The organism is Rubrivivax gelatinosus (genome assembly GCF_004340905.1).
Taxonomy (GTDB): domain Bacteria; phylum Pseudomonadota; class Gammaproteobacteria; order Burkholderiales; family Burkholderiaceae_C; genus Rubrivivax; species Rubrivivax gelatinosus.
On the sequence record NZ_SLXD01000009.1, the window covers coordinates 54,785 to 264,769 of the forward strand.

The 209,985-nt window shown below is 72.1% G+C and carries 185 protein-coding genes, 2 tRNA genes and 1 riboswitch (1 of these 188 running past the window's edge); of the genes, 103 read left to right on the forward strand and 84 right to left on the reverse strand.

The genetic code is table 11. The features are described 5' to 3' along the window. The 8 genes from nuoI to EV684_RS14630 form a co-directional block, all read left to right on the forward strand. Positions 1 to 364, forward strand: partial view of an NADH-quinone oxidoreductase subunit NuoI gene (gene nuoI / locus EV684_RS14590; RefSeq protein WP_132648021.1) — the 3' portion only. Its footprint begins 134 nt before the window's first position; 364 of the gene's 498 nt are visible here — the last part of the coding sequence; its start codon lies off the left edge, out of view; it ends in the stop codon at positions 362 to 364. 4 nt (positions 365 to 368) lie between these two features. Beyond that, positions 369 to 1,001, forward strand: coding sequence for an NADH-quinone oxidoreductase subunit J (locus EV684_RS14595; RefSeq protein WP_132648022.1), 633 nt, complete (start codon positions 369 to 371; stop codon positions 999 to 1,001). Beyond that, positions 998 to 1,315 carry an NADH-quinone oxidoreductase subunit NuoK gene (nuoK, locus tag EV684_RS14600; protein WP_132648023.1) on the forward strand — a complete coding sequence of 106 codons (318 nt, stop codon included), beginning with the start codon at positions 998 to 1,000 and terminating at the stop codon, positions 1,313 to 1,315. Before EV684_RS14595 ends, nuoK begins: the two co-directional genes overlap by 4 nt. 123 nt (positions 1,316 to 1,438) lie before the next feature. Then, positions 1,439 to 3,469 carry an NADH-quinone oxidoreductase subunit L gene (gene nuoL, locus EV684_RS14610; RefSeq protein WP_132648025.1) on the forward strand — a complete coding sequence of 677 codons (2,031 nt, stop codon included), beginning with the start codon at positions 1,439 to 1,441 and terminating at the stop codon, positions 3,467 to 3,469. Positions 3,470 to 3,500: 31 nt separating this feature from the next. Further along, positions 3,501 to 4,976, forward strand: a complete 1,476-nt coding sequence (locus tag EV684_RS14615; RefSeq protein WP_132648026.1) for an NADH-quinone oxidoreductase subunit M — start codon at positions 3,501 to 3,503, stop codon at positions 4,974 to 4,976. Positions 4,977 to 4,989: 13 nt separating this feature from the next. Beyond that, a complete protein-coding gene (gene nuoN / locus EV684_RS14620; protein WP_132648027.1) occupies positions 4,990 to 6,483 on the forward strand; it encodes an NADH-quinone oxidoreductase subunit NuoN in 1,494 nt (497 codons plus the stop codon). Positions 6,484 to 6,490: 7 nt separating this feature from the next. Further along, positions 6,491 to 7,105: an NUDIX domain-containing protein gene (locus EV684_RS14625; RefSeq protein WP_132648028.1), complete on the forward strand. Its 615-nt coding sequence runs from the start codon at positions 6,491 to 6,493 to the stop codon at positions 7,103 to 7,105. Then, positions 7,102 to 7,560 (forward strand): DUF1178 family protein, encoded by a 459-nt coding sequence (locus tag EV684_RS14630; RefSeq protein ID WP_132648029.1) that lies wholly within the window; start codon positions 7,102 to 7,104, stop codon positions 7,558 to 7,560. The genes EV684_RS14625 and EV684_RS14630 overlap by 4 nt, the downstream gene beginning before the upstream one ends. Positions 7,561 to 7,581: 21 nt before the next feature. Here the strand turns inward: EV684_RS14630 and EV684_RS14635 are convergent, their stop codons facing one another. Beyond that, entirely contained in the window at positions 7,582 to 8,988 is a 1,407-nt protein-coding gene (locus tag EV684_RS14635; protein ID WP_132648030.1) for an FAD-binding oxidoreductase, read from the reverse strand. A 68-nt stretch (positions 8,989 to 9,056) separates the two neighbouring features. Continuing rightward, positions 9,057 to 9,446: a DUF2069 domain-containing protein gene (locus EV684_RS14640; protein ID WP_132648031.1), complete on the reverse strand. Its 390-nt coding sequence runs from the start codon at positions 9,444 to 9,446 to the stop codon at positions 9,057 to 9,059. A gap of 18 nt (positions 9,447 to 9,464) precedes the next feature. Here EV684_RS14640 and EV684_RS14645 point away from each other — a divergent pair, with 18 nt between their 5' ends. The 3 genes from EV684_RS14645 to EV684_RS14655 all read left to right on the forward strand — a co-directional run bounded on the left by EV684_RS14645 (position 9,465) and on the right by EV684_RS14655 (position 14,152). Next, positions 9,465 to 10,697, forward strand: a complete 1,233-nt coding sequence (locus EV684_RS14645; RefSeq protein ID WP_242478445.1) for a YihY family inner membrane protein — start codon at positions 9,465 to 9,467, stop codon at positions 10,695 to 10,697. A 117-nt stretch (positions 10,698 to 10,814) separates the two neighbouring features. Next, on the forward strand, positions 10,815 to 13,607 hold the full coding sequence (locus tag EV684_RS14650) for an ExeM/NucH family extracellular endonuclease (protein ID WP_132648032.1): 2,793 nt from the start codon (positions 10,815 to 10,817) through the stop codon (positions 13,605 to 13,607). 14 nt (positions 13,608 to 13,621) lie between these two features. Further along, entirely contained in the window at positions 13,622 to 14,152 is a 531-nt protein-coding gene (locus EV684_RS14655) for a PEP-CTERM sorting domain-containing protein (RefSeq protein WP_207184360.1), read from the forward strand. Positions 14,153 to 14,159: 7 nt separating this feature from the next. Here EV684_RS14655 and EV684_RS14660 read toward each other — a convergent pair whose 3' ends face one another. The 5 genes from EV684_RS14660 to EV684_RS14680 form a co-directional block, all read right to left on the reverse strand. After that, a complete protein-coding gene (locus EV684_RS14660) occupies positions 14,160 to 15,197 on the reverse strand; it encodes a DctP family TRAP transporter solute-binding subunit (RefSeq protein WP_132648033.1) in 1,038 nt (345 codons plus the stop codon). A 26-nt stretch (positions 15,198 to 15,223) separates the two neighbouring features. Further along, a complete protein-coding gene (locus EV684_RS14665) occupies positions 15,224 to 16,522 on the reverse strand; it encodes a TRAP transporter large permease (protein ID WP_132648034.1) in 1,299 nt (432 codons plus the stop codon). Then, positions 16,519 to 17,052 (reverse strand): TRAP transporter small permease, encoded by a 534-nt coding sequence (locus tag EV684_RS14670; RefSeq protein ID WP_132648035.1) that lies wholly within the window; start codon positions 17,050 to 17,052, stop codon positions 16,519 to 16,521. Before EV684_RS14670 ends, EV684_RS14665 begins: the two co-directional genes overlap by 4 nt. A gap of 292 nt (positions 17,053 to 17,344) precedes the next feature. Then, positions 17,345 to 18,187, reverse strand: coding sequence for an alpha/beta fold hydrolase (locus EV684_RS14675; RefSeq protein WP_132648036.1), 843 nt, complete (start codon positions 18,185 to 18,187; stop codon positions 17,345 to 17,347). Next, the gene (locus EV684_RS14680; protein ID WP_132648037.1) at positions 18,184 to 19,482 is read right to left on the reverse strand and encodes an O-acetylhomoserine aminocarboxypropyltransferase; all 1,299 of its coding nucleotides are present in this window, start codon (positions 19,480 to 19,482) and stop codon (positions 18,184 to 18,186) included. The genes EV684_RS14675 and EV684_RS14680 overlap by 4 nt, the downstream gene beginning before the upstream one ends. 52 nt (positions 19,483 to 19,534) lie before the next feature. Here EV684_RS14680 and EV684_RS14685 point away from each other — a divergent pair, with 52 nt between their 5' ends. From EV684_RS14685 to EV684_RS14735, 11 genes are all read left to right on the forward strand, one after another. Next, positions 19,535 to 19,996, forward strand: coding sequence for a CBS domain-containing protein (locus EV684_RS14685; RefSeq protein ID WP_132648038.1), 462 nt, complete (start codon positions 19,535 to 19,537; stop codon positions 19,994 to 19,996). A gap of 55 nt (positions 19,997 to 20,051) precedes the next feature. Continuing rightward, positions 20,052 to 21,161 carry a chorismate synthase gene (gene aroC, locus EV684_RS14690; protein WP_132648039.1) on the forward strand — a complete coding sequence of 370 codons (1,110 nt, stop codon included), beginning with the start codon at positions 20,052 to 20,054 and terminating at the stop codon, positions 21,159 to 21,161. Further along, on the forward strand, positions 21,158 to 22,330 hold the full coding sequence (locus EV684_RS14695; protein WP_132648040.1) for an MFS transporter: 1,173 nt from the start codon (positions 21,158 to 21,160) through the stop codon (positions 22,328 to 22,330). Before aroC ends, EV684_RS14695 begins: the two co-directional genes overlap by 4 nt. Before the next feature lie 81 nt (positions 22,331 to 22,411). Then, on the forward strand, positions 22,412 to 24,814 hold the full coding sequence (locus EV684_RS14700) for a putative bifunctional diguanylate cyclase/phosphodiesterase (RefSeq protein ID WP_132648041.1): 2,403 nt from the start codon (positions 22,412 to 22,414) through the stop codon (positions 24,812 to 24,814). A gap of 160 nt (positions 24,815 to 24,974) precedes the next feature. Further along, positions 24,975 to 26,138, forward strand: a complete 1,164-nt coding sequence (locus EV684_RS14705) for an efflux RND transporter periplasmic adaptor subunit (RefSeq protein ID WP_207184359.1) — start codon at positions 24,975 to 24,977, stop codon at positions 26,136 to 26,138. A gap of 3 nt (positions 26,139 to 26,141) precedes the next feature. Continuing rightward, on the forward strand, positions 26,142 to 29,363 hold the full coding sequence (locus tag EV684_RS14710; protein WP_132648042.1) for an efflux RND transporter permease subunit: 3,222 nt from the start codon (positions 26,142 to 26,144) through the stop codon (positions 29,361 to 29,363). Positions 29,364 to 29,523: 160 nt separating this feature from the next. Then, positions 29,524 to 32,106, forward strand: a complete 2,583-nt coding sequence (locus EV684_RS14715; protein ID WP_132648043.1) for a type I restriction-modification system subunit M — start codon at positions 29,524 to 29,526, stop codon at positions 32,104 to 32,106. After that, positions 32,099 to 33,367: a restriction endonuclease subunit S gene (locus EV684_RS14720; RefSeq protein WP_165908497.1), complete on the forward strand. Its 1,269-nt coding sequence runs from the start codon at positions 32,099 to 32,101 to the stop codon at positions 33,365 to 33,367. Before EV684_RS14715 ends, EV684_RS14720 begins: the two co-directional genes overlap by 8 nt. A 14-nt stretch (positions 33,368 to 33,381) precedes the next feature. Then, positions 33,382 to 34,950: a Fic family protein gene (locus EV684_RS14725; protein ID WP_132648045.1), complete on the forward strand. Its 1,569-nt coding sequence runs from the start codon at positions 33,382 to 33,384 to the stop codon at positions 34,948 to 34,950. Next, positions 34,947 to 38,219 (forward strand): type I restriction endonuclease subunit R, encoded by a 3,273-nt coding sequence (locus EV684_RS14730; RefSeq protein WP_132648046.1) that lies wholly within the window; start codon positions 34,947 to 34,949, stop codon positions 38,217 to 38,219. Before EV684_RS14725 ends, EV684_RS14730 begins: the two co-directional genes overlap by 4 nt. Continuing rightward, positions 38,209 to 38,934 (forward strand): M48 family metallopeptidase, encoded by a 726-nt coding sequence (locus tag EV684_RS14735; RefSeq protein ID WP_132648047.1) that lies wholly within the window; start codon positions 38,209 to 38,211, stop codon positions 38,932 to 38,934. The genes EV684_RS14730 and EV684_RS14735 overlap by 11 nt, the downstream gene beginning before the upstream one ends. Before the next feature lie 45 nt (positions 38,935 to 38,979). Here the strand turns inward: EV684_RS14735 and EV684_RS14740 are convergent, their stop codons facing one another. The 8 genes from EV684_RS14740 to gcvT form a co-directional block, all read right to left on the reverse strand. Further along, positions 38,980 to 40,044: an ABC transporter ATP-binding protein gene (locus EV684_RS14740; protein WP_132648048.1), complete on the reverse strand. Its 1,065-nt coding sequence runs from the start codon at positions 40,042 to 40,044 to the stop codon at positions 38,980 to 38,982. 3 nt (positions 40,045 to 40,047) lie between these two features. After that, positions 40,048 to 40,902 carry a carbohydrate ABC transporter permease gene (locus EV684_RS14745; RefSeq protein WP_132648049.1) on the reverse strand — a complete coding sequence of 285 codons (855 nt, stop codon included), beginning with the start codon at positions 40,900 to 40,902 and terminating at the stop codon, positions 40,048 to 40,050. After that, complete coding sequence (locus tag EV684_RS14750) at positions 40,899 to 41,777, reverse strand: carbohydrate ABC transporter permease (RefSeq protein ID WP_132648050.1); 879 nt, start codon at positions 41,775 to 41,777, stop codon at positions 40,899 to 40,901. Before EV684_RS14750 ends, EV684_RS14745 begins: the two co-directional genes overlap by 4 nt. Before the next feature lie 66 nt (positions 41,778 to 41,843). After that, positions 41,844 to 43,094 (reverse strand): ABC transporter substrate-binding protein, encoded by a 1,251-nt coding sequence (locus EV684_RS14755; protein WP_132648051.1) that lies wholly within the window; start codon positions 43,092 to 43,094, stop codon positions 41,844 to 41,846. A gap of 250 nt (positions 43,095 to 43,344) precedes the next feature. Beyond that, positions 43,345 to 44,739, reverse strand: coding sequence for an L-serine ammonia-lyase (locus EV684_RS14760; RefSeq protein ID WP_132648052.1), 1,395 nt, complete (start codon positions 44,737 to 44,739; stop codon positions 43,345 to 43,347). A 47-nt stretch (positions 44,740 to 44,786) separates the two neighbouring features. Continuing rightward, positions 44,787 to 47,675, reverse strand: coding sequence for an aminomethyl-transferring glycine dehydrogenase (gene gcvP, locus EV684_RS14765; RefSeq protein ID WP_132648053.1), 2,889 nt, complete (start codon positions 47,673 to 47,675; stop codon positions 44,787 to 44,789). 30 nt (positions 47,676 to 47,705) lie between these two features. Further along, entirely contained in the window at positions 47,706 to 48,080 is a 375-nt protein-coding gene (gcvH, locus tag EV684_RS14770; RefSeq protein ID WP_132648054.1) for a glycine cleavage system protein GcvH, read from the reverse strand. A gap of 18 nt (positions 48,081 to 48,098) precedes the next feature. Next, a complete protein-coding gene (gene gcvT / locus EV684_RS14775; RefSeq protein WP_132648055.1) occupies positions 48,099 to 49,238 on the reverse strand; it encodes a glycine cleavage system aminomethyltransferase GcvT in 1,140 nt (379 codons plus the stop codon). A gap of 41 nt (positions 49,239 to 49,279) precedes the next feature. Further along, a riboswitch (glycine riboswitch) is annotated at positions 49,280 to 49,396 on the reverse strand. Positions 49,397 to 49,589: 193 nt separating this feature from the next. Between gcvT and EV684_RS14780 the strand changes: the two genes are divergently transcribed. The 6 genes from EV684_RS14780 (at position 49,590) to EV684_RS14805 (ending at position 56,229) form a co-directional block, all read left to right on the forward strand. Next, the gene (locus EV684_RS14780; RefSeq protein ID WP_132648056.1) at positions 49,590 to 51,236 is read left to right on the forward strand and encodes an acyl-CoA synthetase; all 1,647 of its coding nucleotides are present in this window, start codon (positions 49,590 to 49,592) and stop codon (positions 51,234 to 51,236) included. Positions 51,237 to 51,246: 10 nt separating this feature from the next. Further along, positions 51,247 to 52,041 (forward strand): enoyl-CoA hydratase, encoded by a 795-nt coding sequence (locus tag EV684_RS14785; RefSeq protein WP_132648057.1) that lies wholly within the window; start codon positions 51,247 to 51,249, stop codon positions 52,039 to 52,041. Between the two features lie 5 nt (positions 52,042 to 52,046). Next, positions 52,047 to 54,035 carry a S9 family peptidase gene (locus EV684_RS14790; RefSeq protein WP_132648058.1) on the forward strand — a complete coding sequence of 663 codons (1,989 nt, stop codon included), beginning with the start codon at positions 52,047 to 52,049 and terminating at the stop codon, positions 54,033 to 54,035. Between the two features lie 84 nt (positions 54,036 to 54,119). Then, the gene (locus EV684_RS14795; RefSeq protein ID WP_132648059.1) at positions 54,120 to 55,331 is read left to right on the forward strand and encodes a glutathionylspermidine synthase family protein; all 1,212 of its coding nucleotides are present in this window, start codon (positions 54,120 to 54,122) and stop codon (positions 55,329 to 55,331) included. A gap of 8 nt (positions 55,332 to 55,339) precedes the next feature. Continuing rightward, positions 55,340 to 55,732 (forward strand): DUF350 domain-containing protein, encoded by a 393-nt coding sequence (locus EV684_RS14800; protein ID WP_132648060.1) that lies wholly within the window; start codon positions 55,340 to 55,342, stop codon positions 55,730 to 55,732. Between the two features lie 8 nt (positions 55,733 to 55,740). Then, complete coding sequence (locus tag EV684_RS14805; RefSeq protein WP_132648061.1) at positions 55,741 to 56,229, forward strand: hypothetical protein; 489 nt, start codon at positions 55,741 to 55,743, stop codon at positions 56,227 to 56,229. A gap of 42 nt (positions 56,230 to 56,271) precedes the next feature. Here EV684_RS14805 and EV684_RS14810 read toward each other — a convergent pair whose 3' ends face one another. Both EV684_RS14810 and EV684_RS14815 read right to left on the reverse strand, forming a co-directional pair. Further along, on the reverse strand, positions 56,272 to 57,948 hold the full coding sequence (locus tag EV684_RS14810) for an electron transfer flavoprotein-ubiquinone oxidoreductase (protein WP_132648062.1): 1,677 nt from the start codon (positions 57,946 to 57,948) through the stop codon (positions 56,272 to 56,274). A 71-nt stretch (positions 57,949 to 58,019) separates the two neighbouring features. Next, positions 58,020 to 59,147, reverse strand: coding sequence for an NAD(P)/FAD-dependent oxidoreductase (locus EV684_RS14815; protein ID WP_132648063.1), 1,128 nt, complete (start codon positions 59,145 to 59,147; stop codon positions 58,020 to 58,022). Between the two features lie 72 nt (positions 59,148 to 59,219). Between EV684_RS14815 and EV684_RS14820 the strand changes: the two genes are divergently transcribed. Genes EV684_RS14820 through EV684_RS14830 form a run of 3 tightly spaced genes read left to right on the forward strand, consistent with a single transcriptional unit; the run spans position 59,220 to position 61,143 of the window. Next, on the forward strand, positions 59,220 to 60,002 hold the full coding sequence (locus tag EV684_RS14820) for an SDR family oxidoreductase (protein ID WP_132648064.1): 783 nt from the start codon (positions 59,220 to 59,222) through the stop codon (positions 60,000 to 60,002). Positions 60,003 to 60,014: 12 nt separating this feature from the next. Further along, positions 60,015 to 60,674 carry a YceH family protein gene (locus tag EV684_RS14825; RefSeq protein ID WP_132648065.1) on the forward strand — a complete coding sequence of 220 codons (660 nt, stop codon included), beginning with the start codon at positions 60,015 to 60,017 and terminating at the stop codon, positions 60,672 to 60,674. A 46-nt stretch (positions 60,675 to 60,720) separates the two neighbouring features. After that, a complete protein-coding gene (locus EV684_RS14830; RefSeq protein ID WP_132648066.1) occupies positions 60,721 to 61,143 on the forward strand; it encodes an acyl-CoA thioesterase in 423 nt (140 codons plus the stop codon). Positions 61,144 to 61,146: 3 nt separating this feature from the next. Here the strand turns inward: EV684_RS14830 and EV684_RS14835 are convergent, their stop codons facing one another. Beyond that, positions 61,147 to 61,821 (reverse strand): glutathione S-transferase, encoded by a 675-nt coding sequence (locus tag EV684_RS14835; RefSeq protein WP_132648067.1) that lies wholly within the window; start codon positions 61,819 to 61,821, stop codon positions 61,147 to 61,149. A 16-nt stretch (positions 61,822 to 61,837) separates the two neighbouring features. Further along, complete coding sequence (locus EV684_RS14840) at positions 61,838 to 62,383, reverse strand: PAS and helix-turn-helix domain-containing protein (RefSeq protein ID WP_132648068.1); 546 nt, start codon at positions 62,381 to 62,383, stop codon at positions 61,838 to 61,840. A gap of 111 nt (positions 62,384 to 62,494) precedes the next feature. Between EV684_RS14840 and EV684_RS14845 the strand changes: the two genes are divergently transcribed. From EV684_RS14845 to EV684_RS14870, 6 genes are all read left to right on the forward strand, one after another. Beyond that, positions 62,495 to 63,199: a CoA transferase subunit A gene (locus EV684_RS14845; protein WP_132648069.1), complete on the forward strand. Its 705-nt coding sequence runs from the start codon at positions 62,495 to 62,497 to the stop codon at positions 63,197 to 63,199. 10 nt (positions 63,200 to 63,209) lie between these two features. Beyond that, positions 63,210 to 63,851 carry a CoA transferase subunit B gene (locus EV684_RS14850; protein ID WP_132648070.1) on the forward strand — a complete coding sequence of 214 codons (642 nt, stop codon included), beginning with the start codon at positions 63,210 to 63,212 and terminating at the stop codon, positions 63,849 to 63,851. A gap of 121 nt (positions 63,852 to 63,972) precedes the next feature. Beyond that, positions 63,973 to 66,489: a phosphoenolpyruvate--protein phosphotransferase gene (gene ptsP, locus EV684_RS14855; protein WP_132648071.1), complete on the forward strand. Its 2,517-nt coding sequence runs from the start codon at positions 63,973 to 63,975 to the stop codon at positions 66,487 to 66,489. Continuing rightward, positions 66,486 to 67,457, forward strand: coding sequence for a 1-phosphofructokinase family hexose kinase (locus EV684_RS14860; RefSeq protein WP_132648072.1), 972 nt, complete (start codon positions 66,486 to 66,488; stop codon positions 67,455 to 67,457). Before ptsP ends, EV684_RS14860 begins: the two co-directional genes overlap by 4 nt. Next, a complete protein-coding gene (locus EV684_RS14865; protein WP_132648073.1) occupies positions 67,454 to 69,226 on the forward strand; it encodes a fructose-specific PTS transporter subunit EIIC in 1,773 nt (590 codons plus the stop codon). The genes EV684_RS14860 and EV684_RS14865 overlap by 4 nt, the downstream gene beginning before the upstream one ends. Beyond that, on the forward strand, positions 69,223 to 70,446 hold the full coding sequence (locus EV684_RS14870; protein WP_132648074.1) for a lanthionine synthetase C family protein: 1,224 nt from the start codon (positions 69,223 to 69,225) through the stop codon (positions 70,444 to 70,446). The genes EV684_RS14865 and EV684_RS14870 overlap by 4 nt, the downstream gene beginning before the upstream one ends. Position 70,447: 1 nt before the next feature. Here EV684_RS14870 and EV684_RS14875 read toward each other — a convergent pair whose 3' ends face one another. Then, the gene (locus EV684_RS14875; protein WP_132648075.1) at positions 70,448 to 71,488 is read right to left on the reverse strand and encodes a quinone-dependent dihydroorotate dehydrogenase; all 1,041 of its coding nucleotides are present in this window, start codon (positions 71,486 to 71,488) and stop codon (positions 70,448 to 70,450) included. 56 nt (positions 71,489 to 71,544) lie between these two features. Here EV684_RS14875 and rpiA point away from each other — a divergent pair, with 56 nt between their 5' ends. Continuing rightward, a complete protein-coding gene (rpiA, locus tag EV684_RS14880; RefSeq protein ID WP_132648076.1) occupies positions 71,545 to 72,207 on the forward strand; it encodes a ribose-5-phosphate isomerase RpiA in 663 nt (220 codons plus the stop codon). Positions 72,208 to 72,324: 117 nt separating this feature from the next. Beyond that, entirely contained in the window at positions 72,325 to 72,513 is a 189-nt protein-coding gene (locus tag EV684_RS14885; RefSeq protein ID WP_132648077.1) for a hypothetical protein, read from the forward strand. Here EV684_RS14885 and mnmC read toward each other — a convergent pair whose 3' ends face one another. From mnmC to earP, 4 genes are all read right to left on the reverse strand, one after another. Then, the gene (gene mnmC / locus EV684_RS14890) at positions 72,514 to 74,436 is read right to left on the reverse strand and encodes an FAD-dependent 5-carboxymethylaminomethyl-2-thiouridine(34) oxidoreductase MnmC (protein ID WP_132648078.1); all 1,923 of its coding nucleotides are present in this window, start codon (positions 74,434 to 74,436) and stop codon (positions 72,514 to 72,516) included. It lies immediately after the preceding gene. Continuing rightward, positions 74,433 to 75,362 carry a heme-dependent oxidative N-demethylase subunit alpha family protein gene (locus EV684_RS14895; protein ID WP_132648079.1) on the reverse strand — a complete coding sequence of 310 codons (930 nt, stop codon included), beginning with the start codon at positions 75,360 to 75,362 and terminating at the stop codon, positions 74,433 to 74,435. The genes mnmC and EV684_RS14895 overlap by 4 nt, the downstream gene beginning before the upstream one ends. 68 nt (positions 75,363 to 75,430) lie before the next feature. Next, positions 75,431 to 75,985: an elongation factor P gene (efp, locus tag EV684_RS14900; protein WP_132648080.1), complete on the reverse strand. Its 555-nt coding sequence runs from the start codon at positions 75,983 to 75,985 to the stop codon at positions 75,431 to 75,433. Between the two features lie 123 nt (positions 75,986 to 76,108). After that, positions 76,109 to 77,128 (reverse strand): elongation factor P maturation arginine rhamnosyltransferase EarP, encoded by a 1,020-nt coding sequence (earP, locus tag EV684_RS14905; RefSeq protein ID WP_132648081.1) that lies wholly within the window; start codon positions 77,126 to 77,128, stop codon positions 76,109 to 76,111. A gap of 35 nt (positions 77,129 to 77,163) precedes the next feature. Between earP and uvrC the strand changes: the two genes are divergently transcribed. The 12 genes from uvrC to EV684_RS14965 all read left to right on the forward strand — a co-directional run bounded on the left by uvrC (position 77,164) and on the right by EV684_RS14965 (position 89,383). Further along, positions 77,164 to 79,191, forward strand: coding sequence for an excinuclease ABC subunit UvrC (gene uvrC / locus EV684_RS14910; protein ID WP_200222304.1), 2,028 nt, complete (start codon positions 77,164 to 77,166; stop codon positions 79,189 to 79,191). After that, on the forward strand, positions 79,178 to 79,645 hold the full coding sequence (locus tag EV684_RS14915) for a hypothetical protein (protein ID WP_132648082.1): 468 nt from the start codon (positions 79,178 to 79,180) through the stop codon (positions 79,643 to 79,645). The genes uvrC and EV684_RS14915 overlap by 14 nt, the downstream gene beginning before the upstream one ends. 44 nt (positions 79,646 to 79,689) lie before the next feature. Next, entirely contained in the window at positions 79,690 to 80,253 is a 564-nt protein-coding gene (gene pgsA, locus EV684_RS14920) for a CDP-diacylglycerol--glycerol-3-phosphate 3-phosphatidyltransferase (protein WP_132648083.1), read from the forward strand. A 42-nt stretch (positions 80,254 to 80,295) separates the two neighbouring features. Then, positions 80,296 to 80,652: an HU family DNA-binding protein gene (locus tag EV684_RS14925; protein ID WP_259375557.1), complete on the forward strand. Its 357-nt coding sequence runs from the start codon at positions 80,296 to 80,298 to the stop codon at positions 80,650 to 80,652. Between the two features lie 8 nt (positions 80,653 to 80,660). Beyond that, positions 80,661 to 80,736, forward strand: a tRNA-Val gene (locus EV684_RS14930). Positions 80,737 to 80,862: 126 nt separating this feature from the next. Then, positions 80,863 to 82,770, forward strand: a complete 1,908-nt coding sequence (locus EV684_RS14935; RefSeq protein ID WP_132648084.1) for a SurA N-terminal domain-containing protein — start codon at positions 80,863 to 80,865, stop codon at positions 82,768 to 82,770. Between the two features lie 40 nt (positions 82,771 to 82,810). Further along, positions 82,811 to 82,886, forward strand: a tRNA-His gene (locus tag EV684_RS14940). Between the two features lie 160 nt (positions 82,887 to 83,046). Further along, positions 83,047 to 84,024 carry a hypothetical protein gene (locus tag EV684_RS14945; RefSeq protein WP_132648085.1) on the forward strand — a complete coding sequence of 326 codons (978 nt, stop codon included), beginning with the start codon at positions 83,047 to 83,049 and terminating at the stop codon, positions 84,022 to 84,024. Between the two features lie 53 nt (positions 84,025 to 84,077). Further along, positions 84,078 to 84,623: a sigma-70 family RNA polymerase sigma factor gene (locus EV684_RS14950; RefSeq protein ID WP_132648086.1), complete on the forward strand. Its 546-nt coding sequence runs from the start codon at positions 84,078 to 84,080 to the stop codon at positions 84,621 to 84,623. Continuing rightward, the gene (locus tag EV684_RS14955) at positions 84,620 to 85,618 is read left to right on the forward strand and encodes a FecR domain-containing protein (protein WP_132648087.1); all 999 of its coding nucleotides are present in this window, start codon (positions 84,620 to 84,622) and stop codon (positions 85,616 to 85,618) included. Before EV684_RS14950 ends, EV684_RS14955 begins: the two co-directional genes overlap by 4 nt. A 64-nt stretch (positions 85,619 to 85,682) precedes the next feature. Next, positions 85,683 to 88,145 (forward strand): TonB-dependent siderophore receptor, encoded by a 2,463-nt coding sequence (locus EV684_RS14960; protein ID WP_132648088.1) that lies wholly within the window; start codon positions 85,683 to 85,685, stop codon positions 88,143 to 88,145. Between the two features lie 2 nt (positions 88,146 to 88,147). After that, the gene (locus EV684_RS14965) at positions 88,148 to 89,383 is read left to right on the forward strand and encodes a PepSY-associated TM helix domain-containing protein (protein ID WP_132648089.1); all 1,236 of its coding nucleotides are present in this window, start codon (positions 88,148 to 88,150) and stop codon (positions 89,381 to 89,383) included. Positions 89,384 to 89,413: 30 nt separating this feature from the next. Here EV684_RS14965 and EV684_RS14970 read toward each other — a convergent pair whose 3' ends face one another. Then, positions 89,414 to 89,953 (reverse strand): outer membrane beta-barrel protein, encoded by a 540-nt coding sequence (locus EV684_RS14970; RefSeq protein ID WP_132648090.1) that lies wholly within the window; start codon positions 89,951 to 89,953, stop codon positions 89,414 to 89,416. A gap of 131 nt (positions 89,954 to 90,084) precedes the next feature. Beyond that, positions 90,085 to 92,622 (reverse strand): ATP-binding protein, encoded by a 2,538-nt coding sequence (locus EV684_RS14975; protein ID WP_132648091.1) that lies wholly within the window; start codon positions 92,620 to 92,622, stop codon positions 90,085 to 90,087. Between the two features lie 14 nt (positions 92,623 to 92,636). On the opposite strand from EV684_RS14975, the gene EV684_RS14980 reads away from it, so the two are divergent. After that, a complete protein-coding gene (locus tag EV684_RS14980) occupies positions 92,637 to 93,392 on the forward strand; it encodes a response regulator (protein WP_132648092.1) in 756 nt (251 codons plus the stop codon). Here EV684_RS14980 and EV684_RS14985 read toward each other — a convergent pair. The 3 genes from EV684_RS14985 to EV684_RS14995 form a co-directional block, all read right to left on the reverse strand. Beyond that, a complete protein-coding gene (locus tag EV684_RS14985; RefSeq protein WP_132648093.1) occupies positions 93,356 to 93,880 on the reverse strand; it encodes a hypothetical protein in 525 nt (174 codons plus the stop codon). The two genes, EV684_RS14980 and EV684_RS14985, sit on opposite strands and share 37 nt — an antisense overlap. A gap of 135 nt (positions 93,881 to 94,015) precedes the next feature. After that, complete coding sequence (locus EV684_RS14990; RefSeq protein WP_132648094.1) at positions 94,016 to 94,594, reverse strand: iron transporter; 579 nt, start codon at positions 94,592 to 94,594, stop codon at positions 94,016 to 94,018. Between the two features lie 17 nt (positions 94,595 to 94,611). Continuing rightward, a complete protein-coding gene (locus EV684_RS14995) occupies positions 94,612 to 96,018 on the reverse strand; it encodes a 4Fe-4S binding protein (RefSeq protein WP_132648095.1) in 1,407 nt (468 codons plus the stop codon). Positions 96,019 to 96,129: 111 nt separating this feature from the next. Between EV684_RS14995 and EV684_RS15000 the strand changes: the two genes are divergently transcribed. Further along, positions 96,130 to 96,588, forward strand: a complete 459-nt coding sequence (locus EV684_RS15000) for a transcriptional repressor (protein ID WP_132648096.1) — start codon at positions 96,130 to 96,132, stop codon at positions 96,586 to 96,588. Between the two features lie 5 nt (positions 96,589 to 96,593). Here EV684_RS15000 and EV684_RS15005 read toward each other — a convergent pair whose 3' ends face one another. The 17 genes from EV684_RS15005 to EV684_RS15080 form a co-directional block, all read right to left on the reverse strand. Further along, positions 96,594 to 97,790: an FTR1 family iron permease gene (locus EV684_RS15005; protein ID WP_200222303.1), complete on the reverse strand. Its 1,197-nt coding sequence runs from the start codon at positions 97,788 to 97,790 to the stop codon at positions 96,594 to 96,596. A 59-nt stretch (positions 97,791 to 97,849) separates the two neighbouring features. After that, the gene (locus EV684_RS15010) at positions 97,850 to 99,979 is read right to left on the reverse strand and encodes a transglutaminase family protein (protein WP_165908500.1); all 2,130 of its coding nucleotides are present in this window, start codon (positions 99,977 to 99,979) and stop codon (positions 97,850 to 97,852) included. Further along, the gene (locus EV684_RS15015) at positions 99,976 to 100,881 is read right to left on the reverse strand and encodes a DUF58 domain-containing protein (RefSeq protein ID WP_132648099.1); all 906 of its coding nucleotides are present in this window, start codon (positions 100,879 to 100,881) and stop codon (positions 99,976 to 99,978) included. Before EV684_RS15015 ends, EV684_RS15010 begins: the two co-directional genes overlap by 4 nt. Next, positions 100,878 to 101,810, reverse strand: coding sequence for an AAA family ATPase (locus EV684_RS15020; protein ID WP_132648100.1), 933 nt, complete (start codon positions 101,808 to 101,810; stop codon positions 100,878 to 100,880). The genes EV684_RS15015 and EV684_RS15020 overlap by 4 nt, the downstream gene beginning before the upstream one ends. Then, positions 101,810 to 103,306 carry a di-heme oxidoreductase family protein gene (locus tag EV684_RS15025; protein WP_132648101.1) on the reverse strand — a complete coding sequence of 499 codons (1,497 nt, stop codon included), beginning with the start codon at positions 103,304 to 103,306 and terminating at the stop codon, positions 101,810 to 101,812. Before EV684_RS15025 ends, EV684_RS15020 begins: the two co-directional genes overlap by 1 nt. A gap of 102 nt (positions 103,307 to 103,408) precedes the next feature. Next, positions 103,409 to 105,184, reverse strand: coding sequence for a type II secretion system protein GspD (locus EV684_RS15030; RefSeq protein WP_132648102.1), 1,776 nt, complete (start codon positions 105,182 to 105,184; stop codon positions 103,409 to 103,411). Next, complete coding sequence (locus EV684_RS15035) at positions 105,181 to 105,693, reverse strand: hypothetical protein (RefSeq protein WP_132648103.1); 513 nt, start codon at positions 105,691 to 105,693, stop codon at positions 105,181 to 105,183. The genes EV684_RS15030 and EV684_RS15035 overlap by 4 nt, the downstream gene beginning before the upstream one ends. After that, positions 105,690 to 106,931 carry a type II secretion system F family protein gene (locus tag EV684_RS15040; protein ID WP_132648104.1) on the reverse strand — a complete coding sequence of 414 codons (1,242 nt, stop codon included), beginning with the start codon at positions 106,929 to 106,931 and terminating at the stop codon, positions 105,690 to 105,692. Before EV684_RS15040 ends, EV684_RS15035 begins: the two co-directional genes overlap by 4 nt. After that, positions 106,928 to 108,559, reverse strand: coding sequence for a GspE/PulE family protein (locus EV684_RS15045; RefSeq protein ID WP_132648105.1), 1,632 nt, complete (start codon positions 108,557 to 108,559; stop codon positions 106,928 to 106,930). Before EV684_RS15045 ends, EV684_RS15040 begins: the two co-directional genes overlap by 4 nt. Continuing rightward, a complete protein-coding gene (locus EV684_RS15050; RefSeq protein WP_165908501.1) occupies positions 108,546 to 109,679 on the reverse strand; it encodes a type IV pilus twitching motility protein PilT in 1,134 nt (377 codons plus the stop codon). The genes EV684_RS15045 and EV684_RS15050 overlap by 14 nt, the downstream gene beginning before the upstream one ends. Then, complete coding sequence (locus EV684_RS24380) at positions 109,676 to 110,368, reverse strand: hypothetical protein (protein ID WP_165908502.1); 693 nt, start codon at positions 110,366 to 110,368, stop codon at positions 109,676 to 109,678. The genes EV684_RS15050 and EV684_RS24380 overlap by 4 nt, the downstream gene beginning before the upstream one ends. Further along, on the reverse strand, positions 110,365 to 112,137 hold the full coding sequence (locus EV684_RS15055; protein ID WP_132648106.1) for a hypothetical protein: 1,773 nt from the start codon (positions 112,135 to 112,137) through the stop codon (positions 110,365 to 110,367). Before EV684_RS15055 ends, EV684_RS24380 begins: the two co-directional genes overlap by 4 nt. Then, entirely contained in the window at positions 112,134 to 113,174 is a 1,041-nt protein-coding gene (locus EV684_RS15060; protein ID WP_132648107.1) for a type II secretion system protein, read from the reverse strand. The genes EV684_RS15055 and EV684_RS15060 overlap by 4 nt, the downstream gene beginning before the upstream one ends. After that, positions 113,171 to 113,641, reverse strand: coding sequence for a hypothetical protein (locus EV684_RS15065; protein WP_132648108.1), 471 nt, complete (start codon positions 113,639 to 113,641; stop codon positions 113,171 to 113,173). Before EV684_RS15065 ends, EV684_RS15060 begins: the two co-directional genes overlap by 4 nt. Positions 113,642 to 113,643: 2 nt before the next feature. After that, complete coding sequence (locus EV684_RS15070; protein ID WP_132648109.1) at positions 113,644 to 114,549, reverse strand: prepilin-type N-terminal cleavage/methylation domain-containing protein; 906 nt, start codon at positions 114,547 to 114,549, stop codon at positions 113,644 to 113,646. Positions 114,550 to 114,647: 98 nt separating this feature from the next. Next, entirely contained in the window at positions 114,648 to 115,634 is a 987-nt protein-coding gene (locus EV684_RS15075; RefSeq protein WP_132648110.1) for a prepilin-type N-terminal cleavage/methylation domain-containing protein, read from the reverse strand. Positions 115,635 to 115,770: 136 nt separating this feature from the next. Further along, positions 115,771 to 116,112 (reverse strand): hypothetical protein, encoded by a 342-nt coding sequence (locus tag EV684_RS15080; protein WP_132648111.1) that lies wholly within the window; start codon positions 116,110 to 116,112, stop codon positions 115,771 to 115,773. Positions 116,113 to 116,350: 238 nt separating this feature from the next. Here EV684_RS15080 and EV684_RS15085 point away from each other — a divergent pair, with 238 nt between their 5' ends. Genes EV684_RS15085 through EV684_RS15100 form a run of 4 tightly spaced genes read left to right on the forward strand, consistent with a single transcriptional unit; the run spans position 116,351 to position 122,259 of the window. Further along, positions 116,351 to 118,531: a TonB-dependent receptor domain-containing protein gene (locus EV684_RS15085; RefSeq protein ID WP_132648112.1), complete on the forward strand. Its 2,181-nt coding sequence runs from the start codon at positions 116,351 to 116,353 to the stop codon at positions 118,529 to 118,531. 18 nt (positions 118,532 to 118,549) lie between these two features. Next, complete coding sequence (locus EV684_RS15090; RefSeq protein ID WP_132648113.1) at positions 118,550 to 119,575, forward strand: extracellular solute-binding protein; 1,026 nt, start codon at positions 118,550 to 118,552, stop codon at positions 119,573 to 119,575. Next, a complete protein-coding gene (locus EV684_RS15095) occupies positions 119,562 to 121,244 on the forward strand; it encodes an ABC transporter permease (RefSeq protein WP_200222444.1) in 1,683 nt (560 codons plus the stop codon). The genes EV684_RS15090 and EV684_RS15095 overlap by 14 nt, the downstream gene beginning before the upstream one ends. Positions 121,245 to 121,254: 10 nt before the next feature. Beyond that, complete coding sequence (locus EV684_RS15100; RefSeq protein WP_132648114.1) at positions 121,255 to 122,259, forward strand: ABC transporter ATP-binding protein; 1,005 nt, start codon at positions 121,255 to 121,257, stop codon at positions 122,257 to 122,259. On the opposite strand, the gene EV684_RS15105 is transcribed toward EV684_RS15100, so the two are convergent. Then, positions 122,260 to 122,634, reverse strand: coding sequence for a hypothetical protein (locus EV684_RS15105; RefSeq protein WP_132648115.1), 375 nt, complete (start codon positions 122,632 to 122,634; stop codon positions 122,260 to 122,262). A gap of 167 nt (positions 122,635 to 122,801) precedes the next feature. Here EV684_RS15105 and EV684_RS15110 point away from each other — a divergent pair, with 167 nt between their 5' ends. Beyond that, on the forward strand, positions 122,802 to 123,170 hold the full coding sequence (locus EV684_RS15110; protein ID WP_132648116.1) for a translation initiation factor Sui1: 369 nt from the start codon (positions 122,802 to 122,804) through the stop codon (positions 123,168 to 123,170). A 96-nt stretch (positions 123,171 to 123,266) separates the two neighbouring features. Here EV684_RS15110 and EV684_RS15115 read toward each other — a convergent pair whose 3' ends face one another. Next, positions 123,267 to 123,521 (reverse strand): hypothetical protein, encoded by a 255-nt coding sequence (locus EV684_RS15115; protein ID WP_132648117.1) that lies wholly within the window; start codon positions 123,519 to 123,521, stop codon positions 123,267 to 123,269. Positions 123,522 to 123,664: 143 nt separating this feature from the next. On the opposite strand from EV684_RS15115, the gene EV684_RS15120 reads away from it, so the two are divergent. The 6 genes from EV684_RS15120 to EV684_RS15145 are packed head-to-tail and all read left to right on the forward strand — an operon-like array spanning position 123,665 to position 131,110. Continuing rightward, positions 123,665 to 124,954 (forward strand): DUF3422 family protein, encoded by a 1,290-nt coding sequence (locus tag EV684_RS15120; RefSeq protein ID WP_132648118.1) that lies wholly within the window; start codon positions 123,665 to 123,667, stop codon positions 124,952 to 124,954. Positions 124,955 to 124,984: 30 nt separating this feature from the next. Further along, entirely contained in the window at positions 124,985 to 125,980 is a 996-nt protein-coding gene (gene bchI, locus EV684_RS15125; RefSeq protein WP_132648119.1) for a magnesium chelatase ATPase subunit I, read from the forward strand. Continuing rightward, positions 125,980 to 127,722, forward strand: a complete 1,743-nt coding sequence (locus EV684_RS15130) for a magnesium chelatase subunit D (RefSeq protein WP_132648120.1) — start codon at positions 125,980 to 125,982, stop codon at positions 127,720 to 127,722. The genes bchI and EV684_RS15130 overlap by 1 nt, the downstream gene beginning before the upstream one ends. Beyond that, entirely contained in the window at positions 127,715 to 128,548 is an 834-nt protein-coding gene (gene bchO / locus EV684_RS15135; RefSeq protein WP_132648121.1) for an alpha/beta fold hydrolase BchO, read from the forward strand. Before EV684_RS15130 ends, bchO begins: the two co-directional genes overlap by 8 nt. A gap of 28 nt (positions 128,549 to 128,576) precedes the next feature. Then, the gene (locus EV684_RS15140; RefSeq protein WP_132648122.1) at positions 128,577 to 130,106 is read left to right on the forward strand and encodes an acyl--CoA ligase; all 1,530 of its coding nucleotides are present in this window, start codon (positions 128,577 to 128,579) and stop codon (positions 130,104 to 130,106) included. After that, positions 130,103 to 131,110, forward strand: a complete 1,008-nt coding sequence (locus EV684_RS15145; RefSeq protein WP_132648123.1) for a 2-dehydropantoate 2-reductase — start codon at positions 130,103 to 130,105, stop codon at positions 131,108 to 131,110. The genes EV684_RS15140 and EV684_RS15145 overlap by 4 nt, the downstream gene beginning before the upstream one ends. A gap of 60 nt (positions 131,111 to 131,170) precedes the next feature. Here the strand turns inward: EV684_RS15145 and EV684_RS15150 are convergent, their stop codons facing one another. From EV684_RS15150 to EV684_RS15165, 4 genes are all read right to left on the reverse strand, one after another. Continuing rightward, the gene (locus EV684_RS15150; protein ID WP_132648124.1) at positions 131,171 to 131,605 is read right to left on the reverse strand and encodes a universal stress protein; all 435 of its coding nucleotides are present in this window, start codon (positions 131,603 to 131,605) and stop codon (positions 131,171 to 131,173) included. Between the two features lie 77 nt (positions 131,606 to 131,682). Continuing rightward, positions 131,683 to 132,519 carry a sulfurtransferase gene (locus EV684_RS15155; RefSeq protein WP_132648125.1) on the reverse strand — a complete coding sequence of 279 codons (837 nt, stop codon included), beginning with the start codon at positions 132,517 to 132,519 and terminating at the stop codon, positions 131,683 to 131,685. Position 132,520: 1 nt separating this feature from the next. After that, the gene (locus EV684_RS15160; RefSeq protein ID WP_132648126.1) at positions 132,521 to 133,429 is read right to left on the reverse strand and encodes a DMT family transporter; all 909 of its coding nucleotides are present in this window, start codon (positions 133,427 to 133,429) and stop codon (positions 132,521 to 132,523) included. Beyond that, the gene (locus EV684_RS15165) at positions 133,426 to 134,538 is read right to left on the reverse strand and encodes an aromatic ring-hydroxylating oxygenase subunit alpha (RefSeq protein ID WP_132648127.1); all 1,113 of its coding nucleotides are present in this window, start codon (positions 134,536 to 134,538) and stop codon (positions 133,426 to 133,428) included. The genes EV684_RS15160 and EV684_RS15165 overlap by 4 nt, the downstream gene beginning before the upstream one ends. Positions 134,539 to 134,761: 223 nt before the next feature. Between EV684_RS15165 and xseB the strand changes: the two genes are divergently transcribed. The 4 genes from xseB (at position 134,762) to folE2 (ending at position 138,778) form a co-directional block, all read left to right on the forward strand. After that, the gene (gene xseB, locus EV684_RS15170; protein ID WP_014427872.1) at positions 134,762 to 134,992 is read left to right on the forward strand and encodes an exodeoxyribonuclease VII small subunit; all 231 of its coding nucleotides are present in this window, start codon (positions 134,762 to 134,764) and stop codon (positions 134,990 to 134,992) included. After that, positions 134,977 to 135,867: a polyprenyl synthetase family protein gene (locus EV684_RS15175; RefSeq protein ID WP_132648128.1), complete on the forward strand. Its 891-nt coding sequence runs from the start codon at positions 134,977 to 134,979 to the stop codon at positions 135,865 to 135,867. The genes xseB and EV684_RS15175 overlap by 16 nt, the downstream gene beginning before the upstream one ends. Before the next feature lie 108 nt (positions 135,868 to 135,975). Then, on the forward strand, positions 135,976 to 137,862 hold the full coding sequence (gene dxs, locus EV684_RS15180) for a 1-deoxy-D-xylulose-5-phosphate synthase (protein WP_132648129.1): 1,887 nt from the start codon (positions 135,976 to 135,978) through the stop codon (positions 137,860 to 137,862). A gap of 115 nt (positions 137,863 to 137,977) precedes the next feature. Further along, entirely contained in the window at positions 137,978 to 138,778 is an 801-nt protein-coding gene (gene folE2, locus EV684_RS15185) for a GTP cyclohydrolase FolE2 (RefSeq protein WP_132648130.1), read from the forward strand. 22 nt (positions 138,779 to 138,800) lie between these two features. Here folE2 and fliR read toward each other — a convergent pair whose 3' ends face one another. The 13 genes from fliR to fliF all read right to left on the reverse strand — a co-directional run bounded on the left by fliR (position 138,801) and on the right by fliF (position 149,502). After that, a complete protein-coding gene (gene fliR, locus EV684_RS15190) occupies positions 138,801 to 139,562 on the reverse strand; it encodes a flagellar biosynthetic protein FliR (protein ID WP_132648131.1) in 762 nt (253 codons plus the stop codon). 22 nt (positions 139,563 to 139,584) lie between these two features. Further along, positions 139,585 to 139,854, reverse strand: a complete 270-nt coding sequence (gene fliQ, locus EV684_RS15195; protein ID WP_132648132.1) for a flagellar biosynthesis protein FliQ — start codon at positions 139,852 to 139,854, stop codon at positions 139,585 to 139,587. Positions 139,855 to 139,862: 8 nt separating this feature from the next. Next, positions 139,863 to 140,618, reverse strand: a complete 756-nt coding sequence (gene fliP / locus EV684_RS15200; protein WP_132648133.1) for a flagellar type III secretion system pore protein FliP — start codon at positions 140,616 to 140,618, stop codon at positions 139,863 to 139,865. Further along, complete coding sequence (locus EV684_RS15205) at positions 140,608 to 140,961, reverse strand: FliO/MopB family protein (RefSeq protein ID WP_132648134.1); 354 nt, start codon at positions 140,959 to 140,961, stop codon at positions 140,608 to 140,610. The genes fliP and EV684_RS15205 overlap by 11 nt, the downstream gene beginning before the upstream one ends. A gap of 10 nt (positions 140,962 to 140,971) precedes the next feature. Continuing rightward, positions 140,972 to 141,406 (reverse strand): flagellar motor switch protein FliN, encoded by a 435-nt coding sequence (gene fliN, locus EV684_RS15210; RefSeq protein WP_132648135.1) that lies wholly within the window; start codon positions 141,404 to 141,406, stop codon positions 140,972 to 140,974. After that, positions 141,399 to 142,403, reverse strand: a complete 1,005-nt coding sequence (fliM, locus tag EV684_RS15215; protein WP_132648136.1) for a flagellar motor switch protein FliM — start codon at positions 142,401 to 142,403, stop codon at positions 141,399 to 141,401. The genes fliN and fliM overlap by 8 nt, the downstream gene beginning before the upstream one ends. Before the next feature lie 10 nt (positions 142,404 to 142,413). Next, positions 142,414 to 143,010, reverse strand: coding sequence for a flagellar basal body-associated FliL family protein (locus EV684_RS15220; protein ID WP_132648137.1), 597 nt, complete (start codon positions 143,008 to 143,010; stop codon positions 142,414 to 142,416). 144 nt (positions 143,011 to 143,154) lie between these two features. Then, the gene (locus tag EV684_RS15225) at positions 143,155 to 144,231 is read right to left on the reverse strand and encodes a flagellar hook-length control protein FliK (RefSeq protein WP_132648138.1); all 1,077 of its coding nucleotides are present in this window, start codon (positions 144,229 to 144,231) and stop codon (positions 143,155 to 143,157) included. Positions 144,232 to 144,248: 17 nt separating this feature from the next. Beyond that, the gene (gene fliJ, locus EV684_RS15230) at positions 144,249 to 144,704 is read right to left on the reverse strand and encodes a flagellar export protein FliJ (RefSeq protein WP_132648139.1); all 456 of its coding nucleotides are present in this window, start codon (positions 144,702 to 144,704) and stop codon (positions 144,249 to 144,251) included. A gap of 1 nt (position 144,705) precedes the next feature. Continuing rightward, complete coding sequence (gene fliI, locus EV684_RS15235; protein WP_132648140.1) at positions 144,706 to 146,115, reverse strand: flagellar protein export ATPase FliI; 1,410 nt, start codon at positions 146,113 to 146,115, stop codon at positions 144,706 to 144,708. Continuing rightward, a complete protein-coding gene (locus EV684_RS15240; protein WP_132648141.1) occupies positions 146,112 to 146,834 on the reverse strand; it encodes a FliH/SctL family protein in 723 nt (240 codons plus the stop codon). Before EV684_RS15240 ends, fliI begins: the two co-directional genes overlap by 4 nt. Beyond that, entirely contained in the window at positions 146,818 to 147,813 is a 996-nt protein-coding gene (fliG, locus tag EV684_RS15245) for a flagellar motor switch protein FliG (RefSeq protein WP_132648199.1), read from the reverse strand. Before fliG ends, EV684_RS15240 begins: the two co-directional genes overlap by 17 nt. Before the next feature lie 24 nt (positions 147,814 to 147,837). Continuing rightward, complete coding sequence (gene fliF / locus EV684_RS15250; protein ID WP_132648142.1) at positions 147,838 to 149,502, reverse strand: flagellar basal-body MS-ring/collar protein FliF; 1,665 nt, start codon at positions 149,500 to 149,502, stop codon at positions 147,838 to 147,840. Positions 149,503 to 149,618: 116 nt separating this feature from the next. Between fliF and fliE the strand changes: the two genes are divergently transcribed. Further along, entirely contained in the window at positions 149,619 to 149,954 is a 336-nt protein-coding gene (gene fliE, locus EV684_RS15255) for a flagellar hook-basal body complex protein FliE (protein ID WP_132648143.1), read from the forward strand. A gap of 142 nt (positions 149,955 to 150,096) precedes the next feature. On the opposite strand, the gene EV684_RS15260 is transcribed toward fliE, so the two are convergent. The 10 genes from EV684_RS15260 to EV684_RS15305 all read right to left on the reverse strand — a co-directional run bounded on the left by EV684_RS15260 (position 150,097) and on the right by EV684_RS15305 (position 159,360). After that, complete coding sequence (locus tag EV684_RS15260; protein ID WP_132648144.1) at positions 150,097 to 152,022, reverse strand: putative bifunctional diguanylate cyclase/phosphodiesterase; 1,926 nt, start codon at positions 152,020 to 152,022, stop codon at positions 150,097 to 150,099. Beyond that, complete coding sequence (locus EV684_RS15265) at positions 152,016 to 152,510, reverse strand: GspH/FimT family pseudopilin (protein WP_132648145.1); 495 nt, start codon at positions 152,508 to 152,510, stop codon at positions 152,016 to 152,018. The genes EV684_RS15260 and EV684_RS15265 overlap by 7 nt, the downstream gene beginning before the upstream one ends. After that, positions 152,507 to 152,929 (reverse strand): type IV pilin protein, encoded by a 423-nt coding sequence (locus EV684_RS15270; protein ID WP_132648146.1) that lies wholly within the window; start codon positions 152,927 to 152,929, stop codon positions 152,507 to 152,509. The genes EV684_RS15265 and EV684_RS15270 overlap by 4 nt, the downstream gene beginning before the upstream one ends. After that, positions 152,926 to 153,684: a flagellar brake protein gene (locus EV684_RS15275; RefSeq protein WP_132648147.1), complete on the reverse strand. Its 759-nt coding sequence runs from the start codon at positions 153,682 to 153,684 to the stop codon at positions 152,926 to 152,928. The genes EV684_RS15270 and EV684_RS15275 overlap by 4 nt, the downstream gene beginning before the upstream one ends. 56 nt (positions 153,685 to 153,740) lie before the next feature. Next, positions 153,741 to 154,040: a flagellar protein FliT gene (locus EV684_RS15280; protein WP_132648148.1), complete on the reverse strand. Its 300-nt coding sequence runs from the start codon at positions 154,038 to 154,040 to the stop codon at positions 153,741 to 153,743. 26 nt (positions 154,041 to 154,066) lie between these two features. Continuing rightward, a complete protein-coding gene (fliS, locus tag EV684_RS15285; RefSeq protein ID WP_132648149.1) occupies positions 154,067 to 154,501 on the reverse strand; it encodes a flagellar export chaperone FliS in 435 nt (144 codons plus the stop codon). A 170-nt stretch (positions 154,502 to 154,671) separates the two neighbouring features. Continuing rightward, positions 154,672 to 156,117, reverse strand: coding sequence for a flagellar filament capping protein FliD (fliD, locus tag EV684_RS15290; RefSeq protein ID WP_132648150.1), 1,446 nt, complete (start codon positions 156,115 to 156,117; stop codon positions 154,672 to 154,674). A 164-nt stretch (positions 156,118 to 156,281) separates the two neighbouring features. Continuing rightward, complete coding sequence (locus EV684_RS15295) at positions 156,282 to 157,151, reverse strand: flagellin N-terminal helical domain-containing protein (RefSeq protein WP_132648151.1); 870 nt, start codon at positions 157,149 to 157,151, stop codon at positions 156,282 to 156,284. 243 nt (positions 157,152 to 157,394) lie between these two features. Then, positions 157,395 to 158,261 (reverse strand): flagellin domain-containing protein, encoded by an 867-nt coding sequence (locus tag EV684_RS15300; protein ID WP_132648152.1) that lies wholly within the window; start codon positions 158,259 to 158,261, stop codon positions 157,395 to 157,397. A 232-nt stretch (positions 158,262 to 158,493) separates the two neighbouring features. Further along, the gene (locus tag EV684_RS15305; protein WP_132648153.1) at positions 158,494 to 159,360 is read right to left on the reverse strand and encodes a flagellin domain-containing protein; all 867 of its coding nucleotides are present in this window, start codon (positions 159,358 to 159,360) and stop codon (positions 158,494 to 158,496) included. A gap of 456 nt (positions 159,361 to 159,816) precedes the next feature. Here EV684_RS15305 and EV684_RS15310 point away from each other — a divergent pair, with 456 nt between their 5' ends. The 3 genes from EV684_RS15310 to EV684_RS15320 are packed head-to-tail and all read left to right on the forward strand — an operon-like array spanning position 159,817 to position 164,452. Next, positions 159,817 to 161,823 carry an O-linked N-acetylglucosamine transferase, SPINDLY family protein gene (locus EV684_RS15310; protein WP_132648154.1) on the forward strand — a complete coding sequence of 669 codons (2,007 nt, stop codon included), beginning with the start codon at positions 159,817 to 159,819 and terminating at the stop codon, positions 161,821 to 161,823. After that, the gene (locus EV684_RS15315; RefSeq protein WP_132648155.1) at positions 161,820 to 163,157 is read left to right on the forward strand and encodes a hypothetical protein; all 1,338 of its coding nucleotides are present in this window, start codon (positions 161,820 to 161,822) and stop codon (positions 163,155 to 163,157) included. Before EV684_RS15310 ends, EV684_RS15315 begins: the two co-directional genes overlap by 4 nt. Continuing rightward, complete coding sequence (locus EV684_RS15320) at positions 163,154 to 164,452, forward strand: RraA family protein (RefSeq protein ID WP_132648156.1); 1,299 nt, start codon at positions 163,154 to 163,156, stop codon at positions 164,450 to 164,452. Before EV684_RS15315 ends, EV684_RS15320 begins: the two co-directional genes overlap by 4 nt. A gap of 194 nt (positions 164,453 to 164,646) precedes the next feature. Here the strand turns inward: EV684_RS15320 and EV684_RS15325 are convergent, their stop codons facing one another. Together EV684_RS15325 and glf are read right to left on the reverse strand one after the other, a co-directional pair. Continuing rightward, entirely contained in the window at positions 164,647 to 167,514 is a 2,868-nt protein-coding gene (locus EV684_RS15325; protein ID WP_132648157.1) for an HAD family hydrolase, read from the reverse strand. Positions 167,515 to 167,553: 39 nt separating this feature from the next. After that, positions 167,554 to 168,684, reverse strand: coding sequence for a UDP-galactopyranose mutase (gene glf / locus EV684_RS15330; protein WP_132648158.1), 1,131 nt, complete (start codon positions 168,682 to 168,684; stop codon positions 167,554 to 167,556). 380 nt (positions 168,685 to 169,064) lie between these two features. Between glf and flhD the strand changes: the two genes are divergently transcribed. From flhD to EV684_RS15395, 13 genes are all read left to right on the forward strand, one after another. After that, complete coding sequence (flhD, locus tag EV684_RS15335; RefSeq protein WP_014427908.1) at positions 169,065 to 169,388, forward strand: flagellar transcriptional regulator FlhD; 324 nt, start codon at positions 169,065 to 169,067, stop codon at positions 169,386 to 169,388. 113 nt (positions 169,389 to 169,501) lie between these two features. Further along, positions 169,502 to 170,068, forward strand: coding sequence for a flagellar transcriptional regulator FlhC (flhC, locus tag EV684_RS15340; protein WP_132648159.1), 567 nt, complete (start codon positions 169,502 to 169,504; stop codon positions 170,066 to 170,068). Positions 170,069 to 170,278: 210 nt separating this feature from the next. Further along, complete coding sequence (locus tag EV684_RS15345) at positions 170,279 to 171,061, forward strand: class I SAM-dependent methyltransferase (RefSeq protein WP_132648160.1); 783 nt, start codon at positions 170,279 to 170,281, stop codon at positions 171,059 to 171,061. A gap of 60 nt (positions 171,062 to 171,121) precedes the next feature. After that, entirely contained in the window at positions 171,122 to 171,982 is an 861-nt protein-coding gene (gene motA / locus EV684_RS15350; protein ID WP_132648161.1) for a flagellar motor stator protein MotA, read from the forward strand. Positions 171,983 to 172,189: 207 nt separating this feature from the next. Continuing rightward, positions 172,190 to 173,158, forward strand: a complete 969-nt coding sequence (gene motB, locus EV684_RS15355; protein ID WP_132648162.1) for a flagellar motor protein MotB — start codon at positions 172,190 to 172,192, stop codon at positions 173,156 to 173,158. 29 nt (positions 173,159 to 173,187) lie between these two features. Beyond that, positions 173,188 to 173,583, forward strand: a complete 396-nt coding sequence (gene cheY, locus EV684_RS15360; protein WP_132648163.1) for a chemotaxis response regulator CheY — start codon at positions 173,188 to 173,190, stop codon at positions 173,581 to 173,583. 14 nt (positions 173,584 to 173,597) lie between these two features. Continuing rightward, positions 173,598 to 174,230, forward strand: a complete 633-nt coding sequence (locus EV684_RS15365) for a protein phosphatase CheZ (RefSeq protein WP_132648164.1) — start codon at positions 173,598 to 173,600, stop codon at positions 174,228 to 174,230. Between the two features lie 289 nt (positions 174,231 to 174,519). Continuing rightward, a complete protein-coding gene (gene flhB / locus EV684_RS15370; protein WP_132648165.1) occupies positions 174,520 to 175,680 on the forward strand; it encodes a flagellar biosynthesis protein FlhB in 1,161 nt (386 codons plus the stop codon). 8 nt (positions 175,681 to 175,688) lie between these two features. Continuing rightward, positions 175,689 to 177,767, forward strand: coding sequence for a flagellar biosynthesis protein FlhA (gene flhA / locus EV684_RS15375; RefSeq protein ID WP_165908505.1), 2,079 nt, complete (start codon positions 175,689 to 175,691; stop codon positions 177,765 to 177,767). A 43-nt stretch (positions 177,768 to 177,810) separates the two neighbouring features. Further along, positions 177,811 to 179,361, forward strand: a complete 1,551-nt coding sequence (flhF, locus tag EV684_RS15380) for a flagellar biosynthesis protein FlhF (protein ID WP_132648167.1) — start codon at positions 177,811 to 177,813, stop codon at positions 179,359 to 179,361. Positions 179,362 to 179,378: 17 nt separating this feature from the next. Further along, positions 179,379 to 180,161, forward strand: a complete 783-nt coding sequence (locus EV684_RS15385; protein ID WP_132648168.1) for a flagellar biosynthesis protein — start codon at positions 179,379 to 179,381, stop codon at positions 180,159 to 180,161. A 34-nt stretch (positions 180,162 to 180,195) separates the two neighbouring features. Then, entirely contained in the window at positions 180,196 to 180,909 is a 714-nt protein-coding gene (locus EV684_RS15390) for an RNA polymerase sigma factor FliA (protein ID WP_132648169.1), read from the forward strand. A gap of 23 nt (positions 180,910 to 180,932) precedes the next feature. Continuing rightward, complete coding sequence (locus tag EV684_RS15395; RefSeq protein WP_132648170.1) at positions 180,933 to 182,285, forward strand: methyl-accepting chemotaxis protein; 1,353 nt, start codon at positions 180,933 to 180,935, stop codon at positions 182,283 to 182,285. Here EV684_RS15395 and EV684_RS15400 read toward each other — a convergent pair whose 3' ends face one another. From EV684_RS15400 to flgA, 4 genes are all read right to left on the reverse strand, one after another. Further along, the gene (locus tag EV684_RS15400) at positions 182,286 to 184,424 is read right to left on the reverse strand and encodes a sensor histidine kinase (protein WP_132648171.1); all 2,139 of its coding nucleotides are present in this window, start codon (positions 184,422 to 184,424) and stop codon (positions 182,286 to 182,288) included. It abuts the gene before it with no gap. A gap of 247 nt (positions 184,425 to 184,671) precedes the next feature. Beyond that, positions 184,672 to 185,070, reverse strand: coding sequence for a hypothetical protein (locus EV684_RS15405; RefSeq protein WP_132648172.1), 399 nt, complete (start codon positions 185,068 to 185,070; stop codon positions 184,672 to 184,674). A gap of 17 nt (positions 185,071 to 185,087) precedes the next feature. Next, positions 185,088 to 185,381, reverse strand: a complete 294-nt coding sequence (gene flgM / locus EV684_RS15410; RefSeq protein WP_242478705.1) for a flagellar biosynthesis anti-sigma factor FlgM — start codon at positions 185,379 to 185,381, stop codon at positions 185,088 to 185,090. 135 nt (positions 185,382 to 185,516) lie between these two features. Continuing rightward, entirely contained in the window at positions 185,517 to 186,233 is a 717-nt protein-coding gene (gene flgA, locus EV684_RS15415; protein ID WP_132648174.1) for a flagellar basal body P-ring formation chaperone FlgA, read from the reverse strand. Between the two features lie 131 nt (positions 186,234 to 186,364). On the opposite strand from flgA, the gene EV684_RS15420 reads away from it, so the two are divergent. From EV684_RS15420 to EV684_RS15485, 14 genes are all read left to right on the forward strand, one after another. After that, a complete protein-coding gene (locus tag EV684_RS15420; protein ID WP_132648175.1) occupies positions 186,365 to 186,817 on the forward strand; it encodes a flagellar basal body rod protein FlgB in 453 nt (150 codons plus the stop codon). Positions 186,818 to 186,828: 11 nt separating this feature from the next. Continuing rightward, positions 186,829 to 187,248: a flagellar basal body rod protein FlgC gene (flgC, locus tag EV684_RS15425; protein ID WP_132648176.1), complete on the forward strand. Its 420-nt coding sequence runs from the start codon at positions 186,829 to 186,831 to the stop codon at positions 187,246 to 187,248. An 18-nt stretch (positions 187,249 to 187,266) separates the two neighbouring features. Next, a complete protein-coding gene (locus EV684_RS15430) occupies positions 187,267 to 187,911 on the forward strand; it encodes a flagellar hook assembly protein FlgD (protein WP_132648177.1) in 645 nt (214 codons plus the stop codon). A gap of 13 nt (positions 187,912 to 187,924) precedes the next feature. Further along, complete coding sequence (gene flgE, locus EV684_RS15435; RefSeq protein WP_132648178.1) at positions 187,925 to 189,223, forward strand: flagellar hook protein FlgE; 1,299 nt, start codon at positions 187,925 to 187,927, stop codon at positions 189,221 to 189,223. A 25-nt stretch (positions 189,224 to 189,248) separates the two neighbouring features. After that, positions 189,249 to 189,971, forward strand: coding sequence for a flagellar basal-body rod protein FlgF (flgF, locus tag EV684_RS15440; RefSeq protein WP_132648179.1), 723 nt, complete (start codon positions 189,249 to 189,251; stop codon positions 189,969 to 189,971). Between the two features lie 152 nt (positions 189,972 to 190,123). Then, positions 190,124 to 190,906, forward strand: a complete 783-nt coding sequence (gene flgG, locus EV684_RS15445) for a flagellar basal-body rod protein FlgG (RefSeq protein ID WP_132648180.1) — start codon at positions 190,124 to 190,126, stop codon at positions 190,904 to 190,906. Beyond that, a complete protein-coding gene (locus EV684_RS15450; RefSeq protein ID WP_132648181.1) occupies positions 190,906 to 191,589 on the forward strand; it encodes a flagellar basal body L-ring protein FlgH in 684 nt (227 codons plus the stop codon). The genes flgG and EV684_RS15450 overlap by 1 nt, the downstream gene beginning before the upstream one ends. 11 nt (positions 191,590 to 191,600) lie before the next feature. Further along, positions 191,601 to 192,704, forward strand: a complete 1,104-nt coding sequence (locus EV684_RS15455; RefSeq protein ID WP_132648182.1) for a flagellar basal body P-ring protein FlgI — start codon at positions 191,601 to 191,603, stop codon at positions 192,702 to 192,704. Continuing rightward, positions 192,704 to 193,564, forward strand: coding sequence for a flagellar assembly peptidoglycan hydrolase FlgJ (gene flgJ, locus EV684_RS15460; RefSeq protein WP_132648183.1), 861 nt, complete (start codon positions 192,704 to 192,706; stop codon positions 193,562 to 193,564). Before EV684_RS15455 ends, flgJ begins: the two co-directional genes overlap by 1 nt. A 3-nt stretch (positions 193,565 to 193,567) precedes the next feature. Continuing rightward, positions 193,568 to 195,565, forward strand: a complete 1,998-nt coding sequence (gene flgK / locus EV684_RS15465) for a flagellar hook-associated protein FlgK (protein ID WP_242478706.1) — start codon at positions 193,568 to 193,570, stop codon at positions 195,563 to 195,565. A 27-nt stretch (positions 195,566 to 195,592) separates the two neighbouring features. Further along, a complete protein-coding gene (gene flgL / locus EV684_RS15470; protein WP_132648184.1) occupies positions 195,593 to 196,519 on the forward strand; it encodes a flagellar hook-associated protein FlgL in 927 nt (308 codons plus the stop codon). Further along, the gene (locus EV684_RS15475; protein WP_132648185.1) at positions 196,519 to 197,766 is read left to right on the forward strand and encodes an EAL and HDOD domain-containing protein; all 1,248 of its coding nucleotides are present in this window, start codon (positions 196,519 to 196,521) and stop codon (positions 197,764 to 197,766) included. Before flgL ends, EV684_RS15475 begins: the two co-directional genes overlap by 1 nt. A gap of 10 nt (positions 197,767 to 197,776) precedes the next feature. Beyond that, positions 197,777 to 201,394 (forward strand): PAS domain S-box protein, encoded by a 3,618-nt coding sequence (locus EV684_RS15480; protein ID WP_132648186.1) that lies wholly within the window; start codon positions 197,777 to 197,779, stop codon positions 201,392 to 201,394. A 65-nt stretch (positions 201,395 to 201,459) separates the two neighbouring features. Next, positions 201,460 to 202,044 (forward strand): response regulator, encoded by a 585-nt coding sequence (locus EV684_RS15485; RefSeq protein WP_243651177.1) that lies wholly within the window; start codon positions 201,460 to 201,462, stop codon positions 202,042 to 202,044. 9 nt (positions 202,045 to 202,053) lie between these two features. Here the strand turns inward: EV684_RS15485 and EV684_RS15490 are convergent, their stop codons facing one another. Next, positions 202,054 to 203,592, reverse strand: coding sequence for a sensor histidine kinase (locus EV684_RS15490; RefSeq protein ID WP_132648188.1), 1,539 nt, complete (start codon positions 203,590 to 203,592; stop codon positions 202,054 to 202,056). A 272-nt stretch (positions 203,593 to 203,864) separates the two neighbouring features. Between EV684_RS15490 and EV684_RS15495 the strand changes: the two genes are divergently transcribed. From EV684_RS15495 to EV684_RS15510, 4 genes are all read left to right on the forward strand, one after another. After that, positions 203,865 to 204,248, forward strand: coding sequence for an Hpt domain-containing protein (locus tag EV684_RS15495; RefSeq protein ID WP_242478707.1), 384 nt, complete (start codon positions 203,865 to 203,867; stop codon positions 204,246 to 204,248). Continuing rightward, entirely contained in the window at positions 204,245 to 206,458 is a 2,214-nt protein-coding gene (locus EV684_RS15500; RefSeq protein ID WP_132648189.1) for a putative bifunctional diguanylate cyclase/phosphodiesterase, read from the forward strand. Before EV684_RS15495 ends, EV684_RS15500 begins: the two co-directional genes overlap by 4 nt. Further along, complete coding sequence (locus tag EV684_RS15505; RefSeq protein ID WP_132648190.1) at positions 206,458 to 208,101, forward strand: GGDEF domain-containing protein; 1,644 nt, start codon at positions 206,458 to 206,460, stop codon at positions 208,099 to 208,101. Before EV684_RS15500 ends, EV684_RS15505 begins: the two co-directional genes overlap by 1 nt. Positions 208,102 to 208,202: 101 nt before the next feature. Then, positions 208,203 to 208,787: a hypothetical protein gene (locus EV684_RS15510; RefSeq protein ID WP_132648202.1), complete on the forward strand. Its 585-nt coding sequence runs from the start codon at positions 208,203 to 208,205 to the stop codon at positions 208,785 to 208,787. Between the two features lie 25 nt (positions 208,788 to 208,812). Here EV684_RS15510 and EV684_RS15515 read toward each other — a convergent pair whose 3' ends face one another. Together EV684_RS15515 and EV684_RS15520 are read right to left on the reverse strand one after the other, a co-directional pair. Then, positions 208,813 to 209,169: a DsrE/DsrF/TusD sulfur relay family protein gene (locus tag EV684_RS15515; protein ID WP_132648191.1), complete on the reverse strand. Its 357-nt coding sequence runs from the start codon at positions 209,167 to 209,169 to the stop codon at positions 208,813 to 208,815. A gap of 54 nt (positions 209,170 to 209,223) precedes the next feature. Then, entirely contained in the window at positions 209,224 to 209,853 is a 630-nt protein-coding gene (locus EV684_RS15520) for a LysE family transporter (RefSeq protein WP_132648192.1), read from the reverse strand. Positions 209,854 to 209,985: the final 132 nt, after the last annotated feature.

Consider the following 209,985-nt stretch of genomic DNA (forward strand, 5'->3'; position numbering starts at 1 on the left):
GCTGTCGCCGCGCTTCCGCGGCCTGCACGCGCTGCGCCGCTACGAGAACGGCGAGGAACGCTGCATCGCCTGCAAGCTCTGCGAGGCCGTGTGCCCGGCGATGGCGATCACGATCGAGAGCGACGTGCGCGACGACGGCACGCGCCGCACGACGCGCTACGACATCGACCTGACGAAGTGCATCTTCTGCGGCTTCTGCGAGGAAAGCTGCCCGGTCGACTCGATCGTCGAGACGAACATCTTCGAGTACCACGGCGAGAAGCGCGGCGACCTGTACTTCACCAAGGACATGCTGCTGGCCGTCGGCGACCGCTACGAGAAAGAGATCGCCGCCAACCGCGAAGCGGACGCTCCCTACCGCTGAGAACATGAACACGACCACGGCGCTCTTCTATCTCTTCTCCGCGGTGCTGCTGTTCGCGGCGCTGCGCGTGATCACCGCGCGCAGCACGGTGCACGGCGTGCTCTTTCTCGTGCTCGCGTTCTTCAACGCCGCCTGCATCTGGATGCTGCTGCAGGCCGAGTTCCTGGCCATCGTGCTGGTGCTGGTCTACGTCGGCGCGGTGATGGTGCTGTTCCTGTTCGTCGTCATGATGCTGGACATCAACAGCGAATCGGTGCGTGCCGGCTTCTGGAAGCACTTCCCGCTGGCGGGCATGGTCGGCGCGGTCATCGCGCTGGAGATGTCGCTGGTGCTGCTGCGCGGCTTCCAGCCGGCGCAGGCGCCGGAGCTGTCGGCGCAGGCGCTGGAGATGGGCAACACCCGGCTGCTGGGCATCGAGCTCTACACCCACTACCTGTACCCGCTGCAGCTGGCGGCCGTGCTGCTGCTGGTGGCCATCGTCGCCGCCATCGCGCTGACGCTGCGCCACCGCAAGGACAGCCGCCGCGTCGACCCGGCCGTGGCGGTGCGCGTCAAGCGCGCCGACCGCGTGCGCCTGGTCAAGGTGCCCACGGTCAAGGCCGATGCCGCGGCCGACAACAAGGAAGGCCAAGCATGAGCCTCGGACCGATCACGCTCGGCCACTACCTTTCGCTGGGCGCCATCCTGTTCGCGCTGTCGGTCGTCGGCATCTTCATGAACCGGCGCAACCTGATCGTGCTGCTGATGGCCATCGAGCTGATGCTGCTGGCCGTCAACCTGAATTTCGTCGCCTTCTCGCACTACCTGGGCGACATGGCGGGCCAGATCTTCGTGTTCTTCATCCTGACCGTCGCCGCCGCCGAGTCGGCGATCGGCCTGGCGATCCTCGTCGTGCTGTTCCGCAACCGCGCGTCGATCAACGTCGAGGAACTCGACGAGCTCAAAGGTTGATGAGATGACCCCCCCCGAAGCGCCTTCGGCGCCTCCCCCCCAGGGGGGCGCCGCCTGCGGCCCGGCCAAGCCGGTTCCGCGGCGTCCGCTTGGGAAAGCCCGGCCAAACAGAACGACTGAGACATGGCAGCAACTCTCTCGCAAAACCTCCTGCTCGCCGTCCCGCTCGCGCCGCTGGTCGGCGCGCTGGTCGCGGGCCTGGCCGGCAAGGCGGTCGGCCGCCGCGGCGCGCACACGGTGACGATCCTCGGCGTGCTGATCTCGTTCATCTGCTCGGCCATCGTGCTCAAGGCCGTGGCGATGGACGGCGCGCGCTTCGCCGGCACGATCTACGAATGGGCCGTCGTCGGCGGCCTGAAGATGGAGGTCGGTTTCCTCGTCGACGGCCTGACGGCGATGATGATGTGCGTCGTCACCTTCGTGTCGCTGATGGTGCACATCTACACCATCGGCTACATGGAAGAGGACCCGGGCTACCAGCGCTTCTTCTCGTACATCTCGCTGTTCACCTTCTCGATGTTGATGCTCGTGATGAGCAACAACTTCCTGCAGCTGTTCTTCGGCTGGGAGGCGGTGGGCCTGGTGAGCTACCTGCTGATCGGCTTCTGGTTCAAGAAGCCGAGCGCGACCTTCGCCAACATGAAGGCCTTCCTGGTCAACCGGGTCGGCGACTTCGGCTTCATCCTGGGCATCGGCCTGATCGTCGCCTACGCCGGTACGCTGGACTACGCCGAGGCCTTCGCCAAGGGCCCCGAGCTGGCCGCGATGAGCTTCCCCGGCCAGGACTGGATGCTGATCACGGTGATCTGCATCTGCCTGTTCATCGGCGCGATGGGCAAGAGCGCGCAGTTCCCGCTGCACGTCTGGCTGCCCGACTCGATGGAAGGCCCGACCCCGATCTCGGCGCTGATCCACGCCGCGACGATGGTCACCGCCGGCATCTTCATGGTGGCGCGCATGTCGCCGCTGTTCGAGCTGTCCGACACGGCGCTGAACTTCGTGCTCGTGATCGGTTCGATCACCGCGCTGTTCATGGGCTTCCTGGGCATCATCCAGAACGATATCAAGCGTGTCGTCGCCTACTCGACGCTGTCGCAGCTGGGCTACATGACGGTGGCGCTGGGTGTGTCGGCCTACTCGGTGGCGGTGTTCCACCTGATGACGCACGCGTTCTTCAAGGCGCTGCTGTTCCTGGCCGCGGGCTCGGTGATCATCGGCATGCACCACGACCAGGACATCCGCAACATGGGTGGCCTGCGCAAGTACATGCCCATCACCTGGATCACCGCGCTGCTGGGTTCGCTGGCGCTGATCGGCACGCCGCTGTTCTCGGGCTTCTACTCCAAGGACAGCATCATCGAGGCGGTGCACGCGAGCCAGCTGCCGGGTGCCGGCTTCGCGCTGTTCGCCGTCACCGCCGGCGTCTTCGTCACCGCGTTCTACTCGTTCCGGATGTACTTCCTCGTCTTCCACGGCGAGGAGCGTTTCCGCCACAAGCCCTTCCCGCCGGAGGACGACCACGCGCATGGCGATGACCACGGCCACGGCCACGACGCCACCCCGCACGAGTCGCCCTGGGTCGTGACCGCGCCGCTGCTGCTGCTGGCGCTGCCCTCGGTCGTGATCGGCTTCATGACCATCGGCCCGATGCTCTACGGCGACTTCTTCTCCGGCGCGATCTTCGTCGATGCCGCCCGGCACCCGGCGATGGCCGAACTGGCCGAGAAGTGGCACGGCGCGAGCGCCATGGCGCTGCACGGCCTGCAGACGGCGCCGTTCTGGCTGGCGCTGGCCGGCGTCGTCACCGCCTGGGTCTTCTACCTGAAGGCGCCGCAGATCCCGGCCGCGCTGGACCGTGCGCTCAAGCCGCTGCGCACCGTGCTCGAGAACAAGTACTACATGGACTGGTTCAACGAGCACGTGCTGGCCGCCGGCGCGCGCCTGATCGGCACCGGGCTGTGGAAGGGTGGCGACGTCGGCCTGATCGACGGCGCCATCGTCAACGGCTCGGCCAGGACGGTGGGCCTGCTCGCCGGTGTGCTGCGCCGCGTGCAGACCGGCCACCTCTATTGGTACGCGCTCGTCATGCTGCTGGGCATCTTCGGCTTCATGACCTGGCGCCTGTGGCCGTTCTTCGGCGGCCTGGCGGGCTGAGCGCGCGGCCGCAAAAAGAAGAGAGCAAAGAATGGGTCTTCTGAGTCTCGCGATCTGGATGCCGATCGCCTTCGGGATCGTGCTGCTGGCCGTCGGCCGCGACAGCAATCCCAACCTCGCGCGCTGGATCGCTCTCGTCGGCGCCGTCGTCGGCTTCCTGCTGACGATCCCGCTGATCACCGGCTTCGACGCCGGCACGGCGGCGCTGCAGTTCCAGGAACTCGTGCCCTGGATCGACCGCTTCAACGTCAACTACCACCTCGGCGTCGACGGGTTGTCGGTGTGGTTCGTGCCGCTGACGGCCTTCATCACCGTCATCGTCGTCATCGCCGGCTGGCAGGTCATCACCGACCGCGTGCCGCTGTACCTGGGCGCCTTCCTGATCCTCTCGGGGCTGATGGTCGGCGTGTTCTCGGCCGCCGACGGCCTGCTGTTCTACGTCTTCTTCGAGGCCACCCTGATCCCGATGTACATCATCATCGGCGTCTGGGGCGGCGCGCGGCGCGTCTACGCGGCGTTCAAGTTCTTCCTCTACACGCTGCTGGGCTCGCTGCTGATGCTCGTCGCGGTGGTCTACCTGTACTACCAGTCCGGCGGCAGCTTCGAGATCCAGGACTGGCACAAGCTGCCGCTGACGCTGACCGCGCAGACGCTGCTGTTCGTCGCCTTCTTCGCCGCGTTCTCGGTCAAGGTGCCGATGTGGCCGGTGCACACCTGGCTGCCCGACGCCCACGTCGAGGCGCCCACCGGCGGCTCGGTGGTGCTGGCGGCGATCATGCTGAAGCTCGGCGCCTACGGCTTCCTGCGCTTCTCGCTGCCGATCGCGCCCGACGCGGCGCGCGAGTACGCCTGGGTCATCATCACGCTGTCGCTGATCGCGGTGGTCTACATCGGCCTCGTCGCGCTGGTGCAGCGCGACATGAAGAAGCTGGTGGCCTACTCGTCGATCGCCCACATGGGTTTCGTGACGCTGGGCTTCTTCATCTTCAACGAACTCGGCGTCACCGGCGCGATCGTGCAGATGATCTCGCACGGCTTCGTCTCCGGCGCGATGTTCCTGTGCATCGGCGTGCTCTACGACCGCGTGCACAGCCGCGAGATCTCGGCCTACGGCGGCGTCGTCAACACGATGCCCAGGTTCGCGGCCTTCGCGGTGCTGTTCGCGATGGCCAACTGCGGCCTGCCCGGCACCGCCGGCTTCGTCGGCGAATGGATGGTCATCCTCGGCGCCGTGAAGTACGACTTCTGGGTCGCGGGCCTGGCCGCCACGACGCTGATCTTCGGCGCCGCGTACACGCTGTGGATGGTCAAGCGCGTCTACTTCGGCCCGGTGGCCAACGACCACGTCAAGGAACTGCAGGACATCAACGCCCGCGAGTTCCTGATGCTGTCCCTGCTGGCCGCCGCGGTGCTGTGGATGGGCCTGTACCCCAAGCCTTTCACCGAGGTGATGGACGTGTCGGTGAGCGAACTGCTCAAGCACGTTGCCGTCTCGAAGCTGCCCTGACCCGAGCCACGCGATGCAGAACCTGAACCCGATGAACTGGCTCGCCCTGCAGCCCGAGATCTGGCTGCTGGCCGCGATCTGCGTGATCGCGATTGCCGATCTCTTCGTCGCCGACCCCGAGCGCCGTCCGACCTTCTGGCTGACGCAGCTCGCGGTGCTGGTGTTCTCCGGCATGCACTTCGCGGCCTTCAACGGCGGCGAGACCACCTACGCGATGGGCGGCCAGGTCGTCACCGACCCGATGGGCCACCTGCTGGCCTTCTTCGCCGGCATCGCGATGCTCGCCACCGTCGCCTACGCGCGGCCGACGCTGGCCTCGCGCGACATGCTCAGGGGCGAGTTCTACGTGCTCGCGCTGATGGTGCTGCTGGGCATCTCGGTGATGACCTCGGCCAACAGCTTCCTCGTCGTCTACCTCGGTCTGGAGCTGATGAGCCTGTCGCTGTACGCGCTGGCCGCGCTGCGCCGCGACCATGCCGTCGCCACCGAGGCGGCGATGAAGTACTTCGTGCTCGGCGCGCTGGCCAGCGGCTTCCTGCTCTACGGCCTGTCGATGATGTACGGTGCCACCGGTTCGCTCGACATCCCGCGTGTCTTCGAGCAGATCGCCACCAACCCGAACATCAACCGCGAGGTGCTGGTCTTCGGCGTCGTCTTCGTCGTCGCCGGCGTCGCCTTCAAGCTCGGGGCGGCCCCGTTCCACATGTGGGTGCCCGACGTCTACCAGGGCGCGCCGACCTCGGTGACGCTGCTGATCGGCGGTGCGCCCAAGTTTGCCGCCTTCGCGATCACGATCCGCCTGCTGGTCGAGGGCATGCTGGGCCTGGCGGTCGACTGGCAGCAGATGTTCATCGTGCTGGCGGTGGCTTCCCTCGTGCTGGGCAACGTCGTCGCGATCGCGCAGACCAACCTGAAGCGCATGCTGGCGTACTCGACGATCGCGCAGATGGGCTTCATCCTGCTGGGCATGTCCGCCGGCGTCGTCAGCGGCAACACGCTGTCGGCCGGCAACGCCTACAGCTCGGCGATGTTCTACGTCGTCGCCTACGTGCTGACGACGCTGGGCACCTTCGGCCTGATCATGGTGCTGTCGCGCCAGGGCTTCGAGAGCGAGCAGATCGAGGACCTGGCCGGCCTCGGCCGCCGCAGCCCGTGGATCGCCGGCGTCATGGCGATCTTCATGTTCTCGCTCGCCGGCCTGCCGCCGATGGTCGGCTTCTACGCCAAGCTGGCGGTGCTGCAGGCGCTGGTGTCGACCAACGTCGAGGCCTACGTCTGGCTGGCGGTGTTCGCGGTGATGATGTCGCTGATCGGCGCGTTCTACTACCTGCGGGTCGTGAAGGTCATGTATTTCGACGAGCCCAGGCTCGCCGGCCCAGTGGGCCAGAGCGCGGGTGTCAACGCGCTGCTGGCCGTCAACGGCCTGGCGGTGCTGGCCTTCGGCCTGCTGCCCGGCGGCCTGATGGCGATGTGCCGTGACGCCATCGTCAAGGCTTTGACCAGCTGACGCCCCGATGACCGACGAGACCGACGACGTCCACCTGCGCGAACGCCGCACCGGCGGGCGCACGCTGCTCGAAGGCGGTTTCCTCGAAGTGCACCGCGACGAGGTCGTGCTGCCCGACGGCAGTGCGGCGACGCGCGAGTACATCCGCCATCCCGGCGCGGTCGCCGTCGTGCCGCTGCTCGACGACGGCCGCGTCGTGCTGGTGCGCCAGTACCGCTACCCGATAGCCCGCACGATCGTCGAGTTCCCGGCCGGCAAACGCGACGCCGGCGAGAGCACGCTCGAGTGCGCGCGCCGCGAACTGCACGAGGAGACGGGCTTCCGTGCCCGCGAGTGGGCCTTCGCCTGCGAGATCCACAACGCCGCCGCCTACTCCAGCGAGAGCATCTGGATCTACTTCGCTCGCGGCCTGGTCGCCGGCGAGCAGAAGCTCGACGAAGGCGAGTTCGTGGAGGTCATGAAACTGAGCGAAGCCGAACTCGACGTGCTCGCGATGGGCGACGGCCTGCCCGACGTGAAGACGCGCATCGGCCTGCACTGGCTGCAGCGCTGGCGCGCCGGCGCCTGGCCGCTGGAGTGGCAGCCCGACCCGGAGGACGGCGAGCCCGCCCGAGCCCGATGAAGGTCCTGGACCTGCGCTGCACGAACGGCCACCGCTTCGAGGGCTGGTTCGCCTCGGACGACGACTTCATGGACCAGAACGGCCGCGGTCTCGTCGAGTGCCCGATCTGCGGCGACCACGTCGTCACGCGGCTGCCCAGCGCGCCGCGGCTGAACCTCTCCGGCGCCAAGGAGCCGCCGCCCGAGCCGCCCCAGGCCCCCAGGACGCCCAAGGCCCCGGCCACCGATGCCGACCTGCAGGCCGCCTGGCTGGGCGCGGTGCGCCAGCTGCTGGCCGCTACCGAGGACGTCGGCGGCCGGTTCGCCGAGGAGGCGCGGCGCATCCACTACGGCGAGAGCGAGAACCGCGGCATCCGCGGCCAGGCCTCGCCCGAAGAGCGCCAGGCGCTCAGCGACGAAGGCATCGAGGTGCTGACGGTGCCGCTGCCGGCGGCGCTGAAGGGGCCGCTGCAGTAAGCCGGCAGGCCCGGCCCGGGCTCAGATCACGCGCCCGGGGTTCAGCAGGTTCTGCGGGTCCAGCGCGGCCTTGATCGCCCGCATCATCGCCAGCGCCACCGGCGACTTGCGTTCGGCGAGTTCGTCGCGCTTCAACTGCCCGATGCCGTGTTCGGCCGAGATCGAGCCACCGCAGGCCACCACGGCGTCGTAGACGATGCGGTTGACCGCCGGCTCCTGCTCGGCGAGGAAACGCTTGGCATCGCCGCCTTCGGGGGCCTGCACGTTGTAGTGCAGGTTGCCGTCGCCGAGGTGGCCGAAACACACCAGCCGCACGCCGGGTATCGCTGCGGCCAGCGCGGCGTCGGTCGCGGCGCAGAAGCCGGGGATCGCCGACACCGGCAGCGCGATGTCGTGCTTGATGTTCAGCCCTTCCTCGGCCTGGGCGAGCGGGATCGACTCGCGCAGATGCCACATCGTGTGCGACTGCGACAGGTTGGCGGCCACCGCGGCGTCACCGACGATGCCGTCTTCCAGCGCCGTGCCCAGCAGGGACTCGAAACGCTCCTGCGCTGCGGCCTCGCCGTCGGTGTCGCTCTGCTCCAGCAGCACCGTCCACGGTGCACCCGGCAGCGGCCGCGGCAGCGCCGGGAAGTGTTTGGCCACCAGTTCCAGCGCGAAGCGGCCCATGACCTCGAAGCCGGTCAGCCCGGCGCCCAGGCGCGTGCGGGCCAGGTTCAGCAGTGCGACGCAGTCGTCCAGGCTCTCGCAGGCGGCAAGGACCGTCGTCACCGCCGCCGGCTGCGGGAAGAGCTTCAGCGTCGCCGCGGTGATGATGCCCAGCGTGCCCTCGCTGCCGACGAAGAGGTCGCGCAGGTCGTAGCCGGTGTTGTCCTTGCGCAGGCCGGACAGCCCGTCCCAGACCTCGCCGGCCGCGGTGACGACCTCCAGCCCCAGGCACAGCTCGCGCGCGTTGCCGAAGCGCAGCACCTGGGTGCCGCCGGCGTTGGCCGCGAGGTTGCCGCCGATCGTGCAGCTGCCTTCGGCCGCCAGGCTCAGCGGGAACAGCAGGCCCTGGGCCGCGGCCGCCTCCTGCACCGCCTGCAGCACGCAGCCGGCTTCGCAGCTCAGCGTCAGGTTGGCGGCGTCGATCGCGCGGATGCGGTTCAGGCGCTGCAGGCTCAGCAGCACCTGGCGGCCGCTCTCGTCGGGCACGCCGCCGCCGACCAGGCCGGTGTTGCCGCCCTGCGGCACGATGGGGACACCGGCGGCCGCGCAGGCGCGCACGACCGCCGCGACCTCGGCGGTGCTGCCCGGGCGCACGACGGCCAGCGCGCGCCCGCGCCAGCGGCGGCGCCAGTCGAGTTCGTAGGCCGAGAGATCGCCTTCGGTCAGCACCTGCGCTGCGCCGACCACCTCGCGCAGCGTCTGCAGCAGCCCTTCGTTCACTGGGGCACCCTTCGGCCTGGCGGCCGGTCCCGCCGGGCGGGAATGAGCCCCGGACAAGTCCTGCGGGCTCATGCCGCCGCCTTCACACCGCGCAGCCGCCGGCGCACGTACAGCGAGCAGAAGACGAAGAGCACGATGCACAGCACCAGCTCGACGATGGCCATCGCCTGGCCGGCGCCACGTTCGCTGGTCGAACGCACCAGCGCCTCGGTGACGTAGAGCCACAGCGCCATGCTGACCCAGCGGAAGGTGTAGAGCCGGTGGCGCAGCATGCCGGGCACGGCGGCCACCAGCGGCAGCACCTTCAGCGCCAGCGTGCCGCTGCCGGTGGGCGCGATCCACAGCTCCCAGGCCAGGCCCTGCACGATCAGGGCGATCAGCGAGGCCAGGGCCAGCGCGCGGGTCTGCCGCACGGCGGCATCGGGGACAGCGGGGACAGCGGGGACAGCGGAAACCATGCTGGCATCATATCCAGCATGACATCGTCTCCGGCCCTGGCGGCCCGCCTGCGCGTGTTGTGGCAGGACTCGCTCGCCGCCCTCCGCCGCTGGCCCTGGCTCGACACGCTGCGCACGCTGCGCCAGCGTTTCCGCGAAGACCGCCTCGGCCTCACCGCCAGCAGCCTGACCTTCACGACGCTGATCGCGCTGGTGCCGCTGGTCACGGTGATGCTGGCCGTCTTCACCGCGTTCCCGATCTTCGCCAAGTTCCAGATCTCGCTGGAGAAGTACTTCCTGCAGTCGCTGGTGCCCGACACGATCGCGCGCCCGGTGATGCGTGCGCTGACGCAGTTCGCCTCGCAGGCCAACCGGGCCGGTTCGGTGGGCCTGCTGTTCCTCGGCGCCACGGCGCTGGCGCTGATGCTGACCATCGACCGCACGCTCAACGCGATCTGGCGCGTGCGCCAGCCGCGGCCGATCGCGCAGCGTGTGCTGGTCTACTGGGCTGCGCTGACGCTCGGTCCGCTGGTCGTCGGTGTCAGCCTGTCGATGACCTCCTACGCGCTGTCGGCCTCGCGCGGCCTGGTCGGCGTGCTGCCCGGTGGCGTCAGCGCGGCGCTCAGCGTCGCCGAGTTCGCACTGCTGGCCGCGGCGCTGGCGGGCCTGTTCCACTACGTGCCCAACACCACCGTGCGCTGGCGCCACGCCTGGGCCGGTGCGCTGTTCGTCGCCGTCGCCTTCGAGTTCGCCAAGGAAGGCCTGGCCTGGTACGTCGACAAGGTGCCGATGTACGCCTCGGTCTACGGCGCTTTCGCCTCGCTGCCGATCCTGCTGCTGTGGATCTATCTCAGCTGGGTCATCGTGCTGCTGGGTGCGGTGATCGCCGCCTACGCGCCCAGCCTGCAGATGCGCGTCGTGCGCCGGCCGCCCACCGCCGGCCACCGCTTCGAGCTGGCGCTCGTGGTGCTGCGCCAGCTCGCCGCCGCGCGCCACGGCCCGGGCCACGGGCTGTCGCTGCCGACGCTGTCCGAGCGACTGCGTGCCGACCCGCTGGAGCTCGAGCCGGTGCTGGAGCTGCTGACCGGCTTCGACTGGGTCGCCCGGCTCGACGAAGGCGGTACCGCGCGTCACGTGCTGCTGTGCGACGCCGAGGCGACGCCGGCGCTGCCGCTGTTCGACGCCTTGCTGCTGGCGCCCGGCGCGACGGTCGACGAGCTTCGTGATCGCCTGCGCCTGCGCGAGCTGACGCTGGCCGAACTGCTGCGCTGACCTCGTGCCCTGCGGGGCCGCGCATCTCGGGGGGGCGCGCCGCAGGCGTCGCTTCCCGTCACGGACGCTTCATGCCGCCTGGATAGCGTGCGCCCCCATCACCTGAAGGAGGGGAACATGCACAAGCAGGCTTCGGCCATCGCGGCAGCCGTCGCGGCCTTGCTGGCGTCCACGCCGGCCAGCGCGGGCGTCGTGATCAGCCAGATCTACGGCGGCAACGGCAATGCGTTCGCGAGCGACTACGTCGAGCTGTTCAACAACGGCAGCACGGCCGTCGACCTGAGCGGCTGGTCGGTCCAGTACGCCAGCGCCACTGGCACCGGCAACTTCGCCGGCAACAGCGTGACGCCGCTCGCCGGCACGCTGCAGCCCGGGCATTGGTACCTGGTGCAGCTGAGGACCAGCTCCGGCACCGCGCTGCCGACGCCGGACGCGACCGGCAACGCCGACCTGTCGGGCAGCAACGGCAAGGTCGCCCTGCTGGACACCGCCACCGGCCTGGCCTGCAACGGCGGCTCCACCGCCTGCAGCGCCGAACAGCAGGCGCATTTCGTCGACCTGGTCGGCTACGGCAGCGCCAACTTCTACAAAGGCAGCGGCGCCGCGCCGGCGGCCAGCAGCAGCAGCGCGCTGCTGCGCAAGGCCGGCGGCTGCACCGACAGCGGCAACAACGCCAGCGACTTCGTCACCGGCACGCCGGCGCCGCGCAACAGCGCGACGGCGGCCGTGCCTTGCTCGGGTGGCGGCGACGACGGCGGCACGGTCGCCTTGCGCCGCACCTACGAGATCCAGGGCAGCGGCCAACAGAGCCCGCTGCTCGGCCAGACCGTCATGACCTCGGGCGTCGTCACCCAGCTGACGAACAACGGCTTCTTCCTGCAGGACGCGGCCGGCGACGGCGACGCGGCGACCTCCGACGGCCTCTTCGTCTTCACCAGCAGCGCGCCCAGCGTCACCGCCGGCCAGCTCGTGCAGCTCACCGGCAAGGTGGCCGAGTTCGCCGCCGGCAGCGGCAGCGTCACCCAGCTCACCGGGCCGAGCGCGATCAGCGTGCTCGGCAGCGGCAGCATCACGCCGGTGGCATTGGCGCTGCCGGTCTCCGGTGGCCTGGAGCGCTACGAAGGCATGCTGGTCACGCTGGCCGGCCCGCTGACGGTGGACCAGAACTACTACCAGGCGCGCTACGGCCAGCTCACGCTGTCGGCCGGCGGCCGGCTGGAGACGCCGACCAACCGCTATCGCCCCGGCGCGCAGGCCCAGGCGCTGGCCGCCGACAACGCCGCGCGCCGCATCGTGCTCGACGACGGCAGCTCGGCTCAGAACGTCAACCCCACGCCGTACACCGGCCCGAACGGCGCGCTGCGTGGCGGCGACCTCATCGGCTCGATCACCGGCGTCGTCGACTACGGCCTGTCGACCTCGACCACCGGCGCCAGCGCGCCCAGCGACTACCGCATCCTGCCGCTGGACAAGAGCACGCTGCGCTACACGACGGCCAATCCGCGCACGGCCACGCCGCCCGCGGTCGCCGGCAACGTCAAGGTGGCCAGCTTCAACGTGCTGAACTACTTCACCACCTTCACCAACGGCGCCACCGCCGGCGGCCAGACCGGCCAGGGCTGCAGCCAGGGCGGCACCGTCTCGGCGTCCAACTGCCGCGGCGCCAACAGCCTGGCCGAGTTCCAGCGCCAGCGCGCCAAGATCGTCGAGGCGCTGGCCGCGCTCGACGCCGACGTCGTGGGGCTGATGGAGATCCAGAACAACGGCGCGGTGGCGGTACAGAACCTGGTCGACGCGCTGAACCTGCGCGTGGGCTCGGGCACCTACGCCGTGGTGCCCGAACCGGCCGCCGGCAGCGGCAGCGACGCGATCAAGGTGGCGATGATCTACAAGCCCGCGCGTGTCGCCCGCGTCGGCGCGCCGGCCAGCGACACCGCCGCGGTGAACAGCCGCCCGCCGCTGGCGCAGACCTTCGCGCCGGCCAACGGCGAACGTTTCACCGTCGTCGTCAACCACCTGAAGAGCAAGGGCAGCTGCCCGGCCGCCGGCGACGCCGATGCGCCCGGAAACGTCGACAGCGGCGACGGCCAGGGCTGCTGGAACGCGCTGCGTGTCGCCCAGGCCGACCAGCTGCGGCGTTTCGTCGCCCAGCTGCAGGCGGCCAGCACCAGCAACGACGTGCTGCTGGTCGGCGACTTCAACGCCTACGCCCAGGAAGACCCGGTGTTCCAGTTCACCGGCAGCGGCTACGTCGACGAGGTCGCGCGTTTCAACGGTTTCGGCTACTCCTACGTCTTCGACGGTGCCGCCGGCCGGCTGGACCATGCGCTGTCCACCGGCACGCTGTCGCCCAAGGTCGCCGGGGTGGTGCACTGGCACGTCAACGCCGACGAGTCCGTGGCGCACGACTACAACCTCGAATACAAGCAGCCGGCCTGCGCCAGCTGCGCGCCCGATCCCTACGCGGCGACGCCGTACCGCTCGTCGGACCACGACCCGGTGCTCGTCGGCCTGAACCTGGTGAAGACGATCACCGCGTCGCCCACCAGCACCAGCGTCACCGGCACGGCGGGTGACGACGTCATCGTCAGCGGCGCCGGCCGGCGCACGCTGACCGGCGGCGGCGGCAGCGACAGCTTCGTCTTCAGCACCGGCTTTGCCGGCGGCGCGACGATCACCGACTTCACGCCGGGCGACGACCGCATCTCGCTGGCCGCGCTGCTGCAAAGCCTGCGCGTGCCGTCGACCGACCCGATCGGCCAGGGCTACCTGTTCTGCTCGTCCTCGGGTGCTGACGCGCTGCTGTCCGTCGACCCGGACGCCGCCGGCCCGGCCGCTGCGCGTGCGATGGTGCTGGTGAAGAACCTGTCCTGCGCGGCGCTGCTCAAGCCCGCGAACTTCCTGTTCTGACGATGGAGACCCGGATGACCCGTCAAATCATTTCCGCCCTGGCGCTCGCCGCCACGCTGTTTGCAGGACTGGCCGCGCCCGCGCAGGCCGCGCTCTACCGCATCGACGGCCTCGTCGATTCCGGCTCGCTGGCCGGCACCGCCTTCAGCGGCAGCCTCGGTTTCGAGGACCCGGTTGCCGGCTACGACGGCAGCGTCGAACTCAGCAGCTTCACGCTGGACTTCGCCGGCGCCCGCTACACGCTGGACGGCATCGACGCCGACAGCCTGCCGCTGGCCTGGTTCTCGGCCGGCAGCCTGCTGGGCGTGGACCTGATGTTCAGCGGCGCCGGCGCGCTGTCGCAGCCGCTGCTGGCGCTGGCGGCCGGCTTCACCGAAGCCAGCCAGGCCTTCCTGGCCTACGACACCACCGGTGCCGGCACTGAAGGCTTCGGCAGCGTCGTGTTCACGGAGGTGACGCAGGACGTGCCGGAGCCGGCCAGCGCGGCGCTGGTGATGGCCGCGCTGGCCGCGGCGGCGCTGGCGCGCCGCCGCCGCCCCGCCTGAGAGCGGCTTACCGGCGCGCCGCGATCGCCTTCTCGGCGGCGTCGACCAGGTCGGTGCCGATCTGCTTCTTCCACTTGTCGTAGACCGGGCGCGTGGCCTTCACGAAGGCCTCGCGTTCGGCCGGGCTCAGCTTGGTGATCGTGACGCCGAGCGCGCCGATGTCCTTGAGCAGCGGCTGGTCGGCTTCGGCCAGGCCCTTGCGCGCGATCACCACCTGCTGCTTGCCCGCGTCGACGGCGGCCTGACGCACGATGGCCTGGTCGGCCGGCGTCCAGCTCTTCCAGACCTCCTTGTTGACGACGAAGATCAGCGGGTCGGCGACGTAGCCCCACAGCGTCAGGTGCTTCTGGCCGACGGTGTGCAGCTTGGCCGCGGTGAAGATCGACAGCGGGTTCTCCTGGCCGTCGACGGCGCCCGAAGCCAGCGCCGGCTGGGCGTCGGCCCAGCTCATCTGCGTCGGGTTGGCGCCCAGCGCGGTGAAGGTGTCCAGGAACAGCGGCGAGCCGACGACGCGGATCTTCATGCCCTTCAGGTCGGCCGGCGTGCGGATCGGCTTCTTGCTGTTGCTGATCTCGCGGGTGCCGTTCTCGCCCCAGGCCAGCGGCAGCGCGCCCGCCTTGTCGATGGCCTGGAAGATCTGCTGGCCGACCACGCCCTGCGTCAGCGCGTCCAGCGCGGCGTGGTCGGGCATCAGGAAGGGCATCGAGAACAGGTTCAGCTGCCTGACCTGCGGCGACCAGTTGATCGTCGAGCCGACCGCCAGGTCGATGACGCCCTGGCGGATCGCCGGGAACTCGCGCGTCTGGTCGCCAGCCACCAGCGAGGTGCCCGGGTACAGCTTGATGTTGATGCGGCCCTGCGTGCGCTCGCGCACGAGGTTGGCCCAGATCTCGCCGCCCTTGCCCCACGGGAACGCGGTGCCCAGCACCAGGCTCATGCGGTACTCGGCCTTGTAGCCGGGCGGCAGCGTGCTCTGGGCGCTGGCGACACCGGCGGCGGCCAGCGCGCAGGCGGCCAGCGTGAACTTCAGGAACGTGCGCTTCATCGTCGTCTTCTCCTCGGGTAAGAGCGTCAGTAACCCAGCTTCGCGGGCAGCCACAGCGCGAGCTGCGGCCACACGATCACCGCGACCATCACCATGAACATCGCCAGCAGCATCCAGCCGACCCAGCGCACGGTCTCCTCCATGCGCACGCCGGCGATGCGGCACGAGACCATCAGGTTCACCGCCAGCGGCGGCGTGAACTGGCCCAGCGCCACCTTCAGCGTCAGCAGCACGCCGAACCACACCGGATCCCACTGGTAGTGGGTCATGATCGGCTGCAGCAGCGGCACGAAGATCAGGAAGATCGAGACCCCGTCGAGGAACATCCCGACGACGATCAGCAGCAGGATCAGCAGCGACAGCACGCCGTACTCGCCGAGCCCGGAGTTGACGATCGCGTTGGTCACCGGGTCGATCACGCCCATCGTCGACAGCGAGTAGGCGAAGATGCCCGCCAGCGCGACGACGAACAGGATCACCGCCGACAGCTCGCCGGACTCGCGCAGGATCGGCGCCAGGTCGCGCAGCGCGATCGTGCGGTGGATGAAGACGCCGACGAACAGCCCGTAGAACACCGCGACGACGGCGGCCTCGGTCGGCGTGAACCAGCCGGCGCGCATGCCGCCGAGGATCAGCACCGGCGCGAACAGGCCCCAGCTCGCTTCGCGCAGGCTGGCCCAGAACGGCGGGCGCGGCAGCGTCGCCTCGGCGGCGCCCATGCCGTGTTTTCGCGCCAGCCACACCGCCGGCAGGATCAGTGCGATGCCGGCCAGGATGCCGGGCACCATGCCGGCGGCGAACAGCGCCGGCACCGAGGCGCCGGAGACCAGCACCGAGTAGACGATGAAGGCGACGCTGGGCGGGATCAGGATGTCGGTGGCCGCCGCGGCGCCGACGACGCTGGCCGAGAACGAGGCCGGGTAGCCGGCGCGCGCCATCGCCGCGATCATCACGCCGCCCACCGCGGCGGCGTTGGCCGGGCCCGAGCCCGAGATGCCGCCGAGGAACATCGCGACGACGATCGCCACCAGCGGCAGCATGCCGGGGCCGCGGCCGACGATCGCGATGGCGAAGTTCACCAGCCGCAGCGCGACGCCCGAGCGGTCGAAGATCGAGCCGACGAGCACGAACATCGGGATCGCCAGCAGCGGGTACTTGCCCAGGCCGGCGAAGAAGTTCTGCGGCACGGCCAGCAGCCCGAACCACTGCGTGTCCAGGTTGGCCAGCGCGATGGCCGCGGTGCCGGCCAGGCCGAGCGCGACGCCGATCGGCACGCCGAGGAACATCAGCGCCAGAAAACCGACGAAGAGCAGCGTCGGGATCATCGCCCGGCCTGCACGTCGTCGTCACGCTCGCGGCCGCGGCGCACGAACAGCCCGATCGCGCGGCCGGCGATCACCACCGAGAGGATCGGCAGCCAGATCGAGTACCACCACTGCGGCACGCCGATGCCCGGCGAGGTCTCCTCCCACTGAACGTGGTCCCAGACGATGCGTGCGCTGAGCACGGCCATGATCGCGAACAGCAGCGCCACCATCAGCGCACCGAATCGCGCCAGCGCGCGCTGGCGCTGCGGCGGGCCGGCGTCGGCGAAGGCTTCGATGCGGATGTGCCGGTTGCGCGCCACCGCGGCCGAGCCGGCCACCAGCGCCAGCACGATCATCAGGAAGACCGAGATCTCCTCGGTCCAGGCGAAGGACTGGTCGCTGAAGTAGCGCACCAGCACGTTGGCGAAGGTGATCAGCGCCAGCGCCGCCATCACGGCGACGGTGAGCCAGTCCTCGATCTTCAGCGGTACCGCCGTCTTTTCATCGGGCGTGGCAGGGGCGGGCGGCAGTTCGGACGGAGAGGACATCGGGGGTGCGCGGCGAAGGGAAGGCGGCGACACGAGCGTCGTGCGCCGGGTGCGCGAGCGCGGATGGCGCTGCCAGCGGCCGGGCGGCGGCCGGTGGGCCGCGGCGGGGGGAAGGGGCGCCGCGCCAGGGGGTGGCGGCGCGCCGCGGCGTTGCCGCGGGCCCCGGGGCCATCCATTTTGAGGATGGACGGTCATTGTAGGTGTGGGCGCCGCGTTCGAGGCCGGCTGTGGCCGCGAGGGGTGGGCCTGCCCTCACCCCGGCCCTCTCCCGCGAGCGGGAGAGGGAGACGGGTCAGTCGAGCAGCGCGCGCAGCGCCGCGAGCACGCCGTCGGGCGCCTCGGCCATCAGCGAGTGACCGGCCGGCAGCGTCGTCACACACGCGTTCAGCGCCGCGGCCAGTTCGCGCGCGGCCTTGGGCGGCGTCATCGTGTCCTTGGCGCCGACGACGACGGCCACAGGGCAGCGCAGCGCCGACGTGGCTCCCTCTCCCGCCGCGCGGGAGAGGGCGGGGGGTGAGGGCTGCCCCCGCCCATACGCGTCGCAGATCGCGAAGTCGTGCGCGAACAGGTTCAGCCCCTGGGCTTCGGCCTGGCCTTGCAGCCGGCGCATCAGCGCGCGCTGGGCGCCGTGCAGCCAGGTGCCCGGCGCCGGGTACGAAGGTTTGGCGGCGATCGTCGACAGCGAGAAGGCGTTGACCAGGTCGATCGCCGCCTGCGGCGTCTCGCGTGCGGTGGCCAGCAGGGCCGGGCTGACCTTCATCGGGAACGCGGTGCCGACCAGCCCCAGGTGCGTGACACGATCCGGCGCGCGTGCCGCGGCTTCCAGCGCGATCAGCGAACCCAGGCTGTGGCCGACGAGCGCCGCACGTTCGACGCCGGCGGCGTCCAGCAGCGCCTGCACGCCGTCGGCCGCGGCCTCGACGCTGGCCGGCGGCGGGCCGCCGCTGCGGCCGTGGCCGGGCAGGTCCACCGCCAGCACCGTGCGCCCGTGGTGTGCGAACCAGCGCGCCAGCAGCGTCCAGACGCTGTGGTCGTTGAGCGCGCCGTGCACGAAGACGACGCAGGGCAGGGCGGGGTCGAACTCGACGCCGCCGGTGTAGGCGTACAGCGCGTGGCCGTTGACGACGAGTTTCATGCCGCACGCTCCGCGGCCTTCAAGGCGCGTTTCAGGTCCTCGATCAGGTCGGCCGGGTCTTCCAGGCCGATCGACAGCCGCACCGTGCCGGGGCCTATGCCGGCGGCGGCCAGTGCCGCGTCGTCCATGCGGAAATGCGTCGTCGACGCCGGGTGGATGACCAGCGAGCGGCAGTCGCCGACGTTGGCCAGGTGCGAGAAGATCTGCAACGCCTCGATGAAGGCCTGGCCCTGGCGGCGGCTGCCGCGCAGGTCGACGCTGAACACCGAGCCGCAGCCGCGTGGCAGCAGGCGTTTGGCGAGTGCGTGGCTGGGGTGGCCCGGCAGCTCCGGGTGGCGCACCCGTTCGACGAAGGCCTGGCCGGCGAGGAACTCGGCGACGCGGTGTGCGTTGGCTACATGGCGCGCCATGCGCAGCGGCAGCGTCTCCAGTCCCTGCAGCACCAGCCAGGCGGTGTGCGGGCTCATGCAGGCGCCGAAGTCGCGCAGGCCTTCGCGGCGCGCGCGCAGCAGGAAGGCGCCGACCGTGCTCTCCTCGCTGAACACCATGCCGTGGAAACCGGCGTAGGGCTCGGTCAGTTCGGGGAAACGCCCCGAGGCCTCCCAGTCGAAGCTGCCGCCGTCGACCAGCACGCCGCCGACGACGGTGCCGTGGCCCGACAGGAACTTGGTCGCCGAATGGAAGACGAGGTCGGCGCCGTGAGCGAAGGGCTGGATCAGCCAGGGCGTCGTGAAAGTCGAGTCGACCAGCAGCGGCAGGCCGGCGTCGTGCGCGACGGCGGCCACGGCCGGGATGTCCAGCACCTCCAGCCCCGGGTTGCCCAGCGTCTCGCCGAACAGCAGGCGGGTGTTGGGCCGGATCGCGGCACGCCAGGCGTCGACGTCGGCGGGATCGACGAACGTCGTCTCGATGCCGAAACGCGGCAGCGTCCAGGCCAGCAGGTTGTGCGAGCCGCCATAGAGCGCCCGCGAGGCGACGAGGTGGCTGCCGGCGCCGGCGATCGTCGTGATCGCCAGGTGCAGCGCGGCCTGGCCGCTGGCGGTGGCGATGGCGCCGACGCCGCCTTCGAGTGCTGCCATGCGCTCCTCGAACACCGCCGTCGTCGGGTTGCTGATGCGGCTGTAGACGTGGCCTGAACGCTCCTGGTCGAAGAGCGCGGCGGCGCCCTCGGCGCTGTCGAAGACGAAGCTCGTCGTCAGGTGGATCGGCACCGCGCGTGCCCCGGTGGCGGGGTCGGGCGCGGCGCCGGCGTGAAGCGCTAGCGTGTCGAATCCGGGGTCTGACGGACCGGGCATCGTTGACCTTCCACGGGGCAGGAGGGCGCCGATTGTGGGCTATATTGACCGCATGAAAGTCACCGACATCCTGCGCGTCAAGGGCAACACGACCTACACGGTTTCGCCGGACCAGCTGCTCGCCGACGCGATGAAGTCGATGACCGAGTTCGACGTCGGTTCGCTGGTCGTCATGGAGCACGGCGACCTGGTCGGCATGCTGACCTTCCGCGAGGTGATCTCGGCGGTCGTCGAGTGCCACGGCAACGTCGGCAACCGCCACGTGCGTTCGGTGATGGACGACGCGCCGCTGACCTGCACGCCCGAGACCAACATCGACGAGGTGCGCCGCATGATGCTGCTGCGCCACGCGCGCTACATGCCGGTGCTGGACCACGGCACGCTGATGGGCGTGATCTCGTTCTACGACGTCGCCAAGTCGGTGGTCGACGCGCAGGACTTCGAGAACCGCATGCTGAAGGCCTACATCAAGGACTGGCCCGAGGAAGACGCCTCGGCGCGGCCGACGGCCTGAGCGGCCCGGCCGGGGGCCGCCGCATAGAATCCGCTGCCCCCAACGCAGCGTTCCCATGTCCGGCAGCACCCTCGGCGAACTCTTTCGCGTCACCAATTTCGGCGAGAGCCACGGCCCGGCGATCGGCTGCGTCATCGACGGCTGCCCGCCCGGCCTGGCGCTGTCCGAAGCCGACATCCAGCCCGAGCTCGACCGCCGTCGCCCCGGCACCAGCCGCCACGTCACGCAGCGCCAGGAAGCCGACCGGGTGCAGATCCTGTCGGGCGTCTACGAAGGCCTGACCACCGGCACGCCGATCGCGCTGCTGATCCAGAACACCGACCAGCGCAGCAAGGATTACGGCAACCTGCTGGACACCTTCCGCCCCGGCCACGCCGACTACGCCTACTGGCGCAAGTACGGCCTGCGTGACCCGCGTGGCGGCGGGCGTTCGTCGGCACGCACCACGGCGCCGACGGTGGCGGCTGGCGCCGTCGCGCGCAAGTGGCTGCGCGAGCGTCACGGCTGCACCTTCACCGGCTGGATGAGCGCACTCGGCGAGATCGAGATCCCGTTCGAGGACGAGCGCCACATCGGTGCCAACGACTTCTTCGCCGCCAACGCCAGCGACATCCCGCGGCTGGAGGCCTACATGGACACGCTGCGCAAGGCCGGCGACTCCTGCGGCGCACGCATCGAGGTGCGCGCGCGCGGCGTGCCGGCGGGCCTGGGCGAGCCGCTCTATGACCGCCTGGACGCAGCCATCGCCCACGCGATGATGGGCCTGAACGCCGTCAAGGGCGTCGAGATCGGCGCCGGCTTCGCCTGTGTCGCCCAGCGCGGCAGCGAACACGGCGACGAGCTGACGCCCGAGGGCTTCGCCAGCAACCACGCCGGCGGCGTGCTCGGCGGCATCTCCACCGGGCAGGAGCTGGTGGTGCGCCTGGCGATCAAGCCGACGAGCTCGATCCGCATCGCCCGCGCCTCGATCGACCGCGCCGGCCAGCCGACGACCGTCGAGACCCACGGCCGCCACGACCCCTGCGTCGGCATCCGCGCGACGCCGATCGCCGAGGCGCTGCTGGCGCTGGTGGTGATGGACCACGTGCTGCGCCAGCGTGCGCAGTGCGGCGACGTCGAGCTGCCGATCCCGCCGATCCCCGCGGCCCGGCCGGCCGGCGCTTGAGCCCCGCGCCCACCGGGCTGCGCGCCTTCGGCGCGGTCTGGTTCGTCTATTTCGCCGGCATCGCGCTGTTCAACCCCTACGCGCCGCTCTGGTTCAAGGAGCTGGGCTTCTCGACGCTGCTGATCGGCGCGGTGGCCTCGCTGCAGAGCTGGACCCGCGTCGTCGCGCCCTACGGCTGGGGCTGGTGGGCCGACCACGGCGGGGGCCGCGTGCGCCTGATCCGGCTGGCCGCGGCGATCGCGCTCGCGGCAGCGGCCGGTTTTCTCGTCGCCCGTGGCGAATGGGCGGTCGCGGCCTGCACTGCGGCGCTGTTCCTGGCCAACGGCGCGATCGTGCCGCTGTCCGAAGCCGCGCTGGCCGCGCGGCTGAGCGCCGGCGGCGGCTTCGACGCGAGCCGCTACGGCCGTGTGCGTGTCTGGGGCTCGATCGGCTTCGTCGTCTCGGTGGTGGCCGCCGGCGCGCTGCTGCAGCGCCAGGGCATCGCCCTGTTCCCGCTGCTGCTGTGCGCGCTGTACGCGCTGCTGCTGGGGGTGGCGCTGCGCCTGCCCGGCGGCGGCGCCGATGCGGCGCCCACCACGGCGCCGCCGCCGGTGCTGCCGGTGCTGCGCCGGCCGGCCGTGGCCTGGTTCTTCGCCTCGGTGGCGCTGACGGTGCTGGCGCACACCGCGCTCTACGCCTTCTTCTCGCTGCTGCTGGACGCGCGCGGTTACCCCAAGAGCGCCGTCGGCGCGCTGTGGGCGGTGTCGGTGCTGGTGGAGATCGTCTTCTTCTGGTTCCAGGGCCAGGCGCTGGGGCGTTTCGACGCCTACCGCTGGCTGCAGTGGGCGGGGCTGGCGTCGGCGCTGCGTTTCGCGCTGACGGCCGTCGCCGGGGCGTCGACGGCGCTGCTGGTGCTCGCCCAGTTGCTGCACGCGCTGACCTTCGCGGCCCACCACGCCGCCAGCATCGTGCTGGTGAGCCGCCACTTCCCGGGCGCGCTGCGCACGCGCGGCCAGGCGCTGTACTCGGTGCTCGGCTACGGCGTTCCGGGCGTGATCGGCGGGCTGGCCGGCGGCTGGGTGGCCGAGCACCACGGGCTGTCCACCGTCTTCTGGCTGGCGGCCGTTGCCGGCCTCGGCGGCGCTGCGGCGGCGGCCAAGGCGTCGAAATGTGACGTCGAGGTCACGTAACCCGCTTCAGACTGAAGCCGCGAGCGCCGATAACCGGGACGGCGAATCCTGCGCCGGCCGGCCCCTACCGCACCTGACCCGATGGAACCCAGCACGTCGACCACGCCCGCCAGCGTCGACCGCGCGCACCGGCGCATCCGCCATGCGCTGCTGTTCACCTTCGTCGCGCTGGTGGCGCTGGCAGGTTTCCAGTCCTGGTACAACGGCCGCCTCGAACGTGTGCGCGCGCTGGACGCCGACCTCGTCGGCCTGGCCGGCACGCAGCGCATCTTCTGCCAGCAGATCGGCCGCCTGGCCGCGCTGGCCGAAGGGGGCGAACTGCGGTCGGGCGGCGATGCCCAGCTGATCTCCGACGCCATCGAGCGCTCGCGCAGCGACGCCCTGCTGGTCGAGACCCTGCTGTCGGCGCAGCGCGTGCTGTCCGGCCGCAACGAGGCGGCGGTGGCGGCGGCGCTGTCGCGCTGGCAGGACACGCGCGAGCGCCTCTGGTACCGCGCCGATTCGATGGTCCGGCACCTGGGCCTGCACGACGGCGAGGGCATCACGACGGCCGCCTATGCGCTGCAGGCGGAGATCGAGCCGGCGATCGCCGCCGCCGATCTGCTCTACCAGCGTCTGCAGGAGGCCTCGCAGTCGCGTGCCGTGCACCAGGCCCGCATGCTGCAGTGGGGCGTCGGCCTGACGCTGCTGGTGCTGGCGGCGGTGGTGATGCTGGTCGCGGTGCCGACGGCGCGCGCCCTGCGCACCCAGGTGCAGCGCCTGTCGGCCCAGACGCGCGAGCTGCGCCGCCTGGCGCAGATCGTCTCGCGCACCGACAACGGCGTCATCGTGTCCGGGCTGGACGGGCGCATCGAGTGGGTCAACGACGGCTTCGTGCGCCTGACCGGCTGGTCGGCCGACGAGGTGCGCGGCCGCCCGGTCGATGTCGCGCTGCACAGCGCCGACAACGACCCGGCCGACGTCGCGCCCTACCACGAGGCGCTGCGCACGCGCGGGCCGGCACGCTTCGAGGTGCTGACCCGCCGCAAGCACGCGAGCGACGGCTGGTTCGAGGTCGACCTGCAGCCGATGCTCGACGAAGACGGCGGGCACTGCGGCTACGTCTTCCTGGCCACCGACGTCACCGGCCGCCACGAGCTGAGCGAGCGCCTGCGCCAGGCCGCCAGCACCGACGCGCTGACCGGCCTGCCCAACCGGGCCGCGGCGATCCAGCGCCTGCACCGTGCGATCGGCCACGCGCGCCGCCACCCGGGCTACGGCTTCGCGGTGCTGTTCATGGACTTCGACCGTTTCAAGCAGATCAACGACACGCTCGGCCACCACGAAGGCGACGGGCTGCTCAAGCAGATGGCGCAGCGCATCGAGCTGGCGCTGCGTCCGGGCGATGCGGTCGCACGGGTCGGCGGCGAACACACCGCGGCGCGCCTGGGCGGCGACGAGTTCGTCGTCGTGCTCGATGGCGTCGCCGGCGCCGAGGCGGCACGGGCGATCGCCGAGCGGCTGCTGCTCGACCTGGCCGAGCCCTACACGGTGGATGGCCGCTCGGTGCAGTCGACCGTCAGCATCGGCGTCGTCGTCGCCGGCGCCGACGCACGCAGCCCCGACGAGCTGCTGCGCGACGCCGACACCGCGATGTACGAGGCCAAACGTGCCGGCCGCGACTGCTGCATGGTCTTCGACCCGGCGATGCACGAACGTGTCGTGCGCCAGCTGGAGAACGAGAACGACCTGCGCCGCGCGCTGCGCGAGGACGAGCTCTTCGTCGTCTACCAGCCGATCGTCGCGCTGCCGGGCGGCCGCGCCACCGGCGTCGAGGCGCTGGTGCGCTGGCGTCACCCGACCCGCGGCGTCGTGTCGCCGGCCGAGTTCATCGCCGTGGCCGAGGAAGTCGGCCTGATCGACCAGATCGGCGAGTACGTGCTGCGCGAGAGCTGCGCGCGTTTTGCCGACTGGCGCTCGCGCCTGGGGTCCCGGGCGCCGGGGCAGCTCAACGTCAACCTGTCGCGCGCCCAGCTGCGTTCGCCGGGGCTGGTCGAGCAGGTGCGCGCCACGCTGGAGCGGCACGGCCTCGCGCCGGGCCTGCTGCAGCTGGAGGTGACCGAGACGCTGGCGGCGCAGGACGAGGGGGTGCAGGCGACGCTGCGTGCGCTCAAGCAGCTGGGCGTGCGCCTGGCGCTCGACGACTTCGGCACCGGTTACTCGTCGCTCGCCTGTCTGCACCTGCTGCCGGTGGACACGGTGAAGATCGACCGCAGCTTCATCGCCCACGCCGAGACGGTGGAGTACCACCGCGTGCTGATCGAGGCCACGATCCGGGTCGCGCAGTCGCTGGACATGGTGACGGTGGCCGAAGGCATCGAGACCGCCGGCCAGGCGGCGCTGATGACGCGGCTGCGCTGCGACCACGGCCAGGGCTGGCTCTACGGCCGTCCGGTCGAGGCGGCCGAACTCGAGCGCCGCATCACCGAGGCGACGGCGGCCTGAGAGGCCCTGCGCCGCCGTTCGTCGCCGCGGCTTGCCGTCCGTCGGCGCGTCCGGCAGCTGATGCCGCCGCCGCTGCGCTTCGTCGCAGCGCCGTCAGGGGCATCGGCCGCCTTCCTACACTGCGAGCCGCTGCCCGCCAAGGGCGGCCAGGAGGCATTCGATGAGAACGAGAACCTGGGTGTCGGCCGCCGTCGTGCTGGCACTCGCCGGCGGCGGTGCCGCCGTCTGGATGAAGAACGCCGGGGGCAAGCCCGCCGACAAGCCGGCCGGCCCGCCGCCGCTGGAGTTTGTCGCCCGCGAGGTGACGCTGCCGCAGCGCGCCTCGATGCCTGAGCGCATCGAGTTCTCCGGCCCGCTGGTTGCGCCGCAGACGGCCATCGTGCGCGCCAAGGCCGCCGGCACGCTGCTGGCGCTGGAGGTCGCCGAAGGCAGCCGCGTCAAGGCCGGCCAGCCGCTGGGGCGCATGGACCTGTCCGAGCTGTCCAGCCGCGTCGCCGAGCGCGACGCCCAGCTCGCCGCCGCCAAGGCCACGCTGGTGCAGGCCGAGCGCACGCACGAGTCCAACGAACGCCTGGCGCAGCAGAAGTTCATCTCGCCGATCGCGCTGGAGAACTCGCGCGCCGCACTCGAGACCGCACGTGGCGCCTTCGACGCCGCCGGGGCGGCGCGCGACACGGTGCGCACCACGATGCGCGAGGCCGCGCTGGTGGCGCCGATCTCGGGCATCGTCGCCAAGCGCCACGCGGTGCCCGGCGAGAAGCTGGCCGAGGAGCAGCAGCTGCTGACCATCGTCGACATCCGGGAGCTCGAGCTTGCCGGCAGCGTCGGCACGCACGAGGTGGGCAAGCTGACGCCGGGCATGACGGCTGAAGTGCGCATCGAAGGGCTGGCCGAGCCTTTTGCCGGCCGTATCGCGCGCATCGCGCCGGCCGCCGAGGCCGGCACGCGTTCGATCGGCGTGACGATCGCGCTGGACAACCCCGGCGAGCGCCTGCGCGCCGGCCAGTACGCCGTCGCCGCGGTGACGCTGAAGGATGCCGCCGAGCGCCTGACGCTGCCGGTGGACGCGGTCGCGCGTGTCGGCGGCCAGGACCACGTCTGGGTCATCGAGAACGGCGTGCTCGCGCGCCGTGCGGTCAAGCTCGGCCGCCGCGACGACGCCGCCGGCCGTGTCGAACTGCTGTCGGGCGTGCCCGAGAAGGCGACGGTGCTGGCGATGCGCTTCGACAACCTGCGCGAAGGCGCCAAGGCGCAGGTCGCCACGGCCGGCAGCGCGGGGTCGGTGGCCTCGGCGGCTTCGGCGCCCGACACCCGCGTGGAGTAAGGCATGTGGATCACCCGCGTCGCGATCCGCAACCCCGTCTTCGCGACCATGGTCATGGTCGCGCTGTGCGTGCTGGGGCTGTTCTCCTACGTCCGCCTGGGCGTCGAGCAGATGCCCGACATCGCGCTGCCCGGCGCCTACGTCGAGGTGTCGTATCCGGGCGCCTCGCCGGAGGCGGTGGAGCGTGAGGTCACCAAGCCGCTGGAGGAGTCGGTCAACGGCATCGCCGGCGTCAAGCGCCTGACCTCGCGCAGCTTCGAGGGCCGCAGCCAGACCAGCATCGAGTTCACGCTGGACACCGACATGGGCCGCGCGATGCAGGACGTGCGCGACCGCGTCGCCGCCGCCCAGGCGCGTTTCCCCGACGACGCCGAGCCGCCGCTGATCAACCGCTTCGACAACGAGAACTCGCAGCCGGTCGTCGCGCTGGCGCTGCTGTCGGACACGCGCAGCCAGCGCGAGCTGTCGATCATGGCCGACCAGGTGGTCAGCCGGCGGCTGCAGCGCGTGGAAGGCGTCGCGCGCGTCGACGTCAGCGGCCTGGCGCTGCGCGAGGTGCGCATCGACCTGGACCCCGAGCGCCTGCGCGCCTACGCGGTGACGCCAGCCGAGGTGGCTACCGCGCTGGACGAGGCCAACGCCGACGAGCCGGTGGGCCTGCTCAGCAACGATCGCGCCGACGCCCTCCTGCGCGTCGAGGGCCGCGTGCGCGACCCGCGCCAGTTCGAGCAGGTCATCGTCGCCCACCGCAACGGCCTGCCGCTGCGCCTGGGCGACCTGGGCCGGCTGGTCGAGCGCGAGCGCGAGCCCGACTCCTTCGCCCGGCTCAACGGCCGCACGGCGATCAACTTCAACGTCTTCAAGCAGCAGGACGCGAACATCGTCGCCACCGGCGAGAAGGTGAAGGAGGCGATGGACGAGCTCGGCCGCACGCTGCCGCCGGACACCAAACTCGAGCTCGTCTACGCCGCCAGCGACTGGGTCAAGGGCTCGCTGGTCGGCCTGCGCCACACGCTGATCGAAGGCGCGCTGCTGACGGTGGCCATCGTCTTCCTGTTCCTGCATTCGTGGCGCAGCACGGTCATCACCGGGCTGACGCTGCCGATCGCGGTGATCTCCAGCTTCATCGCCGTGCACGCCTTCGGCTTCACGCTGAACTTCATGACGATGATGGCGCTGTCGCTGTGCATCGGCCTGCTGATCGACGACGCGATCGTCGTGCGCGAGAACATCGTGCGCCACGTGCACATGGGCAAGGACCACTACACCGCCGCCGACGAAGGCACGCGCGAGATCGGCCTGGCGGTGATGGCGACGACCTTCGCGCTGTGCGCGGTGTTCGTGCCGGTGGCCTTCATGGGCGGGATCATCGGCAAGTTCTTCTACCCCTTCGGCATCACCGTCGTCGTCGCGGTGCTGGTCAGCCTCTTCGTCAGCTTCACGCTCGACCCGATGCTGTCCAGCGTCTGGCGCGACCCGCCGTCGGCGCGCCTGGCGCGGCTGCCGGTCATCGGCGCGATGCTGCGCGGCGTCGACCGCGGCATGGACTTGCTGCACACGGTCTACGAGCGCCTGATCCACTGGGCCTTCGGCCCGAAACGCTGGCGCCTGTTCGGCGTGCCGGCCTTCGCGCGGCCCTTCGGCGCCGACGGCCTGCGCGACCGCAGCCAGCGCCGCCGCTGGCGCTGGGCGACGCTGACGCCGCGAGGCGTCGTGATGGCCGCCGGCGGGGCGAGTTTCGTCGGCGCGCTGATGCTGGCGCCCCTGGTCGGCTCGGAGTTCGTGCCGCAGACCGACGAGGGCTTCACGCAGCTGTCGATCCGCATGCCGGTGGGCTCCAGCCTGGAGCGCAGCGACGCCAAGGTGCGCCAGGTCGAGGAGATCGTCGCCTCCTTCCCCGAGGTCAAGAACGTCGCCACCACGGTCGGCGGCCAGGGCGCGGGGCTGTCGACCGGCCGCAACCAGGCGGTGCTGAACATCAGCCTGCTCGACCGGCGTGAGCGCTCGCGCACGCAGAAGCAGGTCGAGGACGCGATGCGCGAGCGCATCGCGGCGATCCCGGGCATCGAGACCTCGGTCGGCTTCGACCGCCCGATCTACGTCGCCATCCTCGGCAGCGACCCCGAGGGCCTGGCGCGCGTGGCCAGCGACTTCGCCGAGAAGGTGAAGAAGATCCCGGGCATCGCCGACGTCGAACTCTCGGTCAAGCCGGGCGTGCCGGCCTACGCGGTGCGTCTGCTGCCGGCGGCGGTGCGCGAGCTCGGCCTGACGGCGCCGCAGCTGGCGTCCAGCCTGCGTGCCTACGTCAACGGCGAGGCCGCGACCTACTGGACGACGCCCGACGGCGAGCAGGTCGAGGTGCTGCTGCGCCTGCCGCAGGCCTCGCGCGAGCAGCTTGAGCAGATGCGCAAGCTGCCGGTGGCGTTCGCCAAGGACGGCACGCCGATCCCGCTGGACGCGGTGGCCTCGATCGAGTCGGTGGTCAATCCGGAGGTCATCCGGCGCCAGAACCTGCAGCGCCGCGAGGCGATCTTCGCCGGCGTGCAGGGCCGCCCGGCGGGCGACGTCGGCGCCGACGTGCAGAAGCTGATCGCCGAGACTTCGCTGCCGCCGGGTTTCAGCTTCGACGTTGGCGGCCAGACCAAGGACCAGAACGAGGCCTTCCAGGGCATGCTGGGCGCGATGGCGCTGGCGGTGATCTTCATCTACATCGTGCTGGCCAGCCAGTTCGGCAGCTTCGTGCAGCCGGTGGCGATCATGGCCTCGCTGCCGCTGTCGCTGATCGGCGTGATGATCGCCTTGCTGGTCTCGGGCTCGACGCTCAACGTCTTCTCGATGATCGGCCTGGTGATGCTGATGGGCCTGGTGACGAAGAACGCGATCCTGCTCGTCGACTTCGCCAACCACGCGCGGCGCGACGGCGCCAGCGTGCACGAGGCGCTGCTGCAGGCGGGGCTGACGCGCATGCGGCCGATCGTCATGACGACCGCGGCCATGGTCTTCGGCATGCTGCCGCTGGCGCTGGCCTTCAACGACGGCGGCGAGATCCAGGCGCCGATGGGCCGCGCGATCATCGGCGGCGTCATCACCTCGACGCTGCTGACGCTGGTCGTCGTGCCGGTGCTCTACAGCTACCTGGTGCGCGAGCGCAGGCCGAAGCCGGCGCCGGCGGTCGAACCGGGCGGCGGGGTGCTGCCGGCGGGGGCGAGCGCCGACCGCGACTGAAAGAAGAAGGCCGCCCGAGGGCGGCCTTCTTCCTGGTGCGTGGGTATCGGGCCGTGCTGGGGCGCACTGCGCGCCGATGACTTTGACGGCATCCCTCTCGGCGCTGCGTGCGCTTGAGAGAATCAGCGGCTGTACTTCTTGATCCGCCCCTCCCGACCGCATGCCTCACCAACGCCTCACCCTGGCCCGCCTGGAGCAGTTGCTGCTCACCGCCTGCGACGACCTGCGCGGCAACATGGACGCCAGCGAGTACAAGGAGTACGTCTTCGGCATGCTGTTCCTGAAGCGCGCCAGCGACCTGTTCGAGCAGCGCCAGGCCGAGATCCGCCAGCAAGGCGCCGACGAGGGCGCCAGCCAGGCCGACATCGACTACAGCCTGGAGGACCCGGATCAGTACTCGGGCCAGTTCTTCTACGTGCCGCCGCGCGCGCGCTGGAACACGCCCTGGACCGACCCCGAGACCGGCATCCGCCACCCGGCGCTCAAGCACATCAAGGTGAACGTCGGCTCCATGCTCAACAAGGCGCTGGAGGCGCTGGAAGAGGCCAACGCCGACGCGCTGCAGGACGTGCTGAAGGGCACGATCAACTTCAACAAGAAGATCGGCTCCACCACGCTGGACGACGACACGCTCGTCAACTTCATCCAGAACTTCGACAAGATTCCGCTGAAGGACGAGGACTTCGAGTTCCCCGACCTGCTCGGCGCGGCCTACGAATACCTGCTCAAGGACTTTGCCGACCAGGCCGGCAAGAAGGCCGGGGAGTTCTACACCCCGGCCGAGGTGGTGCGCGTGTGCGTGGAGGTCTGCGACCCGCAGGAAGGCATGCGCGTCTACGACCCTACCTGTGGCAGCGGCGGCATGCTGATCCAGGTGCGCGACTACCTGCGCGAGCATGGCCGCAACGCGGCCAACACGTCGCTGTTCGGGCAGGAGAAGATGGGCACCACCTGGTCCATCTGCAAGATGAACATGCTGCTGCACGGCATCCCCGATGCCGACATCCGCCAGCAGGACACGCTGCGCGAGCCGCAGCACCAGGACGAAGACGGCCAGTTGAAGCGCTTCGACCGCGTGCTGGCCAACCCGCCGTTCAGCCAGAACTACATCAAGAAGGACATCAAGTTCCCCGGCCGCTTCGCGGTCTGGCTGCCCGAGAAGGGCAAGAAGGCCGACCTGATGTTCGTGCAGCACATGCTGGCGGTGCTGAAGTCCGACGGCAAGCTGGCCACGGTGATGCCGCACGGCGTGCTGTTCCGCGGCGGCGAAGAGCGCGAGGTGCGCCGGCAGTTCATCGAGCGCCGCGTGCTCGAGGCCGTGATCGGCCTGCCGGCCAACCTGTTCTACGGCACCGGCATCCCGGCCTGCATCCTGGTGCTGAACAAGGCCGGTGCCGCCACCCGCGAGCACGCCCTGTTCATCAACGCCGACCGCGAGTACCGCGAAGGCAAGGCCCAGAACCACCTGCGGCCCGAAGACATCGACAAGATCGTGCACGTGTACCGCGCCGGCCAGGACGTGCCGGCCTACGCCCGCCGCGTGCCCTATGCCGAGATCCTGGCCGAGGACTGCAACTGCAACATCCGCCGCTACGTGGACAACGCGCCGCCGCCCGAGCCGCACGACGTGCGCGCCCACCTGCACGGCGGCGTGCCGGTGACCGAGATTGCCGCGCTGGCGCACTTCTGGAGCAACTACCCTGGCCTGCGTGAAAGCTGCTTCGTGCCGCGCGCTGCTGACGCCCTCCCTCTTGCACCGGGAGAGGGCCGGGGTGAGGGCGTGCACCGCGGTTATGCCGACTTCAGCCCCGCGCTGGCCGACAGGCGGGCTGTTCAACCGCTGGTGGCGCAGCACCCCGGCGTGCAGCAGCGCCATGCCGAGTTCATGGCCCAGCTCGAAGTCTGGTGGCGGCAGCAGCTGCCGGTGATCGACGCGCTGGCGCCTGACCCCGGCAAGCAGCAGGGTGCGCCACACAACGTGTATGCGGTGCGTGCCACGCTGCTGGACAGCATCGAGCGCGTGTTCGGTGGCCAGCATCTGCTCACCCGCTACCAGGTGCGCGGCGCGTTCGCCAACTTCTACAAGCAGCTGTCGGCCGACTTCAAGTCCATCGCCGCCAGCGGCTGGGGCGCCGAGCTGATCCCCGACCAGGACATCCTGCAAAGCCAGTTCCCGCAGGTGCTGGCCGAACTGGAGCAGCAGCACGCGCGCCTGGCCGAGCTGCAGGCGCTGTTCGCCGCGGCGGGCGAGGAAGACTTCGAGGACGGCGACGGCACCGGCGTGCTGCCGCCCGAGCAGGTGAAGGACCTGAAGGCGCAGCTCAAGGAAGCCAAGGGGCTGGTGAAGCTGGCGAAGAAGGACCGCGACTTCGGCGACTGGACGGCTCACCAGGCAGAAGCCGACCGGCTGGACGCGCTGCTGGCACGGCACAAGGCGCTGGAGGAAGAGGCCAAGGGACTGAAGGCGCGCATCAAGAGCACCGAGAAGAACCGCGACGAACTGGTGGAACAGGCGCGCCAGCGCATCGGCCGCGGCGAGGCGCGGCAGGTGATCCTGCGGCGACTGCAGGCGGTGCTGATGGAGACCTACGCGCAGTACCTGCGGGCGGATCGGCGGGCTTGTGTGGTGGCAATCGAGAACTTGTGGGGAAAGTACGCGGTGACGGCGGCGGAGTTGGAAGGTGAGCGAAGTCGGTCCGCTCGCGTTCTTTCTGAGTTTCTTTCAGAGCTTGGCTATGAGTGAGCTGCTTCCGCGAGGCTGGCGAGAGCACTCGTTTGGCGATCTGTGCGAGCGAGTGGTCAATGGCGGGACGCCATCGACCGATGTTCCGTCGTACTGGGGCGGTAAGACTCCGTGGGTGACTGGCGCAGACTTCACTACGCACGGGATAGGCGAAATCCGGCGCTTCGTGACGGACCTCGGTATTCGATCAAGCCCCGCTTCCGTGGTCAGGGCGGGTAACTTGCTAGTGGTCACCAGGACGGGGGTTGGAAAGCTGGCCATCGCGCCATTTGACATCGCAATCAGCCAGGACGTTACCGGCGTCTACCTCGATCGAACTCGTGCCGATGTGGGGTTCGCCTATCACCTTCTTTCTCGCGAGCTTGAGGAACTGAAGAAGCTGAACCAGGGCACCAGTATCAATGGCATCGTCCGCTCGGATCTCGAGGGGCACCTGGTTCGCATCCCCGGCAGCCTGCGGGAGCAGCAGCGTATCGCCGCGATCCTCGCCAGCCTCGACACCGCCATAGAAGCCACCGAAGGGCTGATCGAGAAGCACAAACAGATCAAGGCCGGGCTGATGCACGATCTGTTCACGCGGGGAGTGGACGATACGGGACACATCGGGCCGGCGGCCCAAAATCTCCCGATGGGCTGGCGGTGGGTCCCACTGGGCCAACTCGCCCAGATCGTCAGCGGCGTGACGCTGGGAGGCAAGGGGCCGGAAGCCGGTGTCACCGTGCCTTACCTCCGCGTGGCCAACGTCCAGGACGGTTATCTTGATCTCGCCGAGGTCAAACCCATCTGTGTTCTGCCCTCCGTGCTCGAGCAGCTGCGACTGCTGCCGGGCGATGTCCTGATGAATGAAGGTGGTGACTTCGACAAACTTGGTCGAGGCACGGTCTGGGGCGGTGAAATCGAGAACTGCATTCACCAGAATCATGTCTTCCGTGTGCGTACCAATCGAGCTTCGCTGTTGCCGGAGTACCTGGCTTTCCACTCCGAGTCCGCATACGGCAAACGCTACTTCTTGATCAGTTCCAAGCAGTCGACGAATCTTGCGTCGATCAACGCAACGCAATTGCGCAACTACCCGATCGCTTTGCCGCCGCTTGATGAGCAGGCGCGAATCGTCCAGCAGATCAGTGCGGCCAACGCATATCGGCTTGGGCTGGGGCGCGCCATCGAAAAGCTCCGCATGCAGAAACAAGGCCTGATGCAAGACCTCCTCACCGGCAAAGTCCGCGTGCCGCTGCACGAGCCCGAACCCGCCGTCGCCTGAGCCACACTCCGGCCATGCCCGCCACGCTGCCGATCAAGCTCGACGACCTGCTGCAGCAGCGCACGGTCGAAGGTGAGCGCATCGAATACAAGGCCGGCTGGAACCCCGACGCCGTGCTGCGCACGCTGTGCGCCTTTGCCAACGACTTCGCCAACCTGGGCGGCGGCTACGTGGTCATCGGGCAGGACTGCGACGCCGCTGGCCGCCCCATCTTCCCGCCGGCTGGCCTGGCCGAGAACCAGCTGGACAGGATCCAGCGCGAGCTGCTCGCGGCCTGCCAGCTGATCCAGCCGCCTTATTTCCCGCTGCTGAGCGTGGTGCAGGTGCAGGGCCGCCACCTCATCGTGCTGCAGGCGCCTGGCGGCATGAACCGGCCCTACAAGGCGCCGGCGTCCGTGGCGGCCAGACACAAGAGCTGGCACTACTACATCCGCCGCTACAGCAGCACCGTCGAAGCCAAGGGCGAGGACGAGCAGGAACTGCTGGGCCTGGCGGCCAACGTGCCCTGGGACGACCGGCTGGCGCAACAGGCCCGGGTGGAGGACCTGTCGCACCCGCTGATGCTGGCGTACCTACACGAGGTGGGCAGCGCGCTGGCCGACGATGCCTCCGGCCTGTCCCTGGCCGAACTCGGGCGGCAGATGAACGTGGTGGGCGGGCCCAGCGAAGCGCCCTGGCCGAAGAACGTGGGGCTGCTGTTCTTCAACGAAGCGCCGGACCGTTTTTTCCCCTGCACCCAGATCGACGTGGTGTGGTTCCCCGAGGGTGCCGGCGGCGACCGCTTCGACGAAAAGACCTTCAAGGGCCCGCTGGCGCGCATGACGCGCGAGGCGCTGGCCTACATCCAGCGCAACTACCTCACCGAAACCGTGCTGAAGCACCCCGACCGGGCCGAAGCCACGCGGGTCTGGAACTTCCCCTACGTGGCCATCGAAGAGGCTTTGGTCAACGCCGTCTATCACCGTTCGTACGAAGAGCGCGAGCCGGTGGAGGTGCGCATCAGCCGCGACGAACTGGCGATCCTGAGCTTTCCCGGGCCCGACCGATCCATCCGCCTGGCGGACTTCGAGGCCGGCCGGGCCGTGAGCCGGCGCTACCGCAACCGCCGCATCGGCGAGTTCCTGAAGGAGCTGCAGCTCACCGAAGGGCGCAGCACCGGTGTGCCCAAGATCCTGAAGGCGATGGCTGCCAATGGCTCGCCGCCGCCGGTGTTCGAGACCGACGACGACCGGGCGGCGTATGTGATCCGGCTGCCGGTGCACCCGCTGGCGCAGGCGGCGGCGCCCGAAGTCACCGGGGAAGTCACCGGGGAAGTCACCGGGGAAGTCACCGGGGAAGTCACCGGGGAAGTCGCTCGCCTGCTGCGGGCCATCGTCGGCGAGATGTCTCGCCAGCAATTGCAGGATGCACTGGGCCTGCGCCATGAAGACCACTTCCGTGCAGCCTACCTGGGGCCCGCGCTGGCCAGCGGCTGGATGGCCATGACCTTGCCCGACAAGCCCCGCAGCAGCAGGCAGCGCTACCGCCTCACGGACCAGGGCCGCCAATGGCTGCAGGCGCACCCGGCCGGTGACCCGTCATGAGCGAGTACACCGAAGTCGAACAGCCCTTCCTGGCGCAGCTGGCCGCCCAGGGCTGGACCGTCATCGACCAGGGCCCGCAACTGCCGCATGACGCTGCGTCCAGCCTGCGCCCCAGCTTCCGGCTCTGGTGGCTGCCCGGCGTGTTCCGGGAGGCGGTGCGCGCTCTCAATACCCTGCCCGATGTTGCCGGCGACGGTACCCCCTGGCTCACCGACCGGCAGCTCGACGAGCTGGAGTCGCAGCTCTTCCGCCAGCCCCTGCGCACGCTGCTGGAAGCCAACCAGGCCGTGCACGAGCTGCTGCTGAAGGCGCAGGTGGACGTGAACGAAGCCACCGGCGAGGTGGACCCGGTGGTCCGGCTGATCGACTTCGTCCACCCCGAGCGCAACCGCTTCCACGCCATCAACCAGTTCCGCATCGCCACGCCGGGCTGCGTGCGCGAGTTCATCGTGCCGGACATCGTGCTGTTCGTGAACGGCATCCCGCTGGCGGTGGTGGAGTGCAAGAAGGGGTCCGCCACCTGTGCCAACCCGATGCAGGAAGCTCATCAGCAACTGCAGCGCTACATGCGCAGGCGGGCCGAGACCGAAGCCGCCGGCCTGAAGGAGGGCGAGCCCAGGCTCTTCCACAGCAACCTGCTGCTGGTGCGCAGCAGCGGGCTGGAGGCGGACTACGGCAGCATCAGCTCCGGCGAGGAGCACTTCTATGCCTGGAAGACGCTGTACCCGGCCGACGATGCCGCCAGGTCCGGCCTGAACCCGCAGCAGCAGCTGGTGGCGGGCCTGCTGCTGCCGGCCAACCTGCTGCAGATCCTGCGTACCTGTACGGTGTTCATGGACACCGACGCCGGCGCGCGTGTGAAGGTGGTGTGCCGCTACCAGCAGTTCCGCGCCGCCGGCAGGATCGTGCAGCGGCTGCGCGCCGGCCGCACGGCGGCCGAACGCAGCGGCGTGGTGTGGCACACGCAGGGCTCGGGCAAGTCGCTCACCATGGTGTTCGTGGCCCGCATGCTGCGCGCCAGCCAGGACCTGAGCGACTTCAAGATCGTGCTGGTGAACGACCGGCAGGACCTGGAGGAACAGCTGGGCGCGACGGCCACGCTGATCGGCGGGCGCGTCAACGTGATCGCCAGCACGCTGGACCTGCGGCGCCACCTGGCCAGCGACAGCTCGGACATCAGCATGGTGATGATCCACAAGTTCCAGGAGCGCGAGCCGGTGCTGGGCAACGCCGTGGCCGAGGCGCTGGGCAGCTACCGGGCCATGCCGGCGGGCAAGACCTTCGGCGTGGTCAATGCCGGCGACCGCATCGTGCTGATGATCGACGAGGCCCACCGCACCCAGGGCTCGGACCTGGGCGAGAACCTGTTCGAAGCCTTCCCCAATGCCACGCGCCTGGCCTTCACCGGCACGCCGCTGATCACCGAACGCCATGGCGAGCGCAAGACGCACAAGCGCTTCGGCGAGTACATCGACACCTACAAGCTGCTGGACGCCGTGAACGACGGCGCCACGCTGCAGATCCTGTACGAAGGCCGCACGGCCGACAGCGCGCTCAACGAGAAGCACGCCTTCGACGAGAAGTTCGAGGACCTGTTCAGAGACCGCAGCGAGGAGGAACTGGCCGCCATCCGCAGGAAGTACGGCGCCACCGGCGACATCCTGGAGGCCAAGGCGCGCATCGCTGCCATCGCGCGTGATCTGGTGCGGCACTACGTGGACAACATCCTGCCCAACGGCTTCAAGGCCCAGGTGGTGTGCCATTCCAAGCTGGCCTGCGTGCGCTACCAGGAGAGCATCGATACCGCCATCGCCGAGCGCCTGGGCGAAGAGCAGGCGAAGGCGCAGCCGGATGCGCAACTGCTGCGCCGGCTGGCCTTCCTGAAGACGGCGGTGGTGGTGTCGTCCGACGGCAGCAACGAAGCGGCCTACATCACCCACGCCCGCAGGCAGGCCGCGCGGCTCAACGCGGTGGAGAACTTCTGCAAGGGCTTCGACCTTGATGATCCGGACAGGGCCAACACCGGCATCGCCTTCCTGATCGTCTGCGACATGCTGCTTACCGGCTTCGACGCGCCTATCGAGCAGGTGATGTACATCGACAAGCGACTGCGCGAGCACACGCTGCTGCAGGCCATCGCGCGCACCAACCGCGTCAAGCGCGGCAAGCAGCGCGGCTACATCGTCGACTACATCGGCCTGGCCAACCACCTGACCGAGGCGCTGACGCTCTACACCGCCAGCGACGAACTGCAGGAACTGCACGACGGGCTCAAAAGCATCAGCACCGAACTGCCGGTGCTCGAAGAGCGCTACCAGCGGCTGCTGCAGCACTTCGATGCCCGCGGTGTCAATGGCATCGAGGCATTCGTGACCGGCAGGCTGGGCGACGTGCGGCAGGACGCTGCGGTGGTGCATGCGGCCGTGAAGGCGCTGGCCGACGAACGCTATCGGGCCGACTTCGAGGTCTACCTGAAGAAGTTCCTGATGAGCCTGGACATCGTCCTGCCGCACGCCTCGGCGCAGGCCTTCCGCGTGCCGGCCAGGCGCTTCGGCTACATCCTGCAGGTGGCCAAGGAGCGCTACAAGGACGAGAGCCTGCAGCTGGGCGACGCGGGCGGGAAGGTGAAGGCGTTGATCAACGAGCACCTGATCAGCCTGGGCATCAACCCCCGGGTGCCGCCGGTGGAACTGCTGGCCGAGGACTTCCTGCAGCGGCTGCAGCAGCACGCCGGGGGCAACGACGAGGCCAAGGCCAGCGAGATGGAGCATGCCATCCGCAAGCACTGCACCGTGCACCACGACGAAGACCCGGCCTTCTACAACAAGCTCTCGGAGAAGGTGGACGCGCTGATCGAGCGTCACCATGACGAGTGGGACCTGCTGGTGGAGAAGCTGCAGGAGCTGCGCGCCGAAGCCGTGGCCGGCCGCAAGCAGGGCGTGCAAGGCCTGGGCACCGAGGCGAGCACCTTCTACGAGCACCTGGCCGGCGTCGCCTATGGCGGTACTGGCGTCGTGGCGGCGGACCTGCCGGCCTTCAAGGTGTTGATGACCACGCTGGTGGAACTGCTGCAGGACAGCATCCGCAGCATCGACTTCTGGCAGAGCGCCGACAAGCAGAAGCGCCTGCGCGGCGAGATCAAGGCTGCAATCGCCCGTGCCGGGCTGCAGGTCGTGCTGACGCAGCGCGAGCGTGTGGCCGTGGAAGTGATGAAGCTGGCGAAGAACCGCCACGACCAACTGCTGAAGGCCGCGAACGATGCAGGCTGATGCCGTACCCATCATCCGCAAGGTGAAGGACATCGAGTACCGCCTGCTGCCCGGCACGGCGCGCCAGACCACCGACATCGTCATCGAGCGCGACGGTTGTGTCACCGTGCGTCCACCCGCGCGCATGACGCCCGAGCAGGTGGACGAGACCGTGCTGAGCCGCAGGCACTGGATCTACCGCAACCTGGCCGAATGGCGCGACCTGAACGCCACGCGTGTGCTGCGCGAATGGGTGAATGGCGAGAGCTTCCTGTACCTGGGAAGCGCTTACCGCCTGTTGCTGGTGATGGAGCAGGACGCGCCCTTGAAGCTGAAGGACGGCCGCTTCTGCCTGCTGCGCAGCGTGGTGGAACAGGGCGGCAAGACGGCCGCTCAGGACGCTTTCCGCGACTTCTACGTCGCCAGAGGCCTGGCGCGCCTCGCCCTGCGAGTCGAGCACTTCGCGCCGCGCGTGGGCGTGCAGCCGGGCCCGTTGCAGGTGAAGGATCTGGGCTACCGCTGGGCCAGCAGCCTGCCTGGCGGAGGCCTGCACTTCCATTGGAAGTGCCTGATGGCTCCGCCCAAGATCACCGACTACATCGTCGTGCACGAGCTGTGCCACATGCACCACCGCGATCACACCGACCTCTTCTGGAACGAGGTGGACAAGGTGATGCCGGACTACCGCGAGCGCAAAGCGTGGCTGCGGCAGCGGGGGGCCGGGATGGATCTGTAGTGCGACTCCCGGCGAGAGCCGGGACACATCGTCAACTCCCCCGCTTCAGCCGATGCGCTTGCCGCTCGCCGCGTCGAACAGGTGCGCGTGTTCGGCCGCCCAGTGCAGATGCACCGTGCCGCCGACCTGGCCTTCGGCGGTGCCGGGCAGGCGCGCGGTCAGCCTGCCGGCCGCCGTGTTGGCGGTGATGTAGGTCTCGGGGCCGGTCGGCTCGACGATGACGAGCTCGCCCGGCAGGCCTTGTTCGCCCAGGCAGACGTTCTCCGGCCGCAGGCCGTAGATCACGTCACCGCTGCCGCCGGCCAGCGCCTGGCGCTGCGCGGCGTTGAGCGGCAGCGTGTGGCCGCCCGCCGTCAGGCCGCCGTCGGCGCTGCGCTGGGCGAGGACCATGTTCATCGCCGGCGAGCCGATGAACTCGGCGACGAAACGGGTTGCCGGCCGGGTGTAGATCTCGTGCGGCGAACCCAGCTGCTGCACGGCGCCGTCCTTCATCACCGCGATGTGGTCGCCCAGCGTCATCGCCTCGACCTGGTCGTGCGTGACGTAGACCGTGGTCGTCTTGGTGCGGTGGTGCAGCAGCTTGATCTCGGCGCGCATCTCGACACGCAGCTTGGCGTCCAGGTTGGACAGCGGCTCGTCGAACAGGAACAGCTTGGGGTCGCGCGCCAGCGCCCGGCCCATCGCCACACGCTGGCGCTGGCCGCCTGACAGCGCACCCGGCTTGCGGTCGAGCAGGTGGTCGATCTGCAGCATCTTGGCGACACGCTGCACCGCGGCTTCGCGCTGGGCCTTGGGCACCTTGCGCATCTCCAGCGCGAAGGAGATGTTCTGGCGCACGTCCATGTTGGGGTACAGGGCGTAGCTCTGGAACACCATCGCGATGTCGCGGTCCTTGCTGGGCACGTCGGTGACGTCGCGGCCGTCGATGTGGATGCGGCCCGAGCTCGGCGCGTCCAGGCCGGCGATCATGTTCAGCAGCGTGCTCTTGCCGCAGCCCGAGGGGCCCACCAGGATCAGGAAGTCGCCGGCCTCGACCTCGATGTCGATGCCCTTGAGGATCTCGGTCTTGCCGAAGGCCTTGCGCACGGAGCGGATGGAAAGGGCTCCCATGGTTCAGCCCTTCACCGCGCCGGCCGTCAGGCCGCGCACGAAGTACTTGCCCGCGACGACGTAGACGAAGAGGGTGGGGAGGGCCGCGATCAGTGCCGCGGCCATGTCGACGTTGTATTCCTTCACGCTGCTGGAGGTGTTGGCGAGGTTGTTGAGACCGACGGTGACCGGCTTGCTGTCGGCACCGGAGAAGACGACCCCGTAGAGGAAGTCGTTCCAGATGTTGGTGAACTGCCAGATCAGCGTCACGACGAGGATCGGCGTGGACAGCGGCAGCACGATGCGGGTGAAGATCTTCCAGAAGCCGGCGCCGTCGAGCATCGCGGCCTTGATCAGTTCGTCGGGCAGGCCGACGTAGTAGTTGCGGAAGAACAGCGTCGTGCTCGGGATGCCGGCGACGACGTGCACCAGGATCAGGCCCCAGATCGAGCTGGCGATGCCCAGCCAGCCGAGCACCTGGCTCATCGGCAGCAGCACCACCTGCATCGGCATGAACACGCCGAAGAGCATCAGCGCGAACATCGTCTCGCTGCCGCGGAAGCGCCACTTCGACAGCACGTAGCCGTTGAGCGAGCCGATCGCCGTCGACACCAGCACCGCCGGCACGACCATCAGCACCGAGTTCATGAAGAAGGGCTTCAGGCCGCCGCAGTCGGTGCCGGTGCAGGCGCTGCCCCAGGCACGCGCCCAGGCCTCGAGGCTGGGGCTGGTGGGCAGCGACAGCAGGCTGCCGGCGCGCACCTGGTCCATGTCCTTCAGCGAGGTGGTGACCATCACGTACAGCGGCGTCAGGAACCAGGCCGCGAACAGCAGCAGGGCCGCCCACAGCAGGGCGCGTTGCACGGCGTGGCGGCTCATCGCTTGGCCCTCAGTTCGCTGTACAGATAGGGCACGACGATCGCGGCCACCGTGGCCAGCATCACCGTCGCGCTGGCCGCGCCCAGGCCGATCTGGCCGCGCGAGAAGGCCATCGCGTACATGAAGGTCGCCGGCAGGTCGGTGGCGTAGCCGGGGCCGCCGGCGGTCAGCGCCATCACCAGGTCGAAGCTCTTGATCGCCAGGTGGCTGACGACCATCAGCGTGCTGAAGAACACGGGCCTGAGCGTCGGGATCACGATGCGCCAGTAGATCAGCGGCAGGCTCGCGCCGTCGACCTGCGCGGCCTTGATGACCGAGTCGTCGATGCCGCGCAGGCCGGCCAGGAACAGCGCCATCACGAAACCCGCGCTCTGCCAGACGCCGGCGATCGCGACGCAGTAGATCGCCTTCTCGGGGTCCACCAGCCAGCCGAAGCTGAAGCTCTCGAAGCCCCATTGCTGGACCACGTGTTCCAGCCCCAGGCCGGGGTTGAGGATCCACTTCCAGGCCGTGCCGGTGACGATGAACGAGATCGCCATCGGGTACAGGTAGATCGTGCGCAGCAGGCCTTCGGCGCGGATCTTCTGGTCCAGCAGGATGGCCAGCAGCAGGCCCAGGGCCATCGCGCCGCCGATGAACAGCGTGCCGAAGATGCCCATGTTGACGAGCGCGACGTGGAAGCGCTCGTTGTCGAACAGGCGCACGTACTGCTCGAGCCCGACGAATTCGTAGTTGGGCAGCAGCCGCGAGGCCGACAGCGACAGGTAGCCGTTCCAGGCGATCAGCCCGTAGATGAACAGGAACGACAGGACGAAGGACGGCGCGACGACCAGCTTGGGCAGCCAGCGTGCGCCCGCGGGCGATGAAGACACCATGGAGGCGGCGGCAGGCGCGCCGCGCCCCGCTGGCGGGGGACGCGGCGCGCCGGTTCTACGGCGGGGTTACTGGGCCTTGGCGGCGTTGGCGATGCGCGTCATCGCGTCCTTGGCGCTCATCTTGTCGCTGTTCCAGTACTGGCTGACGACGTCCTTGATCGCGCCTTCGATGGCCGGGGCGACGGCCATGCCGTGGGCGATCGACGGCACCAGGCCGCCGCTCTTGGACGTGGCGACGAAGTCCTTGGACGACAGCTTGGCGCAGTCGTCGAACTTGTCCATGTTCATGCCCAGGCGCACCGGGATCGAGCCCTTGTTGAGGTTGAACACCTCCTGGAACTCGGGCGACATGATGGCCGCGGCCAGCGCCTTCTGCGCCTTGGTGTTCTCGGCGTTCTTCAGCTTGAACATCGCGAACGAGTCGATGTTGAAGGTGAAGGCCTGCGCGGTGCCCGGGGCCGGGGCGCAGACGAAGTCCTTGCCCGGCAGCTTGCCGGCGGCGACGAACTCGCCCTTGGCCCAGTCGCCCATCAGCTGCATGCCGGCTTCGCCCTTGATGACCATCGCGGTCGCCAGGTTCCAGTCGCGGCCCGGGGCGTTGCGGTCGGTGTAGCCCTTCACGCGCTTGAAGGTCGCGAGCACCTTCTCCATCGTCGGGCTGTTCAGCGTCGCCGGGTCGAGCTGCACCAGGGCCTTGCGGTAGAACTCGGTGCCGCCGACACCCAGCGCCACGCTCTCGAAGGTGGTGAAGTCCTGCCAGTTCTGGCCGCCGTGCGCCACGGGGATGATGCCGGCCTTCTTCAGCGCCTCGGCGGCGACGAAGAACTCGTCCCAGGTCGTCGGCACCTTGACGCCGGCCTTCTTGAAGGCTTCCGGGTTGGCCCACAGCCAGTTCACGCGGTGCACGTTCACCGGCGCGGCGATGTAGCTGCCCTTGTACTTCATCACGTCGGCCACGGCCTTGGGCAGCACGGCGTCCCAGTTCTCGGCCTTGGCGACGTCGTCGATGTTGGCGAGCACACCCTCGGCCGCCCATTCCTGCAGCGCCGGGCCCTTGATCTGCGCCGCGGCCGGGGCGTTGCCCGAGACCACACGCGACTTCAGCACCGTCATCGCCGAGTCGCCGCCACCGCCGGCGACCGCGAAGTCCTTCCAGGTGTGGCCCTTGGCCTGCATCGTGGCCTTCAGCGCCGCCGCGGCCTTGGCTTCGCCGCCGCTGGTCCACCAGTGCAGGACCTCGACTTCGCCGGCCTGGGCCACGCCACAGGCGGCCCATGCGGCGGCGGCCGCCAGCGTGCGGATGGGGATGTGCTTCATGTCCGTCTACCTCGTGTGCGCCGCTCGTGGCGGCTGTCGTTCGTGGAGGGTGGCGCGCGGCGCCGGCATCGTCGTCGTGGTGACGACGCCGTTACGGCGCTCCGGCGAGGATGCGCCCGTCAGGCAGTCAGATCAAGGGCCGTAACCCGGTGGAATCCGATGAAAGCGCGCGCTGAGGGCCGGGCGCAACGCCGGCCTCCCATACGCTTGACTCGGTCTGCGACCTCGCGTTTGGCGGCTCGCGGCGGCCTCAGCACTCGACGATGTTGACGGCGAGGCCGCCGCGCGCCGTTTCCTTGTACTTGGTCAGCATGTCGGCGCCGGTCTCGCGCATGGTCTTGATGACTTGGTCCAGGCTGACCTTGTGCGTGCCGTCGCCGCGCAGCGCGATGCGTGCGGCGTTGATCGCCTTCACCGCGCCCATCGCGTTGCGTTCGATGCAGGGGATCTGCACCAGGCCGCCGACCGGGTCGCAGGTCAGGCCCAGGTGGTGCTCCATGCCGATCTCGGCGGCGTTCTCGGCCTGCGCCGGGCTGCCGCCGAGCACCGCGCACAAGGCCCCGGCGGCCATCGAGCAGGCGACGCCGACCTCGCCCTGGCAGCCGACCTCGGCGCCGGAGATGCTGGCGTTCTCCTTGTAGAGCAGGCCGATGGCGCCGGCGGTGAGCAGGAAGTCGACGACGCCGCGCTCGCTGGCGCCGGGCACGAAGCGCATGTAGTAGTGCAGCACCGCGGGCACGATGCCGGCGGCGCCGTTGGTCGGCGCGGTGACGACCCGGCCGCCGGCGGCGTTCTCCTCGTTGGTGGCGAGCGCGAAGAGGTTCACCCAGTCGAGCACCGCCAGCGGGTCGGCCGGCGTGCCCTCGGGCTGCTGCGCCTGCAGCGCCTCGGCCAGGTCGGGCGCGCGCCGCCGCACCTTGAAGCCGCCGGGCAGCGTGCCGCGCGTGCGCATGCCGCGCGCCACGCACTGCTGCATCACCTGCCAGATCGCCAGCAGGCCGGCGTCGATCTCGGCGTCGGTGCGCCAGTGGCGCTCGTTGCGGCGCATCACGCCGGCGATGTCGCAGCCGAGTTCGGTGGTCAGCGCCAGCAGCTCGGCGGCGGTGTGGAAGGGGTGCGGCAGCAGCGTCGTGTCGGGCGCGATCACCGGGTGCCGGCTGCCGTCGGCCACGACCTCGTCGCTGACGACGAAGCCGCCGCCCGCCGAGTAGTAGCGGCGTTCGGCCAGCAGCGCGCCGGCGGCGTCCCAGGCGGCGAAGGCCATGCCGTTGGCGTGGAAGGGCAGGGTCTCGCGGCGGTGGAACTTCAGGTCGCGTTTCTCGACGAAGTCCACCGCCTGACGGCCCAGCAGTTCGAGCCGGGCGCCGGTGCGGATCGCCGCCAGCAGCGCCGGCACCTCGTCGATCGGCACCGTGTCGGGCTCGTGGCCGGCCAGGCCCAGCAGCACCGCGGTGTCGCTGCCGTGGCCCTTGCCGGTGGCGCCCAGCGAGCCGTAGAGCTGCGCGGCGACCCGCGCCGTGCGCTCCAGCAGGCCTTCGTGCGCCAGCCGCGAGGCGAACAGCCGCGCGGCGCGCATCGGCCCCACGGTGTGGCTGCTGCTCGGCCCGATGCCGATCTTGAAGAGGTCGAAGACGGAAACGGCCATCGTGACCTCCGACGATGGCGGGCGCGGCGACGGCCGCGCCCGCGGGTTCAGGCGTAGTCGGCCATAGTCGGGCAGCTGCAGCTGAGGTTGCGGTCACCCCAGACGTTGTCCACGCGGCCGACCGGCGACCAGTACTTGTGGCGGCGCAGCGCCGGCACCGGGTAGGCGGCTTCCTCGCGGGCGTAGGCGTGCGGCCACTCGGCCGCGAGCAGCGCCTCGGCGGTGTGCGGGGCGTGCTTGAGCGGGTTGTCCTCGCGCGGCCAGGCACCGGACTCGACCTTCGCGATCTCCGCGCGGATCGCGATCATCGCGTCGCAGAAGCGGTCCAGCTCGACGAGCGGCTCGCTCTCGGTCGGTTCGACCATCAGCGTGCCGGGCACCGGGAAGCTCAGCGTCGGGGCGTGGAAGCCGTAGTCGATCAATCGTTTGGCGACGTCCTCGGCGCTGATGCCGCTGGTCTCCTTCAGCGGCCGCAGATCGAGGATGCACTCGTGCGCGACGCCGCCGCCGGCGATGCCGGCGATGCCGCCGCTGTAGTGGATGTCGTAGTAAGGCGCCAGCCGTGCGGCGACGTAGTTGGCGCTGAGGATCGCCGTCTCGGTGGCCTGGCGCAGGCCGTCGGCGCCCATCATGCGCACGTACATCCAGCTGATCGGCAGCACGCCGGCGTTGCCCAGCGGCGCGGCGCTGACGGCGCCCACCGGCGCGCCAGCGTCGCCGTGGCCGGGCAGGAAGGGCACGAGGTCGGCGACGACGCAGACCGGGCCGACGCCCGGGCCGCCGCCGCCGTGCGGGATGCAGAAGGTCTTGTGCAGGTTCAGGTGGCTGACGTCGCCGCCGAACTCGCCCGGCGCGGCCAGGCCGACCAGCGCGTTCATGTTGGCGCCGTCGACGTAGACCCGGCCGCCGTGGCGGTGCACGATCTCGCAGAGCTGCTTGACGCCCGGCTCGAAGACGCCGTAGGTCGACGGGTAGGTGATCATCACGCAGGCCAGGCGCTCGGCGTGCTGCACGCACTTGGCCTCGAGGTCGGCGAGGTCGACGTTGCCGTTGGCGTCGCACTTGACGACGACGACCGACAGGCCCGCCATCTGCGCACTGGCCGGGTTGGTGCCGTGCGCCGACTCGGGGATCAGGCAGAGGTCGCGGCGCGCGTCGCCGCGCGAGGCGTGCCAGCCGCGGATCGCCAGCAGGCCGGCGTACTCGCCCTGCGAGCCGGCGTTGGGCTGCAGGCTGATGCCGGCGTAGCCGGTGGCCTCGGCCAGCCAGGCGCAGAGCTGGTCGTTCATCTCCCAGACGCCGGCCAGCTGGTCGCGCGGCGCGAAGGGGTGCAGGTTGGCGAACTCCGGCCAGGTGATGGGGATCATCTCGCTGGTCGCGTTGAGCTTCATCGTGCACGAGCCCAGCGGGATCATCGTGCGGTCCAGCGCCAGGTCCTGGTCGCACAGGCGGCGCAGGTAGCGCAGCATCTCGGTCTCGCTGTGGTGCGAGTTGAAGACCGGGTGCGTCAGGAAGGCGCTGCTGCGGCGCAGCGCCTCGGGCAGCAGCGGCTCGACGCCACGCTCGTATTCGTCGATCGACGGCAGCGTCGCGCCTTCGGGCGCGAACCAGCGCCAGAGGTCGGCGAGGTCGGCGCGGCTCGTCGTCTCGTCCAGCGCCGCGGCGACGCGCGTCGCCGACAGCCGGCGCAGGTTGGCGCCGTCGGCCAGCGCACGCGCCATCACCGTGTCGGCGCGCTCGCCGAGCTCGACGGCGACGGTGTCGAAGCCGGCTTCGGTCAGCACCTCCAGGCCCATCGCGCGCAGGCCGGCGGCCAGCGCCGCGGCGTAGGCGGCGACGCGCTGGGCGATGCGCTTCAGGCCCGCGGGGCCGTGGTAGACGGCGTACATCGAGGCCAGCACCGCCGGCAGCACCTGCGCGGTGCAGATGTTGGACGTCGCCTTCTCGCGGCGGATGTGCTGCTCGCGCGTCTGCAGCGCCAGGCGGTAGGCCGGGCGGCCGTGCACGTCGACGCTGACGCCGACCAGGCGGCCGGGCATCGCACGCTTGTACTCGTCGCGGCAGGCCAGGTAGGCGGCGTGCGGGCCGCCGGCGGCCATCGGCACGCCGAAACGCTGGGTCGTGCCGACGGCGATGTCGGCGCCGAACTCGCCCGGCGGCACGAGCAGCGTCAGCGCCAGCAGGTCGGCGGCGACGATGAAGGACGCCTGCTTGGCGTGCACCGCGTCGGCCAGCGCGCGCAGGTCGTGCACCGTGCCGTCGGTGGCCGGGTACTGCGCGACGACGGCGAAGCACTCGCCCTCGTCGGCGAGCGTGGCGAACGGGCGCACGTCGACCACCAGGCCCAGCGGCTCGGCACGCGTGCGCAGCACCTCGATCGTCTGCGGGTGGCAGTCGTCGGCGACGCGGATCGTGTCGGACTTGGCGCGCACGCTGCGCCGGGCCAGCGTCATCGCCTCGGCGACGGCGGTGGCCTCGTCGAGCATCGAGGCGTTGGCGATCGCCATGCCGGTCAGCTCGGCGATCATGGTCTGGAAGTTGACCAGGGCCTGAAGCCGCCCCTGCGAGATCTCGGCCTGGTACGGCGTGTAGGCCGTGTACCAGGCGGGGTTCTCGAGCACGTTGCGCAGCACCACCGTCGGCGTGCGCGTGCCGTGGTAGCCCTGGCCGATGAAGCTGCGCAGCGTGCGGTTCTTGGCCGCGATGGTGCGTAGCTCGGCCAGCGCCTGGTGCTCGGGCACCGCCGCCGGCAGCTGCATCGGCTGCGGCCGGGCGATGGCACGCGGCACCACCGCCTCGATCAGCGCCTGCCGCGAGGCGGCGCCGATCACCGACAGCATCTGCCGTTCCTCGGCTTCGTTGGGCCCGAGGTGGCGGGCGGCGAACTCGTCGTGGTGCTCGAGCTCGCCGAGCGTGGGAAGGGCAGACATCAGCATGGGCGGGGGACTGCTAGGAGGAAAGGGGGATCAGAGCGTCTTCAGCAGCGCGTCGTAGGCGGGCGGGTCCATCAGCTGGTCGAACTCGCCCATGTCGGCGACGTGGACCTTGAAGAACCAGCCGTTGCCCATCGGGTCGCTGTTGGCCAGCGCCGGCTCGTCGCGCAGCGCTTCGTTGACCTCGACGATCTCGCCGCTGACCGGCATGTAGAGGTCGGCGGCGGCCTTCACCGACTCGACGACGCCGGCCACCTCGCCCTTCTTGAACGTGCGGCCGACCTCGGGCAGCTCGACGAAGACGACGTCACCGAGCGCGTCCTGCGCGTGCGGCGTGATGCCGACGACCGCGGCTTCGTGGTCTTCGATGTTGATCCATTCGTGGTCGGGGGTGAACATGGTGGTCATCGGCTTCTCCTGAAGATTTCAACCGCGGTGGTAGCGGTGGGGTTGGAACGGCATCGGGGTCACGCGCATCGGCAGGCGTTTGCCTCGCACCTCGGCGTAGACCTCGTGTTCGGGGGCGGCGTGGTCGCGCGGCAGATAGGCCATCGCGATCGGACGGTCGACCCCGGGCGCCAGCGTACCGCTGGTCACGCGGCCCAGCGCATGACCGTGAGCATCGACGATGGCCGTGCCTTCGCGTACCGGCACACGTTCCAGGCCGACCAGGCCCACACGCTTGCGCATCGCGCCGCCGGCCAGATGGCGTTCGACGGCCGCCGCGCCGGGGTAGCCGCCTTCGCGCGCGCCGCCCGGGCGGCGCACCTTCTGGATCGCCCAGGTGAGGCCGGCTTCGACCGGCGAGGTGTTCTCGTCGATGTCGTGGCCGTACAGGCACAGCCCCGCTTCCAGGCGCAGCGTGTCGCGTGCGCCCAGGCCGGCAGGCTTGACCTCGGGCAGCGCCAGCAGCGCCGAGGCCAGCGCCTCGGCACGTTCGGCCGGCACCGAGATCTCGAAGCCGTCTTCGCCGGTGTAGCCCGAGCGCGTGACGAAGCAGGGCGCGTCGGCGAGTTCGAAGACGCCGCCGGTCATGAACACCAGTTCCTTGACGCCCGGGTTCAGCCGCGCCAGCGCGTCGGCGGCCAGCGGGCCCTGCAGCGCCAGCAGTGCGCGTTCGGGCAAACCGACGACGCTGCAGCGGTGGCCGATGTGGGTCTGCAGATGGCGCAGGTCGGCGTCCTTGCAGCCGGCGTTGACGACGAGGAACAGGTCGCCGAAGCCGGTGCCCGGCTCGGGGCGCGAGATCATCAGGTCGTCGCGCAGGCCGCCGTGTTCGTTGGTGAAGAAGGCGTAGCGCTGGCGGCCGACCGCGAGGTCGACGACGTCCACCGGTACCAGGGTCTCCAGCGCGGCCGCGGCATCGGGGCCGGACAGCCGGATCTGGCCCATGTGCGAGACGTCGAACAGCGCCGCGGCGCTGCGGCACTGGCGGTGTTCGGCGATCAGGCCGTCGCGGTACTGCACCGGCATCGCATAGCCGGCGAACGGCACCATGCGGGCACCGAGGCTCAGGTGCAGCGCGTGCAGGGGCGTCTTCAGAAGGTCGCTCACGGCGGACTCCATCGAGGGCATCGTCTTCGGATCGCCGGCTTGTCGCCGACGCACGTGCCCCCGCTGTCCGCTTTACCTGAGAGATTCGGAAGCCACCCCGGCGGTGGTCCTTGCCCCTTCGGTGGGCCGCCGCTCGTTGGAAGCGGCGACCTCTCTCCAGTGAGGTGGAAAGCCAGTCCTTTTGCCTGAGCGTTCGGGCGAACCCTGCGCCTTCGGCGGCCCGCTCGAGGCGGGCTCTCTCCTGACGGCGCGCAGTGTATCAGCGCCTTCCCGGCGCCGCGCACCCGCCGCGACCGTGGGGCCGAGGCAGCCTCGTGTCAGCCGCTTGCATAACATTCGGCGCGCACCGACAGGAGACCGGGCATGAACATCTACGAGCAGCAGCTGGACCGCAACGCGGCCAATTTCGTGGCGCTGTCGCCGACGAGTTTTGTCGAGCGCAGCGCCGAGGTCTTCGGCGACCTGCCGGCCGTGATCCACGGCGCGCGCCGCTACACCTGGGCCCAGGTGCGCGAGCGCAGCGCGCGGCTCGCGGCGGCGCTGCGCTCGCTGGGCGTGGGCCGCGGCACGACGGTCAGCGTGATGCTGCCCAACACGCCGGAGATGGTCGAGGCGCACTACGCGGTGCCGGCCGTCAACGCCGTGCTGAACACGCTGAACACGCGGCTGGACGCGCCGCTGCTGGCCTGGCAGATGAACCACTGCGAGACCGCGGTGCTGATCACCGACCGCGAGTTCGGCCCGCTGATGGCCGACGCGCTGGCGCGGCTGAAGGCCGAGCACGGCCGCGAGCCGGTCGTCATCGACGTCTGCGACAGCGAATACACCGGCCGCGGCGACCGCGTCGGCACGCTGGAGTACGAGGCGCTGCTGGCCGCGCACGCGCCGCTGGCGCGCCTGGAAGGCCCGGCCGACGAGTGGGACGCGATCGCCATCAGCTACACCAGCGGCACGACGGGCGACCCCAAGGGCGTCGTCACCCACCACCGCGGCGCCTACCTCAACGCGGTCGGCAACGCGGCGACCTGGACGATGCCGCACTTCCCGAAGTACCTGTGGACGCTGCCGATGTTCCACTGCAACGGCTGGTGCTTCCCGTGGACCGTGGCGATGCTCGGCGGCACGCACGTCTGCCTGCGCCGCGTCGAGCCCCGGGCCATCCTCGACGCGATGCGCGAGCACGGCGTCGACCACTACTGCGCCGCGCCCATCGTGCACGGGCTGATCATCAACGCGCCGGCCGAGTGGCGCGAGGGCATCACGCAGCAGGTGCGTGGCATGGTCGCCGGCGCCGCGCCGCCGGCCGCGATGATCGAGGGCATGGCGAAGCTCGGCTTCGACATCACCCACGTCTACGGCCTGACCGAGGTCTACGGCCCGGCCGCGGTGGCCGTGAAGCGAGCCGCCTGGCGCGACGCCGACCTCGGCGAGCAGACGCGCTTGAACGGCCGCCAGGGCGTGCGCTACGCGCTGCAGGAAGGCATGACGGTGCTCGACCCGGAGACGATGCAGGAGGTGCCCGCCGACGGCCAGACCATGGGCGAGATCATGTTCCGCGGCAACATCGTCATGAAGGGCTACCTGAAGAACCCGTCGGCGACCGGCAAGGCCTTTGCCGGCGGCTGGTTCCACACCGGCGACCTGGCGGTCATCGAGCCCGACCGCTACCTGAAGATCAAGGACCGCAGCAAGGACATCATCATCTCCGGCGGCGAGAACATCAGCTCGCTGGAGGTCGAGGACGCGCTGTACCGCCACCCGGCGGTGCTGGCCTGCGCGGTGGTCGCCCGGCCCGACCCGAAGTGGGGCGAGTCGCCGATGGCCTACGTCGAGCTCAAGCTCGGCGTCGACGTCAGCGCCGAGGAGCTGATCGCCCACTGCAAGCGCCTGCTCGCCGGCTACAAGGTGCCCAAGGAGATCCGTTTCGAGACCATCCCGAAGACCAGCACCGGCAAGATCCAGAAGTTCCAGTTGCGCCAGCGGGCCAGGAGCTCGGCGGCGATCGAATGAGGAGACCGCGATGAACGACACGACGCCGCTGCTGCGGCACGAGAAGGACGAGCGCGGCGTCGTCACGCTGACGCTGGACCGGCCGCAGGCCTTCAACTCGCTGTCCGAGGCGATGATCGCGGCGCTGCAGGCCTCGCTGGAACGTGTCGCCGAGGACACGACGGCGCGGGTGGTGGTCATCGCCGCCGCCGGCCGCGCCTTCTGCGCCGGCCACGACCTGAAGGAGATGCGCGCCGAGCCTTCGCTGGCCTACTACGAACGCCTGTTCGCGGCCTGCGCACGCATGATGCTGACGATCCAGAAGCTGCCGGTGCCGGTCGTCGCGCGTGTGCACGGCATCGCCACCGCGGCCGGCTGCCAGCTGGTCGCGATGTGCGATCTGGCGGTCGCCTCGCGCGATGCGAAGTTCGCCGTCAGCGGCGTCAACCTGGGCCTGTTCTGCTCGACGCCCAGCGTCGCGCTGGCGCGCAACCTGCCGCGCAAGGCGGCTTTCGAGATGCTCGTCACCGGCGAGTTCATCGGCGCCGATGAGGCCTGCGCCAAGGGCCTGGTCAACCGCGTCGCCGCGCCCGAGGACCTGGACGCCGAGCTCGAGCGCCTGGTCGCGACCATCGTCGCCAAGCCTCAGGTCGCGATCGCCGCCGGCAAGGCGCTGTTCTATCGTCAGGTCGAGACCGGCATCGCCGCCGCCTACGAAGACGCCGGCCGCACGATGGCCTGCAACATGATGGACCCGGCCGCACTCGAAGGGGTGCAGGCCTTCATAGACAAACGCAAGCCCTCCTGGGCCGATGGTGGACGATGAGACGAATGCTGTTTTCCGCGGCCTGTGCCGCCGCCGCGCTGGCGCTCGCCGGCTGTGCCAGCGCACCGGCCCCCGAGGCGGTGGTCGCGCCCAACGCCAACCTCGTCGTGCAGGGCATCCCGGCGATCCCGCAGTCGCTGGCCGAGCGTGTGCAGCGCTACAACGACTTCCGCGGCCACGGCTTCGCCGACTGGCACCCGACACGGCGCGAGATGCTGGTGCTGCACCGTGGCGAGAACGACGCCACCGCACAGCTCTGGCGCGCCGCCGCGCCCGGTGCCGCGCTGGAGCGCCTGACGGCCGAACCCGACCCGGTGGCCGAAGCGAGCTGGGAGCCGCGCGAGGGCCGCTACATCGTCTTCGCACGCGGCCGCGGCGGCAACGAAGCGACCCAGCTCTACCGCCTGGACCCGGCGACGCGCCAGGCCACGCTGCTGACCGACCCGGACCAGCGCCACGACTTCATCGGCTGGCTGCACGGTGCGTCCAAGCTGGTCTACGGCGCGGTGCCGCTGGACCGCACCGCCGACGGCGGCCGGCGCACCTCGATCGACACGGCGCTGTGGCTGATGGACCCGCTGGCCCCCGAAGGCCGGCGCCAGATCGCCGTGCTGCCCGGCGCTGGCTGGTTCGGCGGCGCCATCTCCCATGACGACCGCACGCTCGCGATCACGCGCTACGTCTCGGCCACCGAGTCCGAGGCCTGGCTCGTCGACCTCGCCAGCGGCGAGCGCCGGCGCGTGCTGCCGGCGCCCGGCGAGACGCTGAAGGCCGCGCACTTCCCGGTCGCCTTCCGCCCCGACGGCTCGGGGCTGCTGTTCCTCAGCGACCGCGCCGGCGAGTTCCGCGAGCTGATGCTGCTGTCGCTGGCCGACGGCCGCATCACGCGGCTCACGTCGCAGATCCCCTGGGACGTCAGCGGCGTCGCGCCCAGCGAGGACGGGCGCTGGATCGCCCTCCAGGCCAACGTCGAGGGCCGCGACGAGCTGCGATTGCTCGACGGCCGCACGCTGAAGGAAATGGCGCTGCCGCCGCTGCCCGCCGGCAGCATCGGCAGCGCGGCCTTCGACCGGCGTGGCGAGGAACTGGCGTTCTCGACCAACAGCGCGCAGGGCCCGAACCGGCTGCATTCGCTGCGCCTGGCCGGCGGCGCGGTCGCCGACTGGACCTCGCCCCACGTGCCGCCGGGCGTCGACCCGTCGCGCTTCGGCGAGGCCGAGATCGTGCGCTGGACGAGTTTCGACGGCCGCACGATCTCCGGCCTGCTGCACCGCCCGCCGGCGCGCTTCGCCGGGCCGCGCCCGGTGCTGATCCAGATCCACGGCGGCCCCGAAGGCCAGGCCACCGTCGGCTTCATGGGGCGCTACAACTACCTGCTGCAGGAGCTGGGCATCGCCATCGTGCAGCCCAACGTGCGCGGCTCGGAAGGCTTCGGCAAGACCTTCCTGTCGCTGGACGACGGCTTCAAGCGCGAGGACTCGGTCAAGGACATCGGCGCGCTGCTCGACTGGGTCGCCAAGCAGCCGGGCCTGGACGCCTCGCGTGTGCTGGTGGCCGGCGGCAGCTACGGCGGCTACATGACGCTGGCCAGCGCGGTGCACTACGCCGACCGCATCGCCGGCGCGGTCGACGACGTCGGCATCTCGCACTTCGTGACCTTCCTGCAGAACACCGAGAGCTACCGCCGCGACCTGCGCCGCGCCGAGTACGGCGACGAACGCGACCCGGCGATGCGCGAGTTCCTCGACCGCATCTCGCCGCTGACCAACGCGGCGAAGATCCGCAAGCCGCTGTTCGTCGTCCAGGGCCGCAACGACCCGCGTGTGCCGTACACCGAGGCCGAGCAGATCGTCGCCCAGGTGCGCGCCAACGGCACGCCGGTCTGGTACCTGCGCGCCGAGAACGAAGGCCACGGCTTCCAGCGCAAGGAGAACGCCGACTGGCGCTTCTACGCCTTCGTGCGTTTTGCCGAGCAGGTGCTGCTGGGGCGCTGAACTCGTCTGGTCGGGGGAGGGCGCCGTGGCCGGCGCGCTCCCCGCCTGTATCCTCGCCGGCTTCGCATTCGCGCCCCGGGTTTCGTGAAACGGCTTGCCCAGCGCCCGCGTCCCGGCTGGCAGCGCCGCCTGGAGGACCAGGGCTTCCATTTCCACTCGATCGACCCGGACGGCGAAGACCGTGCCGGCCAGACCGATCGCTTCCTCTACTGGCGCGAGGACGTCGCCTACGAGTTCGGCGAGGCGGCGATCGAGCACCTCTACGACGTCAGCGGCGAGCTGCACGCGATGAGCGTGGACCTCGCCGGCGAGCTGGTGCGCCGCGGCGACCTGGCGCGGCTGGGGCTGCCGGCGGCGTCGCAGGCGCTGGTCGAACGCAGCTGGCGCCGTGGCGACCCGCATCTGTACGGCCGCTTCGACTTCAGCTGGGACGGCGTGGCCGAACCCCGGCTGCTCGAATACAACGCCGACACGCCGACCTCGATCATCGAGACCGCCGTCGCGCAATGGCACTGGCTGCAGGACGTGCACCCGGATGCCGACCAGTTCAACTCGCTGCACGAGGCGCTGCTCGCCCGCCTGGGCTCCATCGCGCGCGAACGCGGCCTGCGTAGCCTGCACCTGGCCGGGCTGCTGGACTGTCAGGAGGACTGCGGCAACCTCGAGTACCTGCTCGACCTCGCGGTGCAGGCTGGGCTGCAGGCCTCGCTGATCGACATGAACCACATCGGCCGCACGCCGCAAGGCGGCTTCGTCGACCTCGACGACCGGCCGATCGAAGCCTGCTTCAAGCTCTATCCCTGGGAATGGATGGCCGGGGAGGCCTTCGGCGACGGCGTGCTCGACGCGCCCACCGTCTGGCTGGAGCCGGCCTGGAAGATGGCGCTGTCGAACAAGGCGCTGCTGGCGCTGCTGTGGGAGCGCCACCCGGGCCACCCGAACCTGCTGCCGGCCTTCTTCTCGCCCGAGCCGCTGGGCCGCACGCCCTACGTGAAGAAGCCGCTGCTGTCGCGCGAAGGCGCCAACGTCGAGTTCGTGCACGACGGCGTCGTCGCGCTGAAGACCGACGGCGGCTATGGCGCCGAAGGCCACGTCTACCAGGCCGCGGCGCCGCTGCCGGCCTTCGCCGCGCCCGAGGCGACGTCCTGGCACGGCCCGCTCGACGCGGTGCACGCCGTCGTCGGCGCCTGGATGGTCGGCGACGAGGCCGTCGGCATGGCGGTGCGCGAGGACGTCACGCCGGTCACCTCCAACACCGCCTACTTCGTGCCCCATTTCTTTCGCCCCGGGACCTGAACCGCAGCATGCAAGGCTTCCTCAACTTCAACGTCTACCTGCTCGTCTGCCTGGGCCTTTGGCTGGGCAGTCTTTGGATCTACGTGCGCATCACGCCGTACCCGGAGTTCAAGCTCGTCGAGCAGGGCAACGTCGCTGCCGCCTGCAGCCTGTCGGGCGCCGCGCTCGGCCTGGCGCTGCCGCTGGTCAGCCTGGCGCTGCATGCCGCCGGCCTCGCCGACCTCGCGGCCTGGGCGGCGATGGCGCTGGCCTACCAGCTGGCGCTGTGGTGGCTGCTGGGCCGCACGGTGCTGCGCGGGCTGGCGCGTGCGGTGCCGGAGGGCAACGTCGCCGTCGGCCTGACGCTGGGCGCTTTCAGTCTCGGGCTGGGGGCGCTGAACTTCGGCTGCCTGTCCTACTGAGGCCGGCGATGGGAGACCGTGAAGGTTACGGCGTGCTGGCGCTGGTGATCATCGCCGGCGGTGCCACCTACGCCTGGGAACGCCAGGGCTACCAGCTGGACGACCAGCCGCACGAGCTGACGCGGCCGGTCTACTCCAGCCGCATCGACTGCCATCTCGACTGGGGCGACGACGAGTTCTGCGAAGAGGGCTACGAGCCCTCCGCCGACGGTGGCGGAAGTTCCGGCAGCAGTGTCAGCGGCGGAGGCGGTGGCAGTGGCGGCGGCGGCGGCGGCGCCCGCCGCCGCGTGGTCCTGGGCCCCTACTACAGCGCCCACGAGGGCTACTACTACGGCTACGACGGCAAGAAGGGCAAGCTGCTGCGCCAGCCCAAGCTGGCCATTCGCCAGATCCAGGAGACGCTGTCGACCCGCCAGATCGTCGCCAAGGGCGGGCAGTACACCAACGCCCGCGGTGGCTTCGGCACCCGCGCCCGCATCTTCTCGGGCGGTGGCTGAGTCTGGACGTGAGAGGCCGGAAGGCCTCGAACGCCCCGGCTCTCACATGCCCGCGTAGTTCGGCCCGCCGCCGCCTTCGGGCGTGACCCAGACGATGTTCTGCGTCGGGTCCTTGATGTCGCAGGTCTTGCAGTGAACGCAGTTCTGGGCGTTGATCTGCAGGCGCTCGCCGCCGCTGCCGTCGGCCACGAACTCGTAGACCGCGGCCGGGCAGTAACGGCTCTCGGGGCCGGCGTAACGCGCCAGGTTCACCGCCACCGGCACCGACGCGTCCTTCAGCGTCAGGTGCGCCGGCTGGTTTTCCTCGTGGTTGGTGTTGCTGAGGAAGACCGAGCTCAGGCGGTCGAAGGTCAGTTGGCCGTCGGGTTTCGGGTAGACGATGGGCTCGACCTGGCTGGCCGCATGCAGCCGCGCGTGGTCAGGCGTGTGGCGGTGGAGGGTCCACGGCGGGCTCTTCATGCCCAGCTTGGGCAGCAGCCACTGCTCGATGCCGGTCATCAGCGTGCCGATCGTGTTGCCCTTCTTGAACCAGGTCTTGAAGTTGCGGCTGGCCTCCAGCTCCTCGTGCAGCCAGCTGGCACGGAAGGCCTGCGGGTAGGCCTCGAGCTCGTCGCCGGCGCGGCCGGCGGCGACGGCTGCGGCGGCGGCCTCGGCGGCCATCATCCCGGTCTTGATCGCCGCGTGGCTGCCCTTGATGCGCGCGGCGTTCAGCGTGCCGGCTTCGCAGCCGACCAGCGCGCCGCCGGGGAACACCAGCTTGGGCACCGACAGCAGGCCGCCGGCGGTGATCGCACGTGCGCCGTAGCCGACACGTTTGCCGCCTTCGAGGTGGCGCCGGATCGCCGGATGCGTCTTCCAGCGCTGCATCTCGTCGAACGGGCTGATCCAGGGGTTCTGGTAGTCCAGGCCGACGACGTAGCCCAGCGCGACCTGGTTGCCTTCCATGTGGTACAGGAAGCCGCCGCCGTAGGTCTGCTCGTCGACCGGCCAGCCGGCGCTGTGCAGCACCAGGCCGGGCCTGGCGACCGCCTCGGGCACTTCCCACAGCTCCTTGATGCCGATGGCGTAGGTCTGCGGGTCGCGGCCCTTGTCGAGCGCGAAACGTTCGATCAGCTGGCGACCCAGGTGGCCGCGTGCGCCCTCGGCGAAGATCGTGTACTTGCCCAGCAGCTCCATGCCGAGCTGGAAGCCGTCGTGCGGCTGGCCGTCCTTGCCGACACCCATGTTGCCGGTGGCGACGCCACGCACCCGGCCGTCCTCGCCGTACAGCACTTCGGCGGCGGCGAAGCCGGGGAAGATCTCGACGCCCAGCCCCTCGGCCTGCGCGGCCATCCAGCGGGTCACCGCGCCCAGGCTGATGATGTAGTTGCCGTGGTTGTGCAGGCAGCCCGGGATCAGCCAGGCCGGCGCCTCGTGGTGCGTGCCGTTGGCGTTCAGGAACAGCACCTCGTCCTCGCCGCAGGGCTGGTTCAGCGGCGCGCCGCGTTCCTTCCAGTCCGGGATCAGCTCGGTCAGCGCGCGCGGGTCCATCACCGCGCCGGACAGGATGTGCGCGCCCGGTTCGCTGCCCTTCTCGAGCACGACGACCGAGAGCTCGGGGTTCAGCTGCTTGAGCCGGATCGCCGCCGCGAGCCCGCCGGGCCCGGCACCGACGACGACGACGTCGTACTCCATCGCCTCGCGCGGGCCGTACTGCTCGAGGATTTCTTCTGGGCGCATCTTGACCTTTGTCTCCTGGGTGAGGCCGCGCGCATTCTATTAGTCCGGGCCCCGAAAAACGAACGGTCGTTCTATTTTGAGGTCGCGGAAGGGACAATGCGCCCGGCCACCTCGTCGGCGAGCGCCAGGCAAGCGGTGAGCCCGGGCGACTCGATGCCGAAGAGCTGCACGACCCCCGGCACGCCGTGTTCGGCCGGGCCGGCGACGACGAAGTCGGCTGCCGGCTCGCCAGGGCCCGAGATCTTGGGCCGGATGCCGCTGTAGGCCGGCTGCAGTGCGCCGGCCGGCAGGCCCGGCCAGTAGCGCCGGATGTCGTCCTCGAAACCGGCCTGGCGCGCGGGGTCGACGGCGTAGTCCAGTGGCGCACCGGGCGCCAGCCACTCGACGTCGGGGCCGAAACGCGCCTGGCCGCCCAGGTCCAGCGTCAGATGCACGCCCAGGCCGCCGTCGACCGGCGTCGGGTACACGAGGCGCGAGAACGGCGCGCGCCCGGCGAGCGAGAAGTAGTGGCCCTTGGCGCGCCAGGTCGGCGGCACCGCGGTGGCCGGGAAGCCCTGCATCGCAGCTGCGACCTGCTGCGCATCGAGCGCGGCGGCGTTGACGATCCAGCGCGTCGCCAGCTCGAAGGCTTCGTCGCCGCCGGTGGCGACGATCCAGCCCTCGCCGTCGCGGCGTGCGGTGGCGAAGGGCGAGCGCAGCGCCAGCAGCGCGCCGGCGTTCTCGGCGTCGCCCAGCAGCGCGGTCATCAGCCCGTGGCTGTCGACGATGCCCGACGACGGCGACCACAGCGCGCCGGCGCAGGCCAGCGCCGGCTCCATCGCCATCGCCTCGGCGGCCGACAGGCGTTGCAGGTCCTCGACACCGGCGGCGTGGCCGCGGGCCGCGATCGTGTCGAGCTTGTGCAGGTCGGCTTCGGTCGTCGCGACGACCAGCTTGCCGCAACGCCGCGCGTCGACGCCGCGTTCGGCGCAGTAGGCGTAGAGCCGCTCGCGGCCCTGCATGCACAGGCGCGCCTTCAGGCTGCCGGCTGGGTAGTACAGCCCGGCATGCACGACCTCGCTGTTGCGCGACGAGACGCCGCTGCCGATCGCGCCTTCGCGCTCCAGGATCAGCACTTCCAACCCGGCGCACGCCAGCGCGCGCGCCACCGCGAGGCCGACGACCCCGGCCCCGACGACGACGACTTCGACACGGTCCATGGGCCGATTGTCGGCCACGGCTTCGGTGCTATCGTGCCCGCGCCTCCGACAGACCGAACAAGGACTCCACCGATGAGCTACCAGATCGACCTTTCCGGCCGCGTCGCCTTCGTCACCGGCGCCTCCAGCGGCCTGGGCGCAAGCTTCGCCAAGACGCTGGCCCGTGCTGGTGCCGGCGTCGTGCTCGCCGCGCGCCGCGTCGAGCGCCTGAAGACCCTGCGTGCCGAGATCGAGGCCGAAGGCGGCGACGCCCACGTCGTCACGCTCGACGTCACCGACCCGGCGAGCATCGCCTCGGCCGTGGCCCACGCCGAGACCGAGATGGGTGTCATCGACATCCTCGTCAACAACTCCGGCGTCAGCACGACGCAGAAGCTGGTGGACGTCACGCCCGAGGACTACGACTACGTGATGGACACCAACACCCGCGGCGCCTTCTTCGTCGCCCAGGCGGTGGCCAAACGCATGATCGCGCGCAGCCGCGGCCAGGCGCCGGGCACCTACACCGGCGGGCGCATCGTCAACATCGCGTCGATGGCCGGGCTGCGTGTGCTGAGCCAGATCGGCGTCTACGCGATGAGCAAGGCCGCGGTGATCCACATGACGCGCGCGATGGCGCTGGAGTGGGGCCGCCACGGCATCAACGTCAACGCCATCTGCCCGGGTTACATCGACACCGAGATCAACCACCACCACTGGCAGACCGAGGCCGGCCGCAGGATCATCGACATGCTGCCGCGCAAGCGCGTCGGCAAGCCCGAGGACCTGGACGCGGTGCTGATGATGCTGTGCGCCAACGAGAGCCACTTCGTCAACGGCGCGGTGATCTCGGCCGACGACGGCTTCGGCGTCTGAGGGGCGTGCAGCATGCGTGACCTGACCCCGCTCGAAGCGCGTGTGCTCGGCGTGCTCGTCGAGAAGCAGCACACCGTGCCCGACACCTACCCGCTGTCGCTGAACGCGCTGGTGGCCGGCTGCAACCAGAAGACCGCGCGCCAGCCGGTGATGGAGGCCGCCGACGCCGACGTGCTGGCGGCGCTGGAGGGGCTGAAGTCGCTGGCTCTCGTCAACGAGGTCAGCGGCAGCCGCGTCGTGCGTTTCGATCACAACGCCGCGCGTGGCCTGGGTGTGCCGGGCGCGGCCGTGGCGCTGCTGGCGGTGCTGATGCTGCGCGGCCCGCAGACCGCGGCCGAGCTGCGCCTGAACTGCGAGCGCCTGCACCGCTTCGCCGACATCTCCTCGGTCGAAGGCTTCCTGGAGGAACTGGCCGAGAAGCAGCCGCCCAAGGTCGTCAAGCTGGCGCGTGCGCCCGGCGAACGCGAGTCGCGCTGGGCGCAGCTGCTGTGCGGCGAGGTCGTGCAGCCGGTCTACGCGGCCGGCGCCGCCGCGCTGCCGGCCGACGCCGTGTCGGCCGGCGAGCTGTCCGCGCTGAAGGCCGAGCAGGCCCGGCTGGCGGCCGAGGTCGCCACGCTGCGTGCGCTGGTCGAGCGGCTGGCGCGCGAGCTGGGCGTTTCGGCCACCGATTGATCCCCGCGCCCGGCCGCGGGCGGGCCGGGCCACGCTGGAGCACCCCATGCGTTTCACCCTGCCCGAACACAAGACCCTGACCCACGAGACGGTGATCCCGATCCGCTGGGGCGACATGGACGCGATGGGCCATGTCAACAACACCGTCTACTTCCGCTACCTGGAGATCGCGCGGCTCGAGTGGCTGTACCGCATCGGCGGCCCGGCGCATCCGAGCCACGGCAGCGGCCCGGTGATCGTCAACGCGTTCTGCAACTTCGTGCGCCAGCTCGAGTTCCCCGGCGAGGTGCTGGCGCGCCACTACATCGCCAACCCCGGGCGCACGAGCTTCGAGACCTACGTCGTGATGGAACGCGTCGGCGAACCCGGCGTGGTCTACGCCGAGGGCGGCGCGAAGACGGTGTGGACCGACTACGCGGCGAAGAAGGCGGTGTCGCTGCCCGAGTCGGTCCGGGCGCTGTTCGGCTGAGCCTCAGCCGATGATCGAATACGGCCCGCCACGCTCCAGCGCGCGGCCGTAGGCGGCGCGTGCGTGCACGCGCTTGAGCCAGTCCTGCAGCTTCGGGTAGCGGGTGTCCAGCCCGGCGCGCGCGGCGGCGGCTTCGAGCGGGAAGCTCATCATCACGTCGGCGGCGCTGAAGGCCTCGCCGGCGAACCAGGGGCGGGCGCTCAGTTCGGCTTCCATGAAGGCCAGCTGCGCGGCGATGTTCGGCGCGATGAAGCTGCCCGTCACCTTGTCGGCGATGCCCTTGACGACGGGCTTGATGAAGAACGGCACCGGCGCGCTGCGCACGCGGTCGAACACGAGCTTCATCAGCAGCGGCGGCATCGCGCTGCCTTCGGCGAAGTGCAGCCAGTAGCTGAAGCGCCGGCGGGCCTCGGTGCCCGGCGGCGGGCGCAGCCGGCCGTCGGCGTCGTAGGTGTCGAGCAGGTACTCGACGATGGCGCCGGTCTCGGCCACCGTCACCGCGCCGTCGACGATCACCGGCGACTTGCCCAGCGGGTGCACACGCTTGAGTTCAGGCGGCGCGAGCATCGTTTCGCGGTCGCGCTCGTAGCGCTTCACTTCGTAAGCCAGGCCCAGTTCCTCGAGCAGCCACAGCACACGCTGCGAGCGCGAGTTCTCCAGGTGGTGGACGACGATCATGCGGTGTTCTCCAGGTTCAGCCGTTGAGGAGCTTGTTGACCAGTTCGGGCGTCGTCGCCGCGCCCGTCTTGCGCATCAGCCGTGCGCGGTAGACGTCGACCGTGCGCGGGCTGATCGCCAGCTTGCGGCCGATTTCCTTGCTCGTGTGGCCCTCGATGACCAGGGCCGCGATCTCGCGCTCGCGTGGCGTGAAGTCGACCTTCAGCACGCGCCGCGCCGACAGGTCCTCGAAGGACCAGATGCCCGCCGCGTGCGGCGTGCGCGTGTCCAGCGCGTGGCCCGAGACGTGGCACCAGAAGAGCTCGCCGCCGGCGCGCTTCATGATGCGGTCGTCGGCGTAGCGGCCCTGGGCGTCGAGCATCTCGACGATGCGCTCGCCGGTGCGTTCGTACTCGGCCGCGGTGGGGTACAGCACCTCGAAGGACCGGCCGACGATCTGCTCGCGCACGGCGCCGAAGATCGCCAGCATCTCGGCATTGCAGTCGATCATCACGCGCTCGCGGCTGATCACCAGGCCGATCGGCGCCAGTTCGAACGCGCTGCGGTAGTCCAGCGTCTGCATCGCCGAAGGCGGGTCCTGTGGGGGCTGCTCCGTAGTCAATTCTACGTAACGACTACTTAACCCCTTACGTAGTACGCTGCGCCGGTTTTCCCGAGCGCGAGAGGCGTCCCGATGAAGAAGCTCTATCCGAGCGCGCAGGCCGCGCTCGCCGGCATCGTGCGCGACGGCCAGCTGATGGCCGTCGGCGGTTTCGGCCTGTGCGGCATCCCCGAGGCGCTGATCGCCGCGCTGCGCGACAGCGGTGTCAAGGAGCTGACCGTCGTCTCCAACAACGCCGGCGTCGACGGCTTCGGCCTCGGCCAGCTGCTGGAGACGCGCCAGATCCGCAAGATGGTCTCCAGCTACGTCGGCGAGAACAAGGAGTTCGAGCGCCAGTTCCTGGCCGGCGAGCTGGAGCTGGAGTTCACGCCGCAGGGCACGCTGGCCGAGAAGCTGCGGGCCGGCGGCGCCGGCATCCCGGCGTTCTTCACGCGCACCGGCGTCGGCACGCTGGTCGCCGAAGGCAAGGAGACACGCGAGTTCGACGGCAAGCTCTACGTGATGGAGCGCGCCATCGTGCCCGACGTCTCGCTCGCCAAGGCCTGGAAGGCCGACGAGAGCGGCAACCTCGTGTTCCGGCGCACGGCGCGCAACTTCAACCCGGCAGTCATCATGGCCGGGCGCGTCAGCGTCGTCGAAGTCGAGGAGATCGTGCCGGTGGGCACGTTCGACCCGGACGAGGTGCACCTGCCCGGCATCTACGTGCACCGCCTGGTGCACAACCCGCAGCCGGAGAAGCGCATCGAGAAGCGCACGATCCGCGAGAAGACCGCCTGAAGGAGTGAGCATGGCCTGGACCCACGACGAGATGGCGGCGCGTGCCGCCAAGGAACTGCAGGACGGCTTCTACGTCAACCTCGGCATCGGCCTGCCGACGCTGGTGGCCAACTTCGTGCCGCCGGACATCGAGGTCTGGCTGCAGAGCGAGAACGGCATGCTGGGCATCGGCCCGTTCCCGACCGAGGACGAAGTCGACGCCGACCTGATCAACGCCGGCAAGCAGACGGTGACGACGATCGCCGGCTCCAGCATCTTCGGCAGCCACGACAGCTTCGCGATGATCCGCGGCGGCAAGATCAACCTGTCGATCCTGGGCGCGATGCAGGTCAGCGCCAAGGGCGACCTGGCCAACTGGATGATCCCCGGCAAGATGGTCAAGGGCATGGGCGGCGCGATGGACCTCGTGGCCGGCGTGCGCAGCGTCGTCGTGCTGATGGAGCACGTCGCGAAGAAGAAGGACGGCTCGGGCTTCGAGCTGAAGATCCTGCCGCAGTGCACGCTGCCGCTGACCGGCGTCGGCGTCGTCGACCGCATCATCACCGACCTCGCGGTGCTCGACGTCACGCCGCACGGGCTGAAGGTCGTCGAGATGGCGCCCGGCGTCACGCGCGACGAGCTGCAGGCCAAGACCGGCGTGCCGCTGCAATAGCGTTTAGCGTGTTTCGGGCTGCCGTGCGCGGCCCGCGCGCGACGACCATCCGGGATGGTCGGAACTCGCCGGCCACGGCGGCCTGCGCTACCGTCGCAGGACAAAACGACGGAGCCACGACGTGTCCACCTTCCCCGCAAGCGGCCTGCTGCCGCGAGAACTGGTCCGCCTGGACGCGCGCGTGGCCGACAAGGCCGACGCCATCCGCCAGGCCACCGGCCTGCTGACCGCCGCCGGCTGCGTGCGCCCGGCCTTCGAAGCCAGCATGCTGCGCCGCGAGGCCGCCGCCGACACCTTCCTCGGCAAGGGCATCGCCATCCCGCACGGCATGGTCGACGAGCGCGAGCTGATCCAGCGCGACGGCATCGCCGTGCTGCAGGTGCGCGACGGCGTCGAATGGAATGCCGGCCAGCGCGCCCACTTGATCGTCGCGATCGCCGCGCGCTCCGACGCCCACATCGGCATCCTGCGCCGCCTGACGCGGCTGATGGCCGACGACGAACGTGTCGCGGCGCTGGCGCGCACCGACGACGCGGACGCGCTGATCCGCGCGCTGGCCGGCGTCGAGATCGCGCCCGACGAAGCCGACGCCCCGGCCGAGGACTTCGCGCGCCGTTTCGACTGGGTCGTCGACTACCCCAGCGGCCTGCATGCGCGCCCGGCCACCGAATGGGCCGAGACCGCACGCCGCTTCGCCGCCCGGGTGCGGGTGCGCCACGGCGCCGAAGCCGCCGACGCGCGCAACCTGATCGCGCTGCTGCAGCTGGGCCTGCGCTGCGGCGACACCGTCACCGTCTCGGCCGACGGCCCCGACGCCGCCGACGCGCTGGCCACGCTGCGCATCGTGCTCGCGGGCCTGAGCACCCGCGAGAAGGCCGACGCCGAGAAGGCCGAGCGCAAGCGCCGCGCCGCCGCCGGCGCCTGGCAGCCGCCGGGCACGCCCGAGGCCGTCACCGGCGTCGGCGCATCGCCGGGGCTGGCGATCGGCAGGCTGCACCGGCTGCACGCCGGGCCGATGGTCGTGCCCGACGAGCCGGTCGACCTGGTCGAGGCCGCCGACCGACTGCACGGCGCGCTCGCCCGCGCCCGCGACGAGCTGCGTGCCGTCGCCGACGACACCAGCCGCCGCCTGGGCGCCGCCGACGCGGCGATCTTCCGCGCCCAGGCCGAACTGCTGAACGACCCGGCGCTGATCACGCTGGCTTCGCAGCACCTGGTCGAAGGCCACGGCGTCGCCTGGGCCTGGCACGCGGCCGTCGAGGAGACCGCCGGCCGCCTGGCCTCGCTGGGCAACGCCGTGCTCGCCGGCCGCGCCACCGACCTGCGCGACGTCGGCCACCGCGTGCTGGCGCAGATCGACCCGGCGCTGGCGCGCCCGGCCGCCGCCGAGGTGCCGGCCGGCAGCATCCTCGTCGCCGAGGACCTGACGCCCAGCGACACCGCCGGGCTGGACGCCGAACGTGTCGTCGGCCTCGTCACCGCCCAGGGCGGGCCGACCTCGCACACCGCGATCCTGGCGCGCACGCTGGGGCTGCCGGCGGTGGTCGGCGCCGGGGCCGCGCTGGCAGCGCTGGAAGCCGGCGCGCCGGCCATCGTCGACGGCAGCGGCGGCCGGCTGTTCCTGGCGCCGTCGGACGCCGATCTGGCCTCGGCGCGTGCCTGGATCGCCGCCGAGGAGGCGCGCCGCGCCCAGGCCGCCGAGGCGCGTGCGCTGCCGGCACGCACGCGCGACGGCCACACGGTCTCGATCGGCGCCAACATCAACCTCGCCGACCAGGCCGCGTTCGCGATCGCCCAGGGCGCCGAAGGCGTGGGCCTGATGCGCACCGAGTTCCTGTTCCTCGAACGCGGCGAGACGCCGTCCGAGGAAGACCAGTACCAGGCCTACAAGGCGATGGCCGACGCGCTGCAGGGTCGGCCGCTGGTCATCCGCGCGCTGGACATCGGCGGCGACAAGCAGGTCGCGCACCTGGAGCTGCCGCGCGAGGAGAACCCCTTCCTCGGCGTGCGCGGCGCGCGCCTGCTGCTGCGCCGGCCCGAGCTGCTGGTGCCGCAGATCCGCGCGCTGTACCGCGCCGGCCGCGACGGCGCGCCGATCTCGGTGATGTTCCCGATGATCACCTCGGCCGCCGAGCTGCTGGCGCTGCGCGAGACCTGCGAGCGCATCCGCGAGGAGCTGCAGGCGCCCAAGCTGCCGCTGGGCATCATGATCGAGGTGCCCTCGGCGGCGCTGCTGGCCGCCGACCTGGCGCAGCACGCCGACTTCTTCTCCATCGGCACCAACGACCTGACGCAGTACACGCTGGCCATCGACCGCCAGAACCCGGTGCTGGCACCCGAGGCCGACAGCCTGCACCCGGCGGTGCTGCGGCTGATCGGGCTGACGGTGCAGGGCGCGCACCTGCACGGCCGCTGGGTCGGCGTCTGCGGCGGCCTGGCGGGCGACCCGCACGGCGCCGCGCTGCTCGCCGGCCTGGGCGTCGACGAGCTGTCGATGACGCCGCGCGACATCCCGGCGGTCAAGGAGCGGCTGCGTGCCGCCGAGCTGCCGGCGCTGCAGGCGCTGGCGCGCCAGGCGCTGGCCGCGCCCGACGCTGCCGCGGTGCGCGCGCTGGCCGACGGCGGGGAGGGCGCATGACGATCCGCTGCGTCAGCTTCAACCCGGCGATCGACCAGACGGTGACGCTGGAGCGCCTGGTGCCGGGCGAGGTCGTGCGCGCGCTCGCCGTGCGCCACGACGCCGGCGGCAAGGGCGTCAACGTCGCCTCCTGCCTGGCCGACGCGGGCCAGGCGGTCGAGCTGCACGGGCTGCTGGGCCGCGACAACGCGGCGATCTTCGAGCAGCTCTTCGCCGCCAAAGGCATCGCCGACCGGCTGCAGCGTGTGGCCGGCGCGACGCGCACCAACGTCAAGCTGCTGGAGACCGGCGGCCGCACCACCGACGTCAACCTGCCGGGGTTCACGGCTGGCGAGGCCGATGCCGAGGTGGTGTTCGCCGGGCTGGCCCAGGTCGGCGCTGGCGAGCTGGTCGTGATCTCCGGCAGCCAGCCGGCTGGCCTGGCGGCCGACACCAGCGCGCGCCTGGCCGCGGCGCTGGCCGGGCGCGGCGCGCGCGTCGTCGCCGACCTCAGCGGCGCGGCGCTGGACGCCGTGCTCGCCTTGCCGCCCGGCGCGCTGCCCTACGCCGTCAAGCCCAACCGCGCCGAGCTCGAAGCCTGGGCCGGGCGGCGCTTCGACGAACGCACGGCGCTGGTCGACGCGGCGCGCGCGCTGGTCGCGCGCGGCATCGCGCTGGTCGTCGTCTCGCTGGGCACCGAAGGCGCGGCCTTCGTCAGCGCCGAGGGCGCGCTGCAGGCGGCGCCGCCGCGGCTGGCCACCGGCAGCACGGTGGGCGCCGGCGACGCGATGGTCGCCGGCATCGCCTCGGCGCTGGCCGACGGCCTGGCGCTGGAGGCGCTGGCGCGCCGCGCGACGGCTTTTGCCGCCGGCAAGCTGGGCCGCGAAGGCGCGCATTTGCCGCCGGCCGCCGAACTGGAAGCCCTGGCCGCCGCGGTGCGGCCGCAGCCGCTGGACGTCTGGGCCGCGGCCCCCGGGAGCAGAACATGAGCCACATCGTTGCCGTCGTCGGTGCCGGGGACCGCGGCACCCACGCCTACCTCGTGCGCGAGGCCTTGCGGCGCGCGGCGCGCGAAGCCGGGCGCACGATCGCCGTCGAGCTGCACACCGAGGACGGTGTGATCGACCCCCTGGACGCCGCCGCGCTGCGCGAGGCGCATGCCTTGCTGCTGGTCGGCGACCTGCGGCCCGACGCGCGTTTCGACGGCCTGTCGCCGTACACCGCGACGCTGGCCGAGGTGCTGCACGACGCGCGTGCGGTGCTGGTGCTGGCCGGGGCCGCGGCGGCGACGCCGGCCGGTGCGGCCAGCGCGCCGCGGCCCGCCGCGCCGGCGCCCGCGGCACCGGCTTCGTCGTCTTCTGCAGCGCCGCTGAAGATCGTCGCCGTCACGTCCTGCCCGACCGGCATCGCGCACACCTTCATGGCCGCCGAAGGGCTGCAGGAAGGCGCCAAGGCGCTGGGTCACCAGATCCGCGTCGAGACCCAGGGCTCGGTCGGCTCGCAGGACGCGCTGACGCCGGCCGAGATTGCCGCAGCCGACCTGGTGCTGATCGCCGCCGACCGCCAGGTCGAGCTCTCGCGATTCGCCGGCAAGCGCCTGTTCCAGTCGCCGACCAAACCGGCGATCGGCGACGGCGCCGGGCTGATCAAGCGCGCGCTGGCCGAGGCGCGTGTGCACGGCGGCGAGGCCGCGCCGGAGGCGTCGGCGTCGGCCGCCGCCCCGGCCGCGCGCACCGGCGTCTACAAGCACCTGATGACCGGCGTGTCCTTCATGCTGCCCTTCGTCGTCGCCGGCGGGCTGCTGATCGCGATCGCCTTCGCGCTCGGCGGCATCTACGTCTACGACGACGCGCACCAGGGCACGCTGGGCTGGACGCTGTTCCAGATCGGCGCCAAGGGTGCGTTCACGCTGATGGTGCCGGCGCTGGCCGGCTACATCGCCTACTCGATCGCCGACCGGCCGGGCATCGCGCCGGGCATGACCGGCGGCGTCATCGCCGGGGCGATCGGCGCCGGTTTCCTCGGTGGCATCGTCGCCGGCTTCATCGCCGGCTACGGCGTGCTGTGGCTGAACAAGGCGATCAAGCTGCCGCGCACGCTGGAGGGGCTCAAGCCCGTGCTGATCCTGCCGCTGCTGGGCACGGCGGCGACCGGGCTCCTGATGTACTACGTCGTCGGCGCCCCGGCGGCGACGCTGCTGGCGGCGCTGACCACCTGGCTGCAAGGCATGCAGGGCGCGTCGGCCGTGGTGCTCGGGCTGATCCTGGGCGGCATGATGGCGGTGGACATGGGCGGGCCGATCAACAAGGCGGCCTACGTCTTCGGCACGACGCTGATCGCGGCCAACGTCACCGAGCCGATGGCCGCGGTGATGTGCGCCGGCATGACGCCGCCGCTGGCGCTGGCCGTGGCCTGCAAGCTGCTGCCTTCGCGTTTCACCGCCGAGGAGCGCGAGGCCGGCAACGCCGCCTTCGTGCTCGGGCTGGCTTTCGTCACCGAAGGCGCGATCCCGTTCGCGGCGCGCGACCCGCTGCGTGTGATCCCTTCGCTGATCGCCGGCTCGGCGGTCGCCGGCGCGATCTGCCTGGCGATGGGCGTGCAGCTCAAGGTGCCGCACGGCGGCGTCTTCGTGCTGCCGATCCCGAACGCGGTGACGCACCTGGGCGCCTTCGTCGTCGCGCTGGTGGTCGGCACCGCGGTTTCGGTGGCGGCGCTGGCCGTCGCCAAGCGCCGCGTCACTGCGCCGGCGGCAGCGTGAGCGTCGCCATCCTCGACCCTTCGCGCCACGAGCCGCTGGCGGCGGCCTGGTCGGAGGCTGCCGCGCGCCAGTCGCTGGCGCGCATCGTCTCCTCGGCGCTGGACGAAGCCGACGCGCTCGGCTGGCCCGCCCACCCGCTGGACGACCCGGAGTCGCCCGACGACCACCGCCACGCGCTCTACCACGGTGCCGCCGGCGTGCTGTGGACGCTGCGCCGGCTGGTGCAGGACGGCGCCATCGCCGACTCGCCGAAGCGCCGGGCTCTGGAAGACCGCCTGCTCGACGGCCTCGTCGAACGCAACGCCGCGGCGCGCAAGCCCGACGAACGCGGCTCGTTCTGGCTCGGCGACACCGGGCTGGAACTGCTGGCCTGGCAGGTGCGCAAAGACGCCGCGACGCTGGACCGGCTGGAGGCGCTGCTGACGGCGCAGCTCGACCACCCGTCGCTGGAGTCGCTGTGGAGCTTCCCGGGCAGCGCGCTGGCCGCGGTGCACCTGGCCGAGCAGGACGGCGGCGCACGCTGGCGCTCGCTGGCCGAAGCCGCCGTCGCCCGGCTGCTGGCGACCCGCATCGCCGACCCCGAGACCGGTACGCCGGTCTGGGAACAGGATCTCTACGGCCGCCGCGTGCGCTGGCTGGGCGCCGGCCACGGGCTGGCCGGCAACGTCTACCTGGCGCTGCGTGCGCGCCGTCTGGTGCCCGAGACCGCGGTCGCGTCGCTGCTGGATGGTGCGTACACGACGCTGGCCGCGACCGCGCTGCGTGGCGAAGGCGCGCAGGCCGGCGCCTGGAACTGGCACCCGATGATCGACGCCGCGCGTGTCGCCGGCCGGCTGCCGCTGCTGCAGGACTGCCACGGTTCGCCCGGCATCCTGGCCCGGCTGGCCGAGGCGCCGCGCACGCCCGAGTGGGACGAGCTGCTGCTCGCCGCCGGCGAAGCGGTCTGGCTCGCCGGCCCGCTGAGCAAGGGCCCGAGCCTGTGCCATGGCACGGCCGGCAACGCGCTCGCGCTGCTGCGCCTGGCCGAACGCAGCGGCGACGATCGCTGGCGCGAGCGTGGCCTGGCGATGCTGGCGCACGCCGCGGCGCAGGTGGAAGCGGCACGCGAGCAGCACGGCCGCGGCCGGCCGTCCTTGTGGACCGGCGACCTGGGCGTCGCCTGGGGGTTGGCCGAGGCGCTGGCCGGGCGCGCCCGGCTGCCGCTGCTCGACGTGTTCTGAATCAGCGCCGCGCCAGCGCGCGTGCGGCTTCGCCGACCAGCGCGGAGCCGCGGTAGATCAGCCCGGTGTAGATCTGCACCAGGTCGGCGCCGGCGTCGAGCTTGGCGCGTGCGTCCTCGGCGTTCATCACGCCGCCGACACCGATGATCGGGAAACCCGCGCCCAGCGCCGCGCGCAGGCGGCGGATGACGCGGTTGCTGGCTTCGGCCACCGGCCGGCCCGACAGGCCGCCGGTTTCTTCGGCGTGGCGCAGGCCCTGCACGGCCTCGCGCGAGATCGTCGTGTTGGTGGCGATGACGCCGTCCAGCCCGTGCCGTCGCAGCGTCGCGGCGACGACGTCGACCTGGGCCTCGTCGAGGTCGGGCGCGATCTTCACGAACATCGGCACGCGCCGGCCCAGCGTCCTGGCGAGTTCGTCGCGGCGCGCGGCGAGTGCGCCCAGCAGCGCGTCCAGCGCCTCGTCGCTCTGCAGCGCGCGCAGGTTCTTGGTGTTCGGGCTGGAGATGTTGACGGCCACGTAGTCGGCGTGCGGCGCCACGCCGTCCAGGCCGATCAGGTAGTCGTCGACGGCGCGCTCGATCGGCGTCGCGGCGTTCTTGCCGATGTTCAGGCCCAGGATGCCGCCGGCGGCGCGGAAGGACTTGGCGCGCTGCACGTTGGCGACGAAAGCCGCCAGGCCGTCGTTGTTGAAGCCCATGCGGTTGATCAGCGCCTCGGCCTCGGGCAGGCGGAACATGCGCGGCTTCGGGTTGCCCGGCTGCGGCCTGGGCGTGACGGTGCCGACCTCGATGAAGCCGAAGCCCATCGCGCCCAGCGCGTCGATGCAGCGGCCGTTCTTGTCCAGCCCGGCGGCCAGGCCGATGCGGTTGGGGAAACGCAGGCCGGCGACGGTGACCGGGTCGTCGACACGCGTCTCGCTCCAGGCGCAGCGCAGCGGCGTGTCCTGCAGCCGGGCCAGGCTGGAGATCGTCAGGTCGTGGGCGGCTTCGGGGTCGAGGCCGAAGAGGAAGCGGCGGGCCAGGCCGTAGGGCAGCAGGGACATGGGCGGCGATTGTCGCAAACGGTGTCGCGCCCGGCCGGCGCGGATAATCGGTGCCCATGACACAGGACGAACTCAAGGCCCTGGTCGCCCAAGCGGCGATCGAGCATGTCGTCCCGGGCGCGCTGGTCGGCGTGGGCACGGGATCGACGGTCAACCACTTCATCGACGCGCTGGCGAAGATCAAGGACCGCATCGCCGGCGCGGTGTCGAGTTCGGTGCAGAGCACCGACCGGCTGCGCCGCCACGGCATCCCGGTGGTCGACGCGGCGGCGCTGGACAAGCCGCTGCCGGTCTACGTCGACGGCGCCGACGAAATCGACCACCACGGCTACATGATCAAGGGCGGCGGCGCGGCGCTGACGCGCGAGAAGATCGTCGCCGACCTGGCCGAACGTTTCGTCTGCATCGCCGACGAGAGCAAGCTGGTCGACACGCTGGGGCGCTTCCCGCTGCCGGTCGAGGTGATCACGATGGCCGCGCCGCAGATCGCGCGCCGCTTCGAGGCCATGGGCGCCACCGCGACGCTGCGCCTGGGCGTGACGACCGACAACGGCCACCCGATCCTCGACGTGCGTGGCCTGCGGATTGCCGACCCGCTGGCGCTGGAGACCGAGATCAACCAGTGGCCGGGCGTCGTGACGGTGGGCATCTTCGCGCGCCACAAGGCCGGCCTGTGCCTGCTGGGCACCGCCGGCGGCGTGCGCACGCTGCGTTTCTGACGCCTCTTCCCGGGAGTGGCCGGGCGCCGAGCTTGGCCCTTCTCAAACCCGCGCCATTGCAGTCCCCGCGCCCGGTGCGCGGCTCCATAATGGCGCCCCCTGATCAAAGGACCGCCCGTGGCCAAACCGAATTACGCCTTCGAAAAGCGCCAGCGAGAACTCGCGAAGAAGCGCAAGAAGGAGGACAAGGCCTCGCGCAAGGCCAGTCCCTCGCAGCACGACGATGCGCCGGAGGGCCAGGCCCAGGCCGGCGAAGGCGCGGCCGAGAATCCACCGCCGGCCGGCAACACCCCGCGCGAAGGCTGATCAGCCGCCCCGGCGCCTGGCGGCGCGGGCCGCGAAGCGCGCCGGATCGACGGCGTCCACCAGATCCTGCTCCAGCGGCGACGGCGCTCCGGTGGCCATCGCCGCCACCAGCCGGCCGGCCAGCGGCGCCAGCGTGAGCCCGCGGCTGCCGAGCGCGGTGCAGGCGAACAGCCCCTCGTGCCGCGGCCAGCGCCGCGGCTGCTCGGCGCGGTGCGCCGGCACTGCGGCCGGCAGCGCGCCGATGATCGGCATCTTGTCCTCCGCCAGCAGGCGCCAGCCGACCCGCCCGGGCCAGGCTCGTGCGTCGGGCGGTGGCTGCAGCCCGGTCATGCGCTTCAGCTTGGCGAGGTTCTCGGCGTGGTCGGCCTCGCGCCGCGCCGGGTCTTCGTCGCCGGCCTGGCTGCTGGCGCCGAACACGACGCCGCCGTCGGGCCCGGGCAGTGCGTAGCCGCCGCCGGCCACCGGCAGCACCAGCGGCGAACGCGGGCCCGTCCAGGCGCTGACCTGGCCACGCACCCGCTGCAGCGGCCAGGCGCAGGCCTCGGGCATCCAGGATGCGGCCAGGCGCAGCGCGTCGCTGGCGTTGGCCAGCACGACGATCGCGGTGTCGGCCAGCGGGCGGCCGGCCGCGTCGAGCAGGCGCCAGCGCTCGCCGGCGCGTTCCAGCCGTGCCACCTCGGTGCCGCCGACGAAAGCCACGCCCGGCGTCGCGATCCAGTGCGCCGCCAGCGCGGCCGGCGAACACCAGCCGGCGCCCGGATAGAACCAGGCGGGCGACGGCAGCGTCAGGCCGGCGAGTGCCGACGCGGTGTCGGTCTCCAGCACCCGCACCCAGTCGGCCGGCAGCCCGGCGCGCGCGGCGAGCGCGTGCATCGCCTCCACCGGGCCGGCGTCCAGGCGTAGCAGGCCGCGTGTCGAGCCGGGCACGAGACCGGCGTCGAACAGCGGTGCGTAAGTTCGTGCCGCCAGCAAGGCCCCGGCGCGCAGCAGCCGCGCGTGCGGGCCGTCGTCGGCGTGCACGGTGCCGTGGAAGATGCCGGCCGGGTTGCCCGAGGTCTCGGCGCCGGGCGCGGCCTGGCGTTCGAAGACCGTCACCGCCAGCCCTTCGGTGGCCAGGGCCTGAGCGACCGCGGCGCCGGCCAGCCCGGCACCGATGACGACCGCGTCGCGCGCCAACGGCAGCGCCGCGGCGTCGCGCGGTGGCGGCGGCGGCAGGTAACGCGGCGCGTAGCGGGCGACGCTGATCTCGCGTTTGCCGCCGATGCCGGCGCGGCGTTCGAGCTCGAAGCCGGCCGCCGTCAGCCCGTCGCGCACCGCACGGGCGACGCTCCAGGTCGCCGCCGTCGTGCCCGGCGCCGACAGGCGCGCCAGCGCCTGGAACACCGTCTGCGACCACATCGCGGCGTTGCGGCCGGGCGCAAAACCGTCGAGGTAGATCGCGTCGGCCACGAGGCGCAGCTCGGGCAGCAGCGCGGCGGCGTCGCCGTAGCCCAGCAGCAGGCGCACGCGGCCGGCGTCGAAGTCGATGACGTGCAGGCCGGGGGTGCACGGCGGCCAGGCGGCGCGCAGTTCGGCGGCGAGTTCCGGCCGCGGCGAGCCGCGCAGCGCACGCGCCAGGTCGGCGCGTGCCGGCGGGTGGCGCTCGACGCTGGCGAAGACCAGCTGCGTGCAGCGCGCCGGGTCGTCGCGCCAGGCGGCCCAGGTGGCGAGGAAGTTGTTGCCCAGGCCGAAGCCGGTCTCGGCGATGACGAAACGCCGCTGCCCGGCCCAGCGCCCGGGCAGGCCGTTGCCGGCCAGGAAGACGTGCTGCGCCTGCTCGAAGGCGCCGACCTGGGCGTGGTAGACGTCGCCGAAGTCCGGCGCATGCGGCCGGCCGTCGGCGTCGAACTCGATGCGTGCCGGGACGACGGGTTCGGTCTTCATGCGTGTCGGGACAGCCAGGCCAGCAAGGGCTCGCGCACGCCGGCCAGGCCGCGGTAGGCCAGCACCGCCGGGCTCATCGAGGCGATCGCCGCGTGCAGCCGCGCGGCACGGCCGGGTTCGGCCAGCGCCTCGGCCAGCGGCTGCAGCTGGACCTCGATCGTGAACACCGCCTGGCACCGGCCCGGCACCGGCAGGAAGGTCTGGCGCTCGGTGCGCCACCCGGCGCGTTCGACCGGCGTGTGGCGCCAGGCGTCGGGCGCGACGCGGCGCGGATGGGCGTTCAGCCGCGGGTGCGGCGTGACGTTCCAGACGAAACGTTCGCGCGCGCCGCCGTCGGTGACGAGCCGCGTCAGGCCTTCGGCGGCCTGGACGATGAGGCGGTTGTCGGCCACCGGCGCGTGCACGGCGGCGAAGCCGCGGCCGATCTTCTCCTCGGGCGCCCAGTGCGAGGGCAGGGCGACGGCCAGCCAGGGCAGGCTGGCGTCGTCGCCGTCGACGATCGCGAAGTCCTCGGCGAAAGCCAGCGACAGCAGCCCGGCGCGGCGCCACGGCGGCGGCAGCAGCTTCAGGCAGTGTTCGATCGCTTCGCCGGGGCCGACACGTCCGTCGTCGACGCGTTCGACGTGCTCGCCGTGCACCGCGACGCCGAATCGCCGCGCCGTGGCAAGTTGGCCGTCCCAGGCGAAGGCTTCGGGGTGTTCGGCGGCGGCATGGACACACAGCGCGTCCAGTGCCGGGCCGGCGTCGAAACCCGGGCGCCGCAGCAGCGCGTCACTGGCGAAGCCCGAAAGAACGGCCAGCTTCTCGCACTGGTGGCGCGAGCCGGCGGCCAGCGGCGTCAGATGCCGGGCGCCGGGCGCCAGGCGGCGCAGCCCGGGCTGCATGCGAAACGGCGCCGAGACCGCCGCGTCGAAGTCGAAGGCCATGCGTCGATGATGCCCCAGCAACGACAAAGGGCACCTCGCGGTGCCCTCGGTTCAGCAGCGCAGACGCGTCAGACGCGCTTGCGGTACTCGTGGGTGCGGGTGTCGATCTCGACCTTGTCGCCGTTCTCGACGAACAGCGGCACCGCGATCTCGAAGCCCGTGCCGACGATCTTGGCCGGCTTCATGACCTTGCCCGAGGTGTCGCCCTTGACGGCCGGCTCGGTGCTGATCTCGCGCACGACGGTGGTCGGCAGTTCGACCGAGATCGCCTTGCCGTCGTAGAAGACGACTTCCACCGGCATGTTGTCCTCGAGATAGCTGATGGCGTCACCCATGTTCTCGGCCTCGACCTCGAACTGGTTGTAGTCCGGGTCCATGAACACGTACATCGGATCGGCGAAGTACGTGTACGTGCACTCCTTCTTGTCCAGGATGATCTGGTCCATCTTGTCGTCGGCCTTGAAGACGACTTCGGCCCCGCCGCCGTTGAGCAGGTTCTTCATCTTCATGCGGACCGTGGCGGCACCGCGGCCACCGCGGCTGTATTCGGTCTTCAGCACGACCATCGGGTCCTTGCCCTGCATGATGACGTTGCCGGCGCGGATTTCCTGAGCGAGTTTCATGGCGTCGAGCGGGGCGTGCCCCCGCAGCTGGTTGATCCCCGGCGAGCGCTGCCGGGCAGCCGCTCCATCACCGGTGTAGAACTGGGCGAGCCCGACGGGCCCGTTTGCGCAAAGCCCTTGATTCTAGCATTCGGGGCCGGTCTTGCCTTGTGCGAACTGCCACAGAGCGCCGGTCAGATCAAGTCGCGACGCTTGTCCGTCGCGAAATGCGGCCATCGCGGCGCGCCAACGGCCGGCTTCGGGCAGCGGCGCCCAGGGCGCCAGACCGTTCCAGCCGCGCCAGAACGCGGCCAGCCCGGGCACCGGCGGCAGGCGCGCCAGCAAGGCGTCCAGCTTGTCGGCGTGCACGCCGTCGTGCTGCGGATAGATGTGCCAGACGAAGGGCCGCCCGGCCCAGACGGCACGTACCAGCGAGTCCTCGCCGCGCACGAAGTTGAGGTCCGAGGCGCGCAGCAGGTGGTCGAACTCGGGCTGCGGCAGATGCGGCAGCGCGGCGCTGCGCACGCCCGGCGGCGTGGCCGTCACCAGGCGCTGCGCGTGGCCGGGTGTCAGCAGCAGCAGCGTCGGCTCGGCGGCCAGCGCCTCCAGCAGCGCCGGCACCGCCGGGTTGTCGTAGCAGAACAGCGTGACGACCCGTTCGCCGTCGCGCCGCGCCAGGCCCAAGGCCGCGAGCCAGGCGTCGCCGTCGAACGCGGCGTGTTCGGCCAGCAGCCCGGGCTCGCGCAGCAGCCCGCCGGTGGCGGTGCTGAAGCCGGGGTGGAAGAACCACTTGCCGAGCCCCGAACGGTGCGGCGAGCGCAGCCCGTGCACACGTTCGACCCAGGGTTCGGCGCTCAGGTACTCGAGGTTGATCCACACCGGCGCCGGCGTGCGCGCCGCCATGCGTTCGACGAAGGCCGGCGGCGGGTCGCAGGCGAAGGCTTCGACGACGACGTCGCCGGGCTCGCCCGCGGCGTCGAAGGCGCCGACCTCGACGCCCTCGGCGCCGTCGGGCGCCATCCAGGCCAGCGCGCTGGCGTCGTCGATCCACAGCCGCACGCGTGCGCCGCGTGCCGCCAGATCGCGCGCCAGGCGCCAGCAGACGCCGACGTCGCCCCAGTTGTCGATGACGCGGCAGAACAGGTCCCAGGTCCAGGCTCGCATCGGGCGGATTATCGGCAGCCGCGACAATAGGGCCCGTGATCCCCGAGCCCGAGTCCCCCGCCGTCCCTCACGCCGCGTCGGCCGCTGCGCCCGACGCGCCCCGCGAGCGCCTGCTGGCCGAAGTCGCCGCGCTGCCCGGCCTGCCCGGCGTCTACCGCTATTTCGACGCAGCCGGCGGCGTGCTCTACGTCGGCAAGGCGCGCAACCTGAAGAAGCGCGTCTCCAGCTACTTCCACAAGGACCACGGCGGCACGCGCATCGGCGCGATGGTCGCGCGCATCGCGCGGCTGGAGACGACGGTCGTGCGCACCGAGGCCGAGGCGCTGCTGCTCGAGAACAACCTGATCAAGACGTTGAACCCGAAGTTCAACATCCTGTTCCGGGACGACAAGAGCTACCCGTACCTGAAGATCACCGGGACGCGCCCCGCCGACGGGGCCGGGGCCCTGTCGGCTTCCAGTTGCGCGCGGGTCGCCTACTTCCGCGGCGCCGTCGACCGCAAGCACCGCTACTTCGGGCCCTACCCGAACGCCTGGGCCGTCAAGGAGACGATCCAGCTGATCCAGAAGGTCTTTCGCCTGCGCACCTGCGAGGACACGGTCTACGCCAACCGCTCGCGGCCCTGCCTGCTCTACCAGATCCAGCGCTGCTCGGGCCCCTGCGTCGGGCTGGTGTCGCCGCAGGACTACGCGCGCGACGTGCACGACGCCGAACGTTTCCTGCTTGGCGAGCAGCAGGAGGTCGTCGCCGACCTGCAGGCGCAGATGATGAGTCATGCCGAGGCCTACGAGTACGAGAAGGCGGCCGCCGTGCGCGACCGCATCGGCTCGCTGTCGCGCGTGCTGCACCAGCAGGCGATGGAGGCCAGCAGCCTGTCGGCCGGCGACAAGGACGTCGACATCCTCGCCGTGCGCGTGGCCGGCGGCCGCGCCTGCGTCAACCTGGCGATGGTGCGCGGCAGCCGCCACCTCGGCGACCGCGCCTACTTCCCGACCCACGTCGACGACGGCGCTGCGCTCAGCGCTGCCGAAGCCGACGAACGTGCCGGCGCGCCCAGCCCCGAGACCGCGGTGCTCGAGGCCTTCATCGCCCAGCACTACCTCGGCCAGGCGGTGCCGCCGCAGCTCGTCACCAGCCATCCGGTGGACCCGGAACTGATCGAGACGCTGGCCGAGGCCGCCGGCGTGCGCGTGCGCGCCACGCAGCAGCCGCGCGAGCAGAAGCGCATCTGGCTGGAACTCGCCGAGAAGGGCGCCGAACTCGCCCTGGCGCGGCTGCTGGCCGAGGAGGGCTCGCAGCGCGAACGCACGCGGGCCCTGGTCGAGGCGCTGGAGATCGACGTCGAGCCCGATGCACTGCGCATCGAGTGTTTCGACATCAGCCACACCGCCGGCGAGGCGACGCAGGCCTCCTGCGTGGTCTACGAGGCGCACGCGATGCAGAGCGCGCAGTACCGGCGCTTCAACATCGAGGGCGTGACCGGCGGCGACGACTACGCGGCGATGCGCCAGGTGCTGACGCGGCGCTATTCCCGGCTGGCCGAGGCGCGCCGCCAGGACGCCCAGGACGGCGCCGCCGAAGAGGCCGCCGCGCCGGCGAAGAAGGGTGCGGCGCGCCTGCCCGACCTGGTGCTGGTCGACGGCGGCCGCGGCCAGGTCTCGATGGCGCGCGAGGTCTTCACCGAGCTCGGCCTGCCGCTGGCCATCATCGTCGGCGTCGAGAAGGGCGAAGGCCGCAAGGTCGGCCTGGAGGAACTCGTCTTCGCCGACGGGCGCGAGAAGGTGTACCTGGGCCACGACTCGGCGGCGCTGATGCTCGTGGCGCAGATCCGCGACGAGGCCCACCGCTTCGCGATCACCGGCATGCGGGCCCGCCGCGCCAGCGTGCGCACCGGCGGCAGCAAGCTCGAGGACATTCCCGGCGTCGGGCCGCGCAAGCGCTCGCGCCTGTTGCAACGTTTCGGGGGCGTGCGCGGCGTGGCCGCGGCCAGCGTCGAGGACCTGGCCTCGGTCGACGGCATCTCGCACGACCTCGCGGAGGAGATCTACCGTGCGCTTCACTGAATCCCGCGGCTGGCTGGCCGCAACCCTCGCCGCGGTGCTGGCCGGCTGTGCGTCCAAGCCGTCGCCGACGCTGCAGCCGGTGCCGCCCAGCGCGGCGAAACCCGCCGGCAAGATGCCGCTGCCGGCAGCGCGCAGCTGGGAGGAGTACCAGCGCCGCGCGGCCGAACGCCTGGTCGCGGCGAACCCGGAGCGCAGCTACCTGGGCCCGGTGCCCGAGCCGCTGCTCGCCATCCCGGTGCTCGACATCGAACTCGAACGGGACGGCCGCGTGCGCGAGATCCGCGTGCGCCGCGTGCCTTCGCAGGCCAAGGACACGACGCAGCTGGCGATCGACGCGGTGCGCCGCGCCGCGCCCTTCGGCGACGTCTCGCAACTGCCCCGGCCCTGGACCTTCACCGAGGTCTTCCTGTTCGACGACGAGCGGCGTTTCAAGCCCCGCACGCTGGACGACTGATCCGCCCTCGAACCCGCCTTCGCCGCCTCCGGTACGATCGCCCGATGTTCTTCACGGTCCCCACGCTGCTGACCTGGGCGCGCATCGCCGCGATCCCGCTGATCATCGGCGTGTATTACCTGCCGCTCGAATGGGGCACGCGCAACCTCGCGGCCACCGTGATGTTCGTGTTCTTCGCCGCCACCGACTGGCTCGACGGCTTCCTGGCGCGCAAGCTCAACCAGACCTCGGCCTTCGGCGCCTTCCTCGACCCGGTGGCCGACAAGTTCCTGGTCTGCGCCTCGCTGCTGATCCTGGTGCACCTGGGCCGTGCCGACGTCTTCGTCGCGCTGATCATCATCGGCCGCGAGATCGCGATCTCGGCGCTGCGCGAGTGGATGGCGCAGATCGGCGCGTCGCGCAGCGTGGCCGTGCACATGCTGGGCAAGCTCAAGACCACGGCGCAGATGGTGGCCATCCCGTTCCTGCTCTACGACGGCCGCGTCTTCGGCCTGGACACGCGCGTCTGGGGGACCTGGCTGATGTGGATCGCCGCGGTGCTGACGGTCTGGTCGATGGTCTACTACCTGCAGCGCGCGATCCCCGAGATCCGTGCCAAGGTGCGCTGAAGACCGCGCCGCGCGTCGGCGCTTGGACGGCGCCCCGCGCGCCTGAACCATAATCCGCGGCCTTGCTGCCCGCCCGTCCCACGAGGCCGGGCCGGCGACCCGAACGAAACACACGAGGAAAACGACGTGAACAAGACGGACCTGATCGCCCACATCGCCCAGCAGGCGGACCTGTCCAAGGCCTCGGCCACGCGCGCTCTCGAAGCCGCGCTCGAAGGCGTGCAGACCGCGCTGAAGAACGGCGACAGCGTCGCGATCGCCGGCTTCGGCACCTTCGAGGTCTCCGAGCGCGCCGCGCGCACCGGCCGCAACCCGCGCACCGGCGAGGCCATCGAGGTCAAGGCCGCCAAGGTTCCGAAGTTCCGTCCGGGCAAGGCCCTGAAGGACCTGCTCGGCTGAATCCAGCCGGGTGCTTAGCTCAGTCGGTAGAGCGGCGCCCTTACAAGGCGTAGGTCGGCGGTTCGAACCCGTCAGCACCCACCAAGCACAGGCAGCGGCGCGGCATAGAATGCCGCGCCGACCGCCCACCCGGAAGGCGAACCGCGGTTCGCCTTCTTTCGCTTCAGGGCCCCGTCTTTCGCCGTCACGGCCCTCCCATCCCAAACAACGATGTTCGATTTCGTCCGCAACCACTCGCGCCTGGTGCTGGGCATCATGGTGCTGCTGATCTTCCCGTCGTTCGTCTTCTTCGGGATCCAGGGCTACACCGGCTTCTCCGAGGGCGGGGCGGTGACGGTGGCCAAGGTCGACGGGCAGTCGATCTCGCGCGCCGAATGGGACGCCGCGCATCAGGACAACGTCGAGCGGATGCGCCGCCAGCGCCCGGATGTCGACGTCAGGCTGCTCGAGACGCCCGAGATGAAGCGCGAGACGCTGGACGGCCTGGTGCGCGACCGCGTGCTGATCGCCACCGCACGCCAGTACCACCTCGTGCCCGACGACGCGCGCCTGCAGCGCCTGTTCGTCAGCGACCCTCAGTTCGCCGGCCTGCGCAACCCCGACGGCAGCGTCAACCGCGACATCCTGGCCGCGCAGGGCATGAGCGTCGAGGCCTTCGAGCAGCAGCTGCGCCAGGAGTTCGGCATGCAGCAGGTGCTGGGCGCGGTCGCCCAGTCCTCGTTCACGCCGCCGGCCGTCGGCGCCACCTCGCTGGACGCGCTGCTGCAGCGCCGCGCGGTGCAGATCCAGCGTTTCGACGCCAACGCCTTCCGTGCCCAGGCAACGCCTGCGGACGCCGACCTGCAGGCCTATTACGAGGCGCACTCGGCCGAGTTCCGCGCGCCCGAGCAGGCGCAGATCGAGTACGTCGTGCTCGACCTGGCCACGCTGGCCCGTGACGTTGCGGTGCCCGAGGAAGACCTGCGCCGCTACTACGAGGAGAACGCGAGCCGCTACACGCAGGCCGAGGAGCGCCGCGCGAGCCACATCCTGGTGCGGGTCGATCCGTCGGCGCCGGCCGACGAGAAGAAGGCCGCCAAGGCGCGCGCCGAGCAGCTGCTGGCCGAGGTGCGCCGTTCGCCGAACTCGTTCGCCGAGGTGGCGCGCAAGAACTCGCAGGACCCGGGCTCCGCCTCGCGCGGCGGCGACCTGGACTTCTTCGGCCGCGGCATGATGGCCAAGCCCTTCGAGGACGCGGTCTACGCGATGAAGCCGGGCGAGATCAGCAACGTCATCGAGACCGACTTCGGCTACCACGTCATCACGCTGACGGGCCTGCGCGGCGGGCAGAAGAAGTCCTTCGAGTCGGTGCGGGCCGAGGTCGAGCAGGAGGTCCGCCGCTCGCTGGCGCAGAAGCGCTATGCCGAGGCGGCCGAGACCTTCACGAACACCGTCTACGAGCAGTCCGACAGCCTGAAGCCGGTGATCGACAAGCTGAAGCTGCAGAAGCAGACCGCCACCGTGCTGCGCCAGCCCGCGCCGGGCGCCAGCGGCGCGCTGGGCTCGGCCAAGCTGCTCGAAGCGGTGTTCGCAGACGACGCGGTGCGCAACAAGCGCAACACCGACGCCGTCGAGATCGGCCCGAACCAGCTCGCGTCGGCGCGCATCGTCGAGTATTCGCCGGCGCGCACGCTGCCGCTGGCCGAGGTGCGCGAGCGCGTGCGCGAAGCCGTCGTGGTGCAGAAGGCGGCCGCGCTGGCCAAGGCCGAGGGCGCCAAGCGCCTGGAAGCGCTGAAGAAGACGCCGAACGAGGCGCTGCCGATCTCGCTGACGGTCTCGCGTGCCCAGCCGCAGGGCCTGCCGCGCCCGATCATGGAGGCCGTGCTGCGCGCCGACCCGAAGCAGCTGCCGGCGGTCGTCGGCGTCGATCTCGGCAGCCAGGGTTACGCCGTCGTGCGCGTGACCCAGGTGCTGGCGCGCGAGGCGGAGCCGTCGACCGACGCGATGCTGCAGCAGCAACTCGCCCAGACCTGGGCCACCGCCGAGGCGATGGCCTACCTGGACGCGCTGAAGCGCCGCACCAAGGCCGAGATCAAGCAAGCTGCGGTCGAGGCTGCGAGCAAGTCGACTACGCCTTGAAGCCGGCGCTTTCGCGCTATACTCTCGTTTCTTTGCTGCGGTGGCTGTAGCTCAGTTGGTAGAGTCCCAGATTGTGATTCTGGTCGTCGTGGGTTCGAGTCCCATCAGCCACCCCACCGAATAAGCGGCAACGCACCAAGTGCCTGATTTCCTTAGGAATCAGGCACTTTTTCTTTGGGGCTGCGCCGCGGGGCGGACGGTCTCCCGTCGACTGACGACGGTGCGCAGCCGCCGCCGCGAGGCGGCGGCTAGCATGCGGGCCAAGCGCCGCATCCGATGTTCAACAGAACCGCCGTCGCACTCTCGCTGGTCGCCGGCCTCGTGGTGGCCGCCGTGGTGTTCATGACAGGCCCCACGGCGGTGGAGCCTCCGCCGCCGGCCCGGCTCACGGCGGGGCCCCGAACGGAGCTCGAACCGGCGCCGCCGCCTGTCAGCCGGGCCCTGCTGCCGCGAGCCGAGTCGCCGCCGCAGCGCCGGGCCCAGCGCCTGCACACGGCCTCGCCCGAAGCCCTGTTCGCGCTCTACCGCGCCGGCCTCGAGGCCGACTCGGTCGAAACGAAGTTCATCGCCCGCGAGGCCGTGGGCTACTGCCTGCTCTCCGTACACGACCTCCTCCCCGAACTGCCGCAGGCCGACGCGCAGATCAAGGGCGAGGTGGAACTGGCCCGGACCCAGCTGCGCGACCGCTGCAAGCTCTTCTACGGCGAGTCGCCGCAGGCGCTGCAGGCCGCACTCCGGGCGCTGAACCAAGCCGTGTTCGGCCCCGACTCCCGTATCAGCACGGTGGCCCAGGGGCTGTCGCGGGACGCCGACGCCGCCGAGGCTGAACAGCTCCGGGCCGCCTTGTCGCGGACCTTGCAGCGCGATGGCGGCGACGCGCTGCTGTGGGCCCACGGGGGCCTGTCGAGCTGGCTGGAGTACCTGCAGCAACACCCGGAACAGGCTGCGGGCCTGGACGAGACCCTGAGGGAAGGCGCGACCCTGGGCGAGGCTGCGATCCTGGCCGGCTGCACGCTCGGCGGCCATTGCGGCCGCGGCACGCTGCTGCAGTTCATGATCTGCATGCAGACCGGCCGCTGCGGGGCGGTGGACGCGGCCATCGTCGCCGACGCGGCGGACGCGGCGGCTGCCGAGCGCATGCAGGCCCAGGCCGCGGTGATCGCCGAGGCGATCCGGTCCGGGCAGCTGTCGCGGCTGGGTTTGCGGCCGGGCCCGCGGGTGCCCGGCGTCGGGCCGGCGGCTGGGTTACGATAATGCGACGCATTATTATTTGACCTGTTCGGGCATCGGCCCGCTCCGAGCGCGCCATGCCCGCAGCCTCCCACGTCGCTCCCGCCTGCCTGTCCGAAGCTGATGCGTCACCGCCCACGCGGTCTCGGCTGGACGGCCTCTACGTCGACCACCACGGCTGGCTGCTGGCCTGGCTGCAGCGCAAGCTGGGCAACCAGCACGACGCCGCCGATCTGGCGCAGGACACCTTCGTGCGCATCCTCGCCGGGCGCGACCTGCAGGCCATCCAGCAGCCGCGTGCCTATCTCGCGACGGTGGCGCGCGGGCTGCTGGTCAACTGGTGCCAGCGCCAGGCGCTGGAGCGGGCCTACCTGCAGGCCTTGGCCGCGCTGCCCGAGCCGCAGGCGCCGTCGCCCGAGCAGCGGCTGCTGATCCTGCAGACGCTGCACCAGGTCGATGCGATGCTCGACACGCTGCCGGCGGCCGCCCGGCGGGCCTTTCTGCTGTCGCAGATCGAAGGGCTGGGCTACGACGAGATCGCCCGGCGGCTGGGCCTGTCGCTGTCGACGGTGAAGCGGCACATGAAGCTGGCCTTCGTGCACTGCCTGGCCCTGGTGGAATGAGCGTGAGCCGCCCGATCCCGGCCGAAACGCCGCCGGCCCAGATCCTCGACGAAGCCGCTGACTGGCTGGTGCGGCTGGCCTCGGGCGATGCCACCGACGCCGACCGCGCCGCCTGCGAGCGCTGGCGCCTGCAGAGCCCGCAGCACGCGTCGGCCTGGGCGCGGGCCGAGCGCTTGATGAGCACGCTCGGCGGCCTGCCGCCGGCGCTGGCGATGCCGGCGCTGGACCGCCGGGCGGGGCGCAGCCGCCGCGCCGCAATCGGCAGGCTGGCGGCGCTGATCGGCGCCGTGCCGGCCGGCTGGGCCGCCTGGCAGTGGTCTGAAGGCCCCGCGGGCTACCAGCTCGGCGCCGACCACCGTGCCGCCACCGGCGAGCAGCGCGAGCTGCTGCTGGCCGACGGCAGCCGCGTGACGCTGAACACCGCCAGCGCGATCGACGTGCGCTACGACACCGAACGCCGCCTGATCCAGCTGCACGCCGGCGAGATCCTCGTGCAGTCCGGTGCCGACCCGGCACCGCGCCCGCGGCCGCTGGTCGTGCGCACCGCGCACGGCACGATGCAGGCGCTGGGCACCCGCTTCACGGTGCGCCGTTTCGACGAGCGCACGCGTGTCGCGGTGCTCGACGGCGCGGTCCGTGTCGAGCCGGCCGCGTCGGCTGCGGGCGCGGCGCTGCTGCGGGCCGGCGAGCAGGCCGACTTCGGCCGCGACGCGCTGGGCGCCGTCTTCGCGGCCGACGAGACCCAGGCCGCCTGGACGCGCGGCCTGCTGCTGGCCGACCGCATGCGCCTGGCCGACCTGGCCGACGAGCTGCGGCGCTACCGCGGCGGTTTCGTGCACTGCGACCCGGCGGTCGCCGGGCTGCGTGTGTCGGGGGCCTATCCGGTGGGCTCGATGGCCGCCACCGAACGTGCGCTGGTGATGCTGGTGACGACCTATCCGGTGCAGGCCCTGAAGCGCCTGCGCGGCCGCTGGCTCAGTTTCGTGCCGCGATGACACTTTCCGCCGGCTCGGCTGGCAAGGGCGGTGAATCCTTCAACTCACCGCCAGGTTCCCCACAGTGCCCGTCCCCCAAGCTCACTCCGTCCGCCGCGGCGCCGCCTGCGGCCACGCGCTGAACCCGCTCGCACGCGCCCTGCAGTCGGCGCTTTTCGGCCTGGGCGTCCTCGCCGCGTCGGCGGCGCTGGCGCCGCCCGCGCGCGCCGCCGAGCCGGCGTCGCTGGACAGCGCCACGACCATGGCCTACCGCATCGACGCCGGCCCGCTGGGGCGCGCGCTGTCGGCCGCGGCGGTGACCGCCGGTCTCGCGCTGTCCTTCGACCCCGCGCTGACCGAAGGCCGCAGCGCGCCGCCGCTGGCCGGCCGCTTCACCGTGCGCCAGGCCTTCGAGACGCTGCTGGACGGCAGCGGCCTCGAACTCGTGCAGCGCGCGGACGGCAGCTTCACGCTGCGCCGCGTGGCCGCGCCGGCCGATCCCGCCACCGGCGCCGGCGCGACGCTGCCCGCGGTGCGGGCGCAGGCGACGGCCCTCGAAGGCAGCGCCGACAACGCCTACCGCCACCCGCGCGCGCCGGTCGGCGTGCTCGGCGACAGGAGCCTGAAGGACACGCCCTACAGCGTCGAGGTCTACTCGCGCGAGCTGATGGACAACCTGCAGGCGCGCTCGCTGTCCGACCTGACGAAGTTCGACGCCGCGGTCAGCCTGGGCAGCGACAACCTGGTGACCGAGAACAACACGCTGGCCATCCGCGGCATCAGCCCGGACTTCTACACCGGCCAGAAGATCGACGGCCGCAACGTGCGCGTGCGTGCCAGCGACCTGCCGCTGGAGCATTTCGACAGCGTGGAGGTGCTCAAGGGCGCCAGCGCCTTCCTCTACGGCTTCGGCGCGCCGGGCGGGGTGGTGAACTACCAGCTCAAGCGCCCGGGCGACGAGCCGGTGCGCCAGCTCAACGTCCAGGTGATGGACAGCGGCCTGGCGCTGCTGCACGGCGACCTGGGCGGCCGCTTCGGCGAGCGCGAGGCCTTCGGCTACCGCGTCAACCTCGTCGGCGAGACCGGCGACACCTACATCGACGGCGGCCGTTCCCGGCGCGACTCGGCCTCGGTGGCGCTGGACTGGCGCATCACGCCCGAGCTCGTCTGGCGCGTCGACGCGCTGGCCGCCGAGCACGTGCGGCGCGGCGGCTACTGGGCCCTGGCGCCCAACGCCGACGGCAGCGCGAACGACTGGACCGCGGCCGAGCCGCTGGACCCGATCGACGGCAGCAAGCGCCTGGCGCCCTCGTTCACCCGCTATGGCTCCAAGCACAAGACCTGGGGCACGGACCTCGCCTGGCAGCTCGCGCCGGACTGGTCGCTGTCGCTGTCGCATCGCGCCTCGGAGAACGGCCGCGAGTTCCTGGCCCCGGCGATCTTCGCCGACGTGCAGGGCGACTACTCGATGCGCTTCTGGAGCTATGCCAACCGCTTCGAGAGCCGCGACACCCAGGCCATGCTCGCGGGCCGCTGGCAGACCGGCGCGGTCCTGCACGAGCTGAGCCTGGGCCTGTCGCGCACCCGAACGCGCAGCCTGAACACCGGCGGCAGCGACGGCGGCGTCGTCGGCTCGGGCAACCTGGACGATCCGGTCGACTTCGACAACCCGTTCCCGCTGCACACCACGCACGACGCCGACACCGAGTACGACAAGGTGCACCAGCGCGAGCTCTTCGTGTCGGACACGCTGCACCTGGGCCCGGACTGGGACCTGATCGCCGGCCTGCGCCGGGGCACGCTGGACAACCGCTACAGCGGCTACGAACGCAGCGCCAACACGCCGTCGCTGGCCGCCGTCTACCGGCCGCTGCCGGGGCTGTCGGTCTACGCCAGCTACGTCGAGGCGCTGGAGGAAGGCTCGACGGCGCCGACGACCGCGGCCAACGCGCTCGAGGTCTTCCCGCCGATGCTCAGCAAGCAGCACGAAGTGGGCGTCAAGGCCGAGGGCGCGCAATGGTCGGCGACGGCGGCGCTGTTTCGGCTGCAGCGCGGCCTGAGCTACACCGATTCCGACAACGTCTACAGCCAGGACGGCGAGGCGCGCTACCAGGGCGTCGAGCTGGCGGCCAAGGCGCGCCTGGCGCGCCAGTGGCTGGTTTCGGCCAGCGCGATGTGGCTGGACGCCACCAGCCGCAAGACCACCGGCGGCGAGCTCGACGGCAAACGCATCCAGGGCGTCGCGCGCACCCAGCTGGGCGGCCTGGTCGAGTACCGCCTGGCCGCGATGCCGCTGACCTTGTCGGCCGGCGCGCGCTACACCGGCAAGCGGCCGCTGGACGCGGCCAACCAGTGGGATGTCGACGCCGTCACGCTGTTCGACGCCGGCCTGCGCTACGCGACGCGTTTCTCCGGCACGCCGGTGACGCTGCGCCTGAGCGTGGACAACCTGGCCGACAAGGCCTACTGGGTGATGCCGGCCGAGAGCAGCTACCTGATGCAGGGCGCGCCGCGCACCGTCAAGCTCGGCGCGCAGTTCGACTTCTGACGATGCGCCCGACGCTGGTCCGGCTGCACCGCTGGTTCGGCCTGGTGATCGCCGGCTTCCTCGTGATGGCCGGCCTCACCGGCAGCCTGCTGGCCTGGAACCACGAGCTGGAGGCCTGGCTCGCCCCGGAGCTGTTCGTCGCCCCCCCGGCCGGCCCGGGGCCGGCGCTGGACCCGCTCGAACTGCGCGCGCGCGTGCAGGCGGCGTATCCCGGCACCTTCGTGGCGCGCGCCCCACTGCAGGTCGAGCCCGGCCGCACGCTGGTCTTTCGCCTCTACGCGCTGCCGCCGCCCGGCGGCGGCAAGGCCCCCGGGCTGGCCGCCGACCAGGTCTTCGTCAACCCCTGGACCGGCCGCCTGCAGGGCGAGCGCCTCTGGGGCGACATCGGCCAGGGGCTGAAGAACCTGATGCCCTTCGTGCTGAGGCTGCACGACTCGCTGGCGCTGGACCTCGTCGGCCGCTACCTGATGGGCGCGGCCGCGCTGCTGTGGACGCTGGACTGCTTTGCCGGCGCCTGGCTGACGCTGCCGCCGCGCGCTTCGCGCGGCGGCGGGCCGTCGTGGCTGAGCCGCTGGCGCCCGGCCTGGGCCGTGCGCTGGCGCGCCGGGGCGCACAAGCTCAGCTTCGACCTGCACCGCGCCGGCGGCCTGTGGCCCTGGGCGATGCTGTTCGTGCTCGCCTGGAGCAGCGTCGCCTTCAACCTGCGCGAGGTCTACGAGCCGGTGATGCGCACGCTGTTCGTGCACCAGCTCGACGAGCGCCCGCAGCCCCTGGCGCGGCCGCTGCTGCGGCCCCCGGTGGACTGGGCGGCGGCGCGCGCCATCGGCCGTGCGCGTCTGGCCGAAACCGCCGCGGGCCGCGGTTTCGCCGTGCTCGGCGAGTACATGCTGATCTACGACCCGCGCATCGGCCGCTACAGCTACTACGCCCGCAGCAGCCTCGACGTCTCCGAGCGCTGGGGCATCACGCGCATCGACGTCGACGCCCGGACCGGCGAGATGACCGGGCGCTGGCTGCCCACCGCGGGCGCCGCCGGCGACACCGTGCGCACCTGGCTCATGACGCTGCACATGGCCGCCGTGGGGGGGCGGCCGATGCAGGTCTTCGTCAGCGTGCTGGGCCTGGTCATCGCCATGCTCGCCGTCACCGGCGTGCTGATCTGGCTGAAGAAACGCCGGGCGGCCGCGGCGCGCCGCCGGCTCGCCCGCCCGTCGCAGACCCCGTGCCCGGCGCGCTGAGCGCCGCCGGGCCCCGGGGCGTCACGGTCATCAGAACGCGAAGTTCGCGCCCAAGGTCGTCTGGCCGACGTAGGGCTTGGCGTCGAAGGCGTTCGTGAAGCGGTAGCGGTCGTAGCCCACGCGCAGCGAGGTCGTCCGGCTGAGGTCGTACTGCAGGCCGGCGCCGACCTTCAGCGCCGGGCTGTCGTCGCTGCCGTCGGAGGTCTTCAGGTGCGCCTGGGCGACGCCGACGCTGCCCAGCACCGACCACTTGGGCACGAACTCGTAGCTGGCGACGCCGTCCAGGAACACGCCCTGGGCCTTGGCCGTGCCGCCGGTGCCGTCGCTGTGCGAGCGGCCGAGGTTGAAGTAGCCGCCTTCGAGCGCGAGGTTCGGCGTCACGTGGTAGCCGCCGTAGAGCTTGGCGCCGGGGCCGGAGCCGCCGTCGCCGCCGCCGAAGCCGTTGATCTGGCTGCTGTAGTTCGGCGCGCTCAGCGCACCGCCGACGTACAGCCCTTCGGCGTGCGCGACGCCGCCGATGCCGGCCAGCAGGGACAGGGCGACGAGGGGCTTGGCGAAACGAGTGGACATCGTGGGTTCCTTCTTCGATTTCGCACCGGGGATCGATGCGATGGCTCCACTGTGCGAGCCGCGCTGCACGCCCACGTTGCGCCCCGCGCGGCCCGCGTTACGCCTGTAGCGGGCGGCGAAACGCAGCCGCTTCAGCCGCGCAGCGCGCGCGCCACCGCACGCGCCAGCTCGGCGCGTGTCAGCGGCTTGGCCAGCGTCACCACGATGCCCGAGCGCGCTGCGCGCTGCTCGAACTGTGGCCCGCCCCAGCCGCTGGCCAGCACCACCGGCAGCGCCGGGCGCAGCGTGTGCACCGCCGCGGCCAGCGCCGTGCCGCTCAGGCCGGGCATCACCTCGTCGGTCAGCAGCAGGGCGTAGCGGTCGGGCTCGGCCTCGAAGCGGCGCAAGGCCTCGGTGCTGGACTCGGTGCCGAAGGGCTCGTAGCCCAGACCGGCCAGCAGCTCGCAGGCCAGCTCGACCAGCGCCGGCTCGTCGTCGACGACGAGCACCGCCTCGCCGTCGCCCAGCGGCAGCGCCGGCGCCGGGCCGGGCGCGGCCTCGTCGCGCACCGGCTCGTCGCAACAGGGCAGGTAGAGCTCGAAGCGTGCGCCCTCGCCGGCGCGCGTGTGCAGCTCGATCGCGCCGCCAAGCTCGACGACGACGCCGTGCACCACCGCCAGGCCCAGGCCGGTGCCGCCCGCGGCGCCCGTGCCGCGTGTCGTGAAGAAGGGCTCGAACAGGTGCGGCAGCACCGCCTCCGGGATGCCGGTGCCCTGGTCCTCGACGGCCAGGCAGGCGTAGCGGCCCGGCGTCAGCCGGCCCTCGAAAAGCCGGCGTTCCTGCGCCAGCTCGACGGCCGACAGCGACACCGCCAGCGTGCCGCCCTCGGGCATCGCCTGCAGGCCGTTGGTGCACAGGTTCATCACCGCCTCGAAGACCGCCGTCGCGTCGCCGCGCACCACGGCCTCGGGCGCGCGCCGGCGGCATTCCAGCGTCGTGCCCGGCGGCCGCGACGAGGCCAGCAGCTTGAGCACCTCGTCGACCAGCGGCTGCAGCTTCAGCGGCAGGTGCTTGCGCGGCGCGCCGCGGCTGAAGGCGAGGATGCGCTCGACCAGGGTCTTGCCGCGCTGGCCGGCCTGCAGCACGCGCTCGACCGGGCGCGCGGCCGGCGAGCCCGGCGCCAGCGCGTCGCGCGCCAGCTCGCCGTAGCCGATGACCGAGGCCAGGATGTTGTTGAAGTCGTGCGCCACGCCGCCGGCCAGCGTGCCCAGCGCCTCCATGCGGCGCGCGCGGCCGAGTTCGTTCTCCAGCCTCTGGCGCTCGTCGCGGGCGCGCATCTCGTCGCTGACGTCGGTGGCGGTGCCGGCGAGCAGCACGCCGTCGGGGCCGGCCATCGCCAGGCCGCGCGTGCGCACGTGGCGCCAGCCGCCGTCGGGCGTGGCGACGCGGAACACGCGGTCGAACGGGCCCGAACGCCCTTCGGCGTGGTCGACGAAGGCCGCGCGCATCGGCTCGACGTCCTCGGGGTGCAGCAGCGCGGTGGCCACCGGCCCGTCGCGCACCTCGGCGTCGCGCGCCAGACCCAGCAGCTCCTTCATGCGCGGCGACAGGTAGGTTCGGCCGCTGGCCGGGTCCCATTCCCAGGCGCCTTCCTGCGCCGCCTGGAAGGCGCGCAGCGTGCGCGCCTGCTCGGCGGCCAGCGCGGCTTCGCTGGCCACGCGGCGCGCCTGCTCGCGTGCGTTGCGCAGGCCCAGCAGCAGCGTCACCAGCAGCGCCGAGCCGGCGAAGCCGCCGACCAGCCAGGCCTGGCGTGTCCACGGTGCCAGCGCCGCGGCGCGGTTGCGCGACACGACCAGCAGCAGCGGCGCACGCGCCAGCGCCTGCGCGGCGACCAGCCGCACCTCGCCGCCGGGCAGCTGCGCCTCGCGCGCCTGGCCGCGTGCCGGGTCGTCCCACAGGCCGTGCGCGGCGTCGTCCTGGGCCCAGGCGCGCGTGTTGTCGCCGGGACCGTCGGCGACGAGGCCCAGGTCGCGGCGGTAGATCGCCATGCGCGTGTCGGCCGACGGCGACAGGCGGGCGAAGTCGCGGTCCAGGAAGTCGGGCGCGGCCTGCAGCATGACGACGCCGCGAAAGCGGCCTTCGGCGTCGCGCCAGTCCATCGCCACGGTGATCGCCGGCGGCTCGTTGCGGCCGACGATGCGCGGCAGGCTCAGGTGCAGCGCGCCCGGCGTGCCCTCGCGTGCGGCGGTGAAGAACTCGTGCCCGCCGATGGCCTGCGGCGGCGGGCCGCCGGCGCGCGAGCTGGCGATCGTGTGCCCGTGGGCGTCGGTGAGCTCCAGCGCGCGGAACTGCGGCAGCCCGGCGACGTGGGCGCGCAGCAGCGCGTCGGCCGCCGGCGTGCCGGGGGCGAGCAGGCCGCTGCCGAGTTCGTCGCGTGTCGTGCCCAGGGCCGCCGCGGCGGCCTCCAGCGTGGCGTCGGCCTGCGCGGCCATCGCCCCGGCCAGCGAGCCCAGGTCACGCTGCTCGGCCTCGATGACCTGGCGGCGCGTGGTCCACAGCTGGCCCACGACCGCCAGCGCCACCACCAGCTCGATGGCCAGCAGCACGCGCAGCGTGCGGCTGCGCGCCAGTGCCCCGCGGGCGCCGGCGGGCTCGGAGGCTGGCGCTACAGTGTCGGCCGTTGGTTCCACCGCCCGAGTCTGTCATGTCCGTCGAAGTCGCCGAGTCGCCGCTGCCCGCACCGCACGTGCTGGTGGTCGACGACGACCCCGCGATCCGCGAGCTGCTGCAGGAGTACCTGGGCGACAACGAGCTGCGTGTCACCGCCGTCGAGAGCGGCGCGCGCATGATGGCCGTCTTCGAGGAGCAGGCCATCGACCTCGTCGTGCTCGACCTGCGCCTGCCCGGCGAGGGCGGCATGCAGCTGGTGCGCCGGCTGCGCGAACGCGCCACGCTGCCCATCGTGCTGCTCACCGGCAAGGCCGAGGAGGCCGACCGCGTGATGGGGCTGGAGCTCGGCGCCGACGACTACGTCACCAAGCCCTTCAGCCCGCGTGAGCTGCTGGCGCGCATCCGCGCCCAGCTGCGCCGCAGCGCGCTGGCGGCGCAGGCCGCGGCGCCGGCGCGCGAGGAGCGCCGCCGCGCCTTCCGCTTCGCCGGCTGGGAGCTCAACCTGCGCACGCGCCGGCTGATCTCGCCCGACGGCGCCCAGGTCGAGCTGAGCAACCACGAGTTCAACCTGCTGGCCGCGTTCTGCGGCGCGCCGCAGCGTGTGCTCAGCCGCGACCAGCTGCTGGCGATGTCGCGCCTGAACGGCGCCGAGGTCTACGACCGCACGGTCGACGTGCAGGTGCTGCGCCTGCGCCGCAAGCTCGAGGCCGATCCCTTCCATCCGGCGCTGATCGTCACCGAGCGCGGCGCGGGCTACCGCTTCGACACGCCGGTCGAGACGCTGGTCTGACGCGCCAGGCGCATCAGCGCCCAGGCGAACAGGCCGCCGCCGGCGACGGCCAGCAGCAGGCTCCAGACCAGCCCGGGGTCGGCGCCGCCGGCCGGCGCGGGCGCGCGGCCGCTGTCCAGACGCTGCAGTTCCTGGTCCAGCGCCCGTACCGAGTCGGCGGGTGCGAACGGCAGCCCCGGCGCGAGGCGCCGCGCGGCAGCGAGTTCGTCGCGCGCCGGCCCGAACAGGCCCTGCTGCGCCAGCACCTGGGCCTCGGCGTAGTGCGCTCGTGCGTCCTGCGGATGCACGCGCAGTTCGCCGTCGAGCCAGCGGCGCGCCTCGTCGAGGTGGCCCGACTGAACGAGGCCGGCGACCGGTGCCGGCAGCGGCGAGGCCGGCGCCGCGGCCACCGCGACCTGCAGCACCACGGCGCAGACGACGGCCAGCACGGTGGCCGGCAGGCAGACAGTGCGCCGGCGTTCGGGCGCGGGGCGGGTGACGGTGGCCATGGCTCCTCCGGGTCGCGGCGGGCCGGCGGCGGCCCGGGCAGGAGCGTCACCTTGCGCGTCGCGATGCAAAGAACGATTGCGCGCCGCACCCGCGTCGATGACAACTGCAACCCGGGCCCGGCGCGGCCGGCCCGCTCAGTACCCGCCCGAGCCGCCGACGCCGGTCTTCTTGCCCGGGCCCAGGTAGTCGAACTCCCACTCCACCTCGAGCGGCTCCCACCAGGGCTGCACGCCCGTCTGGCGCCCGGTCTGACGGCGCACCAGGCTGGCCGGCGGCGGCTCGATGCGGAAGCTGGCGCGGTAGCGGCCGTAGCCGTTGAAACGCACGTTGGCGCCGTAGTTCGGGCCGTACGAGGCGATCGTCGGCGGCAGCACGCCTTCATGGCTCCAGCGCCCGTCGGCCGACTGCAGCCGGTAGCGCACCGTCAGGTAGGGCACCCAGGAGAACTTCTGGAAGCCCTGGCGGTTGGAGCGCTGGGCGTGCACGTTGAGCTGCAGGTAGGCGTCGGCGCCGCCCGGGTCGGGCTGGTCGGGGTCGACCGCCAGCGGGTGCAGGTACTCGGCGCGGATCGTCATGCCGTGCCGCCAGAGCTCCTCGCCCAGCGGCACCTGCACCGCCTCGGCCGGCAGCCAGGCCAGCGCCAGGGTGACCAGCGCCCAATGGAAACGGCGCGGCGCGGCGGTCGCGGCGTCGGGCGTGCAAGTCTGGGTCATCGTCCACTCTCCATGATTCAAAGGCCGAAGATCGCCGCCCACCACGACAGGCCGACGGCGCCGATGCCTGCCATCGACGGCAGCAGCGGCCGCCAGCGCGAGCGCGCCGGCACGCCCTGCAGCGCCAGGATGCGGTTGCCCAGGTGCAGGCTCCAGGCCACCGCGATCACGAACAGCGCCTGCTTGGCCTGCGCCGGGGCGTCGTCGCCCAGCGCCGCCAGCGGCTCGAAGAGCCTGGAGCCCAGGCCGATGACGAGCGACACCAGCGCCACCGGCATCGTCAGGTAGCCCAGCTCGACGAAACGCTGGCGCAGCGTGCCGTCGCCGCCGGCCTGTCCGGCCAGCCAGGCGCTGGCGACCGTGGCCAGCGCCAGCGCCGCCGCGGTGGCGGCGGCCCAGAACAGCATGTAGCCGGCGATCATGCCGACGTCCAGCCAGCTGAAGACCTCGCCGCGCTGCGGGTGCGAGCTCGCGATCCAAGCCGGCGCGGCCTCGCCGATCCAGTGCCAGCCCAGGCCCAGCAGCGCGACGCCGACGTCGGCGCGCAGCGTCTGGTACGACGGCAGCATCAGCCAGAGGAAGCCGCCGAGCGCGGTGCCGGTGGCGATGAAGAAGAACCAGACCTCGGTGGCGTCGGGCGCGTGCTCGCGGATGCGTTCGACCTCCCGCCCCGGGCGGCGCAGCCGCAGCCGCTCGCCGCCCTGGCTCTGCGGATGCACGCAGCGGAAACACTCGATGCAGTGGCGCGAGGCCTGCTTGCGCGCGATGTCGATCATCGTCGGGCACAGGCCGACCTCGGCATAGCGTTCGCCGCCGGGCACCGGGCGCTTGGGCTCGAACTGCACCGCGCCCAGGCGCGAGAACACGCCCAGCAGCAGCCCGATCGGGCAGGCGTGGCGGCACCACGGGCGCTTGGCGCGCGCCCAGATCGCGCCGAACAGCACCGCCAGCGCCATCGTGCCGCCGAAGACCAGGGCCACGGCCTCGGGATGCTCGCGCACGCCCAGCGTCTGGCCGAGGATGGTGACGACGACGAAGCTCACCACCGGCACGCCCGACCAGCGCAGCCAGCGCGGCACCGGCCGCTGCAGGCCCACGCGGCTGGCCCACTCCGAGGCCGCGCCCATCGGGCAGAACAGGCCGCACCAGCTGCGCCCGGTCAGCACCACCGACAGCAGCACGAGCGGGAACCACAGCCCCCACATCGCGTAGTTGGCGGCCAGCGCCAGGTGCGTCGTCGCGTCGTCGTCCAGCGTCGGCTCGGGCAGCCAGGCGGGCACGAAGACGAAGGCCACGAACACCAGGCACATCGCCAGCTGCAGCCAGACGAAGCGTTCGCGATGGCGCACGAAGAAGGCTTCCACGCGCGCCGTCGCCGGCGGCGGCTCGACGGCGATGGGCACGACACGGCGGGGTGTTGCCATCGGCTATCTCCTGTTAATGAGAATGACTTGCGTTGATGGAAAGCAAGCGCGCCGCGGCGCCGTGCGGTCATCGTGGCGGCCCCGGCCCGAGGCCTTATGCGACCTGCCCCCATGGATGCCCGCGAACGAGACTCCCGCGACCCGGCGCTGTCGGCCACCGGCCTGCGCCTGACCCAGCCGCGGCTGCGCATCCTGGAAATCTTCCGGGACAGCCCGGTGCGCCATCTCAGCGCCGAAGACGTGCACCGGCGCGCGCTCGAGCTCGGCCTGGACATCGGCCTGCCCACCGTCTACCGCGTGCTCGGCCAGTTCGAGCAGGCGCGGCTGCTGCTGCGCAGCCAGCTCGAGGGCCTGCGCGCGGTCTACGAACTCAACCCGGGGGACCACCACGACCATCTGGTGTGCGTGCGCTGCGGCCGGGTCGAGGAGTTCGCCGACGCGCAGATCGAGGCCCGCCAGGAGGCGGTTGCGCGCCAGCGTGGTTTCGAGCTGCAGCACCACCGGCTGGCGCTGTTCGGCCTGTGCGCCGATTGCGCGCGCCTGCCGCGCGAGGGCGGCCCGCAGGACTGAGTGCCTCACGGCGCGCCCTCCGTCGCCGCCGAGCGCCGGCGGCGCGCGGCCCGGGCCGACAGGCCCAGCACCGCGGCCAGCAGCGCGGCCTGCGCGCCCAGGCCCTGGGCGCTGGGGTAGACGCCCAGCCAGCCGATCGTCGGCGCGGCCGGCCAGGGCGTGGTCGGCAGCCAGCCGGCGAGCTGCAGCTCGAGCACGCCCTGGCCGGCGAAGCTCAGCGCCAGCCCCAGCAGCAGCGCTGCCGAGACCGTGAAGAAGGCCGTGAACGGCAGGCGCAGCCCCAGGCGCGTCATCGCCCAGGCCGCGCCGGCCAGCACGAGCGCGGCGAGCGCGGCGCCGGCCCACAGCGCGCCGTCCTGGCCGGGCTGGGCGCGGGCGAGCGCCTGGTAGAACAGCAGCGTCTCGGCGCCTTCGCGGAACACGGCCAGAAAGGCCACGGCCGCACTCATCCACGGGGTCGAGTCGCGCGCGCCCCGCGCCAGCTGCGCACGCAGCCAGGCGTTCCAGCGTTCGGCGTCGCGGCGCGCCCAGAGCCAGGCGGCGACCTGGGCGATCAGCAGCGCGGCCACCAGCACCACCACGCCTTCGACGACACCGCGCCAGCGTCCGGCGGCGTCCAGCAGCACGCCCAGCACCCAGGCCAGCGCCGCGCTGCACAGCACGGCCGCGCCGACGCCGCCCCACAGCCAGGGCATGCGGTCGTGCTGGCCGGTGCGGCGCAGGAAGGCCGCGAGCGCGCCGACGACCAGCAGCGCCTCGGCGCCTTCGCGCAGCAGGATCAGCGCCGACTGGGCGAAGGCCGCGCCGGCGCCGCCGGCACCGGCCTCGGCCAGCCCGGCGCGCTGGGCCGCGAGTTCGGCGCGCAGCCGCTGCCAGGCGGCGTCGACGCCGGCGCGGGGCTGGCGTTCCAGGGCCGCCTGGATGACGTGCGCGAAGCCCAGCTCGATACGCTGCATCGCCGCGCGGTCGCGTGCGCCCAGCGCCAGCTCCAGGCCGCGGGCCTCGAAGACGTCGAAGTACAGGCGCGAGAACTCGGCCGCGGTGGTTTCGGCGCCGCGCGGCTCGCTGCGGTAGGCGGCGACGGCGGCGTCGCCCGCGGCCAGCAGTTCGTCGACCGCGGCGGCGGCGTCGTCGGCGCGCGCGGCCGGCAGTGCGGCCAGCAGCACCAGGCCGGCGAGCAGCGGCGCACGCAGACAGCGCAACAGCGGGCGCAACAGCCGGCGCGCTGCGCCGCACAGGGCAGGAAGGAGGCAGACGGTCATCATCGGACGGCGGCGCCTCGCGGGGCCGCGCTGGAGGTGCCGGCGAAGGCCAGCGGACGGAAGGCGGCCAGGCGCCGCGCGAGCGCCTGCCGGCGTGCGGCGCCATCCGGCGGCGGCGGCGCGTAGCGCAGCACGATCAGCTCGTCGACCAGCGCTGCCGCCGGTGCCGCCCAGGGCTGCGCCAGGGCGGCCAGCCGCGCGCGCAGCGACGACGGGCATTCGGCCGCCGCCGAGTCGACGCCGGCGTCGTGCAGCCGGGCGCGAAAACCGGCCCAGGCCGCCACCAGCGGGTCTTCGGCGCGCCGGCGGCGCCTGCGGCGCCAGCCGTACGCCGCCGCGGCGGCCAGGGCCAGCGCCGCCGCCAGGCGCAGCGCCAGCACCAGCAGGCCGCTGCCGCCCTGGGCCCCGGCTTCGACGAGCTGGCGCTGGCGCGGCGCGTCGTAGTGCAGCACCCAGTCGTCGAGCGCGGCCAGCCAGCGCTGCCAGGGCGCACGCGTGTCGGCCGCCGCCGGCGGCGGCGACGAGGCCGCGGCGGCCGCGGGGCGGGGCGGCAGCGCAGCCGCGGCGGCCTCGCGGCGTGCCGCCTCGCGCGGCGCGCGCACCGCCTGCGCCGCGTCGTAGCGGCTCCAGCCCCGGCCTGCCAGCCACACCTCGGCCCAGGCGTGGGCGTGCGACTGCTTGACCAGCACGTAGTTCGAGCTGCCCATCAGCCGCCCGCCGTGGTAGCCGCTGACCAGCCGCGCCGGCAGCCCGGCGGCGCGGGCCAGCACGACGAAGGCGCCGGCGAACTGGTCGCTGCCGCCGGCGCGGCGCTCGAACACGAAGCGGTCGTAGGCGCCGGGGCCGCGGGCGCCGGCCTCGCGCGGCTCGAAGCGGAAACCGCCTTCGCTGAACAGCGCCAGCGCCGCCGCGGCGCGTGCCGCCGGCTCGGCGTGGCGCGCGGCCAGCTCGCGCCCCAGCGCCTGCAGCCGCGGTGCGGCCTGCGGCGGCAGCGCCAGCAGCGCCGCCTGCTCCCCTGGCGCCAGGCCGGCGGCGTCGACGCTGGCGTCCAGCCAGGCCTCGGCGGCGTAGTGGGTCTCGTCGTTCACCGGCGTCATCGACAGCAACTGGCCGTCGCGCGTCAGGTAGGACTCGGCGGGCAGGCGCCCGGGATGGTCCAGCGCGTACAGCCACGGGCCGCCGTGGCCGGCCACGCGCAGCGTGTAGCCCAGCGCCTGGCCGCGCGGGCGCAGCTGCGCGCGCCAGTCGGCCGAGCGCCGGTAGCCCTCGGCCATGCGCGCGCGCCGCGACGCCCAGCTCGGCGGCGGCGTCCAGCGCTGGCCGTCGTAACGCGTGAAGACCGGCCCGCGCCAGTACAGCGCGGCCGCCGGCGGCACCCAGGCGTCGAAACGTGCGACCAGCGCCGTGCCGCTGTCCAGGCCGTCGCCGGCCAGGGCGCCGGGCTCCAGGCTGTCGCGCGCGCCCAGCCCGGGCCCGCTGCGCGGCGCCTGCACCGCGATCGGCAGCCCGAGCGCGAGGCCGAAGTCCCACAGCGGGCCGGGCACGCGCGGCGTGAGCACGAACAGCAGTGCCGCCGGCGGCAGCGCCAGCGTCAGCAGCCCGGCGGCACGCCGTGCCGGCCGGTCCGCGCCCTGCAGCGCGATCAGCGCCGCGGCGAGCGCGAAGGCGTAGCCGACGAGCAGCGCCAGGCTGAGCAGCGCGACCTGCTGCAGCGCGCCCAGCGCGGCCAGCACGCCGGCGGCCAGCAGCAGCACGACGCGGTCGCGGCGGTGGCCGCGGGCGTCGGCCTCCAGCCACTTCAGCGCCAGCACCAGCGCGAAGAAGGCGAGCACGGCCGCGGCGCTGCCCCAGCGCGGGGCGAAACCCAGCGCCCAGGCGCCGAGCACGGCCGCGGCCAGCGGCAGCAGCACGCGCGTGCCGATGGCCCAGCCGCGCCGCACGGCCAGCGCCTTGAAGGCCAGCAGCGCCGCCAGCAGCGCCGTCGTCCAGGCCGGCACGACCAGCGCCGCCGGCGCGATGCCCAGCGCCAGCGCCAGCCCCACCCAGGGCGCAGCGCGGCGCACGGCGGCGTGTTCCTCGGCCGTCGGCGGCGGCCGCTGCCGCCCGGCGGTGATGGCCGCCGCGATCACGCCGCCTCCTGCGGGAACAGCGCCAGCGCCGCGAGCGCCGCGCGCAGCGCCGCCGCGTCGCCCGGCCAGGCCGAGGCGAGACGCTGCCCCGGCAACTGCAGCACCCAGTCGCGGCCGTCGGCGTGCGCGTCGATCAGCCGCCGCGTCAGCCGCACCAGGCGCTGCTCGGTGCTGCCGGGCGTGTGCTCCCACTGCAGCAGCAGCGCGGCGCGGCCGCCGGCGCCGCCGAAGACCTTGACCTGCGGCGCCATCGCACGCGCCAGCGCCTTCCAGGCGATGCGGCGCGCCGAGTCGCCGGCCGCGAAGGGGCGCAGACCGGCGAAGTCGTTGGCCTCCTCGGCCCGCGGCGCGCTGCGTTCGGCGCCGCCGCCGGCAGGGCCTTCGAGCGCCGGGTAGACCAGCAGCTCGGCACGCAGCGCGCAGTCGCGCTCGGCGCGCACCAGGCCCAGCGGGTAGTCGCAGGCCAGGCGCAGCGCCGCAGCGCGCTGCCAGCCGCGCCGCGGCGCGGGCCAGTCCAGCCATTGCAGGCAGGCCGGCTCGGCCGGCAGCTGCCAGGGCGGCGCGAACACGGCCGGCCCCGGCCCGGGCAGTGCGGCGCGCACCGCGGCACGCGCGCGCGGCCGGCCCTCGGCGCGCAGCGTCAGCGCCAGCCGCGCCGTCTGCCCGGCATGCACCGGCGCCGCCCCGGCGGCCTGGGCCTGCAGGCCGGCGATCTGCCTCGCCGCCTGCCAGGCGCCGACGCCCTGCATCGCCAGCAGCAGGAAGGCGAGCGCGTACAGCAGGTTGTTGGCCTCGTTGACCGCCATCAGCAGCAGCGCCAGCACCAGCGCCAGCACGCCCCAGCCGAGCGCGGTCGGGCGCAGGCGCAGCGCGCCGCCGGCTGCTCGCGCCTGGAGTCTCATGCCGTCTCCACCTCGCCGAGCAGCCGTTCGAGCACGGCACGCGTGTCGCCGCCGTCGACGCAGGCCACGCGGTGGGCCGTCACCGGCAGCCACACCGCCTGCAGGTCGGCCGGCAGCACGTGCGGGCGCCCGTCCAGGAAGGCCCAGGCGCGTGCGGCGGCCAGCAGCGCCAGCCCGGCGCGCGGCGACAGGCCGCAGCGCAGCGTGCCGGCCGAGCGCGTGGCCGCCAGCAGCCGCCACAGGTACTCCAGCAGTGCCGGCGCCGCATGCACCGCGGCCGCACGCTGCTGCAGCGCGCGCAGCGCGCCGGCGTCCAGCCGCGGAGCAGTGCGTTCGAGCAGTTCGCGCCGGTCCTCGCCGGCGAGCAGCGCGAGTTCGGCCTCGCGTCCCGGGTAGCCCAGGTCCAGCCGCATCAGGAAACGGTCGAGCTGGGCCTCGGGCAGCGGGTGCGCGCCCTGGTTGTCCAGCGGGTTCTGCGTCGCGACGACGAAGAACACCGGCGCCAGCCGGTGCGTGCGCCCGTCGACCGTGACCTGGCGCTCCTCCATCGCCTCCAGCAGCGCGCTCTGCGTCTTCGGCGAGCTGCGGTTGACCTCGTCGGCCAGCAGCAGCTCCGCGAACACCGGGCCGGGCACGAAACGGAACTCGCCGCGTTCGCGCTCCCAGACCGAGGCGCCGGTGATGTCCGCCGGCAGCAGGTCGCTGGTGAACTGCACGCGCCGGAAGTCCAGCCCGAGCACGCGGGCGATCGCCTGCGCGAGCACGGTCTTGCCCAGGCCGGGGACGTCCTCGATCAGGAGGTGGCCGCGCGCGAGCACGCAGGCCAGCGCCAGGCGCAGGCGCCGGCGCTGGTCGAGCACGACCTGCTCGAGGTCGCCCAGCGCGTGCTGCAGCACGGCCGTGTCGGCGGCGGACGGTTCAGGACTCATCACAAGGTCTCCAGGAAACGGATCAGGGCCTGGCGCTCGTCGTGCGTCAGGTTCATGAAGCGGCGGCGCGCGGGTTCGGCCTCGCCGCCGTGCCAGAGCACGGCCTCCTCGAGCGAGCGCGCGCGCTGGTCGTGCAGGAAGCGCTGGTAGCCCTGGCTGCGTGCGCTCAGGCCGATGCCCCACAGCGGCGCGGTGCGCCACTCGGCGGCGCCGGCCACGCCGTCGGGCCGGCCGGCCAGGCCCGGGCCCATGTCGTGCAGCAGCAAGTCGGTGTAGGGGCGGATGCGCTGGCCGCGCAGGCGCGCGATCGGGTGCCCGCCGCCGGTGACCATCTCCGGCACGTGGCAGGCGCTGCAGCGGATCTGCGCGAACAGCCGCTCGCCCTGCAGCGCGAGCGCGTCGTCCAGGCCGCGGCGCGCCGGCACCGCGAGCCAGCGCAGGTAGTCGGTCAGCGCCTGCAGCTGGGCCTCGGACAGCTCGGGCTCGGCCTCGGTGCCGCCGTGCGGCGCGGCCAGGCAGTCGTGCTGGTGCGCCAGGCAGGACGGGCGCGGGTGCACCGGGCTGGTCAGGCCCATGTCGTCGAAGGCCGCGCCGGCGGCCTGGGCCCGCAGGCTGGGCTGGTTGGCCTTGAGCGAGAAGCGCCCGAGCACACGCTCGCCGGTCTCGGGGTCGGCCACCCATTGCGCGCGGCCGGACACGCCGTCCGGGTCGCGCCGGCCCTCGGGGTCTTCACGCGCGAGGATGTCGCGTGCGTCCAGCGCCTCGAGCAGGCCGCCGCCGTGCACCGGCGGGGCGCTGCGGATCTCCAGCAGCGCGTCAGGCGGCAGCGCTCCGTAGGCCAGCTCCTCGAGCACGATGCGCGGCCGGCGCAGCCGGTAGGGCTGGCCGTCGGGGTAGCGGCCCGGCTCCTCCTGCCATTCGACGCGCGGCCTGGCCTCGGGGCGCACGCCGGCCACCGCCTTGTCGCGCAGCTGGCTGGCGTAGCCGGGCGCGGCCTGCCAGCCGCCGCGGCCGTCGGGCACCGAGGCGCGCACGAACAGGCCCTGCAGCGCGCCGCCCTCGTGCGGGCGCGGCGGGCGGCCGTCGCGCAAGTGGCAGGCCGAGCAGGCGTCGGCGTTGTACAGCGGGCCCAGCCCCGTGCGTCGCTGTCCCGGGCCATCCTTGACCTGCGAGGCGCTGAGGCCGTCGCCGGGCACGAAGCGTTTGTCGAACAGGCCGTCGCCTTCCTCGAAGCGCTCGGCCCAGCGCCAGGGCAGGTTGTCGGCGGCCTGGCCGAAAGGCTCGAAGCCGGCGTGAAAACTCGTCAGGTCGCCGCCGGACAGCGCGCGCGGGTCGGCCGCGGCGTGCTGCGCCATCGGCTCGTCGCCCCAGCCGGCACGCCAGGCGTACTGCGTCGACCAGACACTCCAGCCGAGCGCGCCCAGGCTGGCGGCCAGCAGCGCGCCGGTGAACCGGCGCCATCGGGGCGCGTGGCCTGCGCCCGGGCTTGAACTCATCTCGAAACACCTGCGGCGCGCACGCCTTCACCACGAAGGCCGGCGGCCGATGTCGTCTGAGGTCGGGTGCCCGCCGCCCCGCGCGGCCGGGCCTGGCTGCACTCAACTCCCGGCGGGCAGCACCTCCGGCGCGCGGATGTCGGCGTCGCGCTCGCGCAGCCGCCGCGTCACGTCCTCGGCCTGCTCGGCCGACTCCAGCACGTGCGGCGTGATCACCAGGACCATCTCGTAGCGTTCGCCGCTGCGCTCGTCCTTCTTGAAGACCTCGCGCAGCAGCGGCACCGAGGACAGCCCGGGCACGTTGCCCTCGGTGCGGCTGCGCGTCTCGCGCACCATGCCGCCGACGGCGATCGTCAGCCCGTCCTGGGCCAGCGCCACGGCCTGCACGGTGGCGGTGTTGACGGTGTCGATCGGGAACTGGATGACGCCGTTGCCCTCGTCGCTGCCGGTGGCCAGCGGGATCGTCGTGCCGCCGGCCACGCGCACCGAGCTCTCCTGGTCGATGGTCAGCGTGACGCTGCGGTCGGCGTTGATGCGCGGGTGGATCAGCAGCGTCGTGCCGATGTCGCGCTTCTCGGTCTCGGCGGTGATCGTGGTGTTGGTCGCGCCGGTCGTGCCGGTGGTGGTCTGGGCCGTGGCGCCGGTGGTCAGCACGACCTCCTCGCCGATGAACAGGCGCGCCGGCTCGTTGTTCGACGCCAGCAGCAGCGGGCGGGCGACGGTCTGCACCCGGCCCTGCTCCTCGAGCAGCTGCAGCCGCAGGCGGATGCGGTTGCTGAGGAACTGGAACACCGAGGTGTTGTTCTCGTACTGGCTGTAGTTGCCCAGCGCGCCGACGCTGCGCGGGCCGCTGGACGCGCCGGTCAGCGGGTTGACGCTCTGGCCCGACGCGGTGCTGGCCACGCCCGAGGCCTGGCCCTTGCTGAAGAAGTCGAGGTCGAAGGCGCGGTGGAACTCGTCGTCCAGCCGCACCTCGATGATGCGCATCTCCAGCAGCACCTGGCGCGCCGGCAGGTCGATCTGCTCGACGAAGCGGCGCACCTGGGCGAGCACCTTCTCGTCGCCGGTGCGCAGGATCAGCAGGTTGTGCAGCTTGCTGTAGGTGACGTACAGCGGCGCGTCGTCGCCGGACTGCAGCGCGCGCGCGGTGTCGGCGTCGGTGCCGTGCTGCACCGCCTCGGGCGTGCCGTCGCTCGCCGCGCGCAGGCCGCCACGGCTGGCCGACACCGCGCCCGCGGCCTGCGCCGCGGCGTTCTGGCCGGCGGCGGCCGTGGCCGCGGTGCTGCCGCCGCGGCGCAGGTCGCCGCTGCCCAGGCGCTCGCCCAGCGGCTCCTCGCGCGGTTCGTTCAGGCGCACGCGGCTGCCGAACAGCGCGCGCAGCGCGTGCGCGGCGGCGACGACGTTGTGGTGGCGCAGCGGCAGCACCAGCGTCTGCTCCTCGCGGAAGACGGTGACGTCGCGCTGGTACTCCTCGGCGGTCATCACCAGGTAGGCGCCGGCGCTGTCGCGCCAGCGATACCACAGCCCGCTGATGCGCGTGATGCCGTCGAGCACCGCGCCGGCGCTGCTGCGCTGCATCACCATCGTCAGCTCGCGCTGTGCCGCCGCCGGCGTGGCGACGAGGTTCAGCCCCGAGGCCTCGGCGACGACGCGCAGCGCGCTGGCGACGCTGACCTGGCGGAAGTCCACGCTCATCGGCGTGTCCAGGCCGCGCGGCGCGGGCGCACGCGCTGCGGCGCGCGGCGGCACCCGCGCCGCCGTGGCGCCGGGTTCGGCGGTGTCGGCGCGCGCCGCCTGCAGCGCCAGCACCGACAGCGCCAGGACCGCCGCACGGGCCGCCGCCGTCCGGCGCGCGAGAGGGACAGCTTGGTTGTTCATCGGATCCACACGCGCGCGGGCGTGCCGTCGAGGCCGCCGCCGATCTGCAGTTGCACCCCCTGGGCGTCGATGCGCAGCACGCGCGCCAGGCCGCCCTCGGGCATCTCGAGCTCGTCGCCCTCGGCGACGAGGCGCTCGCGCCAGCGCGCCGCCGGGGCCTCGGCCTCGGGGCCGAGCAGCGCGCGCGGGCGCTCGCCGAGCACCAGCGCGAGCACGCGCCAGCCGCTGGCCAGCGCCGCCGTCGCCGGCAGCGCCGCCGCCGGCCCGGGCCGGCCGGGGCGGCGCTGGCGCAGCTCGGGCGTGACCTGGAACGGGTCGCGCTCGGCGCCGGCCGGGCCGCGGCGCTGGGCCTGCACCGCGTCGGCGTAGTCCTGGATCGTGCGCAGCCCCTGGCGCAGCGCCGGCGGCACCTCGGGCGGCTCCTGGGCGCCGGCCGGCGCGCACGAGGCGAGCGCGAGCAGCACGAGCCCGGACGCCGGGGCGCCGCGGTGGCGCGGTCGGCGTCTCATTGGCCTCCCCCTCCGATGGACATGACGGTCTTGAAGAACGTGTAGTAGACGAAGCCGACGACGGCGCCGACGACGATCAGCAGCACCGGCTCGATCAGCCCGGTCATCAGCTTGATGCGCGCGTCGAGCCGGGCGCGAAAGTGCGTGGCCACCGCCTCGAGCACGGTGTCGAGCTGGCCCGTGCCCTCGCCGACGGCGACCATGTGGCGCATCAGCGGCGGCACCGGCCGCTGGTCCAGCGCGCGCGCCAGGCTGCGCCCGGCCAGCAGCCGGTGCTCGGCCTCCTCGAAGACGGCGACGTAGACCCGGTTGCCGGCGATGCGGCGCACGATGCGCAGGCTCTCCAGCGCGGTGGCGCCGCTGCCCACCAGCAGGCTCATCGCCCAGGCGGTGCGGGTCATCGTCGCGTCGCGGATCGCGCCGCCGAGCAGCGGCAGGGCCAGCAGCAGGCGGTCGACGATGCGCCGGCCGCGCTCGAACAGCAGCGTCACCCAGACCGCAGCGACGGCCGCGCCCAACCCCGCGCCCAGCCACGGCGCCCAGCGCGAGAAGCCCGCGGCCAGGTCCATCAGCAGCTGGGCCTCGGCCGGCACGCGGTTGCCGCGGCCCTCGATGAAGGCGGCGAAACGCGGCACCACCGAGACGGCGAGGAAGGCGAAGACGCCGACGGCCATCGCCAGCACCAGGCTCGGATAGAGCATCGTGTTGAGCACCTGGCGGCGCAGCTCGCCCTGGCGTTCGAGGTCCAGCGCCATGCGTTCGCAGACCAGGTCGAGCTCGCCGCTGGCTTCGGCGCTGGCGGTGAGCTGCACCATCAGCGGCGTGAACGGCCGCCCGCGCGCGGCCATCGCCTGCGACAGCGGCAGGCCCCCGCGCAAGGCCTCGGCAAGCGCGCCGACGTGGGCGCGCAGGCTGTGCTTGACGGCCAGCCGCGCCGCGGCGTCCAGCGCCTGCACCAGCGTGTGGCCGGCACGCAGCATCAGCGCCAGCTGGCGCAGCAGCAGCGCCAGGTCGCCGCGCCGCGTCGGCATCCAGGCGCGCGGCAGCAGCGGCTCGACGGCGGCGAGCAGCCGCTCGCCGGCCGACAGGGTCTCGCGCAGCGGGCCCGGCGCGACCTCGATCGGCCGCAGGCGCAGCGCGCGCAGCTGGCTGCGTGCGTCGCGCTCGTCGCGCGCCTCGACTTCGCCGCGCTGCTCGACGCCGTGCGCGTCCAGCGCCAGGTAGCCCCAGCGGTTCATGCGCCGCTCCGCAGGAAGGGCCGCACGTCGTCCAGGGCGACGATGCCGGCGAGCAGCTTGGCGCGCGCGTCCTCGGCCAGCGCGTGCAGCCGGCCGCGCTCGCGCGCCGTCTCCATCAGCCGGCGCTCGCGCGCGCCGTCGGCCACCGCCTCGGCCAGCGCGGCGTCCATCCACAGCGCCTCGTACAGGCCGATGCGGCCGCGGTAGCCGGTGCCCAGGCAGTGCGGGCAGCCCACCGGGCGGCAGGGTGTGGCGTCCGGCGGCAGCGCCTCCAGGCCCAGCGCCTCGAGCAGCCGGGCGTCGGCGCCGGCGGGCTCGCGGCAGCGCGTGCACAGGCGGCGCACGAGCCGCTGCGCGAGCACGCCGGCCAGCGTGTCGGCGATCATGTAGCGCTCGCAGCCGATGTCCACCAGCCGCGTCACGGCGCCGGCGGCCGAGTTGGTGTGCAGCGTCGACAGCACCAGGTGGCCGGTGGCCGCGGCCTTCAGCGCGGTGTCGGCGGTGTCGGCGTCGCGCACCTCGCCGACGAGGATGATGTCCGGGTCGTGGCGCAGGAAGGCGCGCAGCGCGTCGGCGAAACCGACCTTGGCGCTGACGCCGACCTGCGAGATGCCGGCGACCTGCTGCTCGACCGGGTCCTCCACCGTCAGCACGTTCAGCCGCCGGCTGTCGAGCTCGCGCAGCGCCGCGTACAGCGTCGTCGACTTGCCCGAGCCGGTGGGGCCGGTGACGAGCAGGATGCCGTGCGGGCGCGCGAGGATGGCGCGCAGCGGCGCCAGCACCGCCTCGGGCATGCCCAGCGCGTCCAGGCTCAGCGCCGCGCCCTGCTGGCCCAGCAGGCGCAGCGTCAGGCGTTCGCCGTGGCAGGTCGGCATCGAGGCCACGCGCAGGTCCACGCTGTCGCCGTCCCAGCCGCCGACGGCGAACCTGACGCCGCCGTCCTGCGGCGCGCGCGACTCGGCGATGTCCAGCCCGGCGAGCACCTTGATGCGCGAGACCAGCGCTTCGCCGAGCGCACGCGGCAGCGCCGGCCCCCAGTCCTGCAGCACGCCGTCCACGCGCAGCCGCACCTGGTGGCCGCCTTCGACCGCCTCGACGTGGATGTCGGTGGCGCGGCGCTGCAGGCTCTCGCGCACCAGGCGGTCGAAGAGCGCCGTCGCGTCCTCGTCCGGCGCGCGGGCGGCGCCGGTGGGGCCGCGCCCGGTCTCGCGCAGCAGCAGCGCCGCCAGGCCGTCGGCGTCGGCCAGCACCAGGCGCGGTTCGCGCCCGAGCAGCCGCGCCGCGACCAGGACGCCGGCGCGGTCGTCGGGGTCGCAGACGGCCAGGCAGTCGCGGCCCTGCTCGTCGAGCAGCGGCATCATCGCGTGCTTCTGCAGCAGCGCCACCGGCAGGCGCTTGAAGGCCGCCTCGTCCAGGCGCGCGGCGCCCAGGTCCAGCCAGGGCAGGCCGCGCTGGCGCGCCAGCGCCTGCCAGAAGGCCGTCGGCGGCAGGCGCAGCTCGCGCCCGATGGCGTCCAGCAGGCCCAGGCGCTGGGCGCGCGCCAGCGGCCGCAGCCGCGACACCGTCGCCGCGTCGACCAGGCCGGCCTGCACGCCGGCGTTCAGCAGCGCCGCCTCATGCACGGCCATGGGGGCTCCTCGTGGCGCCGCGCGCGCCGGCCTCGGCCAGCAGCCGGCCCAGGCGCGCCGGGTCGCGCGCCAGCGCGCGCGCCTCGTCCAGCCCCAGCCGGCCGGCGCCGACGGCGGCGGCCAGCGAATGGTCGAAGGTCTGCATGCCGTGTTCGGTGCCGCTTTCCAGCAGCGAGTGGATCTGCTTGCTGCGCCCGCTGGCGATCAGGTGCGCCACCGCGGTGTTGACGACCAGCACCTCGGCCAGCGCGGTGCGGCCGTGGCCGTCGCGGCGCGGCACCAGGCGCTGCGAGACCACCGCGCGCAGGCACGACGCGAGGCGGTAGCGCGCGGTGTCCTGCTCGTCGCCGGGGAAACCGCCGACCACGCGCTCGACGGTGCCGACGGTGTCGGCGGTGTGCAGCGTGCCCAGCACCAGGTGGCCGGTCTCGGCGGCGGTGAGCGCCGCGCGCATGGTCTCCAGGTCGCGCATCTCGCCCACCAGGATCACGTCGGGGTCCTGGCGCAGCGCCGCACGCACCGCGCTGGCGAAGTCGGGGAAGTCCTGGTGCAGCCCGCGGTGCGTGACGTGGGCGCGGATCGGCTCGTGCACGAACTCGACCGGGTCCTCGATGGTCAGGATGTGGCGCGCGTGCTGACGGTTGATCTCGTGCACCAGCGCGGCCAGCGTCGTGCTCTTGCCCGAGCCGGTGGCGCCGGTGACGAGCACCAGGCCGTCGCCGATGTCGGCCAGGCCGGCGAGCGACGCGGGCAGGCCGAGCTGGGCGAAGCTGCGCAGGCGGCCGTCGAGGTGGCGCGCCACGAGCCCCGCGCGCCCCAGGCTGCGCAGCAGGTTGATGCGGAAACGCTCGCCGCCCAGCGTCAGGCCCAGGTCCAGGCCGCCGTCGCGCTGCCAGTCGGCGAGCCGGCCGTCGCGTTCGGCGAGCCGGGCGCAGAGTTCGCCCAGCGCCGTGGCCGTCCAGGCCTGGCCGCCCAGCGGGCGCAACTCGCCGTTGACGCGCGCCAGCGGCGGCTGGGCGCTCGCCAGGTGCAGGTCCGAGCCGCCAGCGGCCAGCAGCTGCTGCAGCAGCGCGTGCAGGCGGTCGAGCACGTCGGCGGGCGTGTCGTGGGCTTCGGTCACAGCGTCAGGTCCATCTTCACTTCGAGCCAGGGCAGGCGCGGCGCCTCGCCGGCAGGGGCGGGGGCGGCGCGCACCTCCAGCGACAGCCAGACCGGCGCCACCGTGTAGGGCAGGGTGCTCAGGCCGTCGAGGAACTGCATCAGGCCGCGGAACGAGGCCTGGGCCTCGAAGCGCATCGTCGGGCGCTGGTAGGGCGCGGCCTGGGCGAGCTGGCGCATGCGCTCGGCGCTCGGCGGCTGGCCCTGTTCCTCGCGCTTGAGGCCCTGCAGCTCCAGCCGCGTGAGGTTCAGGTCGGCGCCCTCGGCCAGCGCGGTGAGCGCGGCGACGAGTTCGCGGCCGGGCTCGAGCGTGTCCAGCGGGGCGAACGCCGGTTCGAGCGCGGCCAGACGCGCACGCTGGCGTTCGAGCTCGCCGCGCAGCCCCGCGGCTTCGCGTGCCAGCGCCGCCGGGCTGCGTGCGCCCAGCGATCCCGGCGGCAGCACCGGCGCCTGCTGCGAGGCCTGGCGCGCGCGCTGCTCCAGCCGTGTCAGGTCGCCGCGCGCCTTCAGGCGCGCCGGATGGGCGACGAAGGCGTGCAGCGCGCTCAGCGCCGCCAGCAGCAGGGCCGCGGCGATCAGCGGCACGCGCCGGCGCTCGGCCTCGCCGAGCCGCTGCCAGCGTTCGCCCGCGGAGGACAGCCAGCGTTTCATGGCCGGACTCCGGAGGCGGCCGCCGGCGCGTCGTCGGCCTCCAGCTCGGGGGCCTGCGGCACGAGCCAGAACACCATCTCGACGCCGGGCTCGCCCTGGCGGCCGGCGCGGCTGCGCAGCGCCGGCTGCGCGACGCTGATGCCGCGCCCGGCGACACGCTGCTGCACGCGCTCGGCATACGCCTGCAGCCGCGGCGCCTCGGTCGACCAGGCGCGCACCTCCAGGCCGATGCGGGGCTCGCCGTGGCCCGGTTCGCGCACGCCGTCGAGCACGACCTGGGCGTCGATCGCCGCGCCCAGGTCGCGGATCAGCGCCGGCACGGTCAGCGTGCGTTCGCGCACCGCGCTCCAGGCGTCGGCACGCGCCAGCGTCTGCTGCAGCGCCTGGCGCAGCCCGGCGACCTCGCGCTGGCGCTGCTGCAGCTCGCGCGACTGCTGCTGGCCCTGCTCGCGGTCGGCGCTGCGCGCGTTGAGCCGCGCCTCGATCGCCTCGCGCTGGCGCTCGATGGCGTGGATGTCCCACCAGACCCAGCCCTGCCAGGCGGCGGCGGCGGCGACGCTGGCGCCGGCGGCCAGCCACGGGCGCCAGCCGGGGCGGCGCCACAGCGGCGGCCGCGGGTCGGCGGCGGGAATGCGCACCAGGCGCGGCGCCGGCGAGTCGAGTTCGTGTGCCAGCGCCTGGGCCCGGGCGCTGGCGGCCTGGGCGGCGTCGGCGGCGACGACCGTGACCGGCAGCCGCATCAGCCGCTGCAGCCCGGCGGCCAGCGCGGCGGCGTCCAGCGCCGGGTCGGCGACGACCAGGCGCAGCTCGTTCAGCGGCTCCACCTGCCAGTCCAGCAGCAGCGTGGCCAGCGACTCGGCGTCGGCCGGCTGCTCCTCGCGCGAGTCCAGGCGCTGGCCGCCGCAGGCGCCGTCGACGCGGCGCAGCGCGTGCACGCACTCGGGCGTCAGCTCCAGGCCCAGGCAGACGCCCGCGTCGGCGCCGCCCCAGGCGACGGCCAGCCCGGTGCGCGGCCACAAGCCCTCCAGGCGCAGCCCGGCGGCGCGCGTGGCGGCGATCCAGTCGGCGCGCGCCTGGGCCCCCGTCGCCGCGACGCGCCACAGCGGCAGCCGGTGGCCCTGGCCGTCGCGCACCAGCGCGCCGTGCCAGCCGCAGGCGATGTCGCGGTCGAGCATCTGCAGCGTCGTCTGGGCCTGCAGCGCGGCGTCGAGCGCCTCGCGGGCGACGCAGCCGAGCTCGAGCGCGAGCTCGCCGAAACGCAGGGTGTCGCCGTTGGGCGCGAAACGGCCCTGGCGCGACAGCGTGGTGACGGCTTCGCGCGCCGCGGCGTCGAGCACGCCGCGCGCCTGCAGCACCGCGCCGATGGTCCAGACGGCGTTGTGGGCGGCGATCGCCGGCTCGGCTTCGTAGCGCGCCATCTCCATCATCTGCGTCGGCGCGCGCGGGCGCTGCGGGTCCACCGGCAGGTCGACGACGGCCGGCACCGCGCCGGCAAGCATCACCGCCAGCCGGCGCGGGCGCGGCAGGCCGGCCTCGGCCGCGGCCGCCAGCAGGGCCGGCAGCGCGGCGCCCGGATCGGTGGCCGGATGCTCGCGGCGCAGCACTTCCTGCCAGCTGGCGGCGCTGCCGCGGCCGTCGCGGCGCAGCGCCACCAGCGTGATGCCTCGCGGCCCGGCGTCGGCCAGCCAGCGCAGCGTGCCGCCGCCGCGGCGCGGCAGGCGCAGCCGCGCCATCGTGGCGGCCGAGGGGCGGGGCAGGCGGCGCTTCATCGCACGACGAGCTCGATCACCGGCCGCGCCGCGCGCGGGTAGAAACGCGCCGCGGCGTGCACGCGCCGGCCGCCCACGGCATACGGCGTGCTGCCGGCCACGAGCAGCACGCGGTGTTCGCCGTTGGGGATGCGCCGCGTCGTCGCGCTGGTCGGGGCGGCGAAGACGAAGTCGGCGCTGCCGCCGGCGTCGATCGCGGCCGCCGAGGCCGGCGTCGTGTGGCGGCGCCAGCGCCCGCCGCCGCTGGCGGTCTCCCAGACCAGCAGCGACACCGCCAGCGCGCTGCCGGCCGGGATCGCGCCGGCGCCGGCGTTGTGCACGCGCACCGTCCAGCCGACCAGGTCCACGCTCCAGTCGTCGGGCGCGACGGCGCGCACGAGGTCGGCCGTGGCCTCGTCGTCGGGCGGCGGCACGCTCGTGCCGACGGCGTTGTCGGAGCCCAGGCTGGTGATCGTCCAGTCCGCGTTCTCGTCGGCCGGCAGGCCCAGGCGCCAGCCGTGGTTCAGCGCGTCGTCGGCGTCGCCGTCGAGCGAGACGTTGCCCCAGCCGTCGCGCAGCAGGTCGCCGCCGGCCTGGCCGTCGAGCTGGCGGCGCAGGCCCTTGTTCAGGGACTCGGCCGGGTCGTCGAGCGCGAACTCGTCGCCGGAGCCGTCGCTGCGCCCGTCGGCCGCCGGCGTCGGGTCGAAGACCGGCGCGCGCGGGCGCAGGCAGGGCATCAGGCCGGCGGCGACGACGCTGCGGTCGCCGCGGCACTCGTCGGCGTCGACCAGCGACGCGCGTGCGGTCAGCTCCAGCACCGAGGCCGGCAGGCGGCCGTTCTCGGCGACGAACCCCGCCAGCCGCACCTCGCCGCCCCAGGCCGGGGCCGCACGGCCGACGACGGCCTCGACGAGGGCGTCCAGGCGGCGCTCGGTGGTCTGGCGCCGCGCCTGCTGGTCGCGGCCGCCGACCAGCGCCATCGACACCATCGCCGTCGCGCCCAGCAGCGCCACGACGAGCAGCATCTCGATCAGCGTGAAGCCGCCGGCGCGTGTCATCGCTCGGGGGCGGCGGCGCCGAAGCTGGTCACGACCAGCGCCGGCCCGCGCGCGAAGTTGTAGACGTGGAAGGCGTAGAAGCGGCGCGTCTGCCCGGGGCGCAGCTCGCGCGCCAGGCGCGCGGCGGCGCCGTCGTCGATGTAGGCGACCAGGGTCTCGCCGCGGCCGTAGCGCAGCAGCACCGCCTGGCTGACGCGCGGCGGCTCGCTGACGTGCATCAGCTGCAGTGCCTGCTGCAGGTACTCGGCCTTCTGCGGCCGCGGCGGTGCCGCCAGCTCGGCGTCGAACTGCACGCCGTAGGGCTGCAGGATGATGCGCTGCGGCGTGCGCGCCGCGGGCACGAAGGTCTCGAGGCGGATCTCGCGGAACTCCTGCGTCGGGTCCGGCGCGGCGGAGGCGGGCGCCGCGGCCGCCGCGAAGGGCAGGGTGATGGCGAGGGCCGCCAGCAGCATCAGGATGCGCGTCATCGTCACTCCAGGCAGATGACGACGTCGTCGCGGCCGGCTTCGGTGGCGGCGTTGGCGTCGCAGGGGGCGTCGGCGGCGAAACCGCCCCAGCGGCCGTCGCTGCCGGTCCAGGCGACGCGCACGCGGCCCGACGCCGGTCCGAAATACAGCAGCGGCCGCGGGTGGCTGCCTTCGTCGTGGGCCGCCGGGTCGTAGCCGCCGGCGGTGGCGGCCAGCGTGTGCCAGCGCCAGCGGCAGCCGTCCTGCAGCCGGCTGCAGTCGGCGCCCGCGGCGTCGACGGCCTGCAGCGCCGTGCCGGCCGGCAGGCCGCGCAGGTCGCGCTGCAGTTCGCCGCCGAGCGGGTCGCCGCCGGTGGCGTCCAGGCCGTCGCCGACGTCGACCCAGCCGGTCGACTCGGGGCGCAGGTAGGGGCCGCGCCAGCCGCGGCCCGACAGCGGATCCCAGCGCTGCAGGCGGCCGAGCGCGTGGTTGGCGCACAGCCGCGGGGCGTTCACCAGGCTCCAGAGGTTGGCCGGGTGGGCGAACCAGCGGGCGCGCCAGGTCTCGACGTCGCCGGAGCCCAGCGCCAGCGCGGGCAGGCTGGAGCGCAGCCACAGGCCCTCGCCGGTGTCGCTGCAGGACACGGTGCCGGCGCTGCCGGACTCGACGTTCGTGGCCGAGGCCAGCGCGAACGGGCCGCTGCCGGGCCAGTGGCCGGTGTCGTCGCGGAAGTGGCGCAGCGCCTGGGCGAGCTGGCGCAGCTGGACCTGCGCCAGGCGCGCCTGGGCGTCGCGCTGCACGCCGGCGTAGGCCGACCAGCCGAGCGCCGCGACGGCGGCGAGCACGGCCACGACGATCAGCAGCTCGGTCAGCGTGAATCCACGGACGGGGCGTGCCGGCGGCGGCGGGCACGCGGGGAACGACGGCATCGGACGGCAGGCGGTATCGGGGTGACGGCAGGCGCGGCGCGCCTCGTGGGCGCGCCGCGCGTGGCCCGCGGCTGGCGCGGGCCCGGGGACTCAGGGCGTCAGAGCGTGCTGCGCGTGCCGTCCCACTCGCCGAGTTCCTCGTCCTTGGTGTCGCCGGCGCCGTCGATGATGGCCTGCAGGCGCACTTCGGAGGCTTCGGTGTCGACGTTCAGCAGGGCGACGAAGCGGTTGTATTCGTCCTTCGTCACGTGGCGGTAGACCGGCACCGTGGTCATCGCGCCGCGCTTCTCGGGGTTGAACAGCGAGGTGTCCGGGCCGATGCCCAGCGCCACCAGGTACTGGGTCTGGCTGGCGCCGATCGCGGCCTTGGTGGTGTCGGCGTTGACGCGCGCCGGCTCTTCCCAGAGCTGCAGCACCTGGTCGGTGGCGGTGGCGCTGATCGTGTAGTTGGTGTCGAAGCCGCAGCCGTTGGCGCTGGTCGCGCTGCGGTAGATCGTCGCCGCGGTGACGTCGTTGCCCTTGTTGGTGATCAGCGTGCGGATGCCGGTGGCCGAGCAGTCGCCGGCGCCGTCGGCGCCGTTGGGGTCGGCGGCGCTGTTGAGCAGGCGCACCGTGCTCACGCCGGCGTCCACCAGCAGCGAGGCGACGTCGGCCGGGATCGTCGTCGGCGCCAGGCTGGCGGCGAGGTCGGCGTTGATGACGTCGGTGTCCACCGCGCCGGCGGACGTGGCGCCGACCAGCGTGTCGGTGCCGTTGCGCATCAGCGAGTCGAAGTTCGACGGCAGCATGCCGTCGTTGAGCACCTGGTAGGTGGAGATGCCCTTCATCAGCTCGTCCATCATCGCCACGTGGGCGGCGGCGGAGGCCTGGCGGTCGGTGTCGCGCAGCAGGATGGTGGCGGTGCCGGCGATGGCCGCGATGATCGCGACGACGACCAGCAGCTCGAGCAGCGTGAAGCCGCCCTGCTTGCCCTTGATCTTCTTCAGGCGCTTCTTCGCCCAGGGCTGGGCGACGAGGGCGGGATCGATGGCATCGACGACGGCGGCACGTTGTTCGCGGCTCAGCGCGAGGAGCTTGTTCAGCATGGGAGTTCCTTGAATGAGAGAAGTCGGCGGGACGCTCGTCCCGCTGACGCCATCCGCCACCCCCTCGGTGCCGCCAGACGACGTCCGGATCCTCTTCACGACGGCCGGGGCCACCCCGGTCCGTTGGGCCAGGCGCTCAGCGCTGGCGTCGATCGCCGCCGCGGCGGCGATCCTCGAACGCGATCGGAAGCTGGCTGCGGCGCCGGTCGGCACCGGCGCGGCGTTCACCGGCCGTGCTGCCGGCAGCCGCCTCGACGACCTTCCACACGCCCCAGCGCAGCGGCTGGCGTTCGCTGTAGTCGACGACGAAGCGGTGCTGCTTGCCGCAGTGCAGGATGACTTCCTTCTGTCCCTTCTTCAGCAACCGCATCTCGATGCGGATCTCGCCGAAGCCGTCGTGGGCGAACAGATCCTCGTAGATCCGCACGAGTCGGTTGAGGACGTCCTGGTTGGTCATCATCCCTGCGGCAGGCCGCATCAGTTCTTTGCGTTGGTTGCAATCCTAAATGAGAATGCGTCTCAACCGCAACATGGGCACCCCGCAGTCAGGGGGGCGCACCGTGACTCGCGCTTTACACGACAGGCCCTGGATGACAAGTTTCATTACGAATGCAAAGGCGAATGAGTCGCATTAGCGATGGATTCGGATAATCCCTGGCATGGACTGGCTGCGGCCCTCGGCGCGCCGGTCCTTCACAAGCCACAGGAAAACTCGCATGTCCAAGCTCTCCGCGCATCGCCGCGGCCGAATCCGCACGACCGCCGCCGCCGCGCTCGCCGCCTGCGCGGCCGTCGCTCAGGCCCAGCCCGCCCCCGAGACCGGCGCGCTGCCGACGCTGGTCGTCACCGCCTCGGGCTTCGAGCAGGAGCTGCGCCAGGCGCCGGCGTCGATCACGGTGATCACGCGCGAGGATCTGCAGACCCGCCAGTTCCGCGACCTGGCCGAGGCGCTGCAGGACGTCGAAGGGGTCGACGTGCGCGGCGGCACCGGCAAGACCGGCGGCCTGGACATCAGCATCCGCGGCCTGCCCAGCGAGTACACGCTGGTGCTGATCGACGGCCGGCGCCAGAACGTCGCCGGCGACGTCACGCCCAACGGCTTCGGCGCCGCGCTCAACAGCTTCATGCCGCCGGTGGCGGCGATCGAGCGCATCGAGATCATCCGCGGCCCGATGTCCACGCTGTACGGCTCGGACGCGCTGGGCGGCGTCGTCAACATCATCACGCGCAAGGTCGGCCGCGAATGGGCGGGCAGCGCCGGCGTCACCGTCGGCGTGCCCGAGGCCGGCGACGAAGGCCTGCAGCGCAAGGCCGACATCTATCTGAGCGGCCCGCTGGTGGCCGACACACTGGGTCTGCAGCTGCGCGGCAACGTCTACGACCGCAACGCCTCGGAGCGCATCTGGAGCAGCGGCAATGCCCGCGACCCGCGCCCCGGCGAGAGCCTGCAGAGCAGCGTCGGCGCCAAGCTGACGCTGACGCCCGGCCAGGGCCAGGACCTCTGGCTCGACCTGGACCAGGCGCGCACGCGTTACGACAACGCCGACTGCCGGCTCGGCGGCGTCGACTACCTGAACTGCGCCACCGGCGCGGCCACCACCACCGCCGTCGGCTACCGCGACGAGCTGCGTTTCAACCGCGACCAGGTCGCGCTGGGTCACAGCAGCCGGCTGCCCTTCGGTCTGCTCGAGTCCAGCCTGACACGCAGCGAGACCGAGACGCTGGGACGCACGATTCCGAGCGCCTCGCGCCCGGCGGGCAGCGCCGAGATCGGCCAGGACCGCGGCCTCGAGACCACCAACCTCGTGCTCGACTCCAAGCTCGTCAGCCCGCTCGGCGAGCGCCACGTGCTGAGCACCGGCCTGCAGTGGTGGAAGGCCGAGTTCCACGACAGCCTGCTGCCCGAGGACCACGAGCAGACGATGTGGGCCGTCTTCGCCGAGGACGAGTGGCAGCTCGCCGACGGCCTGACGACGACGCTGGGCGGGCGCTACAACCGCCACGACGCCTTCGGCGGCGAGTTCAGCCCGCGCGCCTACCTCGTCTGGGACGCGGCGCCGGGCTGGACGCTCAAGGGCGGCCTCAGCGGCGGCTTCAAGGCGCCGCGCCTGAACCAGCTGATCGACGGCGTCTCGGGCATCGGCGGTCAGGGCACGGTGCTGGCGATCGGCAACCCGAACCTCAAGCCCGAGGTCAGCCGCAGCGCCGAACTCGCCGCGCTCTACGACGGCGGCAAGGCCTGGGGCGGCTCGGTGACGCTGTTCCGCAACAAGATCAAGGACCGCATCAGCAGCAGCGGCGGCAGCTGCAGCGTCGACTGGATCTCCAGCTGCAGCGCCAACCCTAGCGCCACCTACGCGATCAACATCGACGAAGGCAAGACCTGGGGCGTCGAGCTCGCCGGCCGGCTGGCGCTGGCCGAACGCTGGGCGCTGACCGCCAACTACACCTGGACCGACAGCGAGGCCATCGTCAACGGCGTCGAGAGCGGCAAGCTCAGCGACACCGCCGAACACGTCGCCAACGTCCAGCTGCGCTGGAACGCCAGCGATCGCTGGAGCGCCTGGCTGCGCGGCGAGTACCGCGGCGACAGCCGCCGCTTCGACGGCAAGACCTCGGCGCTGGCCGGCAACGACGCGCTCGAGTACGCCGCGCTCGGCGACCTGAAGGGCTACTCGCTGTGGCACCTGGGCGGCAGCTACCAGCCGACCAAGACGCTGACGCTGAGCGCCAGCGTGCACAACCTGCTCGACAAGGACTTCGACGACTTCCGCGCCTGGACCAACACCAGCGGCCAGGAGGTGCTCGGCAGCCCCTACTACAAGGCGACCAGTTCGGTGCGCGGCACCGCGCCCGCGGGTCGCACCTTCTGGGTCGGCGCCAACCTGACGTTCTGACCCCCACCAGGAGAAACGATGAAGAACTGGAAGACGACGCTGGCCGTCGGCGCCGTCGCGCTCGCCGCGGCCGGCCAGGCCCTGGCGCAGGCCGCGCCGCAGCCGGTGACGGTCTACTCGTCGCGCATCGAGCAGCTGCTCAAGCCGACGCTGGACCGCTACACGCAGGAGACCGGCGTGCGCATCAACCTGCTGACCGACCGCGGCGGCTCGCTCACCGAGCGCCTGGCCGCCGAAGGCGCCAGCTCGCCGGCCGACGTGCTGATCACCGTCGACATGGGCAACCTGTGGAACGCCGCCGAACGCGGCCTGCTGCGCAAGCTGCAGTCGCCGACGCTGGACGCCAACGTGCCGGCCAGCTTGCGCGACCCCGGCAGCCGCTGGTGGGGGCTGTCGCAGCGCGAACGCACGATCTTCTACGCCGCCGGCAAGGTGCAGCCGTCGCAGCTGTCGACCTACGAGGACCTGGCGCTGCCGAAGTGGAAGGGCAAGCTGTGCCTGCGCACCGGCAAGCAGACCTACACCCAGTCGCTGGTGGCGATGATGATCGCCAAGCACGGCGAGGCCCGCGCCGAGGAGATCGTGCGCGGCTGGGTCGCCAACCTCGCGACCGACGTCTTCACCAACGACAACAGCCTGCTCAAGGCGATCGAGGCCGGCCAGTGCGAGGTCGGTATCGCCAACACCTACTACTACGGCCGCATCCTGGCGCGCGAGCCCGACTTCAACGCCAAGGTCAAGCTGTTCTGGGCCAACCAGGGCGCCGGCGAGGGCGGGGCGCACGTCAACCTGTCCGGCGGCGGCGTGACCACGCACGCGCGCAACCCCGAGGGCGGGCGCAAGCTGCTCGAGTGGCTGTCCTCGCAGGGCGTGCAGCGCGACTACACGCACGGCACCTTCGAGAGCCCGATCAACCCGAAGGCCGAGGCCGACCCGATCGTGCAGGCCTGGGGGACGTTCAAGGCGAGCCCGCTGAACGCAGCCGACATCGGCTCGCGCCAGGCCGCGGCGATCCGCCTGCTCGACCGCGTTGGCTACCGCTGAACGCGGCCTGAACCCGCCGGCCTTCGCGCCGGCGGCGCACCGCGCGCGGTCGCTGCCGTGGCGCGGCGCGCTCGCCGCGCTGCCGAACGCGCTGCTGACGCTGCTGCCGCTGGGCGCGGTGCTGGTGCTGGCGCTCACGCCGCAGGCCGACACCTGGGCCCACCTGTGGCAGCACGTGCTGCCGCGTGTGCTGGCCAACACCGCGCTGCTGATGGCGCTGGTGGCCGTCGGCGTGCTCGCCGTCGGCGTGCCGCTGGCCTGGCTGACGGCGATGTGCGAGTTCCCGGGCCGGCGCGTCTTCGCCTGGGCGCTGGTGCTGCCGCTGGCCTTCCCGGCCTACGTGCTGGCCTTCGTGCAGATGGGCCTGTTCGAGTACGCCGGCCCGGTGCAGACGGCGCTGCGCGAGCTCTTCGGTAGCAGCCGCTGGTTCCCCGAGATCCGCGGCAGCTTCTGGGGGCTGACGCTGGTGCTGGTGCTGGCCTTCTACCCCTACGTCTACCTGCTCGCGCGCGGTGCCTTCCTGACCCAGGGCCGGCGCGCGCTGGAGGCGGCGCAGACGCTGGGCTGCTCGCCGGCCGGCGCGCTGTGGCGCGTGGCGCTGCCGATGGCGCGGCCGTGGATCGGCGCCGGCCTGGCGCTGGTGCTGATGGAGACGCTGGCCGACTTCGGTGCCGTCGCGGTGTTCAACGTCGACACCTTCACGACCGCGCTCTACAAGGCCTGGTTCGACCTGCACGACCTGGGTGCGGCGGCGCAGCTGGCCTCGCTGCTGGTGCTCGTCGTGCTGGTGCTGGTCGCCGCCGAGCAGCGCTCGCGGCAGGCGCAGCGTTTCGATGCCGCCGCCGGCGGCGACGCGCGGCGCGCGCTCGGGCCGCGTGCGCGCTGGCTGGCCACCGCGTTCTGCGCGGCGGTGCTCGGCGCGGCCTTCGTCGTACCGATGCTGCAGATCGTCGTCTGGTCGCTGCAGGTCTGGCGCGAGGACCTGGACGCGCGCTACTGGGGCTTCGCCTGGAACACGCTGCGCCTGGCCGGCACCACCGCGGCGGCGGTCACGGTGCTGGCGCTGCTGCTGTCGTGGATCCGCCGCCGCCATGCCGACGCCGCCACCGCCTGGCTGGTGCGGCTGGCCGTGGTCGGCTACGCCTTCCCCGGCGTGGTGCTCGCGGTCGGCGTGTTCGTGCCGATCGCCTGGTTCGACGCGCAGCTGCTGGCGCTGCTCAAGCCCTTCGGCGTCGAGCCGCTGGCGCTGCTCAAGGGCAGCCTGGCGACGATGCTGCTGGCGCTGGCGGCGCGTTTCCTGGCCGTGGGCTTTCACGCCACCGACAGCGCGATGCAGCGTGTCAGCCGCCACCAGGAGGAGGCCTGCGCCTCGCTGGGCCTGACGCCGTGGCAGACGCTGCGCCGGCTGCACCTGCCGCTGCTGCGCGGCGGCCTGCTCGCGGCCTTCCTGATGGTGCTGGTCGACGTCATGAAGGAGATGCCGATCACGCTGATGACCCGCAGCTTCGGCTGGGACACGCTGGCCGTGCGCGTGTTCCAGCTCACCTCCGAGTCGATGTGGCAGCAGGCGGCGCTGCCGGCGCTGGCCATCGTGCTCGTCGGCCTGCTGCCGGTGGCGCTGCTGGTCATGCAGACCGAACGCAGGCCCTCGTCCCGAACCCTGTCCTGAGTCGCTCACGATGCTCGAAGTCGAACACCTCACCCTGGGTTATGGCGCGACGGACGTCGTGCAGCGGGCCACGCTCGGCCTGGCGCGCGGCGAGATCGGCTGCCTGCTGGGGCCCTCGGGCTGCGGCAAGACGACGCTGCTGCGCGCCATCGCCGGCTTCGAGGCGCCGCGCGGCGGCCGCATCCTGCTCGACGGGCGCGTCGTCGCCAGCGCCGGGCACCAGCTGCCGGCGCGCGAACGCGGCGTCGGCATGGTCTTCCAGGAGCACGCGCTGTTCCCGCATCTGGACGTCGAGGGCAACGTCGCGTTCGGGCTGCGCGGCCTGGCGGCGGCCGAACGCCGCGCGCGCGTCGCCCAGATGCTGGCGCTGGTCGGCCTGGACGGCATGTGCAGGCGCTGGCCGCACGAGCTGTCCGGTGGCCAGCAGCAGCGTGTCGCGATCGCCCGCGCGCTGGCGCCGCGGCCGGCGCTGCTGCTGCTCGACGAGCCGTTCTCCAGCCTGGACACCGGGCTGCGCGAGTCGATCGCACGCGAGCTGCGCAGCATCCTGCGCCAGGCCGGCGCCACCGCGCTGATGGTCACGCACGACCAGCCCGAGGCCTTCGCGATGGCCGACCGCATCGGCGTCATGGCCGGCGGCCGGTTGTGCCAGTGGGCCGACGCCTTGGAGCTCTACCGGCGCCCGGCGACGCCCGAGGTTGCGGCGCTGGTCGGCTGCGGCGTGCTGCTGCCGGCGCGGCGCGTCGCCGACGGCTGGTCGACCGCGCTGGGCCTGTTCGATGGCGGGACACCGGCTTTCGAAGACGGCGACGGCACGCGCGTGCTGCTGCGTCCGCAGGCGCTGCGCCTGGTGCGCGAAGGCGGCGTGCCGGCGACGGTGGCCGAGCGGAGCTTTCGCGGCAGCCATTTCGCCTACGAACTCGCGCTCGCCGACGCCACGCGGGTGCTGGTGCACGGAGACACCGCGCACGTGCACGACATCGGCGCCGTCGTCGGCCTCGCACCCGCGTCCTGATCAGGTCTCTTCTTCGGCCTCGATGACCAGCCGCAGCCGCTCGGCGCCGCCGCATTCGACGAAGGCCTGCACCCGCAGCTCGCGGCCCACCGGCACGCTGCGCCGGAAGCGGTAGTCCAGGCCGTCGTAGCGGCCCTGGGTGTCGGTGGCGATGCGCCGCGACCACTGCAGCTCGCCGTCGGCGAGCACGCGCAGCGCGTGCCAGGGCGAGCGTGCGCCGTCGAGCGGGCGAACGCTCATCGCCACCGAGATCTCGAAGCGGCGCTCGCGGCGCGCGTCGGCGGGCACGACGAGCAGGGCATCGGCACGGTCGCCGGCGTCCAGGTGCCAGCGTTCGGGGCGGGCGGGATCGGCGGGGCGGGCGGTGCTGCTCAAGGCGGTGACGTGTCGGAGGCGGCGAGGGCCGCGAGCGTAGCGCAGCCCGCGCCGGCGGCGCATGGCCGTGCCCGGCGCGCGCTTATGCTCGCGGCCGTGATGAACACGATCCCGATGAACCGCCGCCGTGCCGCGGCACGGCCGTCGCGGCACGCAGCATGGGCGCGATGAACGACCGCCGCCGTGCCGGCGCCGGCGGCCTGGTCTATTCCACCGAGGGCGGGCGCATGTGCCCGGCCTGCCGCCGGCCGCTGGCCGACTGCGCCTGTGCTGCGCCGAAGGCGGTGCCGGCCGGCGATGGCGTCGTGCGCGTCGGCCGCGAGACCGCCGGCCGAGGCGGCAAGGGGGTCACCGTCGTGCGTGGGCTGGCGCTCGACGAGGCGGCGCTGGCCGCCCTGGCCAAACGCCTGAAGGCGCACTGCGGCAGCGGCGGCACGGCCAAGGACGGCGTCATCGAGATCCAGGGCGAGCACCGCGACAAGGTGCTGGCCTTGCTCCAGCAGCAGGGCTGGACGGTGCGGCGCAGCGGCGGCTGAGCCGGCGCGGTCAGCCCGCCCGGGAGCGAGCCGACACGACAAGATGCCAGCCACGGCATGGCGCCGTGGCCGGACGAGGCAGGCGTCGACGCCGGCTCAGGTCGCCGGGGTGGTGATGCCCAGGCAGTTGTTGCAACGGCCCAGCCCGCGCAGGCGCGGGTCGGGCTTGCCGTCGCCCGTCTTGAAGTTGGCGTGGCACTTGATGCACACGTACATCTTCGAGCTGGACATCATCGGCTTGACGCCGGGTTCGGCATTCGGGCGTGCGGCGGTGTACTCGGCCTGGGTCTGACGGAGTTTCGGGCCTTGTGGGGCGGAATTGGACGGTGCTGCGGAACGGCGGGTGGCCATGGCGCTGTATCGGGGGCTCGGGGGCCTCGTGCTATCGCTAACCCCCTATTGTCCGCTGAAATGGGGTCACTCCGCTGCTTGATCCGTGTCGCCTCGGTCGATCAGGGGGGATGCCATACTTCGGGCCCCTCAGGTCACGTCTGATGCCGCAGCTTCCACCCGACTATCCCGGTCGTTTCGAACTCGCTGACGAAGTCCACGCTCGCCCGCCCGAGCCGCTGGAGTTGCCGTCGCGTGCGACCTATGTCGCGGTGATGGTCGACCCGACCGACCGCGACAGCGAGCGCGCCCACATCGTGCGCCTGTTCGAGGCTTTCGCCGTCGTGCCCCCGGACGCCGGGCTGACGCAGTTCAGCGCCCAGCTGGGGCCCTTGCGCATCAAATGGGAGCGCCACGGCGAGTTCTCCGGCTACGTCTTCCTGCTCGACGGGCTGAGCCCGACGCCGTTCACCGAGCCGGCGACCACACGCCTGCCCGCCGGCTGGCTGGAGGCCATCCCCGGCCAGACCATCGTCGCCGCGCACGCCAAGCTCGTCGCCGGCGCCCAGGAGGTGCCCGACCCGCAGGCGCTCGCCGACCACTTCGGCGGCAACATCGTCGTCGGTTCGTCGATCGGCGAAGGCGCCGGTTACGCCTTCACCGACTTCAAGATCCACGCCGACGGCTGCGCGCGTTTCTTGCTGATGGACCGCGGCCTGACGCCGCGCCAGGCCGGCCGCATGCTGCAGCGGCTGCTGGAGATCGAGGCCTACCGCATGCTCGCGCTGCTGGCGCTGCCGATGGCACGCGAGCAGCTGCCGCGCATCGTGCAGATCGAACGCTCGCTCGAGACGCTGACCGGCGAGATCGCGCGCGAAGGCGCCGACGAGGAACGTCTGCTGCAGGAGCTGACGCGCACCGCCGCCGAGATCGAGCACGAGCTCACCGCGACCCAGTACCGCTTCGGCGCCACGCGCGCCTATGCCGAGCTGGTGCGCACCCGCATCGCCGAGCTGCGCGAGGTGCGCATCGCCGGCACGCAGACCATCGAGGAGTTCATGGCCCGGCGCTTCACGCCGGCCGTGGCCACCTGCAACACCGTCTCGCAGCGCCTGCACGAGCTGGCCGACCGCGTCGCGCAGGCCAGCGGGCTGCTGGCCACGCGCGTGGGCATCGCCCGCGAGAAGCAGAACCAGGCGCTGCTGGCGTCGATGAACCGGCGCGCGCAGCTGCAGCTGCGGCTGCAGAAGGCGGTCGAAGGGCTGTCGATGGCGGCCATCGTCTACTACGCGGCCGGCCTCGTCGGCTACGTCGTCAAGGGCGGCAAGGCCGCCGGGCTGCCGCTGGACCCCGAGCTGATCGTGGGCCTGTCGATCCCGCTGCTCGCCGGCGTCGCCTACCTCGTGCTGCGGCGCGCCCGCCGCCACCTCGCCACCAGCGAGCGCAATTCCTGAGATTCCGACCCTCCTGAAAGCCGTTTCCTCATGAAGTTGACCTATCCCTTCTCGGCCATCGTCGGCCAGGACGAGATGAAGCTCGCGATCCTCATCGCCGCGGTGGACCCGAGCGTGGGCGGGGTGCTGGTCTTCGGCGACCGCGGCACCGGCAAGTCGACCGCCGTGCGTGCGCTGGCGGCGCTGCTGCCCAAGATGAAGGCCGTCGTCGGCTGCCCCTACAACCGTGACCCGGCGCTCGAACCCGCCGGCGCGCCCAAGCCCAAGACCCACCAGGTGCCGGTGCCGGTCGTCGACCTGCCGCTGGGCGCCACCGAAGACCGCGTCGTCGGCGCGCTCGACCTCGAACGCGCGCTGTCCCAGGGTGTCAAGGCCTTCGAGCCCGGCCTGCTGGCGCGCGCCAACCGCGGCTTCCTGTACATCGACGAAGTCAACCTGCTCGAAGACCACCTCGTCGACCTGCTGATCGACGTCGCCGCCTCGGGCGAGAACGTCGTCGAGCGTGAAGGCCTGTCGGTGCGCCACCCCGCGCGCTTCGTGCTGGTCGGCTCGGGCAACCCGGAAGAAGGCGAGCTGCGGCCGCAGCTGCTGGACCGCTTCGGCCTGTCGGTCGAGGTCAAGACGCCGACCGACATCCCGGTGCGCATCGAGATCGTGCGCCGCCGCGACGCCTTCGAGCGCGACCCCGAGGGCTTCACCGAGAAGTGGAAGGCCGAGGACGACAAGATCCGCCGCCGCATCCTGGCCGCGCGCAAGCGCCTGGAAGAGGTGCAGGTGCCCGACGCGGCGCTGGAGCGCGCCGCCCAGCTGTGCATGAAGCTCGGCACCGACGGCCTGCGTGGCGAGCTGACGCTGATGCGTGCCGCGCGCGCGCTGGCCGCGATCGACGGCGACAAGGCCGTCGGCGACAGCCAGTTGAAGCGCATCGCCGCGCCGGCGCTGCGCCACCGTCTGCGCCGCAACGTGCTCGACGACGCCGGCTCCACGGTGCGCGTGGACCGCGCGGTGCAGGAACTGTTCGCCTGATGTCCTCCAAGGCCTGGGAAGACGCCACGCTGGCGGCGGCGGTGTTCGCCGTCGACCCGGCGGGCATCGGCGGCGTGCATGTGCGCTCGCCCGCCGGCCCGGTGCGCGACCGCTGGCTGGCCGCGCTGTCGCGTGCGCTGCCGACGCCGCCGCGGCGCATGCCGGTGGGCATCGCCGACGACCGCCTGCTCGGCGGCCTGGACCTCGCCGGCACGCTGCAGGCCGGGCGCCCGGTCGCGCAGCGCGGCCTGCTCGCCGATGCCGACGGCGGCGTCGTGCTCGCGGTGATGGCCGAACGCCTGCCGCCGGGCACCGCGGCGAAGATGGCCGCGGTGATCGACCGCCACGAAGTCGTCGTCGAACGCGACGGCGTCGCGCTGTCGCACCCGACACGTTTCGGCGTCGTCGCCTTCGACGAAGGCGGCCCCGACGACGACCCGGTGCCGATCGCGCTGACCGACCGCCTGGGGCTCAAGCTCGACTTCACGCAGATCCCGCCGCGCGAAGCGCCCGAGATCGACTTCGGCGACGTCGCCGACGCGCGGGCGCTGCTGCCGCGTGTGCGCTGCGGCGACGAGGCGCTGCAGGCGCTGGTGCAGGCTGCCGTCGCGCTGGGCATCGCCTCGCTGCGCGCGCCGCTGCACGCCCTGCACGTGGCCTGCGCGCACGCCGCGCTGAACGGCCGCGACACGGTGGAGGCCGAGGACGCCTCGGCCGCCGCGCGCCTGGTGTTCGCGCCGCGCGCCACGCAGCTGCCGGCGCCGCCCGAGCAGGAAGCCCCGCCCGAGGAGCCGCCGCCGCCGCCGCCGGACCAGGACCCGAACCAGGACCCGCCGCCGCCGGACAACGAGCAGCAGGCCGAGGAGCTGAAGGGCCCGATGGAAGACCAGGTGCTCGACGCCGTGCTCGCCTCGCTGCCGCCGGCGCTCCTGGCGCAGATGCAGGCCGACTACGCCTCGCGCGAACGGGCGCGTTCGTCGGGCAAGTCGGGCGCGCTGCACAAGGGTGGCCACCGCGGGCGTCCGTCGGGCATCCGCCGCGGCGAGCCCAAGGCCGGCCAGCGCCTGAACCTGATCGCGACGCTGCGCGCCGCCGCGCCCTGGCAGCGTGTGCGCGGCGCCATCAAGCCGCGGGTGCAGGTGCGGCCCGACGATTTCCACGTCACCCACTACCGCCAGCGGCGCGAGACGACGACGATCTTCGTCGTCGACGCCTCGGGCTCGTCGGCGCTCAACCGCATGGCCGAGGCCAAGGGCGCGGTCGAGCTGCTGCTGGCCGACTGCTACGTGCGCCGCGACAAGGTGGCGGTGATCGCCTTCCGCGGCAAGGCGGCCGAGCTGCTGTTGCCGCCGACGCGTTCGCTGGTGCGCGCCAAACGCAGCCTGGCCGGCCTGCCGGGCGGCGGCGGCACGCCGCTGGCGGCGGCGGTCGACGCCGCCGGCGCGCTGGCCGAGTCGATCCGCCGCCGTGGCGACACGCCGCTGGTGGTCTTCCTGACCGACGGCCGCGCCAACGTCGCGCTCGACGGCACCGGCGGGCGGCCCAAGGCCGAGGCCGATGCGCTCGACGCCGCGAAGCGCATGCTCGCCAGCGGCGCGGCGACGATGCTGATCGACACCTCGCCGCAGCCGGCGGCGCAGGCGCGCAAGATCGCCGGCGCGATGCAGGCGACCTACATGCCGCTGCCCTACGCCGGCGCGCAGACCCTGTCGCAGGTGGTGCGCGCCCGCGCCGGTGGCTGAAGACCGCCGCTTCGTCAACGCCGCCGGCCTGCGCTGGCACGTCGAACGTTCCGGGCGCGGCCCGGGCACGATGCTGCTGCTGCACGGCACCGGCGCGTCGGCGCACAGCATGGCGGCGCTGGGCGAGCGCCTGGCCTGGCGCTGGCGCCTCGTCGCGCCCGACCTGCCAGGCCACGGCGAGACCAGCCGGCCGACGCCCGAGCAGCTGACGCTGCCCGGCATGGCCGCCGCCGTCGGCGCGCTGCTGGCCGAGATGAAGCTCGCGCCCGACGTCATCGTCGGCCACTCGGCCGGCGCCGCGGTCGCGGTGCGCATGGTGCTCGACGGCCTGGTGAAGCCGTCGGTCGTGGTCTCGATCAACGGCGCCTTCCTGCCCTTCGGCGGGCGCGCTGCGGCGCTGCTGTCGCCGCTGGCGCGGCTCTTATACGCGCAGCGCTGGGTCTCGCACCTGTTCGCACGCCGAGCCGAGGACCCGGCGGTGGTGCGCCGCTTGATCGAAGGCACCGGCTCGCACCTGGACCAGGACGGGCTGGACGCCTACCGGGCGCTGATGACACGCCCCGGCCACGCCGAGGCCGCGCTGGGCATGATGGCCCACTGGGACCTGAGCACGATGGAGCAGGACCTGCGGCGTTTCCCGGTGCCGCTGTGGCTGGTCACCGGGCTGCACGACCGCGCGGTGCGGCCGTCGCAGGCGCGGCGCGTGGCCTCGCTGTGCCCGCGGGCGCTGCTGCTGCCGCTGCCCGGTGTCGGCCACCTCGCACACGAGGAAGCCCCCGACGCCGTCGCGCGTCTGCTCGGGACGCTGCCGGCACCGGCGGTATAACGCCTCGGTCGTCCGCAAGGAGTTCCCGATGCACCAGACTCTGGAGGCGCTGCTGCGAGCCGGCGCCGAAGACGCCGTCGCGCTGGCCGCACCCGGCCGCGCGCCGCTGAACTACCGCGGCCTGCGCGCGCAGATCGCCGGCACCGTGTCGACGCTGAACACGCTGGGCGTGGGACGCGGCGAGCGTGTTGCCATCGTGCTGGCCAACGGCCCGGAGATGGCGAGCTGCTTCGTCGCCTGCGCCAGCGGCGTCGCTGCCGCGCCGCTGAACCCGGCCTACCGCGCCGAGGAGTTCGAGTTCTATCTGTCGGACCTGCGCGCCAAGGCGCTGATCGTCGAGCGCGGCAGCGCCTCGCCGGCGGTGGCGGTGGCCGAACGCCTGGGCGTGCGTGTGCTCGAGCTCGTCGTCGCCGACGGCGCGCCGGCCGGCAGCTTCACGCTGGTGCCGCGCGACGGCAGCGCCGACAGCACGCCGGCCGTCGAGGGCGGCGAGGCCCAGCCGGGCGACGTCTCGATGGTGCTGCACACCTCGGGCACGACCTCGCGGCCGAAGATCGTGCCGCTCACCCAGGCCAACCTGGCGGCGTCGGCGCAGCACATCCGCGACACGCTGCAGCTGACGCCGGCCGACGGCGGACTGAACGTGATGCCGCTGTTCCACATCCACGGCCTGATCGCCGGCGTGCTGGCGCCGCTGGCCGCGGGCTCGCGCATCTTCTGCACGCCGGGTTTCGACGCGCTGAAGTTCTTCGGCTGGATGGACGAGGCCGCGCCCACCTGGTACACGGCGGTGCCGACGATGCACCAGGCGATCCTGGGCCGCGCGCGGCGCAACGCCGAGCTCATCGCGCGGCACCCGCTGCGTTTCCTGCGCTCGTCGTCGTCGTCGATGCCGCCGCAGGTGATCCGCGAGCTGGAAGAAGTGTTCCGCGCGCCGCTGATCGAGGCCTACGGCATGACCGAGGCCACGCACCAGATGGCCTGCAACCCGTTGCCGCCGGCGGTGCGCAAGCCCGGCACGGTCGGCCCGGCGGCGGGGCCCGAGATCGCGATCATGGACGAGCACGGCACGCTGCTGCCGCGCGGCGCGGTCGGCGAGATCGTCATCCGCGGCCCCAACGTCAGCGCCGGCTACGAGTCCAACCCCCAGGCCAACGCCGAGGCCTTCACCGACGGCTGGTTCCGCACCGGCGACCAGGGCACGCTGGACGCCGACGGCTACGTGACGATCACCGGGCGCCTGAAGGAGATCATCAACCGCGGCGGCGAGAAGATCAGCCCGCGCGAGATCGACGAGATCCTGATGGACCACCCGGCGGTGGCCCAGGTCGTCTGCTTCGGCATGCCGCATCCGAAGCTGGGCGAGGAGGTCGGCGCCGCCGTCGTGCTGCGCGAGGGGCAGCAGCCGACCGAACGCGAGCTGCAGGACTTCGTCGCCGCGCGTGTCGCCGACTTCAAGGTGCCCAGGCGCATCCTGTTCATGGCCGAGATCCCCAAGGGCGCGACCGGCAAGCTGCAGCGCATCGGCATGGCCGCCAAGCTGGGCCTGGGCGGATGAAGATCACGATCGTCGGCGCCGGCGCGATCGGCGGCTACCTGGGCGCGCGGCTGTCGGCTGCCGGCGAGCAGGTCAGCTTCATCGCGCGCGGGCGCAACCTGCAGGCGATCCGCGCACGGGGCTTTCGCCTGATCCTCGAGGACGGCAGCGAACTCGCGGCGCCCGAGGCCAGGGCTTTCGAACGCATGGACGAGGCCGGGCCGCAGGACGTGGTCATCCTGGCCGTCAAGGCGCACCAGGTCGCCGACCTGCTGCCCGGGCTGCCGGCGCTGCTGGCGCCGCACACCAGCGTCGTCACGATGATCAACGGCGTGCCCTGGTGGTACTTCCACCAGCTCGCCGGCCCGTACGAAGGGCGTCAGCTGGACAGCGTGGACCCGGGCGGGCGCATCGCCGCGGCGATCGCGCCGGAGCGCGTCATCGGCGGCATCGTCTATCCGGCGGCCGAACTCGTCGAGCCGGGGCTGGTGCGTGTCGTCGAGGGCAACCGCTTCACGATCGGCGAGCCCGACGGCAGCCGCAGCGAACGGGTCGAGGCACTGTCGCAGGCGCTGATGCGTGCCGGGTTCAAGGCGCCGGTGGCGCGCGACATCCGCGCCGAGCTCTGGGTCAAGCTCTGGGGCAACCTGTGCTTCAACCCGATCAGCGCGCTGACGCAGGCGACGCTGGAGGACATCACCCGCTTCGGCCCGACCCGGGCGCTGGCCGCCGCGGCGATGGCCGAGGCCCAGGCGGTGGCCGAGGCGCTGGGCGTGCGTTTTCGCATCACGCTGGAACAGCGCCTGGCCGGTGCCGAGGCGGTGGGTGCGCACAAGACCTCGATGCTGCAGGACGTCGAACACGGCCGCGCGCTGGAGCTGGAGGCGCTGGTCGGCGCGGTGGCCGAACTCGGCCGCATCGTCGGCCGGCCGACGCCGACGGTGGATGCGCTCTACGCGCTGGCCTCGCTGCTGGCGCGCACGCTGGCGGCGCAGAAGGGCCGGCTGGCGGTGCAGCCGGCCTGAGGTCGCACAAAGAAAAACCCCGCCGGGCGGCGGGGTTCAACGCGAGATCGGAGGGCGCGTTCAGCGCACGACCAGCACCGGCAGCGTGCTGTGCGTCAGCACTTTCTGCGTCTCGCTGCCCAGCAGCAGCGCGCTGACGCCGCGGCGGCCGTGCGAGGCCATGACGATCAGATCGCATTCCTGGTTCTTGGCGTGATCGATGATCGCCTCCCAGGGATGCAGGGCCTCGATCGTGTGGCCGCTGCAGGCCACGCCGACGGCGGTGGCGGCCTCGATCACCGCCTTCACGCGCGACGACGCGATGCGTTCCTGCGCGTCGTAGAACTCCTGCGGCGGCACCGGCTGCATCTCGGAGATCGCGCTGTACGGGAAGGGCTCCTTGACGCCGATGACGAACATCTCGGCGCCGGCGAGCTGGGCCAGTTCCAGGGCCGTCTGGACCGCCTTGGCCGTGATCTCGGAGCCGTCGGTGGGGACCAGGATGCGCTTGTACATGGAGACTCCTCGTGGTTCGATGTTTCGAGTGTTCTGCAGGGTCGACGTTCCTGCAAGCGGCATTGGATTGATCGCGGTCAACCGCGCGCGATGGGCCGCGACGGGTCTCGGCACCACTCGCTCCACGACCCCGGGTACAGCCGCATGCCCTCGTAGCCGGCGTGCGCCATCGCCAGCAGGTTGTGGCAGGCGGTGACGCCGCTGCCGCACTGGTGCACCACCTGCTCGGCCGGCGTGGCCCAGCGTTCGAACTCGGCGCGCAGCGCGTTGGCCGGCTTGAAGCGGCCGTCGGCCAGCAGGTTGTCCTTGAAGCAGCGGTTCGTCGCGCCGGGGATGTGGCCGCCGACCGGGTCGATCGGCTCGACCTCGCCGCGGAAACGTTCGCCGGCGCGTGCGTCGACCAGGCGCACGTGGCCCAGCGCGGCGAGCAGCGACTCGGCGGTGAGCGTCGCCATCGCCGGCTCGGCGCTCAGCGGGTAGGGCGCGCCGGCGGCCGGCGCGGTGGCCGAGGTCACGAGTTCGCCGCCGGCGACGGTCCAGGCGGCCGGGCCGCCGTCGAGCACCGCGACCTTGCCGTGGCCCAGCCACTTCAGCATCCACCAGGCGCGCGCCGCGTACGGGCCGCCCTGGGCGTCGTAGCAGACGACCTGGGTCTCGGGGCCGATGCCCCAGGCGCCGACGGTCGCGGCGAAGGCTTCGCGCGTGGGCAGCGGGTGGCGGCCGTGGCTGCCGTCGCCCTTGGGGCCGGACAGCTCGCGCTCCAGATGGGCGTAGATCGCGCCGGGCAGGTGGCCGGCGGCAAACGCACGTTCGCCGGCGGTCGGGTCGCCGAGGTCGAAGCCGCAGTCGAGCACGACGACGCCGGGCGCCGCGGCGCGCAGGTCCTCGGCGCTCACGAGGGTGGTGAAGCTCATCTCAGGTCTCCGTGGAAGGGGTGCGGCGGGGCGTGCGCGCCAGCCAGGTGGCGGCGATGCCGGCGGCGACGATCAGCGCCATGCCGGCCAGCGCCGACACCGTGACCGGATCATCGAACAGCCAGACGCCGAAGCCGAAGGAGAACACGATGCCCAGGTACTGCAGCACCGCGTTCGTCATCGGCTGGCCGATGGCGTAGGCGCGCGTCAGCATCAGCTGCGCCACCGAGGCCAGCACGCCGGTGGCCAGCAGCAGCGCGGCGCCGCGCCCGGTGTGCGCGCTGGGGCCGCCGGACGCGAACATCAGTAGCGCGCCGGCCGCCACGCCGCCGGCGGCGAAGTAGAAGACGATGCGTTCTTCGGGCTCGCCGGCCTGGCCCAGCGAACGCACGTGCAGATAGGCGCGCGCCGACAGCAGCCCGGAGACCAGTCCGGCCAGGCCGTGCAGCAGCTGGCGCGTCTCGAGCGTGGGTTTGAGGATCAGCGCGACGCCGACGAAACCGGCCAGCACCGCCATCACCAGCCTCGCATCCGGCCGCTGGCCGCGGCCCCAGGCGGCGCCGACGACGAAGACGGCGACCCACACCGACGAGGTGTAGTTCAGCGTCATCCCGGTGGCCAGCGGCAGCGCGCCCAGGGCGTAGAACCACAGGCAGATCGCGCCGACACCGGCCGCGCTGCGCTGCAGGTGCAGCAAGGGCACGCGCGTGGCGAGCGGCGTACGGCCGGCGCGCAGCATCAGCGCCATCAGCACGACGCCGACGGCCGATCTGTACATGACGATCTCGCCGGCGCCGTACTGCGCCGAGGCGAGCTTGACGCACAGCCCCATCGCCGCGAAGAGGAAGGCGGCGCCGGTGATCAGCAGGGGCGCGCGCAACGGCCCGGGGGCCGCGCGCGTGCGGCTCATCGTGCGAGGTTCATCTGCCGCCGGTACCACTCGTGGAACTGTTGCATGCCGTCTTCCGTCGGGCTCTGGTAGGGCCCGACCTCGTTGTCGCCGCGCTCCATCAGCGCGCGGCGGCCGGCGTCCATTCTCTCCGCGATCTCGTCGTCCTCGACGCAGGTCTCCATGTAGGCGGCCTGCTGGGCGTCGACGAACTCGCGCTCGAACAGGGCGATCTCCTCGGGGTAGAAGAACTCGACCAGGTTCAGCGTCTTGCGCGGGCCCTTGGGGAACAGCGAGGACACGACGAGCACGTGCGGATACCACTCGACCATGATCGTCGGGTACAGCGTCAGCCACACCGCGCCCTGCGCCGGCGGCTGGCCGGCACGGTAGGCGAGCAGCGCGTCGTGCCAGCGGCGGTAGACCGGCGAACCCGGGCGCGCCAGCGCCTGGTGCACGCCCACCGTCTGCACCGAGTGGTGCGCGCCGAACTCCCAGCTCAGGTCGTTGCAGGTGACGAACGAACCCAGCCCCGGGTGGAACGGGCCGACGTGGTAGTCCTCGAGGTAGACCTCGATGAAGGTCTTCCAGTTGTAGTCGCACTCGTGCACGACCGCGCGGTCGAAGACGTAACCCGAGAAGTCGAGCAGCGGCTGCGGCGCCATGCCGGCCAGGTCGGCGGCGATGTCGCGCCCGTTGTCCTCGAACAACAGGCCGTTCCAGCGGCGCAGCGGGTACTGCTTCAGGTTCAGGCAGGGGTCTTCGGGGAAGTGCGGCGCGCCGACGAGCCGGCCTTCGAGGTCGTAGGTCCAGCGGTGCAGCGGACAGACGATGCCGCCCTGGGTGCGGCCGCGGCCCTTGAGCATGATCGCCTGGCGGTGGCGGCAGACGTTGGAGACGAGCTCGACGCCGCGTTCGTGGCGCACCAGCGCACGGCCCTCGCCTTCGTGCACGAGGGCGTGGTAGTCGCCGGTGGCGGGTACGGCGAGCTCGTGCCCGACGTAGCGCGGTCCGGCATCGAAGATGAGTTTCTGTTCCTGCTGGAACAGACCCTCGTCGAAATAACGGGTGACGGGAAGCTGAGACGTGCTTCGCTCGAGAGCTTCGAGACTGATGCTCAGGTCAGACATGATCCGAGGGGATCCTCCGTGACGGATGTCCAAACCCCCGCCCGGTGGCCCCGCGGGCGGGCATGGCGCCTGACGCTCGACGCCCCACGGTGGCGTCCAGGTTTCGTCAGGCGAACCGACCATTGTACCGGCCGGGTGGGTTCGCGGACGGGGCACGCCAAGTGCCCGAGCGCGACGCTCCCGTGTGTCTAGAATGCCCCGCTTGCTGTCACGTTCCCACCGAATGTCGTCCGTCCCCGCCCCGCAGGAGCCCGCCAGCTACGAGGAAGCCGTCGCCGAACTGGACCGCCTGGTCCAGCGCATGGAGACCGGCCAGATGCCGCTGGACCAGTTGCTCGACGGCTACAGGCGCGGCAGCGAACTGCTGACCTTTTGTCGTAACCGGCTGCAGGCGGTCGAGGAACAGGTCAAGCTACTTGACGATGGACAGCTGAAGACATGGAGCGCACCCTGAATTTCGACCAATGGGCGCGACACCAGCTCGACGCGGTGGAAGCCGCGCTCGAAGCCTGGGTTCCCGACAATGCCCCCGCCGGCCTCGGCGAAGCGATGCGCTACGGCGTGCTTGACGGCGGCAAGCGGCTGCGGCCGCTGCTGGTGATCGCCGCCTGCGAAGCGCTGGGCGGCTCGCGCGAGGCCGCGCTGCGCAGCGCCTGCGCGGTGGAACTGATCCACGCCTACTCGCTGGTGCACGACGACATGCCGTGCATGGACAACGACGTGCTGCGCCGCGGCAAGCCGACGGTGCACGTGAAGTACGGCGAGGCCCAGGCCATGCTCGCCGGCGACGCGATGCAGGCGCTGGCCTTCGAGATCCTGACCCCCGACGAAGGCGTCGAGCCGGCGCTGCAGGCGCGCCTGGTGCGGCTGCTGGCGCGGGCGGCGGGCCATGCCGGCATGGCCGGCGGCCAGGCGATCGACCTCGCCAACACCGGGCGGATGCTCGACGAGGCCACGCTGCGCGAGATGCACCGCAAGAAGACCGGCGCGCTGCTGCTGGTCAGCGTGCAGATGGGCGCGGCCTGCGGCGCGCCGACGCCCCACGCGTGGCAGGCACTGTCCGACTACGGCGAGGCGATCGGCCTGGCCTTCCAGGTCGTCGACGACATCCTCGACTGCACCCAGGCGTCGGACAAGCTCGGCAAGACCGCCGGCAAGGACCAGGAGGCCAACAAGCCGACCTACGTCTCGGTGCTCGGCCTGGAGTGCGCTCGCCGTTACGCGCAGGAACTGCGCGCGCAGGCGCTCGCGGCGCTCGAGCGCGCCGGCCTGGCCGATGTCGCGGCACTGGCCACGATCGCCGACAAGGTGGTGGAACGCGAGAACTGAACTGACGGCTTCATCCCCGTTGCCGGCCGTTGGGAGGCGGGCGACATCGGGAGCGGTTCGTGGTGCCGTCACCGGCGCCGCGGCTCGTCCAGCGCGGTGGAAACTGACATGAGCAAAATCCTCGATTCGATCCAGACGCCCGCCGACCTGCGCCGCATGTCGCGCAGCGACCTGCCCGGCCTCGCGCGCGAAGTGCGCGAGTTCGTGCTCGACACCGTCAGCCAGACCGGGGGCCACCTCGGCAGCAACCTGGGCACGGTGGAGCTGACGGTCGCGCTGCACTACGTGTTCAACACGCCGCACGACCGCATCGTCTGGGACGTCGGCCACCAGACCTACCCGCACAAGGTGCTGACCGGCCGGCGCGAGCGCATGCACACGCTGCGCCAGCTGGGCGGCATCGCCGGCTTCCCGCGCCGCGACGAGAGCGAGTACGACACCTTCGCCACCGGTCACAGCTCGACCAGCATCAGCGCCGCGCTGGGCATGGCGATGGCGGCCAAGCAGAAGGGCGAGGAGCGCAAGGCGATCGCCGTCATCGGCGACGGTTCGATGACCGCCGGCATGGCCTTCGAGGCGCTGAACAACGCCGGTGTGCCGCATGCCGGCGTCAACGCCGACATCCTCGTCATCCTCAACGACAACGACATGTCGATCAGCCCGCCGGTGGGCGCGCTGAACAAGCACCTGGCGCGGCTGATGAGCGGCAACTTCTACGCCGCCGCGCGCGAGGGCGCCAAGGCCGTGCTCAAGGCCGCGCCGCCGCTGTTCGAGCTGGCGCGCCGCTTCGAGGAACACGCCAAGGGCATGGTCGTGCCGGGCACGATCTTCGAGGAGTTCGGCTTCAACTACGTCGGCCCGATCGACGGCCACGACCTCGACGCGCTGATCCCGACGCTGGAGAACCTGCGCAACAAGAAGGGCCCGCAGTTCCTGCACGTGGTCACGAAGAAGGGCTACGGCTACAAGATGGCCGAGGCCGACCCGGTCAAGTACCACGCCGCCAGCGGCCGCTTCAACCCGGCCGAGGGCTTCCCCAAGAGCAGCGGCGGCAAGCCGACCTTCACCCAGGTCTTCGGCCAGTGGCTGTGCGACATGGCCGAGGCCGACGAGCGCCTCGTGGGCATCACGCCGGCGATGCGCGAAGGCTCGGGCATGGTCGAGTTCCACAAGCGTTTCCCGCGCCGCTACCACGACGTCGGCATCGCCGAGCAGCACGCGGTGACGTTTGCCGCCGGCCTGGCCTGCGAAGGCCTCAAGCCCGTCGTCGCGATCTACAGCACCTTCCTGCAGCGCGCCTACGACCAGCTGGTGCACGACGTGGCGCTGCAGAACCTGCCGGTGGTCTTCGCGCTCGACCGCGGCGGCATCGTCGGCGCCGACGGCCCGACGCACGCCGGCGTCTACGACATCGCCTTCATCCGCTGCATCCCGAACTGCGCGCTGCTCGCGCCCAGCGACGAGAACGAATGCCGCCAGGCGCTGACGACGGCCTACCGCCGCGACCAGCCGGTGGCCGTGCGCTACCCGCGCGGCAGCGGCTGCGGTGCCGAGGTCGAGACCGGCCTGAGCGAATGGGAATGGGGCAAGGGCGTCGTGCGCCGCGAAGGCCAGCGCGTCGCGATCCTGGCTTTCGGCACCCTGCTGCACCCGGCGCTGGCCGCCGCCGAGAAGCTCGGCGCAACCGTGGTCGACATGCGTTTCGTGAAGCCGATGGACGAGGCGCTGGTGCTGGAGATGGCGCGCCGCCACGAGGCCCTGGTCACCGTCGAGGAAGGCTGCGTGATGGGCGGCGCCGGCAGCGCGGTGCTCGAGTGCCTGGCCGCCGCCGGTGTCACGACGCCGGTGCTGCAGCTGGGCATCCCCGACCGCTTCACCGAACACGGCGACCCGAACAAGCTGCTGTCGATGATGGGTCTGGACGCCGAGGGCATCGAGGCCTCGATCCGCAAGCGTTTCGCCAGCCGCCCGGCGCTGGCCGCGGTCAACGGTTGATCCGGCTGCCGCCCGTGCCGAAGGCCGCCTGCGGGCGGCCTTCGCCTTGATTGAACGCTGCGTGGAAACCCTTGCACCGACCGCTGCGCCGAACGCAGGCATCATTCAGCCCGAAATGACGAACCTGACCGACGCCCTCCACATCCCCGACACCCAGAGCGCACGCGACGAGCGCCACGTCGCGATCCAGCGCGTGGGCGTCAAGGACGTTCGTTACCCGCTGCAGCTGCGTGTCGCCGGTGCGGTGCAGGCGGCGACGGCCTCGTGGACGCTGGACGTCGCGCTGCCGGCCGAGCAGAAGGGCACGCACATGTCGCGTTTCGTCGCCTGGCTGGACGCGCTGGACGAGCCGCTGGACGCCGCCGCGCTGGCGCGCCGACATGCCGCGATGCTCGACAAGCTGGGCGCGAGCGAAGGCCGCGTCGAGGCCTCGTTCTCGTTCTTCCTGCGAAAGCGTGCGCCGGTCTCGGGGCTGCAGAGCCTGCTCGACTACCAGGGGCGCTGGATCGCCGAGACCCGGCTGGACGGCGACAGCCCGAGGACCACGCTGTGGGCCGAGGTCGCGGTGCCGGTGAAGAGCCTGTGCCCGTGCTCCAAGGAGATCTCCGACTACGGCGCGCACAACCAGCGTTCGATCGTCACGATCCGCGTCGAGCTGCTGCAGCCCGTCGAGTGGCACGAGCTCGTGCGTTTCGCCGAGGACGAGGCCTCCAGCGAGATCTGGCCGATGTTGAAGCGCAGCGACGAGAAGTGGGTCACCGAGCGCGCCTACGAGAACCCGAAGTTCGTCGAGGACCTGGTGCGCGACGTCGCGCTGCGCCTGAACCGCGAGCCGCGCATCGGCCGCTACGTGGTCGACGTCGAGAACTTCGAGTCGATCCACAACCATTCCGCCTGGGCGCGCATCGAACGCTGAGGCGGCCGCCAGGCCGCCGAAGCTACTGGAACAGCGCCAGCAGCTGCTCCAGCGCGACGATGAACGGCGACTGCATCGCCGGCAGCGTCAGCAGGATGCCGAGCAGGCCGACGCCCAGCGTGATCGGGAAGCCGATCGCGAAGACGTTCATCTGCGGCGCCACGCGCGACACCGCGCCGAGCACGATGTTGACGAGCAGCATCATCGCCACCAGCGGCAGCGCGATCCACAGCCCGATCGAGAAGATCTGCGCGGCCCACAGGTGCGGGCGCGCCTCCTTCAGGAAGGCGAAGGGCTCGGGCGCCACCGGGAACGCGGTGAAGCTCTGCACCAGCGCGGCGATGACCAGCAGGTGGCCATTGATGACGATGAACAGCCAGGCGATCGTCGTGCCGTAGAAGCGGCTGGTGGCGGTGGCGGTGCCGCCGCGCAGCGGGTCGAAGAAGCCGGCGAAGTTCAGCCCCATCTGCAAGCCGATGATCTCGCCGGCGAACTCGACCGCGGCGAAGACGATGCGCACCGCGAAGCCCAGCGACAGGCCGATCAGCAACTGCTGCACGATGAGCACGAAGGCCAGCGGCGAGTCCAGCGGCACCGGCTCCACCGGCGGCAGCGAAGGCTGCGCGGCGAAGGCGATCAGCGCTGCCAGGCCGATGCGCACGCGCGTGGGAACGCTGCGCGTGCCCAGCACCGGCATCGAGGTGAACAGCGCCAGCGCGCGCAGGAAGGGCCAGACCAGCGGCGTGATCCAGCCGAGGATCTGGGCTTCGTCGAAGCTGATCACGGCGCTGCGCTGCGCGAGGCGTTCAGCCGACGACGCTCGGGATGGCCTGCAGCGTGCGCTGCAGGTACTCGACCAGCGTCGTGAGCATCCACGGCCCGGCGAAGCCGAGCACGGCCACGGCGCCGACGATCTTGGGCACGAAGCTGAGCGTCGCCTCGTTGATCTGCGTGGCCGCCTGCAGCACGCTGACGACCAGGCCGATGACCATCACGACCAGCAGCACCGGCGCCGAGACCAGCAGCAGCAGATACAGGCCTTGCTGCCCCAGCGAGAGGACTTGTTGTGCGTCCATGGCAATTCTCAGGTGACGAATGAGGCGGCGAGCGAACCCAGCAGCAGGTTCCAGCCGTCGGCGAGCACGAAGAGCATCAGCTTGAACGGCAGCGCCACGAGCACCGGCGACAGCATCATCATCCCCAGGCTCATCAGCACGCTGGCGACGATCATGTCGATGATCAGGAACGGGATGAAGATCATGAAGCCGATCTGGAACGCGCTCTTCAACTCGCTGGTGACGAAGGCGGGAACGAGCACGCGCAGCGGCACGTCCTCGCTCTTGACGTCGGACGGCAGCTTGGCCAGCTTGGCGAACAGCTGCACGTCGCTCTGGCGCGTCTGCTTGAGCATGAACTCGCGCATCGGCACCTCGCCGCGCTTCAGGGCCTCGTCGAAGGCGATCTGGTTCTCGGCGAAGGGCTTGTAGGCCTGGTCGTAGACGCGGTCCAGCGTCGGCGACATGACGAAGAAGGTCAGGAACAGGCTCATGCCGATGATGACCTGGTTCGGCGGCGCAGCCTGCGTGCCCAGCGCCTGGCGCAGCAGCGACAGCACGATGACGATGCGCGTGAAGCCCGTCATCAGCAGCAGCAGCGCCGGGATGAACGACAGCGTGGTGAAGAACAGCAGCGTCTGGATCGGCACCGAGTAGCTGGTGCCGCCGGCGCCCTGGCCGACGAGCAGTGGCAGCGTGTTGCCGCCCGCCTGGGCGAAGGCGGCGGCCGGCAGCGCCAGCAGCGCGGCCGCGGCCAGCCTGCGCAGGGTGCGCTCAGCGTGCATCGTGGTCCCCGCGGCGCTGCAGCCGGCCGAGCATCTGGCCGAAGGGCGTCGCGGCGCCGGCGGCCGGCGCGACGGCCTCGTCCTGCGGCGCCATCGTGTGCAGCGTGCTGATCGCGCCCGGTGTCACGCCGAGCACCAGCCAGCGCCGTTCCTCGCCGCTGCCGACCTCGACGGTGACGATGCGCTGCGTGTTCGACAGCGGCAGCGCGGCGACGGTGCGCAGGCCGCTCGACGAGGCGTTGCGGCCCATCGGCGTGCGCCGCAGCAGCCACAGTGCCACCGGGATCAGCGCGACGACGGCGGCAAACGAGAAGAGGGCGCCGAGCCCGGCGGATGCGTCCACGTCGTGGTCCTCAGGTGCGCGACAGCCGGCGCATGCGCTCGCTGGGCGTGACGATGTCGGTGAGCCGGATGCCGAACTTGTCGTTGACGACCACCACCTCGCCCTGGGCGATGAGGTAGCCGTTGACGAGCACGTCCATCGGCTCGCCGGCCATCGCGTCGAGCTCGACGACCGAGCCTTGCGCGAGCTGCAGGATGTGCTTGATCGGGATGCGCGTGCGGCCGAGTTCGACGGTGAGCTGGACGGGGATGTCCAGGATCATGTTGATGTCGTTGCCCGAGCCGGAGGCCGGCACCGACGCGCTGAAGTTGGTGAACGCCGCCGGCGCCACCGTCTCGGCCGGGCCGCGAACCTCGGAGGCGACCTCGGGTTCCTTGGTCTCGGCCAGCGCCGCAGCCCATTCCGCGGCCATGCGGTCCTCTTCGGACATGTTGGTGTCAGCCATGGTTTTGCTCTCCGAGCCAGCCCACGTTGGAGCTGGTCAGCAGTCGGTCGATCTTGATCGCGTAGCGGCCGTTGGAGGTGCCGTAGTGGCAGTCGAAGACGGGCACGCCATCCACCTTCGCCTTGATCATCGGGTCCAGGTCGAGCTCGATGAAGTCGCCCGGCTTGAACGACAGCAGCTGCTCGACGGTCGCCGGCGCGTGCCCGAGCTCGGCCACGAGGTCGACCTCGGCGGCCTGGATCTGGTGCTTGAGCAGGTTGACCCAGCGCCGGTCGGGTTCGGCCGAGTCGCCCTGGATCGTCGAGTACAGGACGTCGCGGATCGGCTCCAGCGTCGAGTACGGGATGCAGAAGTGCACCGCGCCGGAGGTGTCGCCGATCTCCAGCGTGAACGCGGTGGAGACGACGATCTCGCTGGGCGTGGCGATGTTCGCGAACTGCGGCTGCATCTCCGAGCGCTGGTATTCCAGCTCGAGCGGGTAGATGCCGTGCCAGGCCTTCCTGTACTCGCTGATGATGCACTCGACGAGGCGCAGGATGACGCGCAGCTCGGTCGGCGAGAAGTCGCGCCCTTCGATGCGCGTGTGGAACTTGCCGGCGCCGCCGAACAGCGCGTCGATGACGGCGAAGACGACGTTCGGGTCGCAGACGATCAGCCCCGAGCCGCGCAGCGGCTTGACCGACACGAGGTTGAAGTTCGTCGGCACGACGATCTCGCGCAGGAAGGCGCTGAACTTCTGCACCTTGATGCCGCCGATCGACACCTCGGGCGACTTGCGGATCAGGTTGAACAGGCCGATGCGGATGTTGCGGGCGAAACGCTCGTTGATCACCTCCATCGTCGGCATGCGTCCGCGGACGATGCGCTCCTGGGAGGAGAGGTCGTAGTCGCGGATGCCGCCGGCGGTCTGCTCCTCCTGCTCGAGCTTCTGGCTTTCGCCGGTGATGCCCTGCAGCAGTGCGTCGACTTCGTCCTGCGAGAGGATCTGCTGGTTCATCGAGCGGGTGTCACTGGATGATGAAGTTGGAGAAGTGCACGGCCGAGATCGGCATCTCCGCTTCCTTCTTCTTTTTCTTCTTCTTCGGCTTGTCCTCGTCGTCGGCGGCAGCCTCCTCGTCGGGCTCCTCGACCTCGTGGCCCATCGCGCGCGAGGTCTCGCGGCGCACCTGCTCGGCGAACTTGGCCTTGCCTTCGCGGTCCGACAGCTGGGCGGCGGTCTTGTCGGCCAGCGCCATCAGGATGTTGTTGCGGATCGCCGGCATGTAGGCCTTGATCGTGTCGCCCAGGTGGGCGTCGGCGACTTCCAGCGTGATGCCCACCTGCGCGTAGCGCTCGGCATCGCGGTCGGCGAGGTTCACGGTGAACGGGTCGAGCGCGACGAAGGTCGGCGCGGCCTTGGGATCGTGCTTCGCGGCCTTGGCCGGAGCGGCCTCTTCGGTGCCGTCCTCGGCCTCGGCTTCGGTGGCGTTCTTCTTCATCAGGAAGACCGCGGCACCGCCGCCGATCGCCAGCACGGCGACGAGCGCGCCGACGATGATCAGCAGCTTCTTCTTGCCTTTCTTCGGCGCGACCGCATCGGTTGCGGCGGGGGCGGCGGTGGCCATCGGGCGAACTCCTTCCTGTCGGGGCTCCCGTCGTGGCCGATTCGGCCTTCGACGGGCTTGGAAGGGATTATTCGGGTCGCGCCCGCGGCGAAAGCGCCGATAAGCGGCCCGAAAGCCCGGCTAAAGCCGGTGCCGGCGCCGCGTTCAGGCGTAGGTGTCGAGCACGCCGAGCGTGCGCCGCTGCGGGGGCGCAGCCGCGGCGAGCGGGTCCTCGCCGCCGTCGCCGCCGCGCACGCCGCCGGCCGAGGCGCTGCCGCGCCCGGCGGGTTCGCCGCCGGCGTCGCGCTCGGCGCCCTGGCGTTGTTCGAACACGCCGCCGCCGGTCAGCGTCAGGCCGGCCTCCTGCAGCGCGCCGGCCAGCGTCGGCAGCGCCTGTTCGAGCGCCTGGCGCGTGTCGGCCTGCTGCGCCGCCATCACGACCTTGGCGGTCTGGCCCTCGACCTGGATCTGCACCGTGATCGGGCCCATCTCGGCCGGATTGAGCTGCAGCCTGGCCTCCTGCATGCCCTCGCGCAGCATCAGGCTGACCTGGGCCGACAGCCCGGGCGCGAAGTCGGGCGAACCGACCGGCGCGGCGATCTGGCCGGCGTAAGGCGTGGCGGTGGCGGCCGCGCGTGCGTCGGGCGCCGCGGCCTGCTGCGCCGGCGTCTGCGCGGCGGGGGCGGCCAGCGCGGCGAGTTCGGCGCGGAAGTCGGCCCGGCGTTCACCGCCGGCGGCACCGGCCTGCGAGAGCTGGGCATCGGCGGCTCCGGCGCGCAGCGCGGCGGCGGCGTCGCCCCGGCCGGCACCGGCGCGTGCGCGGGCAGGGGCGCCGGCGGCCGCCTCGGTGTCGGCGTCGGCACGCGCCGAGCCGGCGCGTGCGGCGGCCGAACGGGCCGCGGCGGCACGCGCTGCCGGGCTCATCAGCCCGGCCAGCAAGGCCGAGACGTCCCCCGTGCCGGCTTCGTCGTCGTCGCGCTCGGCCGCGTCGCCACGGCGCTCCTCCTGGCCGTCGGCGCGTGTGGCCTCTGCCGGGCGTTTGCCCTCGGCGGACTTGCGCCCTGCCTTGTCCTGGCCGCGTTCGGCCTGGCGCGCGTCCTCGGCGCGGCGCGAGCCGGCGCTGTCTCCGGCGGCGCGGCCGAGTTCACGTGCAAAGGCTCCGGGTTCGTTCTGGCGCGCGGCGGGCGCCGGCGTCGGTGTCGCGGGCGGCGGGGTGACGGGGGCGAGGGCGGCAGTCGTCATGGCGGTCGGGGCTCGGGTCAGGGCTGCGCGGATTCGGCCTGCAGGGCGCGCCAGCGGATCTGCTGCGCGGTCTCGTCGGTCTGGCGCTGGTCACGCCGTGCCTGCACGCGCTGGCGCTCGTGTTCGCGGCGCTCGATGAGCTTGCGCACCGAGGCCACGCGCATCTCGGCGGCCACGAGGCGCTGGCGCAGGCGCTCGGCGTTGGCCTTGGCGGCGTCGATCTGCTGCTGCTGCTGCACCAGGGCCTCGTCGATGCGGTCACCGAAGCTGCGGTAGCAGTGCAGGATCTCGACCGCACCGAGCTGTCGGAACTGCGACGCCCAGCGGTTCTGGTATTCGCCGCGGTAGCCGTCGAGCTGGTCGGCCTGGGCCTGGGCGCGGCGCGCGTGCTCTTCGGCGCGCTGCGCGGCGGCCTGGATCTGGTCGCGCTCGGATTCGGCCTGTTCGAGCAGGGTGGCCAGGGCGGTCGACATCTCAGCTCCTCACGATGGACAGCAGCTCCTTGCGGCTGGCGTCCAGGTTGGCGCACTCGCGCATGTCCTGCTGCAGCAGCGCGACGATTTCGCCGTGCAGCCGCACGGCGGTGTCGAGCTCGGCGTCGTGGCCGGGCGCATAGGCGCCGAGCTGGATCAGGTCGCGTGCCTTGTTGTACTTGGCCAGCAGCTGGCGCAGCTTGCGCGCGGCCAGCAGATGCTCCTGCGGCGTGACCGAAGTCATGACTCGCGAGACCGAGCGCTCGACGTCGATGGCTGGGAAGTGGCCCGATTCGGCGAGTTCGCGCGACAGCACGATGTGGCCGTCCAGGATGCCCCGTGCCGCGTCGGCGATCGGGTCCTGCGGGTCGTCGCCTTCGGTCAGCACGGTGTAGAAGGCGGTGATCGAGCCGACGCCGTTCAGGCCGTTGCCGCTGCGTTCGACGAGCTGCGGCAGCTTGGCGAAGACGCTGGGCGGGTAGCCCTTGGTCGCCGGCGGCTCGCCGATGGCCAGCGCGATCTCGCGCTGCGCCATCGCGTAGCGCGTCAGGCTGTCCATCAGCAGCAGCACGTGCTTGCCGCGGTCGCGGAAGTGCTCGGCGATCGCCGTGGCGTAGCTCGCGCCCTGCATGCGCACCAGCGGCGGCGCGTCGGCCGGCGCGGCGACGACGACGCTGCGGCGGCGGCCCTCGTCGCCGAGGATGTCCTCGATGAACTCCTTGACCTCGCGGCCGCGCTCGCCGATCAGGCCGACGACGATGACGTCGGCGGCGGTGTAGCGCGCCATCATGCCCAGCAGCACCGACTTGCCGACGCCGGTGCCGGCGAACAGCCCCAGGCGCTGGCCGCGGCCGACGGTCAGCAGCGCGTTGATCGAGCGCACGCCGGTGTCCAGCGCACGGCGCACCGGGTCGCGGTCCATCGCGTTGATCGGGCGGCGGATCATCGGCTGGGCATGCACGTCGGCGATCGGGCCGCCGCGGTCCAGCGGGTGGCCGTGCGAGTCGACGACGCGGCCCAGCAGGCCGTCGCCCATCGGCAGGTGCAGGCCGCGGTCCTCGCTGCGCCGCCAGGGGTGGTTCTCGACGCCGAAACGCGGCGGCACACGCGGCGCCGGGCGCGGGATGACACGGGCGCCGCTGGCCAGACCGTGCAGGTCGCCGGTGGGCATCAGGAAGGCGCGGTCGCCGTTGAAGCCGACGACCTCGGCCAGCACCGGCGGCTGTCCCGGCTGGCGGATCTCGCAGATCGAGCCCACCGGCACGCGCACGCCGGCGGCCTCGAGCACCAGGCCGGTGACACGCAGCAGCGTGCCCACCGCTTCGAGCGGCTGGGGCGCGGCGGCGAAGTCCTGCAGGTCGGCGAGGTAGCGCGACCACTTGCGCGCGCGGGTGTCGGCCACCGGGGTCATGGCGTCGGCTCCCAGGGCTCGTCGCTGCCCAGCACCGAGGCGGCCTGGGTCCAGCGCGACGCGATGCGCGCGTCGATCGAGCCGACGTCGGAGTCGACGAGCACGCCGCCGCGCTCGATGCTCTCGTCGGCGAGCAGCCGCGCGCCGCGTGCGGTGAGCGCTTCCTCGGCGCCTTCGGCGACCAGCGGCAGGTCGTTCGGATGCACGCGCACGGTGATGTGGCGCGCGCTCAGCAGCACGTTGTTGACGGCCTCGGCGGCGACACGCGCCACCAGCGACGGGTCCACGCGCAGCTCGCTGCGCAGCACCTGGCGCGCCAGCTGCACCGCGGTGCGCGCCACGGCCTCGGCGATCTCGTGGTCGAGCCGGTCGAGCTGGGCGTTGAAGCTGGTGACGACGGCGCCCACCTGGGACGTGGCCTGCGCCGCGAAGCTCTGCTTGAAGCCTTCGAGCGCGACCAGCCCGTCGCGGTAGCCGTCCTGGTAGCCGGCCTGGCGCGCGGCGGCGATCTTCGCCTGCCACTCCTCGGGCGTGGGCTCGGGCGGCACCGCCGGCTCGGCCGGCATCTCGGGCTCGGGCTCGCCGTGGAACGAACCGGGCTTCCAGGCGGCGAAGTCGCCCAGCTCCTCGCGCGGGATGAAACGCGTGTAGGCGCTCGCCGGCTTGCTGCCCTGCGGCGGCGGGACGTTGCGGAAACCGTGTTTAGAGGAACTGCTCATCACCACCCGTGCTCAGCATGATCTGCCCTTCGTCGGCCAGGCGGCGGACGGTCTTGAGCATCTCCTTCTGTTCGGCCTCGACCTCGGACAGGCGCACCGGGCCGCGGGACTCGAGGTCCTCGCGCAGCGTCTCGGCCGCGCGCGTGGACATGTTCTTGAAGATCTTCTCGCGCAGCCCCGGCGTGGCGCCCTTGAGCGCGACGATCAGCGACTCGGACTGCACCTCGCGCAGCAGCGCCTGGATGCCCTTGTCGTCGATCTTCTCCAGGTCGTCGAAGGTGAACATGTTGTCCATGATCTTCTGCGCCAGCTCGTTGTCGGCCTCGCGCACGAAGTCCAGCACCGAGGTCTCGACCGAGCTGCCCAGCATGTTGAGGATCTCGGCGGCGGCCTTGACGCCGCCGAGCGTGCTCTTCTTCATGCGGTCGCCGCCGGCGAGCACCTTGCTCATCACCTCGTTGAGGTCCTTCAGCGCCGCCGGCTGGATGCCGTCGAGCGTGGCGATGCGCACCAGCACCTCGTTCCTCTGGCGCTCGACGAACTGCTTGAGCACCTCGGCGGCCTGGTCGGACTCCAGGTGCACCAGGATCGCCGCGACGATCTGCGGGTGCTCGTGGCGCAGCAGCTCGGCCACCGAGCTGGCGTCCATCCACTTCAGGCTCTCGATGCCGGTGACGTCGCTGCCCTGCAGGATGCGGTCGATCAGCAGCGCCGCCTTGTCCTCGCCCAGCGCCTTGCGCAGCACCGACTTCACGTACTCGTCGGTGTCGGGCACGAGCATGTGCTCGCGCTCGGCGACCTCGGTGAACTTGTCCAGGATGGTGTCGACGCGCTCGCGCGACACGGCCTTCATCTTGGCGATCGTCTCGCCCAGGCGCTGCACTTCCTTCGGGGCGAGGTGCTTGAAGACCTCGGCGGCCTCCTCCTCGCCCAGCGACATCAGCAGGATCGCGGCGTCTTCCAGCCCGTCGTCGTCCATCGGCGCGGCCATCGGATCCTCCCGTCAGGCGGCTTCGCCGCTGACCCAGCCGCGAACGATGTTCGCGACCGCGGCCGGGTTGTCGCGCGCCAGCTTGCGCGCGGCCTCCAGCTTGTCGTTGGAGCGCGGGGCCTCCAGCGCCGGCAGCTGGTCGGGGCCGGGCAGCGCGGCGCCGCCGTCGACGAGCTCGTCGACGGTCTCGCCCTTGACCGGCTCGGGCTTGGCGGTCGCGGCCCGGATCGCCGGGCGGATCAGCGTGAAGGCGACGATCAGCGCGACGAGCACCAGCGCCGCCGGCGTCGCGCCGCTGCGCAGCAGCTCCAGCACCCAGGGCTGCTGCCACAGCGGCACTTCCTCGGCCTCGGGTGCCTTCTCGACGCGGAACGGGGCGTTGACGACGCGCACCGAGTCGCCGCGCTCCTTGCTGAAGCCGATGCCCTGCTCGACGAGCGAGGTGAGCTTGTCCAGCTCCTCCTGCGACAGCGGCGTGCTCGTCGGCTTGCCCTTGCCGTCGACGCCGGTGCGGTGGTTGACGACGACGGCGGCGTTCAGGCGGCGCACGGTGCCGGTGGCACCGCGGATCACGCGCACCGTCTTGTCGACCTCGTAACGCGTCTCGGCGTCACGCTGGCCGTTGCCCCCGGCGGCGCCGCCGTTGGCCGCCTGCAGCGCCTGCGCCGGGCCGTTGATCGGCGCGGACGCCGGCACCGGCGGCTGGTTGCTGACCGCGCCGGGCACGCCGGTGGGCACGTTGGCCCCCGGGCGGCTGGATTCGGACACGCGCGAGGCGCGCACCGCCGCGGCGTTCTCGCCCTGGTTGGGCTTGAACTCCTCGGAGGTCTGCTCGGTCTGGGAGAAGTCGACCTCGGCGGTGACGGTGGCGCGCAGGTTGTCGCGGCCGAGCACCGGCTCGAGCAGGTCGTTGACGCGGCGCAGGTAGGTCGCCTCGACCTCGCGCACGTACTGCAGCTGCTGGGTGTCCAGGCCCTGGGCGGCGTTGTCCTGGCTGGACAGCAGCGTGCCGTCGCCGTCGAGCACGCTGACGGCCTTGGCGGCGAGCTCGGGCACGCTGGAGGACACCAGGTGCACGATGCCGGCGAGCTGGGCGCGGTCCAGCGTGTGGCCCGGGCGCAGCGTCAGCACGACCGAGGCCGAGGGCTTCTGCTGTTCGCGGAAGAAGCCGTTCTGGTTGGGCAGCGCCAGGTGCACGCGCGCCGTCTCCACCGAGGACAGCGTCTGGATGGTGCGCGTGAGCTCGCCTTCGAGCGCACGCTGCAGGTTGATGCGTTCCTGGCCCTGGGTCTGGCCGAAGGCGGTCTTGTCGAGCAGCTCGTAGCCGGTGATCGAGCCCTTGGGCAGGCCGGCGGCGCTGAGCTTCAGGCGCAGGTCGTAGACCTGGCGGGCGGGCACCATGATCGTGGCGCCGCCTTCGCTGAAGCGGTAGGGCACGTTCATCTGCGCCAGCTTCTCGACGATGGCGCCGCCGTCCTTCTCGCCGACGTTGGCGAAGAGCACGCGGTACTCGTCCTGCTTCAGCGACAGCGCCAGCACGACGACGATCGCCAGCAGCGCGGCGATGCCGATGCCGGCCATCGCCTTGGTCTTCATCGGCAGCGCCATCAGGCGCGCACCGAAGCCGGGCGGCGTCTCGGGCACGAGCGGGGGTTGCGCAACGACGGCAGTCTCCATGGCAGGAGATTCTTCGCTGCCGGATGCCGTTGCGGTGGCACGAGAAAACCGGCAAAGACTCGCCTGTTCGCGCCTTCGGTGGCGGCAGGCCGCCCCTACAGTGCGTCATCGGCATCATGGACCTCAAACTCAAGCCCTTCGACTTCAACCAGGCAGTGGCCCGCGCCGGGCTGCGGCCCGACGGCACGCCGCTGGTCGGCAAGGCCGAGGCGCCGGCGGCCGTCGGCGGCGGCAACTTCCGCTCGGCGATGGCCGAGGCGCTGCAGGACGTGAGCCGCAACCAGCTCGAGGCGCAGCGCATGCAGCGCGAGGTGGCGCTGGACAATCCGACCGTCAGCCTCGAGGAGACGATGGTCGCGATGCAGAAGGCGCAGCTGGGGTTCCAGGCCACGCTGCAGGTGCGCAACCGCCTGGTCTCGGCTTACACCGAGATCATGAACATGCAGGTGTAGGCCCCCCGTAGCGCCTTCGGCGCTCCCCCCCAGGGGGGCGACGCCGACGGCCGGGCGGAGCCCGGCCGTGGCGTCAGCTTGGTGGGATGTTTGCGTGCCTCGGGCGGAGCGCGGCCGGGCAGGCCGATTCTTTGTCCTCGGGTCAGACCAAGGCTTCGTTGGGGCTCTGGTGGGGCAGGCGGTCGGGGGGCGCGGGGCGGCCGAGCAGGAAGCCTTGCAGGGTGTCGCAGCCGTGGGCGGCGAGGGCCTGGCGCTGGGCTTCGGTTTCGACGCCTTCGGCGGTGACGCGCATGCCCAGGGCGTGGGCCATCGAGACGACCGAGCCGACGATGACGCCGACCTTGGCGTCGTCGGCCAGGCTCTGGGTGAACTCGCGGTCGAGCTTGACGCGGTCCAGCGGGAAGCGCCACAGGTGCGCCAGGCTCGAGTAGCCGGTGCCGAAGTCGTCCATCGCGATGCTCACGCCCAGGCCGCGCAGCTCGCGCAGCGCACGCAGCACGGGCTCGGTGCGCGCCATCAGCAGCGACTCGGTGATCTCCAGCTCCAGCCGCTCGGGCGCCAGGCCCGAGTCGCGCAGCGCCACCGACACGACCTCGGCGATGGCGCCGTCGCGGCGGAACTGCGCCGGGCTCAGGTTGACGGCCACGCCCAGCGGCGCCGGCCAGCGTGCGGCCTCGCGACAGGCGGCGCGCAGCACCCAGGCGCCCAGATCCTCGATCAGCCCGGTCTGCTCGGCCAGCGGGATGAAGCTCGCCGGCGGCACCCAGCCGCGCTCGGGATGCGGCCAGCGCGCCAGCGCCTCGTAGCCGACGACGAGGCCGCTGCGGGCTTGCATCAGCGGCTGGAAGTGCAGCACGAGCGCGCCGTCGGCGAGCGCGTCGCGCAGCTCGACGCCCAGGCGCCGGCGGCGCTGCAGCTCGTCGTCCAGGCGTGCGTCGTAGAAGCGGAAGGTGCCACGCCCGTCGCCCTTGGCGCGCGCGAGCGCCAGGTCGGCGTGCTGCAGCAGCCGGTCGGCCTCCTGGCCGTCGACGCCGTGCAGCGCGATGCCGATGCTCGCGCCGATCTCGCAGCGCCGGCCGCCCACCTCGTAGGGCTGGCGCAGCGCCTCGACGATGCGCTGCGCGAGCGTCGCCAGGGCGTCGGCGTCACCGGTGTCGGCGAGCACCGCGAACTCGTCGCTTCCCAGGCGCGCGACGAGGTCGCCGCTGCGCACCGTGGCGCGCAGCCGCGCGGCCACCTGGCGCAGCAGCGAGTCGCCGGCGCCGCGGCCCAGCCACTCGTTGAACTCGCGGAAACGGTCCAGGTCCATGCACAGCACGCCGCTGTGGCCGCCGCCGCGTGCGGCGGCGCGGCGCAGCGCGGCCACGAAGCTCTCGCGGTTGAGCGCGCCGGTCAGCGGGTCGTGCTGGTCGAGGTAGTCGATGCGTGCGCGTGCACTGCGTTCGGCGCGTGCGTAGGCGCGCCACAGCAGCAGCCCGGCCAGGCCCACGCCCAGCAGCCCGGCAAAGGTGGCGCTGGCGGCGCGCACCGCCGAGCGCGTCGTGACCGCAGCCGCTTCGTCGAGGTCGACCCGCACCTCGGCCACGCCGAGCAGCACGCCGTCGGCGTGCACCGGCAGCCAGACGTCGGCATGCACCGCGGCGCGTTCGTCGGGCTGGCGTTCGAGCTCGACGAGGTGGGGGCTGCGGCCGCTCGCCAGTTCGTGCACGCGCGCGACGGTGAGCGCCTCGGGCGTTGCCGGCAGGCCTTCGGAGGCCAGCGTCAGGCGGCCGTCGGGGGCATGCAGCCGGAAGGCGTAGATGCCGGTGGCCCCGCGCAGCCCGGCCAGCGGCAGCAGCGCTCGCGGTGGCGGTGCCGGGCCGAAGAGGCTGGCCGACTGCGGCACGACGCGGCCCACCTGCTGCGCCCAGCCGCGCGCCGTGCGCAGCGCCTCTTCCTCGAGGTGGCGTTCGGCCACGTCGTGCAGGCGCAGCGCGACGACGACGATCGCCACCAGGATGACCGCGCCCCAGAGCACCAGGGCCCGCGCGAGCGAGAGGCGGCTGCCGGCCAGGCGCGGCGTCAGCATGCAGGGTAGCCGGGCACGCCGACGCCGGGAGCACAGATGCGGGCCCGGCCCAGCGGTGACAGCGACACCTGCAGGCGCTCGCCGCGTGTGGACTCGAAGACTGCCGGCTGCGGCGGTACCTGGGCCTCGCCGTCGGCTTCCAGCCGCGTGGAGGCGGCATCCAGCAGGCGGATGCCGCCGTGGTCGGCGGCCCGTTCGGTCTTCAGCTGGCAGGCGCGCTCGGCGTCGCAGCCGCAGCCGGACTCGGTGGCCACGGCCCAGCACCAGGCGCCGCCGGCGCGCATCTCCAGGTGCAGCGGCAGGCCGCGGCGCGCGGCCTCGAAACGCGCTTCGCCGATGTCGGCGGCCAGCGTCTCGGCGGCGAAACGCAGCCGCGCGCGTTCGGCCGCGCCGCCGAAGGAAGGTACCGCCAGCGAGGCGAGCAGCGCCACCAGCGCGAGCGCGATCATCGTCTCCAGCAGCGTGAGGCCGAGCGCGTGGCGTCTCATCGGTTCCAGCAGCGTCGGGTGGGGCCGGGGCGCACGAAGCCGCTGTCCACGGCCAGCGTCAGCGGCGCGCAGTCGTGGTCCGCCTGCTGCGCACCGCCCGGTGCCGGCGCGGCCGCGGCATGGTAGCGGCCGTCGGACTCGCGTTCGAGCATCAGCGTGTAGTGGCCGGCTTCGCTGCGCGGGCCCAGGCGCAGCGTTTCCAGCGTCGCGGCGTAGTGGCCGTGGTTCCCGCGGTACTGCTCCTGCGCGGCCTGCAGCCGCGTCAGCGCCTGCACCGCGTCGGCGCGCCGGCTCTTGAGCAGGCTGCCCTGCCAGCTGGGCAGCGCCAGGCCGGCGACGACGGCGGCGATGGTGCACGCCGACATCAGCTCGATCAGGCTGAAGCCGCGCGCGGCGCGGCCGGGGGCCGGGGTGTTCACAGCGACATCAGCCGGCGGCGGCGCTGCGCCAGGTCGATCCAGCGCTGCAGCATGCGTTCGGCGCCGGGCGGCAGCGTCGCCCACTCGCAGCCCAGGCGAACGCCCTGGCCGTCGGACGGCAGCGCGGTGACGTGGCGCAGCGCCAGCGCGAGCGTGAAACGCGTCTCGAGGTCGAGTTCGATCTGCACGTCGGCGATCCGGATGCCGGGCTCCATCGGCGGCACGTCGTGCGGCAGCAGCATCGCGCAGCCGCCGACGCTGACGTCGAGCAACCGCAGCGCCAGCGACATCTCCGGGATCGACGGGTGGCGCAGGCGGGCGGTCGGTGCGGCGCGCCCCTGCGGGCGCACGCGATAGGCGCCTCGGCGCTGGAAGCGGTAGACGACGCGCGGCATCTGCGCCTGCAGCGCGCAGGCGCGCGGGCCGTGCACCAGCAGCAGGCCCTGCAGTTCGAACTGCAGCTTGACGCTGTCGAGGTAGGCCACGGCCACCGCCTCGTCGGCGTCGACCAGGCCCTGCAGGCTCGGGTGGCCCTCGTCGGCGCTGAAGGACAGCCGGCCCGAGGCGGCGTCCAGCGACCACAGCGTGGTCGTCAGGCCGATGCCCTCGGGCGCGTTCAGGTGCACCGGCACGCTGCCGTCGCAGAGCTGGCGCAGCAGCGCCTGCAGCTCGCGCGGGTGGTCGACGCGGAACTCGGCCCACCGGTCGATCGTGCCGCCGGCATCCAGATCGGCGGGGCGGGTGTCCTGGAACATCGCAATCGCTTTCGCAGAAACGGCGAACGCCGCCCGCGGGCGGCGCACGTGGTGCACTAGTGCAGCGTCTTCTCGCGGCCCGCCAGCGTGTCGTCGAGGTCCTGCAGCCAGGGCTCGGCGAGGTGCCGGATCTCGGCGTCGTTGACCAGGATGCGCTGCATGATGCGCGACTTGGTCTTGGCCGCCTCCGCATCGAGCGTGGCTTCGCGCGCGGCGTGCTTGAGCTGGCTGATCAGCAGGACGCAGGCTCCCTCGAGCTTGACGACCTCGTCCCAGTTGCCGGCCTTGGCGGCCAGCAGCATGTCGGCGCTCGCCTGCTCGATGGCTTCGTAGTACTTCAGGAGGTCGGTGTTCATCTCGGGATCCTCGTGGTGGCGTCGGTTCAGCCCCGTCCGGACTGGCCGCCGACCTTGTCTCCGATGGCCGCCCAGGCGTCCTGCAGCGGCTGCACCAGGCGCTGGCACTCGTCGAGCAGGGCTTCGTCGTTGCGGATGTTGGCCTGCGTCAGGCGCAGCTCGAGGTAGCCGTACAGCTCGTTGAGGTCCTGCGCCAGGCGGCCGCCGGACTTCATGTCCAGGTTCTCGCGCAGGCCCTCGCCGACGATGCGCAGCGCGCGCTGGATGCCGCGGTTCTTGCGTTCGACGTTGCCTGCGCGCATGCCGCCGCGGGCCTGGACGACGGCGTCCATGTAGCCCTCGAACAGCATCGCCACCAGGCGGTGCGGCGTGGCACCGCTGACGCCGGTCTCGGTGCCGATGTGGCGGTAGGCGTTGGCGAACTGCTGGGGGCGGGCGTACGCGGAGGAGGTGCTGAACATGGCGGGTGGTCAGTGGTATCGGCGACAGTGACGGATTTATCGGCGCCTGCGACGCGCACTTGAGGCGCAAAACGCGGCACCGCCGTCGCCGTCGTGACGGCCATGAAGCCGACGGCCCCGGCCCCGCGTCGTGCGGGGGCGGGGCCGTCGGGGCCGGGGGCGGCGGGCCGTCAGTTGTTGTTCGAGCTCAGCGCCGCGAGCTGCTGCGTGACGTAGCTCGACAGGCCCGACAGCGTCGACATGCTGGCGTCCAGCGCCTGGTACTGGCGCCGGATGCGTGCCTCGGTCAGCGCCAGACGGGTCTCCCACGCCTCCTGGCTCTTGTCGTTGCGCTCCATCTCGGCCTTCAGGCCGTCGCTGCGTGCGGTCAGCAGGCCCTCGCTGTCCACCGCCGAGCGTCCGAGGTCCCGGAAGCGGTCCATGAAACCCGAGGCCCCGGTCGTCGAGGCGTCGGCCGCGAAGAGCTTGCGCAGCTCTTCGCGGTTGCCGGTCAGCGCCTCCTTGAGCTTGCTCTCCTTGAGGGTCAGCAGGCCGTTGGCGTCCATCGAGATCCCGACGTCGGACAGGCGCGAGTACACCGTGGAGGCGGTGCTGCCCTCGTTGATCACGCCGCGCAGCTGCGACAGCAGCCCCAGCGCGGTGCGGTCGCCCTGGAGCGTGGCGCCCTGCTTGGCGGTCTCGTCGTACTTGGTCTGCTCCTTGATGTAGGCAGCCAGGTTGTTGAAGGAGGTGATGAAGTCGTTGACGCCCTTCATCACGGCCTCGTCGTCGGCCGTCACCGCGACGTCGATGTCGCCGGTGGTCGGCTTCTTCAGCGTCAGCGTCATGCCGTCGGCGACGTTCTTCAGGGTGTTGCTCGCCGAGGTCACGGAGATGCCGTTGATCGTCGCCTGCGCGTTGACGGCGGTCTGGTTGCGTGTCATCGCGCTGCTGCCGGCGGCGTCGAAGCCGAGCGTGGACAGCCCGGTGCTGCTGCTGCCGTCGTCCTCGGTCTCGGTCGCGGTGATGCGAAACGCGTTCTCCGCGCCGGTCTCCGCCGAACGGATCGACAGCCGGGCGCCGCTGGCGTCGTTGACGATCGTCGCGGTGACCCCGGCCTTGGACGCGTTGATCTTGTCGCGGATCTTCTCCAGCGTGTTGTCCTGGTCGGTGATGGTCACCGTCACCGGCGTCGCGCCGCTCTTGGCCGTGAAGCCGGTGGGCGTCGGCTCGCCGGTCCAGCTGCCGAGCTCGATCTTCAGCGTGCCGCTGCCGACCACCGCCGTCGTGGAGGCGAAGGCCGAACTCGACACCGTCTGCGTGCTCGCCAGGCGCTGCACCTGCACGGCGTAGTTGCCCAGCGTCGCGCCGGTCTCGGTGCTCACGCCCACGGCGGTGTTGTCGCTGCTGTTGGACGTGGTCTGCTTCCACATCAGCACCGAGGACAGCGCGTTCGCCGCGTCGCGCATCGACGAGGTGTAGCTCGTCAGCTGGCCGATGGCGGAGAACTTGGTCTGCAGCTTGGCCTCGGCGTTCTCCAGCAGGTTCAGCGGGCGCCGCTCCAGCGACATCAGCTTGCTGACGATCGATTCGACATCCAGGCCGCTGCCGACGCCGGTGGAGGTGATCGTGGCCATGCGTGACTTCCTTGGTTTCTCGAACGGTTATCGGCGGTCGCAGTGCGTCACTTGAAGCGCCGGATGCCAAAGACGTCACGCCGCACGGCGGGACGACGCCTCGGGGCGTCGACCGCGGTACGGCGTGTCGGTCGCGGGTGCCGGACGCAGCCGGCGGCGCGGGTTCAGCCCTGGAGCAGGCGCAGCACCTGCTGCGGCTGCTGGTTGGCCTGGGCGACCATCGCGTTGCCGGCCTGCTGCAGGATCTGCGCGCGGCTCAGGTTCGCGGTCTCGGCGGCGAAGTCGGCGTCCATGATGCGGCTGCGGGCGGCCGACTGGTTCTCCGACGAGATCATCAGGTTGGAGATGACGGCATCGAACCGGCTCTGCGCCGCGCCCAGCGTCGCGCGCTCGGAGTTGATCTTGTCGATCGCGTCGTCGATGCCGTTGATGACGGCGGCGATGTCGCCGACCGAGGTCGACGAGCCGATGCGCGCGCGGGTGGCCTCGACGTTGCCGTAGGTGCCGGCGATCGTCGTGACCTCGGCGGCGCCGGTCAGGTCCGAGGTCGTCAGCACGATCGTGTCGTCTTCGGTGGTGTTGGCGCCGACCTGGAAGGTCAGCGACGACGCCTCGGAGCCGAGGATGTGCTTGCCGTTGAAGGTGGTGCCGCCGAGCACGCGCTGGATTTCCTTGGCCAGCTCGCCGAACTCCTTGTCCAGCGACTCCTTGTCGTCGTCGGAGTTCGAGGCGTTGCGCGCCTGCACCGCGAGTTCACGCATGCGCTGCAGCGCGTCGCCGACCTTGCCCAGCGCGCCTTCGGCGGTCTGCGCCATCGAGATGCCGTCGTTGGCGTTGCGCATCGCGACGTTCATGCCGCGAACCTGGGCGTTCATGCGCTCGGCGATCGCCAGGCCGGCGGCGTCGTCCTTGGCGCTGTTGACGCGCAGGCCCGAGGACAGGCGCTGCATCGAGGTCATCAGCGACGACTGCGACGCGGAGAGATTGCGCTGCGCGTTGAGCGAAGCCAGGTTCGTGTTGATGGTCTGCGGCATGTCGAGTGCTCCTCAAGTGTCGATGGCTTCGGCGCCATCGCACCGACCGTGAATCCGGGGCGTCCGTCGCACGTGGATGCGGCGGGACATGGATGGATTGTCGGAATCCTTGAGGGCCTTGATCGGTCGAAATGAGGCGGATTGCCGCCCCAGTTCGACGCCGCAAACGGCGCGACCCCGGCGGGCAGGGCCCGGCCGGGGTCGCGGCGAAAGGCGTGCGGGGCGCGTGCCCCGCGGGGGGCGTCAGCGCAGCAGCGACAGGACCTGCTGGGGCAGCTGGTTGGCCTGGGCGACCATCGCGTTGCCGGCCTGTTGCAGGATCTGCGCGCGGCTGAGGTTCGACGTTTCGGTCGCGAAGTCGGCGTCCATGATGCGGCTGCGGGCGGCCGACTGGTTCTCGATCGAGGTCTGCAGGTTGGAGATCACGGCGTCGAAGCGGCTCTGCGAGGCGCCCATCGTGGCGCGCTCGGTGTTCACCTTGTCGATCGCGTCGTCGATCGCGTCGATGACGACCTTGATGTCGTCGGTGCTGGCCGACGAGTCGATCTTGGCGCGGGTGGTGTCGACGCTGCCGTAGGTGCCGGCCACCGAGGTGATCGTCGTGTCGGTCGTCATGTCGGCCGTGACGACGTCGATGACGTCGTCGTCGGTCGTGTTGGCGCCCACCTGGAAGGTCAGCGATCCGGCCTGCGAGCCGAGGATGTGCTTGCCGTTGAAGGTGGTGCCGCCGAGAACACGCTGGATTTCCTTGGCGAGTTCGCCGAACTCCTTGTCCAGCGAATCCTTGTCGTCGTCGGAGTTGGACGCGTTGCGCGCCTGCACCGCGAGTTCACGCATGCGCTGCAGCGCGTCGCCCACCTTGCCCAGCGCGCCTTCGGCGGTCTGCGCCAGCGAGATGCCGTCGTTGGCGTTGCGGGTGGCGACGTTCATGCCGCGCACCTGGGCGTTCATGCGTTCGGCGATCGCCAGACCGGCGGCGTCGTCCTTGGCGCTGTTGACGCGCAGGCCCGAGGACAGGCGCTGCATCGAGGTGGCCAGCGAGGACTGCGACGTCGCGAGGTTGCGCTGCGCATTCATCGAGGCGAGGTTCGTGTTGATGGTCGAGGCCATGTCGGCTCCTTGTCGGATGAAGAGGCCCGGCCGGTCGACTGTGGGGAACCTGGCGGGACGGGCGAAGTGCCTGTCCGGGGTATCGGTGTCCGGGTGATCGCGCTTGAAGAAGCGGAAAGCCGGAATAGCGGGGTGTTTGCCGGCCTGATCCCGGCGAATCCGCGGCACACAAGCAAAAACGCCGCCCGAAGGCGGCGTTGGCACTGCGGCGCCCGGGGCGCCGGCGGGCCGGTCAGCGCAGCAGCGACAGGACCTGCTGGGGCAGCTGGTTGGCCTGGGCGACCATCGCGTTGCCGGCCTGCTGCAGGATCTGCGCGCGGCTGAGGTTCGACGTCTCGGTCGCGAAGTCGGCGTCCATGATGCGGCTGCGGGCGGCCGACTGGTTCTCGATCGAGGTCTGCAGGTTGGAGATCACGGCGTCGAAGCGGCTCTGCGAGGCACCCATCGTGGCGCGCTGCGTGTTCACCGTGTCGATCGCGTCGTCCAGCGCGTCGATGACCGTCTTGATGTCGTCGGCCGACGCACTCGAGTCGATCTTGGCGCGGGTGGTGTCGACGCTGCCGTAGGTGCCGGCCACCGAGGTGATCGTCGTGTCGGCCGTCATGTCGGTCGTGACGATGTCGATGACGTCGTCGTCGGTCGTGTTGGCGCCCACCTGGAAGGTCAGCGAACCGGCCTGCGAGCCGAGGATGTGCTTGCCGTTGAAGGTGGTGCCGCCGAGCACGCGCTGGATTTCCTTGGCGAGTTCGCCGAATTCCTTGTCCAGCGAATCCTTGTCGTCGTCGGAGTTGGACGCGTTGCGCGCCTGCACCGCGAGTTCACGCATGCGCTGCAGCGCGTCGCCCACCTTGCCCAGCGCGCCTTCGGCCGTTTGCGCCAGCGAGATGCCGTCGTTGGCGTTGCGGGTGGCGACGTTCATGCCGCGCACCTGGGCGTTCATGCGTTCGGCGATCGCCAGACCGGCGGCGTCGTCCTTGGCGCTGTTGACGCGCAGGCCCGAGGACAGGCGCTGCATCGACGTCGCCAGCGAGGACTGGGAGGACGCCAGGTTGCGCTGCGCCGTCAGCGAGTTGATGTTCGTGTTGATGGTCGATGCCATGTGATGACTCCAGTCAGTTTTCGATCCAAGTTCCCGGCGAGAGCGCCGGCATACACCGGAGTGCCACGGTCGCCTCTCGGCGTGTCGTGTCATCCCGTTGCCTGCCGGAGCCTTCGGACTCTCGCCCTCGGACACCCGGCTCGCCCGCGCTAGTCAACCGTGGAGCCCCGGAAGTCGCTCTGACGTGCTTCCTCGGGCATCGGCCGGCCAACCGGACCACGGAACCTTGATTCGTCGATTCCGTTGAGGCTGGTATCGGAGCGGCACGGCGCGAACTTGAGGACTTTTCGAGAGCCGCTATCACGCCGGGATCGTCGGCGGTGCGGCCCGGTGCGGCGTAATGCACGGGATTCCGGGTGCTGTTGCGCGCTTCGTGCCGCGGGCCTGCTGCCTAAAGTCGGCGCCACAGCCTGGCCGGTCTTCGCGCCAGGTCGCCCGCGTCCATCCGGAGCCGCCATGTCCCCAGTCCTCTCCGCCCCGATCCGACAGCAACCGCCCGCGCGCAACGTGCCGCAGCGTGGCAGCCCGGCGGCGCACCAGCAGTGGAATCAGGGCGTCGCGCTCGCGCGCCAGGGCCGCCTGGTGGAGGCCGTGGCCTGCCTGGAGCGCGCGGTGCGCGCTTCGCCGGGCGTGCCGCTGTACTGGCTCAACCTGGCCAGCGTGCGGCGCAAGCTGTTCCGATACCCGGAGGCGATCGACGCGGCGCGCCGCGCCTTCGCGCTGGACACCGGCGACACGACCGCCTGCCACCTGCTGGTCGAACTGCTGCGCACCAACAACCGCGGTGCCGAGGCGCTGCAGGCGCTGGACGCGCTCGACGAGAGCGTGCCGCGCAACGCGCGTCACTGGCTGCTGCGCGGCTCGCTGCTGATGGCGGCGCAGGAGTGGCAGGAGGCCGCGCTCGCCTTCCTGCAGGTGCTGCAGGAAAAGCCCGCCGACCTGGAGGCCTACCAGCAGCTCGGTTTCGCGCTCGCCAACCTGCGCCGCTACGGCGACGCGGCCGAGTGCTTCCGCACCATCGCCATCCTCGAGCCGGCGCACTTCGGCGCCGCCGTCTACGCCGCCCACTACGCGGCCTGGGCCTGCGACTGGACGCAGGGCCCCGAGGACCAGCAACGCCTGTCGCAGGCGCTGGCGCTGCAGACCGACCCGACGAAGACCACCTCGTTCAGCCCGTTCTGCCTGCTGTCGATGAACGACGACGCCGGGCTGCACCGCGCCGCCGCGGAGATCGAGGCCGCCCGTATCGAGCGCCTGGTGATCTCGGGCGCCGGCCGCGGCGCCTGCTCCGCCTGGCCGCGTGCGGCCGAGGCGGTGGCCGCGGGCCGCATCCGCGTCGGCTTCGTCTCGGCCGACTTCCGCACCCACGCCACCAGCATGCTGGCGGTGCGCACGCTGGAGCAGCTGCCGCGCGATCGTTTCGAGGTCGTGCTCTATTCGCACGGCGCCGACGACGGCTCGGCGCTGCGCGAGCGCATGATCGCCGCCGCCGACCGCTTCGTCGACTGCACCGAGATGGGCGCCACCGAGCAGGCGCAGGCGATCCATGACGACGGCATCGCGCTGCTCGTGGACATGAGCGGCTACACCGGCAACACCCGCATCGGCGTCTTCGCGCTGCGGCCCGCGCCGGTGCAGACGCTGTGGCTGGCCTACCCGAGCACGCTGGGCGCGCGTTTCGTCGACTACATCGTCGGCGACCCGATCCTCACGCCGCTCGAGCATGCCGAGGACTTCACCGAGCACATCGCCCAGCTGCCGGTGTGCTACGAGCCGACCGACCCGCTGCGCGAACATCCCGACGCGTCGACGCGCGAGCAGGCCGGCCTGCCCGGGGACGCCTTCGTCTTCGCCTGCTTCAACCAGAGCTACAAGATCACCGAGCCGGTGTTCTCGCGCTGGTGCCGCATCCTCGAACGGGTTCCCGGCAGCGTGCTGTGGCTGCTCGTGCCGCAGGAGGAGATCCAGGCCGCGCTGCGCGAGCGCGCCGCCGAGCGCGGGCTGGACCCCGCGCGCCTGATCTTCGCCCCCTTCGTCACGCCGAGCGAACACCTGGCGCGCCTGCCGCAGGCCGACCTGTTCCTCGACACCTTCCCCTACGGCGCGCACACGACCTGCTCGGACGCGCTGTGGATGGGCCTGCCGGTGCTCACGCAGATCGGCCGCAGCTTCTCGGCGCGGGTCGCCGCCAGCCTGCTGGCCGCCGTCGGCCTGCCCGAGCTGGCGGTGGACTCCGAGCAAGCCTACGAGGAGCTGGCGGTGCACCTGGCCACCGTGCCGGGCGACCTCGCGCGGGCGCGCGCGCATCTCGACGAGAAGCGCCTGGAGCTCGCGCTGTTCGACAACGAGCGTTTCACCGGCGAGCTGGCGGCGCTGTTCGAGCGCATGGTCGTGCGCTGGCGCGACGGCCTGCCGCCGCAGGCGCTGCCGGCACTCCCTGTCCGTGATGGAGGTCAACGATGAGCGGTCTGCACCTGGTCTCGTGCTATCTGCGCGGCGACGCCTTCGTCGACGGTTTCCTGCGTGAGCTGGAAGCCGATCTCCAGGCGCTGGACCAGCGCCTGATCGTGCTGCCGACCTACAGCCCGGTGCAGGGCGCCGACGCGCTGCCCTTCATCGAGACCTCGTACACGCTGGACGGCTACCGCCGCATGGCGCCGGGCGACGGCGATGCCGGCACCGGCCTGCTGCCCGAGGCGCTGTCCGACGCCGAGCAGGCCTGGACGCATCACCCGCGCAGCCCGCGCCAGCACCGCGCCTCGGTCGCCGCGGCCCAGCGTTTCTTCGGCCGCCTGCTCGACGAGCTCGAGCCCGACACCGTGTCGGTGTGGAACCCCACCGTGCCCCAGGGGCGGCTGCTGCAGCTGGCCAGCCTCGCGCGTGCGATCCCCTGCTACGGCATCGAGCGCGGCGTGTTCGCCGAGACCATGATGCTCGAGTCGCGCGAGGTCGGCGCCCAGGCCGACGTCGCGCTGTGCACCGCGCTGCGCTCGATGCTGGCCGCCTGTCCCGAGGACGGCGCGGCCTTCGACGCCGTGCGCGAGCACTACGCCCAGCGCGATTTCGCGCGCTACGCCGCGGCCAGCCGCTGCGCGGGCGCCGAGCTGCGCGCGCAGCTCGGCATCCCGGCGCAGGCGCCGGTGGTGGTGCTGGCGCTGTCGGCGTCGGCGGCCAACTGGCTGCCGCGCACGCTGCCGGGCGCGCGTTTCGCCTCCCCGTGGTTCGACTCGGCCGAAGCCGCCGCGAACGCGCTGCTGCAGGCGCTGCCGCCCGAGGCCTTCCTCGTCGTGCAGAACCATCCGCTGGACCGCGGGCACTGCAGGCTGCCACGCCATCCGCGCATGCGCCACGTCGAGCGCGTGCACATCAAGACGCTGTTCGACCTCGCCGACCTGCTGTGCTTCATGGGCTCGACGACCGTCCAGCACGAGGCGCTGCTGGAAGGCAAGCCGGTGCTGCTGCTGTCGCGCAGCCAGCTCTCGGGCCAGGGCGTCGCCTACGAGTACCATGGCGGCGAACTCGCGCCGCTGCTGGCGGGTGCGCTGCGGCGCGAAGGCCACGAGGCGCATCGCGCCGCGGCCGCGCGCTACGTGCCCGCCCTGTTCCGCCACGTGCTCTACGGCCGAGGGGACTCGCCCGCGTGCCAGCGCCCGGCGGACCTTGCCCGCCACCTGGCCGGCCTGGAGTCCTTTCACCCGGCCGGCGTCGAGATCCGCATCCAGCGCTGGCTGGGTGCCGCCGGTCAGGACCTCAAAGCGGCCGAGGCCGCGTCCAAGCGCATGGGAGCCTACGCATGAAAGTCGCCGCCTTCCTTCCCGCCAAGGGCAGCAGCCAGCGCATCGAGAACAAGAACCTGCGCCTGCTCGACGGCAAGCCGCTGTTCCTGCACACGCTCGAGAAGCTGATGAGCTGCCGCTTCATCGACGAGGTCTTCCTCGACACCGAGTCCGAGGAGATGATCGAGCTGGCCCGCGACAGCGGCTGCAGCATCATGCGCCGCGACCCGGAGCTGGCGAGCAACCGCACCGACGGCAACCAGCTCTTCCTCAACGAGGTCATGCACACCGACGCCGACATCGTCGTGCAGGTGCTGTGCACCAGCCCGTTCATCTCGGAGGAGACGCTCGAGCGCGCCGTGGCGACGCTGCGCGCCGACGCCTCCTACGACTCGGCGGTGCTGGTCCGCCGCGACAAGCAGTACCGCTGGGAGGACGGCCGCCCCGCCTACGACATCGAGCACATCCCCAACAGCAACACGCTGCCCGACACCGTCATGGAGACGATGGGGCTGTACGCGATGCGCGCCGAGGCCGCGCGGCGCCTGAAGCGCCGCATCGGCGAGGCGCCGCTGATGCTCGACGCGTCTCCGCTGGAGGCCATCGACGTCAACTGGCCCGAGGACATGGAGCTCGCCAACCTCATCGCCGCCGGCCGCCGCGAACAGGACCGCCGGCTGCTGGCCAACCTGCGCTCGCTGATGAACAGCTCGCTGCTGTCGGACATCCTGGACGACCTCGGGCTGCGCCACCAGGTGGTCAAGGGGCTGCGCCCGAACATGCCGCACAGCCGCGTCGTCGGCCGCGCCAAGACGCTCAGGCTGCGCGCGCTGCGCCCGGGCGAGGACTTCCGCGGCATCTACAAGGCGCTGGACTCGTACCGCACCATCGTGCCGGGCGACATCATCGTCGTCGAGAACGAGGTGCCGCAGCACGCCTACTTCGGCGAGCTCAACGCCAACCTCGCGGTGCGCGCCGGTGCCGTGGCCGCGATCGTCGGCGGCCAGACGCGCGACTCCGCCGACGTCGTCAACGTCGGCCTGCCGGTCTTCGCCACCGGCTACACCTGCCAGGACGTGCGCAAGCGCGCGACGCTGGACTCGATCAACCGGCCGATCAGCATGCAGGGCATCACGGTGCACCCCGGCGACCTGGTGTTCGCCGACAGCGAGGGCGTCGTCGTCATCCCGCGCCAGGTGGAGAAGCAGGTGGTCGCCACCGCGCTGTCCAACGCCAGCAACGAGAAGCGGCTGCTGATCGACATCGCCCAGGGCATCGAGGTCGATGCGCTGACCGAGAAGTACGGCTTCTTCTGAGGCCTGCGACGCCGGCCGCGCGCTGCGGCCGGCGCGCACGACCCGGGCCCCGCCCGCCGCGGCAAGCGGCCGGCGGGGCCTTTTCCATGGGCGCGTGAAAACGCCGCCCGGTGGGCGGCGGCGGCGGGGGAGGGAACACGGTCGCGGCCGAGCCCGGGCCCCGCGTCGTGCGCGAGGCCGGGCGCGCCGCCCGCTCAGGCGTCGGCCGGGGCCTCGCCGGCGTCGCGCCGGGTCAGCGGCCGGAAGACCACGCGCAGCGCCGCCTTGCCGGCCACCGGGCTGGCGCCCGAGGGCAGGATCACCAGCGACTCGGCGTTGCCCAGCTCGATGACGCCCGGGGCGTGCTCGCTGGCGCCTTCGAGCACCAGCAGCGGCTTGACGTCGATCTCGCGATCCCCGGCCAGCGGCACGATCTCGGCGCTGTGCAGCTGCAGCCATTCGCAGCTTCGGCCGAAGGCGAGCGCCACGCTCCACTGCGGGTCGGGCAGCGGGATCATCCCGGCGAAGAAGCCGTCGTGGGTGAGGTTGGCCTCGATCTCCACGTACTTCATGCGTTCGCCCTTGACCAGCGCGGCCAGCAGCGGCTCCTTGCGCATCGACCAGCCGTTGTGCGTGATCGGCACGCCGAAGCGCACGCCGGTGATCATCGCCAGCGACAGCTCCAGGCCCGCGGCGCGCAGCTCGGCCGGCAGGATCATGCGGCCGGCGCCGTGCTGGCTGCCCACGTACAGCAGTCCGTGGCGGCGCAGGCCTTCCAGGCCGCCTTCCAGGTCGAAGAGCCGGCGCGTGACGCGCGTGCCGAGGTTGATGTCGATCTGGAACTGCGCCAGCAGCTCGAGCTCGGTGGCGTTGGGGAAGAAGGTCAGGCGCGCGAGGCTGCCCATCGCCTCGTCGCGCAGCACCGTCGCCGCCGGCACGCCGCCCGAGCGGCGGAAGAAGGCTTCGGCGTCGGTGGCGAAACGCAGGCATTCGGCCTGGATCCGGTCGACCGTGGCGCGCTGCGCGATCTCCACGCCGTCGTCCTCGAGGACCGGCGTGCCGTCCTCGGCGTAGCCCACGGTGCTCGCGCCTTCGCACGACAGCAGCGTCTCCAGCAGCACGGTGCCGGTGAGCAGCAGGTTCAGCGCCCGGCTGTCCAGCCAGCTGCCGTCCATCAGGCCCTTGAAACGATCGTCGACGGAGCCGATGGCCAGCAGGTAGCGGCCGTAGACCTCGACGTTCCACTCCTCGGCCATGATCGGCGTGAGCAGGCGCTGGATCGTGCCCGAGGCGCCGATGTCGACGAAGACGATGGTGTCGCCGGGTTTCATGTCGGCCTCGCGCTCCAGGTGGCGGCGCAGGCGGTGGCGGAACTGGGTGGACGCAGCGACGATCTCGGCCACGACCACCGGCTGGCGCACCGCGCGCGTGAACGCGCTCAGCGGCTGGCGGCTGTACTCGGCCTGTTCCAGGATCTCGGCGGTGCGTTCGGGTGACAGCAGCAGCTGGCGCGCCAGCATCGGCAGCGACAGGTTCGGGCCGCGGGTCGCGAGGTACTGGTCGATGTCCTCCAGGCTGCGCAGGCTGGCCGCGTAGGCGGTGAAGCGGCTGATGAAGGCCGCAGACGAGGGCAGCTGGCCCTTGATGGCGCGGTAGGTCTGCAGCGGCAGGTGCGCGTCGCGCATCAGGAAGACGAGCTTGACCTTGTCGCGTGCGTCGGCGAGCGCTGCGCCTTCGTGCTCCAGCCAGGACGCGAAAGCGTGCAGGATGGGGCCCAGCGTCGCGTGGCCGATGGCCGCCGGCGGCGACTCGGCAACGCTGCCGTGGGTGGCGTGCACCGGGTGGTAGGGCATGTAGACGGCACGCGAGTGGCGCGCGCTGCCGTCGAGCAGCGAGACCGCCGTCACGGCCATGCGCCGGCGTTGCAGCGCCACGTCGTGCTCGTGCAGCAGGTGCGTGGCCGACAGGCCGAGCGAACGCGGCGCCTCGAAGTCGGCGGCCTTGTTGTCGCCCAGGTGCAGCGAGGCGGGCGTGTTGCCGTGCGCGTGCAGCCCGGCGATGCGGAACAGCCCCTGCTGCTTGGACACCCCGTTCTCCGAGGAGACGACGACGTTGCCGATGGCGGCGTAGGCGTCGGCCGGCAGCGTGTGCTGCAGCAGCCGGCGCAGCCGTGCGGAGTCGAAGTAGGTGTCGCTGACGATGGTCACCGGCAGGCGGCGGCGCTGCGCATCACGCAGCAGGCGCACCGCCGACGGATGGGCGCGGCAGGCCTGCATCTCGGCGGCGAGTTCGTCCTCGGCCAGCCAGTGCAGCATCTCGCGGCTCAGCCCCGGACGCGCGGCCTGGTGGATCTGCTCGAGCGTGACCTCGGTGCGGCCGGTGCGCACCAGCTGCAGCTGGCGCGCGCAGACGTCGGCCTTCTGGCGCGCGACCGCGTCGATGCCCGCGGCCTTGAACGCGGGACGGTGCTGCAGGTCGTAGAAGACGTCCGACGGGTGGTCGGTGTGGCGCCACAGGATGGTGTCGAAGCAGTCCAGCGTCAGCGCGCGGATGCCTTCGGTCTCCTCGAGCAGGCGGCCCATCGAGTCGGGGCGCACGATCATCGGCGCGTAGATGCCGCTGGGCGCGGCGGCGGCCGGAGCCGGCGCGGCCACCGGGGCCGCCACGGCCGCCGGCGCGGCGGCCGGGTCCAGGCCCTGCTGGAGCTTGGCGCGGCACAGCTCCACCAGTTCGGGCTGGCTGGCGAAGCGCTCGGCGCGCGTGCCCTCGGTCAGCTCGAGGAACAGGTCGTGGGCGCGCGCGGTCTCGCCGGTCGCGTCCAGCGACAGCGCGAGCGCGAAGGCGCTGTCGTCGTGCAGCGGATTGGCCGCCAGCGCGGCGCTCGCCGCCTGGATGCACTGCGCATGACGGCCGCACTGCAGGTGCAGCGCCGCCAGGTCGCCCAGCAGGTCGGCGTGGCCGGGCTGCAGCTTCAGGGCCTCCTGGAGCATGCGCAGGGCCTGCTTCTGGTCGGTGGCGTTGAGTTCGAAGGCGGCCTGGCGGACCTCGCGGACCGCGCGTTCGGTGGGCGTCATGGTGTTCATCGTGCGTAGCCTCGGGAGGATCGGTGGGGCGGGAGCCGTTCAGGCGGCGGTACTGCGGGCGGACCCGCCTTCGGCCAGACGCCGTGCGAGCGCGAGCGCCGCGCCGACCACCTGGTCCATGTTGTAGTAGCGGTACTGCGCCAGCCGGCCGAGGAAGAAGACCTCGGTCTCGGCCGCGGCCAGCGCCTCGTAGCGCCGGTAGAGCGCTTCGTTGGCGGGGTTGGGGATCGGGTAGTAGGGCTCGGCGCCGGGAGCGTCCATGCCCTGCGGGATCTCGCGCACGACCGAGCTGCCCGGATGCTGCTGCCCGGTCAGGTGCTTGAACTCGGTGATGCGTGTCCAGGCATGGTCGTTGGGGTAGTTGACCGTGCCCACCGGCTGCAGCTGCGGCGTGTCGGCCAGGTGCTCGTGCTCGAAACGCAGGCTGCGGTAGGGCAGGGCGCCGAAACGCCGTCCGTAGTACTCGTCGATCGGGCCGGTGAAGACGGTGCGGCGGCGGTCCGTGCCGGCGACCAGGGCGTACTCGACGCCGGTGCGCAGCTCGATGTTCGGATGGTCGAGCATGCGCTCGAACATGCGCGTGTAGCCCTCGGCGGGCATGGCCTGGAAGCGGTCGCTGAAGTAGCGGTCGTCGTCGTGGGTGCGCGTCGGGATGCGGGCGGCCACGCCGGCGGCGAGCTCGCTCAGGTCCAGCCCCCACTGCTTGCGCGTGTAGCCGCGGAAGAAACGTTCGCACAGGTCGCGACCGACCGAGTTCAGCACCACGTCTTCGCTGCTGCGGATCGGCTCGCGCGGCTCGCGCACGCGCTCCAGGAACGCGGCGACGCCGGCCTCGTCGAGGTCCAGGCCGTAGAGCGTGTTGATCGTCGTGCGGTTGATCGGCAGCGGATAGGCGCGGCCGCTCGCGGCGTCGGGCACGGCGAGCACGCGGTGCTCGTAGGGGCGCCAGGCCGTGAAACGCGACAGCCAGTCGAACACCGCCTGGCTGTTGGTGTGAAAGATGTGCGGGCCGTAAGCGTGCACCAGCACGCCTGCCGCGTCGGGCCGGTCGTAGGCGTTGCCGCCCACGTGGGGACGTTTGTCGATCACGAGCACGCGCTCGCCGGCTTCGGCGAGTTCGCGGGCGCTGACCGCGCCGGCGAAACCGGCGCCGACGATGAGGGTGTCCATCCTGGCTCCTGGCCGGCGGCACGCACCGGGTGACGGCGCGCGGCATCCACCGGCGATGGCGGCAGTCTAGGCAGCGGGGCTGGATGACAGTGGCTGGAAATGGGCCGCTAAAGGCCGGCAGTTCGCCGCCGATCGCCCGGCCGCGCCGGCGCCGCCAAGTGCCTGTCGCGCAAGGGATCCGGGCTCGCGCGGGGGCCTTGCCGAGGGTCGCGGCGGTGTCGGGCGCCGGACGACACGCCACGGGCTTGTAGGAATTTGCCTGACACGCCCCGTAGAAAAACCGGGACTCAAGCCACGGAAGTGGCCCGATGTTGCGGTCCTTCTCCGATCCATACAGTTCGTATCACACCAGTCGCCCACCGACACACAGGAGCCCCGAGATGACCGCCGACCAGATCCTTGCCGAAATCCGCGAAGCCAACCTCTCGTACCTGATGCTGGCCCAGAGCCTCATCCGCACCGACCGCGAACAGGCCCTGTACCGCCTGGGCGTCAGCGAAGAGACCGCGATGCTGATCGCCACGCTGACCCCGGCGCAGATGATGAAGATCGCCGGCGGCAACACGCTGCTGTGCCGCTTCCGCATGGACGACGACATCGTCTGGAGCCTGCTGACCAGCCACGGCAAGAGCTCGGCCAACGACGGCGTCTCCCGCCTGCACGCTTCCATCCTGATGGCCGGGCGCCATCAAGAAGCGGCCTGAAATAGAGCCCCCAAGCTCCCTCCCGGTCGCTGCCCCCCGAGGGGGCGCGTTGCGACGGACCGGCGGAGCCGGATCCGTGCAACAACTTGATCAAGACATCGGAGACTTCCACCATGGCCCGCAACAAGAGCATCCTGACCGAAGCCAAGCAGATCGAGCGCGCGGTCACGCTGATCAACCTCGGCGCGCGGCTGCAGGTGCTGGAAAGCGAGACCGACCTGAGCTACGAGCGCCTGCTGCGCCTGTACAAGGAAGTCTCGGGCAAGAGCCCGAGCAAGGGTCAGCTGCCGTTCTCCACCGACTGGTTCATGACCTGGCAGCCGAACATCCATTCGAGCCTGTTCCTGAACATCCACGAGTACCTGAACAAGGCCGCGGTGCTCGACGAGATCGACATCGTCATCAAGGCCTACCAGCTGTACCTGGAGCAGATGCAGTCCCAGGGGCTGGAGCCGCTGCTGTCGGTGACGCGTGCCTGGCGCCTGGTGAAGTTCGTCGACAACGGCATGCTGACGATGACCGCCTGCAGCAAGTGCGGCGGCCACTACGTCACCCACCCGCACGAGATCGCGCGCCATTACGTCTGCGGCCTGTGCAACCCGCCGGCGCGTGCCGGCAAGGGCAAGGCCGGCGGCCTGCAGCTCGCCGGCTGCCACGGCGAGGGTGAACTGGCGCATTGAGGCATTCCGTCACGGCGGCGGTGCTTGAGCCGGCGCGTGCCAGGACGATAGGTGTTTCATCCGGCTCCATAGCGTTTGTCTCCTCCTGGCACAGACTCCTGTGCATTCAGGCGGCGGGTCCCGACGGGATCCGCCGCTTTTCTTTTCTGGGCCGGCATCGCCCCGTTTCTCCGGCGCTTGCCCGCGCCGCCGGCGTCGCACACTGGCTGCATGTCCACCCCCTTCGCTCCGCGACTGCCCTGGCCGCTGCCGGCCGTCGCCGCCTGGCTGCTGGCCTGGGGTGCGTTCGCCGCTGCGCTGGCCGCAGGGTTGGGCGCGGGCCCGGCCTTCGTCGCCGCTTTGGCCGTCGGGGCGGCGGTGGCGGCCACGGCGCGCGGCCTCTGGCGCCGGCTGCTCGCCGGCGCGGGTTTCCCGTTGTCGGCGCTGGCGCTGGGGGCGCTTCCGGGCCTGCCCGGCTGGGCCTGGCTGGCCGCCGCGGTGCCGCTGGCACTGGCCTATCCGCTGAAGGCCTGGCGCGACGCGCCGTTCTTCCCGACGCCGGCCGGTGCGCTGCAGGGGCTGCAGGACGCCATCGCCCTGCCGCCCGGCGCGCGTGTGCTCGACGCCGGCTGCGGCCTGGGTCACGGCCTGGCCGCGCTGCGGCGACTGTGGCCCGATGCCCGCTTCGAGGGCGTCGAGTGGAGCGCGCCGCTGGCCTGGCTGGCCGCGCGGCGCTGCCGCTTCGCCGCCGTGCGCCGCGGCGACCTGTGGGCCGGCTCCTGGGCCGCAGTGGACCTGGTCTACGTCTTCCAGCGGCCCGAGAGCATGGACCGCGTCGCGGCCAAGGCCGACGCCGAGATGGCGCCCGGCAGCTGGCTCGTCAGCCTGGAGTTTCCGGTCCCCGGGCGCGAGCCGCAGGCCCGTGCCGGCAGGCCCGGTGGGCGGCCGGTCTGGGCCTATCGGATTGGCACAAGCGGTAATTCGCCCTCAAACACCGGGAGACGGCGCCGATAACACGCCAAGTACCCCGCGTGTCGGTCACGTTGGGGCTTGCTCGAGGTCAAGCGCAACACCATGTTCGTCATCATCGGCTGGGTCATCGTGCTCGTGTGCGTGTTCGGCGTGTTCATCGTGCACGGCGGCAACATCGGCGTGATCCTGAAGGCGCTGCCGTTCGAGATGGCGACGATCGGAGGTGCCGCTGCGGGTGCCTTCCTGGCCAACAACCAGCCCAAGGTGCTGAAGGCGACGATGCGCGGCCTGGGCAAGTGCTTCAAGGGCAGCAAGTACACCAAGGCGCGCTACATGGACCTGATGGCGCTGCTCTACGACATCCTGCAGAAGGCCCGCAAGGAGGGCCTGATGTCCATCGAGAAGGACGTCGAGGACCCGCACAACTCGCCGCTGTTCCAGAAGTACGCGACGGTGGGCAACGACCACCACGTCTCGGAGTTCGTCACCGACTACCTGCGCATGATGGTGTCGGGCAACCTGAACGCGCACGAGATCGAGTCGCTGATGGACAGCGAGATCGAGACCCACCATCACGAGGAGCACGCGGCGGTGGCCGCGATCCAGCGTCTGGCCGGCGCGCTGCCGGCCTTCGGCATCGTCGCGGCGGTGCTGGGCGTCGTGAACACCATGGGCTCGGTGGGCCAGCCCCCGGCGGTGCTGGGCGGCATGATCGGCTCGGCGCTCGTGGGCACCTTCCTCGGCATCCTGCTGGCCTACGCCTTCGCCGAGCCGCTGGCCGGCCTGCTGGAGCAGAAGGTCGACGAGGCCACGAAGGAGCTGCAGTGCATCAAGACCACGCTGCTGGCCAGCATGCAGGGCTACGCCCCGCAGGTCGCGATCGAGTTCGGCCGCAAGGTCCTGTACTCCACCGAGCGCCCCAGCTTCACCGAGCTCGAGAGCCACGTGAAAGGCAAGAAGTGACTTCCCTTCGCATCGCCTTCGGCACTGCCTGCTGGAGCGCAGTGGCTTCGGGGTGCACATTGGGCGGTCGTGTTCCGCGAGTGTTCGATACCGTGGGGCGGGCGGTAGCCGCGACCAAGCCACCGCCGCGGATCCGGCTCTGCCGGTCCGCCGGCGGGCGGCCCCCTCGGGGGGTAGCGAGCGCAGCGAGCTTGGGGGCCCACTGACATGGCCGGCGACGCGAAGAAGCTTCAACCCATCATCATCAAGCGCGTCAAGAAGGGCGGCCATGCCGTCCATGGCGGCGCCTGGAAGATCGCCTATGCCGACTTCGTCACGGCGATGATGGCCTTCTTCCTGCTGATGTGGCTGCTGGGCAGCACGACCGAAGGCGACCGCAAGGGCATCGCCGACTATTTCACCTCGCCGCTGAAGGTGGCGCTGAACTCTGCCGGCACGGGTGCCGGCGACGCCTCGCACGTGCTCAAGGGCGGCGGCCAGGACCTCACGCGCACCAACGGCCAGGTCAAGCGCGGCGACATCGAGGCGCCGCGCGCCACCGTCAACCTGCAGGCGCTCAAGCAGGAGCAGGTGCGCGCCGAGATCGTGCGGCTGCAGGACCTCAAGCGCCGCATCGAGGAGAAGATCCAGGCCAACAAGCGGCTGCAGGCGATGCGCTCGCAGCTGCGCCTGGACATGACACGCGACGGCCTGCGCATCCAGATCGTCGACGAGCAGAACCGGCCGATGTTCGCCAGCGGCAGCGCCACCGTGCAGCCCTACATGCGCGAGCTGCTGCAGGAGATCGGATCGGTGCTCGGCGAGGTGCCCAACCGCCTGACGCTCGAAGGCCATACCGACTCCATGCCCTACGCCGGCGGCGAGCGCGGCTACAGCAACTGGGAACTGTCGGCCGACCGCGCCAACGCCTCGCGCCGCGTGCTCGTCGAAGGCGGCCTGCCCGACGACCGCATGCTGCGCGTGCAGGGCCTGGCCTCCAGCCAGCCCTTCGATCGCCAGGATCCGCTGGCGCCGACCAACCGGCGCATCAGCATCATCGTCATGAACCGCGAAGCGGAGGACCGTTTCTTCCGCACCGAGCCCGACGCCGTGGAGGCGGTCGGCGACGACGCCCCCGTCAACGTCGAGCCCGCGTCGCCCGCGACCGACTCAAGTCCGACCGCGGGCAGCCGATAAACCTCGAAGCCGTCTATCCAAGGTCTGCCATGAACCCTTCCGACCTGAAATTCCTCATCGTCGACGACTTTTCGACCATGCGTCGCATCGTCCGCGGCCTGCTCAAGGAGATGGGCTGCAACAACGCCGACGAAGCCGAAGACGGCGCCGTCGCGCTGAACATGTTGCGTGCTTCGAAGTACGACTTCGTCGTCTCCGACATCAACATGCCCAACATGAACGGCTTCGATCTGCTGAAAGCCATCAAGGCCGAGGGCTCGCTCAAGCACATCCCGGTGCTGATGGTGACTGCCGAGGCACGCAAGGAAGACATCGTGCTGGCGGCCCAGAGCGGCGCGGCCGGCTACATCGTCAAGCCGTTCACCAAGGCGACGCTGGAGGAGAAGGTCCAGAAGATCCTGCAGAAGCTCGCCACCACCGCCTGAGGGCAGGACACGACATGAAGATGGAAGACCTGACCTCGTTCAACCCGGCCGACCCGCTGACCGTGTCGCCCGAGGTGTTCCAGCAGCTCGGCTCGATCACGCGGCTGCTGCACGACACGATGCAGCAGCTGGGCGTGATGCCGCAGCTGCAGATCGCCGCCGACGGCCTGCCCGACGCGCGCAGCCGGCTGAACTACATCGCCACCAAGACCGCCGACGCCGCCAACAAGGTGCTGAACTCGGTCGACCATGCGAAGGCCGAGCACGCCAAGATCTCCGAGGCGACGCGCCAGATCGCCGCGCGCATCGTCGCCGACCCGGTGCGCGCCGTGGCCTCCGGCGCGGTGCTCAACTTCGTCCAGGACGTCGAGCACTCGACGGCCAAGATCGACGAGCAGCTCACCGACATCATGATGGCGCAGGACTTCCACGACCTCACCGGCCAGGTGGTGGCCAAGGTCGTGTCGCTGGCCAACGAGCTCGAGGACAGCCTGCTCAAGCTGCTGGTCTCGGTGGTGCCGCCGGAGCAGCGCGAGAAGGTCGACCCGAACGTGCTGCACGGCCCGGTCGTCAGCCCCGAGGGCCGCACCGACGTGGTCACCAACCAGGGCGAGGTCGACGACCTGCTCGCGAGCCTGGGGTTTTGAGCCCCCGGCCGCCTGGCGGCCGTTTGCCAACGCCGCGCTTGCAGGGCGCGCTGGCCGGGACGGCCAGCTCTTCGCCAGGCGAGAACAGTCCTCAGGACGGGTCTCGTCCGGGCTCAGCCCCCTGACCGCCTGCGGCGGTCTGTCCCCGCGGGGGGCGCTGCGGCGCCGCCGCTTCGGTACGTTGAGCACGGGCGCTGCGGAACACCGGGTCTTTTGACCCGCTTATCGGGCTCAAGTCCGGCGCTGGCGCCGGCACCATGGCGAGGCTCCCTCCAGAGTCGATATCGCCATGGCCGACGACGCACAAGACCGCCGCCTACCCGCATCACAGCGCAAGATCAGCAAGGCCCGCAAGGAAGGCCAGGTCGCGCGTTCGCGTGACCTGGGCCACCTCGCGGCGCTGGGCACCGGTCTGGCGCTGCTGATCGCGTTCGCGCCGCGCCTGACCGAATGGCTGCGCCGGCTGCTCGAGGCCGGCCTGCGCTTCGATTCCAAGGCCGTCGACCACACCGGCTCGATGGTCGAGCGCCTGGCCGGCTCGGGTCTGGACATGCTCGTCGTCGTGCTGCCGCTGGGCGTCGCGATCGCCGTCGTCGCCGGCGGCTCGGCCGTGCTGTCCGGCGGCTGGAACATGACCTTCAAGCCGCTGCACCCCACGTTCAGCAAGCTCAACCCGATCCAGGGCCTGGGCAACCTGTTCCAGCCCCAGCAGCTCACCAACACCCTCAAGGCCTGCCTGCTGGCGCTGATCCTGGGCATCATCGGCGCGCTGTACTTCAAGGCCCAGCTGCCCGAGTTCACCTCGCTGGTGTCGATGCCGCTGCCCACCGCGCTGGCGGAGACCGGCTCGCTGCTGCAGGGCGGCATGGTGCTGATGCTGATCGCGCTGGGCCTGTTCGCGCTCGTGGACGTGCCGCTGCAGCGCTTCATGCTGCTGCGCCGCCTGCGCATGAGCTTCGAGGAGGCCAAGCAGGAGCACAAGCAGACCGAGGGCAACCCTCAGGTCAAGGGCAAGATCAAGGCCAAGATGCGCGAGATGGCGCGGCGCCAGATGATCGCCGCCGTGCCCGGTGCCGACCTGGTCGTGATGAACCCGACCCACTACGCGGTGGCGCTCAAGTACGACGAGGCGACGATGGCCGCGCCGCGTGTCGTCGCCAAGGGCACCGACATGCTGGCGTTCCGCATCCGCGACGCCGCCAGGGCGGCCAAGGTGCCGGTGCTGGAGGCGCCGCCGCTGGCGCGTGCGCTGTACCGCCACGCCGAGGTCGACCAGGAGATCCCCGCCGCGCTGTTCGGCGCCGTCGCGCAGGTGCTGGCCTGGGTCTACCAGCTGCGCGCCGCGATGGCCGCCGGCCGCCCGCTCGACGCCCCCGCGCCGGCCATCGCCGTGCCGCCGGGTCTGGACCCCGCCGAAGGCGCTGCCGCCGCCAGGAGACGTGAACCGTGAACGCGCTGATGCAACGACTCAACGCGCTGCTGGGGCCCAACGCCGCCGCGGCGAAGATGCTGATGCTGCCGCTGTTCGTGGTGCTGATGCTGTCGATGATGGTGCTGCCGCTGCCGCCGTTCGTGCTGGACCTGCTGTTCACCTTCAACATCGCGATCGCGCTGGTGGTGATGATGGTCGCCGCGCAGATGGTCAAGCCGCTGGACTTCGCCGCGCTGCCGTCGGTGCTGCTGGTCACCACGCTGCTGCGCCTGTCGCTGAACGTCGCCTCCACGCGCGTCGTGCTGATGGAGGGCCACAACGGCCCGGGCGCCGCCGGCAAGGTGATCGAGTCCTTCGGCCACTTCCTGATCGGCGGCAACTTCGCCGTCGGCCTGATCGTCTTCTCGATCCTCGTCGTCATCAACTTCATCGTCGTCACCAAGGGCGCCGAACGCATCGCCGAGGTCGGCGCGCGTTTCACGCTGGACGCGATGCCGGGCAAGCAGATGGCGATCGACGCCGAGCTCAACGCCGGGCTGATCGACGAGACCGAGGCCCGCCGCCGCCGCGCCGAGGTCGGCGAGGAGGCCGACTTCTTCGGCTCGATGGACGGCGCGAGCAAGTACGTGCGCGGCGACGCGATGGCCGGCCTGCTGATCCTGTTCATCAACATCGTCGGCGGCCTGATCATCGGCATGGCGATGCACGGCCTGTCGGCCGGCCAGGCCGCCGAGAGCTACATCCTGCTGGCCGTCGGCGACGCGCTCGTCGCGCAGATCCCGGGCCTGCTGGTGTCGGTGGCCTCGGCGATGGTGATCTCGCGTGTCGGCAAGGAGCAGGACATCGGCACGCAGATCCGCGGCCAGGTGTTCGACTCGCCGCAGTCGCTGGGCGTCGCCGCGGCCATCGTGCTGCTGCTGGGCCTGGTGCCGGGCATGCCGAACCTCGTGTTCCTGCTGATCGGCGGCGCACTGGCGCTGCTGGCCTGGCAGCTGCACCGGCAGAAGAAACGGGCCGCCGCGGTGCCCGAACGCAAGGAGTCGGCCGACCCCGCGCAGGCGAATGCCGAAGCGAGCTGGGACGACCTGACGCCGGTGGACACGCTGGGCCTGGAAGTCGGCTACCGGCTGATCCAGCTCGTCGACAAGGCGCGCCAGGGCGACCTGCTGGCGCGCATCAAGGGCGTGCGCAAGAAGTTCGCCCAGGACGTGGGCTTCCTGCCGCCGCCGGTGCACATCCGCGACAACCTGGAGTTGAAGCCCAGCGTCTACCGCGTGACGCTGCGCGGCGCCGTGGTCGGCGAAGGCGAGGCCTTCCCCGGCCAGCTGCTGGCCATCAACCCCGGCGGCGCGCAGCAGCAGCTGCCCGGCACCAAGACCACCGACCCCGCCTTCGGCCTGCCCGCGGTGTGGATCGAGCAGCGCCACCGCGAGATGGCCCAAATGGCCGGGTTTACGGTCGTTGATTGCGCGACCGTCGTGGCGACCCATCTTTCACACTTGATGCAAATGAATGCATCCCGCCTGCTGGGCCGCGTCGAGACGCAGCAACTCGTCGAGCACGTGACCAAGCTGGCCCCGAAGTTGATCGAGGACGTGGTTCCCAAGATGGTCGGTATCGCCACCCTGCAGAAGGTGCTCCAGCTCTTGCTGGAGGAGGGCGTGCACATCCGCGACATGCGCTCGATCATCGAGTGCCTGGCCGAACACGCCGCCACCGTCACCGACCCGGGCGAGCTGGTGCGCCGCATCCGCACCCACCTGGCGCCGGCGATCGTCCAGCAGATCTACGGCCCGACGAAGGAACTCGACGTCATCGCGCTGGAGCCCGAGCTCGAGCGCCTGGTGACGCAGGCCCTGAGCTCGCCGCACGGCGCGGCGCTGGACCCCGGCGTCGCCGAGGCGATCACCAAGCGTGCCGCCGACACCGCGCGCCGCCAGGAGGACCTGGGCCTGCCGGCCTGCCTGCTGGTGCCCGACCTGATCCGCGCGCCGATGGCCCGGCTGCTGAAGCGTTCGGCCCCGCGCCTGAAGGTGCTGGCGCACAGCGAGATTCCCGAGACCCACTCGATCCGGATCGGTTCGATCATCGGAGCCAACGCATGAGCACCGTCACGACCCTCACCCCGCGCTCTGAACGGGAGGCCGCATGAACGTCAAGCGTTTCACCGCACGCACCTCGCGCGAAGCCCTGGCGCTGGTGCGTCAGGCCTTCGGCGACGACGCCGTCGTGATGTCCACCCGCCCCTGCGCCGACGGCGTCGAGGTGCTGGCCATGGCTCCCGAGTCGCTGCAGCAGCTCGAGCGCGTCAGCGCCGCCGCGCCGCAGGCGCCGCGCGCCCGCGCCGCGGCGCCGCGCCTGGCTGCGCCGCGTCCGGAGCCGCGTGTCGAACCGTCGTTCGACGCCGGGGCCGTCGACGAGGACGTCGAGCAGCTCGAGATGAGCACGCTGTCGTTCCAGGACTACGTGCGCGAGCGCATGTTGAAGCGCCGCCAGACCGAACTCGCCCGTGAAGCCGCCGCCGAGCCGCGCCAGCCCGGCGCGGTGAGCACCCGCCGTGCCGAGGCCCCGCGCGAGGAAGCGCCGGTGCGCGCCGCCGCGCCGGCCGCCGAGCCGCGTGCACGTGCCGCCGCTGCTGCCGCCGCCCCGGCGCGTGCCGCCGAGCCGCGCCGCGAGCCGCCGGTGCTGCGCGAGGAGATCCGCCACGCCGAGCCGCTGCTGCCGCAGGCGCCGGTGCTGGCCGACGGCGCGCCGCGCCGCGACCAGGTCGAGATGATGGAGGAGCTGCGCTCGATGCGCGGCCTGATCGAGCAGCGTTTCGGCGCCCTCGCGTTCATGGAGAAGCTGCAGCGCCAGCCGCGCCAGGCGCAGCTGACGCAGAAGCTGCTCGGCTGCGGCTTCTCGCCGTCGCTGGTGCGCAAGCTGGTCGAAGGCCTGCCCGGCGGCTGCGACGAACTCGCCTGGGCCGCCGGCGTGCTCGAACGCAACCTCGCCACCGGCGAGCGCGAGAGCCCGCTGGAGGACGTCGGCGGCGTCTTCGCGCTCGTCGGCCCGACCGGCGTCGGCAAGACGACCAGCACCGCCAAGCTGGCGGCGGCCTTCGCCACCCGCCACGGCGCCGCCAACCTGGGCCTGATCACGCTGGACGCCTACCGCGTCGGCGCCCACGAGCAGCTGCGCACCTACGGCCGCATCCTCGGCGTGCCGGTGCACACCGCGCACGACCGCGCCTCGCTGGAAGACCTGCTGGACCTGCTGTCGGCCAAGAAGATGGTGCTCATCGACACCGCCGGCATGGCGCAGCGCGACGCCCGCACCCGCGAGTTGCTGGACATGCTGTCGCACCGTTCGATCAACAAGCTGCTGGTCGTCAACGCCGCCGCCCAGGGCGAGACGATCGAGGAAGTGCTGCTGGCCTACGGCGCTGCCGCCTGCCGCGGCATCGTGCTGTCCAAGATGGACGAGGCGGTGAAGCTGGCGCCGGCGCTGGACGCGCTGATCCGCTACAAGCTCAAGGTGCTGGCGGTGGCCAACGGCCAGCGTGTGCCCGAGGACTGGCACCGCCTGTCGGCCAATGCGCTGGTGCAGCGTGCGCTGCGCGGCGGCGGCAGCCCGGCCTGGCGCATGGACAGCGCCGACATGAACCTGGTGTTCGCGGGCGTGCCGACCCCGGCCGCCGGCAACCCGCTGCACGCCTGAACCCCGACCCCAACAGCATGCGCGACTTCTACGCCACCGACTCCGCACCGCTGGACCAGGCCCACGGCCTGCGCCGGCTGTTCGCGGCCTCGCGCCAGCGTTTCGTGCCGCTGGCGGCGAATCCGCACGTGCCGTTCTCCGGCGTCGTCATCGACGAGCTGACCGCCGCCTTCGTGCAGCGCGGCCAGCGCGTGCTGGTCGTCGACGCCGCCGACGGTTCGCCGGCGCCGCGCGAGATCGCGCTGCTGGACATCGGCGCCGCGATCGAGGACCTGTCGCCGCAGATCGGCTACCTCGCGGCGCGCGGACTACCGCTGCGCCATGTCGACACGCGCGGCTCGGCCAGCGCCTTCGCCGACGCGCTGGCCCAGGCCGCGCCCAAGGCCGACGTGGTGCTGGTGCACGCCAACGCGGGCGACCTGGCGCGCATGTTCGGCCAGCGCGCCGCGCGTCCGATCCTGATCGGTGCCGACCACCCGGAGAGCATCAAGCACGCCTATGCGGCCTGCAAGCTGCTCGCCCAGCGCTGCGGCCTGATGACCTTCGACCTCGTGCTCGCCGCCTCGCTGTCCTCGCGGCGCGTGCGCGCCATCGCCTCCAGCCTGGCCAGCTGCGCCGACGCCTTCCTGGGCGCGGTGCTGCACGACTGGGCCGTCGTCGACCCGGCGACCGACCTGCGTGCCGGCCCCGGCGCCCAGGTCTCGCGCCTGGTCGCCGACCAGTTGGCCCTTGACGACGGCGGCCTGCCCGTCGGCCCGGCCGTTGCCGTGCCGATGCGCGCCGCCGGCGCGACGAACTGAAACGCCAGGACACGCCCCTCGAAAGGCTGCTCTCATGTACACCGCCAAGGGACAACTCGATGCCAACGCGATGCTCCGGCAATACAGCCCGCTGGTGCGTCGCCTGGCTCACCAGATGATCGCCAAGCTCCCGGCGAACGTGGAGCTCGACGACCTGATCCAGGTCGGCATGATGGGCTTGTCGGACGCGCTGTCGCGTTTCGACGCCGCGCAGGGGGTGCAGTTCGAGACCTTCGCGACGCAGCGCATCCGCGGCGCGATGCTCGACGAGCTGCGGGGCAACGACTGGATGAGCCGCGGCGACCGCCGCCACCAGCGCACGATCGAGACCGCGGTGCACAAGCTCGAGCAGAAGCTGCACCGCGCGCCCTCCGAGAGCGAGATCGCCCAGGAGATGGGGCTGTCGCTCGTCGACTACCAGGAACTGCTGACCAAGGTGCGCGGCACCCAGCTGATCTACCTGGAGGACATGAGCGGCGACGACGGCGACGACGACTACCTCGACCGCCACGTGCACGACGACGTGGGCAACCCGCTGGGCCGGCTTCAGGACCAGCGCATGCGCCTGGCCCTGGTCGAGGCGATCAAGAACCTGCCCGAGCGCGAGCAGTACGTGATGAGCATGTACTACGAGCACGACATGAACCTCAAGGAGATCGCCGCGGTGCTCAAGGTGACCGAGAGCCGCGTGTGCCAGCTGCACAGCCAGTCGATCGCGCGCCTGCGAACGCGTCTGCGCGACTGGTAGTCGTCCCCGTCAGGAGAGCGCCCATGTTCAAGTCCTTCCGGCGCGCGCCGCCTGCGGCGCCGCCGCCGGCCGCGCCCGGCCCGGTGGCGGCAACGCCCGGCGCGGCCGAGACCGCGCTGCGCCAGATCAACGAGCGCGCCTCGGGCCTGGGGCGCGAGGCCGCCGAGGTCTGCGGCGTCATCGCCGACACGCACCGTGTGGCCAGCGCCCAGGCCGTGGCGCTGCAGGCGCTGGCGCGCCAGCTGCAGGACGTGGTCGCGGCGCAGGCCGCGATCGCCGGCGAGACCGACAACGGGCTGCGTGCCGTCGCCGAGGTCGGCGAGGCGGTGCAGGCCGTGGGCACCGAAGTCGGCGGCATCGTCGACACGCTGCGCCAGGTCTCCGGCGCGGCCGACCAGATCACCCAGATCGCGCTGCAGACGCGGCTCGTGGCCTTCAACGCCTCGGTCGAGGCCAAACGCGCCGGCGAGGCCGGGCGCGGCTTCGGCGTCGTCGCCGACGCGGTCAAGGACCTGGCGGCCAAGGTGGAGGTCTCGTCCAAGGAGATCCTGGCCACCGTCGGCCGTCTCGACGAGCGCATCGCCGCGCTCGCGCGGGAGATCCAGCGCAGCGAAGGCAGCCCCGCAGGCGGCGTGCACCGCGCGCTCGACGGCGTCGTCCAGGGCGTGGGCCGCATCCACGACGCCAGCCGGCGCAGCTCCGAGGTCTGCGCCGGGCTCGAGTCGCAGATGGCCGCGATCGAGGGCGAGGTGCGCCAGACCACGCGTTCGCTGGACACCGCGCTCGGCCGCACCGAGAGCTTCCTGCGTTTTTCGGAGCAGCTGATCGAGGCCTTCGCCGCCAGCGGCCTGCAGACCCAGGACTCGCCCTATATCCGCGCCGCCCAGCAGGCCGCCGCCCAGGTCGGCGCGCTGCTCGAGGACGCGCTGGCCGCTGGCCGGGCCTCGCTGGAGGACCTGTTCGACGAACGCTACCAGCCGATCGCCGGCACCGAGCCGGCGCAGCACACGGCGCGCTTCTCGGCGCTGGCCGAGCAGCTCTTCCCCCAGGTGCAGGAAGCGGCGCTGCAGCTGTCGGACAAGGTGGTGTTCTGCATCGCCGTCGACCGCAACGGCTACGTCGCCTGCCACAACCGGCGCTACAACCAGCCGCAGCGTCCGGGCGACCTGCTCTGGAACACCGCCAACAGCCGCTGGCGCCGCATCTTCAACGACCGCACCGGGCTGGCCTCGGCGCGCAACGAACGCCCGTTCCTGCTGCAGACCTACCGCCGCGACATGGGCGGCGGCCGTTTCGTCGTGCTCAAGGAAGCGGCCGCGCCGATCGCCGTGGCCGGACGCCACTGGGGCGGCCTGCGGCTGGCGTTCAACTTCTGATCAGTCCGCCGCCGCGGCGAGCGTGAACTCGAAGCGGGCGCCGCGCCCGGGCTCGCCGTGCGCGGCCACCGTGCCGCCGTGGCGCTCGACGATGCGCTGCACGATGCTCAGCCCGATGCCGGTGCCGGCGTAGTCCTCGCCGGCGTGCAGCCGGCTGAAGGGCACGAACAGCCGGTCCGCGAGCGCGGGGTCGAAGCCGGCGCCGTTGTCCTCGACGCTGATGCACACGCGGCCGTCGGCCTGCACACGGGCCGCCAGGTGCACCGCCGGGCGCTCCACGCGGCGCGTGAACTTGGCCGCGTTGCCCAGCAGGTTGGCGAGCACGATGCGCAGCGCGCCGGGACAGCCGTGCACCTTCATCGCGGGCTGGATCGTCCAGTCCACCGGCGCCTCGCGCGGCATCTCGGGCAGCTGCGCGGCGGCCTCGGCGGCGAGCCGGCTCAGGTCCACGCTTTCCATCGGCATCGCCTGCACCGTCGAGCGTGCCAGCAGCATCAGCGCGTCCAGCGTCTCGCGCATCGTGCGCGCGGCCTGCGACTGCAGCGCCAGCAGCTCGCGGTCGCCGCTGTCCAGCCGCGTCCCGGCGCGGGCCTCCAGCAGCCGGGCGACACCCTCGACGTGGCCGATCGGCGTGCGCAGCTCGTGCGCGAGCTGGCGCGAGAACGCGTCGAGATCGAGGTTGATCTGCTGCAGCTCGCGCGTGCGCTCGGCCACCGCCTGCTGCAGCGCCTCGTTGTCGCGCCGCAGCAGGCCCTCGGCCTGCTTGCGCACCGTGATGTCGCGGCCGACACCGCGGTAGCCGAGGAACCGCCCCTGGCCGTCGAAGCGTGCGATGCCGCTGATCGAGACCCAGTGGCGCGTGCCGTCGGCGGCGTCGGTCGGGAACTCGAACGAGCGGAAGGGCCGGCGGGCGGCGAGGTCGGCGCGGTGCTCCTCCCAGAGTTCGGCCGGCGTCGCGGCGTGAAGTTCCCAGCGCGTGCGGCCGTCGCCGGGCTCCAGGTAGTCGACTGCGCTGCGGTAGACCGCACGGCCCACCGGCTGCAGCCGGTGCGCGGCGTCGCTCTCCCAGTACCAGTCGGAGGCCAGGTCGACCATCAGCGCCCAGCGCTGCTCGTTCTCGCGCTGGCGCTCGTCGTCGAGCTTGCGCGCGGTGATGTCGCGGCCCACGCCGTGGTAGCCGGCGAAACGCCCCTGGGCGTCGCAGCGCGGGCGGCCGCTGAGCTGGATCCACAGCGCGTGCTCGCCGCGGCGCGAGCGTGCACGCAGCTCGACGTCGCGCAGCGGTTCGCGGCGCGACATGCGTTCGGCCAGCCAGCCCCAGCCGAGGGCCGGCGGGTCGTAGGCACCGATCTCGTCGCGGCGGCGGCCGAGCAGCTCCTCGAGCGGCCAGCCCAGCAGCGTCGTCAGCGGCGTCGATCCCGAGACCCAGGACAGGCGCATCTGCTCGTCGGTCTCCCAGTACCAGTCGGCCGAGAGGTCGGCGAGCGCGTGCCAGCGGCGTTCGGAGACGCCGGCCTCGCCGCCGTCGGCACCACGCGCGAGCGTGTCGGAGAGCTCGCGCAGCACGTGTCGAATGCGCCGGCGCTGGCGCCACAGCCCGTGCGCCGGCACCAGCAGCGTCAGCGCCAGTGCCGCCGACAGCCCTTGAAGCCAGCGCTCCAGGCGCGCCTGGCGCCGGGTGATCTCCTCGCGGACGCTGCGCGCCACCGGCTCGGCGGCCTCGGCCACGGCACGCCGCTGCGCCGGGCTGCGGGCGGCGGCCAGGCGCGACTCGAGCAGCGCCATCCCCGGCGGCTCGAAACCGGCCGCGGCGCCGGCCTGCCGGAGCGCGGCCAGGCTGCGCGAGGTCTCGTCCAGGCTGCGCTGTGCTTCGTCGGGATCGGCGTCCGGGGCCGTCGACCAGCCCAGCCGCGTGGTGGCCGCGCGCAGCCCGTCGGCCGCCTCGGCGAGCCGGGCGCCCGGGTGTTGCTGCAGCAGCGTGATGACCAGCGCGGCCGCGCACGCCGGCGCGGCGAGCAGCAGGATCCAGCGCTTGTCGGCGCAGCCGCGGAGCCGTTCAAGCAGGGTGCGGGCCGCTTCGGCGCCCACGGCGGCGTGGCCTGGCGCAGGCGCGGTCCAGGCGGTCTCGGTGTTTCCCAACGCAACTCGTCAAACGCGGCGCCGCCGCTGGCAGCGCCCAGGTGATTCGGCCGGAGGCCGCGGTCGTGGCCGGGACTCCTGGTCTCGTGATCCGGGCATTGTGGCGCCATTCGTGACGTGTGCACCGGCCGCGGCCAAGCGAGCTTCGTGCGCAAGGCGGGCTCTGCGGCGCCGAAATGACGACGGCCGGGCCGCTGTCGCGGTCCGGCCGTTCATCGGCGGGGGCGGGGCGCAGGCCCCGCGGGGGTCAGGCCAGCAGCGAGCCGCCTTGGCTGGGGCGCGTGCTGGTGCCGCCGGCACCGTAGCCGCCGCTGCCGAGGTTGGGCAGCAGCACGTCGATCGCGCGGTCCAGCGCGGCGGTGGCGCGCGCCAGCGCCTCGCGCTGTGCCGCGACCTGGCCGCCGGCCAGCGCCAGGCGCTGGCGCAGCGGCATCGGCACGCCGCCCTCGCGCGCGGCGCGCGCGAAATGCTCGACCGCCGACGCCAGCGCGCGGTGCAGTTCCCCCGCGGCGGACTCGATCTCGACGGCATCGCTGGCGGCCAGCGCCGCGCCCAGCGCGGCCAGGCGCTGTTCGAGCGCCTGCAGCGGCGCCTCCAGTTCGGTGGCGCGTTTCAGCGCCTGCATCTCGGCGGCGGTCGTCAGCATGGACGCGTGGGCGTGGGTCAACGGTTGTAGGTGCGACCCAGGAGCTCCTGGGCGTTGGAGATCAGCTTGTCGGCGATCGCCTCGGCGTCGACCTGGTAGTCGCCGTCGCGGATGGCCTGGGCGATGCGCCCGACCTTGTTCGCGTCGAAGCTGCCGTCGCCCGAGCCGGTCGCCGCCAGTGCCGCGGCCGACAGTTCGACCTTGGCGCTGGGCTCGGCCGTGCCGTCTGGCGTGCGGGCTTGCGAAGTCGCCTTGCGTTCGCCGTTCACCGCCGAGGCGGGCGACGTGGAATCGAGGTGACCGATCTTCATCTTGAACTCCATCGGGAGGAGCCCTGGCGGGCCTTCCTCCCATGACATGATCGCTGTATCGGAGCGCCAGTGGCCAACTTTAGGCCCGGGCGGGATGAATTTTCATCGGTCCCCTGAATGCGGGGGGATTGCGGCTCACAACGGGACATCGAGTCGGCCTTCGGCGGTTGGCACTCCGGTGACGATGCGGCCGGCCTCGGTGCGCACGCGCGCCGGCCGGCCCTCGACGCCGCGTGTCAGCGCCTCGCCGCGTGCGGTGACGGCGAAACCGTCGCCGCTGGCGACGATGCGCACCACGTCGCCGGCGGCAAACCACTCGCGCGGCTTGAGATCGTCCACGCGCAGCGCCTCGCCGGCGGCCAGCGGGCGCGCCAGCGTGCGCCCTGCCAGCGCCTCGACCGCCGTCAGCGGCGGCGTCGGCTCGGCCGCCCAGTCCACCTGGCCGATGGCGAGCACCTCCGCGGCCAGCACCGTGCCCGGCGCCAGCGTGGACACCGCGACGACGCCGGGGCCCCAGACCTGCACCGTCACCGGCAGGTAGACGTTCCAGGCGACGGCGCCGCCGCGGCAGCGCAGGCCGATGCGTGCTCGCCCCCAGGGGCGCACGCCGGGCGGCAGATAGGGTTCGACACGCGCGCAGGGCGCGAGCTTCAGGCGCGGGTCCAGGCTGCCGGGCACGACCTCGACGCGCAGGCCCGCCGGCGCCAGCGCCGCGGCCGCGTCGCCGGCCAGCGAGCGCACCGCCTGCAGCGTCTGCGGCGACAGCGTCTGGGCGGCCGCAGGGCAGGCGAGGGCCGCGGCCAGCGCCAGCGCGCCGGCCGTGCGTCGCGGGTTCGACGGAGGCTTTTCCACCTGCCGCACTCTAGGCGGCGCGGCGCGCGCCACGGATCGGAAAAGGGGGGAGATGTGCCCGCTTATCGGGCTCATGTCCGGCCCCCGGCTGCCCAGAATCGGCTCCGACCATCCGAAGGAGCGTGCGCCCCATGATCAACCGCCTGACCGGACAGCTGGACTTCCAGGCCCAGGCGCTGGCGCTGCGCTCGGAGCGCCAGCGCGTGATCGCGAGCAACATCGCCAACGCCGACACGCCGGGCTACGTGGCGCGCGACTTCGACTTCTCGCAGGCGCTGCGCGACGCGACCGCGACGCTGCCGCGCCCGCCGGCCCCCGGCGCGGCAGGCGCCTCGGCGACCAACGATCTCGGCAGCCCCGTCGCCGGGCCGCTGCTCGACGCCGGCTTCGGCCGCCTGCGGCCGACCACCGACCTGCGCTACGCGACACCGGCCCAGACCAACCTGGACAGCAACACCGTCGACATGGACCGCGAGCGCGCCGCCTTCGCCGACAACGCGCTGAAGTACGAAACCTCGCTGCGTTTCATCAACGGCAGCGTGAAGACGCTGACCGACGCGATGAAGAGCCATAACCAGGGCTGAGGCACCGAATCATGAGCATGTTCCGCATCTTCGACGTCTCCGGCAGCGCGGTCAGCGCGCAGAGCCAGCGGCTCAACGTCGTCGCCTCCAACCTGGCCAACGCCGACACCGTGGCCGGGCCCGATGGCCAGGCCTACAAGGCGCGCCAGGTCGTGTTCCAGACCGCGCTGATGGACGCCGGCGGCGACCCGGCGAGCTCGGCCGGCGTGCGCGTCTCGACGGTGCGCGAGGACCAGAGCCCCGGGCGGCGCGCCCACGAACCCAACCACCCGGCCGCCGACGCCGAGGGCTACGTCACCTACAGCAACGTCAACCCGGTGCAGGAGATGGTCGACATGATCTCCGCGTCGCGCTCCTACCAGAACAACATCGAGGTGATGAACACCGCGAAGAACCTGCTGCAGAAGACCCTGCAGATGGGGCAGTCCTGAGCCTGAACGGAGCGCGCGATGAGCACCACCGTCGATCCCTATTCGTCGATCAACACACCGTCCACGAGCGCCAACTCGGGCACCGCGGCGGCCAGCGCCGACCGCTTCCTGAAGCTGCTGGTGGCGCAGATGCAGAACCAGGACCCGTTGAATCCGATGGACAACGCCCAGGTCACGAGCCAGATGGCGCAGATCAACACCGTCACGGGCATCGAGAAGCTCAACGAGACGGTCACCGGACTGAACACGCAGTTCCTGCAGATGCAGGCGATGCAGGGCGCGTCGCTCGTCGGCCGCGACGTCACCGTCGAGGGCAACCGGCTGGACGTGCGCGAGGGCATCGGCGTCGGCGGCATGGACCTCTCGGGCACCGCCGACTCGGTCAAGGTCGACATCCTCGACGCCTCGGGGCGCACGGTCGACACGCTGGACCTGGGCGCCGCGAAGGCCGGCACGCACAGCTTCACCTGGGACGCGAGCAAGGCCGGCGACACCAGCGGCTACACCTTCCGTGTCACCGCCAAGCTCGGCACGGCGACCGTCACGAACACCGCGCTGATGCGCGACACCGTGGCCGCCGTCAGCACCTCGGGCAACAAGCTGCAGCTGGAACTGGCCAGCAGCGGCACCGTCGACTACACCGCCATCAAGGCCTACAACTGAACGGGACATCACGATGAGCTTCCAGCAAGGCCTCTCCGGGCTCAACGCGACCAGCAAGAGCCTGGACGTCATCGGCAACAACATCGCCAACGCCAACACCTACGGCGCCAAGATCTCGCGTGCCGAGTTCTCCGACATGTACGCGGCGGCGCTCAACGGCGCCGGCGTCAACAACGTCGGCATCGGCGTCAACCTGGCGGCGGTGTCGCAGCAGTTCACGCAGGGCAACATCACGACCACCGGCAACGCGATGGACCTGGCGATCAACGGCGCCGGCTTCTTCCAGGTGACCGACGGCGTGAATCCGACGATGTACAGCCGCAACGGCCAGTTCAAGGTCGACCGCGAGGGCTACATCGTCAACAACGAGAAGCTGCAGCTGATGGGCTACCCGGCCGACGGCACCGGCACCATCCAGCCCGGCCTGGCGCAGCCGCTGCGCCTGCCCACCGCCGGCATCGCGCCGAAGGTGACCTCGGACATGGAGATCGAGTTCAACCTCGACGCCGACTCGGCGGTGACCGCGCCGGCCTCGACGGTGACGCCGCAGATCGACTTCACGAACAAGAAGACCTACAACAACGCCACCTCGGTGACGATCTACGACTCCAAGGGCCAGGACGTCGCGCTCTCGTACTACTACCAGAAGTCGGCCAACGACACCTGGAACGTCTACGTCACCGCCAACGGCGAGCCGGTGCACACCGACGCCAGCGGCAACCCGGTGGCCTGGCAGACGCTCGCCTTCGACAACACGACCGGCAAGCTGTCCTCGCCGTCGCCGGCCGACGCGCTGGATCTGACGATCGAGAACGAACTCATCATCACCGACCCCGACACCGGCGCCGAGACCTCGCGCATCGTCGTGCCGCTGGCCACCACGGTGGACTTCTCCGGCGCGACGCAGTACGACCAGACCTTCGGCGTCACCAACCTGACCCAGAACGGCTACGCCGCCGGCCAGCTGACCTCGATCGCCATCGAGGCCGACGGCATCGTGCTGGCGCGCTACAGCAACGGCCAGAGCAAGCCCGCCGGCCAGCTGGAGCTGGCCAACTTCCGCAACCCGCAGGGTCTGCAGCCGATGGGCGGCAACGTCTGGGCCAGCACCTACGCCTCGGGCGACCCGGTCATCGGCGTGCCCAGCGAAGGCAACATGGGCGTCATCCAGTCCGGCGCGCTGGAGGAGTCGAACATCGACCTCACCGGCGAGCTGGTGAACATGATCACCGCGCAGCGCATCTACCAGGCCAACGCGCAGACCATCAAGACGCAGGACCAGGTCATGCAGACCCTGGTCAACATGCGCTGACGGCGCGCACGGCGGAGGCTGAACCGTGGATCGCCTGATCTACCTGTCGATGGGCGGCGCGAAGGCGACGATGGAGCGCCAGGACGTGCTCGCGCACAACCTGGCGAACGTGTCGACGCCGGGTTTCCGCGCCGAGCTGCAGGCCTTCCGTGCCGTGCCGGTGCGTGGCGACGGTGCCAGCACGCGCGTCTATTCGCTCGAGTCCACCGTCGGCTACGACGAGCAGTCCGGCCCGCTGCAGGTCACCGGGCGCAACCTCGACGTGGCGATGCGGGGCAGGGCCTGGCTGGCGGTGCAGGCGCTCGACGGCACCGAGGCCTACACGCGCGCCGGCTCGATGGAGGTCAGCGCCGAGGGCGTGCTCGTCACGCCGGCGGGGCTGCCGGTGCTCGGCGACGGCGGGCCGATCACGGTGCCGGCCAACGCCAGCGTGGACGTCGGTGCCGACGGCACGATCTCGGCGGCCACCGCCGGCGGTAAGCCGCAGCCGATCGGCCGGCTCAAGCTGGTGACCCCGGAGGCGCCGCTCGAACGCGGCACCGACGGCCTGTTCCGGGCCGCCGACGGCGACCTGCCGGCCGACCCGGCAGCACGCGTGCAGGACGGCGCGCTCGAGGGCAGCAACGTCAGCGCGGTCGAGACGATGGTGCAGATGATCGCCGCGGCACGCCAGTTCGAGCACCAGATCAAGGCCTTGCAGACCGCCGAGCAGAAGGAGCAGGCGGCGACCAAGCTGCTCGGGCCCTGAGTCCCGGCACCGCCAGAACACGCCGCGCCGATGCGCGGCGTTCGTCTTTTGGGCGCGGAGATACGGGGCCAAGGCCGCTGTTTTCCGCGCTTCGGCCGGCCTGTCGCGCCCTCAAGATCCGAACGTCCCTGTCCGCCCCACGAGGAACCGACATGCTTCGTTCGCTATGGATCGCCAAGACCGGCATGGAGGGCCAGCAGACCAAGCTGGACGTCATCTCCAACAACCTCGCCAACGTCGGCACCAACGGCTTCAAGCGCGGTGGCGTGCAGTTCGAGGATCTGATCTACCAGAACCTGCGCCAGGCCGGTGCCGCCAGCAGCGAGCAGAGCACGCTGCCCACCGGGCTGCAGGTCGGCCTGGGGGTGCGCGCCGCCGGCACCTCGCGCAACTTCACGCAGGGCAACCTGCAGCAGACCGGCAACAGCTACGACGTCGCGATCAAGGGCAACGGCTTCTTCCAGATCCAGATGCCCGACGGCAGCACCGGCTACACCCGCGACGGCGCGTTCCAGGTCGACTCGGCCGGCCAGCTGGTCACCAACCAGGGCTACCCGGTGCTGCCCGGCATCACCATCCCCGCCGACGCCAAGAGCGTCACCGTGGCCGACGACGGCACGGTGCAGATCACGACGGCCGGCAGCTCGACGCCGACGACCGTCGGGCAGCTGCAGCTGGCCAACTTCGTCAATCCGGCCGGCCTGGAGTCGCTGGGGGGCAACCTCTACGCCGAGACCGCCGCCTCGGGCACGCCCAACACCGGCACGCCGGGCACCAACGAGCTGGGCGCGCTGCAGCAGGGTTTCGTCGAGACCAGCAACGTCAACGTCGTCGAGGAGCTCGTCAACATGATCGCGACGCAGCGTGCCTACGAGCTGAACTCGAAGGCCATCCAGACCTCCGACCAGATGCTGCAGAAGCTGGGGCAGCTGTGATGGCCGCCGCCCGCCTTCTTCTCGCCGCCGCGGCGCTGGCGCTCGCGGGCTGCCAGACGATGTACCCGACGGTGCAGTTCGAGCAGCCCACCGGCGCGGACCTGCCGCCGGCCGCCGCCCCGGCCATCGAGGCGCCGAGCACCGGTGCGATCTTCCAGACCTCGCAGTACCGGCCCTTGTTCGAGGACCACCGCGCGCGCCAGCCCGGCGACACGCTGCAGGTGCGCATCGTCGAGCGCATCAGCGCGACGGCCAAGTCCACGAGCTCGATCGACAAGAGCACCGACCTGAGCGGCGGCATCACCGCGCTGCCGGGCATCGACGCGGCCGCGGCGCTGCGCCGCGCCACCGTCACCGCCAGCTCGGAGAACAGCTTCGCCGGCAAGGGCAGCACCGAGAACAGCAACGACTTCCAGGGCACGATCACCGTGACCGTGCGCGGCGTGCTGCCCAACGGCCACCTGATCGTCGGCGGGGAGAAGCAGATCGGCGTCAACGCCAACGTCGACGTGCTGCGCTTTTCCGGCCAGGTCGACCCGCGTGCGATCGAGGCCGGCAACGTCGTGCAGAGCACGCGCATCGCCAACGTGCGCCTGGAGCAGCGCGGCCGTGGCGCCCAGGCCGACAGCAACGCCGTCGGCTGGCTCTCGCGCGTGTTCTTCAGCGTGCTGTGGCCGCTGTGAGGGCCGGCACCATGCGAAGCCTGATCCTCCTCGCCGCCGCGGCGCTGGCCGTGCTCGGCGCGCAGCCGGCGGCGGCCGTGCGGCTCAAGGAAGTGGCCGCGGTGCAGGGCGTGCGCGCCAACGCGCTCGTCGGCTACGGCCTCGTCGTCGGCCTCGACGGCAGCGGCGACCAGACCACGCAGACCCCGTTCACGACGCAGAGCATGACCGCGATGCTGCAGCAGATGGGCGTGACGGTGCCCTCCGGCACCAGCATGCAGCTGAAGAACGTCGCCGCGGTGATGGTGACCGCGCAGCTGCCCGCCTTCGCCCAGCCGGGGCAGGCGATCGACATCAACGTCTCGTCGATCGGCAACGCCAAGAGCCTGCGCGGCGGCACGCTGATCGCCACGCCGCTCAAGGGCGCCGACGGCAACGTCTACGCGCTGGCGCAGGGCAACCTGATCGTCGGCGGCGCCGGCGCCGCGGCCAACGGCTCCAAGGTCCAGATCAACCACCTGAGCGCCGGCCGCATCCCGGCGGGCGCGACCGTCGAGCGCACGGTGCCGACGCCGCTGCTCGAGGGCGACGGCGTGCAGCTCGGGCTGCAGGCCGACGACTTCGCCACCGCGCGTGCAGTGGCCGACGCGATCAACCGCGCCAAGGGCGAGGGCACCGCCGTCGCGCTGGACGGCCGCAGCGTGCGCGTGCGCGCGCCGGCGGCGCCGGGCGCGCGCATCGCCTTCCTCGCCGACATCGAGAACCTCAACGTCGAGCTCGCCCAGCCGGCCGCGCGGGTGGTGCTCAACGCCCGCACCGGCTCGGTGGTGATGAACGATGCCGTGACGCTGGGCGCCTGCGCCGTCGCGCACGGCAGCCTGTCGGTGACGATCAGCACCACGCCGCAGGTCAGCCAGCCCAACCCGTTCGGCCAGGGCCAGACGGTGGAGTCGGCCAAGTCCGACATCGCGATCACGCAGCAGGGCGGGGCGCTGATCCAGCTGCCCGCGGGCACCAAGCTCGCCGACGTCGTCAAGGCGCTGAACTCCCTGGGCGCCACGCCGATGGACCTGCTGGCGATCCTGCAGGCGATGAAGAGCGCCGGCGCGCTCAACGCCGAGATCGAGGTGATCTGATGGCTGCCGCCCCGTCCTCGCTGTCGCTGGATTCACGCGGTCTGGCCTCGCTGCAGGCCCAGGCCTCGAAGGACCCGAAGGCCGCGGTTCGCGAGGCCGCCAAGCAGTTCGAGCGCATGTTCATGAACGAGCTGCTCAAGAGCATGCGCGCCTCGACGATGGCCACCGGCATGCTCGAGGACTCGGGCTCGAAGATGGGCACCGAGATGCTCGACGACCAGTACGCGTCGCAGCTGTCCGGGCTGCCGGGCGGGCTGGCCGACGTCATCGCGCGCCAGCTCGAGCGCCAGATGGGCATGGCCCCCGGGCCGATCCCGGCCACCGGCTCGGCCAACAACACGCCCGCGCCGCTGTCGGCCCGCACCCAGGCCACGCGCGTCCCGCAGACCGGCGCCGCCGGCTTCGTGCAGCAGCACGGCGCGGCCGCCGAGAAGGCCGAGGCGAGGACCGGCATCCCCTCGGAATTCATGATCGCCCAGGCCGCGCACGAGACCGGCTGGGGCCGCAAGGAGATCCTGCACGCCGACGGCTCGCCCTCGTTCAACCTCTTCGGCATCAAGGCCGGCGCGAACTGGAAGGGGCCGGTCGCCGAGGTGACGACCACCGAGTACGTCGACGGCAAGGCGCAGAAGATGGTGCAGAAGTTCCGCGCCTACGCGAGCTACGAGGAGTCGTTCGCCGACTACGCCAAGCTGATCTCCGAGAGCCCGCGCTACCGCGACACGGTGGCCGGCGCGACCGATGCCGGCACGTTCGCGCGCGGCCTGCAGAAGGCCGGCTACGCGACCGACCCGGCCTACGCGGACAAGCTCACCCGCGTCATCAACACGACGCTGCGCGTGCAGCGCAGCCTGGGGTAAGGAATGGCCGCTTCATCGCTGATGTCGCTGGGCATGCGCGCCATGACGGCGAGCTACGCCTCGATGCAGGTCACCGGGCACAACATCGCCAACGCCAGCGTCGCCGGCTACTCGCGCCAGCAGGCCGAGCTGGCGACGGCCAAGGGCCAGTACACCGGCGCCGGCTTCTTCGGCAAGGGCGTGGACGTCGCCAGCGTGACGCGCTCGCACGACCAGTTCCTGACCCGCGCGGCGGCCACCGCCAAGTCGCTGTCGGCGATGGACGAGACGCTCGCGCAGCGCCTGAAGCTGCTGGAGAACGTCTTTCCCACCGGCGAGATGGGCCTGGGCTACAGCGTCGGCAGCTTCCTCAACGCGATGGTCGACCTGGCCTCGCGCCCCGGCGACACCGCCACGCGCCAGGTGGTGCTGGCGCGTTCGCAGGACCTGGCCTCGCGCTTCAACGCCGCCGACGACCAGCTCGACACGCTGCAGGCCGGCGTCACCTCGGACCTGAAGACCACTGTCACCGCGGTCAACGGCCTGACCAAGAGCCTGGCCAAGATCAACGACCAGATCGCCGCCTCGCGCGGGCTGGGCCAGCCGCCCAACGACCTGCTCGACGAACGCGACCGCATCGTCAGCGAGCTGTCCACCAAGATCCAGGTCAGCACCGTGATGGCCGACGACGGCACCGTCGGCGTCTTCGTCGCCGGCGGGCAGAACCTGGTGCTGGGCGCGCAGTCGGTGGACATGCGCGTCACCCCCGACCCGCTGGACACCTCGCGCTCGGCGCTGGCGCTGGTCGACGGCAGCAATCTGCGCATGCTCGACGAGGCATCGCTCGGCGGCGGCTCGATGGCCGCGCTGCTGCGTTTCCAGAACGAGGACCTGGTCGACGCGCGCAACATGGTCGGCCAGCTCGCCGCCGCCGTCGGCTCGGCCGTCAACGCCCAGCAGGAGCTGGGCCTGGACCTCAACGGTGACGGCGGCAAGCCGCTGTTCCAGGTCGGCGCGCCGACGGCGCGTTCGTCGACCAACAACGCCCGCGACGCGAGCGGCAACTTCCTGGCCACCGTCAGCATCGCCACGCCCGACGGCACCGTGCTCAACGCCGCCGACTACCTGATGCGCCCCGACCCGGCGGTGGCCAACGGCTACATCGTCACGCGGCTGTCCTACCCGCAGGAGACCTTCAACCGCACGGCCGACGCCAGCGGCGCCTTCGAGGTCGACGGCATGCAGGTGACGGTCACCGGCACGCCGGCGTCGGCCGACACCTTCCTGCTGCAGCCGGTGGCCAACGCCGCCGGCGGCATGAACGCGCTGATCCAGGATCCGCGCCTGGTGGCCGCGGCCTCGCCGCTGGTGGCCTCGGTCGGCGCGGCCAACACCGGCACCGGCTCGATCGCCTCGCTGACGATGGTCGAGGCGCCGGACACCGGCTCGAGCGCCGAGGTGAGCTTCTCCACCGGCGCCGGGGGCCAGCTGCAGTACAGCTGGACCGTCACCGACTCCGGCGGCGCGGCCACGACCACCGGCCCGCTGGACTGGAACGACGAAGGCGTCGTGCCGCCCGAGCCGTATTCGATCAACGGCGCGCGGCTGCAGGTCGCCGGCGTGCCCAAGGCCGGCGACACGATCTCGGTGACGGCCATCGACCCGGCCTACATCGGCGCCAACAACGGCAACGCGCTGGCGCTGTCGGGGCTGCGCGACAAGGCCATCGTCGGCCGCAGCGAGAGCGGCGGTGTCTACAGCGGCGGTGCGCTCGCCACCGACGCCTACGCCGCCACGCTGGCCGACGTCGCGGTGCGCGTGCAGACCGCCAAGGCGGCCTCGACGATCTCGACGGCGGTGTCCGGCCAGGCCGAACTCGCGCGCAGCGAGGTCGCCGGCGTCAACCTCGACGAGGAAGCCGCGCGCCTGATCCAGTACCAGCAGAGCTACCAGGCGGCCGCCAAGGTCCTCCAGGTGGCGCAGAGCGTCTTCGAGACGCTGCTCCAGACCGCAGCCGGCTGACGGCTGCCACCACGAGGCTGAACCGCCATGCGAATCACCGCCGCCAACGCCTTCGAGACGTCGATCAAGAACCTCCAGAAGCGCCAGGAAGGCCTGTCCGACGCGCAGGACCGCCTCACCGCCGGCAAGCGCGTCGTCACCGCCAGCGACGACCCGGTGGCCGCCGCGCGTGCCGAACGCGCGCTCGCCGCGATGGTGCGCAGCGAGGCCAACCAGCGCGCGCTGGAGGCCAGCCGCCACGTGATGCAGCAGGCCGAGTCCGCGCTCGGCGACGCCGGCGAGCTGCTGCAGCAGGCGCGCGAGCTCGTCGTGCAGGCCGGCAACGGCAGCTACGACTCGAGCAACCGCGAGACGCTGGCCGAAGCCCTGCGCGGCATCCGCAAGCAGTTGCTGGGGGTGTCCAACCGCGGCGACGGTGCCGGCGGCTACGTCTTCGCCGGCCAGGGCGCCGACTCGCCGCCGTTCGTGGACTCGCCCGCGGGCGTCGTCTACCGCGGCGCCGCGGGCGAGATCCTGGCGCCGTCGGACGAGCCCTTGCCGCTGTCGGTCGATGGCCAGCGCGCCTGGCTCGGTGCCACCGACCCTTCGGGCAGCGGCACGGTCTCGGTGTTCACGGCGCTCGACGACATCATCGGCAAGCTCGAGGACCCGACGCTTGGCGAGGCCGACGTCGCCGCCGCCGTCAAGTCCGGCCTGGCCGACGTCGACGCGGTGATGAACAACGTGCTCACGGTGCGCGCCGCCGCGGGCGAGGCGCTCAACCGCACCGACCTCGTGGAGAGCCGCATCGCCGAGAGCAAGCTCGCCGCGCAGACCGAACGTTCCAACGCCGAGGACCTTGACATGGTGCAGGCGATCTCCGACTTCCAAAACAAACAAACCGGCTACGATGCGGCACTGAAGACGTATTCGTTGGTGCAGCGGCAGTCGCTGTTCCAGTACCTCAGCGCCTGATGCACGATCTCCCGATCCTGGGCCAGGTGGCCCTGGGCTACAGCCCCGTCATCGACCGTCAGCACGCGGTCGTCGCCACCCGGCTCACCGTCTTCCCCGAACATCCCGACGCCGGCTGCGACGTCCAGGCCTTGCTCGCGGCCGTCGACGCCGTCTGGCCGCCTGCGGCCGAAGAGGGCGCGCCCGAGCTGTCGCTGAACCCGCGCCCGCTCAAGCCCGGCGCCGCACGCCCGGCGATGTCGCTGCGCCCGGTGTCGCTGAACCTCGCTGGCGAGCGCCTGCTCGCCGAGGTGCTGGCCGCGCCGCCGCGGCCGCAGCTGATGATCGAGGTGCCGGCCTTCCTGGCCGCCGAGCCGGCGTTCGCCGCGCCGCTGGTGGCCCACGCCCAGGCCGGCGGCACGCTGCTGATCAAGGGCCGCCCGCTGGCCGAGCTGCCCGCCGACGTGCTCCAGGCCTTCGCCTTCGCCATCGTCGACCACGACGCCGCACCGGCCGGCAGCGCGCTCGGCGGCCTGGCCGAGCTGCGCGCCGGCGCCCGCACGATGGGCGCCGTCGATGCCGCGTTGCAGCGAGGCGCCATCGCCACGCTGGGCTGGCCCAGCGACGAGCCGGTGCCGCACAGCGGCCGCCAGGGCGTGCCGCCCGACGTGCAGGTCGTCATGCAGCTGATCCAGGGCGTGGACCGCGAGGAGCCGGTGGCGCGCCTGGAGGCCGTTCTCAAGCGCGACCCGACGCTGGGTTTCCGGCTGCTGCGTTACCTCAACTCGCCGGCCTTCGGGCTGTCGGTGGAGATCAGTTCCTTCGGCCACGCGCTGATGATGCTCGGCTACCAGCGCCTGAAGCGCTGGCTGGCGCTGCTGCTGGCGTCGTCGTCGCGCTCGGCGGCGGCCAAGCCGCTGATGTACGAGGCGGTGCGCCGCGGCTTGCTGATGGAGGAGCTCGCACGCGGCAGCGGCGACGCCGAGATGCGTGGCGAGATGTTCATCTGCGGCGTCTTCTCGCTGCTGGATCAGTTGCTGCAGCAGCCGATGGCCGCGCTGCTGGGCAACGTGCCGGTGCCCGAACGCGTGCGCCAGGCGCTGGTCGACGAGACCGGCCCGTTCCACCCGTACATCGAGCTCGTCCGCGCGATCGAGCAGGAGTCGGTGTTCGACATCCGCGAGCGCGCCGAAGGGCTGCTGCTCGGGCGCGGCGAGGTCAACCGCGCCGTGCTGGCGGCGCTCGCCGCCGCGCGTTCGCTGGACTGACCGCGCCGCCTTGGCCGCGCCGCAGTCCCCGTCTTCGTCGCCCGCACTGCTGGCGGCCTTGCTCGACGAGGTCGCCGACGCGCTGCTGTGGTTCGACGCCCGCGGCGTGCTGCGGCTGTGCAACGAGGCGGCGCTGCGCCTGCTCGGCTGCGAGCCGGGGCAGGGCACGGTGCAGCTCGCGCCGGTGCTCGGCGTGGACGCGCTGCGCTGGATCGACCGCGCCTTCGGGCTGCCCGAGCGCAGCGAGACCCTGCTGCCCGGCGCCGACGGCACGCTGCTGCGCCTGAGCGCGCGTGCGCTGGGCGGCGGCCATTCGCTGCGTGTCGTGCCGCAGCCGCAGCTGCCGCCGCCACGCCCGCCGCTGCCGATCGACGGCGCGCGCACGACCGAGGAGGCGCGTCGCGCCATCGCGCTGCTGTGGGGGTCGCCCTTCGCCGCGACGCTGCAGGACGACGACTACCGCATCCTCGACGCCAACGACGCCTTCGTCGAGTTGAGCGGCTACGCCCGCGAGGCGCTCGTCGGGCGCGACCCGGCCGAGCTGCAGCTGCCCGAGGACGCCGACACCCATCTCGCCGCACGCTCGGAGCTGCGCGCGGCGCAGGCCGCCGGCGTGCCGCTGCCGGCGGTGCCGCGAAGCCTGGTCGACGCCCAGGGCGGGCGCCACTGGTTCATGCTCGTGCCGCAGAACCTGGCACCGGCCGGCGCCACGCCGCTGTGGCTGGTGGTCTGGCAGGACGTCACCTCCGAGCATCACGCGCGTGTGCACGCCCGCCGTGCCCAGGACGAGCTGCTGCGCTGGTTCGAGCTCGCGCGCGCGGGCATGCTGGTCTACGACGACAGCGGCCTGGTGCTGACCTCCAACCCGGCGCTCGAGGCGCTGCTCGAGCAGGTGCCGGTGCTGCTGGCCGAGGCCGACGAGGCCCTGCAGGGCCTGCTCGGCTGGGAGGCCGGCGCGCCGTCGGCGGCGCTGGTGCCCGGCCAGCCGCCGGTCGAACGCCAGGCCCTGGTGCCGCTGCCCGGGGGCCGCCTGCGGCGCCTGGGGGCACGCGTGGCCGGCTGGGCCACCGAGCTCGGCCAGCGCCGCGTGATGGCCGTCGTCGAGGACCGCAGCGCCGAGGAGGAGCGCGACCTCGCGCAGCTCGAGATCGGCATGCTGATGGACACCGCCAGCGTCGGCGTCGCGACCTACGACCCGGCGCGTGGCTGGCTGGTCTCCGACCGGCCGCGGTCCACGCCGGCTGCGGCGGGCAAACGCACCGGCGCCGGGCTGCAGGGCATCGGCCGCGAGCTCGTCGAACCCGACTCGATGCCCGAGTACGAACGCCTGCAGCGCGCGCTGCGCCTGGGCGAACGCGCCGAGGTGCGCTACGCCGTGCGCCACCCCGAGCTCGGGCTGCGCTGGCTGCTCACGCGTGTCGAGCCGGGCGCGCTGTCGGGCGGCCGCACCACCTCGGTGGTGACGCTGGACGTCACCGAGCAGGAGGTCGCGCAGCACCGCAACGAGCAGTTGCTGCGCGAGCTGACCACCATCCTCGACGGCTCCAACGCCGGCATCGCCTACCTACGTGGCGCGCTGCTGGTGCGCTGCAACCGGCGCTTCGAGCGCATGCTCGGCGTCGCCGCCGGCGCCGCCGCCGGGGCCTCGCTGCAGCAGCTCTTCGGCGCGCCCGACGGCAGCGGCGGCATCGCCGCCGAGATCACGCGTGCGATGGCCGAGGGCCGCGGCTACGAGACCGAGCTCGTCGCCGGCGAACGCCGCGGCCAGCCGCTGTGGTATTCGCTGTCGGTGCACCGCGCCGAGTCGGCGCTGCCCGAGGCCGAGGCCGAGGCGGTGGCGGTGCTCACCGACATCTCCTCGCTGAAGGCGCAGCAGGGCGAGCTCGAGCGCCTGCTGCGCGAGCGCGACCTGATGTTCGACCTGTCCGACGTCGGCATCGCGACGATGCGCGGCCCGCGCATCGAGCGTGCCAACCAGGCGATGTCGCGGCTCACCGGCTACCTGCCCGAGGAGCTGGTGCAGCTGCCGGCGTCCAGCCTGTGCCCCGAAGGCGAGTGGGAGCAGCGCGAGCGCGAGGTGCGCGACGCGCTCGCCGCCGAGGGCCGCTTCAACGGCGAACGCACGCTGCGGCGCAAGGACGGCGGGCTCGTCTGGGTGCAGGCCGCGGTGCGTCCGGTCGACCCCGAGGACGCCGGCGCCGGGCTGATCTGCTCCTTCGTCGACATCGACGCGGCGATCCGCGCGCGCCGCTCGCTGCAGGTGCAGGCCGAGCGCACGCGGGCGATCCTGAACTCGGTGCTGGTGGGCATCGTCACCGTCGGCGACTCGGGCATCACCTGGATGAACCGCTCGGCGCAGCGCATGTTCGCCGGCGAGCTGGCCGACTTCATCGGCCGTCCGATCGCCACCGTGGCCACGCCCGAGGCCGAGCACCCGCTGCGCCGCGGCGACTGGAGCGAACGCCTGGCCGCCGGCGAGACCGAACCCTTCGAGTGCCGGCTGCAGGCGCGCGACGGGCGCGGGTTCTGGGTCGTCGGCAGCGTCGTGGCCACCGCCAGCGAGTCCAGCGGCCCGCAGCTGACCTTCGCGCTGCTCGACGTCGAGCGCCGCCGCCAGGCGCAGATCGCGATCGAGCAGGCGCGCGAGTCGCTGCGCCGCATCATCGAGACCGCGCCGCTGGCGATCGCGCTGTTCGACGCCGGCGAGCTGCGCGTGCAGGAGTGCAACCACGTCGCCGCGACGCTGTTCGGCCGCCCGGTCGACGAGGCGCTGGGGCGCACGCCGACCGAGCTGTGCAGCCCGGCGACCGCCGGCGCGATCGAGGACTGGCTGCGCGCCGCCGCCGCCGGCGCCGAGCTGCAGCGCCACGAGCTGCGCGAGACCGGCGCGGCCGGCCAGACCATCGTCTGGGACACGCGCATCGCTCCGGTGGCCGGGCCGGTGGGCGCGCCGCTGCTGCTGCTGGTGGCCAGCGACGTCACCGAGGAACGCGAGGCCGAGCAGGCGCGGCTGACGGCGGAGATCACGCAGCGCGAGGCGCTGGTGCGCGAGGTCCACCACCGCATCAAGAACAACCTGCAGGGCGTGGCCGGGCTGCTGCGCCACAACGCCAAGCAGCACCCCGAGATGGGCTGGCTGCTGTTCGAGGCCGAAGCCCAGGTGCAGGCCATCGCCCAGGTCTTCGGCCTGCAGGTGCGCAGCGGTCCGCTGGGCGCCGCGCCGGTGGTCGGCGCGATCGCGCAGTCGGTGCGCCGCGCCTTCGGCCGGCCGGTGCTGTTCTCGGCGGCTGCCGGCGCCGAGCGCTACCTGCTGCCCGAGGCCGAGGCGATCCCGATCGCGCTGTGCGTCAACGAGCTGCTGGCCAACGCCGTCAAGCACGCGCCCGAAGGCGACCTGCAGTGCCTGATCGCGCCCGGCGAGCTCGCCGGCGAGCTGGTCGTCGAGGTGCGCAACACCGGCCGGCTGGCCGAGGGCTTCGACATCGAGCAGGTGCCGCGTGGCATGGGCGGGCTGGCGCTGGTGCGTTCGCTTCTGCCGCGCGGGGCCGTGCTCTCCCTCGAACAGGCGGGTTCCGAGGTGCGTGCGCGCATCCTGCTGCGTCCGCCGCGTGTTCTGCTGCAGCCGTAGGCGAGAATAGCGGCGGTCGCGCGGAGGGCGACGGTTCGATGGCTTCGAAGGGCAGGATTCTGGTGGTGGACGACGACCGCCTCGTACTGGCCGCCGTGACGCACGGCCTGGCGCAGGCGGGCTACGAAGTCGTGGACGCCGACAACGGCGACGAAGCCATCCTCAAGGCGCGCCAGCTGCGCCCGGAAATGGCGCTGCTGGACATCCGCATGGAGGGCAAGAGCGGCTTCGACGTCGCCGAGTACCTGCGCGACGTCGCCCGCATCCCGTTCATGTTCCTGTCGGCCTTCGCCGACGAGGCGACGATCGCCAAGGTGAACGAACTCGGCGCCGTGGCCTACCTGATCAAGCCGCTGGACATCGACCAGATCCTGCCGACCGTCGACGAGGCCTTCGCGCGGCTGCGCTCCGGCGAGCTGGCGTCGGCAGCGCCGCCGCCGGCGCCGTCCGCGCCGGTGGTCACGGCGACGCCCGAGCCGCTGTCCGACCCGCTGCCGCTGGCCGTCGGCGTGCTGATGCACCGCCACGCGCTGTCGCGCGTGGCCGCGCGCCAGCGCCTGCAGCGCATGGCCGCCGAGCAGGGCATCAGCGAGGCCGCGCAGGCCGAACGCCTGATCGCCGCGGTCGAGGAGCTGGCGCGCAGCGCCTGAAGCCGCGCCTCAGTCGCGCAGCGTGAAGTGGAAGGTCGCGCCGCGGCCGGGTTCGGCCTCGGCCCAGACCTCGCCGCCGTGGCGGCGCACGATGCGCCGCACCGAGGCCAGGCCGACGCCGCTGCCGGGGAACTCGCTGGCGCTGTGCAGGCGCTGGAACAGGCCGAACAGCCGGTCGGCCGAGCGCATGTCGAAGCCCGCCCCGTTGTCGCGCACGTAGAACGAGACGCGGCCCTCGTGCGGCTGGCTGGCGAAGACGATGCGCGCCTTGGGGTTGCGCGCGCTGTACTTCCAGGCGTTGCCGAGCAGGTTCTCGAGCACCAGGCGCAGCAGCGTCGGGTCGCCGCGCGTCACCAGGCCGGGCTCGATCTCGACGTCCACCCGGCGCTCGGGCGGCGACTGCCGGCGCAGGTCGTCGACGACCCAGGCGGCCAGCTGCGACAGGTCCACCGGCTGGCGCGCCAGCGGCTGCTGCGACAGCTTGGCCAGCGCCAGCATCGAGTCGATCATGTGGTTCATGCGCGCCGCGGCGCCGAGCACGCGGTCCAGGTGCTCGTTGCCCAGGCGGTCGAGCTGGCGGCCGTAGTCCTCTTTCAGGATGCGCGTGAAACCCTCGACGACGCGGATCGGCGCGCGCAGATCGTGCGACACCGTGAAGCTGAAGGCCGCGCCGTCGCCTTCGTCGCCACCGGCACGCGCGGCCTGCATCACCAGCAGCCCGGCACCGGCTTCGGTGTCGAAGCGCCTCAGCACCCAGCCGTCGAGCTCGGCGGCGGTGTCGGCCCCGGGGGCGGCGAGCGCCTCCCGCACCGCGGCGGGCAGGCGCGGCAGCACGTCACCCCAGGCTGGGGCGTCACGGTCCAGCCAGCGGCGCGCGGCGGGGTTGAGCTCGCGCAGGGTCCAGCCGCCGGCGCCACCTGCGGCGCACAGCAGTGCCGGCGCGTCGATGCCGCCCAGCAGCGCCTGCAGCGCGGCCTGGTCGGCGGCCAGCGCGTCCTGCGCCGCCACCGGCTCGGCGGTGCCGCTGAAACCGTCGAAACGGCCGAGCTCGTCGAAGCACGGCGCGGCGCGCAGCCGCCAGGCGCTGCCGTCGGCCCGCAGGCGCACGCGCAGCGAGCGCATGGCACGCTGCGCGGCCAGGCGCGCGGCCAGGTCGCCGTCGGTCTCGGGGTGGGCGGTCTCGAACTGCTCGTCCAGCGCCGTCCCGGCTTCGGGCCCTGCGCTGCCGCCGGCACCGCCTTCGGGCGGCTGCATCGCGACGACACGGTGGCTGGCGTCGCTGCGCCAGACCCAGCCTTCGAGCAGCGAGGCGGCGTCGCGTGCGGCGGCGCGTGCGGCGCGCAGCGCGCTGTGCGCCGCGTGGCGTTCGCGCAGGCTGCCGACGGTGTAGCCGGCGGCGCCGACGGCCAGCAGCGCCAGGCCGCCGAAGACCCCGCCCGCGGCCCCGGTGTCGGTGCAGCCGGCCAGCGCGGCCAGCCCCGCGAAGCCCGCCAGACGCGTCGCGAGGACACGGCCTGCGGGTCTCGGGCGAGGGCGGTGGGCGGGCATGTGAAGGATTGTACGGACCGGTGTCGGCAGCCTCGGCGCGGCGGCGCGCGCGCCGGCGGACACGATAACGGTGCCGGAAACGGTTAAGGTCACGTCTTCGCGCATGACCGCCGGCCCGAACGCCGGACTCGACCCTTGAGCGCACCGGCAAGATTCCGCGCCCCGACGTTTTCCGTTGTCCCGCCTCGCGTGTCGGCGCTTGACCGCCATCGCGCCGGGCGCCATCCTCGCCGCCTGTGCGGCGGCACGGAGCTTGCCTCGCCCGCCCTCCTATGACCGGCACCCACTTCCCGCACGACCCCACCGTCCCGATGCTCGACGACACCGCGCTCGCACGCCTGCGCGAACTGGACCCCGACGGCAGCCTCGGCGTCGTCGGGCGTGTGCTCGAGACCTTCCGCCTGGCGCTCGGCCGCGACCTCGAGCGCCTGGCCAGCGCGCGCGACGCCGGTGACCTGAAGACCGTCGGCGAGGTCGCCCACAAGGTCAAGTCCTCGTCGGCCAGCGTCGGCGCGCTTGAGTTGTCCACCCTGTGCGCCGAGATCGAACGCCGGGTGCGCGCCGGCGACACTGCCGACATCGCGCCGCGCGTGCAGGCGCTGACGGTCGAGGCGCAGCGCGCGCTGCGCGCGGTGGCCGCGGCCCTGGGAACGTGACGGCGGCGCCGGCCTTCCCGATCTCTCCGCGCGGCGATGGCGCGGCGCCGCTGCCGCGCCCCGAAGTCCTGCTCGTCGACGACGACGAGGTGGGCCTGCTGACCACCGCGATCGCGCTGCGCGAACGCGGCTTCGCGATCGTCGAGGCCACGCGCGGCGAGGAGGCGCTGGCCATCCTCCAGGAGCGCAAGCCCGACCTCGTCGTGCTCGACGCGCAGATGCCGGGACTGGACGGCTTCGAGACCTGCGCGCGCATCCGCGCGATGCCGGGTTTCGAGCGCCTGCCCATCGTCATGCTGACCGGGCTGGACGACGAGGCCTCGATCCGGCACGCCTTCGACGTGCACGCGACCGACTTCTACACGAAGGAGAAGGACCGGGCACTGAACTGGAGCCTGCTGGCGCGCCGTCTGGAGTACGTGCTGCGCGCCGCGCGCACCACGGTCGAACTCGACCGCAGCCGCGAGAAGCTGGCGCGCGCGCAGCAGCTCGCGCGCATGGGCAGCTTCGGCTGGCGCCATGGCAGCGGCCTGACCCTGTCGCGCGAGGCGCTCGAGGTGCTGAAGCTCGAGAGCCGGCCGCCGACGCTGCGGGCGCTGCTGCGCCGCATCCCGCGTGCGCAGCGCCTGGCGTCGGTGCGGCTGCTGCGCGACCGCGTCGCCCAGCGCCGCGCGCTCGACCAGGACCTGACGCTCGACGACGGCCAGCTCGTCGTGCACGTCGCGGGCAAGGCCGAGGAGGACGAGCACAAACGTTTCGTCGGCTACGACGGTTTCCTGCAGGACATCACCGACCGCCACCGCGCCCAGAGCCAGTCGCGCTACCACGCCGCCTTCGACATGCTCACCGAGCTGCCGAACCGGCGCGAGTTCATCCGCCGCGCCGACCTCGCGCTCGAAGCCAGCCGCCGCCACGGCCTGCGCCACAAGGTCGCGCTGCTGCAGATCGACCTCGACCGCTTCAAGCAGGTCAACGACACGCTGGGCCACCAGATCGGCGACGACGTGCTGCGCGAGGTCGCGACGCGGCTGCGCGGCTGCATCCGCTACCACGCCGAGATCGACGACAGCGCGCTCGAGGCGGCCGGCCCGCGCGCCCACCGCGACCTGGAGACCGTCGGCCGCGTCGGCGGCGACGAGTTCGTCGTCCTGCTGCCCGAGGTCACCGACCCGGCGGACGCCGAACGTGTCGCGCAGCGCATCGTGTACGCGCTGCGCGAGCCGCTGCGCCTGTCCGGCGGCCACGAACGCTCGATCACCGGCAGTGTCGGCGTCGCCATCTTCCCCGACGACGGCGAGACGGTGCAGGAGCTGCACCGCAATGCCGACCTCGCGATGTACGAGGCGAAGAAGGAACGCGACTCGAGCATGATCTACGGCCCGGGGCTGCTCAAGCGCCCGATGCTCGAGGCCGCGCTGCCCGGCGCGGCCGAGCGCGGCGAGCTCGAGCTGCACTACCAGCCGCAGGTCGACGTCGCCAGCGGGCGCCTGGTCGGTGTCGAGGCGCTGATGCGCTGGCGTTTCGACGGCCGCCTGGTGATGCCGGGCGACTTCATCGCGCTGGCCGAGGAGTCGGGCGACATCCTCGAGATGTCCAAGTGGGCGCTGCGCGAGGCCGCCGGGCAGGCGCGCCGCTGGCAGGCCGCCCACGGCTTCGACGGCACGATCGCCGTCAACCTGCCGCCCAAGCTGTTCCTGCGCCAGGACCTGATCGATCTGATCGACGAACTCACCGCCGAAGGGCGCAGCCGCCTGCTGTCGCTGGAGATCACCGAGACCAGCCTGATGCGCGACGTCGTCGGCGTCGGCCCGGCGCTGTGCCGGCTGCACCAGCTCGGAGTCGACGTCTCGATCGACGACTTCGGCACCGGCTACTCCAGCCTGTCGCACCTGTCGGGTCTGCACTGCGCGGAGCTCAAGATCGACCGCAGCTTCGTCGCCAAGCTCGGCATCGAGCCCACCGCGGTGCACATCGTGCGCACGATCATCGCGCTGGCGCGGCATCTGTCGCTGCGCGTCATTGCCGAGGGTGTCGAGACCGAACACCAGGTCGAGCTGCTGCACAGCCTGGACTGCACGCGCATGCAGGGCTTTCACATCGGGCGGCCGGTGCCGGCCGCCCAGTTCGAACACTGGTTCGCGAGGCTGAACCTGGAACCGCCGGCCGTCGCCGGCGGGCCGATGAACGTGCTCGCTGCAGGCTCGCGCTGATGAATCCTCCGACTCCGGCGCAGATCGCCAAGGGCGCACTGCGGCGCCTGGCCATGGCCAAGCTCGAGCCGACGCCCGAACACTACGCCCGCGCCTACGCCGAGGAGGCCGGCGTGCCGGTGCCCGCCCCGCTCGACACCAAGGCGCAGGGCCAGGCCTGGGCGGCGCTGATCGAGAAGCTCGTCAAGGGCGTCGAGCGTGGCGGCCGGCAGTGGACCACGGCGCGCAAGAAGGAGAGCCTGCAGCGTGTGCTCGACGGCAGCCGCGGTGACCTGCAGCGCCTGCTGCAGCGCCTGCAGGCGCTGGCCAGTGCCTGGGACGGCGACCGTCGTTTCGAGGACCCGGAGGCGCCGCCCGGCAGCACCGAGGACTCGCCGCCGGTGGAGATGCCGCCCACCGCCCCGGCGCCGCTGGACGAGCTGCCGGCCGTGGCCGCCGAGGCCGAGCCCTGGCGTCCGGTCGTCGCCAGCCTGGAAGGCAGCCTGCGCGCCGGCCTGCCACCCGAGGAGCCGCGGGCCACCGAGATCGCCGACCGCCTGGCGACGCTGGCCGACACCATCGCCGCCGAGGGCCTGTCGGCCGAACGCGTGGCCGAGGTCGACGAGCTCTGCCGTCGTGCACGCCGGCTGTTCGCGCACCGCCACCACCTCGTCGAGCAGCTGGGCACGCTGTGCCGCGAACTCGGCCGCGGGCTCGTCGAGGTCGCCGAGGACGACAGCTGGGCGCGCGGCCAGTGCGAGAGCCTGGAGCAGCGCCTGGCCGACGGCGTCACCGCGCGCAGCGTGCGCGCGGCCACCGAGCTGCTGGCCGAGACGCGGGTGCGCCAGCAGCGCGTGCGCGACGAACGCAATGCCGCGCGCGATGCGCTCAAGTCGCTGATCCACCGCATGCTGGCCGAGGTCGGCGCCTTGGGCGAACACACCGGGCGCTTCCACGAGAGCGTCGGCCGCCACGCCGAGGCCGTGGCGAGCGCCGAGTCGCTGGAGAGCCTGGCCGGTGTCGTGCGCGAGATCGTCGACGAGAGCCGCGCGGTGCAGGAACTGGTCGGCGCGGCGCAGCGCCGCATGGAAGACGAACACGCCAAGGCGAACGAACTCGAGACCCGCGTGCGCGAGCTCGAAGGCGAGCTGCGCCGGCTGTCCGACGAGGTCTCGACCGACGCGCTGACCCAGGTCGCCAACCGCCGCGGCCTGGCCCAGGCCTTCGACGCCGAACGCGCGCGCGTCGACCGCGCCGGGCCCGAGGCGCCGCCGCTGGCGATCGGCCTGATCGACATCGACAACTTCAAGAAGCTCAACGACACGCTGGGCCACGCTGCCGGTGACCTGGCGCTGAAGTCGCTGGCCGCCGCGGTGCGCGAGCGCCTGCGCCCGGTCGACCATCTGGCGCGTTTCGGCGGCGAGGAGTTCGTCGTGCTGCTGCCGGCGACGCCGCTGGCCGAGGCACAGCTCGCGCTGACCCGGCTGCAGCGCGGCCTGACCGAGGCGCTGTTCCTGCACGAGCAGCGCGAGGTCTTCGTCACCTTCTCCGCCGGCGTCACCGCCTGGCGCCCGGGCGAGGCGCTCGAAGCCGCGCTCGAACGCGCCGACGAGGCGCTGTACGAAGCCAAACGCAGCGGCAAGAACCGCACCTGTACCGCCTGAGCGCGGCAGAGGTTACGCGTTGTTGCGATCGCGGCCTTAATCCGGACCCCGGGATGGCCGACTGATCGAAGACGATGAGTTCCGCACGTTCCCCCTTCGGAATGCTGAAGACGGCCTTCGACGCCGTCTTCCGCCAGGACGTTGCGCTGCGCCGGGGCCCGGGCGGCGTGCGCGTGGTGCTCAAGGGCCGCGACGGCGCGCTCGAAGCGCCGCCGACGCCCGAAGACCTGGAGCGCCGCCGGCGCGAGGACGAACTGCTTCAGGCGCGCGAAGAGCTCACGCGGCTGCTCGACGAGGAGCACACCAGCCGCGCGACGATGCGCCATCTGGCCGTGGTCGAGCACACGCTGGGCCGGGTCGGCTGGCAGGCGCTGGAGCGCGTGCCGCTGGACGTGCTGCAGCGTGCGCTGCAGCAACTCGAGGAGCGCGTCAGCAACTGGTCGGCGCGCGGCCTGGCCTGCCTGCGTTCGCGCATGGCGGTGGCGGTGGCCGAGCGCCTGCGCCGCGAGGGCCAGCCCAGCGGCGACGCCGCTGCCGCGCTCGACTCGCCGCCCCAGGCCGCCCGCAAGGCGATCGACGAGGCGCGGGTGCGCGCTGCGGCGCCGGAGGCTGGCGGCGACGACGCCGAGCAGGCGCTGCGGGCCGCCTACGGCTCGCTGATCGACCCGTCCAGGCCGGGCGCCTGAACCCGCGCGCCGGGTTCGGCGCGGCTCAGAACGTGATGACCTTGTCGGCCCAGAGCGTCCATTGCGCCAGCTCGGGCAGCGTGCCGATGCGCGCGCCTTCGACGAGCGGCAGTTCGGCGATGCCGCGTGCCAGCGCGCAGGTCCGGCACAGGGCGATCGGGACCTGGCGCTCGGCCAGCTCCTGCACCAGCCCCAGCAGGCCGTTGCCGCCGCCGTCGACCTGGTCCGGCAGGCCGAGCACGACGGCGTCGGACATCAGGAACAGGCGCAGCTGCGGCGGCGTGCCGTCGCTGCCGGCCAGCGTGTTGGCCAGCCTGAGGGCCGAGAGCACGCGTTCGCTGCCGTAGGGCGGCGCGTGCACGATGATCAGGATCCGCTGCATCGAGGTCTTTCGCTGCGGCGCGCGGGGCGCCAGGCGGCAACGATGATAGGCCGCTCAGGCCGCGCGCTTGAACACCGACAGCAAGGCGCCGGCGGCGATGAACAGCGAGCCGAAGACGCGGTTGAGCACGCGCACGTGCGCCGCCGAGTGCAGCGAGCCCAGCACGCGCGCGGCCAGCGCGGTGTAGCCGGCCATCACGACCAGGTCGGTGAAGGCCAGCGTCAGGCCGATCACCAGGTACTGCGGCGCCAGTGGCTCGGCCAGGTGCAGGAACTGCGGCACCACCGCGAGAAGGAACACCGTGCCCTTCGGGTTGACGGCGTTGACCATCCAGCCGCGCAGCACCATGCGCCGGCGCGGCGTCGACGCGGCCTCGGCGCGTGCGGCGGCCAGCGGGCGTGCCGGCGCGCGCCACTGCTGGATGCCCAGCCAGACGAGATAGGCCACGCCGCACCACTTGACGGCCTGGAAGGCCGTCGACGACGCCGCGATCAGTGCGCCCAGGCCCACACCCACCACCAGCAGCTGCGTCCAGATGCCGGCCACCAGGCCGACCGTCGTCCAGTAACCGCGCCGGAACCCGTGCTGCAGCCCCGCGTTCATCGCCGCCAGGGCGCCGGCTCCGGGCGACAGGCTGATGGCCCAGGAGGCGGCGAAGAAGGCGAGCCAGGTGGCGAGGTCCATGGGCGGCGGTGGCGGGCGGCGGGGCGCCGAGTCTAGATGTGAAGTGTCAACAGGTTCTTTCGGGGAACCAAGAGACGTGAGACCGGCGGCTTGAGGTCGATGCTGTGGTGTGGCCTGTGCCAGTTGTAGAAG

Bases quoted from the DNA above. Each gene is read 5' to 3' on its own strand.
- fliQ (WP_132648132.1), bottom strand. From the start codon at position 139,854: ATGGACGCACAACAAGTCCTCTCGCTGGGGCAGCAAGGCCTGTATCTG.
- flhA (WP_165908505.1), top strand. From the start codon at position 175,689: ATGCAACGACTCAACGCGCTGCTGGGGCCCAACGCCGCCGCGGCGAAG.
- EV684_RS14665 (WP_132648034.1), bottom strand. From the start codon at position 16,522: ATGATCCCGACGCTGCTCTTCGTCGGTTTTCTGGCGCTGATGTTCCTC.
- EV684_RS15365 (WP_132648164.1), top strand. From the start codon at position 173,598: ATGAAGATGGAAGACCTGACCTCGTTCAACCCGGCCGACCCGCTGACC.
- fliI (WP_132648140.1), bottom strand. From the start codon at position 146,115: ATGACCCCGGTGGCCGACACCCGCGCGCGCAAGTGGTCGCGCTACCTC.
- EV684_RS15020 (WP_132648100.1), bottom strand. From the start codon at position 101,810: ATGAGTCCTGAACCGTCCGCCGCCGACACGGCCGTGCTGCAGCACGCG.
- EV684_RS15260 (WP_132648144.1), bottom strand. From the start codon at position 152,022: ATGCTGACGCCGCGCCTGGCCGGCAGCCGCCTCTCGCTCGCGCGGGCC.
- EV684_RS15495 (WP_242478707.1), top strand. From the start codon at position 203,865: ATGACCGGCACCCACTTCCCGCACGACCCCACCGTCCCGATGCTCGAC.
- folE2 (WP_132648130.1), top strand. From the start codon at position 137,978: ATGACGAACCTGACCGACGCCCTCCACATCCCCGACACCCAGAGCGCA.
- EV684_RS15145 (WP_132648123.1), top strand. From the start codon at position 130,103: ATGAAGATCACGATCGTCGGCGCCGGCGCGATCGGCGGCTACCTGGGC.
- EV684_RS15090 (WP_132648113.1), top strand. From the start codon at position 118,550: ATGAAGAACTGGAAGACGACGCTGGCCGTCGGCGCCGTCGCGCTCGCC.
- EV684_RS14705 (WP_207184359.1), top strand. From the start codon at position 24,975: ATGAGAACGAGAACCTGGGTGTCGGCCGCCGTCGTGCTGGCACTCGCC.
- EV684_RS14805 (WP_132648061.1), top strand. From the start codon at position 55,741: ATGGGAGACCGTGAAGGTTACGGCGTGCTGGCGCTGGTGATCATCGCC.
- EV684_RS14710 (WP_132648042.1), top strand. From the start codon at position 26,142: ATGTGGATCACCCGCGTCGCGATCCGCAACCCCGTCTTCGCGACCATG.
- EV684_RS15325 (WP_132648157.1), bottom strand. From the start codon at position 167,514: ATGAACACCATGACGCCCACCGAACGCGCGGTCCGCGAGGTCCGCCAG.
- EV684_RS14955 (WP_132648087.1), top strand. From the start codon at position 84,620: ATGAGCGTGAGCCGCCCGATCCCGGCCGAAACGCCGCCGGCCCAGATC.
- pgsA (WP_132648083.1), top strand. From the start codon at position 79,690: ATGTTCTTCACGGTCCCCACGCTGCTGACCTGGGCGCGCATCGCCGCG.
- EV684_RS24380 (WP_165908502.1), bottom strand. From the start codon at position 110,368: ATGAAACGCTGGCTGTCCTCCGCGGGCGAACGCTGGCAGCGGCTCGGC.
- EV684_RS15075 (WP_132648110.1), bottom strand. From the start codon at position 115,634: ATGCTGAACAAGCTCCTCGCGCTGAGCCGCGAACAACGTGCCGCCGTC.
- EV684_RS14640 (WP_132648031.1), bottom strand. From the start codon at position 9,446: ATGGTTTCCGCTGTCCCCGCTGTCCCCGCTGTCCCCGATGCCGCCGTG.
- EV684_RS15300 (WP_132648152.1), bottom strand. From the start codon at position 158,261: ATGGCCTCGACCATCAACACGAACCTCGCCTCGATGAATGCGCAGCGC.
- fliD (WP_132648150.1), bottom strand. From the start codon at position 156,117: ATGGCCACGATCACCTCCACCGGCGTCGGCAGCGGCCTGGATGTCGAA.
- EV684_RS15405 (WP_132648172.1), bottom strand. From the start codon at position 185,070: ATGCTGACGACCGCCGCCGAGATGCAGGCGCTGAAACGCGCCACCGAA.
- EV684_RS14800 (WP_132648060.1), top strand. From the start codon at position 55,340: ATGCAAGGCTTCCTCAACTTCAACGTCTACCTGCTCGTCTGCCTGGGC.
- nuoL (WP_132648025.1), top strand. From the start codon at position 1,439: ATGGCAGCAACTCTCTCGCAAAACCTCCTGCTCGCCGTCCCGCTCGCG.
- efp (WP_132648080.1), bottom strand. From the start codon at position 75,985: ATGAAACTCGCTCAGGAAATCCGCGCCGGCAACGTCATCATGCAGGGC.
- motA (WP_132648161.1), top strand. From the start codon at position 171,122: ATGTTCGTCATCATCGGCTGGGTCATCGTGCTCGTGTGCGTGTTCGGC.
- nuoN (WP_132648027.1), top strand. From the start codon at position 4,990: ATGCAGAACCTGAACCCGATGAACTGGCTCGCCCTGCAGCCCGAGATC.
- EV684_RS15240 (WP_132648141.1), bottom strand. From the start codon at position 146,834: ATGAGCAGTTCCTCTAAACACGGTTTCCGCAACGTCCCGCCGCCGCAG.
- earP (WP_132648081.1), bottom strand. From the start codon at position 77,128: ATGCGAGCCTGGACCTGGGACCTGTTCTGCCGCGTCATCGACAACTGG.
- EV684_RS14865 (WP_132648073.1), top strand. From the start codon at position 67,454: ATGAGCCACATCGTTGCCGTCGTCGGTGCCGGGGACCGCGGCACCCAC.
- EV684_RS15030 (WP_132648102.1), bottom strand. From the start codon at position 105,184: ATGAACAACCAAGCTGTCCCTCTCGCGCGCCGGACGGCGGCGGCCCGT.
- EV684_RS14820 (WP_132648064.1), top strand. From the start codon at position 59,220: ATGAGCTACCAGATCGACCTTTCCGGCCGCGTCGCCTTCGTCACCGGC.
- EV684_RS15085 (WP_132648112.1), top strand. From the start codon at position 116,351: ATGTCCAAGCTCTCCGCGCATCGCCGCGGCCGAATCCGCACGACCGCC.
- EV684_RS14760 (WP_132648052.1), bottom strand. From the start codon at position 44,739: ATGGCCGTTTCCGTCTTCGACCTCTTCAAGATCGGCATCGGGCCGAGC.
- flgC (WP_132648176.1), top strand. From the start codon at position 186,829: ATGAGCATGTTCCGCATCTTCGACGTCTCCGGCAGCGCGGTCAGCGCG.
- EV684_RS15275 (WP_132648147.1), bottom strand. From the start codon at position 153,684: ATGTTCCAGGACACCCGCCCCGCCGATCTGGATGCCGGCGGCACGATC.
- EV684_RS15015 (WP_132648099.1), bottom strand. From the start codon at position 100,881: ATGAGACTCCAGGCGCGAGCAGCCGGCGGCGCGCTGCGCCTGCGCCCG.
- EV684_RS14935 (WP_132648084.1), top strand. From the start codon at position 80,863: ATGTTCGATTTCGTCCGCAACCACTCGCGCCTGGTGCTGGGCATCATG.
- EV684_RS15060 (WP_132648107.1), bottom strand. From the start codon at position 113,174: ATGACACGCGCCGGCGGCTTCACGCTGATCGAGATGCTGCTCGTCGTG.
- EV684_RS15165 (WP_132648127.1), bottom strand. From the start codon at position 134,538: ATGTCTGACCTGAGCATCAGTCTCGAAGCTCTCGAGCGAAGCACGTCT.
- EV684_RS15345 (WP_132648160.1), top strand. From the start codon at position 170,279: ATGTCCACCCCCTTCGCTCCGCGACTGCCCTGGCCGCTGCCGGCCGTC.
- EV684_RS15100 (WP_132648114.1), top strand. From the start codon at position 121,255: ATGCTCGAAGTCGAACACCTCACCCTGGGTTATGGCGCGACGGACGTC.
- EV684_RS15160 (WP_132648126.1), bottom strand. From the start codon at position 133,429: ATGAGCCGCACGCGCGCGGCCCCCGGGCCGTTGCGCGCGCCCCTGCTG.
- EV684_RS14745 (WP_132648049.1), bottom strand. From the start codon at position 40,902: ATGAGCCGCCACGCCGTGCAACGCGCCCTGCTGTGGGCGGCCCTGCTG.
- motB (WP_132648162.1), top strand. From the start codon at position 172,190: ATGGCCGGCGACGCGAAGAAGCTTCAACCCATCATCATCAAGCGCGTC.
- EV684_RS15055 (WP_132648106.1), bottom strand. From the start codon at position 112,137: ATGAAGCGCCGCCTGCCCCGCCCCTCGGCCGCCACGATGGCGCGGCTG.
- EV684_RS14740 (WP_132648048.1), bottom strand. From the start codon at position 40,044: ATGGGAGCCCTTTCCATCCGCTCCGTGCGCAAGGCCTTCGGCAAGACC.
- EV684_RS14680 (WP_132648037.1), bottom strand. From the start codon at position 19,482: ATGCCCGGTCCGTCAGACCCCGGATTCGACACGCTAGCGCTTCACGCC.
- gcvH (WP_132648054.1), bottom strand. From the start codon at position 48,080: ATGACCACCATGTTCACCCCCGACCACGAATGGATCAACATCGAAGAC.
- EV684_RS14990 (WP_132648094.1), bottom strand. From the start codon at position 94,594: ATGACCCAGACTTGCACGCCCGACGCCGCGACCGCCGCGCCGCGCCGT.
- EV684_RS15475 (WP_132648185.1), top strand. From the start codon at position 196,519: ATGCACGATCTCCCGATCCTGGGCCAGGTGGCCCTGGGCTACAGCCCC.
- EV684_RS14945 (WP_132648085.1), top strand. From the start codon at position 83,047: ATGTTCAACAGAACCGCCGTCGCACTCTCGCTGGTCGCCGGCCTCGTG.
- flhC (WP_132648159.1), top strand. From the start codon at position 169,502: ATGGCCCGCAACAAGAGCATCCTGACCGAAGCCAAGCAGATCGAGCGC.
- EV684_RS15310 (WP_132648154.1), top strand. From the start codon at position 159,817: ATGTCCCCAGTCCTCTCCGCCCCGATCCGACAGCAACCGCCCGCGCGC.
- EV684_RS14970 (WP_132648090.1), bottom strand. From the start codon at position 89,953: ATGTCCACTCGTTTCGCCAAGCCCCTCGTCGCCCTGTCCCTGCTGGCC.
- EV684_RS15305 (WP_132648153.1), bottom strand. From the start codon at position 159,360: ATGGCATCGACCATCAACACGAACATCAACTCGCTGACGGCGCAGCGC.
- EV684_RS14595 (WP_132648022.1), top strand. From the start codon at position 369: ATGAACACGACCACGGCGCTCTTCTATCTCTTCTCCGCGGTGCTGCTG.
- EV684_RS14630 (WP_132648029.1), top strand. From the start codon at position 7,102: ATGAAGGTCCTGGACCTGCGCTGCACGAACGGCCACCGCTTCGAGGGC.
- EV684_RS14860 (WP_132648072.1), top strand. From the start codon at position 66,486: ATGACGATCCGCTGCGTCAGCTTCAACCCGGCGATCGACCAGACGGTG.
- EV684_RS15450 (WP_132648181.1), top strand. From the start codon at position 190,906: ATGGCCGCCGCCCGCCTTCTTCTCGCCGCCGCGGCGCTGGCGCTCGCG.
- EV684_RS15315 (WP_132648155.1), top strand. From the start codon at position 161,820: ATGAGCGGTCTGCACCTGGTCTCGTGCTATCTGCGCGGCGACGCCTTC.
- EV684_RS14780 (WP_132648056.1), top strand. From the start codon at position 49,590: ATGAACATCTACGAGCAGCAGCTGGACCGCAACGCGGCCAATTTCGTG.
- fliJ (WP_132648139.1), bottom strand. From the start codon at position 144,704: ATGTCGACCGCCCTGGCCACCCTGCTCGAACAGGCCGAATCCGAGCGC.
- EV684_RS14995 (WP_132648095.1), bottom strand. From the start codon at position 96,018: ATGGCAACACCCCGCCGTGTCGTGCCCATCGCCGTCGAGCCGCCGCCG.
- EV684_RS14835 (WP_132648067.1), bottom strand. From the start codon at position 61,821: ATGATCGTCGTCCACCACCTGGAGAACTCGCGCTCGCAGCGTGTGCTG.
- aroC (WP_132648039.1), top strand. From the start codon at position 20,052: ATGTCCGGCAGCACCCTCGGCGAACTCTTTCGCGTCACCAATTTCGGC.
- EV684_RS15150 (WP_132648124.1), bottom strand. From the start codon at position 131,605: ATGTACAAGCGCATCCTGGTCCCCACCGACGGCTCCGAGATCACGGCC.
- EV684_RS14735 (WP_132648047.1), top strand. From the start codon at position 38,209: ATGCAGGCTGATGCCGTACCCATCATCCGCAAGGTGAAGGACATCGAG.
- EV684_RS14810 (WP_132648062.1), bottom strand. From the start codon at position 57,948: ATGCGCCCAGAAGAAATCCTCGAGCAGTACGGCCCGCGCGAGGCGATG.
- EV684_RS15035 (WP_132648103.1), bottom strand. From the start codon at position 105,693: ATGAGACGCCGACCGCGCCACCGCGGCGCCCCGGCGTCCGGGCTCGTG.
- EV684_RS14755 (WP_132648051.1), bottom strand. From the start codon at position 43,094: ATGAAGCACATCCCCATCCGCACGCTGGCGGCCGCCGCCGCATGGGCC.
- EV684_RS14750 (WP_132648050.1), bottom strand. From the start codon at position 41,777: ATGGTGTCTTCATCGCCCGCGGGCGCACGCTGGCTGCCCAAGCTGGTC.
- EV684_RS15065 (WP_132648108.1), bottom strand. From the start codon at position 113,641: ATGACGCGCATCCTGATGCTGCTGGCGGCCCTCGCCATCACCCTGCCC.
- EV684_RS14785 (WP_132648057.1), top strand. From the start codon at position 51,247: ATGAACGACACGACGCCGCTGCTGCGGCACGAGAAGGACGAGCGCGGC.
- EV684_RS14790 (WP_132648058.1), top strand. From the start codon at position 52,047: ATGCTGTTTTCCGCGGCCTGTGCCGCCGCCGCGCTGGCGCTCGCCGGC.
- rpiA (WP_132648076.1), top strand. From the start codon at position 71,545: ATGACACAGGACGAACTCAAGGCCCTGGTCGCCCAAGCGGCGATCGAG.
- EV684_RS14655 (WP_207184360.1), top strand. From the start codon at position 13,622: ATGACCCGTCAAATCATTTCCGCCCTGGCGCTCGCCGCCACGCTGTTT.
- EV684_RS15040 (WP_132648104.1), bottom strand. From the start codon at position 106,931: ATGAACCGCTGGGGCTACCTGGCGCTGGACGCGCACGGCGTCGAGCAG.
- EV684_RS15155 (WP_132648125.1), bottom strand. From the start codon at position 132,519: ATGAGCTTCACCACCCTCGTGAGCGCCGAGGACCTGCGCGCCGCGGCG.
- EV684_RS15130 (WP_132648120.1), top strand. From the start codon at position 125,980: ATGTCCTCCAAGGCCTGGGAAGACGCCACGCTGGCGGCGGCGGTGTTC.
- EV684_RS14875 (WP_132648075.1), bottom strand. From the start codon at position 71,488: ATGTCCCTGCTGCCCTACGGCCTGGCCCGCCGCTTCCTCTTCGGCCTC.
- EV684_RS15115 (WP_132648117.1), bottom strand. From the start codon at position 123,521: ATGGCCACCCGCCGTTCCGCAGCACCGTCCAATTCCGCCCCACAAGGC.
- EV684_RS14965 (WP_132648089.1), top strand. From the start codon at position 88,148: ATGCGCCCGACGCTGGTCCGGCTGCACCGCTGGTTCGGCCTGGTGATC.
- fliG (WP_132648199.1), bottom strand. From the start codon at position 147,813: ATGGACGACGACGGGCTGGAAGACGCCGCGATCCTGCTGATGTCGCTG.
- fliS (WP_132648149.1), bottom strand. From the start codon at position 154,501: ATGTTCAGCACCTCCTCCGCGTACGCCCGCCCCCAGCAGTTCGCCAAC.
- EV684_RS14825 (WP_132648065.1), top strand. From the start codon at position 60,015: ATGCGTGACCTGACCCCGCTCGAAGCGCGTGTGCTCGGCGTGCTCGTC.
- gcvT (WP_132648055.1), bottom strand. From the start codon at position 49,238: ATGGAGTCCGCCGTGAGCGACCTTCTGAAGACGCCCCTGCACGCGCTG.
- EV684_RS14815 (WP_132648063.1), bottom strand. From the start codon at position 59,147: ATGGACCGTGTCGAAGTCGTCGTCGTCGGGGCCGGGGTCGTCGGCCTC.
- EV684_RS15430 (WP_132648177.1), top strand. From the start codon at position 187,267: ATGAGCACCACCGTCGATCCCTATTCGTCGATCAACACACCGTCCACG.
- EV684_RS14985 (WP_132648093.1), bottom strand. From the start codon at position 93,880: ATGGCCACCGTCACCCGCCCCGCGCCCGAACGCCGGCGCACTGTCTGC.
- EV684_RS15455 (WP_132648182.1), top strand. From the start codon at position 191,601: ATGCGAAGCCTGATCCTCCTCGCCGCCGCGGCGCTGGCCGTGCTCGGC.
- EV684_RS14950 (WP_132648086.1), top strand. From the start codon at position 84,078: ATGCCCGCAGCCTCCCACGTCGCTCCCGCCTGCCTGTCCGAAGCTGAT.
- flgM (WP_242478705.1), bottom strand. From the start codon at position 185,381: ATGAAGATCGGTCACCTCGATTCCACGTCGCCCGCCTCGGCGGTGAAC.
- EV684_RS15110 (WP_132648116.1), top strand. From the start codon at position 122,802: ATGAACGACCGCCGCCGTGCCGGCGCCGGCGGCCTGGTCTATTCCACC.
- cheY (WP_132648163.1), top strand. From the start codon at position 173,188: ATGAACCCTTCCGACCTGAAATTCCTCATCGTCGACGACTTTTCGACC.
- fliE (WP_132648143.1), top strand. From the start codon at position 149,619: ATGGACCTCAAACTCAAGCCCTTCGACTTCAACCAGGCAGTGGCCCGC.
- flgE (WP_132648178.1), top strand. From the start codon at position 187,925: ATGAGCTTCCAGCAAGGCCTCTCCGGGCTCAACGCGACCAGCAAGAGC.
- gcvP (WP_132648053.1), bottom strand. From the start codon at position 47,675: ATGCTGATGTCTGCCCTTCCCACGCTCGGCGAGCTCGAGCACCACGAC.
- EV684_RS15000 (WP_132648096.1), top strand. From the start codon at position 96,130: ATGGATGCCCGCGAACGAGACTCCCGCGACCCGGCGCTGTCGGCCACC.
- EV684_RS15175 (WP_132648128.1), top strand. From the start codon at position 134,977: ATGGAGCGCACCCTGAATTTCGACCAATGGGCGCGACACCAGCTCGAC.
- EV684_RS14645 (WP_242478445.1), top strand. From the start codon at position 9,465: ATGACATCGTCTCCGGCCCTGGCGGCCCGCCTGCGCGTGTTGTGGCAG.
- EV684_RS14725 (WP_132648045.1), top strand. From the start codon at position 33,382: ATGCCCGCCACGCTGCCGATCAAGCTCGACGACCTGCTGCAGCAGCGC.
- nuoK (WP_132648023.1), top strand. From the start codon at position 998: ATGAGCCTCGGACCGATCACGCTCGGCCACTACCTTTCGCTGGGCGCC.
- EV684_RS14660 (WP_132648033.1), bottom strand. From the start codon at position 15,197: ATGAAGCGCACGTTCCTGAAGTTCACGCTGGCCGCCTGCGCGCTGGCC.
- fliP (WP_132648133.1), bottom strand. From the start codon at position 140,618: ATGCACGCTGAGCGCACCCTGCGCAGGCTGGCCGCGGCCGCGCTGCTG.
- EV684_RS15025 (WP_132648101.1), bottom strand. From the start codon at position 103,306: ATGAGTTCAAGCCCGGGCGCAGGCCACGCGCCCCGATGGCGCCGGTTC.
- EV684_RS14685 (WP_132648038.1), top strand. From the start codon at position 19,535: ATGAAAGTCACCGACATCCTGCGCGTCAAGGGCAACACGACCTACACG.
- flgJ (WP_132648183.1), top strand. From the start codon at position 192,704: ATGGCTGCCGCCCCGTCCTCGCTGTCGCTGGATTCACGCGGTCTGGCC.
- flgK (WP_242478706.1), top strand. From the start codon at position 193,568: ATGGCCGCTTCATCGCTGATGTCGCTGGGCATGCGCGCCATGACGGCG.
- EV684_RS15140 (WP_132648122.1), top strand. From the start codon at position 128,577: ATGCACCAGACTCTGGAGGCGCTGCTGCGAGCCGGCGCCGAAGACGCC.
- EV684_RS14615 (WP_132648026.1), top strand. From the start codon at position 3,501: ATGGGTCTTCTGAGTCTCGCGATCTGGATGCCGATCGCCTTCGGGATC.
- EV684_RS15395 (WP_132648170.1), top strand. From the start codon at position 180,933: ATGTTCAAGTCCTTCCGGCGCGCGCCGCCTGCGGCGCCGCCGCCGGCC.
- EV684_RS15515 (WP_132648191.1), bottom strand. From the start codon at position 209,169: ATGCAGCGGATCCTGATCATCGTGCACGCGCCGCCCTACGGCAGCGAA.
- EV684_RS14850 (WP_132648070.1), top strand. From the start codon at position 63,210: ATGGCCTGGACCCACGACGAGATGGCGGCGCGTGCCGCCAAGGAACTG.
- EV684_RS14830 (WP_132648066.1), top strand. From the start codon at position 60,721: ATGCGTTTCACCCTGCCCGAACACAAGACCCTGACCCACGAGACGGTG.
- EV684_RS14625 (WP_132648028.1), top strand. From the start codon at position 6,491: ATGACCGACGAGACCGACGACGTCCACCTGCGCGAACGCCGCACCGGC.
- EV684_RS14840 (WP_132648068.1), bottom strand. From the start codon at position 62,383: ATGCAGACGCTGGACTACCGCAGCGCGTTCGAACTGGCGCCGATCGGC.
- xseB (WP_014427872.1), top strand. From the start codon at position 134,762: ATGTCGTCCGTCCCCGCCCCGCAGGAGCCCGCCAGCTACGAGGAAGCC.
- dxs (WP_132648129.1), top strand. From the start codon at position 135,976: ATGAGCAAAATCCTCGATTCGATCCAGACGCCCGCCGACCTGCGCCGC.
- EV684_RS14730 (WP_132648046.1), top strand. From the start codon at position 34,947: ATGAGCGAGTACACCGAAGTCGAACAGCCCTTCCTGGCGCAGCTGGCC.
- fliM (WP_132648136.1), bottom strand. From the start codon at position 142,403: ATGAACCAGCAGATCCTCTCGCAGGACGAAGTCGACGCACTGCTGCAG.
- EV684_RS15280 (WP_132648148.1), bottom strand. From the start codon at position 154,040: ATGAACACCGACCTCCTGAAGTACTACGAAGCCATCGAGCAGGCGAGC.
- EV684_RS15385 (WP_132648168.1), top strand. From the start codon at position 179,379: ATGCGCGACTTCTACGCCACCGACTCCGCACCGCTGGACCAGGCCCAC.
- EV684_RS14845 (WP_132648069.1), top strand. From the start codon at position 62,495: ATGAAGAAGCTCTATCCGAGCGCGCAGGCCGCGCTCGCCGGCATCGTG.
- EV684_RS15520 (WP_132648192.1), bottom strand. From the start codon at position 209,853: ATGGACCTCGCCACCTGGCTCGCCTTCTTCGCCGCCTCCTGGGCCATC.
- flhD (WP_014427908.1), top strand. From the start codon at position 169,065: ATGACCGCCGACCAGATCCTTGCCGAAATCCGCGAAGCCAACCTCTCG.
- EV684_RS14895 (WP_132648079.1), bottom strand. From the start codon at position 75,362: ATGGCCTTCGACTTCGACGCGGCGGTCTCGGCGCCGTTTCGCATGCAG.
- EV684_RS15070 (WP_132648109.1), bottom strand. From the start codon at position 114,549: ATGCCGTCGTTCCCCGCGTGCCCGCCGCCGCCGGCACGCCCCGTCCGT.
- flgG (WP_132648180.1), top strand. From the start codon at position 190,124: ATGCTTCGTTCGCTATGGATCGCCAAGACCGGCATGGAGGGCCAGCAG.
- EV684_RS14700 (WP_132648041.1), top strand. From the start codon at position 22,412: ATGGAACCCAGCACGTCGACCACGCCCGCCAGCGTCGACCGCGCGCAC.
- EV684_RS15390 (WP_132648169.1), top strand. From the start codon at position 180,196: ATGTACACCGCCAAGGGACAACTCGATGCCAACGCGATGCTCCGGCAA.
- EV684_RS14720 (WP_165908497.1), top strand. From the start codon at position 32,099: ATGAGTGAGCTGCTTCCGCGAGGCTGGCGAGAGCACTCGTTTGGCGAT.
- EV684_RS15320 (WP_132648156.1), top strand. From the start codon at position 163,154: ATGAAAGTCGCCGCCTTCCTTCCCGCCAAGGGCAGCAGCCAGCGCATC.
- glf (WP_132648158.1), bottom strand. From the start codon at position 168,684: ATGGACACCCTCATCGTCGGCGCCGGTTTCGCCGGCGCGGTCAGCGCC.
- EV684_RS14675 (WP_132648036.1), bottom strand. From the start codon at position 18,187: ATGAAACTCGTCGTCAACGGCCACGCGCTGTACGCCTACACCGGCGGC.
- EV684_RS14650 (WP_132648032.1), top strand. From the start codon at position 10,815: ATGCACAAGCAGGCTTCGGCCATCGCGGCAGCCGTCGCGGCCTTGCTG.
- EV684_RS15510 (WP_132648202.1), top strand. From the start codon at position 208,203: ATGCTGAAGACGGCCTTCGACGCCGTCTTCCGCCAGGACGTTGCGCTG.
- EV684_RS14670 (WP_132648035.1), bottom strand. From the start codon at position 17,052: ATGTCCTCTCCGTCCGAACTGCCGCCCGCCCCTGCCACGCCCGATGAA.
- flgL (WP_132648184.1), top strand. From the start codon at position 195,593: ATGCGAATCACCGCCGCCAACGCCTTCGAGACGTCGATCAAGAACCTC.
- EV684_RS15080 (WP_132648111.1), bottom strand. From the start codon at position 116,112: ATGCGGCCTGCCGCAGGGATGATGACCAACCAGGACGTCCTCAACCGA.
- EV684_RS15295 (WP_132648151.1), bottom strand. From the start codon at position 157,151: ATGCCGCAGACCATCAACACGAACCTGGCTTCGCTCAACGCGCAGCGC.
- EV684_RS15505 (WP_132648190.1), top strand. From the start codon at position 206,458: ATGAATCCTCCGACTCCGGCGCAGATCGCCAAGGGCGCACTGCGGCGC.
- mnmC (WP_132648078.1), bottom strand. From the start codon at position 74,436: ATGAAGACCGAACCCGTCGTCCCGGCACGCATCGAGTTCGACGCCGAC.
- EV684_RS14980 (WP_132648092.1), top strand. From the start codon at position 92,637: ATGTCCGTCGAAGTCGCCGAGTCGCCGCTGCCCGCACCGCACGTGCTG.
- EV684_RS15120 (WP_132648118.1), top strand. From the start codon at position 123,665: ATGCCGCAGCTTCCACCCGACTATCCCGGTCGTTTCGAACTCGCTGAC.
- flhF (WP_132648167.1), top strand. From the start codon at position 177,811: ATGAACGTCAAGCGTTTCACCGCACGCACCTCGCGCGAAGCCCTGGCG.
- EV684_RS15045 (WP_132648105.1), bottom strand. From the start codon at position 108,559: ATGGCCGTGCATGAGGCGGCGCTGCTGAACGCCGGCGTGCAGGCCGGC.
- EV684_RS15490 (WP_132648188.1), bottom strand. From the start codon at position 203,592: ATGCCCGCCCACCGCCCTCGCCCGAGACCCGCAGGCCGTGTCCTCGCG.
- EV684_RS15220 (WP_132648137.1), bottom strand. From the start codon at position 143,010: ATGGCCACCGCCGCCCCCGCCGCAACCGATGCGGTCGCGCCGAAGAAA.
- flhB (WP_132648165.1), top strand. From the start codon at position 174,520: ATGGCCGACGACGCACAAGACCGCCGCCTACCCGCATCACAGCGCAAG.
- EV684_RS14715 (WP_132648043.1), top strand. From the start codon at position 29,524: ATGCCTCACCAACGCCTCACCCTGGCCCGCCTGGAGCAGTTGCTGCTC.
- EV684_RS15265 (WP_132648145.1), bottom strand. From the start codon at position 152,510: ATGAGACGCCACGCGCTCGGCCTCACGCTGCTGGAGACGATGATCGCG.
- fliN (WP_132648135.1), bottom strand. From the start codon at position 141,406: ATGGCTGACACCAACATGTCCGAAGAGGACCGCATGGCCGCGGAATGG.
- EV684_RS15225 (WP_132648138.1), bottom strand. From the start codon at position 144,231: ATGACGACTGCCGCCCTCGCCCCCGTCACCCCGCCGCCCGCGACACCG.
- EV684_RS15420 (WP_132648175.1), top strand. From the start codon at position 186,365: ATGATCAACCGCCTGACCGGACAGCTGGACTTCCAGGCCCAGGCGCTG.
- bchI (WP_132648119.1), top strand. From the start codon at position 124,985: ATGAAGTTGACCTATCCCTTCTCGGCCATCGTCGGCCAGGACGAGATG.
- fliF (WP_132648142.1), bottom strand. From the start codon at position 149,502: ATGGAGACTGCCGTCGTTGCGCAACCCCCGCTCGTGCCCGAGACGCCG.